146 protein-coding genes, 7 tRNA genes, 1 other RNA gene, 5 pseudogenes and 1 riboswitch (1 of these 160 cut by a window edge) are annotated in these 162,230 nt (G+C 66.8%); of the genes and pseudogenes, 24 read left to right on the top strand and 135 right to left on the bottom strand.

Annotation, left to right across the window (positions count from 1 at the left end):
- The first annotated feature begins 85 nt into the window (after positions 1–85).
- The 3 genes from MX659_RS05730 (at position 86) to rnpB (ending at position 669) form a co-directional block, all read left to right on the top strand.
- Positions 86–159 (top strand) — tRNA-Gln (locus MX659_RS05730).
- 18 nt (positions 160–177) lie between these two features.
- A tRNA-Glu gene (locus MX659_RS05725) sits at positions 178–254 on the top strand.
- Positions 255–322: 68 nt separating this feature from the next.
- An RNA gene (gene rnpB / locus MX659_RS05720) (RNase P RNA component class A) lies at positions 323–669 on the top strand.
- Between the two features lie 14 nt (positions 670–683).
- Here rnpB and MX659_RS05715 read toward each other — a convergent pair.
- Both MX659_RS05715 and MX659_RS05710 read right to left on the bottom strand, forming a co-directional pair.
- Complete coding sequence (locus MX659_RS05715) at positions 684–2,654, bottom strand: magnesium chelatase subunit D family protein (protein WP_267192473.1); 1,971 nt, start codon at positions 2,652–2,654, stop codon at positions 684–686.
- Positions 2,655–2,734: 80 nt separating this feature from the next.
- Complete coding sequence (locus MX659_RS05710; protein WP_267192472.1) at positions 2,735–3,676, bottom strand: hypothetical protein; 942 nt, start codon at positions 3,674–3,676, stop codon at positions 2,735–2,737.
- Positions 3,677–3,803: 127 nt separating this feature from the next.
- On the opposite strand from MX659_RS05710, the gene MX659_RS05705 reads away from it, so the two are divergent.
- Entirely contained in the window at positions 3,804–5,504 is a 1,701-nt protein-coding gene (locus tag MX659_RS05705) for an exonuclease domain-containing protein (RefSeq protein WP_267192471.1), read from the top strand.
- On the opposite strand, the gene MX659_RS05700 is transcribed toward MX659_RS05705, so the two are convergent.
- Positions 5,467–6,309, bottom strand: coding sequence for a deoxyribonuclease IV (locus MX659_RS05700; protein ID WP_267192470.1), 843 nt, complete (start codon positions 6,307–6,309; stop codon positions 5,467–5,469). The genes MX659_RS05705 and MX659_RS05700 overlap by 38 nt on opposite strands.
- A gap of 50 nt (positions 6,310–6,359) precedes the next feature.
- Here MX659_RS05700 and dinB point away from each other — a divergent pair, with 50 nt between their 5' ends.
- The gene (dinB, locus tag MX659_RS05695; RefSeq protein WP_267192469.1) at positions 6,360–7,556 is read left to right on the top strand and encodes a DNA polymerase IV; all 1,197 of its coding nucleotides are present in this window, start codon (positions 6,360–6,362) and stop codon (positions 7,554–7,556) included.
- On the opposite strand, the gene MX659_RS05690 is transcribed toward dinB, so the two are convergent.
- From MX659_RS05690 to MX659_RS05390, 61 genes and pseudogenes are all read right to left on the bottom strand, one after another.
- Positions 7,553–10,915 carry a DNA polymerase III subunit alpha gene (locus MX659_RS05690; protein ID WP_267192468.1) on the bottom strand — a complete coding sequence of 1,121 codons (3,363 nt, stop codon included), beginning with the start codon at positions 10,913–10,915 and terminating at the stop codon, positions 7,553–7,555. The two genes, dinB and MX659_RS05690, sit on opposite strands and share 4 nt — an antisense overlap.
- An 11-nt stretch (positions 10,916–10,926) precedes the next feature.
- A complete protein-coding gene (locus MX659_RS05685) occupies positions 10,927–11,343 on the bottom strand; it encodes a DUF6504 family protein (RefSeq protein ID WP_267192467.1) in 417 nt (138 codons plus the stop codon).
- Between the two features lie 135 nt (positions 11,344–11,478).
- On the bottom strand, positions 11,479–12,135 hold the full coding sequence (locus tag MX659_RS05680; RefSeq protein WP_267192466.1) for a metal-dependent transcriptional regulator: 657 nt from the start codon (positions 12,133–12,135) through the stop codon (positions 11,479–11,481).
- 396 nt (positions 12,136–12,531) lie between these two features.
- On the bottom strand, positions 12,532–12,912 hold the full coding sequence (queD, locus tag MX659_RS05675) for a 6-carboxytetrahydropterin synthase QueD (protein WP_267192465.1): 381 nt from the start codon (positions 12,910–12,912) through the stop codon (positions 12,532–12,534).
- Positions 12,913–12,920: 8 nt separating this feature from the next.
- The gene (locus MX659_RS05670; protein ID WP_267192464.1) at positions 12,921–13,376 is read right to left on the bottom strand and encodes a ribonuclease HI family protein; all 456 of its coding nucleotides are present in this window, start codon (positions 13,374–13,376) and stop codon (positions 12,921–12,923) included.
- Positions 13,373–14,116 (bottom strand): zinc ribbon domain-containing protein, encoded by a 744-nt coding sequence (locus MX659_RS05665; RefSeq protein ID WP_267192463.1) that lies wholly within the window; start codon positions 14,114–14,116, stop codon positions 13,373–13,375. Before MX659_RS05665 ends, MX659_RS05670 begins: the two co-directional genes overlap by 4 nt.
- Entirely contained in the window at positions 14,095–15,189 is a 1,095-nt protein-coding gene (locus tag MX659_RS05660; protein WP_267192462.1) for a Nif3-like dinuclear metal center hexameric protein, read from the bottom strand. Before MX659_RS05660 ends, MX659_RS05665 begins: the two co-directional genes overlap by 22 nt.
- The gene (locus MX659_RS05655; protein WP_267192525.1) at positions 15,186–15,992 is read right to left on the bottom strand and encodes a histidinol-phosphatase HisJ family protein; all 807 of its coding nucleotides are present in this window, start codon (positions 15,990–15,992) and stop codon (positions 15,186–15,188) included. The genes MX659_RS05660 and MX659_RS05655 overlap by 4 nt, the downstream gene beginning before the upstream one ends.
- A 48-nt stretch (positions 15,993–16,040) precedes the next feature.
- Positions 16,041–16,757, bottom strand: a complete 717-nt coding sequence (locus MX659_RS05650) for a hypothetical protein (protein ID WP_267192461.1) — start codon at positions 16,755–16,757, stop codon at positions 16,041–16,043.
- A gap of 333 nt (positions 16,758–17,090) precedes the next feature.
- Positions 17,091–17,552, bottom strand: a complete 462-nt coding sequence (gene ribH, locus MX659_RS05645) for a 6,7-dimethyl-8-ribityllumazine synthase (RefSeq protein WP_267192460.1) — start codon at positions 17,550–17,552, stop codon at positions 17,091–17,093.
- A 2-nt stretch (positions 17,553–17,554) separates the two neighbouring features.
- Positions 17,555–18,787: a bifunctional 3,4-dihydroxy-2-butanone-4-phosphate synthase/GTP cyclohydrolase II gene (locus MX659_RS05640; protein ID WP_267192459.1), complete on the bottom strand. Its 1,233-nt coding sequence runs from the start codon at positions 18,785–18,787 to the stop codon at positions 17,555–17,557.
- 25 nt (positions 18,788–18,812) lie between these two features.
- The gene (locus tag MX659_RS05635) at positions 18,813–19,478 is read right to left on the bottom strand and encodes a riboflavin synthase (RefSeq protein ID WP_267192458.1); all 666 of its coding nucleotides are present in this window, start codon (positions 19,476–19,478) and stop codon (positions 18,813–18,815) included.
- Positions 19,478–20,617, bottom strand: a complete 1,140-nt coding sequence (gene ribD, locus MX659_RS05630; protein ID WP_267192457.1) for a bifunctional diaminohydroxyphosphoribosylaminopyrimidine deaminase/5-amino-6-(5-phosphoribosylamino)uracil reductase RibD — start codon at positions 20,615–20,617, stop codon at positions 19,478–19,480. Before ribD ends, MX659_RS05635 begins: the two co-directional genes overlap by 1 nt.
- A 10-nt stretch (positions 20,618–20,627) precedes the next feature.
- Positions 20,628–20,747, bottom strand: a riboswitch (FMN riboswitch).
- 27 nt (positions 20,748–20,774) lie between these two features.
- A complete protein-coding gene (gene rpe / locus MX659_RS05625) occupies positions 20,775–21,446 on the bottom strand; it encodes a ribulose-phosphate 3-epimerase (RefSeq protein ID WP_267192456.1) in 672 nt (223 codons plus the stop codon).
- A gap of 8 nt (positions 21,447–21,454) precedes the next feature.
- Complete coding sequence (locus MX659_RS05620; protein WP_267192455.1) at positions 21,455–22,474, bottom strand: NAD(P)H-dependent glycerol-3-phosphate dehydrogenase; 1,020 nt, start codon at positions 22,472–22,474, stop codon at positions 21,455–21,457.
- Positions 22,471–23,109 carry a glycerol-3-phosphate 1-O-acyltransferase PlsY gene (gene plsY, locus MX659_RS05615; RefSeq protein ID WP_267192454.1) on the bottom strand — a complete coding sequence of 213 codons (639 nt, stop codon included), beginning with the start codon at positions 23,107–23,109 and terminating at the stop codon, positions 22,471–22,473. The genes MX659_RS05620 and plsY overlap by 4 nt, the downstream gene beginning before the upstream one ends.
- A gap of 1 nt (position 23,110) precedes the next feature.
- Entirely contained in the window at positions 23,111–24,418 is a 1,308-nt protein-coding gene (gene der / locus MX659_RS05610; RefSeq protein ID WP_267192453.1) for a ribosome biogenesis GTPase Der, read from the bottom strand.
- A 10-nt stretch (positions 24,419–24,428) separates the two neighbouring features.
- Entirely contained in the window at positions 24,429–25,733 is a 1,305-nt protein-coding gene (locus tag MX659_RS05605) for a DUF512 domain-containing protein (RefSeq protein ID WP_267192452.1), read from the bottom strand.
- Complete coding sequence (gene ispH, locus MX659_RS05600; protein ID WP_267192451.1) at positions 25,726–26,565, bottom strand: 4-hydroxy-3-methylbut-2-enyl diphosphate reductase; 840 nt, start codon at positions 26,563–26,565, stop codon at positions 25,726–25,728. Before ispH ends, MX659_RS05605 begins: the two co-directional genes overlap by 8 nt.
- Positions 26,562–27,188 carry a lysophospholipid acyltransferase family protein gene (locus MX659_RS05595; RefSeq protein WP_267192450.1) on the bottom strand — a complete coding sequence of 209 codons (627 nt, stop codon included), beginning with the start codon at positions 27,186–27,188 and terminating at the stop codon, positions 26,562–26,564. Before MX659_RS05595 ends, ispH begins: the two co-directional genes overlap by 4 nt.
- Positions 27,188–27,859 carry a (d)CMP kinase gene (cmk, locus tag MX659_RS05590; RefSeq protein ID WP_267192449.1) on the bottom strand — a complete coding sequence of 224 codons (672 nt, stop codon included), beginning with the start codon at positions 27,857–27,859 and terminating at the stop codon, positions 27,188–27,190. Before cmk ends, MX659_RS05595 begins: the two co-directional genes overlap by 1 nt.
- Before the next feature lie 54 nt (positions 27,860–27,913).
- Complete coding sequence (aroA, locus tag MX659_RS05585) at positions 27,914–29,218, bottom strand: 3-phosphoshikimate 1-carboxyvinyltransferase (RefSeq protein ID WP_267192448.1); 1,305 nt, start codon at positions 29,216–29,218, stop codon at positions 27,914–27,916.
- A 1-nt stretch (position 29,219) separates the two neighbouring features.
- The gene (locus tag MX659_RS05580; protein ID WP_267192447.1) at positions 29,220–30,338 is read right to left on the bottom strand and encodes a prephenate dehydrogenase; all 1,119 of its coding nucleotides are present in this window, start codon (positions 30,336–30,338) and stop codon (positions 29,220–29,222) included.
- A gap of 1 nt (position 30,339) precedes the next feature.
- Positions 30,340–31,365, bottom strand: a complete 1,026-nt coding sequence (aroF, locus tag MX659_RS05575) for a 3-deoxy-7-phosphoheptulonate synthase (protein ID WP_267192446.1) — start codon at positions 31,363–31,365, stop codon at positions 30,340–30,342.
- A gap of 47 nt (positions 31,366–31,412) precedes the next feature.
- Positions 31,413–32,513, bottom strand: a complete 1,101-nt coding sequence (gene hisC, locus MX659_RS05570) for a histidinol-phosphate transaminase (RefSeq protein WP_267192445.1) — start codon at positions 32,511–32,513, stop codon at positions 31,413–31,415.
- A gap of 96 nt (positions 32,514–32,609) precedes the next feature.
- The gene (locus MX659_RS05565) at positions 32,610–33,233 is read right to left on the bottom strand and encodes a histidine phosphatase family protein (protein ID WP_267192444.1); all 624 of its coding nucleotides are present in this window, start codon (positions 33,231–33,233) and stop codon (positions 32,610–32,612) included.
- A 9-nt stretch (positions 33,234–33,242) separates the two neighbouring features.
- Positions 33,243–33,980: an adenosylcobinamide-GDP ribazoletransferase gene (cobS, locus tag MX659_RS05560; RefSeq protein ID WP_267192443.1), complete on the bottom strand. Its 738-nt coding sequence runs from the start codon at positions 33,978–33,980 to the stop codon at positions 33,243–33,245.
- Positions 33,977–35,050 (bottom strand): nicotinate-nucleotide--dimethylbenzimidazole phosphoribosyltransferase, encoded by a 1,074-nt coding sequence (cobT, locus tag MX659_RS05555; RefSeq protein ID WP_267192442.1) that lies wholly within the window; start codon positions 35,048–35,050, stop codon positions 33,977–33,979. Before cobT ends, cobS begins: the two co-directional genes overlap by 4 nt.
- 1 nt (position 35,051) lies before the next feature.
- Positions 35,052–35,627 carry a bifunctional adenosylcobinamide kinase/adenosylcobinamide-phosphate guanylyltransferase gene (locus MX659_RS05550; protein WP_267192441.1) on the bottom strand — a complete coding sequence of 192 codons (576 nt, stop codon included), beginning with the start codon at positions 35,625–35,627 and terminating at the stop codon, positions 35,052–35,054.
- 1 nt (position 35,628) lies between these two features.
- Positions 35,629–36,411 carry a pseudouridine synthase gene (locus tag MX659_RS05545; protein WP_267192440.1) on the bottom strand — a complete coding sequence of 261 codons (783 nt, stop codon included), beginning with the start codon at positions 36,409–36,411 and terminating at the stop codon, positions 35,629–35,631.
- On the bottom strand, positions 36,383–37,012 hold the full coding sequence (gene scpB, locus MX659_RS05540) for an SMC-Scp complex subunit ScpB (protein ID WP_267192439.1): 630 nt from the start codon (positions 37,010–37,012) through the stop codon (positions 36,383–36,385). Before scpB ends, MX659_RS05545 begins: the two co-directional genes overlap by 29 nt.
- Positions 37,009–37,758, bottom strand: a complete 750-nt coding sequence (locus tag MX659_RS05535) for a segregation and condensation protein A (RefSeq protein ID WP_267192438.1) — start codon at positions 37,756–37,758, stop codon at positions 37,009–37,011. Before MX659_RS05535 ends, scpB begins: the two co-directional genes overlap by 4 nt.
- Positions 37,755–38,759, bottom strand: a complete 1,005-nt coding sequence (trpS, locus tag MX659_RS05530; protein ID WP_267192437.1) for a tryptophan--tRNA ligase — start codon at positions 38,757–38,759, stop codon at positions 37,755–37,757. Before trpS ends, MX659_RS05535 begins: the two co-directional genes overlap by 4 nt.
- A 54-nt stretch (positions 38,760–38,813) precedes the next feature.
- Positions 38,814–39,464, bottom strand: a complete 651-nt coding sequence (locus MX659_RS05525) for a site-2 protease family protein (protein WP_267192436.1) — start codon at positions 39,462–39,464, stop codon at positions 38,814–38,816.
- The gene (locus MX659_RS05520) at positions 39,403–42,132 is read right to left on the bottom strand and encodes a CBS domain-containing protein (protein WP_267192435.1); all 2,730 of its coding nucleotides are present in this window, start codon (positions 42,130–42,132) and stop codon (positions 39,403–39,405) included. Before MX659_RS05520 ends, MX659_RS05525 begins: the two co-directional genes overlap by 62 nt.
- A gap of 2 nt (positions 42,133–42,134) precedes the next feature.
- On the bottom strand, positions 42,135–43,436 hold the full coding sequence (locus tag MX659_RS05515) for a thymidine phosphorylase (RefSeq protein WP_267192434.1): 1,302 nt from the start codon (positions 43,434–43,436) through the stop codon (positions 42,135–42,137).
- Positions 43,433–44,644, bottom strand: coding sequence for a phosphopentomutase (locus tag MX659_RS05510; protein ID WP_267192433.1), 1,212 nt, complete (start codon positions 44,642–44,644; stop codon positions 43,433–43,435). The genes MX659_RS05515 and MX659_RS05510 overlap by 4 nt, the downstream gene beginning before the upstream one ends.
- A gap of 17 nt (positions 44,645–44,661) precedes the next feature.
- Entirely contained in the window at positions 44,662–46,323 is a 1,662-nt protein-coding gene (locus MX659_RS05505; protein ID WP_267192432.1) for a GspE/PulE family protein, read from the bottom strand.
- 12 nt (positions 46,324–46,335) lie between these two features.
- Complete coding sequence (locus MX659_RS05500) at positions 46,336–46,620, bottom strand: hypothetical protein (protein ID WP_267192431.1); 285 nt, start codon at positions 46,618–46,620, stop codon at positions 46,336–46,338.
- An 84-nt stretch (positions 46,621–46,704) separates the two neighbouring features.
- A complete protein-coding gene (locus tag MX659_RS05495) occupies positions 46,705–46,896 on the bottom strand; it encodes a hypothetical protein (RefSeq protein ID WP_267192430.1) in 192 nt (63 codons plus the stop codon).
- Positions 46,897–47,184: 288 nt separating this feature from the next.
- Positions 47,185–48,648 carry an NADH-quinone oxidoreductase subunit N gene (locus MX659_RS05490; RefSeq protein ID WP_267192429.1) on the bottom strand — a complete coding sequence of 488 codons (1,464 nt, stop codon included), beginning with the start codon at positions 48,646–48,648 and terminating at the stop codon, positions 47,185–47,187.
- Positions 48,645–50,096, bottom strand: coding sequence for a complex I subunit 4 family protein (locus tag MX659_RS05485; RefSeq protein WP_267192428.1), 1,452 nt, complete (start codon positions 50,094–50,096; stop codon positions 48,645–48,647). The genes MX659_RS05490 and MX659_RS05485 overlap by 4 nt, the downstream gene beginning before the upstream one ends.
- Positions 50,093–51,904 (bottom strand): NADH-quinone oxidoreductase subunit L, encoded by a 1,812-nt coding sequence (gene nuoL, locus MX659_RS05480; RefSeq protein ID WP_267192427.1) that lies wholly within the window; start codon positions 51,902–51,904, stop codon positions 50,093–50,095. The genes MX659_RS05485 and nuoL overlap by 4 nt, the downstream gene beginning before the upstream one ends.
- Positions 51,904–52,200, bottom strand: coding sequence for an NADH-quinone oxidoreductase subunit NuoK (gene nuoK, locus MX659_RS05475; RefSeq protein ID WP_267192426.1), 297 nt, complete (start codon positions 52,198–52,200; stop codon positions 51,904–51,906). The genes nuoL and nuoK overlap by 1 nt, the downstream gene beginning before the upstream one ends.
- Positions 52,197–52,691: an NADH-quinone oxidoreductase subunit J family protein gene (locus MX659_RS05470; protein WP_267192425.1), complete on the bottom strand. Its 495-nt coding sequence runs from the start codon at positions 52,689–52,691 to the stop codon at positions 52,197–52,199. Before MX659_RS05470 ends, nuoK begins: the two co-directional genes overlap by 4 nt.
- The gene (locus tag MX659_RS05465; RefSeq protein ID WP_267192424.1) at positions 52,688–54,730 is read right to left on the bottom strand and encodes an FAD-dependent oxidoreductase; all 2,043 of its coding nucleotides are present in this window, start codon (positions 54,728–54,730) and stop codon (positions 52,688–52,690) included. The genes MX659_RS05470 and MX659_RS05465 overlap by 4 nt, the downstream gene beginning before the upstream one ends.
- Complete coding sequence (gene nuoH / locus MX659_RS05460) at positions 54,721–55,671, bottom strand: NADH-quinone oxidoreductase subunit NuoH (protein ID WP_267192423.1); 951 nt, start codon at positions 55,669–55,671, stop codon at positions 54,721–54,723. The genes MX659_RS05465 and nuoH overlap by 10 nt, the downstream gene beginning before the upstream one ends.
- Complete coding sequence (locus tag MX659_RS05455; protein ID WP_267192422.1) at positions 55,668–56,765, bottom strand: NADH-quinone oxidoreductase subunit D; 1,098 nt, start codon at positions 56,763–56,765, stop codon at positions 55,668–55,670. The genes nuoH and MX659_RS05455 overlap by 4 nt, the downstream gene beginning before the upstream one ends.
- Positions 56,766–56,774: 9 nt before the next feature.
- Positions 56,775–57,236: an NADH-quinone oxidoreductase subunit C gene (locus MX659_RS05450; protein WP_323745479.1), complete on the bottom strand. Its 462-nt coding sequence runs from the start codon at positions 57,234–57,236 to the stop codon at positions 56,775–56,777.
- A 104-nt stretch (positions 57,237–57,340) separates the two neighbouring features.
- Positions 57,341–57,847: pseudogene (locus MX659_RS05445) on the bottom strand (NADH-quinone oxidoreductase subunit B); the annotation flags it as partial.
- Entirely contained in the window at positions 57,835–58,197 is a 363-nt protein-coding gene (locus tag MX659_RS05440) for an NADH-quinone oxidoreductase subunit A (RefSeq protein ID WP_267192421.1), read from the bottom strand. The gene MX659_RS05440 and the pseudogene MX659_RS05445, both read right to left, overlap by 13 nt.
- Positions 58,198–58,418: 221 nt before the next feature.
- A tRNA-Val gene (locus MX659_RS05435) sits at positions 58,419–58,493 on the bottom strand.
- A gap of 60 nt (positions 58,494–58,553) precedes the next feature.
- Positions 58,554–60,653: a cell wall-binding repeat-containing protein gene (locus tag MX659_RS05430; protein WP_267192420.1), complete on the bottom strand. Its 2,100-nt coding sequence runs from the start codon at positions 60,651–60,653 to the stop codon at positions 58,554–58,556.
- Positions 60,654–60,829: 176 nt separating this feature from the next.
- Positions 60,830–61,810 carry a UDP-glucose 4-epimerase GalE gene (gene galE / locus MX659_RS05425; protein ID WP_267192419.1) on the bottom strand — a complete coding sequence of 327 codons (981 nt, stop codon included), beginning with the start codon at positions 61,808–61,810 and terminating at the stop codon, positions 60,830–60,832.
- Positions 61,811–61,812: 2 nt separating this feature from the next.
- A complete protein-coding gene (gene wecB / locus MX659_RS05420) occupies positions 61,813–62,901 on the bottom strand; it encodes a non-hydrolyzing UDP-N-acetylglucosamine 2-epimerase (protein ID WP_267192418.1) in 1,089 nt (362 codons plus the stop codon).
- 27 nt (positions 62,902–62,928) lie between these two features.
- A complete protein-coding gene (locus MX659_RS05415) occupies positions 62,929–64,425 on the bottom strand; it encodes a sugar transferase (RefSeq protein ID WP_267192417.1) in 1,497 nt (498 codons plus the stop codon).
- A gap of 93 nt (positions 64,426–64,518) precedes the next feature.
- On the bottom strand, positions 64,519–66,327 hold the full coding sequence (locus tag MX659_RS05410; protein WP_267192416.1) for a polysaccharide biosynthesis tyrosine autokinase: 1,809 nt from the start codon (positions 66,325–66,327) through the stop codon (positions 64,519–64,521).
- A 30-nt stretch (positions 66,328–66,357) separates the two neighbouring features.
- A complete protein-coding gene (locus MX659_RS05405; protein WP_267192415.1) occupies positions 66,358–67,230 on the bottom strand; it encodes a hypothetical protein in 873 nt (290 codons plus the stop codon).
- 70 nt (positions 67,231–67,300) lie between these two features.
- A complete protein-coding gene (locus MX659_RS05400) occupies positions 67,301–68,047 on the bottom strand; it encodes an LCP family protein (protein WP_267192414.1) in 747 nt (248 codons plus the stop codon).
- A 23-nt stretch (positions 68,048–68,070) separates the two neighbouring features.
- The gene (locus MX659_RS05395; RefSeq protein ID WP_267192413.1) at positions 68,071–69,105 is read right to left on the bottom strand and encodes an N-acetylmuramoyl-L-alanine amidase; all 1,035 of its coding nucleotides are present in this window, start codon (positions 69,103–69,105) and stop codon (positions 68,071–68,073) included.
- A 106-nt stretch (positions 69,106–69,211) separates the two neighbouring features.
- Positions 69,212–69,286, bottom strand: a tRNA-Ile gene (locus MX659_RS05390).
- A 105-nt stretch (positions 69,287–69,391) separates the two neighbouring features.
- Here MX659_RS05390 and MX659_RS05385 point away from each other — a divergent pair.
- From MX659_RS05385 to MX659_RS09200, 13 genes and pseudogenes are all read left to right on the top strand, one after another.
- A tRNA-Asn gene (locus MX659_RS05385) sits at positions 69,392–69,467 on the top strand.
- Positions 69,468–69,549: 82 nt separating this feature from the next.
- A complete protein-coding gene (locus MX659_RS09215; protein ID WP_407674458.1) occupies positions 69,550–69,783 on the top strand; it encodes a helix-turn-helix domain-containing protein in 234 nt (77 codons plus the stop codon).
- Complete coding sequence (gene brxF / locus MX659_RS09210) at positions 69,735–70,094, top strand: BREX-3 system P-loop-containing protein BrxF (protein ID WP_407674457.1); 360 nt, start codon at positions 69,735–69,737, stop codon at positions 70,092–70,094. The genes MX659_RS09215 and brxF overlap by 49 nt, the downstream gene beginning before the upstream one ends.
- A complete protein-coding gene (locus MX659_RS05370; RefSeq protein ID WP_267192411.1) occupies positions 70,091–70,999 on the top strand; it encodes a restriction endonuclease in 909 nt (302 codons plus the stop codon). The genes brxF and MX659_RS05370 overlap by 4 nt, the downstream gene beginning before the upstream one ends.
- Before the next feature lie 35 nt (positions 71,000–71,034).
- Positions 71,035–71,166 (top strand): annotated as a pseudogene (locus MX659_RS09205) (DUF6079 family protein); the annotation flags it as partial.
- Positions 71,167–71,314: 148 nt separating this feature from the next.
- Complete coding sequence (locus MX659_RS05360; protein WP_267192410.1) at positions 71,315–72,904, top strand: type I restriction-modification system subunit M; 1,590 nt, start codon at positions 71,315–71,317, stop codon at positions 72,902–72,904.
- Positions 72,901–73,083, top strand: a complete 183-nt coding sequence (locus tag MX659_RS05355; protein ID WP_267192409.1) for a hypothetical protein — start codon at positions 72,901–72,903, stop codon at positions 73,081–73,083. Before MX659_RS05360 ends, MX659_RS05355 begins: the two co-directional genes overlap by 4 nt.
- Positions 73,061–75,556 carry an AAA family ATPase gene (locus MX659_RS05350; protein WP_267192408.1) on the top strand — a complete coding sequence of 832 codons (2,496 nt, stop codon included), beginning with the start codon at positions 73,061–73,063 and terminating at the stop codon, positions 75,554–75,556. The genes MX659_RS05355 and MX659_RS05350 overlap by 23 nt, the downstream gene beginning before the upstream one ends.
- A complete protein-coding gene (locus MX659_RS05345; RefSeq protein ID WP_267192407.1) occupies positions 75,553–76,908 on the top strand; it encodes a restriction endonuclease subunit S in 1,356 nt (451 codons plus the stop codon). Before MX659_RS05350 ends, MX659_RS05345 begins: the two co-directional genes overlap by 4 nt.
- Positions 76,895–77,562: pseudogene (locus MX659_RS05340) on the top strand (transposase). The gene MX659_RS05345 and the pseudogene MX659_RS05340 overlap by 14 nt, the downstream one beginning before the upstream one ends.
- 11 nt (positions 77,563–77,573) lie before the next feature.
- Entirely contained in the window at positions 77,574–80,471 is a 2,898-nt protein-coding gene (locus tag MX659_RS05335) for a type I restriction endonuclease subunit R (protein ID WP_267192406.1), read from the top strand.
- Positions 80,468–80,806 carry a M48 metallopeptidase family protein gene (locus MX659_RS05330; protein ID WP_267192405.1) on the top strand — a complete coding sequence of 113 codons (339 nt, stop codon included), beginning with the start codon at positions 80,468–80,470 and terminating at the stop codon, positions 80,804–80,806. Before MX659_RS05335 ends, MX659_RS05330 begins: the two co-directional genes overlap by 4 nt.
- A 12-nt stretch (positions 80,807–80,818) precedes the next feature.
- A pseudogene (locus tag MX659_RS09200) lies at positions 80,819–81,229 on the top strand (helicase-related protein); the annotation flags it as partial.
- Between the two features lie 445 nt (positions 81,230–81,674).
- On the opposite strand, the gene rpoD reads toward MX659_RS09200, so the two are convergent.
- The 24 genes from rpoD to lepA all read right to left on the bottom strand — a co-directional run bounded on the left by rpoD (position 81,675) and on the right by lepA (position 110,215).
- A complete protein-coding gene (gene rpoD, locus MX659_RS05320) occupies positions 81,675–83,036 on the bottom strand; it encodes an RNA polymerase sigma factor RpoD (protein WP_323745473.1) in 1,362 nt (453 codons plus the stop codon).
- A gap of 6 nt (positions 83,037–83,042) precedes the next feature.
- Positions 83,043–84,896: a DNA primase gene (gene dnaG, locus MX659_RS05315; RefSeq protein WP_267192404.1), complete on the bottom strand. Its 1,854-nt coding sequence runs from the start codon at positions 84,894–84,896 to the stop codon at positions 83,043–83,045.
- Between the two features lie 86 nt (positions 84,897–84,982).
- Entirely contained in the window at positions 84,983–87,073 is a 2,091-nt protein-coding gene (locus tag MX659_RS05310; protein WP_267192403.1) for a sodium-translocating pyrophosphatase, read from the bottom strand.
- A gap of 120 nt (positions 87,074–87,193) precedes the next feature.
- On the bottom strand, positions 87,194–88,222 hold the full coding sequence (locus MX659_RS05305; RefSeq protein ID WP_267192402.1) for a deoxyguanosinetriphosphate triphosphohydrolase: 1,029 nt from the start codon (positions 88,220–88,222) through the stop codon (positions 87,194–87,196).
- 5 nt (positions 88,223–88,227) lie between these two features.
- Positions 88,228–88,599 (bottom strand): hypothetical protein, encoded by a 372-nt coding sequence (locus tag MX659_RS05300; protein WP_267192401.1) that lies wholly within the window; start codon positions 88,597–88,599, stop codon positions 88,228–88,230.
- A gap of 38 nt (positions 88,600–88,637) precedes the next feature.
- Complete coding sequence (ppdK, locus tag MX659_RS05295) at positions 88,638–91,361, bottom strand: pyruvate, phosphate dikinase (protein ID WP_267192400.1); 2,724 nt, start codon at positions 91,359–91,361, stop codon at positions 88,638–88,640.
- Positions 91,362–91,441: 80 nt separating this feature from the next.
- Positions 91,442–92,251, bottom strand: a complete 810-nt coding sequence (locus tag MX659_RS05290; RefSeq protein WP_267192399.1) for a pyruvate, water dikinase regulatory protein — start codon at positions 92,249–92,251, stop codon at positions 91,442–91,444.
- A gap of 25 nt (positions 92,252–92,276) precedes the next feature.
- A complete protein-coding gene (gene glyS, locus MX659_RS05285; RefSeq protein WP_267192521.1) occupies positions 92,277–94,352 on the bottom strand; it encodes a glycine--tRNA ligase subunit beta in 2,076 nt (691 codons plus the stop codon).
- Entirely contained in the window at positions 94,352–95,236 is an 885-nt protein-coding gene (gene glyQ, locus MX659_RS05280) for a glycine--tRNA ligase subunit alpha (RefSeq protein WP_267192398.1), read from the bottom strand. The genes glyS and glyQ overlap by 1 nt, the downstream gene beginning before the upstream one ends.
- A gap of 69 nt (positions 95,237–95,305) precedes the next feature.
- Positions 95,306–96,052 (bottom strand): DNA repair protein RecO, encoded by a 747-nt coding sequence (gene recO / locus MX659_RS05275; protein WP_267192397.1) that lies wholly within the window; start codon positions 96,050–96,052, stop codon positions 95,306–95,308.
- A gap of 10 nt (positions 96,053–96,062) precedes the next feature.
- Positions 96,063–96,749, bottom strand: coding sequence for a deoxyribose-phosphate aldolase (deoC, locus tag MX659_RS05270; protein ID WP_267192520.1), 687 nt, complete (start codon positions 96,747–96,749; stop codon positions 96,063–96,065).
- 5 nt (positions 96,750–96,754) lie between these two features.
- A complete protein-coding gene (gene era / locus MX659_RS05265; protein WP_267192396.1) occupies positions 96,755–97,672 on the bottom strand; it encodes a GTPase Era in 918 nt (305 codons plus the stop codon).
- On the bottom strand, positions 97,669–98,097 hold the full coding sequence (cdd, locus tag MX659_RS05260; RefSeq protein WP_267192395.1) for a cytidine deaminase: 429 nt from the start codon (positions 98,095–98,097) through the stop codon (positions 97,669–97,671). Before cdd ends, era begins: the two co-directional genes overlap by 4 nt.
- Positions 98,090–99,349 carry a hemolysin family protein gene (locus tag MX659_RS05255; protein WP_267192394.1) on the bottom strand — a complete coding sequence of 420 codons (1,260 nt, stop codon included), beginning with the start codon at positions 99,347–99,349 and terminating at the stop codon, positions 98,090–98,092. Before MX659_RS05255 ends, cdd begins: the two co-directional genes overlap by 8 nt.
- A gap of 21 nt (positions 99,350–99,370) precedes the next feature.
- Positions 99,371–100,075 carry a diacylglycerol kinase gene (locus tag MX659_RS05250; RefSeq protein ID WP_267192519.1) on the bottom strand — a complete coding sequence of 235 codons (705 nt, stop codon included), beginning with the start codon at positions 100,073–100,075 and terminating at the stop codon, positions 99,371–99,373.
- Positions 100,076–100,080: 5 nt separating this feature from the next.
- On the bottom strand, positions 100,081–100,527 hold the full coding sequence (gene ybeY, locus MX659_RS05245; protein ID WP_267192393.1) for an rRNA maturation RNase YbeY: 447 nt from the start codon (positions 100,525–100,527) through the stop codon (positions 100,081–100,083).
- The gene (locus MX659_RS05240) at positions 100,493–101,941 is read right to left on the bottom strand and encodes an HDIG domain-containing metalloprotein (protein ID WP_267192392.1); all 1,449 of its coding nucleotides are present in this window, start codon (positions 101,939–101,941) and stop codon (positions 100,493–100,495) included. Before MX659_RS05240 ends, ybeY begins: the two co-directional genes overlap by 35 nt.
- Positions 101,934–102,866: a PhoH family protein gene (locus MX659_RS05235; protein WP_267192518.1), complete on the bottom strand. Its 933-nt coding sequence runs from the start codon at positions 102,864–102,866 to the stop codon at positions 101,934–101,936. Before MX659_RS05235 ends, MX659_RS05240 begins: the two co-directional genes overlap by 8 nt.
- 62 nt (positions 102,867–102,928) lie before the next feature.
- Positions 102,929–104,227 carry a MiaB/RimO family radical SAM methylthiotransferase gene (locus MX659_RS05230; RefSeq protein WP_267192391.1) on the bottom strand — a complete coding sequence of 433 codons (1,299 nt, stop codon included), beginning with the start codon at positions 104,225–104,227 and terminating at the stop codon, positions 102,929–102,931.
- A complete protein-coding gene (locus MX659_RS05225) occupies positions 104,220–104,978 on the bottom strand; it encodes an RsmE family RNA methyltransferase (protein ID WP_267192517.1) in 759 nt (252 codons plus the stop codon). The genes MX659_RS05230 and MX659_RS05225 overlap by 8 nt, the downstream gene beginning before the upstream one ends.
- Before the next feature lie 5 nt (positions 104,979–104,983).
- Positions 104,984–106,099 carry a molecular chaperone DnaJ gene (dnaJ, locus tag MX659_RS05220; RefSeq protein ID WP_267192390.1) on the bottom strand — a complete coding sequence of 372 codons (1,116 nt, stop codon included), beginning with the start codon at positions 106,097–106,099 and terminating at the stop codon, positions 104,984–104,986.
- A 12-nt stretch (positions 106,100–106,111) separates the two neighbouring features.
- Positions 106,112–107,134: a heat-inducible transcriptional repressor HrcA gene (gene hrcA, locus MX659_RS05215; protein ID WP_267192389.1), complete on the bottom strand. Its 1,023-nt coding sequence runs from the start codon at positions 107,132–107,134 to the stop codon at positions 106,112–106,114.
- Between the two features lie 79 nt (positions 107,135–107,213).
- On the bottom strand, positions 107,214–108,410 hold the full coding sequence (gene hemW / locus MX659_RS05210) for a radical SAM family heme chaperone HemW (RefSeq protein WP_267192388.1): 1,197 nt from the start codon (positions 108,408–108,410) through the stop codon (positions 107,214–107,216).
- On the bottom strand, positions 108,410–110,215 hold the full coding sequence (lepA, locus tag MX659_RS05205; protein WP_267192387.1) for a translation elongation factor 4: 1,806 nt from the start codon (positions 110,213–110,215) through the stop codon (positions 108,410–108,412). Before lepA ends, hemW begins: the two co-directional genes overlap by 1 nt.
- A gap of 205 nt (positions 110,216–110,420) precedes the next feature.
- Here lepA and rpsT point away from each other — a divergent pair, with 205 nt between their 5' ends.
- Positions 110,421–110,687, top strand: coding sequence for a 30S ribosomal protein S20 (rpsT, locus tag MX659_RS05200; protein ID WP_267192386.1), 267 nt, complete (start codon positions 110,421–110,423; stop codon positions 110,685–110,687).
- A 5-nt stretch (positions 110,688–110,692) separates the two neighbouring features.
- Here rpsT and holA read toward each other — a convergent pair whose 3' ends face one another.
- From holA to MX659_RS05015, 37 genes and pseudogenes are all read right to left on the bottom strand, one after another.
- On the bottom strand, positions 110,693–111,688 hold the full coding sequence (gene holA / locus MX659_RS05195; protein WP_267192385.1) for a DNA polymerase III subunit delta: 996 nt from the start codon (positions 111,686–111,688) through the stop codon (positions 110,693–110,695).
- 214 nt (positions 111,689–111,902) lie between these two features.
- Positions 111,903–113,693, bottom strand: a pseudogene (locus tag MX659_RS09195) (DNA internalization-related competence protein ComEC/Rec2); the annotation flags it as partial.
- A 411-nt stretch (positions 113,694–114,104) separates the two neighbouring features.
- Positions 114,105–114,746 (bottom strand): ComEA family DNA-binding protein, encoded by a 642-nt coding sequence (locus MX659_RS05185; protein WP_267192383.1) that lies wholly within the window; start codon positions 114,744–114,746, stop codon positions 114,105–114,107.
- Between the two features lie 110 nt (positions 114,747–114,856).
- The gene (gene leuS, locus MX659_RS05180) at positions 114,857–117,412 is read right to left on the bottom strand and encodes a leucine--tRNA ligase (protein ID WP_407674456.1); all 2,556 of its coding nucleotides are present in this window, start codon (positions 117,410–117,412) and stop codon (positions 114,857–114,859) included.
- 248 nt (positions 117,413–117,660) lie between these two features.
- A tRNA-Ala gene (locus MX659_RS05175) sits at positions 117,661–117,736 on the bottom strand.
- 49 nt (positions 117,737–117,785) lie between these two features.
- Positions 117,786–118,724 (bottom strand): DMT family transporter, encoded by a 939-nt coding sequence (locus MX659_RS05170; RefSeq protein WP_267192381.1) that lies wholly within the window; start codon positions 118,722–118,724, stop codon positions 117,786–117,788.
- Complete coding sequence (gene rsfS / locus MX659_RS05165) at positions 118,721–119,134, bottom strand: ribosome silencing factor (protein ID WP_267192380.1); 414 nt, start codon at positions 119,132–119,134, stop codon at positions 118,721–118,723. Before rsfS ends, MX659_RS05170 begins: the two co-directional genes overlap by 4 nt.
- Positions 119,131–120,354: an LCP family protein gene (locus tag MX659_RS05160; RefSeq protein WP_267192379.1), complete on the bottom strand. Its 1,224-nt coding sequence runs from the start codon at positions 120,352–120,354 to the stop codon at positions 119,131–119,133. The genes rsfS and MX659_RS05160 overlap by 4 nt, the downstream gene beginning before the upstream one ends.
- On the bottom strand, positions 120,351–120,929 hold the full coding sequence (yqeK, locus tag MX659_RS05155) for a bis(5'-nucleosyl)-tetraphosphatase (symmetrical) YqeK (RefSeq protein WP_267192378.1): 579 nt from the start codon (positions 120,927–120,929) through the stop codon (positions 120,351–120,353). The genes MX659_RS05160 and yqeK overlap by 4 nt, the downstream gene beginning before the upstream one ends.
- Before the next feature lie 2 nt (positions 120,930–120,931).
- Positions 120,932–121,540, bottom strand: a complete 609-nt coding sequence (nadD, locus tag MX659_RS05150; RefSeq protein WP_267192377.1) for a nicotinate-nucleotide adenylyltransferase — start codon at positions 121,538–121,540, stop codon at positions 120,932–120,934.
- Positions 121,537–122,790 carry a glutamate-5-semialdehyde dehydrogenase gene (locus MX659_RS05145; RefSeq protein ID WP_267192376.1) on the bottom strand — a complete coding sequence of 418 codons (1,254 nt, stop codon included), beginning with the start codon at positions 122,788–122,790 and terminating at the stop codon, positions 121,537–121,539. Before MX659_RS05145 ends, nadD begins: the two co-directional genes overlap by 4 nt.
- Positions 122,783–123,943 (bottom strand): glutamate 5-kinase, encoded by a 1,161-nt coding sequence (proB, locus tag MX659_RS05140; RefSeq protein WP_267192375.1) that lies wholly within the window; start codon positions 123,941–123,943, stop codon positions 122,783–122,785. The genes MX659_RS05145 and proB overlap by 8 nt, the downstream gene beginning before the upstream one ends.
- Positions 123,936–125,285, bottom strand: coding sequence for a GTPase ObgE (gene obgE, locus MX659_RS05135; RefSeq protein WP_267192374.1), 1,350 nt, complete (start codon positions 125,283–125,285; stop codon positions 123,936–123,938). The genes proB and obgE overlap by 8 nt, the downstream gene beginning before the upstream one ends.
- A gap of 92 nt (positions 125,286–125,377) precedes the next feature.
- Positions 125,378–125,632 carry a 50S ribosomal protein L27 gene (rpmA, locus tag MX659_RS05130; protein ID WP_267192373.1) on the bottom strand — a complete coding sequence of 85 codons (255 nt, stop codon included), beginning with the start codon at positions 125,630–125,632 and terminating at the stop codon, positions 125,378–125,380.
- A 3-nt stretch (positions 125,633–125,635) separates the two neighbouring features.
- Complete coding sequence (gene rplU / locus MX659_RS05125; RefSeq protein WP_267192372.1) at positions 125,636–126,076, bottom strand: 50S ribosomal protein L21; 441 nt, start codon at positions 126,074–126,076, stop codon at positions 125,636–125,638.
- Between the two features lie 118 nt (positions 126,077–126,194).
- Complete coding sequence (locus MX659_RS05120) at positions 126,195–126,698, bottom strand: hypothetical protein (RefSeq protein WP_267192371.1); 504 nt, start codon at positions 126,696–126,698, stop codon at positions 126,195–126,197.
- Between the two features lie 57 nt (positions 126,699–126,755).
- Positions 126,756–128,228: an Rne/Rng family ribonuclease gene (locus MX659_RS05115; RefSeq protein WP_267192370.1), complete on the bottom strand. Its 1,473-nt coding sequence runs from the start codon at positions 128,226–128,228 to the stop codon at positions 126,756–126,758.
- A gap of 10 nt (positions 128,229–128,238) precedes the next feature.
- Positions 128,239–128,928, bottom strand: a complete 690-nt coding sequence (locus MX659_RS05110; protein WP_267192369.1) for a TIGR03936 family radical SAM-associated protein — start codon at positions 128,926–128,928, stop codon at positions 128,239–128,241.
- Positions 128,921–130,732, bottom strand: a complete 1,812-nt coding sequence (locus tag MX659_RS05105; RefSeq protein WP_267192368.1) for a TIGR03960 family B12-binding radical SAM protein — start codon at positions 130,730–130,732, stop codon at positions 128,921–128,923. Before MX659_RS05105 ends, MX659_RS05110 begins: the two co-directional genes overlap by 8 nt.
- The gene (locus MX659_RS05100; protein ID WP_267192367.1) at positions 130,725–131,612 is read right to left on the bottom strand and encodes a hypothetical protein; all 888 of its coding nucleotides are present in this window, start codon (positions 131,610–131,612) and stop codon (positions 130,725–130,727) included. The genes MX659_RS05105 and MX659_RS05100 overlap by 8 nt, the downstream gene beginning before the upstream one ends.
- Before the next feature lie 18 nt (positions 131,613–131,630).
- On the bottom strand, positions 131,631–132,818 hold the full coding sequence (rodA, locus tag MX659_RS05095; protein ID WP_267192366.1) for a rod shape-determining protein RodA: 1,188 nt from the start codon (positions 132,816–132,818) through the stop codon (positions 131,631–131,633).
- The gene (gene mrdA, locus MX659_RS05090) at positions 132,815–134,737 is read right to left on the bottom strand and encodes a penicillin-binding protein 2 (RefSeq protein ID WP_267192365.1); all 1,923 of its coding nucleotides are present in this window, start codon (positions 134,735–134,737) and stop codon (positions 132,815–132,817) included. Before mrdA ends, rodA begins: the two co-directional genes overlap by 4 nt.
- Positions 134,738–134,782: 45 nt before the next feature.
- On the bottom strand, positions 134,783–135,298 hold the full coding sequence (gene mreD / locus MX659_RS05085) for a rod shape-determining protein MreD (RefSeq protein WP_267192364.1): 516 nt from the start codon (positions 135,296–135,298) through the stop codon (positions 134,783–134,785).
- Positions 135,298–136,155: a rod shape-determining protein MreC gene (mreC, locus tag MX659_RS05080; protein WP_267192363.1), complete on the bottom strand. Its 858-nt coding sequence runs from the start codon at positions 136,153–136,155 to the stop codon at positions 135,298–135,300. Before mreC ends, mreD begins: the two co-directional genes overlap by 1 nt.
- Before the next feature lie 13 nt (positions 136,156–136,168).
- Entirely contained in the window at positions 136,169–137,194 is a 1,026-nt protein-coding gene (locus MX659_RS05075) for a rod shape-determining protein (RefSeq protein WP_267192516.1), read from the bottom strand.
- Positions 137,195–137,395: 201 nt separating this feature from the next.
- Entirely contained in the window at positions 137,396–138,058 is a 663-nt protein-coding gene (radC, locus tag MX659_RS05070; RefSeq protein WP_267192362.1) for a RadC family protein, read from the bottom strand.
- 21 nt (positions 138,059–138,079) lie between these two features.
- Positions 138,080–138,643, bottom strand: a complete 564-nt coding sequence (locus MX659_RS05065) for a Gx transporter family protein (RefSeq protein WP_267192361.1) — start codon at positions 138,641–138,643, stop codon at positions 138,080–138,082.
- Complete coding sequence (locus MX659_RS05060) at positions 138,618–138,983, bottom strand: NusG domain II-containing protein (protein WP_267192360.1); 366 nt, start codon at positions 138,981–138,983, stop codon at positions 138,618–138,620. The genes MX659_RS05065 and MX659_RS05060 overlap by 26 nt, the downstream gene beginning before the upstream one ends.
- Positions 138,983–139,882 carry an RnfABCDGE type electron transport complex subunit B gene (locus MX659_RS05055; protein ID WP_267192359.1) on the bottom strand — a complete coding sequence of 300 codons (900 nt, stop codon included), beginning with the start codon at positions 139,880–139,882 and terminating at the stop codon, positions 138,983–138,985. Before MX659_RS05055 ends, MX659_RS05060 begins: the two co-directional genes overlap by 1 nt.
- Before the next feature lie 9 nt (positions 139,883–139,891).
- The gene (locus MX659_RS05050) at positions 139,892–140,518 is read right to left on the bottom strand and encodes an electron transport complex protein RnfA (RefSeq protein WP_267192358.1); all 627 of its coding nucleotides are present in this window, start codon (positions 140,516–140,518) and stop codon (positions 139,892–139,894) included.
- Positions 140,515–141,144: an electron transport complex subunit RsxE gene (gene rsxE, locus MX659_RS05045; RefSeq protein ID WP_267192357.1), complete on the bottom strand. Its 630-nt coding sequence runs from the start codon at positions 141,142–141,144 to the stop codon at positions 140,515–140,517. Before rsxE ends, MX659_RS05050 begins: the two co-directional genes overlap by 4 nt.
- Positions 141,141–141,722: an RnfABCDGE type electron transport complex subunit G gene (locus tag MX659_RS05040; RefSeq protein ID WP_267192356.1), complete on the bottom strand. Its 582-nt coding sequence runs from the start codon at positions 141,720–141,722 to the stop codon at positions 141,141–141,143. Before MX659_RS05040 ends, rsxE begins: the two co-directional genes overlap by 4 nt.
- Complete coding sequence (locus MX659_RS05035; protein WP_267192355.1) at positions 141,715–142,719, bottom strand: RnfABCDGE type electron transport complex subunit D; 1,005 nt, start codon at positions 142,717–142,719, stop codon at positions 141,715–141,717. The genes MX659_RS05040 and MX659_RS05035 overlap by 8 nt, the downstream gene beginning before the upstream one ends.
- Positions 142,716–144,017, bottom strand: a complete 1,302-nt coding sequence (rsxC, locus tag MX659_RS05030; RefSeq protein ID WP_267192354.1) for an electron transport complex subunit RsxC — start codon at positions 144,015–144,017, stop codon at positions 142,716–142,718. Before rsxC ends, MX659_RS05035 begins: the two co-directional genes overlap by 4 nt.
- Before the next feature lie 128 nt (positions 144,018–144,145).
- On the bottom strand, positions 144,146–144,547 hold the full coding sequence (ndk, locus tag MX659_RS05025) for a nucleoside-diphosphate kinase (RefSeq protein ID WP_267192353.1): 402 nt from the start codon (positions 144,545–144,547) through the stop codon (positions 144,146–144,148).
- An 86-nt stretch (positions 144,548–144,633) separates the two neighbouring features.
- Entirely contained in the window at positions 144,634–145,881 is a 1,248-nt protein-coding gene (locus MX659_RS05020) for a tetratricopeptide repeat protein (RefSeq protein ID WP_267192352.1), read from the bottom strand.
- A gap of 13 nt (positions 145,882–145,894) precedes the next feature.
- Complete coding sequence (locus tag MX659_RS05015) at positions 145,895–146,551, bottom strand: peptidylprolyl isomerase (RefSeq protein WP_323745471.1); 657 nt, start codon at positions 146,549–146,551, stop codon at positions 145,895–145,897.
- A 202-nt stretch (positions 146,552–146,753) separates the two neighbouring features.
- Here MX659_RS05015 and fusA point away from each other — a divergent pair, with 202 nt between their 5' ends.
- Entirely contained in the window at positions 146,754–148,817 is a 2,064-nt protein-coding gene (fusA, locus tag MX659_RS05010) for an elongation factor G (protein WP_267192351.1), read from the top strand.
- A gap of 65 nt (positions 148,818–148,882) precedes the next feature.
- Here the strand turns inward: fusA and MX659_RS05005 are convergent.
- Positions 148,883–148,958 (bottom strand) — tRNA-Arg (locus MX659_RS05005).
- A gap of 108 nt (positions 148,959–149,066) precedes the next feature.
- Here MX659_RS05005 and MX659_RS05000 point away from each other — a divergent pair.
- Together MX659_RS05000 and MX659_RS04995 are read left to right on the top strand one after the other, a co-directional pair.
- Complete coding sequence (locus MX659_RS05000; RefSeq protein WP_267192350.1) at positions 149,067–149,972, top strand: diacylglycerol/lipid kinase family protein; 906 nt, start codon at positions 149,067–149,069, stop codon at positions 149,970–149,972.
- Between the two features lie 4 nt (positions 149,973–149,976).
- A complete protein-coding gene (locus MX659_RS04995) occupies positions 149,977–150,645 on the top strand; it encodes a glycerol-3-phosphate acyltransferase (RefSeq protein ID WP_267192349.1) in 669 nt (222 codons plus the stop codon).
- 71 nt (positions 150,646–150,716) lie between these two features.
- On the opposite strand, the gene MX659_RS04990 is transcribed toward MX659_RS04995, so the two are convergent.
- The 6 genes from MX659_RS04990 to MX659_RS09085 form a co-directional block, all read right to left on the bottom strand.
- A complete protein-coding gene (locus MX659_RS04990) occupies positions 150,717–150,893 on the bottom strand; it encodes a ferredoxin family protein (protein WP_267192348.1) in 177 nt (58 codons plus the stop codon).
- A gap of 73 nt (positions 150,894–150,966) precedes the next feature.
- On the bottom strand, positions 150,967–152,523 hold the full coding sequence (locus MX659_RS04985; RefSeq protein WP_267192347.1) for a hypothetical protein: 1,557 nt from the start codon (positions 152,521–152,523) through the stop codon (positions 150,967–150,969).
- Positions 152,524–152,526: 3 nt separating this feature from the next.
- Positions 152,527–153,210 carry a bacillithiol biosynthesis deacetylase BshB1 gene (gene bshB1 / locus MX659_RS04980; protein WP_267192346.1) on the bottom strand — a complete coding sequence of 228 codons (684 nt, stop codon included), beginning with the start codon at positions 153,208–153,210 and terminating at the stop codon, positions 152,527–152,529.
- Positions 153,203–153,931 carry a glycosyltransferase family 2 protein gene (locus MX659_RS04975; RefSeq protein WP_267192345.1) on the bottom strand — a complete coding sequence of 243 codons (729 nt, stop codon included), beginning with the start codon at positions 153,929–153,931 and terminating at the stop codon, positions 153,203–153,205. Before MX659_RS04975 ends, bshB1 begins: the two co-directional genes overlap by 8 nt.
- Complete coding sequence (locus tag MX659_RS04970; protein WP_267192344.1) at positions 153,928–154,395, bottom strand: OsmC family protein; 468 nt, start codon at positions 154,393–154,395, stop codon at positions 153,928–153,930. The genes MX659_RS04975 and MX659_RS04970 overlap by 4 nt, the downstream gene beginning before the upstream one ends.
- 71 nt (positions 154,396–154,466) lie before the next feature.
- Complete coding sequence (locus MX659_RS09085; protein WP_323745470.1) at positions 154,467–156,131, bottom strand: PilT/PilU family type 4a pilus ATPase; 1,665 nt, start codon at positions 156,129–156,131, stop codon at positions 154,467–154,469.
- A gap of 102 nt (positions 156,132–156,233) precedes the next feature.
- Between MX659_RS09085 and rlmD the strand changes: the two genes are divergently transcribed.
- Positions 156,234–157,562, top strand: coding sequence for a 23S rRNA (uracil(1939)-C(5))-methyltransferase RlmD (rlmD, locus tag MX659_RS04955; RefSeq protein WP_267192513.1), 1,329 nt, complete (start codon positions 156,234–156,236; stop codon positions 157,560–157,562).
- On the opposite strand, the gene MX659_RS04950 is transcribed toward rlmD, so the two are convergent.
- The 3 genes from MX659_RS04950 to MX659_RS04940 form a co-directional block, all read right to left on the bottom strand.
- The gene (locus MX659_RS04950) at positions 157,559–157,786 is read right to left on the bottom strand and encodes a cytochrome b5 domain-containing protein (protein ID WP_267192343.1); all 228 of its coding nucleotides are present in this window, start codon (positions 157,784–157,786) and stop codon (positions 157,559–157,561) included. The two genes, rlmD and MX659_RS04950, sit on opposite strands and share 4 nt — an antisense overlap.
- 63 nt (positions 157,787–157,849) lie before the next feature.
- Positions 157,850–158,551, bottom strand: coding sequence for a Crp/Fnr family transcriptional regulator (locus MX659_RS04945; RefSeq protein WP_267192342.1), 702 nt, complete (start codon positions 158,549–158,551; stop codon positions 157,850–157,852).
- A 110-nt stretch (positions 158,552–158,661) separates the two neighbouring features.
- Complete coding sequence (locus tag MX659_RS04940) at positions 158,662–161,730, bottom strand: FAD-binding and (Fe-S)-binding domain-containing protein (protein ID WP_267192341.1); 3,069 nt, start codon at positions 161,728–161,730, stop codon at positions 158,662–158,664.
- A 148-nt stretch (positions 161,731–161,878) separates the two neighbouring features.
- Between MX659_RS04940 and MX659_RS04935 the strand changes: the two genes are divergently transcribed.
- Positions 161,879–162,230, top strand: partial view of an HAD family hydrolase gene (locus MX659_RS04935; RefSeq protein WP_267192340.1) — the start only. It continues 362 nt past the right edge of the window; only the first 352 of its 714 coding nucleotides appear in the window; its start codon is at positions 161,879–161,881; the stop codon falls past the right edge of the window.

Here is a 162,230-nt window from a genome sequence, read left to right as displayed (position 1 = left end):
AGTGGCGATCTGCGCTTGACACCACCGAAGGCGCTGGGTAGCATACCTTCTCGCGCCCGGCAGGGCGGCCGCAGGATGTCGCTACTGGGGCGTCGTCTAATGGCAGGACAGCGGATTCTGGTTCCGTATGTGGGGGTTCGACTCCTCCCGCCCCAGCCAGACGACGAAACCGCATACGGCCCGTTCGTCTAGTGGACTAGGACACCGCCCTCTCAAGGCGGAGATCACGGGTTCGAATCCCGTACGGGCTACCATCACCAACCGACCGCCGCGAGGCGGTCGTTCGTTGTCTGTGGCGCGTCGGTGGTACACTATGCCGTGAGGAGCGGGCTGGACGGCCGCGCGCGCACACGATGCGCGTGAGGAAAGTCCGGACTCCACAGGGCAGGGTGCAGGCCAACAGCCTGGCGGGGCGACCCGACGGAAAGTGCCACAGAAAAGAAAACTCCCCCGCATGCGCGGGAGAAAAGCTGAAACGGTGCGGTAAGAGCGCACCAGCGCCACGGTGACGTGGCGGCTTGGCAAACCCCACCCGGAGCAAGGGCGAATAGGAGCGGTCAAGGCTGGCCCGGCCGTCGCTCGGGTATGCCCGCTCGAGGCCGTCGGTAACGGCGGTCCCAGATAGATGGCCGTCCTCGACAGAATCCGGCTTACAGGCCCGCTCCTCGCTTCAGCACTGCGCCTCAGCCGGCGGTCCCGATGCGCTCCTTGACGACGCCCAAAAGCGCCTGGCTGTCGACGGTGGTCAGCCGCACGTAGTCCGCCCCGGCGACGCGCGCGATCTCCCGCGCGGCCGAACCGCCGCCAGGAACCGCCGTGGTATCGATGACGATCGCGTTGATGGAGCGTTCGCGCACCTGCTGCGCTGCGACGCGCGCATCTTCCGAGCCGAGACCGCCGTTGACTCCGACGTTCGCGCGGCCATCGGTGACGAGCACCAGCCAGGGCACGATCTCGTGATTGCGCTTGCGTTCGGACTCCAGGATCTCGAGCGAGCGGATGAGACCGTGCGCAAGCGGGGTCGCACCGCCGACGGGAAGCGAACGGAGCTTGAGCTGCGCAAGCTCCACGCTCGCCGTGGGAGCGAGCAGCACCTCTGCGCCTTCGCCTCGAAACGCGACGAGCCCAACGCGGTCCCTTCGCTGGTACGCGCCCACGAGCAGCTCGAGGACGGCCGCTTTGGCTGCCTCCATGCGGTTGGAAGCACCCATCGACCCGCTCGCGTCCACACAGAAGACGATCGAGGCGCCGACGCGCTTGGTGCGCACCTTGTTGCGGAGGTCGGACGGCTCGAGCGTGATCGCGAGATCGCCTTCGCGGCCCGACTGGTGCGGAGCGGCGGCGCGGATCGTCGCGTCGAACGCCACGTCGATGCGCGCTCCGGGTCGGACGGGCTCTGATCTCGTGTACCGTCCCGTCCCGTCACGTGACGTGCTCTGCTGCGTGCGCCCGGTGACGGAGCGCCGGATGCGGTCGAGGTCCTCGTCCAGGCGCACTGCCGGAGCCGTTCCATCGGCGGCACCGCCCTCGCTCACACGGACACGCACGGCCGCCTCACGCTCGGCGTCAGACGATGACCGGGGGTCTGCGGCGGACGTCGTCTGGGCTCCATCGTCGTCCTGTTCGGAGCCTCCTGCGTGCGCAAGCGCGTTGCGCAGGCGTTCGCTCGCGGGCTGCTGCTCGTCGAACGGCGTCTTGCGCATGCGGTGCGCGAGCACCATGGGCGCGACGGCCTTGATGTGCGCGGGGCGCACCTCGCGCTCCCCGTTGAGGAGCGCGAACGCCGTGGCGGCACGGGCCATCACCAAATCCGCGCGGTGACCTTCGACGCCCAACGACGCGCAGATCGAAGCGATAAGGAACAGCAAGTCATCGTCCACGGCGACGTCGTCGAGGTGGTGCCGTGCCTCGATGATCGAGCGGCGGACGGCGTCATCTGCGGGCGCCCACTCGCGCTCGAATGCCCGGGGGTCGTCCTCGAACGCCCGGCGGCGGCGCATGACCTCGACGCGCAAGGCAGGGTCTGCGATGGTCTCGACGTCCACGCACAGCCCGAACCGGTCGAGAAGCTGCGGACGAAGCTCCCCTTCCTCCGGGTTCATGGTCCCGACGAGGATGAACCGGGCGGGGTGCTCGTGCCGGACCCCTTCGCGTTCGACGACGTTGACCCCGCTTGCCGCGACGTCGAGAAGCGCGTCCACCAGGTGATCGTCGAGGAGGTTGACTTCATCGACGTACAGGATGCCACGGTTGGCGTCGGCGAGCAGGCCCGGCTCGAACGCGCGCTCGCCGTGCTTGAGCGCGTGCTCGATGTCCAGAGTGCCGACGAGGCGGTCTTCTGTCGCGGAGACGGGGAGGTCCACGACGCGCACCGGGCGCCTCGACCGGGAAAGAGGCCCCTCCTTGGCACGGGCGATGCACTCGCTGCACAGCGACGCGAGATCGTTGGGGTCGCAGCCGTAGCGGCAGCCCTCGACGACCTCGATGGGCGGCAGGATCGATGCGAGCGCTCGCACCGCCGTGGACTTCGCGGTCCCCTTGTGGCCGCGGACGAGCACTCCGCCCACGCGAGGATCGACGGCGTTGATGAGCAGCGCCGACTTCAGCGCGTCTTGTCCGACGATAGCCGAGAACGGAAAGCGTCTGCGCGTCACGGTGCGCTTCTCCCGTCAGAAGAACGGCCCGGCTACAATATACTGTAGCCGGGCCGCGCGCGCCACCGATATTTTGTGGCTCAGAAGGAGCGCCACTGGAACGTGCCGCACTCGGCGGGAGTGCTCTCCCCTGCCTTCGGGCACGTGTTGTAGTACACGCAGTCCTTGCAGGTGTACGCCCCGATCTCCAGTTCCCCGGAGGGCTCGTACGGCTTGGCCTCAGGTTCTGGCACCTCTTCGGGAGCCGAGGGCGGTGCTGCGGCCGGTACGTCTTCGGGGTACTCGCCCATGATGACCGGACGCACAGGCTCGAGGTCCGGGGCTTCCTCAGCCGCGGCGGGAGCTGCCTCCAGCGAGGGCCCGGCCGTCTCGATCGAGAACCCGGCCGGCTCCGCGGAATGCTCGACGACGCCGAGCGGTTCGGCAACGGGGAGGTCTACGGGCGCTTCGCTCACGGCTGGTGCAGGTCCCGGAGCAGGCGTGGCATCGGAACGCGTGACAGCCGCTTCCTCGATCGGCGGCGCCGGCACGTCGATACCTTGCTGGGCGAGGCTGTCCGCAGCGCGTCGCAACGCGTCCAGCAGGGCCTGGTCGTCGACGTCGCCGACGGCCTCGGCGGGAGCTTCCGGCTCGCTGTACGAAACGGCGTCGTAGGACGCCAACGAGGCGGCCAGATCATCGAGCGCAGGCGCTCCGCTCTCGACGGCGGGTTCTGCCTCCACGGCGAAGGCGTCCTCGACGGTCGGCTCTTCTGCCCCGGTCGCCTCCTCGAGGGCCTCGACCAGAGGCGGGACCGAGACCTCAGGCGGTGCCTCGGTCGGCGCTTGTGCGCGCACCACGAGCACCGGCGTCGCAGCATCCAGATCGACGAGGTACAGGTCGTAGCCTTCGACCCACGTGTCTTCTGAGGACGCCAGCTGCTTGACGGCCGAGAGCGCCTCCTGCCTGGTGGGAAGCACCGTCTCGAGCACCGAGACCGCTGCGCCAGTCGCTGGGTCGATACCGATCACGAGGAATCTCATGACGCGCTCCTCACTCGCCGTGGTGATTCTCGTAGAGCGTACACCAATGCTACGCCCGAGGACTGTGACGGGCAACACACGCCGGCGCGCTGTGATAGGATGGCCTCACGACGACACGGCAGGCCACATGCTAGGCGACACGAGACTCAAAGACGGGGACTTCGTCGCCGTCGACATCGAAACCACCGGGCCTGTCCCGGGGCACGATTCCATCATCGAGATCGGAGCCGTTCGCGTGAGCAACGGCGCCATCGTCGGGTACTTCGCGACCCTCGTGCGTCCGAGCACGCCTGTCCCTCCCGCCATCGTCGAGCTCACCGGCATCACCGATGAGATGGTGGCAGACGCCCCGTCGGTGACAGACGCGATCCTGGCGTTCCGGGCGTTCTCGGAAGGCGCCGTTCTCGTCGCGCACAACCATCGCTTCGACATGGGTTTCCTCGATTACGAGTCCGAGCGCGCCGGCTGCAGTCCGATACCGCGTCCCGTCCTGGACACGCTCTCGCTCTCGCGACGTCTGCATCCCGCGGAGCGACGGCACAACCTCCGTGACGTCTCGGTGCGCTACGGCACGTCCGCCGCGCCGACGCACCGCGCGCTCGCTGACGCGCTCGCGACCGCCGAAGTCTTCGCAGCGATGCTCGACGAGCTGCTTGCGATGGGCATCTCCAGCGCAGCCGACGTGGCTCGTATGTGCGGCCTTCCCGCTCGGGGCGACTTCGCCTGCAAGCTCGCACTGACGACCGACCTTCCCGACGCGCCAGGCGTGTTCGCCTTGCGCGACGAGCACGGAGGCGTGCTCTACCTCGCCCGAGCGAGACGGATACGCTCGCGGGTCAGGAGCTTCTTCTACCGGTCGCCGGACGATCCAGCGGCAAGCGCTGTCGCGCGTACCGCAGAGGTCCGGGCCTTCGCCTGCACCTCCGGGCTGCACGCGCAGCTCTTGGAGAGCCGCCTCAAAGCGCGCTACGCACCGCCTTTCAACGACGACAACGAGCGCGGGCGCAGAGCGGCCTACATCCGCGTCGACACCAAGCAGGCGTTCCCGACGCTCACCGTCATGACCCGACGGCCAAGGACCGGGATGGCCATCGGACCGTTCACGAACGTGTGGGCGGCACGCCGGGTCGTCACGGCGGTCCGCGAGCACTTCGGCCTTCGCATGTGCGGACGGCGATTGAGCGGCTCCCCTGCCGAATGCGCGCATCGGGTGTCGTCGTCCTGCCCCCGGCCGTGCATCGGAGCGGTCAGCCGCGAGGAGTACGGCGCGCGACTGACCGCGGCTCTCGCCGTCTTCGAGGGGGGCCACGCCCGGTTCAAAGCGACGCTTCAGGCGTTGCGCGAGCGCGCCGCGATGGATTTGCGCTACGAGGACGCCATCGTGTATCGAGACACCTTGAAAGCGCTCGACCGATGCGTATCCGGGCTCGAGATCGTGAAGGCCGCGACCTCTGCCAGAGGCTTCGCGATCGTCGAGAAGGCAGGCGGTGAGGCGACGGCGATCCTCGTGCGCCACGGTCGCGTCGCTGCCATCGTGCGCGGCGGCCTGGACGGAGAAGGCCTGGCCCGCTTCGAGCGGCGGCTGATCGCCGCTGCGCGCCGGGCGTATGCTCCGCAGCGGATGGCCGAGGACGTGCACGACCTTTCCGGCCGGCAGCTTCGCGAGCTGTTCATCGTCGATACCTACCGGCGGCACGTGCGCCCTGACGAGGTCCCGCTTCACGCTGGGCCCGACGAGCTGGCGGCTGCGGTGCTGGCGCTTGTGGTGCCAGCGGACGAGCAAGCGAGCGTCACCGGTCGCGAAGCTCCTTCAAGCGCGCGACGTTGATGACGTCCTTGGAAGGCGTCTCTCCGGGCATCTCGGTGACCACATCGGCTGCTCGCACGACGTCCTGCTCGAACATGAGGGCGAACCCTCTCTGCCCGATCGTGCCCTCGCCGATCCACGCGTGCCGGTCGCGACGCGAGCCGCACGCGTAGGTCGCGTCGTTCGCGTGCACGAGGGCCACGCGGGCGCCCTCGCGCTCGATCGGGTCGAGAAGGCGCTTCCATCCGGCTTCGGTGGAAAGGTCGTATCCCGCGACGTGAGCGTGGCACGTGTCGATGCAGATCGCGGCCCTGCTCCGGTGTTCGGTGGGGATCGCGAAAAGGACGGCGAGGATCTCTTCTGCCGTCGCGCCGAGCGTCGACCCGGAGCCTGCGGAGTTCTCGAGGTAGACGCCGGCTGCGCATCCTTCGGTCTGCGCGAGTGCTCGCGCCAGCGCTTCGGCGGCCCGTGCGCAGGCGTGCGGACGCGCGTCGGGTGAACTCCCGAGATGCGTGACGACGGCCGGTGCTCCGAGGGCTTGAGCTCGCAGGATCTCGTCGGCGAGCGCGGCGATCGAACGCTCCCACAGCGCGTCGTCTTTGCTCGCGACGTTGATGAGGTAGGCTGCGTGCGTCGCCGCGAGGGCCAGGTCGTGCCGAGCAAGCGCGTATCGGAACGAGCCCACCTCTCCCTCGTCGTGCTTCGGCGAGCGCCATTGGAGCGGGGACTTCGAGAACACCTGCATCGTCTCGCACCCCACCGACGCCGCGTACGCCACGGCCTCAGCAAGCCCGCGTCCGGTACGGATGTGCGCTCCGATGCGCATGCGGCTCCCATCTCTGACTGGGCGACACTGCGTAGGATTACACTTCTTCCATGGCCGTGGAACGCACAGCGTGGCGTGGACGCGCGATCCTGCACATCGACATGGACGCGTTCTTCGCTTCCGTCGAGCAGCTCGACGACCCGCGCTTGCGCGGACGCCCCGTCATCGTCGGCGGGGACCCTTCGTCGCGCGGCGTCGTGGCGACGGCGTCGTACGAAGCGCGGGCGTTCGGCGTGCGCTCGGCCATGGCTTCGGCAACGGCCGCACGCCTCTGCCCCGACGCGGTGTGGGTGCGTCCGCGATTCGAGCGGTATCGCGAGGTGGCCGAGGACGTGCGGCGCGTGCTGCGGTCGGTGACGCCACTCGTCGAGGTCGCCTCCATCGACGAAGCGTACCTCGATGTGACGCCTGGCGAGACCGGCGACGACCCTGTGGCGCACGCGCGGGCCATCGCTGACGCGGTGCGCGGCATGGGGCTTTCGTGCTCGATCGGCGTCGCGACGTCCAAGACGGTCGCGAAGATCGCGTCTGACCAGCGTAAACCGGGCGGGCTCGTCGTCGTTCGCCCCGGCGAGGAGGCCGCCTTCCTCGCTCCTTTGCCCGTCGGGGCCATGTCGGGCATCGGTCCGGCTGCGCAGAAGCGCCTGGGGAGGCTTGGCATCTTCACGTTGGGCGGTCTTGCGGCGCTTGATGAGGCGAGCGCTGCAGCCGCGCTCGGATCCTTCGGGCAGGTGGCGGTCCTCCGTGCACGAGGCATCGACCCCCGCGCCGTCGTGACCGAGCGTCCCGTCAAGAGCATCTCGAACGAGGCGACCTTCCCTGCCGACCTGCCGTTCGCAGAGGCCGCGCAGCGCTTGGAGCCTCTCGTGGCGAAGGTCGCGTCGCGGCTGAGAGCGCGCGGGCTTGCTGGACGCACGCTGACCGTCAAGGTGCGGTACCCGGACATGGCGACCCGCAGCGCGCAGATGACGCTGGAGCAGCCCACCGACCTCGAACAAGAGATGCTGCCGGCAGCGCGCGAGCTGCTTGCGTCGCTGTCGAGGCCTGGCGCGCGCGTCCGCCTCCTCGGATTCGGGGTGTCGGGGCTGAGCGAGCCCGTCCAGCAGATGGCGCTTATCGACGCGGAGCGCTCCTCTTCGGACCGCGATCGAGCGAGCGCCCTTGCGAGGAATCTGGACGAGATACGCAAGCGATTCGGCCCCGGAGCCGTGCGGCGCGGCCTGAAGGGCGGCACGGGAGGGTCTTAAGGATCCTCAGCGCACGTCGCACACGCAGTGTCGCCCTCGTCTTCCGGCACGCCTGCAAGGCCGCGCTGGGGCCCGAGCGGCCCTGAGGGGACTGCGCGTCTGAGGCGCACCGGCGCGCCATCGCGCGCGCGTACGACGTACGGCTCGATGCGTTCGGCCACGATAGCAAGCCCTCGCTCAGGGTTGTTCTGGAGCGTGCCTTCGACGAGGTACGCTCGGTTCGATACGATGACGTCGCCGAAGCGCTGCAGCACGTCCTCGAACACGACCACGTCCAGCAGCCCGGTCGCGTCCTCCAGAGTGAGGAAGCACGTACGCTTGCCTGAGCGCGTCGGCGGGGTCTGCGCCCGCTCGCGGACGCCGACGACGCGAACGGAAGCGCGATCTTCCGACCCCGGCAGGTCGGCGGCCCGCACCACGCCTCGTCGGTCGAGGTCCTCGCGCGCGAGGTCGAGCGGATGGCAGCTCACCGAGAGCCCGAGGATCTCGAGCTCGGCAGAGACGCGGCGTGCGACCGACCAGCCCGATGGGTGCTCCGGGCACTCCGATGGCCGCGCCCGGCCTGGAGCGATGAGGAGCACGTCGTCGCCAGCGACCCCCTCGCGCGCGATCACCGCTTTCAGCTCAGGCAGCATAGCGAGCATCTCGTCGCGGGTCGGAGGACGCCTTGCGTCGGTGAGGCCGAGGCCGTCGAGAGCGCCGACGCGGACGAGCTGCTCCGCCTCGAAGATGTCGGCCCTCGTCCGCCTGAGGAAGTCCGCAAGGTCGCGGAACGGCCGGCGCTTCCTCTCTTGCACGATAGCGGAAAGCGTCCGCTGCGTGATGCCGCAGACGTCTTTGAGGCCGATCCGGATCGCCTGGCCGTCTGCCTCCACGGAGTGCGCAGCCTCCGAGCTGTTCACGTGCAGCGGCATGACCTCGACGCCGTGTCTCCGGACGTCGTTGAGGACCGCGCGCGGCGTGTAGTAGCCCATCGGCTCGTTGTTGAGGATCGCGCACGCGAACTCGGCCGGGAAGTACCGCTTGAGCCATGCGCTCGCGTACGAGACCACTGCGAAACACGCCGCGTGCGCCTTGCAGAACCCGTACGCAGCGAACCCCTCGATCTGCCGGAACACCTCCTCGGCGACGCTGCGCTCGATCCCGCGCGTAACCGCATGCTCGACGAACCGCTCGCGGATCGCCTCCATCTCCGCCCGGGACCGGTCCTTGGTCATGGCGCGTCTGAGCAGGTCCGCCTCGGAAAGCGAGAACCCGGCGATCGCGTGCGCGACGCGAAGCACCTGCTCTTGGTACAGGATGACGCCGTAGCTGTCCCGGAGCACCTCTTCCATCGCGGGGTGCGGCACCGAGACGGGCTCGATGCCGTGGCGCCGTCGGATGAACGGCGTGATCATCTCGGCCTCGAGCGGACCGGGGCGGAACAGCGAGATCGCCGCGATGATGTCCCCGAAGGTACGCGGCTTGAGCCGCGTGGCGAGGTTCCGCTGCCCGCTCGATTCCAGCTGGAAGACGCCGACCGTGTCTGCGCGGGCGATCATCGCGAAGACCTCAGGGTCGTCCGGCGGCAGATCGAACGGCTCAGAGACGGCATCTTCGCCGAGACGCGCCCGTGCGAGCGCAACCGCATCGCTGATGGCGGAGTGCATGCGGAGCCCCAAGATGTCCATCTTCACGAGACCGAGCGCCTCGACGTCGTCTTTGTCGTACTGCGCGACTGCGACGCCTTTGCCTGCGACCTGCAACGGCGCCCACGTCCAGACCGGCTCTTTCGTGATGATGAATCCACCGAGATGGGTTCCCAGGTGCATCGGGAAGCCCGCGAGCTCCTCTGCGATCTCGACGACAAGACCGTAACGCTCCTCGTCGTGGAGCGGGTGGTTCCTGCACTCCGGGTACGTGGCGAGCACCTCGCGCAGGCGGCGTGCGCTCGCCCACGGGAGGTTGCGGGAAAGCGCGTCCACCTCGCGCGGCGGCAGCCCGAGCGCGCGGGCCGCCGTGCGCACCGCGCCACGGGCCCCCATCGTCTGGATCGTGGCGACCATCGCGACGTGATCGTCCCCGAACCGGCGGTAGATGTACGCCACCACCTCATCTCGTCTGCGCGAGTCGAAGTCGATGTCGATGTCGGGCATCTGCCTGCGCGCGGGGTTCAAGAACCGCTCGAACAACAGGTCGTGCCGTATCGGGTCTGCGTCGGTGATGCCGAGCGCATAGGTAACGATGCTGTCGCCCGCGCTCCCCCGTCCGGTGGCGCGGATGTTCCGCGAGCGCGCGAAGTCGACGATGTCTTTCACCACCAAGAAGTACTCGGCGAATCCAAGCTCTTGGATGGCCGCAAGCTCTCGTTCGAGCCGAGCGACCGCCTCGGGGGTGATCGGCCGGTAGCGCCTCTCAAGCCCCGCCCACGCTTCTTTCGCGAGCACCGAATACGGCGTCTCCCCGCGAGGCACCTCGACGCTCGGGAAGTGGAGCGTCCCAAGACCCAGGTCGAGGTCGCACCGCTCGGCGATCTCAAGGGTGGCGTCGCATGCCGACGGGACGCCTGCGAACAAGCGGCGCATCTCAGACGCCGGCTTCAGCCACAGCTCGGCGTTCTGGCGATCGTAGGGGCCGGGCAGCCTCGTGCGGGCGCCGGCCGCGGCAAGCACGTCGTGCAGCCGGAAGTCTCGCTTCTCGACGTAGTGGACGTCGTTGGTCGCGACGACAGGAAGCCCGAGGCGATCCGCAAGGGCGACGAGCGTCGCGACGTATCGCGGGCTTTCCGGAACGAGCAGGTTCATGAGCTCCACGTAGAAGTCTCCCGGTGCGAAGCACTGCGCGAGCGCGGTGAGCGCACGCTCCGCCCTGCCTGGTCGCCCTGCGAGCACCGCGGCGCCTGCTTCCCCGTACGGGCACCCCGAAAGCCCGATGAGCCCCCGCGAGCAGCGGGCCAGGTCTTCGAGCCCGGCGACCGACGGCCGTTGGGTCTTGCCGAGGTGCATACGGGTAAGCAGCGCGCACAGATTCGCGTACCCGATGCGGTCTTTCGCGAGGAGCGTCAGGTGGAAGCCGTGCCCTGCGGCCCTGCCGAATCCAGCAGGCGGAGGGAGCGGGAGCCGAAGGTCCGGCGGTGCGTCCCCCTCATCGCCGATGCACCCTGCCGGCTCGACGACGACCTCGGCGCCGATGAGGGGACGGATCCCCGCCTTCTGCGCTGCCCGATAGAACCTGACGGCGCCGGAAAGCCCTTGGTGGTCGGTGAGCGCGATCGCCGGCATGCCGTAGGCGGCGGCACGCGCGACGAGCGCGCCCAGGTCGGCTGCACCGTCCATGAAACTGAAGTTCGAGTGGACGTGGAGGTGGACGAAGCTGGCCATCGTTCGTTCGCTCAGTCGACGACCCCCACGAGCAGCCAACGGCCCTCGCGGCGGTCGAACGCGAGATCGTACAGGCCGCCGCGCGCCAAGACCCGGAAGCAGCGGCGGCTCATCCGGGCCCGGGGGTCCCACCACGCGCGCTCGACGCTCCAGGTCTGCACGAGCGCGTCCACGCGGTAGCGCGTGCCGTTCCACACGAATGCTGCCGGGGCACGCTTCGACCCGTCCCAGTCGACCTCGACGAGCTCTTCGCGGCGCTTGCCGGACCCGAGCGGGCCGCCTTTGAGCTGCGACCCACGGACGACCCACGGGCTTTTCAGAAGCTCGAGGATGACCGGCGTTCTCGTCGCCTGACCGCTGAAAAGGTCGAGCGGCTGCCCGGCTCGGTCGGCTGGCCGGTACTGCTTGATCGCGCGATACCGTCCCACGGACGCCTCCCTGCGGATGATGCGCCGGACGCAGAAGGAGCCTTGAGGGGTCTGCGCCCGGCACGGCCAGTATATCGAACACATGTTCGATATACAAGGGAGGTCTGACAGATAGCGTCGGGCCGCCGAGCCGATCTATTCGGCCGACGCGAGCCGCACCACGATGCGTGCCGCCGCTTCTGCGCTCAGGGCGAAGCGCGCGGAGCCGGACTCGACGAGGAGCGCACCGTCGAACGCCGACACGTCGCGGACGAGCACCTGCGTTCCGGGGTACAGCCCGAGGGACGCGAGGTGGTCCAGCAGCCCCGCTTCGTCCTCGTCCACCCTCACGACGACCGCTTCCGTGCCCGGCCTCACCTCGGCAAGCGAGATGCCTGACGACTGCCGGACCGTGCCGCGAGCGTCCGGGATCGGGTGGCCGTGGGGGCAGGTCGCCGGGTTGTCCAAGAACAACTCCAGCGCAGCAAGCACCTTCGGCGACAGCGCGTGCTCGAGCCGGCACGCCTCCTCGTGCACGTCCTCCCACGGCAGCCCGAGGACGTCGGCCAAGAACCGCTCGGCAAGGCGGTGCCGCCGGATCACGTCGAGAGCCGCCCGCCTTCCTGCGTCGGTGAGCTCCACGCGGCCGCGAGGACGGTTCACGTACCCGTCGCGACCGAGCCGTTGAAGCGTGGCGGTCACCGTCGGTCCCGAGACGCCGAGCGCCTCGGCGATGCGGACGGGGCGCACGGGTCCGTTCTCGGACAGTTTGTAGATGGCTTCGAGGTACTCCTCGATCGTGTGGCTCGGCACCCGCAGGACCTCCGGCGTCGGCGTTCGCACCACCTGTCGCGCAACGGTAGCACATGCTGTGCGGCCGGCGGAAGGCGCGGAACATCTGGCCGCCGGACCCACACCGCCGGTCGGTGTCACGATGCCGTATATCGCCACATGCATACCGCTCGGCGCAATCCCGGGAAAACCGCTGCTGACCCTGTTGACGGCCGTGCAACGTCGTCGTAGCATACGAAGCGTCCCGAGAGGTCGGACCTCGAGGACCAGCAAGGCGGCGTACCAGCTGCTGCCGGAGAGGGTCTGGGAGTGAAGGGCCGCGAGAGCAGCCGGATCCCCAGGTCGTCGAAGGCAAGAAACGGGAAACCGCGGCGCAGGTGCTCAGGCGAGATTTCTCGGGACGCCTCTTTGTTGCGGCTACGCCCGCGAAAACACGACGCGCGCGACGGGCGACTCCCAGACGGCCACCTCCAGGACCTGCACCCTGCCGCCGGTGGCCTCTTCCACGCGGACCGTCACCTTCTCGAAGATGATGCGTGCGAGATTCTCCGCTGTCGGGCTCAAGCGGTCGAACGGCGGAACCTCGTTCAGGTACCGGTGGTCGAACTCGGCCAGCACCTCGGTAAGATCGGTCTTGAGATCTTTGAAGTCGTAGAGGATGTCCCGGTCGTCCAGCGTCTCGCCGCCCACGGTGACCTCCACGTCCCAGGTGTGTCCGTGGAGGTTCCGGCACTCGCCTTCGTACGACCGGAGCGCGTGCGCTGCGTCGAAGTGGTACTTCACGGTGAGCGTGTACATGGGGCCTCCTAAAACAGGCGCAGGGAGTCCTCGCCGGCACGCGACGCGGCGTCCGCAGCGCTGTGGTCGTCAAGCGCTTTGTTGCACAGCTCGTCTGCGCGGCGATTGAGCGCTCGCGGCACGTGCTGGAACCGGACGTTTGCGAACCGCGCTACGAGCGCCCTCGCTTGCTCGTGAAGCGGTTTCAGGTGAGGGCTCTTGACCTTGTACACGCCCGTCATCTGCCGCACGAGCAGCTCGCTGTCGAGCTTCACGGAAAGCTCGTCGAACCCGTCATCTGCCGCGGCTTTCAAGCCGGCGATGAGGGCGTGGTACTCCGCGACGTTGTTGGTCGTCTCACCGATGCAGCGGCCGAACGCGACGACCTCTCGCTCGTTCTCGTCATAGAGCGCCACGCCGATGGCGGCAGGACCGGGGTTGCCTCTCGCCGCGCCGTCTGCGTGCAGCGTGCCCCGACGCGTCATTCAGCACGCTCCACGACGAGGATCCGATGGCAGTTCGGGCACTCCCCGATCGGCCCGCCGGACTGCAGGGCCTGCGCTTTGTCAGCGGGAAGGTCGATGCGGCACACCGAACAGCGCCCCTCATCGAAGCGGCCGACGCCGATGCCGTGCTTGGCGTCGCGTACCGCCTCGTACCGTGCAAGAAGCGCGGCGTCGAGCGACGAGGCGAGCGACGCCCGCCTGGCCTCGGCCTGCGCGATGCGCCGCTTGAGCTCGCCGCCTGCGGCCCGGTACTCCTCCACGAGGCGGGCCTCCTTCTCGCGGGCCTTGGTGATGAGCGCATCGATCTCTGAGCGCTTGGTCTCCCCGGCCTCCGCCCGCTCCATCGCGTCGACGAGCTCGGTCTCCTTCTTGTCTTTCTGACGGCCAAGAGCGTCTGCTTCGCGAAGGAGGTTCTGGATCTCCTTGTGGTTCGAGCCGGCGCTGCTGGCCTGCGTCTTCGCCGCAGCGATGTGCGCGTCGATCTGCGCGATCTCGTCTTCGAGGCGCTTGATCTCACGCTCGGCGGCTGCAACGAATGCGTCCGCCTTCTCGCGCAGCGCGTCGAGCTCCTTGAGCTTGTGCCGCAGGCGCAGAAGCTCGGTCTTGACGGGCAGCTCGTCCAGCTCCTTGGTGAGCCGGGCTATCTCCAGGTCCGTCTCTCCGAGCTCGAGAAGCCGCGTGGCCTGTGCCGCATCAGTCACGATCCCGTCACCCGCCATCGTATCGACCTCGGTTCCTGCACCACGGCCTGGGCGCCGACGATGGTCTCGACGACGCTCGCAAGCACACCGACCAACGGATACTCGGTCGCGTCGTGCCCGGCCTCCAGGATGCGAAGGCCGGATTCGAGCGCCGCCAGGGCGTCATGATACCGCACCTCGCCGAGCACCAGGACGTCTGCGCCCGCAGCGCACGCGGCACCGATGAGAGACCCGCCGGACCCGTTCGCGAACGCGACCCGACGAACGGGGTCGCCGGCCTCGCCCCAGATGCGCACGGGCACTCCGAGGCGCTTCGCGACCACGGCCGCCAGGCCGTCAAGAGTCGTCGCCGGAATGTCGCCAACGGCCCCGAGAGAAGCCTGCGCGCGAGGCCTGGTCACGCGGGTCACCGTGATGAGCGGCTCCTCGTACGGGTGCACTGCTCGCGCTGCGCAGGCCACGCGTCCACCGTCGCCACGAGGTGCGACCATCTCCACGCGCACCTCGGCAGCGGCCGTTGCCTCGTGCCCGCCCACGGCCGGCGACGAGCCAGGAAGCGGCGTGAACGTCCCGATGCCAGGCGCTGAGAACGAGCACCGCTCGTACATGCCGATCCGTCCGGCTCCGGCCGCGGCCATCGCATCGATGATGCGACCCTCCGAGCCTTCGGGGGCGTACACCGTCACGAGGTCGAGCTCTTCTGTCCCCTGCTCGAGCGGTTCCATGCCGGTGAACCCGCACGCTCGAGCGAGCGCCACGCGGCCTTCGGGGGAGCGGTCGAGGTTCGTGTGCTCGCTGATCACGGCGACTCCTAACCGAAGCGCCTCCGCCACGATGGCTCCGGCAGGATCGTCCGCAACGATGGCCGAAACGTCGGCGAGGAACGGCGGGTGGTGCGTGACGAGGACCTGGCATCCGCTCCGCGCTGCTTCACGGATCGATGCGATCGTGGCATCGAGCGCGACGTACACGCGCTCGACCGGCTGGTCCGGATCCCCGATCCTGAGGCCGACGCGGTCCCACGGCTCGGCCCACGAAAGCGGAAAGCGACGAGCGAGCATCGCGGCGAGTTCGCCGACACAGACGGTCACAGGGACACCTCCTCCATGCGTCGCCCAGCGACGATGACCGCCGACCGGTACCCGACGCGCCGAAGCGCCTCGACGGCCTGCTCATAGGCGTGCCCGACCTCGCTCGGTGCGTGCGCGTCCGACCCGATGGTCACAGGCACGCCGCGGTCGTGGAGCATCCGCAGGAGCGCCTCACTCGGGTAGATCTCAGCGCACGGCTTGCGAAGACCCGCCGTGCTGACCTCGACGGCCGCCCCGGCATCAGCCGCCGCTTCCGCGAACGCCGCGTACAGCTCAAACGGATCGCGCGCGGGGAGGCGGCAGAACTTCTTCACGAGGTCTGCGTGCGCGATGACATCGGCGAGTCCAGAGCGCACGGCTGCGATAAGGTCCGCGAAGTACCGCTCCCACAGCGCGTCAGTGGACCAGCGTTCGTAGCCGTCCTGCCGGTCCGGGTCGTCGAACGCCCATCCGTCGATGTAGTGCACGCTTCCGAGCACGAAGTCGACCTCGATGCCTGAGAGCATCTGCCGCACATGCTCTTCGTTGCCTGGATGCAGGTCGACCTCGAGGCCGAGCAGGACGCGTGGGCCTCCCGAAGCAGCAGACGACTCCGCCGCAACGCGGACCTCAGCGAGATACTCCGGAAGCTCGGCGCCGGGCATCGCGTACGAGACCGCCTGCGGATCGCGCGTAAGAAGCTCTTCGGGCAGAGGCAGGTGCTCCGCGAACCCGAGGACGCTGATGCCGCGGCGAGCGGCGGCCTTCACGTACTCCGCAGCCGTGCCGTGCCCGTGACGGCATCGCCAGGTGTGGACGTGCATGTCGATCACGGCATCACCGGCGCCTCGCAACAAAGATAGCCACCGGCCTCACGCATCTCGCTGGTCTGCCTCGCGCGCAGCCCTGGCCACACGCAGCACCGCAAGGACCTCGCCCACGTCGACGGCCGCGATCGGAGCGATGATGGCAAGGGCGTGCTCGTGTGCGGCAACGCCGTTCGCGACGAGCCGGGCGAGCTCCTCGATGTCGTCGAGGGTGGCGACCCGCATGAGGCTGTGAGCGCGCGCCTGGCGGATGGCGACCCTCACGACGTCGGCCGCGTCCCGGTCCTTCACCACGAACAGGACGGACGTACGCTCGGGCTGGCTCGCGCGGGCGGCGACCTCTTCGAGATGCTTCACGAAGTGCGCTGCCGCTGCCAGGGTCACGCTTCCCGGGAGGTCGCGCGCGAGCACGACGATACCGGTGGGTGACACCCACGACCCGTCCTGTCTGACGTCGAACCCGAGCCGCTCCCCCGCTTCCCGGACGCGCTCGCGGAACTCTTTGCGCTGCCGCTCCTCACGGGCCTCGCGGGCATCGGGCACGGGAACGACTTCCTCGGAGACTCCAAGGTCGTCGCCAGAGTCGTCCTCGTTCGGGCTCCCACCGAGAAGGTCGCGCACGTCGCTTGTGAGCGCTTCCCGCGCATCCATCGTCAACAGCTCGGCAAGGCGCGGGTTGCTCACCTCGAGCGTGAGCCCGAAGACATTCAACACCGTGTGGCGCTGCTCGGCCGGGTCTCGCCCGATATCATCCTCGGTCATTCGCGCTCCTCCCTTCCAACGGCGTCGCGTGACAAGAGTACATCACCCGATGCGGCTGCGCTGCACTGCGTTCGTCGACGCACCCGGAGCCGCGACGATGCAGTGCGGACGCGCGATGCGCTCGTCTCGCAGAACGAGCCGTTTGCCGCACATCAGGTGCCGTTCGTCGAAACGAACACACCTTCGCTTGTGCCTGGCCAGCCGGGCTGGTATCGTGCGTGTCCCCCGAGGGAGCAAGCGTCCATGGTTGACAGCCACAGGGTGGCGAGAACCCGCTGGACTGCTCATGGAGAGGCCCGATGCGCACGCATCGGGCCTCTCGCTCGCTTCGGGCTACACGCTGGCGAGCAGCTTCGCCATCTCGATGCCGGCCAGCGCTGCGTCCCAGCCCTTGTTGCCCGCCTTGGTGCCAGAGCGCTCCACCGCTTGCTCGATGGTGTCGGCGGTCACGACACCGAAGATCACGGGCACGCCTGTGTCGAGCGACGCCTTCGCCACGCCCTTGGAGACTTCGGCCGCCACGTACTCGAAGTGCGGCGTCCCGCCTCGTATCACCACGCCGAGTGCGAGGACCGCGTCGTACCGGCCGCTTGCGGCCATGCGCTTCGCGACGAGCGGGATCTCGAACGCTCCGGGAACCCACGCGACGTCGACGTCCTCCTCGGCCACGCCGTGCCGCGTCAGCGCGTCCAGTGCCCCGGACAGGAGCTTGGACGACAGAAGCTCGTTGAAGCGGCTCACCACGATCCCGATCTTCAGACCGTGCCCGACCAGGTCGCCCTCGAAGATGGCCATGGTCACTCCCCTTCCGTCAGGTCCACCGGCAGATCGAGCCGGTGCGACATCTTGTCCTTCTTCGCCTTGAGGTACCGGACGTTTTGCACCGTGCATCCCACCTGCAGCGGCACCGCCTCTGTCACGGTCAGCCCGTACGCCTCGAGCCCGACGATCTTCGTCGGATTGTTGGTCATGAGGCGCATGCTTGTAAGCCCGAGGTCCGCGAGTATCTGGGCGCCGATGCCGTAGTCCCGCAGGTCCGCCGGATAGCCGAGCGCCTCGTTCGCCTCGACGGTGTCGAGCCCCTGCTCCTGGAGCTCATACGCCCGAAGCTTCTCCGCGAGCCCGATGCCGCGTCCTTCGTGTCCGACGATGTACAGCAGCACGCCCCGTCCTTCTTCTTGGATGCGCCGCATGGCTTCTTCGAGCTGCGCCCCACAGTCGCACCGCAGCGAGTGGAAGACGTCCCCGGTGAGGCACTCCGAGTGCACGCGCACCAGCACGTCCTTCTCGCCAGCGACCTCGCCGCACACGAGCGCGACGTGGGTCGAGTCGTCCACGAGCGACCGGTACCCGTGCGCGACGAACTCTCCGAAGCGCGTCGGAAGGCTCACCGTGGCGACCCGCTCGACGAGGCGTTCTGTTCGGCGGCGATAGCGGATGAGATCGGCGACGGTGATCATCTTCAGCCCGAATCGCTCAGCGACCTTCTCGAGCTCGGGGCGGCGGGCCATCGTCCCGTCGGGGTTGAGGATCTCGCAGATGACGCCTGCAGGGTACAGCCCCGCCAAACGCGCGAGGTCGACAGCGGCCTCGGTGTGCCCTGCCCGCTCGAGCACGCCGCCGGGCCGCGCGCGAAGCGGGAAGACGTGCCCCGGCATGGAGATGTCCTCAGGCTGTGTCGCCGGGTCGATCGCCGCCAGGATCGTCGCAGCGCGGTCCGCAGCAGAGATGCCGGTCGTGATCCGGCCCTTCGCGCCGATCGAGACGTGGAACGCCGTCTGCTGCGCCGAGGTGTTGACGCTCGTCATGGGCGGGATCTTCAGCTCATCCAGACGTTCGCCGGTCATCGGCAGGCAGATCAGCCCGCGCCCGTGCTGCGCCATGAAGTTGATGGCGTCCGGCGTCACCTTCTCGGCGGCCATCACGAAGTCGCCCTCGTTCTCGCGGTCTTCGTCGTCGACCACGATCACCATGCGCCCAGCGCGAATCTCCTCGAGCGCCTCTTCGATGCTCGAAAACGGGCTGCTCATGCGACCTCCTCGTGACAACGGCACATCATCGGCCTTCTGCGAGCTCGCGCAGCAGGTCCGCAAGGCCGCGCTTCGGCGGAGCAGCAGCGTCCGACGGCGATACGTACGCGTCCACGAACCGCTTGACGTACTTCCCGAGCACGTCCGCTTCCAGGTTCACAGGCGCTCCGATGGGCTTGTCCTTGAGCGTCGTGACCTGCTCGGTCTGCGGGATGACCGCCGCCGTGAAGCCTCGCTCTCCCACGCGAGCGACCGTTAGCGAGATGCCGTCGACGGCGATGGATCCCTTCTCGACGACGTACTCCATCACCGCAGGCGGTGCCCCGAACTGGTAGACCGTGTAGCCACCGGCCGGCTGCCTGAGCTCGACCTTCCCGATGCCGTCCACGTGCCCGGTGACGATGTGGCCGCCGAGGCGGTCGGACAGCCGCAACGCACGCTCCAGGTTCACCTTGGCGCCCTGCACGAGGGAGCCGAGGGTCGTCCGCTCGAGCGTCTCGCCGCTGACATCGGTCAAGAACGCTCCACGGATGAACTTCACGATGGTGAGGCACACGCCGTCCACCGCGACCGAGTCGCCGATGGCCATGTCGCGGCCGAACTCGGGCGCGTAGACCTCCAGGCGCATGCTGTTCCCGATGCGCTCAGCTCGCGTGACGACGCCCTCGCACTCGACAAGACCCGTGAACATCACTCGCTCCTCTCAGCGTCGCGGGCGCGAGGCACCCACACGACGACGACGTCCTCATCGAACACGGCGGACTCCTCGGCACGGTACACGGCGCGAAGATCCGCACCCGCGGCGTCTGCGGGACCCAGGTACGACGGAGGCGCCGCATTGCCAGCGAATCCCCCCGCAGTCACCACCGCGAGCCGGTCGATCGCCTCCGCACGGTGCAAGGCCGTGAGAAGCGCAGGCCCCGGTTCAACGAGCACGTCGTCCACGCCGTACGCAGCGATCGCGCGAAGCGCGCCGTCGATGCCGGACGCGTACTCGTAGAAGACGACATCGCCTCCTGCCGCCCGGAACGCGTCCACCTGCCGCGCATCGGCCCGCTCCGAGACCACCAGCGCCACGGGACCGAGGCCGTCTTCGAGCATGCCGAGCCGTGGCGCAGGGACAGAGGTCCGGGCGATGACGAGGCGCCGCGGTTGCCGCTTCGTGGGCCGACCGCTCGCATCGCGGACCGTGAGCGCGGGGTCGTCGATCGCGGCGGTCGATGCGCCGACAGCGACGGCGGTCGACCGCGCGCGAAGCATCATCGTGGCTCTCGCACCGCCAGCACCGGTGATCCGCGCGCGCCTGTTGACCCGCAGGGCCGGCTTGCCATCGAGCGAAAGGGCCACCTTCACGGTCACGAACGGCCTGCCGGTGCGTATCCGGTGCAACCACGCCTCGTTCTGGCGCTCGAACGGGCCCGGATCGGGCGCGAAGCGCACGACGACGCCTGCCTGCTCGAGCGCCTCCGCGCCGTTGCCGGTGACGTCAGGGTTGGGGTCCCGCATCCCGATGACGACCTCGCGCACGCCGGCCCGGACGAGCGCTGGCGTGCACGGCGGCGTCTTTCCGAAGTGGTTGCACGGTTCGAGCGTGACGTACGCTGTGGCGCCAGACGCCTCGGCGCCAGCGGTCTTGAGCGCGACGATCTCCGCGTGGTCCTCTCCCGCACGCGCGTGGAAGCCTTCGCCGACGATGCGCCCGTGGCGCACCAGCACGCAGCCCACGAGCGGGTTGGGGCTCGTCGTACCGCGACCGCGTTCAGCGAGTTCGTACGCACGGCGAAGCATCGGGTCGTCGATGCGCTGTGCGTCGTCAAAGAACAGGCTCACGCCTTGCTCGACCTTCCTTCTCCCGTCCGGACTGTCACCGTCGGCACCGGGATCTCACCGGTTCGGCCCCTCTCGGGGTTCGCGGGCTGTCACCGCCGGTGGGGACTTGCACCCCGCCCTGAAGAAAGCACCCGTATGCTACCACCCGGTCGGCCGCTCAGCAAACCGCCGTTGTGGCGGCCGTCCTGAGATCGACGAGCGCAGCGCCAGGGTCCTGCGCGCTGAAGATGGCGTTTCCCGCCACGAGCAGCGTGGCCCCCGCCTCGACGACCGCGCGCGCCGTGCCACCATCGATGCCGCCGTCGACTGCGATCCGGGCGGCGCTGCCGGTCGACGCGATCATGCGTGTCAGCTCGTGGATCCTTTCCAGGGACGCCGGGATGAACGCTTGTCCGCCGAAGCCGGGATCCACGCTCATGACGAGCACCTGGTCGACCTCCTGAAGCACGGGTTCCACGAACGAGAGCGGTGTGCCCGGGTTGAGCGAGACGCCGGCGCCTCGTCCGGCCTCCTTGATGGAGCGGACGACGCGATGGACGTGGCGGCACGCTTCGACGTGGACGACCACGATGTCCGCCCCGGCGTCCAGGTACCACTGCACCGTGTCGTCGGGGTTGTCGATCATGAGGTGCACGTCGAGGGGAACGTGCGCGATGCGCTTGAGGGCCCTGACGACCGGGGGACCGACGGTGAGGTTCGGGACGAAGTGGCCGTCCATCACGTCGACGTGGATGAGGTCTGCGCCCGCGCGTTCCACCGCCCGTATCGCGCTGCCGAGGTCGGCGAAGTCTGCCGACAGGATCGATGGGGCGATCAGGACGTTCGACACGCTGCCTCCTAGTCCTCGACGAGCCCCATCCCGTGAAGCTCGTCTTTGGCCTCGCGTCCCATGAGCGCATCAGCGGCGCTCGAAACGGACGCTCCCTCGTACAGGATAGCGCGGACCTGGTGCGTGATGGGCATGTCCACGCCGACGCGCCTTCCGAGCTCATCGACCGCGATGCACGCGAGCGCCCCCTCGGCGACCATGTGGGTCTTGGCCGCGTAGCTCTCGACGGTCCCACCGTGCGCGACGTGCTCGCCGAGCCCGCGATTGCGGCTGTGGCGCGAGGTGCACGTCGCGATGAGGTCACCGACGCCGGCGAGCCCCATGTACGTGAGAGGGTTGGCGCCGAGGTGCGTGCCGAGCCGCGCCATCTCGGCAAGCCCTCGCGTCATGAGCGTGGCCTTGGTGTTGTCACCGTATCCGAGACCGTCCGATATGCCCGCAGCGATGGCGATGACGTTCTTCGTGGCTGCAGCGATCTCCACGCCGACCACGTCCGGGTTCGTGTACACGCGGAAGGTCGGCGCGGAGAAGATCTCGCGCAACGCAAGGCCGAGCGTCTCGTCGTACGCGGCCACCACCGACGCCGACGGGATGCCGACGCTCACCTCCTCAGCGTGGTTCGGCCCAGAGAGCGCCGCGATACGCGTCGTCCCGCCGAGGACCTCTGAGAGCACCTCGGTCATGCGAAGGAGGGTCTCGCGCTCGAGTCCTTTGGCGAGGGACACGACGGGCGTCGTGGGCGCCAGCGCGTCCCGCATGGCTTCTGCGATGCTCCTCACTGCGTGCGACGGCGTGGCCACGACCACGACGTCTGCGCCGTGGACCGCGGCCTCGACCGAGGATGTCCCGCTGACCGCCTCAGGGAGAGCCACCGAGCTCAGGTGGCGCGGGTTGCGGTGCTCCGAGGATATGCGCGCTGCCGCTTCAGGGTCGCGCGCCCACAGCGTGACCGAGAGGCCTTTGCCTCCGAGAAGGGCGGCCATGGCCGTGCCCCACGAGCCTGCTCCCACGATCGCGACGCGCGTCATGCGGGCACCGCCTCACGAACGCGGCCCAGCCGCGGCTCTTCCCCGCGCATGATGCGACGGATGTTCGAGTGGTGACGCCAGAACACGAGGGCGCCCGCTGCGAATCCAAGCAGCACGAGGGCCGTCCTGTCGCCGTACATGATGATGACCAGCATCGGGAACTCGAGCGCGAGGACGACCGAGGCGAGCGACACCATCCGACCCACCAGAAGAACGGTCAAGAACGTCACGAGGAGGACGAGGGCGCCGGTCGGCATGATGACACTCACGGCTCCGGCCGCGGTAGCGACGCCTTTCCCGCCCCGGAATCCGATGAACGGCGAGAACGAGTGGCCCGCGATCGCGGCGAGCGCGCAGGCGACGAGCCCCCAGTCGTGCGGCCGCTCGCCGACACCTGACAAGACCACGCGAGCGATCGCGACTGCCGCGGCACCTTTCGCGACGTCCAGCACGAGCACGGCGATACCGGCCGCCGGGCCGAAGGTCCTGAAGACGTTCGTCGCGCCAGGGTTCCCGCTGCCGTGCTGACGGACGTCCGTCCTGAAGAACAGGCGGCTCACGATGACGGCGAACGGGAGGCTGCCCAGCGCCAGCCCGATAGCGACAACGGCGGCTATGCGCACCCAGACGTCCACGTCACGCTTTCTTCCTGAACGCCAATCGTATCGGCGTGCCGGTGAGGTTGAAGGTCTCGCGCAGCCGGTTCTCCAGGTAGCGCTCGTACGACGGCTCGACGAGGTCCGGGTGGTTCACGAAGAAGGTGAACTCCGGCGGTTGGCTGCGCGTCTGGGTGACGTACGCGAGCTTCAGATGCCTCCGCCCTTTGCTTACCGTGTGACCGGTCGCCTTGATGTCGGTGAGCAGACGGTTGAGCTGGCTCGTGGGGATGTGCTGCGAGTACGCCTCCGACACCGCCTTCACGGCGTCGAAGATCCTGCCGGTCCCCGCTCCCGTCAGAGCGCTCACGCGCAGGACAGGAGCGTACGAGATGAATCCGAGCTTCTCCCCTGCCTGCTCAGCGATCTCGTGCTTACGGTCCGGACCGGACACGACGTCCCACTTGTTCAGCAGCACGATGATGCCGCAGCCTCGCTCCTCAGCGAAGCGCGCGACGCGCTGGTCCTGGTCAGTGACACCGAGCGTGGCGTCGATCACGAGCAGGGCCACCTGAGCCTGGTCGATGGCGCGCATGGCGCGGACGAACCCGTAGTACTCGACGGAGTCATCGATCTGGGACTTGCGGCGTAGGCCGGCCGTGTCGATGAGCCGCAGCGTGAGGCCGTCGCGCTCGACGATGGTGTCGATCGCATCGCGGGTCGTTCCAGCGACGTCGGAGACGATCGCGCGCTCGACGCCGATAAGGCGGTTGTAGAGCGAGGACTTGCCGGCGTTCGGCCGGCCGATGATCGCGATGTCGATCGCCTCGACCGTCTCGGCGGCAGTCTCGGTCGGGAGCGTCTCGACGATGGCATCCAGCAGGTCGCCCGTGCCGTGACCGTGCAGCGCCGACACCGGCCACGGCTGCCCGAGCCCGAGCCCCCAGAACTCGTGGACGGCCTCCTCTCGCGACGGGTCGTCGACCTTGTTCACGACGAGGAACACCGGCTTGTCTGTGCGACGGAGCAGCGCAGCCACGTCATCGTCACCGGGAGCAAGACCGGTCTTGCCGTCGACGAGGAACACGATGGCGTCGGCTTCTGCCGCTGCACGGACCGCCTGTGCGCGGATCGACGGACCGAAGGCATCGTCGGTCTGAAGCTCGATGCCGCCGGTGTCGATGAGCATGAACTCTGTGCCGTTCCAGTCCGCGCGATGGTAGCTCCTGTCGCGCGTCACGCCGCGCGCCTCGTGCACGATGGCGTCTTGGCGTTGTGCTATGCGATTTACGAACGTCGACTTGCCGACGTTCGGGCGGCCGACCACGGCCACGAGCGGCAACGCCATGCGGTCCTCCCTACAGGTGCGCGAGCGCTCGCGCAAGATCGCCGGCAGTCGAGCCGACGGCACGGACGCGAGCGCGCGACCGACGGCCGATGTCGCGCACCGTCATGTCATCCAGGGTGAGCGCGTCGGAGTTTAGCACGATGTCGGGCACCAGGTATGTACCCCGACCGCCGTGAGCGACGATGGCGCGCGCGATGTCGTCACCGGAGAGAAGACCGGTGACGGCGACGTTCCCGCCAAGAAGACCGTTCTCAACGGCCAAGACGTCTATCCGCTCGGCGCCAGGGATGCGCCGTACCAGACCAGACAAGACGGGCGCGAACATCGTGCCGGTGACCAGGACGACCCTCGCGCCGCGCGATGCAAGAGCCGGCGGCGCCGCCTCGAACTCGTCGACGAAGCTCCTCACGAGCCCGATGCCGTTCTCGTACTGCGGAAACCCGTCGTAGTACTCCGCAGGCGGTATCTCAGCGCGCGCGAGCAGGTAGAGCTCGTCGGCCGCGTACACCCACGATGTCCCGCGCACGGGCCGTGCGCGCGCCTGGAACTCGTGCACCAGGGCGATCGTCTCGTCAGCGCCGCGCGCGTCGTACGACGTCGAGAACCGGTGCTGGTGCTTGGTGAAGCCGAGCGGCACGACGCCCACCGACGCCACGTTCTCGCGCGGCGCCAGGTGCTCGAGCGTCTGACGCAGCACATCCCCGTCGTTGACTCCCGGAACGGCGACCACCTGCACGTGGATCACGATGCCGCCTGCGAGCAGCTCGTCGAGCCGTTCAAGCGCTCGATCCTCACCGCGAGGCGCGATCAAGCGGCGTCGAACCTCCAGATCCACGGCATGTAACGACACGTGAAGGGGGCTCAAGCGCTGCTCGATGATCCTGCGCACGTCCTCGTCTGTGAGGTTCGTGAGCGTGATGAAGTTGCCGTGCAGGAACGAGAGCCGGTAGTCGTCGTCGCGCACGTAAAGCGAGCGACGCAGCCCTCGAGGCAGTTGCGCGACGAAGCAGAAGCTGCACGCGTTGCTGCACTGCCTGACGCCGTCGAAGAGGGCCCCTTCGAACTCGACCCCCAAAGGACGGGAGCCAGTGCTGAGCACCACCGTGCGCCGCGCCTCGTCACGGTCGACCTCCACCTCGAGGGGATCCTCGGCTGTCGCCCACTGCCAGTCCAGGAGGTCGACGACCGGACGGCCGTTGACTGAGACGACGCGGTCGCCTGGCCTCAGGCCCGCATGCCACGCCGGGCTGCCGAACCTCACGCGAGCGATCCGCCCGCCGATGTGCTCGGGCTCGCCGTATCGGCGCTCAGGCATCGCCCATCCGCTCGATGGCGTCAACGATGCGGTCGATCTGGTCGCTCGGCGTGGACGCTCCGGCCGTCACGCCCACGACGCGTGCGCGGTCGAACCAGGCGGGGTCGATCTCTTCCGGCGTCTCGATGTGGTGGACGTTCGGATTCTCTTCTCGGCAGATCTCAGCGAGCCGCGTGGTGTTACCGGAGTTGTGCCCGCCGACGACCACCATGGCATCTACGGTCCGCGCCAGCTCGCGCGCGGCCTTCTGCCGTTTGGTGGTGGCGCTGCAGATGGTGTTGAATACGCGCAGCTCCGAGGTCCGCGGCAGCAACGCGCATACGACGTCTTCGAGCCGCTGTGCGGTCTGCGTCGTCTGCACCACCACGCCCACGCGCTTCGACGGCAGACGCTCGGGCAGCGATCGGGCGTCTTCCACGACGATGGCCTCGCCCCCCGCATGGGCCACGATGCCTTCGACTTCCGGATGGTCCGCCTCCCCTACGATCACGACGGTGTAGCCGTGCTCCGCGAGGTCGGCAGCGTGGCGTTGCGCCGTCGAGACGAACGGGCAGGTGGCATCGACGACCCGGAGACCGCGCTCTTCTGCGCGCGCGATGACCGCCGGAGGAACGCCGTGCGAGCGGACGACGACTGTCCCGGACGCGATGTCCTCCACGCCATCGGCGACCTCGACCCCCATCGTCTTGAGCTCCTCGACCGCCTGGGGATTGTGGATGAGCGGACCGAGCGTGTGCACTGCAGCCCCGGTCGCCGCGGCCTCGTGAGCGAGGCGCAGTGCGCGTTCCACGCCGTAGCAGACGCCGGCGTGCTCAGCGACGATGACCTTCATCCGTTGAGCTCCTTCGCTCGCTCGACGCACTCGCCGATCCGTTCCATGATACGCCGGCTGAGCGCGTCGATCTGGTCCCGGCGCGAACCGTCCTTCGGAAAGTCCGCGACGGCGATGGGCGCTCCGTACACCACCGTGACGCGCCGAAGTCTCGGGAGACGCTGACCGCGCGGCCACACACGATCCGTGCCCGCGATGCCGACAGGCACGATCGGCACGCCCGCGCGCAGCGCGACGAACGCCGCCCCGCCCCGTGCGCTTCCGAGCTCATCCGAGTCCTGACGGGTCCCTTCCGGGAAGATCCCGACGAGCTCGCCGCTCGAGAGAAGCTGCGCGGCGGTCGCGAGAGCGGCGCGGTCGGCGCCCGAGCGGTCCACGGGGAATGCCCACAGACGTGGGAGCGCCCAGCCGAGAAGCCCAGAGAAGAGCTCCTTCTTCGCCATGAAGTGGACGTGGCGAGGGGCGACGCACCACAGGATCACCGGATCCATGTACGAGCGGTGATTGCCCGCAAGCACGGCTCCGCCCGACCGCGGCACGTGCTCACGGCCGACGTCGCGGACGCGGAAGGCCAGCCGCATGAGCGGTCGGCCGACGAAGCGAAGGGCGCGCCCGAGCCACATCACGGCCTCCGCACGTGCACGAGCCGCTCGATGGCCTCGACGACCTCGTCGACGGTACGCCCCGTGGTGTCGACAGTCACCGCGTCTTCAGCGACGGTGAGCGGGCTCGTCTCGCGCGTAGTGTCCACCTCATCGCGGCGGGCGATGTCGGAGACCACATCTTCCAACGTTGCCTCGTACCCCGCACCGGCGCGGTCCTTCAGACGCCGAGCAGCCCGCTCGCGTGCAGAGGCGGTGAGGTACACCTTGACTTCAGCGTCTGGAAAGACCACGGTCCCGATGTCACGGCCCTCCACGACGATGTCCGACCCGGCCGCACAACGACGCTGCTCAGCAACCATCGCCGAGCGGACCTCAGGAATCCGTGCAACGGCGCTCACCGCGGCGTCCACCTCCGGCGTGCGGATCGCGACCGTGACGTCACGGCCACGGACGGTGATGCGCCGGTAAACGGGGTCGTCGCCGGCGTACTCGAACGCGATCATGGCGGCGTGCGCGAGCTCGGCCAGCGCAGCGGCGTCGTCGAGAGAGACGCCCTGTTCGAGCGCCTCTTCAGCCACTGCCCGGTACATCGCCCCCGTGTCGAGGTACCGGAAGCCGAGGCGCCGCGCCAGCGCGCGCGCCACGGTGGACTTGCCGGATGCCGCCGGCCCATCGATGGCGACGATCATCACTCTCCTTCGCGATCGAACCACCGACGGATTCTATCACTCCCGAAGCGCCGCTCAGCCGGCAGCCAGCCGCGCGAGGTCGTCGAGGAACCGCGGATAGGATATCTCCACGGCTTCGAACGCCCGGATGCGGACGGGCTCCTGCGCTGCGAGTCCCGCGACCGCGAACGCCATCGCGAGCCGGTGGTCCCCGCGCGACGAGACGCTGGCCCCCTGAAGCCGTGCCGGACCCTCAACCACGAGGTCGTCACCGTCCGCGTACGCGCGCGCCCCCATCGCCTGCAGCCCGCCGACGATGGCGTCGAAGCGGTCCGACTCCTTGACGCGAAGCTCGCCCACCGAACAGAAACGCGTGGCTCCCTCGGCGGCCGTCGCAGCCACGGCGAGCACGGGCACCTCGTCGATGAGGCTCGGGACCTCCTCAGGAACCACCGTCGTGCCGCGAAGCGCGCCGCTGTGTCGCACGGCGACGTCGCCGACGTCCTCTCCCCCGCTTCTGCGAGAGCGCACGACGGTGATGTCGGCACCCATGCGCCGCAGGACCTCGAAAAAGCCCGTGCGCGTCGGGTTCAAGCACACGTCGCGGAAGACGACCTCGCTTCCAGGAACGAGCAGCGCCGCCACGATGAGGAAGGCGGCCGACGACGGGTCTGCCGGGACCGGGACGTCGGTCGCGACGAGGTCCTGCGGCCCGCTGAGGCGCACGCACGTGGAGGACTCCCGGACAAGATCGGCTCCGAAGGCCGGCAACAGGCGCTCCGTGTGGTCGCGGCTCGGCGCCGGTTCTGTCACGCGCGTGACGCCGCGCGCGTGAAGCCCAGCCAGCAGAAGCGCGCTTTTAACCTGCGCGCTCGCCACGCCGAGCGTGTGGTCGCACCCGACCAGGTCGCCGCCGTGGACCTCGATCGGCAGCGTGCCGGATCCGCTCACGCAGAACCGCGCCCCCATCCGCTCCAGCGGATCGGTGACCCGTCGCATCGGCCGACGGCTCAACGAAGCGTCGCCGACAAGACGCACAGCGAGCGGATACCCGGCGAGCACGCCCATGAGCAGCCTCGCGGTGGTGCCGCTGTTCCCGCAGTCGATGGGCCCCGCCGGGGCATGCGGACCGCGCGCGCCCCAGCCCTGGACGACGACGTCGAGCCCGTCGGCGCCAGGCCGCGTCGCCACGCCAGCGCCGAGCGCGCTCACGGCGCTGATCGTCGAGCGCACGTCGTACGCGTCGAGCACGTCGCAAAGCACGCTCGTTCCCTCGGCCATCGCGGCGAAGAGCACCGCTCTGTGCGAGATCGACTTGTCGCTCGGCACGCGGATGCTCCCGCGAAGCGGTGCGCCTGCTGGCTCGATCGTGACGTCCACCTCAGCCCTCCCCGAGAAGCCGGAGCGTCGGCTCGTAGCCGCCGGCGAGCAGGTCGCTCACGAGCCGGTCACGGTCGCCCTCGTCAGTCAGCACGAGCCGCAGGACCGCGCTGTCCTCGGAGACGTGATCGATCTCCACGTCCTCGATGTTGCATCCGACGCGCCCGACGAGCGTGGTGATCTCGCTGATGACGCCGGGACGGTCGCGCATCGGGATCGCGAGCTCGTAGAGCGCCGCACTCTCTGGGACCCAGCGAGCCGGCAGCGACCGCCTGACTTCGGCGGCCTCCGAAAGCAACGAGCGGATGCGGCGGTCGTCGCGGCTCTGTACCGCCTCACGGAAGCGGAGGATGAGAGCCGCAAGCCGCGCCAGCCCTTCCGCGATAGGCTCGGCGTTCTCCATACAGATGCCGGTCCACAGCTCCGGGCTGCCGGCAGCGATGCGCGTCATATCCTTGAAGCCGCCCGCCGCAAGACGCAGCGCATCGTGACCTGCCGGCTGCTCCGCGACGAGCGATACGAGAGCTGCGGCGGTGACGTGGGGAACGTGGCTGATGAGCGCGACGGCCTCGTCGTGCGCCTCCGGGGGGATCACGATCGAGCGCGCCCCAAGCGCCGTCACGAACTCGTGGAGCGTCCGGTACGCGGACGCAGGCGTCGCGCTCGTCGGCGTGAGCACCCAGTACGCGCCGTCGAACAGGCTCGCAGTGGCGGCGTCGATGCCGCTGCGCTCCGAGCCCGCCATCGGATGCCCGCCGATGAAGGTGAACGGAGGGTCGAGGCGGGCAGCATGTTCGACGATGGCGGACTTGGTGGAGCAGACGTCCGTGACGATGCCGTCGAACCCGTCGTGCGCAAGCACGTCCATCCATTCCAGCGCTGCGTCCACGGGCGTGCAGACGACCACGAGGTCGAACGACCCCGGACCGAACAGCCGGCCCTCTCGCGCCCGGTCGGCAGGCACGGCCGTATCGACGATGCGAGCCTCACGGGCGCGTTCGCAGGTGCACGCGTCGCGGTCCACCCCCGTCACGTGCGGTGCGTCCGCCATTCGGCGCGTGGCGGCCGCGACCGACCCGCCGATCAGCCCGAGCCCGATGACGGCGACCCGTTCCAGCACGTCACGCCTCCGTTCCCACGCTGCGCCCGACAATCGAGGCGAGCGGACGCAGCTCCGCAACAAGGTCGGCGAACATCTCAGGCGTGAGCGACTGCGGGCCGTCGCACCGCGCGTGCTCTGGGTCGATGTGGACCTCCACCATCACGCCGTCGGCACCAGCGGCAAGCGCGGCCCGGCACATCGGCCGCACGAGGTCGCGCCTGCCGGTGCCGTGCGACGGGTCGGCGATCACCGGCAGATGGGTGAGCGTCTTGAGAGCGGAGACCGCGGCCAGATCGAGCGTGTTGCGCGTATAGGTCTCGAAAGTCCTGATGCCGCGCTCGCAGAGCACGACGTCGCGGTTGCCGCCTTTCAAGACGTACTCCGCCGCGGAGAGGACCTCCTCTATCGTGGCAGACAGGCCCCGCTTGAGAAGCACCGGCTTGCGCAGCCTGCCGAGCTCCTCGAGCATCATGAAGTTCTGCATGTTCCGTGCGCCTACTTGCAGCATGTCCGCGTACTCGGCGACCGTCTCGGCGTCGCGCACGTCCAGCACCTCGGTCACCATCGGAAGCCCCACGTCGTCGGCAGCCGCCCGCAGGAGCCGAAGCCCTTCCACGCCGAGCCCCTGGAACGCGTATGGGCTGGTGCGTGGCTTGAACGCGCCTCCTCGGAGTATCGTCGCGCCTGCCACTTTCACGGCGCGCGCGGTCTTCAGGACCTGCTCTTCCGTCTCCACCGAGCACGGCCCGGCGATCACTGCGAACGAGGAGCCGCCGATAGCGGCCGACCCGACGCACACGACCGTGTCTTCCGGCTGGAAGTCCCGAGAGACGAGCTTGTACGGCTTGAGGACCCGGACGACCTGCTCGACACCGGGCAGGCCTTCCAGTTCGAGGGAGTACATCACCTCGCGGTCGCCGATGACCCCGATGATGGTCTTCACCTCGCCGCGCGAGAGATGCGCCTCGGCGCCGGCCTCCTTCAGAAGCGCGACGACGTGATCGATCTCCTCGCGCGTCGCGTGATCCCGCATGACGATGAGCACGGTGCCTCACCCCTTCGTGTGACGATGCGCAGTCCGCGTGCGCGGACTCAGATGTGGCCGAGTTTGGCGGCTGCGGCCTCGAAGGCCCGGATCGTGCGCTCGGTGTCGGACGGCGTGCCGACGGTCACCCGCAGCGCAGGGCTCGTCCCGAAGTCCCGCACGATGACCCCTTCGGCGAGCAGCGCCTGGAACGCTTCGACCGGCTGGGAGGTGTGCACGTACACGAAATTCGTCTCCGACGGCGCGTACGTGATGCCGAGCCGGTCGAAGCACGAATAGAGGTAGGTCTTCTGTTCCTGGTTCTCGGCCCGACGCCGCCGCACCTCGGCCTCGTCGTCCAGCGAGTAGTACGCCGCCACTTGCGCCACGGTGTTCACGTTGAACGGCTCCCGGACCTTGTCGATGGCGCGCGCGAGAACCGGTGGCATGACCGCGTAGCCGACGCGCAGCCCTGCAAGCGAGTACATCTTGGAAAAGGTCCGGCAGACCGCAAGCGGCCTCTCGCCGTCGAACCAGGTGAGCGCATCGGGAAACTCTGGCGACGTCACGAACTCGAAGTACGCCTCGTCCACGACGACCAGCACGTGATCCGGCACGCGCTCCATGAAACGTGCGAACGCGTCCTTGCCGTAGATGGTTCCCGTGGGGTTGTTGGGGTTGCAGAGGAAGACGATGCGCGTCCGCGGCGTGATTGCATCGAGGATTGCCTCCAGGTCGTGCACGTCCCCATCGGCGAGGGGCACCCGCACGGCGACGCCGCCGAAGATTGCGGCCACCATCGGGTACACGACGAAGGACGGCCACGCGAACACGACCTCGTCGCCGGGCCGCAGAACCGCCTGCGCAATCAGTCGCAGCACCTCGTTGCTGCCGTTGCCGATGACGAGGGTCTCGGTGTCCACGCCAAGGCGACGCGCGAGCTTCTCTTTGAGCGCCGCGCACGCCCCGTCCGGATAGCGGTTCAGGCGGGGCAGGACGGCCCGCATCGCTGCCATTGCCGTCGGAAAGGGACCGCACGGGTGCTCGTTGCTCGACAGTTTCAGCACCGTGTCCACGCCAGCCTGCTCGCGCACCTGGCTTGCGCGCAGCCCTGGCGCGTACGGGACGAGCGGCTCGAGGTCCGGTCTGATGATGTCGTCGATGGCCACACCCGCTCCTCGGCTGCAGGTTGCGTGAGATTGTCCCCTACCGGGAAGCCACGCGCAAGGCGGTTGCGACACGCGAGCAAACCAGCCCACGCAACCTCACACATCAGCCCGTGGCCGGAAGAGCCGCACCAGGGTGGCATGACCCCTCTCCGCAGCGATCTCGGCGACACCGCCCGTGGGGAGCGCGAAGGCCCACATCGCTTCAGGCGGCAGCCCGAGGAGCGACGCCACGAGCGCTCTGCCTGTGCCGCCGTGCGTGAACACGCACACGGTCCGGTCGGCCTCGATCAACGCGTTGCGGACAGCGCGTACGCGCGCGAGGAAGTCCTCCCACCGTTCGCCTCCGGGCGCAATCTCCCCGGTCGGCTCGGGCACCGTCGCCGTCCCTGCCTGAGGCACCGATGGCAGGTAGCGGATCTCCAGACCCAGCGAACGCGCCTCGTCGAACGTGAGTCCTTCCGCAGCACCGAAGCCGATCTCCTGCAACTCTTCCACGACCCGAAGCGGAACGGCGCACGGTGTGGCTGCGTGTGCCGCCTTCAGCGCCCGAGGCGCTGGTGAGCTCCACACCGTATCAGGACGTGCCTTCTCGACGAACGAGACGAGCGCCTTGGCCTGGTTGCGGCCCTCCTCCGTCCAGGGAGAGTCGGTCGCGGCGATGTAGCGGCGCTCAACGTTCGCCTGCGTCTCAGGATGCCGTATCACTGCGATCCGCGCCATGCGACAACCTTACCGTCCAGCCAGCGCAGACGCGAGCAGTGTGGCGGTCTCGGTGAGCACGATCCCTGCTCCGATGAGGTCGCCTGTGATTCCGCCGACGGGCCGAGCGAGCGCCCGCGGCACGGCCAGTGCGGCGGCCAGTCCGACTATGAGGGCCAGAGGGTCGTGCCCGGACAGCACGACCGCCAACGCTGCGACCGGGATCGCTCCGGCAACCAGCACAGGGATCGGCCGGCGGGAGGCAAGCCGGACGGCGAGGCCGTCTCGGCGAGCAGGAGCGAGCGTGCATAGGGCGACCGACCCTCCGAATCGGGCCGCGATGGAAGCCCAGACGATCGTCCACCACTGCGCATGCGAGACGACGACGGCCCCTGCGGCGGCCTGCAGCATCAGCGTGAGAACGAGCGTGGCCGCCCCATACGACCCGATGCGGCTATCGCGCATGATTGCAAGCCTGCGTTCGCGGTCTCGGCCAGCGGCGCGTGCGTCTGCGGCATCAGCAAGTCCGTCGAGGTGCAGCATGCCGGTGACCGTCGCCCACGCCGCAACCAGCGACACGCCCGCGAGAAGGCAGCCGAGGTCCCCTCGCGCCGCACGTGAAACGCTGAACGCAACGCCGGCCCCCACCGCACCCACCACGCCGCCGATCCACGAGAACCACGGCACCGGGTCGCTGTCGCCTTCCGGACGCACCGGCAGGACGGTGAGCCACCCAAACGCCTCGCGAAGCCCAGAAAGCGCGCTCATGACCCCTCGGCCTTGCTCACACCTGCTTCTTCAAAGGTCGCCATGCCGCCGATCACCGCGCACGCGGCGTCGAGCAGCGGAAGCGCGAGTGCAGCGCCGCTCGCCTCGCCCAAGCGAAGGTCGAGGTCGAGCAACGGCTCTGCCCCGATCGCCTCCAAAAGCACAGCGTGGCCGCGCTCGCGAGAGCGGTGCGAGGCGACGAGGTACCCGGCGCTCGCAGGCGCGAGGCGCACGGCCACGAGCGCAGCGGCGGTCGAGATGAAGCCGTCGACGAGCGCCACCGCGCCGTGCCGAGCACACCCCAGCACGGCACCCGCCATCGCTGCGATCTCCAGACCGCCCACTGCAGCGAGGGCGCCGAGGGGGTCCGCCGCCGTAGCCGAGTTCACGGCGAGCGCCCGCTCCACCGCCGCCTGCTTGCGGGCGATGCCGTGCTCGTCGAGGCCGGTCCCTGGCCCCACGACGTCAGCAGGTTCGGCCGGGACGAGCGCACACGCGAGCGCCGTCGCGGCGGTCGTGTTGCCGATGCCCATCTCACCGATCGCGATCACGCGCATACCGCTCTCGATGAGTTCACGAGCGGCACGGAACCCGACCTCGAGCGCCTGAACGGCCTCGTCCAGCGTCATCGCCGGCCCGAGCGTCATGTCGGCCGTGCCCGCCCGTACCTTCGCGTGGCGGACACCCGGAGCTCCGTCGAGCGGTGCAGCGACGCCCACGTCGTAGACGACGAGGTCGGCACCGGCCGACCGTGCGATCTGGTTGATGGCCGCTCCGCCGGCCGCGAAGTTGTAGACCATCTGCGCCGTGACTTCTTGCGGGTACGCCGAAACGCCGTGCGCCGCAACGCCGTGGTCGCCGGCGAACACGACGACGGCTGCAGGACGCGATGACGGCGTCACGGTGCCCTGCACTCCTGCGATCTGCGCGGCGACCGTTTCGAGGCGCCCCAAGCTGCGGGGTGGCTTCGTGAGAGCGTCCAGCCGCTCCCACGCAGCGGCGCGCCACGCGGAGTCGAGCGGCACGATCCTCTCGATCTCGTCGAGCACGCTTCCACGCACGTCGGCCATCTCACACTCCCTCGTCAGTCCTAGGTACTGCGGTCGGGAGCGCTTTCAGGTCGAGCAGCCTCCCGCACACTACGAGAAAGGCGCGCTCCGCCGCGTCCACCAACCGCCGGTTCGCGCTCCCGAGCGCGTCGGCGAACGCGCGACCGGACGGGTAGGCGGGAACGACGCCCCACCCGACTTCGTTCGTCACGACGATCGTCTCGCCCTCTCGTGCGACGAGCGCATCGACGATCGCGTGCGCGACCTCGGTGGCTGCCGCCGGCGAGATCCGGTCGGGGTCATCGCCTGTTCCCCACAGAAGCGACGCGAGCATCATGCCGAGGCAGTCCACCAGCAGGCACTCCTGCGGATCGACCGCAGCCAGCCACTCGGACGGGCTGACGCCGGCGACTTCGAGGACCCGCCAGGCGGCAGGCCGGGACCTGCGGTGCGCCTCGATGCGCGCGGCCATCTCGGGGTCGCCGTCGGCGATGCCCGCAACAGCGACGACGACCGGCAACCCGGTTTGGGCCGCACGCACGACCGCTGCGGACGACTTGCCGCTTCGTGTGCCGCCGGTAAGCACCGTAAGACCCATCTCACGCTCCCGTCTCGGCAGCGCTCATCAGCGCAGCGACCTCGTGCGGCTCCAATGCCCGCGTTGCACCCGCAGGCAGGTCGCCCAAGGCGACAGGACCGATGCGCTCACGGTGCAGGTCGATGACCGGGTGGCCGACATGGCGGAACATCCGCCGCACCTGCCGCTTGCGCCCTTCGCGTATCGTGATGCGCACGATCGCGCTTCCTTCGCGGAGCTCCAAAAGCGTCACGTCCGCCGGCCTGGTCGGACCATCGGCGAGCACGACACCGTCTCTCAGCTTCTGAAGCGAACGCTCCGAAGGGTGCCCCTCGACTCGGGCGAGGTAGGTCTTCGGGACGTGGAACCTCGGGTGCATGAGCATCTGCGCGAACTCGCCGTCGTCCGTGAGCAGCAGAAGGCCGGTCGTCTCTGCATCGAGCCTCCCGACCGGGAACACGCGCCTGCCAAGATCCGGAAGCAGGTCGGCCACGATGGGCCGTCCGAGCGGGTCCTTGAGCGTCGTCACGTACCCTGCCGGTTTGTTCAGCATGAGGTAGAGGTGCGTCTGTGGCGGCGCGACGACGACGCCGTCCACCTCGACCACGTCGACCTCTGGCACGACTTTCACGCCCATCGCTGTGACGACCTCGCCGTTCACGCGCACGCGCCCCGCCGCGATCATCTCCTCAGCGGCCCGCCGGGACGCCACGCCCGCGCGCGAGAGGAACTTCTGCAGCCGCTCGGCGCGCAGGGACCCGTCGTCGCCGACGATGTCACTTCTCGTCGGGCTCTTCGTCGTCATCGCTCTCGTCCGCTTCCTCGAACAGCGCCGCGCCGTCGATGGCCGACAGCCGCTCGCGGATCGCGCGCTCCGTCGACGGGTCGGGAGCGAACTCCTCGAGCGGCGGCAGCTCGGAGATGTCCTTGAGCCCGAACCGCTCCAGGAACGCCTGCGTCGTGCCGTACAGGATGGCGTTTCCGGCGTCCTTGTCGCGACCGACCTCCCGGACGAGCCCCTTCTCCATGAGCGACGCGATGACGGCTTCGCTGTTGACGCCACGGATCGCGTTCACGCCGTGCCGGCTCACGGGCTGACGGTACGCGATGACCGCGAGCGCTTCGAGCGCGGCCTGCGACAGCCGCCGGGTGTCCCACGACAGGACGAGCCGCTCCACCTGTTCGTGATACGCCGGGTGGGTGTACAGACGCCAGCCTCCCGCGACCTCGCGGAGCTGGAACCCGCGCTCGTCGGTCGCGTACTCCTCTTGCAGGGCACGCAGCGTCTCGGCGACGTCGCGCTCCGTCGCTTCCAGCACCTTGGCCATGCGCGACACGCTGATCGGCTCGTCGGTGACGAACAGCAGCGCCTCGACAGGTCCGCGCAAAAGGTCGCTTTCCCTCATGAGAACAACCCCTTCTTCACAGACTCGATGACGATCTCCCCGAAGATCTCGTCCTGGATGAGGCGCACCTCGTCACGCTTGTAGAGCTCCAAGATGGCGAGGAACGCGACGACGACTTCCGCTGGTCGAGCGCTGCCGGGGACGACTTCCCGGAACGTCGTGCGCTTGCGCTTGGCGAGGATCCGTCGGATGGCTTCGACGTGCGTTTCGACAGGGATCGGCGCCGCTGCGACGTGTTCCGCCTCCAGCAAGAACACCTCGCGGCGGTGCAGCAGGTCGGCACACGTGACCGCAAGCGTGTGGAGCGTCACGCCCTCGAGGTAGTCCGGCATGAGCCCGAGGAACGGCTCTTCGAGCGCCGCGGCGCGCGGATGCATGCGCGATTCTGCCTCGAACCGTGCGGCGAGCTCGGCAGCGGCGTTCTTGAACTGCTTGTACGCGAGCAGCCGCGCCACGAGCAGCTCACGGGCCTCGTCGGGCGAGAGGTCCTCGTCTGGACCGATCTCAGGAGCGGTCTCCCGAGGCAGCAGCGAGAGCGCCTTGAGCTCGAGCAGCGTTGCGGCGACCAGCAAGAAGTCGCTCGCCACCTCCAAGTCGAGGTCCTGCATCTCCTGCAGGTGCGCGAGGTACTGGTCGGCGATCTCCGCGATCGTCAGCTCCCGCACGTCCACCTTCTGCCGTGCGACGAGCGACAGGAGCAGGTCGAACGGCCCTTCGAACGTCTGTGTCTTGACCGTGTAGCTCATCGCGAGGACGGCGCGTCCACGTGCATGGCTTCGCGGACGGCCCCCATCAGCTCGTCGATCGCCGGCCGGATGCGCTCGGCGCCAGCAAAGAGCACGTCCCACGCGAGGTCGCGCTTCTGGGCAAGCTCCGCGCGGCGCGCACGGAACTCGGAGAGGTACGCGTTCAGGTCCTCGGCCATCCTCGCCTTGTGCGCCACGCAGCCGCACTCGGCCACGCGGCAGCACCGATCGAACTCGGCGACGACAGAGGGGTCTCCGACGAGCCGGTGGATCTGGTGCAGCGGGCAGATGTCCGGGTTGCCCGGGTCGGTCTTCAGTTTGCGCGCCGGGTCGGTGACCATGCCGCGCACCTTGGCGGCCGTCTCCTCGGCGCTCTCGGAGAGGTAGATCGCGTTGCCGTAGCTCTTGGACATCTTCCGGCCGTCGGTGCCCGGGACACGCGCTCCCTCTTTCGGAATCACCGCCTGCGGCTCCACGAGAAGCTCGCCGTACGTGCCGTTGAAGCGCCGCACGATCTCACGGGTCAGCTCCAGGTGCGGGGCCTGGTCCTCCCCTACCGGAACCAGGTCAGCCTTCACGATCGTGATGTCTGCTGCCTGCATGAGCGGATACAGGAAGAACCCGACGTTCCCGAGGTCCTTGTCGCTGATTTGCTCGCGCTGTTCCTTGTAGCTCGGCACGCGCTCCAGCCACGACATCGGCGTCACCATCGAGAGGTACAGCGTGAGCTCGGCGACCTCAGGGACATCGGACTGGCGGTAGATCGTGGCCTTGTCGGGGTCGATGCCGGCGGCCAGCCAGTCCAGGACCATCTCTTCTGTGAACCGGCGCACGGCGGAGGTGTCCTGCCAGTCGCTCGTCAGCGCATGCCAGTCCGCGACGAAGTAGTACGCCTCGTACTGGTCCTGCATCTCGCGCATGTTCATGAGGTTGCCGAACCAGTGGCCGAGCGTCAGCCTGCCGGTCGGACGATAGCCAGTGAGCACGCGACGTTTGCGCATCGACGCCTTCCTCAAGACGGCAACAAGGACGTGCACATGATACAGCAGCGCTGCTTACGCGACGCCGGTGAGCAGCCGCAGCACGGGCACGAGCGTGGCGTCGAGGTAGACCCCGAGAAGGTCCACGTGGAAGACCTGCGGTGGCAGCATAAGCAGCGCGATGACGATGACGAAACCGTACCGCTCGAGGTCCTGGTAGAGCGCAAGGCCGCGCCGGGACAAGAACGGCAAAAGCAGCCGCGATCCGTCGAACGGCGGGATCGGGATGAGGTTGAAGAACATCAGCGCGAGGTTGACCATGCAAAACGCATAGGCCGCCGTCCAGAGGATTTCCGCGAGCGCGCCGGACACGCCGCCGAGCACACGGACGACTCCTGCCGCCACGAGCGCCATCGCGAGGTTCGCGCCGGGCCCTGCGATGCCGGTGAGCGCCATCCCGACGCGCCGGTCGCCGCGAAAGCGCCACGGGTTCACCGGCACCGGCTTGGCGTACCCGAATCCGAACCCCAGCGTCGCCGTCATGAGCAGCGGAAGCAGGACCGTGCCGAACGGATCGATGTGCTTGAGCGGGTTCAGGCTCAGCCTGTGCGCATCTTTCGCCGTGGTGTCGCCGAGCGCGAGCGCCGCGTACCCGTGCGCGACCTCATGGAAGACGATCGCCGGCACGACGAGCGCGAACCGGACGACGAGCGACGTCAGATCCATCGGCCTCCTCGGGGTGCATCCGCTTCCATCGCTTCGCGATGTGTTCGAGGTTCTTCAGCTCCGCCTCGCGCCCGACCGCTTTGCCATCGAGGCGGTCCGCGAGCGCCTGGGCAAGGATAGCAGAGAACGCCCGGCCCGGCTTGAATCCCATCGCCACGAGGTCGTCGCCTGTGACGGCAGGGCGCACGCGGCTCAGCACGTCGACATACCGTCCGATGCGCTCGCGTGGCACCGGGTCCACGGCGGCGGCCCAAAGGCACACGACCGCTTCGGGCGGCAACGCGCCGACCAGCGAGTAGATCCGGCTGTCGCGCATCGGCCGCCGGTCTCTGAGTGCACGGAGGGTGCCCTGGCCGCGCTCCACGATCGCGAGCGCCGGCGCGGCGTACTCCTTGCCGAAGCGCATCCGCCTGAGCCACCGCTCGGCTGCAGCCTTGGACGCACGCGACACCAGCGCTGCGACCAGGACGACCCTCCGGCGCACCGGGTCGGAGAACCGCGCGGCAAGATCCTCGTACGCTTCGGCCGCGGCCGCGACGACAGGCTGCACGTCTGCCGGCGGGACCCCGTCGGGGACAAGCCCGCCGAGCGCGCCCAGCTCCGCAAGGCGGCCGAAGACCTGTGCGGCGCGCTCCTCGTCGACTATGTCGAGCAGCTCCTCCCGCAGCCGAGCGCCCGAGACCTCGGCGAGCATGTCCATCTCCACAGCCTGCTTGAGAAGCGCTTCGGTGGAGGCATCGATGCGGAAGCCGAACTTCACGGCGAACCTCGCGGCACGCAGCACGCGCGTCGGGTCCTCGACGAACGAGAGCGAGTGCAGCGCCCGCACGACCCCACGCTCGAGGTCAGCAAGCCCGCCGAACGGGTCGGCGATCTGTCCGAACGAATCCGGCGTGATGGACGCCGCCATCGCGTTGATCGAGAAGTCCCGGCGGAAGAGGTCCTGCCGAAGCGATGAGCGCTCGACGGTAGGAAGGGCGCCCGGCCGGGTGTAGTACTCAGCACGCGCACTCGTCACGTCCACGTGAAGCCCCCGGTCGATGATGAGCACCGCGGTGCCGAAGCGCTTGTGCACCCGGATGCGCCAGCCCGTCGCTTCCGCGACGTGCTCTGCGAACGCGAGGCCGTCGCCCTCGACGACGATGTCCACGTCCAGGTTCGGCCTCGCCAGAAGCATGTCTCGCACGAAACCTCCCACGACGTGTGCGCGCACACCGCGCTCGTGCGCCATGCGGCCGATCTCCACGACCACGTCTCGGATGCGCTCCGGCAGCACGTCTTGGAAGGACGTCATGAAGCGTGCAGACGCCTGCGAGCGCGCAATCGTCGCCTTCTTGTCCGTGTACCGCTCGCCATGGAAGGCGCGCAGCAGATCCTTGCGCGTGACGATGCCGACGATGCTGCCGTCATCCGTCACCGGCACGCGGCCGACACCTGTCTGCGAGAGCAGGCTCTGCAGCGTCTCCAGCGACGTCTCTGGACCCACGAAAAGGGGCTCGCGCGACATGAAGCCGCGCACGGGAGCGTGCGCGAGCTTGTGGCGCCGCGCCTTGTCGACGTCCTTGCGCGTGACCATGCCCACGAGACGCCCGCCGTCCGTCACTGGCAGCGCCCCGTGGCCCCACCGCTCCATGATGCGCCCTGCCTCGTCCATCGTCGTGTCGGGCGTCACCGTGCGCACCGGGGAGGTCATGATGTCTCGCGCGGTCGCGGGCGGCCTCACCACGTCAAGAGCTGCATCCTTCAGTCGTCGAAGGACCTCGCTCACGGTCGCCCCTTTGATCGCCGCCGACGCCGCGAGCGGATGCCCGCCCCCGCCCAGCCGTTCGAGCACCCGACCCACGTCGACCTCGCTCACACGCGACCTGGCCACCACGTGGACCCGGTCCGGCATGGCGATCACGGCCATCGCCACCCGATACCCCATGTCGTCACACAGGTGGTGCGTGATGACGCTCGCGGAATCCACGTACTCAACGCTCTCTGCCCAGCCGACAGCGATCGGCTGACCGTTGGCGTCCCACACCTCGAGCGTGTCGATGAGCCGCGTGAGCAGCGCCTTCTGCTCGGGCGTGAGCGTTCGCGTGAGGAACTGGTTCACGACCTCCAGGTCCGCGCCTGCCGCCATGAGGAACGCCACCGCATCGGCGTCGTAGGCAGTCGCGCTCACGTAGGTGAGAGAGCCCGTGTCTTCGTGGATGCCCAGCAGCAACACGCTCGCCTCGAGAGGCGTGATCGGGATGCCGCGGTCTCGGATCTCGTGGACGAGGATCGAGGTGGTGGCGCCGACAGGCATGCAGTGTTCCTCCGCACCTTCGATATCGCCTACGGCTGCCGGGTGGTGGTCGTACACGACCACTTGGACCCCAGAGCGCCTCACGACCTCCTCCATCTCGCCGAGGCGCGACGGGTCCCTCGTGTCCACCATCGTCACGCGTTCGACGGACGAAAGGTCGACGTCTCGCAGCTCCACGAACTCGAGGAACTCCGCGTGCAGATTGTGGAACTCGCGCACGTTCGGGTTCTGGCTTCCGAGGAAGACCGCCTTCGACCCTGGCGAGAGCTTCGTCGCCGCCACCATCGCGCCGTACGCGTCGAAGTCCGGGTTGGCGTGCCCCACCACGATGTGCGGGACCCGGCTCCCGCTCGTTGCGAGACGCCGGCTCACAGTCACACCTCGTGGAAGAGCGCAGACGGCGCGGGCAGCTCAGATGCGACGCGCACTGCTTCACGCAGGCGCTCCAGACCCATCTCCAGGCGCTCGACGCTCGACGCGTACAGCGTCGCGATCGCATCGCCGCGCACGACCCGGTCTCCCCGCTTCACGGCGAGCACGATCCCTGCGCCCGGGTCCACGCGGTCCTCCTTCGTCTCCCGACCGGCGCCGAGAGCGACCGCCGCCCTTCCGACCGCCTCGGCGTCGAACCCTACGACGAATCCGTCGCGTTCCGCAGAAAGGACCGTGGAGTAATCCGAGCGCGGGAGGACCTCCGGATCGTCAGCCACACGCGGGTCGCCGCCTTGCGCGGCCACCCAGCGCCGGAAGGCCTCGAGCGCGCTGCCGTCGGCCAGCGCCTGCTCGACGCGCGATCGGCCCTCTGCGTCATGCACGACGACGCCGGCAAGCCGCAGCATGCGGGCCCCGAGCTCAAGACACAGCTCTGTGAGGTCCTCCGGCCCCTCGCCGTGCAGCGTGCGCACGGCCTCGCACACCTCGAGCGCATTCCCGACAGCGCGTCCGAGCGGCTGGTCCATGTCGCTCACGACGCACTGCACCTTGAGCCCCAGTGCCCGGCCGACCCGCTGCAGCTCGCGAGCCAACGCGCGCGCCTCCTCTTCCGTCTTCATGAACGCGCCCGAGCCGGTCTTCACGTCGAGCACGATGGCCGACGCGCCCCCCGCGGCCTTCTTCGACAGGATGGAGCTCACGATGAGCGGTATGCTCGGAACGGTGCCCGTCACGTCCCGAAGCGCGTACATCTTCTTGTCTGCGGGGCAGATCTCGGGGCTTTGGGCGATCACCGCGATGCCCACGCGCCGCACCTGCTCGACGAAGTCTTCAACGTCCATCTCGACGCTGAACCCCGGGATCGATTCCAGTTTGTCCAGCGTGCCCCCTGTATGGCCGAGTCCGCGACCGCTCATCTTGGCGACCGCGACGCCGCAGGACGCCACGAGCGGCGCGAGCACGAGGGTCGTCTTGTCACCGACGCCGCCGGTCGAGTGTTTGTCTGCGACCGGCGCATCCACGCTGCTGAGGTCCACGACGCGACCGGAATCGCGCATGGCGCGCGTCAGCCACACGGTCTCGTCTCCGTCCAGCCCGCGCAGGAACGCCGCCATCAGCCAGGCCGCCATCTGGTAATCAGGCATCTCGCCGCTGGTGAACGCCTCAACGATACGCGCGATGTCGGCTTCCGTATGCCGGTTGCCGTCGCGCTTCCACTCGATAAGCTCGACGATGCTTCTCACGAACCGGCTCCCCTCACCTCATCGAGAAACGACGTTCCACGACCGCACGCTCCGGCAAGGCCGTAGAAATCCAGCACGGTCTCGCCGATGTCTCCGAAGGTCGTACGCGTGCCGAGGTCGCGACCCGCATCGATGCCCTTGATCTTCGCAATCAACGGCGTGTACTCCCGACTGTGGTCGGTCGACGGCGTCGTGGGATCGCAGCCGTGATCGGCTGTGATGATGAGCAGGTCGCCAGGGACCATTGCGTCCAGGATTCCGGGAATCCGCGCGTCCACGGCCTCAAGACCTCGCGCGTACGCTTCAGCATCGTTGCGATGCCCCCACAGCATGTCGAAATCGACCAGATTCGCGAACACGAAGCCGTCGTCAGGCCGCCGGACCTCCTCGAGGAGCTTGTCGAGCGCGTCCATGTTGTCCGTCACGTGCGGCGAGGAGTCCACGCCCTGCCATGCGAAGATGTCACCGATCTTGCCTACCCCGAACACCCGGTGGCCGTTCTCGCGCAGGACGTCGAGCACTGTCGGCTCGAAGGGCCTCACCGCGTAGTCGCGGCGGCGGTGCGTCCTCACGTACAGCCCGGACTCGTGCGGACCCACGAACGGACGCGCGATCACGCGCCCGACGCAGTGCTCTCCCGTCAGCATCTCGCGAGCGATGGCGCACACCTCGTACAGCCTCTCCAGCCCGAACGCCTCTTCGTGCGCGGCCACCTGAAACACCGAGTCGGCTGAGGTGTAGACGATAGGCTTGCCGCTCTTGACGTGTTCGTCTCCGTACTCCTGGATGATCTCCGTGCCGCTCGCCGCCTTGTTGCCGAGCACTCCCGGCACACCCGTCCTGCGCACGAACTCCTCGATCACCTCATCGGGGAAACCGTCCGGGTATGTCGGGAACGGGCGCTCGAGCACGAGCCCCATCATCTCCCAGTGGCCAGTCGTGGTGTCCTTTCCGGCAGACCGCTCGCGACATTTGCCCCACGATGCCTCCGGGTCGTCCGTGGGCGGAACGCCGAGGACCTCCGTCACGTTGCCGAGACCCATTCGTCCGAGGTTCGGCATGCGCAACCCACCGACCGCTCGCGCGGTGTTCGCAAGCGTGTTGGATCCCTCGTCGCCGTACGCAGCGGCATCGGGCAAGGCCCCCGCGCCCACGCTGTCGAGCACCACGACGATCGCGCGCGGCGCGCGCACTCCGACACTGTCCACGATCGGCCGCCCTTCTATCACACGACGACGCGGGCGACCTCGTCTAGGGAGGTCACACCCGCTTTCACCTTGTCGAGCGCGTCTCGACGAAGCGAGCGCATCCCCGCCTGGAGCGCAGCGACGCGCAGCTGCTCCGCGGGCGCCTCTCGCAAGAACAAGCGCTGCAGGTCCTCGTCCATCTCCATGATCTCGAACAACCCGACGCGGCCGCGGTACCCCGTGCCCGCGCACTCGTCGCACCCCACCGCCTTGTACAGCCGAAGCCCCGAACCGACCTCCTCTTCGCTGAACCCGGCAGCGAGAGCGGTCTCCGGCGTCACCTTGTAGCGCTTCTTGCACGTGGGGCACAACCGCCTCGCCAGACGCTGCGCGACGACGCCGACGAGAGCCGACGAGGTGATGTACGGCTCCACGTCCATGTCGACCAGCCGAGTGAGGGCCGAGGGGGCGTCGTTCGTGTGGATAGACGAGAGCACAAGGTGTCCTGTGAGGGCCGCCCTGATAGCGATCTCGGCCGTCTCGGGGTCGCGGATCTCGCCTACCAGGACCACGTCCGGGTCGGCACGGAGCACCGTGCGAAGGAGCGCAGCGAACGTGAGGCCGATGCCAGGATTCACGCTCATCTGCGTGATGCCAGCGATCCGGTATTCGATCGGGTCTTCGATGGTGATGATCTTCCGGGCGGGCTCGTTGATACGCGATATCCCCGCGTACAGAGTGGTCGTCTTGCCCGAGCCGGTGGGCCCAGAGACGAGCACCGCTCCCCAAGGGCGGGCGAGGAACCGGCGCATCGTCTCAAGGTGGTCGGCGCCCATCCCCAGGTCCTCGAGCGTCTTCAGGCTCACATCGTGGTTGAGGATGCGAAGGACGATGCTTTCTCCCGCAGGCGTCGGGAGGGTCGCCACCCGGATGTCGACAGGCCGACCGTTCACGGTGACGGCGATCCTGCCGTCCTGTGGCCGTCGGCGCTCCGAGATGTCCATGTCGGCCATGATCTTCACACGCGACGTCAGGCCGGGCCGCACCGAGAGCGGCAGCTGCATGCGTTCGTGCAGGACGCCGTCCACCCGGAAGCGGACGCGGACCGCATGCTCGCCTGGCTCGACGTGGATGTCGCTCGCACCGTCCACGACCGCCTCACGGATGATCTGATTGACGAGCCGCACGACAGGCGCGTCCTCTTCGACTGCAACCGTCTCTTCCTCGTCCTCCGGCACTGCCTCTACCACGTCTTGGAGCGCGTCTGCTGAGGCCAGGTACTTCTCGATCGCGTACTGGATCTGCGTCGGCGTCGCCACGACCGGCACCACCTCGCGCCCGGAGCGCAGCCGTACGTCGTCGAGGGCCTCGACGTCAAGCGGATCTGCCATGGCGAGCACCAGCGCGTCGCCGCGGTACGCGATGGGGATCACGAGCCTCCGGCGTGCGAGCCTCTCAGGAATCTGCGTGACCGCCTCCCTGTCGATCGGGAACGACGTCAGGCGCACGTATTCAAGGCCCTTCTGCTCTGCGAGCGTCTGCGCGATCTCGTCCTCGTCCAGCACGAGCTGCCGCACGAGGATCTGCCCGAGCTTGCCGCCCTCGACCGCTTGCACCGCCAGCGCTGCGTCCAGCTGCTCTTGAGTGATTAGGCCGGCTCTGATGAGGATCTCACCGAGCTTCTCTCGCGTGTAGGCCACGTAACCCTCCGCTCACGAACGCCGCCGCACGCCGGCGAGCGCCCACTCCACGAACAAGGCCGCTGCAACGGTTGCAGCGGCGTCCAGGTCGAAGATGCCGCCGTACGGAGTCTTGATACCCCCGAGACCCAGCGGCAGACGCACGGCAGCCAAGATAGGAAGCACGGACTCCCCGAGAGCTGACGAGGCGAGCGATCCGAAGAAGCGCACGACCATGCCAGCGGTCGCTGCAACGGCGACGAGCACGAGCAGATCCATGCACGCGGTGAGCAGCAGCCGAACGATGCGTTGCGGCACGAACGCCTCCTCAGCGTAGATGATGCCGCCACCATGCTAGCAGAGGGCGGCAGCAACGCAGAGATCGCCGCGCAGACAATAGGCTCAGCGAATTCTGTCTGAGATCACCCTGCCGAGCAGCTTCGTCGCGACGGACTCCGCGTTCGGGAGATAACCCTCCGCGACGTACGCAGCCTGCGCGATGCGGTCGCTCCGGATCTCCGGCGCCGCCAACGCTACCTCGACCGCACGAGACACGAGGGTGCCGTCGACGTTGCTGGGGCGAGCCGCCATCATCGAGATGTCCCGGCGCGTCCGCAAGTATGCGGCAGCGCAGCGGACTTGTTCGTCGGAGATGATCATGATGTGGCAAGTATCGGCACGACGAAGCAGCGACTTGAGCGCTCGAAGCGGAGAAACGTGAGCGCTCGAAGCGAAGGAGCCTGTGACTGCACCCCAGAAAAAGGGGGAGCCCCAAGGCCGGCACCTTGAGGCTCAGGGGTAAGGGGGTTGCCGGAGCAACCGCGCACATCGTAGCACGGCCGTTCAGCAAACGCAATACTTGGTTCCGATCAACGCCCGCGGCTACACCGTGAACAGGCGAAGCAGCCACTCGAAACCGGTCACGAGCGGGACTGTTCCCGCCGCGACGAGCATCGCTGCCAGTATCGCGAACGGCCACACGCGTGCGCGACCGGTAGGCGATGGCGATGCTGAGTCGAACGGTGCAGCGCCGCTCTGCGACGTTTCATCCGGTGCCGCAATAGGCTCAGCGAAGTACATCGCTTGGATGACCCGTCCGTAGTAGCCGAAGGACACGACGGAGCCGATCGCGCCGATGAGCGCGAGCCACGTCCAGCCCCCTGAGACGGCGCCGTAGAACACGAACAGTTTGCCGAGGAACCCGACCGTCAGCGGCACGCCCGTAAGGGAAAGCATGGCAACGGCGGTCGTCCCAGCCAGGACGGGACGCTTCAACGCCACGCCAGCAACGCTCTCGAGCGTGGCCTGATCCCCCGCTTCGGACCTGAGCGCTGCGAGGCACCCGAACGCCACAGCGACGGCCGCCGCATATGAGACGACGAGAAGCGGGGTGCCGACTGCTCGGGAGGAAACACCGATAAGCGCGTATCCGACCTGTGCGATCGCCGAATAGCCGAGCATCCTGCCGAGATCGCGCTGCTTGAGAGCACCGAAGTTGCCGACGATGATCGATGCGGCAGCGGCGACACCGATCGCGACGCTCACGTTGCGGAACGCCTCGCCTGCCCACACGCTTCGTGCGAACAGCAACCACAGCGCGAGGACCGCGGCGATCTTCGGTGCGCCTGCGACGAACACGGCGGCTTCCGGCTCGAGAACCCCGTACACGTCGGGAACCCACGAGTGGAACGGGAATGCACCGGCCTTGAACGCGAGGGCGGCCAAGAGCAGCACGCCGAGGACGCTTGCCGCGGCGGCAGGCGCAGACGACATCGCCTGCACGAGCTCGTTGTAGCCGGTGGCGCCTCCCCCGAGGCCGACGATGCCCGCAAGGCCGAAGACGAGGAGTCCGACGGCCACCGACGCCTGTACGAAGTACCGGATCGCGACTTCGCGCGATGCCTTCCCGCGGCCAGCGGCCACGATCCCGAAACTCGCGATGGCGATGGTCTCGAGCGCGATGGCCATGACGAGCGCATCTGCAGCACCGGCGAGCGCTTGGGACGCCACCGCCGCCACACCGATCAGCGCGGCGACCCCGCCGCGACGGGATCCAGGCACGTTCCGCAGCCCCGTCACGAGCGACGCTGCTGAGAGGAGGTAGATCACGGCGGCCGCGCCCGCGAGCCCTCCGCCGCCAAGGATGCCCGGCACTACTTCGGCGATGGTCCCGTCCGAGGCGCTCGCGGCACACAGCACGGACGCCAGCACAGCAGCGGCACCGACGAGCGCCGTGCCGAGCCCAGGTCGCCCGAACGCATCCACGAGGAGTGCTGCAGCACCGGCCGCAAGCACCGCTGCGCCGGGAAGCCACAGCATGCCGCTTATGCTCGACAGGGCGCTCACCGCGCACCCCCTTGGATCAGCAGCACGATCGCCTGCGCCGCCGGCGCGGTCACCGCAGTGAGGATTCTCGGCCACACGCCGAGCGCGACGATGCCCGCCACGAGCGGGGCAGCCGCCAGCATCTCGCGCGCTCCGATGTCAGTCAGTGACGCCCAGCACTCCATCGGTTCTCCGTAGACGACCGATCGCACGGCGTACAGATTGTAGGTCGCTGCTAGAAGAACGCCCACGATGACGGCCAGCGTCCACCACCCGAAGACCCGGAACCCCTCCAGGACCGACAGGAGCTCGCCTGGGAACCCCGACAGTGCTGGAAGCCCCAGACTGGCCAGGGCCGCGAACACGAAGACGACCGACCAGCGCGGGATCGTCGTCGCCAGACCTCCAATATCGGGGATGCTCCTCGTGTGCGTCCGTTCAGCGAGCGAACCCACCAGGAAGAACGACAGGCCGGCCACAAGCCCGTGGCTCACCATGACGAGCATCGCGGCGACATACCCGCTCTCAGAACCAGCGGCAAGCGCGACGAGCACGAATCCCATGTGTGCGACAGACGAGTACGCGACGAGGCGCTTCAGGTCGGTCTGTGCGAGCGCTGCCAGCGCACCGTACACGACGCCGATCGCCCCGAGCGCGAAGAGGACAGGCGCTGCGTCCGCGAATGCGGCCGGCGCAAGCGGTGCGGCCACACGCATCAGGCCGTATCCGCCCATCTTGAGCAGCACTCCAGCGAGCATGATCGAGCCGGCGGTGGGAGCTTCCACGTGGGCGTCCGGAAGCCAGGTGTGTAGCGGGAACGCGGGCAGCTTCACGAGCATGCCGGCTGCCATCAGCCAGAACACGAGGTTCTGCGTCGTGCGTGGAAGCACCCGCGGGACGTCGGCCAACACCGTCGTGCCGAGGTTGCTTATCACGATGAGGATCCCCACGAGCATGAGCGCCGAGCCCACGAACGTGAAGAGGAAGAACTTCATCGCCGCGTGCTGGCGGTGCTCGTGTCCCCACAGACCGATCAAGAAGTACATCGGGATGAGCACCGCTTCCCAGGCCACATAGAACATGACGAGGTCTGCTGCGAGGAAGACTGCCACCACAGCGCCTTCCAGCGCGAGCAGCAGCGCGTGGTGCGCTCGCGGCCGATCCTCGACTCCCCACGACGCGAGGACGGCGACAAGCGAGAGACCCGCAGTGAGCGCCACGAGCGGGGCGCTCAGCCCATCGAGCCCGAGCGAGAGCGGGACAGCGCCCAGGACGCCTCCGGGCGCCCACGACAGCGACGGTACCGAGCGGCCTGCCATGTCCGCGATGGCCAGGGTCGCCACAGCGCATTCGACGAGCGCGACTGCGAGCGCGAGCGCTCGCGACCGGACGACCCGCTCGCCGGCAAGCGCGACGACGAGGGCGCCTGCGAACGGAAGCACGATCAGCGCAAGGAGCGTCACCGTCACCGCCCTCCTGCCCACAGCACGATCGCGGAAAGCACGACGAAACCGACCGCCACGAACGACGCGTAGACGTCCGTCTCACCGGTCTGGAGCGCAGCCAGCGCACCGCCGATCGCGGTCGCGGCCCTGCCGAGCCCCTCGGCCGCCCAATCGATGATGCGACGATCCCCGGTGCTTTCCACCCAGCGAGCCACTGCCAACACCGGCCGGACCGCGATCGCCTGGATCGCTCCGTCCACGCCAAGTCCGCTTCGCAGGAGCTCCCACGTCCGGCCGGCCGCGAAGGCCTCATTGCGCCCAGCGTCACGCGAGGACCACGCGAACGCGGCAGCAGTGCCAGCAGCGACCGCTACCACGGCGCTCGCGATCATCGCTGCGCTCGCGTGCGCCTCCTGCGCGCCTACGAGCTCGAGCAGCGGCCTGCCTGCCCATCCCAGCACGAGGGCCCCCGCTGCGAGCAGCACCAGCGGCGCCGTCATCGTGCTGCCTGACTCGTGCGCGTGCTTCTCGCCGCGCGGCTCGCCGAAGAACGCGGAGGCCGTCGCGCGCCAGATGTACAACGCAGTCACTGCGCTCGTCGCGAGGAGCACTGCTGAGGCGAATGGCGAGACCTCGCCCACGGCCGCCACGACAGCGTCTTTCGAGAAGAATCCCGCGAACGGCCACCAGCCCGAGAGCGCCAGAGCGCCCGCCGTCCAGCAGGCGGCCGTCACCGGCATGGACCGTGCAAGCCCGCCCATCCCGCGGATGTCTTGCGTCGCAGCCCCATGGATGACGCTGCCCGCCGCCAAGAACAGCAGCGCCTTGAACGCGGCGTGCGTCGTCAGGTGGAACATCGCCGCGCCCCACGCTCCAGCGCCGAGCGCCGCGAACATGAACCCGAGCTGGCTTATCGTGGAGTACGCGAGCATCTTCTTCATGTCCGTTTGCGCCAAGGCCACGACCGCCGCGTACGCCGCCGTCAGCACCCCCACCCCCAACATGGTCGTCCGCGCAGCGCCGCTCGCCGCGAAGAGCGGCCACGTGCGAGCCACGAGGAAGACGCCCGCAGCCACCATCGTCGCGGCGTGTATGAGCGCGGAGATCGGCGTCGGTCCTTCCATCGCGTCCGGCAACCAGATGTGGAGCGGGAACTGCGCTGATTTCCCCGCCGCTCCGACGAACAGGAGCAGCGCTGACGCGGTCACCGCGCCCGCGGGCAGCGTCGGGACCGAGGCGAAGATCCCGTTGAAGTCGAGCGTCTGTGCGCGGCTCCACAGAAGCGCCATGCCGGCGAGCATCGCCACGTCGCCCACGCGTGTCGTCATGAAGGCCTTGATCGCCGCGCTCGTCGCGGCCGGCTTGCGGTACCAGAAGCCGATGAGCAGGTACGAGCACGCCCCGACGAGCTCCCATCCCACGAAGAGCGTCACGAGGTTGTCGGCGAGCACGAGGATCGACATCGCCGCCACAAACAGCATCAGCACTGCGAAGTACCGCGGACGCCCCGTTTCGTGAGCCATGTAGCCCCACGAGAACGCGACGACGCACGCCGCGACCACGCCGACCACAACAAGCATGAGCGCACCGAGCGCGTCTCCGGTGAAGCCGAACAGGACGCCCGTCGCGGATCCTGCGCTCTGCCCTCCCCCCATGAGCGAGACCGTGGCGCCGTGGCGCACCCGGCCCACGAGCTCGACGCCGGCGATCAGAGCGCCGATCGGCCCTGCGAGCGCGAGCACCTGCGTGACGCGCACCGCTCGCGCACCGCCAAGCGCGATGACCAGCGCGAGAGCGAGCGGGAGCCCGATGGCAGCCGCAAGAACGCCCATCACCCGCTCACCTCGTTCAGCTCGTCGATCCTGGTGCGACCTGAGGTCCGGTACAGCGCCAGCAAGAGCGCGAGCCCTACCGCGGCCTCGCCCGCCGCGACCACCAGCAGCAACGCGCCGATCGCCTGCACGGTGCCGGACGCTGCCCCCGCTGCCGCGCCGAGCGTCGCGAGCAGCAGACTGCCTGCGCCCATCATCACCTCGACGCCGACGAGCACGCCGATGACGTCCCGTCTGCTCAGGACCGCGTAGAGCCCCAGCGAGAACAGCGCGCACGAAAGCCCAAGCGCGATCATCGGTCCTCCCCGCCTTTCACGATGACCCCCACCGCGACCAGCGCTACGAGCAGGAACACGCCTGCTGCCTCGAACGCGACGAGCCGGGGGCCCAAGAGCTCCGCTGCGAGGTCGGACGAATTCGCCGACACCGCCACGGCCGATCCCGCGAACGCCGTGCGCAAGCTCAAGAACAGCATCGCGCCGACGCCAGCAGCCACGGCCGCCGAGCCGACGTCGTGACGGCTCACAAGCGCCGGGCGTTCGGAATCAGCGCGCCGCGCAGTCATCACCGCGAACACCATCAGGACGAGGACGCCGCCGACGTACACGAACACCTGCGCGACAGCAAGGAAGCTGTATCCCAGGTACGCGTACATCGCAGCGACGCCGAAGAGGAACGCCCCAAGCGAGATCATCGCGCGCATGACCTCCCGCACAAGGACAGCACCGATAGCGCCCACGACGGTGAGCGCGATGGCGAGCGCAAGCCCGGCGATCTGGGCGCTCATTCGCCCTCCCTTCGCGGTACCGGACACCCGGGCGGCGAGATGCCGTCTCTGCCAGTGGCACGCGTGCCTGTCGGCGGCCGCAGCATCTCGCCCTTATCGAAGACCATCAGGTCACGATGCCAGAACGACAGCTCGTATTGGCCGGTGTGGTGAAGCGCCTTCGTCGGGCACTGCTCAGCACACAGTCCGCAGAAGCAGCACTTGGACAAGTCGAGATCGTACCGCGTCAGGCATCGGGCGCCCGCTTCGTCGACACGCTCGACGGTGATGGCGTAGTCGGGGCACGTCCGAGCGCAGAACGTGCATCCGACGCAGATCTCGGACTCGCACCGCAAGCAACGCATGGCCTCGGCCATCGCCTCCTGCCGCGTCAGTCCGAGCTCCACCTGCCTGAAGTCCGTCGCACGCTCAGCGGGGTCTGCGACCGGCATCTCGGCGCGCCGCCGGTTGGACTCGATGCCGCGCGTGTCCGCCGACGCGTGCTTCGGATACACCGGCACGGGGCGCGCTACGCGGTCGCCGTCGAGCGCCATCCCCTGAAGGTACCGGTGGATCGATGTCGCCGCCTCGTGGCCCGTGGCGATCGAGCCGATGGCGCTGCCCGGCCCCGTGACGATCTCGCCGCACGCGAACACGCCCTCGACCGAGGTCGTGAAGAGCGTGCCGTCCACGACGAGCTGGCCCCGCCCGCTCACGAGGAGCTCGGTACCCGCGATGAGCGAGTCGATCTTCGGGGCCTGCCCTATTGCGAAGACGATGACGTCTGCAGCGATGTCCGTGGTCTCGTCGCCGAACTTCGGTGCGAACCGACCGGCCTCGTCGAATACCGAGAGGCACGATCGCATGCGCATGCCGACGACCTGGTGCTGCTTCGTGAGCACCTCTTCCGGACCGAGCGAGCACAGGGCCGTCACGCCCTCGTCCAGCGCCTCCGCGATCTCCCATGGGTGGCAGGGCATCTCGTTCTCGGACTCCAGGCATGCGAGCTTCACCTCGGCTGCTCCCACGCGCAACGCGCACCGCGCGACGTCCACTGCGACGTTGCCGCCGCCGATGACGAGCACCCGCTTGCCGCGGACGCCAGCATCATGCTTGAAGTTCGCGGACCACAGGAATTCGAGCGCCCCCACGACACCTTCGGCGTCCGTGCCCGGAATGGGCAGCAGCCTGCTCTGCTGGAGACCGACGGCGAGCAGAACAGCATCGTGCTCTCGCATGAGCTTCGCAAGCGGCACGTCCTTGCCGACCTCGACGCCGGTGTTCAATTCCAGCCCCAGACCGACGATGTCGTCGATCTCCTCGTAGAGGACCTCGCGCGGCAGGCGGTATGCCGGGACACCCGTGTTGAGCGCGCCTCCTGGCTTGCGTTCGCGCTCGTACATGACGACGCGATAGCCGAGTTTCAGCAGGTCGTACGCCGCAGCAAGCCCAGACGGGCCTGACCCGATGATGCACACGCTCTTGCCCTGCGTCCGCGGAAGCGGCGAGACGCGCTCGTGCCGGATCTTCCGGTACTCCTCGAACGCGAACCGGTGCAGCGGACGGATGGCGATCGGCTCGTCGTAGAAGTTGCGCTTGCACGCGCTTTCGCACGGGTGGTGGCAGATGCGGCCGAGCACTCCAGGCAGGATGTTGCGGTCGCGCACGAGCTCGTACGCCTCTGCGACGCGATTGTCCGCGATGAGGTACGCCTGTCCGCGAGCGTCCACGTTCGCCGGGCAATTCCCGACGCAGGGCGGGAGACGGTCTTTCCGGTACAGGCCGTCGATCAGTTCGTTGTACTCGAACGAGGGCGCTCTCAACAGCGGGACCTCGTCCCTACCGAGCACCCCGCGCAACGCGAGCGGGCCGCGCCACCTCGGGCTCAGCGTCAACCGCTCCTTCGGGTACTTCACCGTCAGCGGCGTGGTGGCGGCAGCCTTCACGGTGATCGAGAAGCCCTTGGCTATCGACTTCGCCGCCTGCACAAGGCCCTGCTTCTCACCAGGAAGCCCCGAGACGCTCTCTGGGACCTTCGGGAACTCATCTCTCACAGCCACGGAAGCACCACCCCGACGATCGCGAGCTGCACGAGAGCGGCAGGCACGAGCACCGTCCAGCAGAACCGCAGCAGCTGGTCTTGACGGACGCGCGGAAGCGTCCACTTCGCCCACATCACCACGGTGACTAGAAGCGCTGTCTTGGCGATCAGCGCGACCACACCGACGGCTCCGTCGAACGGCCACCCGCATCCAAGGAACGTCGCCGCAGCGAAGAGGCTCGCAGTGATGATCGCCCCGTACTCGGCCATCATGAAGATGGCCCAGCGCATACCGGAGTAGTCGGAGAAGTAGCCCGCCACCAGTTCGGACTCGGCCTCAGGCAGATCGAACGGGCCGCGGTTCATCTCAGCGATGGACGCGATGACATACACGAGGAACCCAAGCGCCAGCAGCGGGAGCCACCACCATCGCCAGGAACCCACGACGTCCACCGGCCTGAGCGATCCGGCGAGCAGCACGAGCGGAGCCACCGACAGCGCACGCGGCACCTCGTACGCGATCATCTGCGATGCGGCGCGCAGACCGCCGAGCGCGGAGTACGTGTTGCGCTGCGCCCACGCTGCGACCAGGATGGCGACCACTTCCAACGACGGCACGGCCAAGAAGAAGAGGATGCCCACGCTCGTGTCGAAGGGCGCCCACCCTTTCACGAACGGGATCACGGCCATCGCGGCAGCGACGGGTGCGAAGACTGCGAGCGGGGCCCACTTGAAGAGCGGGCGATCGGCAGCCAACGGCACGACGTCTTCCTTGAAGAGCAGTTTCGGCACGTCGGCGATCATCTGCAGCGAACCGGCAGGGCCGATCTGCTGTGGACCGTAGCGCAGCTGTATCCGGCCTGCGACCTTGCGCTCCCACCACACGCCGATGACCGCGCCGCCAGCGATCACGAGCACCCCAGCGATGCCCCAGGCAAGACCCAGCAGGAACGACGTCATCGGTCGACCTCCCCGAAGACCGGATCGAGAGAGCCGAGAATCACGAGCAGGTCAGAGAGCGTGTGACCAACGGCGATCTGGGGAAGCACGGCCAAGTTACAGAACGCGGGAGAGCGGACCTTCATCCGGTACGGGCGCGCCGAGCCGTCGCTCACAAGGTACACGCCGAGCGAGCCGCGAGCGCTCTCGATGTGATCGTACGCATCGCCCGGCCGTGGGGCGAGAAGCCGCGGCAGCCCATCTGCCATGATGGGACCGGGCTCCATCTGGTCGAGGGCCTGCTCGATGATGCGGCAGCTCTCGATGCACTCCCACAGCCGCACGCGCGCTCGGTCGTAACAATCGCCGTTGGATCCCAGCGGAACGTCGAAGTCGAACCTCGGGTAGACGGAGTACGGATCGTCGCGGCGCAAATCCCAGTCAACGCTGGAGCCGCGCGCAGATGGCCCGGAGACGCCCCACGCTACGGCGGTCTCGGCATCGAGCACGCCGATTCCTTTGAGACGGGCACGCGCGATCGCGTTCCCGAAGAAGAACTCGTCGATCTCGAGCATGGCGGCCGGATGTTGAGCGACGAAAGCGCGGCACTGCTCGACCCAGCCGTCTGGCAGGTCGAACGCAACGCCGCCCGGACGCACGTAGTTGTACGTCAGCCGTGCCCCGCAGAGCGCTTCGAACAGGTCGACAACCATCTCTCGCTGCACGAAGGCGTACAGGAAGGCCGACGTCGCCCCAGTATCTGATGCGCTCGAGCCGATGCCCATCATGTGGCTCGCGATGCGCTGGAGCTCGCAGACGATCACCCGGATGTACTCCGCTCGCTCTGGGACGCGGATGCCAGCAAGCCGTTCGACGGCACGGCAGTAGGCCCAGTTCGCGTACATCGAACCCACGTAGTCGAGGCGGTCGGTGAGCGGCACCACCTGCAGGTACGTGCGGTTCTCCGCCATCTTCTCGATACCGCGATGCAAGTGTCCGATGACGGGCTCGACGTGCGTGACGATCTCGCCGTCAAGGCGAACGATCAGCCGACACACCCCATGGGTTGAGGGGTGCGATGGGCCGATGTTCAACGTGAGTTCTTCCGTCGCCATCGTCGCCACCTAGATGTAGTCCGGCCTGCGGATGATCCGCTCGTCCTCGTAGTCCTTGCGCAGCGGGTGCCCCACCCAGTCCTCCGGGAGGAGGATCCGGCGCAGGTCCGGGTGTCCTTCGAAGATGATGCCGAACAGGTCGTAGACCTCGCGCTCCTGCCAGTTCGCCGCCGGCCAGAGGTCGCACATGGTGGGAACCGTCGGCTCCGAGTACGGGACGGCCGTCTTCAAGAACATGCCTGCAGCGAGACGCCGCGATTGCAGGCGATACACGACTTCGAACTCGTCGCCTCGATCGACCGCGGTGACCATCCCGAGGCGGTCGAACCCCATGTCTTTCAGGTCGGCCGCAGCCGCGTGGATCCGCTCACGAGGGACGGCGATCGTTCCGTCGCCGAACTCGATGGAGAACAGCGGGCACAGGTCCGGGTACATCGCGCACACGCGCTCGCGCAGCTCCTCGATCCTCACCCTGACACCTCGCTTTCGCTGTCGACCAACGAAGCGGGCGCCACTGATGACGCATCTCCCTTGCGAGGATCGGACGGCATAGCAAGGTCGCTCACGATGGGGCGCTTCCGTCGAGGGGAGATCGATTCCGCAGCGATCTTCTTGCGAAGCTGCAGGATTGCGTCCTGTAGCGCTTCGGGACGCGGCGGGCACCCGGCGATGTAGACGTCGACAGGCAAGAACTCGTCAACGCCGCGGACCACCGAGTAGCTGTCGTAGTAGAAGATGCCTCCCGACACCGCGCAGTTGCCCATGGCCACCACCCACTTCGGCTCGGGCATCTGGTCGTAGATGCGCTTCACCGCAGGCATCATCTTCCGTGTGACGGTGCCAGCCACGACCATCACATCGCAGTGGCGCGGGTCGGGGCGCGGGATGGTGCCGTGCCGGTCGAAGTCAAAGCGCGAGAACGACGCAGCGATGAACTCCATCGCGCAGCACGCGGTGCCCATCGGGAACGTCCACAGCGACTTGCCACGCGCCCAGTTCATCACGGCATCGGCAGTCGTGAGCACGATGCCGCCGCCCGGCATCTCCTCGAGGCGCCTGGCGAGATCGTCTATCGCAGCCATGACAGCAGGTCCTTCTTCCAGGCGTAGAGCAGGCCGACAGCGACGAGAGCAGCGAATGCACTGACCTCCACGACACCGATGGCAGACCCTCTCACGCGCGGCGCCACGGCGAACAGCAGCACGCTTTCCACGTCGAAGATCACGAACAGCGCTGCGATGCCAGCGAACCGTACGTTGAACGGTTTCCACGGCGTGTCGGCCTGCGGGATGCCGCACTCGAATGCGCTCTGCTTCACCTCATCAGGCCGGCTCGGCGCAAGGAGGCGCTGCAGGCCGAGAAGCACCATGAGGAACGCTGCCGGCCCAAGGACCAGTCCTGCAGCGAACAGAACGGCCGACGTCTCCTGCACTACCCCTTCACCCCCGATGAGGATCCGATCGCGAGTGCGTAACTACGGTTACAAGCACCTTCGACCTCGCACGCACAACTCCTGCTGATCACTACGCAGAGGCTCCGTCGCCAGTCGCAATGGTGCACATATATCACGGCCAGTCTTCGCTTGTAAACATTGTTACAAAGCCAAGTCCTGCAAACAAACGGCCCCGCGCATGCGCGGGGCCGTTTCTCATCTGGTGGGCGATGCAGGATTTGAACCTGCGACTTCTTCCGTGTGAAGGAAGCGCTCTCCCACTGAGCTAATCGCCCGTCCGCTGCCTGAGGCAGCGAAGGGATTGTACCGTGTCTTTTCCTCGAGGGGAAGTCCTGCTACGGCTTCAATACGCCCTCGATTTCAGCCTTGACGCCATCGGAGACCGCCGCTGTTCCTCCGACGATGCGCCCTGCCGTGATCACGCCCTTGTTCGCACCAAGGTACTCGCGCGTTGCTGGACTTAGAGTCTTCGGATCGGTAAGCAAGAGCGCCGCATTCTGTTTGCCGGCCGCAACTCCGCCACCAAGAGCATCGGGGAACTGATCGCCCCGTGCCACGTACACGACGCTCGGCTCGAGCCAGTAGTACCTGAGCGAGTATGCGGCGACCGCCTTGGCCGTGGCATACCGGTCTTGACCAGCAAGTCTCTGCACCGCTCCGCTCACAAGACCGCTGACCTCTCCCTTCACCGCGTCGGAGACCGCCCCGGTGCCACCGACGATGTACACGTCTCTGATGCCGTTCGCCACGATGGCCGCCCGCGCCGACGGGTGCAGCACCGTCGACCGCGTCAGCAGGATGGGCATCTTCAATGCCCACGCAGCCGCCGATGCAGACAGCGCGTCAGGGAACTGGTCACCGCGTACCAGGAACGCCTGGGCGCCGAACGACGTGCCTCTGAGCGCGCGCACCTTGGCAGCGACCGCCTTCGCGGTGTCGTATCGGTCAGACCCGTACACGCGCTCCACCGTGAGACCGGCCTGCGCAAGTGCGGTCTTCACACCGTCCGACACGACTGCAGGCCCACCGACGATGTACACTCGTCCGGCTCCGAGACGCCCGATCTCGGCAAGCACTGCAGCCGGCAATGAGGTCCCTCGCGTGAGCAGGACCGGCGAATCGAGGCATCCGGCGAGCGCAGAAGCACACAGTGCGTCGGGGAACACCTCCCCGCTCGCGAGCACAACGGAGGCCGCGGACCCTGCAGGAAACGTGGCTTTGGAGACCGCTACGGCCGTGAGGTACCGATCAGCCCCTGAGAGCCTCTCAGCGGAGGAGAACACCGGCGTGGCCCCGATCGACCACTCCAACCGATATGCACCAGCTCCGCTGAACGCGCGCACCTCGATGAAGTACATACCATCGGACGCACCATCGAAGATCAGCAACTCCGGATACGCTGATCCGTTCGCGAACGCCAAGACGCGCGATCCGTCCGGTGAGTGCAGGTACAGATCGAAGTCCGTTCCGGACTCAGCGTCAAGCAGCACGCTCAGGCGCTGCCCAGCGCTTAACGACACCTTGAAGACGTCGTTCACATCGCTAGAGCGATCGAGCGTCCCGAGCAGAGCCCCCGAAGAGTCCGTGAGCACCGGTGCCGTATCGAAGTCTTCCCACGCACCCTCCGGAATCTTGGAAACAGCCCACACAAGCCCATACTCACCCGACCCTCGAACCGAGCGAACGGCGAGGAAGTAGGTCCCCCCTTCTCCGGCCATGACATCGTGGAGCAGCCGCTCGTCCGGTCCGGACCCGGCCGAGCCAGCCACCGGCAGGTCTGTGTACACGCTCGTCGCGCTCGGCCCATACAGCAGCACGTCATAATCGCATCCACCAGGGCCGTGCAGCGTCGCTTCGATGCGCTCTCCTTGCGCCATATCGATACTGAAGACGTCGTACGTGTCTGTCGGCCACGACAAAGCGCCCGAAAGCGCGCCGTCCCTGCTGGGAAGGGCCGTCCCGGCTATGTCGTCGTCTGCCGAACCAGGCATCGCGCACGTCGACCAAGCGAGAGCGTACGTGCCTTTGCCGCTGACCGTTCGCACGACGATGTAGTAGTCGCTATCTGCCCCAGGCCGCACGTCGAACGTAAGCGTCTTCGGGAAGGCATCTCCGACCGTGCCTGCGTACGCGGCCGATGGGTCGATCTCCGTCGCGCCCGACGGAAACACGTACACGTCCGCATCGAGGCCCGCGTCGCCTTCGAGTGTGCACGCGAAGCGCACGCCTCCGCTCAGAGACACGCGATACACGTCCGCGACCTTCGTGGCCGCATCCAGCTCGCCGGCGACAGGCGACGCAGGAAGATCCACGGCGCCCGGGAGCGCGCACGGATCGATCCCGCCCCCCGATACGACGGCGGACGCTCCTTTTCGGATCGCTTGCGCGGCCGGCTTGCCTTCGCCGCCGACAGGTCTTACCGGAGCTGCCGACATGGCCGCCGCCCTCGGCAGACCTGCTTGACTGACGCACATCAGCGTGACGAATACCGCCACGATGGCTCTGCATCCGGGATGTGTACGCATGACCCTCCCCTTTCACACACAACCGCTGTTCTGGCTATGGGACATCCAACAGACTAGCGCAAGACACTGACATCGAGAGCCTCACGTCACGAGACGCCTCCTGTCCCGCGGCACGCCCAGCGCCACGAATCGCCGACGATCGTCTTCAGGTCGCTCCGGTGCGCCGACCACCCCAACAGCTCGGCCGCTCGCCCAGGCTTGGCGACGAGCACCGCTGGGTCCCCTGGCCGTCGAGGACCGAACGACACCGCGATCTTGGTGCCTGCCACCTCTGCACAGGCGCGAACGACTTCGAGATTCGACCACCCGCGCCCTGTGCCGAGGTTGCAGATGGCGCTTCGGCCGCCGCTCGCAAGATACTCGAGCGCGCGCACATGGGCATCTGCCAGGTCGCACACGTGGATGTAGTCCCGGATGCACGTGCCGTCGGGGGTCGGATAGTCGTTGCCGAAGACGGTAAACGAACCGGCGCCGTCGCGGATCGCAGCGAAGATCCGCGGGACGATGTGCGTCTCTGGATCGTGCGCCTCGCCAAGCGTTGCGTCCGGCATGGCGCCCGCAACATTGAAGTACCGAAGCGACATCGACCGAAGCCCCCACGTATCTTCCGCTTCTGCCAGGGACCTCTCGAACAGGCGCTTGCTCTCGCCGTACGGGTTCACAGGACGCAGCGGGGCGTCTTCAGGGATCGGCACCACATCGGGCTCACCGTAGACCGCCGCCGTGGAAGAGAAGACGAGCGCATCGACCCGTGCATCCCGCATCGCGTGCAGCAGCGTCTTCGGGCGCTCAGCGTTGTTCTCGAAATACCGCTCAGGCTCACGAACCGACTCGGCGACGTCGATGTATCCCGCGCAGTGCAGGACTGCGTCCACGCAGCACACCGCGGCGCGGACCGCCTCTGCATCTCCTACATCGCCCACCACGAGCTCCGCACGGTCGTCCACCGCCCACCGGTGTCCGCGCTCCAACGAATCGAGCACCACCACCTCGTGGCCTGCGTCCAGGAGGCGCCGCACGCTGATGCTGCCGACGTAGCCCGCACCCCCGGTCACAAGCACTCGCATCCTTACACCCCCGGGAGAGGCTCGACACCGTCGAGCAGGGCCTGCGCGATCCGCGAGGAGACCTGATCGTCCCACAGTTCAGGAACCGGCCAGTCGCGCATGCTCGCCAGCGCTTCGTCGAGACCAGCGAGGATCTTGTCGCGCCACGCCCCGACGAGCCGATTGGCCCCGACCTCGATCGTGATCCGTCGCTCGGTGCTCCGCCGAACGGTGACGCACGGGGTGTGGAGCATGCACGCCTCCTCCTGCACGCCGCCCGAGTCCGTCACGACGGCCGCAGCGTCGGCCTGAAGCGAAAGCATGTCGAGGTAGCCCACGGGATCTGCGAGTATCACGTCTTCCATTCCCGGCACCAATCCGTGCTCTGCCACACGCGGACGCGTGCGCGGATGAACCGGGAACAGCACCGGCAGCGGACACTCTCTGAGGGCAGCAGCGATCTCTGCGAGCCGCTCCGGGTGATCCGTGTTCTCCGGCCGATGGATCGTGGCGAGCACGTATCCATCGCGGGCAAGACCGTACCGCTCGCACGCCCGGCGCTCGCGCGCCTGAGGGAGATGCTCAAGCACGCTCTCCGCCATGACGTTTCCCACGAAGCGGATGCGAGCGGGATCGATGCCCTCGCCTTTGAGGTTCTCGTCTGCTTCTCGGACGGGCGTCAGCAGCAGCGCTGAAAGCTGGTCGGTCACGAGGCGGTTGACCTCCTCCGGCATGGAGAAGTCTCGTGACCGCAGTCCGGCTTCCACGTGAACGACGGGCACGTGGAGCTTCACCGCCGCCAGCGCTCCCGCCAGAGTGGAGTTCACGTCGCCCACCACGACGAGCGCGTCCGGACGTTCGACCGACAGAAGCTCCTCAAGCTTCACCATGGCTGCCGCTGTCTGCGTCGCATGGGTCCCGCTCCCGACTCCCAGGTACCAGCGCGGCTCAGGCAAGCGCAGGTCCTCGAAGAAGACGTCGGACATCGCAGCATCGTAGTGCTGACCTGTATGCACCAGGTCGGCAGAGATGCCCGCGGCCGTAAGCGCAGGGACGAGCGGGCCGACCTTGACGAAGTTCGGTCGCGCTCCGATCACGATGATGACGCGCATCGCTGTTCCTCTTCTCCTCGCGAATCCTCACCACGCCCCGCGCGCGCCGAGGACGACCGGGATCGTCCGCAACATCAACGCGAGGTCGAACGTCACGCTCCAATTCTCGATGTAGAAGAGGTCCAGACGGACCATCTCCTCGAACGTGAGGTGAGAGCGCCCGGAGACCTGCCACAGCCCGGTCATGCCCGGCAGGACCTGCATACGCTGCCAATCGCGCTCGCTGTATGCCTCTGTCTCGCGCGGTAGAGGCGGACGTGGACCCACGAGGGACATCTCGCCTTTCAGCACGTTCAAGAGCTGCGGGAACTCGTCTATCGAGTACCTGCGAAGCCACTTGCCGACACGCGTCACGCGCGGATCGTCCTTCATCTTGAAGAGCGGACCGTCCGCTTCGTTGGCGTCGAGCACCTCTGCGAGGCGCTCCTCTGCGTCGCGGAACATAGAACGGAACTTGTACATCAGGAAGCGCCGCCCGCCCCGTCCGACCCGCTCCTGCTTGAAAAGCACCGGCCCCGGAGAATCGATTCTGATCGCTGCGGCGATGAGCAGCCACAACGGCATTCCCGCCACCACGATCGCTGAGGCCATGACCAGATCGAACGCGCGCTTGATCATGGCGTTCTGCGGAGAGAACGACACGGAGCGCACGCTGATGAGCGGGACCCCGGCGACCTCCTTGACGAGCACGCGCGACGTCAGGATGTCGAACAGCCCCGAGGACAGCAGTATGGTGACACCGGTATCACGAAGCTCGGCGATCATGCGCGAGACGATTTCGTGGTCGAATGCTGTCGTCGCGATGATGGCCGTATCGATAGCGTGAGCCGCAACCACCTCGCGCAGCTGCTGGGCCTCGCCGAGCATAGGCGTGTTCTCATCGCAGTACGTCAGCGGCAAGAACTCCGCATGGCTGGAGGCAAGGCAACCCACCGGTCTTAGCCCTGCCTCCGGATGCAAGCGCAGGATGCGCGCGATCTCCGCCGCTTCAGGATTCGATCCCACGATCAAGGCCGTGCGCAGCAGCACCCCCCGGCGCCTGAGCGCCCGCAGCACGGTGCGAACAACGAGCCGCCCAATCGACACGACCGCGAAGGAGATGCCTGTGACGAGCAACAACCACGCCCGCGACAGACCCGGCAGCTTGAGCCAGAAGCTCAGCAGCACGAACCCGAGAGCCGCGAGAGCCGTGGCGCGTGCGATGCGCGAGAACTCCCCTGCGCCCCAGGTGAGCCGCTCGAGATCGTAGAGGCCCTCGCGCCACAGCGCCAGCACGGCAAGCGCCACGAACGCCCACATCGCCTCGTAGTACGACGCACTCTGCGGCAAGCGCTCGATTCCCAGCCTTGCGTTGAACGTCTCGAATCTCAGATAGGTGGCGAGAGCTGCACTCATTGAGAGCGCAACGACGTCCGACACAGCGAGCGCTGCGATGATCGTCCACTTACGCCGACTGAACTCCGTGGGTCTGTGCGCACCGCACATGGCCCTTTCGCTGTCACGCTCTTGCGACTTGTCAGCCATGCAGCTCCCCCGCGATGAACGCTCCACGCTGTGGCGCCACGTCGAACCGGCCGTCGACCGCACACATCGTGCGCAGCTCCGGACAGTCCCCCATCACCTCAGCAAGCCTTGGACGATGCCCCAACCGAACGCCTGGTCCACGAAGTAGACCACGGCCGCGACGATGGCAACGACGGCCAAGAACGCGAGCACCCCGGCCATGATGCGCCCGACGCTTGCCAGGAACTTCCGCATCGGACTGACCGGAGGGATGTAGATTTCGCCCGTACGAGCGCCGCTCTTGCCACCACCGTGCCCACCCTGGACAAAACCACCTTCGTCCCCGGCGTACTGCTTGTAGTAGTCAGCGTAGCGGTAGTAACCGGCGTAACCTTTGCCGCCATAGTAGTACGACGAACCACCTGCTGATGAATCAAGCCCCCAGACCACAGCGCCGATCACGCGGGCGCCCACTTGCTGAAGAAGCTCCGCGGACTGCCGGATGGCCCCCCGAGCAGTGACGCCGGCCTTCGACACGAACAGAATCCCATCGGCCCACCGCGCCACCGCAGAGCCGTCAGCAACCGCCAGGAGCGGCGGCGTATCGATGATCACCCAGTCGGCCCAATTCTTCAGCTCTTCAACGATGAGGCGCATCTTCTCCGAGCCGAGCAGCTCGCTCGGATTCGGGGGCAGCTTGCCGCTCGTCAAAACGAGAAGCTCGCCGACGTCGCCCACGCGCTGGAGAGCGCTTTTCAGGCTCACGGTGCCGGCAAGCACGTCCGAGAGACCAACGCTGTTCGACACCGCGAAGAAATGATGCGTGGTGGGCTTGCGGAAGTCGCAGTTCACGTAGGCGACCTTCTTGCCCGCTTGCGCGAGACCGGCCGCGAGGTTGGCCGCCACCGTGGACTTCCCTTCGGCGGGCGCCGCGCTCGTGATCATCAGCGACGCGATGTCGTGCTGGAAGTTGACGAAATCGAGAGAGTTGCGGAGCACGCGATACGCCTCGGCTGCCGCCGTACCTGGATGCGTGACGAGCGTAAGCCGTCGCTTCTCGTCCTTCTCGATCTTCTCCGCCGGTATGATCCCGAGCACAGGCGCGCCAAGGATCTCTTCCACCTGCTCGGTGCTCTTCACTGTGTCGTCCAGATACTCGTACAGGAATGCCATGCCGAGTCCGAAGATCAGACCGACCGCAAGTCCCAGCACGCCGTTGCGGACAGGCCGAGGCTCGACGGGCTCAGCAGCTACCACGGCCGGACTCACCACCCGACCAGAACCCGGCTCGAGCTGTTCTTGGATGCGCAGCTCCTCAAGCCGTCCGGCGAGATCCGTGTAGCTGTTGATCGCGATCGAGAGCTCCGTCGCGAGCTCGTCCGACTTGCCCTTCTCCTGTATCTCTCGGCCGAGATCGAGGATCTCCTGCTTGGCGCTCTCAAGCCGCCGCTCCACCTCGTCTGCGGCCGCACGGATGCTCTCTCGTTTGTAGTCCTTCGACCACGCGACGAATTCGTCCGCGAGCGTGTTGGCGATGTCGGCCGCCGTTTCGGCCTTCCGTGACTTTGCTGTGATTTCGACGATGTTCGTCTGACCAACGCCTTTGATCTCGACGTTCTTGAGCAGCTCTTCAGGCGTCATCTTCAGACCGAGCTTACGGATGGTGTTCTCCAGGAGCGGGCGGATCTGCATCAGCTGCACCTGCGTCTGCAGACCGCGCTCGGGCTGCGAGAACTCGGAGAACACTTGACCCAGCAGGGCTGCCCCGGCGTCCTTCTCGGAGATCAGCACCTTTGCCGTGCCCTCGTACACGGGCGGCATCAGCAGGCTCGCGATGACGGCCGTGATCGTCACGATCACGGCCGCCTGGATGATGACCCACTTCCGCGCACGGATGACAGCCAGGTAGTCGCGCAGTTCCACGCGGGTTCCTCCGGTTCTCGCCGCTGGGACTCAGTTCTTCGCGAAGGACGTCACGAACCACATCTTCGTGCCGTCGATGACCTTGCTGATGCAGGTGATCCGGCCAGCGACCGGCGCGGCTGAGCCACCAGAGAGCGTGATTCGAACCGTCGCCGTCCCGGAGCCCGAACTCACACCGTTCACTGCGCAACTCGTGTACGTTCCGTTCACGATGCCGCTGATAAGGTCTTGGTTGCTCGCCTGCTGGTTGACGATGGTGCTGACCACCGCAAGATCGGCCGACTTGCCCGTTGTGACTGTGAGGGGGTTCCCCGAACGGGCGATGCTCGAGAAGTACCACGCCGTACCGTACTTTCGAAGCACCATCCTGCCCGACAGCGTTGAGCCGTCGGTGTAGGTCACGGTCAGCGGAACCGTGGCGGCCTCACCTGAGACGGTGACGGTGCCGAACCGTATGGACTTCACCTTGCCGCGCACCAGATTCCCGATCTGCTCCTGGCTCGCGACCTGCTCCCAGTACATCCGGGCTGCCTGGTCTGCAGTCGGCGGCGAGACCGCAGGAGACGTCGAACCGCCTGAGACGCTGTTCGATGTCTGCCCCGAGGTGCTTCCCGAGGATGGCGAAGCCTCTTCTGATGCAACGGCCTCCGATGGTTCTACGCTCTCTGAGACTTGACCGTTGCCGTTCAGGCCGCTCACGGCTCCTGTCGTACCGCTCGACTCCGACACGCTCTTCGGCTTCTCGATCGCCTGCTTCTGGGTTCCGCCCCCGAACAAGTCAGCCACGAGGTCCGCGCCGCCCAGCAGCGCGTACGCGACGCCGAACGCGACAATCACCACCACGAACGCGATCACGGCAGCGACGATGCGCTTGCTGCCATGTCCGGTGCTTTGATCATCCATCGCTCGATACCCCCTTCAGTTCGCTCGCGGGTAGTCTATCACGAGCTCCATCTCGTACCGGTGATGCCCGTCACTCAGAATCTGTCAACCTTGCCGCCATCTCACGCAGTTCGTCCTCGGTCAAGTCGGTCTCTATCCCATCGTCTCTCGCTATAGCAGCGACACCTCCTGGATACCGACCCGGCCACGACGCGGCACGTTCCGCTATCTGGCGCAGCACGTCGTCGCGGGCGTCGCGATCCAGGTACGCAGCTCCGTTCAGTATGGCACGCAGCTCTGACACGGTGCTGACGTGCACCGGACCGGCGCTCCACTCGTAGAGCCGCTCGCCATCGAATACGGCCATAGGCTCAGGAAGATCGACCTCGAAGCCGTTTTCCGCGGCGAGCGAGCGCTCCACCGCGTCGTGCGTGAGAACCATGTACCGGATCGCCTGCTCTCCCCGTGCGCGCGCGAGCGCCTTTGCGACGCCTTCTCCTCCGCCGAACGGGTACGCGTCTCGCAGCGTGGAGTACGACGTCCCTGGAATGCTCACTGCCATCGACGGATCGATGCTCTCGATCGCACCGCTGCGAAGATCGACCTCTGAGATGACTTGCGCGCCAAAAGCGCCGTCCTCGCCAGGCAGCGCGACGACCACGATCACCCGGGACACGTCCGGAGTTCGCTTGAACGGCACGGGCCGACCCGAGATGCGCAGATAGCCCACCAGTGCGATGACGCCAACGGCGACCGCGAGACCTGTCGCGACACCGATGCGCACCGCTCGGGCGATGCTGCCATCGCCACGCCCACTGGCGTCCTTCGAACCCCCCACGACGCCCTCCGCTGCTCGCACCGTTACTTTGCCAAGTAATGTAACACACCCGCAGCGATACCGCGCGCGACGGTCGCGCGGTACGCAGCTGTCGCGAGGCGCTGGTCCTCGATCGGGTTGCTCAAGTACCCGCACTCGACGAGGACGACTGGCACCCTGGACCAGTTGAAGCCAGCAAGGTCGTTTCGGCCTGCGCTCCCGAGGTCGCGTGCGCCCGTCATGTTCACAACAGACCGCTGGATCTCGCGAGCAGCTGTTCGGCTCGCGGCGGTGATTCCTGCCACCCACTCATTTCCCGCCGGATACAGGGTGCGCACGCCTCGTAGGTCGCCGTTGGTGTCCGACCCCGCATGGATCCGGACGTACAGGTCCGCGCCGCACTCGTTCGCGATGCGCGCACGCTCAGCGTTCGAGATGTCCACCGCGTTCGTTGTCCTCGTCAGAACGACCCTCGCTCCGTGCGCCTCCAGCTCGCGCCTCACTGCAAAGGCGATTTCGAGAGCCACCTCGGCTTCGCTCTGGCCGGTCACGACCCCGTACGCCGGAGCTGCGCACTTCGCCGTGGTCTGTTTCGCACCGGGCCCGATCGGCTCGCGCCCGAGGTCGGCCTTCTCTTGGTGACCGGGATCGATGCAGACTACGAATCGCGCACGGCGCACGGCGTCGGGGTCGTTCGATCCGCCCGTGGCCGACCCCACGCTCGTCGATGCGTACCACACGGTGATGGTGGTATCCCGTCCCACGATCGTTCCCGGCGCCGGATCCTGCTCCAGCACCGCTCCCGGCGTCGTTTCGCCCGCAGGCGACGCGAGCGCGCGCACTGCGAGCCCTCCCGCGCCGAGGAGCGCCTGGGCCTCCTCCAGCGTCATGCCGACGACGCTCGGCACTTCGATGCGCCCTGCGGGTACGGACCCGCTTGCTGCTACGCTGGCGAGGGCGGTGGGCTCGCTCACCATCGTTACCGGCGCAGGCTCCAGGATGCTCATACGGTGCGCCGCACGCCAGCCGGACGAAAGAGCGGCCGCTCCGAAGATGACCACCACGATGCCCGCTGCCACGAGGATCCTCTGCAGCGGCTCTCGCTTTGCGTCTCTGGCGCGGATGCGCCTCTCGATCCGACGGCCGATCGTGCACCTCCTTGGCGCCGATGCGCCCCTGCCGCACTGGTGGGCCCGGCAGGATTCGAACCTGCAACCAAGGGATTATGAGTCCCCTGCTCCACCGTTGAGCTACGGGCCCGGCCGGCGGACACCGATTGTACCGCAACGCGGGCGGCAAGGTAGCGCCGCTGCGCAGCCATGAGTTGCAGCTGCAATACGGCTTCCGTATAATCCGGTGCGCCGTTCCTCAGTAGCTCAATCGGCAGAGCATCCGGCTGTTAACCGGAGGGTTGTAGGTTCGAGTCCTACCTGAGGAGCCAGATTGCAATCCGCCAACTCTGGCGGTTCTTGATTTGCGCGAGACCCCGTCGGGATGACCCGGTGGGGTCTTTGCTTTTGGTAATGTATCTGAAGATTCCCAAGACCACGCTCTACAAGCTCGTTCGGGAAGGCAAAGTCCCGTGCCAGAAGATTGGCCGCCATTGGCGCTTCCGCAAGGAAGCCATTGACCGCTGGTTGGAAGAGACGCTCGGCGATACGACAAATCGGCAGGACAGCCGATTTGGACGCACCGAAGGTACGCCCGAATGGCGCGGGCCAGGGAAGGACCGAGTCAAAGACGGAGGAAACGAGTAATGGCGGAGCCCTTGGCGAATCAGGTCCTGCGAAAGATCGGCGAGGTGTGCTCCCTCTATCACCGCCTGATCCTGATGGTGGGCCCAGCGGGAAGCGGGAAGGCGTCCGCGCTCAAGGAGGTGTCGGCGAGGGCGTTACAGCAGGATCCTTTGCGTCTGCTTCAGGGATTGCCCCGGAACAAGACGGTCGTGGCCGCCTGGAACGGGACCATTGTAGATGGTTACCTGACCTATGCCGGGCCCAGTCACCCCGAATATCGGCGGTACCCCATTCGAGATTTAGAGTTCCCCGTTTTGGAGGCATGGAAATGAGCATCCCGGATTATCAGACCTTGATGCTACCGCTGCTGAACCTACTAAGGGATGGTGAAGAACATGGCATTCGTCAGTGCATCGAGAAGCTTGCAGCGCAATTCGGTTTGACCAGCGAGGAACGTAGCCAGCTTCTTCCTTCAGGTCAACAGCCGGTGTTCGATAACCGCGTCGGATGGGCTCGGACCTACCTTAAGAAGGCAGGTTTGCTGGAGAGTCCACGTCGAGGAACGGTGCGTATCACTTACCGAGGGAAGGAGGTTCTCGCCCAGAGCCCTGGGCATATCGATGTTCAGTTCCTCATGCAGTTCAGCGAATTCAGAGAATTCATGAATGCCAGCCGCCACCGGACAGATGAAAGGAACGAAAAGGCAAGCGGCGATATGGACCCTGTTGAAGAGATAGAACTGGCGTTTTCCAATCACCAAGAAATGCTGGTCGAGGAGCTAAAGAAGACAATTCGTCAAGTCTCCCCAGCTTTTTTCGAGCAATTGGTCGTGCGGCTTCTGACGAAAATGGGGTATGGCGCTCGATCGATGAAGGCAGCCGATGTCATTGGAAGCAGTGGTGATGAGGGGATCGACGGGGTCATCTATGAAGACAAGCTGGGGCTTGATGTGATCTACATCCAGGCAAAAAAGTGGGACAACCCTGTTGGGCGTCCGGAGATTCAGCGATTTGTAGGAGCGTTACACGGAAAGAGAGCCAGGAAGGGGGTCTTCTTTACGACTTCCAGTTTCTCGAGGGATGCGCAGGACTACGTCCGGCATCTGGATCCGACGGTAGTCCTCATCGATGGTGAAGAGCTCGCTCGGCTCATGCTCGAGCACAATTTGGGCGTGACCGTAAAAGCTGTCTATGAGCTGAAATCGTTGGATCGTGACTTCTTCGAAGAGGTGCCCTAGGTGGCCTCTGCGTGAATCAACGGACGTATACGTCAGTGAAATACCGTGACCTGATCCAGTTCGAGCCCATCGAGTCCGTAGTCCAGCTACGGGATGCCGATGAGGCCGCTGCTGACCGCCAGCTGGTCAGCACCTATGTCATCTCCGACGAGATGGCCGAGCGTCTGCTCAAGAAGACCGACGACTTCGACGAGCTCATGGAGAAGCGCGCCGAGAGCTTACACAAGAAGAAGGAGACAAACCAAAGCGAGATCCGCGAAGTCCCCGCACCAACGTCCGACCTTTCTAGAACGATAGCTAAGGAGGGACTGCCCTATGCCGCTTGACATTACGACGCTTGAGACTTGGTTGTGGGACGCGGCCTGTGCCATTCGCGGGCCGGTGGAAGCGCCGAAGTTTAAGGACTACATCTTGCCGCTGGTCTTTCTGAAACGGCTATCCGATGTGTTCGAGGACGAGCTTGAGCGCCTGGCCGACGAATACGGGAGCCGGGATGTCGCAGCACGCATCGTGGAGGAGGAGCGGGGGCGGGGGATCATTGCGAGTAGCCGCGGCTCGGTTCGCTTCTACATTCCCGAAAACGCACGCTGGCCGTCCGTTCGTAGACACGGACAGGCCGGGCTCGGCCAGTTCCTCACCGACGCGGTGAGAGCCGTAGCAAGGGAGAACCCACGCCTGCAGGGTGTCATCGACATTGTGGACTTCAACGCCACCACTGCCGGTCAGCGCCTCGTAACCGATGAGTACCTCGCCAGGCTCGTGGACGTGCTCTCGCGCCATCGGCTGGGGCTCCACGACGTGGAGCCGGACATCCTTGGCCGCGCCTATGAGTACCTGCTGCGTAAGTTCGCCGAGGGGCAGGGGAAAAGCGCAGGAGAGTTCTACACCCCGCGCGAGGTGGCCATCCTTATGGCCCATATTCTGGATCCCGAGCCCGGTAGGACCGTTTACGACCCCACCTGCGGCTCCGGTGGTTTGCTCATCAAGTGCCACCTGCGCCTGCTGGAAACCCACGGGGTGCAGCAAAACGGCCCCCGTCGCCTGCCGCCCGAACACGCGCCCCTGCGCCTTTACGGCCAGGAGATCAACTCCGCCACCTTCGCCATGGCCCGCATGAACGCCGTCATCCACGATATGGAGGCCGATATCCGCCTGGGCGACACCATGCGCCAGCCCGCTTTCAAAGAGACGGCAGGTCGGCTTCTGACCTTTGACCTCGTGGTGGCCAATCCCATGTGGAACCAGAACTTCCCCACCGAGCTTTATGAAAACGACCCTTACGAGCGCTTTTCCTTCGGCGTTCCGCCCGCCTCCAGCGCCGACTGGGCCTGGCTCCAGCACATGCTGGCCTCCCTGAACGACCGGGGGCGCATGGCCGTGGTGCTGGACACCGGCGCGGTCAGTCGGGGGAGCGGCAACCAGGGCAGTAACCGCGAGCGCGACATCCGCAAGGCTTTTGTGGAGCGCGACCTCATCGAAGCTGTGCTGTTGCTTCCCGAGAACCTGTTTTACAACACCACCGCACCCGGCATCATTCTGGTAATCAACAGGAAGAAGAAGCATTCGGGCCAGGTCATGCTCATCAACGCCTCCAAACTCTTCGCCAAGGGGCGCCCCAAGAACTACCTGACCGACGACCACGTGGAAAAAATCGCCGGCCTTTATCACGACTGGAGGGCCGAGGAAGGCATCTCGGCTCTCATCAGCAAGGAGGAGGCAGCGCGCAATGACTACAACCTTTCGCCCAGCCGCTACGTGGCCACGAACGACCAGGAGGAGGTCCTGCCCCTGGAGGAGGCGGTGGTGCTGCTGCGGGAGGCCGAAGAGGAGCGCGCTGAGGCAGACAGGGAATTGCATAGGGTGCTACGGACGCTGGGATTGGTTTTGAAGGGTAATCAGTCGTGACCGGGAACATCGATCTTCTGCTTGAAAAACTCTCCCACGACAGCCTCGCCCACGAGCTTGTCGATCAGCTGAGGAAAGCCGACAGACAAGATTGGTCTAGGGTTCTCGATGAAGAACTCAGGGCGCGCTTGGAAAAAAGGGTGCAGGAGTTGAAGGATGCCAAAGATCAGAAATCTTGAGATCAAGGGCTTCCGAGCCTACGGCGCACAGGTCCAATCCCTCCAATTTGGCGGGCCGATGGCCGTCATCTGGGCTCCGAACAGCCAGGGCAAGACGAGTCTTGCCGAGGCCATCGAATTCCTGCTAACGGGCAAGACGGTACGCCGTGAAATGGTCGCCAGTGCCAAGCGTGAGTTTGCCGAAGCTTTACGGAACGCCCGTCTTCCTCAAGGCGAAGAAATCTTTGTAGCCGCCCAAGTCGAGGATACACAAGGTCATACGCATCGAGTCGAGCGTCGCCTCGTGCGCGACTACACAGGTAGGGATCCCTGTCAGAGCGACTTGAAGGTGGACGGAAAGCCTGCCGACGACTTGCAAGCCATTGGCATCCGCCTTTCGCAACCGCCGCTTGAAGCCCCGGTGCTCATGCCCCACACCTTGCGATATGTCGTCTCCACCGAACCGCAGAAGCGTTCCGAGTACTTCAAAGCGCTTCTGGAAGTCTCGGATCTCGAGGAGATACGGGACGCGATCGCCCAGGCAAGAAATCGCCTTGCCGAGCCGGTTAGTGAGGTATCGGCCCTTTACGAACGTTGCCGATCGCATCCCACATTTGGTAGCGACCTGGCGTCCCTCGAAAGCGTTCAGCCGACAAGAGAAGCCGTAGAAGAAGCGCTGCGCGAAGCACTTGCGCGAGTTCTGGCTGACCACGGCGATGTGCCGGACGGGTTCGATGCGCGGCTTGCTGCGGCCAAGGACCTCTTGGGTCACCAGCGTGCGCGGACCTTCCCCATGGATGACATCCCGCCCCGAAATCACCCTTCATGGGGGGTGCGACCCGAGGTTCAACCCACCCTCGAAGCATTCCTTCGCGCGAAGGGTGCCGTAGACAAAGAAGTAGCCCGACTCCTGCGGCTGTTTCAGGAGGTGCTCAACCTGCCCGAGATCGCTTCAGCCAAAGAGGCGGTCGATTGCCCGATCTGCGAAACACCGCAAGCGCTTACGCCTGAGCGGGTCAGGGTAATCCGGGAGAAGGTCGAAACAAACGCTCAGTTTGCAAGCCACCGACAAGAAGCTAATCGGGTTTTGAACAACCTCCGCACGGTAGCGCAGAACGCAATCCGCGAGGCAAAGGCCGCTTGCCCTTCGGCCATGAGCTGGCAGGAGCAGGATTGGTCTCGCCACAAGCAAGCCCTGGAAGAACTTCTCGCCGACCGTGCCGAGGCTGTGGTGCCGCCATGGGAAGAAGCCCTTGCCGGCCTCAAACAAGCACGGGAAAGCGTGCAGGAAAAGGCCAATGCCCTCCAGGTGATGTTGGACTCTCTGCGACTTGAGGATCTCGACGAAGCCAAGATCGAGAAGCTGAACCAGAAGGTCACGCAGCTGTTCCACGCTGCCGAGCAGTTCGACAAGGCCTTAGATAGCTACCAAAATGCCATCGAACCTTTTGTTGTTACCTTGAAGCAGGAAGTCGATCGCCGGTCAGGCACGGAAGGTTGGCAGGATGTCATCGACCTCTGTGAAAGCCGCGAATCCCTGCTCGACTGGTTTATCGAGCGGGCTGCCTATCGAGCAGTCCACCACGACGTTGATGAGGCCATCCGGGAGATCGACCGGGCTAAGGCCAAAGTGCTGGACGACAAGTTCTCAGAGCTCGGCCAGGAGATCCTTCGCTGGTGGAACCTTCTCAGGCCGGATGAACTCACATCCTTCCACGGCGTCGAACGCGGTGGCACCGGCAGGCGATTCGTCGACCTGAAAGCGCGTCTCGGCCATCCGGGCGCCGCAGATTCACAGGGCGTATTGCGCGATGCGGTCGCCGTTTTCAGCGACTCGCAGCTCAACTGCCTCGGGCTCGCCGCCTTCCTCGCGCGCGGTGTTCGGGAGGGAACGGGCTTTGTGGTCCTCGATGATCCCGTTCCCGCCAGCGACGAGGAACACCGGGCCTTCTTCATCGACCGGGTTCTTGCTGAGCTGAACCATTCCGGAATTCAGGTGATCCTTCTCACCCATGATGAACGCATGTGGAAAGACGTCCAGGAACGATACAAGCATTTGGACTTGGACACCTTTATCATGAGTCTGCACGATCCGGCCAAAGGTGCAATCATCGAGAACCGAAGCGATACGCTTGATGCCATGCTTGCGCGCGCCGCTCCGTACGTCTCGAATCCAAATCCAGATATCCGCAAGATCGGCGCTCAGAGGTTGCGGGACGCTGCCGAGCGATTTTGCAAGCTGAAGCTGGTCGAGAAGCGCCAAAACAAAGGGGACTTGTCCGCAGCTGTCAGCGACTATGATGGCAAGACGCTGGGCCAGCTGATCCCCGACGTTGAGCCACTGCTAACGAAGGACTCGTCACACCCCGCTAAGCTGCGCGTCGTCGGCAGGCGCCTAAACCCGGGATCTCATGACCATCAGGTGCCTCCTCCCGGGGATCTCAAGCAGTGCCTTGGGGACCTGAAGACGCTTCGGAAGGAATATTTGCCATGACTTCGCTGGAGCACAAGTTAGAATCCCAGAAACAGCACAAGCCAGGGGCAGCCGACACGGGCACGCCCCTGCCCGACGGCTACCCCATGACCGAACTTGGCCCCCTGCCGGCGCACTGGCGGGTGGTGCGGTTGGGGGAGGTGGCGGCTTTGCGTAAGGGTACGATTTCGCCCTCAGATGCGCCTAATGCTCGATATGTGGGTCTTGAACATTTAGACTCAGGCGAAATCAGGATTCGGCGCTATGGAGCGGCACATGAGACCAAAAGTGCAAAGGCTGTTTTCAAACCTGGTGATGTATTGTATGGAAAGCTACGCCCATACCTCGATAAATCTGCCATTGCTGAATGGGAAGGGGTATGCTCAACCGACATCCTTGTCTTGATACCAAAGAAGTCGGATTGTTACTTCATGGCCTCTTGGATGCACTCCACTTTCGTTCTACAACATGCCATTACAACCACTACAGGTGTGAACCATCCGCGCACATCATGGAAAGCGCTCAGCCAAGCCCCCATCCCCCTCCCCCCGCTCCCTGAACAGCGCGCCATTGCCCATGTTTTGCGCACGGTGCAGGAGGCGAAGGAGGCTACCGAGCGGGTCATCGCCGCCGCGCGGGAGCTGAAAAAGAGCCTCATGCGCCACCTCTTCACCTACGGCCCCGTCCCCGTGGACCAGGCCGACCAAGTCCCCCTGCAGGAGACCGAAATCGGCCCCATCCCAGCGCACTGGCAGGTGGTGAGGTTGGAGGAGGTGGCACAACTAAAGTTAGGACGGACACCTGCAAGAAAAGAAAAAAGATACTGGCAACAAGGCGAATTTCCTTGGGTCTCTATTTCTGACTTGAATAATGGCATCATAAAGGATACTAAAGAGAAAATTTCGCAAGAAGCCTTCGACGAAGTCTTTGGCAATACCTTCGTGCCGGAAGACACTTTGCTGTTGAGCTTTAAGCTAACTATCGGGAAAGTAGGAATTCTCGGTATTCCAGCAGTTCATAACGAAGCCATCGCGTCCATTTTTCCCGAGGAAGCACGGGCAGTAAAGGACTTTCTCTTCTTTTTGCTACAAAGCATCGATTACGATGCTCTGCTCGACGCATACGTGAAAGGTAAAACTCTGAATAAACGCAAGCTACAAATACTCCCCCTCCCCCTCCCCCCTATCCCCGAACAGCAGGAAATCGCCTGCATCCTGCGCGCGGTGGACGAAAAGATCCAGGCCGAAGAAAGGCGCAAGGAGGCGCTGGAGAGGCTCTTCAAGGCGCTGCTGCACCACCTGATGACGGCGAAAGTGCGATTGCCGGCGGAGTTTGTAAAACGATTCGTTGAGGAAGAACATGTCACGGTATAACCCCGAACGCCGCCATCGCCGTCCCATTCGGTTGAAGGGGTACGATTACACCCAACCGGGTGCGTATTTCGTGACGATTTGCACCCACGAACGCGTGCCCCTCTTTGGCCGCGTGGTGGATGGGGAAATGGTGTTGAACGAATGGGGCGGAATCGTGGGGAAGAATGGTTCCGTTCCGCGGAGATCCGCACCGAAATGGAATTGTTCCCCGACGAATTTGTGGTCATGCCCAACCATATTCACGGCATCATTTGGATCGTCGATGACGTAGGGGCACGGCGCCGCCGTGCCCCTACGAAACACCGTGCCCCTACGCGCCGCCGTGCCCCTACCATGGAACAATTTGGCAAGCCCGTTCCCGGTTCAATTCCGACGATTGTTCGGGCGTTCAAATCCGCGGTCACACGCTGCATCAACCAAATGCGCGGCACACCCGGCGCGCGTGTCTGGCAACGCAATTATTACGAACACATCATTCGGGATGACCGGGCGTTAGGCGCCGTCCGCCAATACATTCTGGAAAATCCACAGCGCTGGCATCTGGACCGGTATAACCCTGCCGCTATGGGCAACGACCCCATGGCGCGGGACATCTGGCGGATGTTGCACAATGATGATACGGGCCCGGTATGCCGTGCCCCAACGTGCCCCTAGGAGGACGAACCATGTCCCTCGGCAGTGAACGCCAAGCGGTGCAAAACCCCTTCATCCGCTACGCCGAAGAGGCGGGCTGGACCTACCTACCACCGGAAGAAGCCTTAAGGCGGCGCGGCGGGGAAGGGAGCCCGGTGCTCCGGGTCGCGCTCATCGAGCAGCTCCAGCGCCTCAACCCCGGTGTGGTGGACTCGTCCACCAAGGCCGAGGAGGTCATCGCCCGCCTGGTGCGGGTGCGGCCCACCATCGAGGGCAATCAGGAAGCCTGGGAATACCTCAAAGGGCTGAAGACCCTCTTTGTGGAGGCCGAGCGCCGCGAGAAGAACATCCGCCTGCTCGACCCCGACCGTCCCGAGGCCAACTCCTTCCTCATCACCGACGAGTTCCGCTTTGTTTCGGGCCACACCGCCATCCGTGCCGATATCGTGCTGCTGGTCAACGGCATTCCGGTCGTGGTGGTGGAGACCAAAGCCGCCACCCGCCCCGAAGGGATCGCCGCGGCCTTTGACCAGATTCGCCGCTACCACGAGCAGGGACCGGAGCTTATGGCCCAAGCCCAGCTCTTCACGCTTACCCACATGGTCCAATTCTTCTACGGCCCCACCTGGAACCTCTCGCGCAAGGCCCTCTTCAGCTGGAAGGACGAGCAGGCCGGCGACTTCGAGACCCTGGTCAAGACCTTTGTGGCCCCTCGGCGCATCCTGCGACTCCTGACCGACTACATCCTCTTCGTGCGCAAAGACGGCGAATTAAGCAAGGCCGTGTTGCGGCCCCACCAGATGCGGGCGGTGGAGAAGGTGGTGGCCAGGGCCCAGGAACCGGACCGGACTCGAGGGCTGGTGTGGCACACCCAGGGGTCTGGAAAGACCTACACCATGCTGACAGTGGCCAAGCGGTTATTGGAAGACCCCCGTTTCCAAAACCCCACAGTCCTCATGATCGTCGACCGCAACGAGCTGCAGCAGCAGCTCTTCCAGAACCTGGCGGCGGTGGGATTCGGCCGTGTGCACCTAGTCCGGAGCAAGCGCCACCTGCGCAAGCTTCTGCGGGAGGACACACGGGGCTTGATCGTGTCCATGATCCACAAGTTCGACGACGCGGACGCAGAGCTGAGCACGAGGCCAAACGTCTTCGTGCTCGTGGACGAGGCCCATCGCTCCACCGGCGGCGACCTGGGCAACTACCTGATGGGTGCCCTGCCCAACGCCACCTTCGTAGGATTCACCGGCACCCCCATCGACAAAACCCAACACGGCAAGGGCACCTTCAAGGTCTTCGGCGGCGACGACCCCGGCGGTTACCTGGACAAGTACTCCATTCGCGAGTCCATCGAGGACGGCACCACCGTGCTCCTCCACTACCAGATGGCCCCCAACGACCTGGTGGTGGACCGGGAGGCCATGGAGCGGGAATTCTGGGCCGCAGCGGAACTCGAGGGCGTATCCGACGTGGAGGAGCTGAACCGGGTGCTGGACCGTGCCGTCACGCTGAAGAACATGCTCAAGAACCGCGACCGTGTGGACCAGATCGCCCGCTTCGTGGCCGAGCACTACCGGCAGTTCGTAAGATCCATGGGCTACAAGGCCCTCTTGGTGGCGGTGGACCGGGAGGCTTGCGGCCTCTACAAGGAAGCCTTGGACCGCTATCTGCCTGACGAGATGAGCCGGGTGGTGATAAGCCGCGGGCACAACGACCCGGCCGAACTGAGGCGCTACCATCTCAGCGACGACGAAGAGGCTTGGGCGCGCAAGGCATTCCGTAAGCCGGACGAGCCCCCACAGATCCTCATCGTCACCGAAAAGCTGCTCACCGGCTACGACGCACCGATTTTGTATTGCATGTACCTGGATAAGCCGATGCGTGACCACCTGCTGCTCCAGGCCATCGCCCGTGTCAATCGCCCTTACGAGGACAAGGAAGGGCGACGCAAGACGAGCGGGCTCATCGTAGATTTCGTGGGGATTTTCGACAATTTGGAGCGTGCGCTTGCCTTCGACTCCCGCGATGTGGAGGGCGTGATCAGAGAGCTCGATGTGCTCAAGGATCGCTTTGTGGCTCTGATGGAGCAGGGACGGGCCGAGTTCCTTCCACTGGCATCAGGCAAAAGCGAAGACAAGGCGGCAGAGGCGGTGCTTGAACACTTCCGGGACAAGGAGCGCCGGGAGGCGTTCTACGCGTACTTTCGTGAGCTGGAGGAGGTGTACGAGATCTTGTCGCCCGATTCGTTCCTGCGTCCCTTCCTTGAGGATTACCAGGCGCTCGTGGCGATGTACCTGCTGCTTCGCAGTGCCTACGAACCGCACATTCCGGTGGACAAATCGTTCCTGCGCAAGACCGCTGAGATCGCACAGAAACACACGGCCACCGACGCTGTGCATGAACCGGAGGCGACCTATGAAATCGGCGCGGGGGCGCTTTTGGCGGTGATAAAGGAGGAAAAGCCCGACACGGTCAAGGTGTTCAACTTGCTCAAGGACCTTCATCGCCTGGTCGAAGCCAAGGGCAAGGAACAGCCCCATCTGATCCCCATCGGTGAACGCGCCGAGGCCATCCGCCACGCCTTTGAGGAGAGGCAGCTCAATAGTCAGCAGGCTTTGCAAGAACTCTCCGAGCTGGTTCGCGATCTGCAGGAGGCCCAAAAGCAACGCCAGGAAAGCGATCTCTCGCCCGAGGCCTTTGCAGTGGCCTGGTGGTTGCGGGTGCAGAAAGGGATGGACGCCAAAGGATCCGAACGCTTGGCGGCCTCTGTGGAGCCCGCCTTCAAGGAGTTCCCCCATTGGGCCGTGATCGAGGCTCATGAGCGAGAGTTACGAAAGCGGCTTTATCGGGAATTGATCGCCGCCAGCGTCAAGGACGTGGTCGTTTGGGCCGACGAGATGCTAACCCTGCTCAGAAGAGCTGTTCAATGAAGAACGCGAGAGACAAGGTTTCAGAACCTCCCGAGGAGCTCATAGGGGAGGCTGTAGCCCGGGACATCCTTGTGGCCGAGGTCCGTGCATGGGCGCGCCGTATCGGCGTGGAGGAGCGCATCAAAGAAATCCATATTCGTCCAATGAAGCGCAAGTGGGCCAGCGTCTCAACCCGTGGGCGGCTCACGCTGAACGTGGACCTGTTCACGCAGCCACCTGCCTTACGTCGACAGGTCATCGTTCACGAGCTGGTGCACCTCAAGCTCAACCAAGGCGCCCATAACAACCTCTTTCGAGCCCTCGTTCGAGCATACCTTTCCCGGACAGACAGCTAGGGGCTCATGCACTTGAGGAGCGCCATGGGACTCGAGGAGTGCAAGCGAATCCACGATGGATTCGCCAAGGACCTGTCTGCGTGCGGCCACGCACAGGCAGGTGCCCGCATCCTCATCTCGAAGGACGCCGGTGGTGAGGGGCTCCACCTCCAGTTCTGCCATGTGGTCATCAACTACGACATTCCTTGGAACCCGATGCGCCTGGAGCAACGCATCGGCCGGGTGGACCGCATTGGCCAGACCCACACGGTGCGCGCCATCAACTTCGTGTTCGAGGATTCGGTGGAACACCGTGTCTGCGAGGTCCTGGAGGAGAAACTGGCGGTCATCTTCGAAGAGTTCCGCATCGACAAGATCGGTGACGTCCTCGACTCTGCCCAGGCGGAAAAGATCTTCACCGACTTGTTTGTCGAGGCCATCCTCACAAATCGGCAGGACAGCCGATTTGGACGTGCCGGAGGCACGCCCGAAGGGCGCGAGCCAGGGACGGCGAGCGTCAACGCGTGCCGGAAGATCGTGCGGTTGGCCGAAGGCATCGAGAACGAGACGCCGGTTCACACTGCCCTGCTGCTCTACAAGGCCAGGGCCCTGCGCGGGCTCGGGCTCCTGGATGCGGCGCGGGAGACCCTGACGGGCGCCCTGCGCCGGAAGAAGGACCGGTCCGAGGAACTGCTCCGGGCGCTCAGGTACGAACGCGCCTTGGTTTACGAAGACCTCGGCCAGCGCCGGCGGGCGCGCAGCGAGCTCGAGAAGCTCTACGCCGAGGACCCGGATTACGAGGATGTGGCGGCCCGGTTGGGACTGTAGCGGAAATCCACATCGACGCCGTTTCCGCTCCCTCGGGCGTGTGCCGCTCTTTGAAAAGATGCTACTCGAGGTAATCGCGCAGTCGCGAGGATCGGGACGGATGCCGGAGCTTCGAGAGCGTCTTGCTCTCGATCTGCCTGATCCGCTCGCGGGTGACGCCGAACTCGCGGCCGACCTCCTCGAGCGTCCGCGGGTGCCCGTCCACCAATCCGAACCGAAGCTCGATGACCTTCCGTTCGCGCTCCGAGAGCGAATCCAGAACCCGCTGGAGCTGCTCTTGCAGCATCGAGAACGACGCTGCCTCTGCCGGAACCACCGCTTCCGAGTCCTCGATGAAGTCGCCCAGCTGCGAGTCTTCCTCTTCGCCGATCGGCGTTTCGAGGGACACCGGTTCTTGCGATATCTTGAGGATCTCGCGAACGCGATCAGCAGTCATGTCCATCTGCTCGCCGATCTCCTCGGGCGTTGGTTCACGTCCGAGCTCCTGCAGCAGCTGCCGCTGGATGCGGATGAGCTTGTTGATGGTCTCGACCATGTGCACCGGGATGCGTATCGTGCGCGCCTGGTCAGCGATAGCACGGGTGATTGCCTGACGGATCCACCACGTCGCGTACGTCGAGAACTTGAAGCCCTTGCTGTAGTCGAACTTCTCGACCGCACGGATCAAGCCGAGGTTGCCCTCCTGGATGAGGTCGAGGAACAGCATCCCGCGACCCACGTAGCGCTTGGCGATCGAGACCACGAGGCGCAAGTTCGCCTCGACGAGCTGCTGCTTGGCTTGGAGCCCGATCTGCTCGAGCCGCTCGAGGCGCCGACGCTCGGCAGGATCGAGCTGGATGCCCTTGGCCTCGGCCTCTTCCAGCTTCGCCGTGGCCTCGACACCGGCCTCGATCTTCTTCGCGAGGTCCACCTCCTGAGCAGCTGTCAGGAGGGGGACCTTGCCGATCTCCTTGAGGTACATGCGGACCGGGTCGCTGGTGACTGGCACGTTCACGTGCGCCTCCGCACGCTTGCGTGCCCTCGCCCGCGCGTCGTTCTTCTTGGTCGCCTTCTTCGCTTCGGGCTTGGCGGCGATGCCTTCGATGTTGGGCACGACGTCGGCAACGGCCGCCACGCCTTCCGGCAGTTCGGCGTCAAGGACGTCATCTGCGACCACTGCCTCGTCGTGGACCACCGCTGCAGGGCCCGCCTCTTCGACGATTTCGATGCCGGCCTTCTCGATTTCCGTGTACGCACGCTCGACCTGCTCATCGCTGAAGTCGGCCTCCGCCAGCGCGGCCTGGATCTCTTCGTCAGTCAGAGAGCCCTTCTTCAGGCCCGCCTCCACCAACGCCTGGATGACGGAGCGGCCCTTGCCTCCCGCCTCCCGTCTACCTGCGTCCGATACGCTCTTCTTCGACGACTTCTTGCTGGTCTCCGTCACGCGCCGTCACTCCGTCTTCTCGTGCCCACGCTCGCGCACCTGCTTCACCGCCGCATGCGCTCGTTGGATCTCCACCAGCTCACGGAACGCCTCTTCGTACGCTGCGGCGTCTTTCGCCGGCTCCAGCTCGCGCAGACGCGCTTTCTTACGCAAGATTAGACGTTCCAGGGCAGATTCCTTGAGCCTGCAGGCAATCTCGTGAAATGCGTATTCTACTTCTTCCACATCTGGAGCGTCCACAAGCACCGCGCTCAGAATCGGCACGGCTTCCGGGACGGCATCTCTCACACGTGCTACCAGATCCGGTCCATCCGCGCCTCCGGACGCCAGGACTGCATCCAGGAGCCGTCTCGTGCCGGAGCCGACGATCTGTTCGCCGATGTCTTCCGCTAGCAACTCCCGTGCCGCTGGGCGGATCCGGGGATGCATCGCGACGAGAGCGACCAGCGCTCGCTCCGCTGGGCTCATTTCGGCTCCACGGTCCACGTGCGGTTCCGACTCGTCCGGTGTCACATGCGGCGCCGCTGCCCGCTTGTTGCGCTGCTGGCTTCGGAGAGCTCCGAGCACAGTCACCGGGTCCACCAGAAGCCGGTCCGCCACGTATCGAGCGTACTCTTCGGCGATGATGCTCGTTCCCACGCGAGCCAAGACGTCCGCCGCCTCAGCGAGCGCAGCTGCCTTGCCCTCCGGCGTCGCGACGTCGTGTTTCTGGATGCGACGGTCCAAGGCATACCGTACAAGTGGCACCGCAGAATCGATCACGGCCTGCATAGCGCCTGCTCCACGCTCAGCAACGAAGTCCGCGGGGTCGAGGCCGCCAGGCACGATGCCCACCGCGAAGTCGACGCGGGCCCTCCCAGCTTCTGGAGTGGCGCTCCAGTCCAGGAACTCGAGCGCCCGATCAGCAGCGCGCAGGCCGGCCTCGTCGCCGTCGAAGAGGTAGACGATGCGCTTCGCGAAGCGGGCGAGCAGCCGCACGTGCCGTTCGCCGAGCGCAGTGCCGAGCGTCGCTACTGCGGTGCTGATGCCCGCCTCGTGCAGGGCGATGACGTCGGTGTATCCCTCCACGACGACCGCGGTGCCGCTCACGACGATCGGATTGCGCGCCTTGTCGATGCCGTACAGGTTGGCAGCTTTCACAAAGATCGGCGTCTCCGCGGAATTGAGGTATTTCGGGCCTGTTCCGCCGATGCGCTCCACGACCCTCCCGCCGAACGCGATCACACGCCCGTGGATATCGGCGATGGGGAACATCACGCGGCCGATGAAGCGATCCCTCAACCGCTCCCCGGCGTTGGCGACAGCGAGCCCTGCGCCGAGAAGCTCGTCTCGCGAGAAGCCCAGGTCGCCCAGGTGCCTCACAAGCGCATGTCCGTTCGACGGCGCGAATCCGAGATTCCAGCGCTTCGCGACATCGCTGCTGAAACCGCGCGAGGAGAGATATTCGCGAGCTGCCTGCGCTTCTGTGGAGCGATCCGTCGTGAGGACTCTGTGGTAGAAGGCCGCAGCGGCCTCGCACGCACTGCGGAGACGCTCCTTGGCACCTGTCGGCGCGCCGCCTTCTTCTTCGCGTATCTCGATCCGGGCACGCTCGGCAAGCCATCGGACTGCGTCGGGGAAGTCGAGCCCTTGCGACTGCATGACGAACCCGAACGCATCGCCACCCGCACCGCACCCGAAGCAGTGCCAGAGCTGCGTTGTCGGATCGACCTTGAACGACGGGGTCTTCTCCTGGTGGAACGGGCAGTTCCCCCACCACAGACGTCCGCGCTGCTTCAAGAGCACGGACTCGGAGATGAGCTGCACGATGTCCGTCGCGTCCCGGACGCGCTGGATATCTTCGTCGGAGATCCGACCCACCGCACCTCTTCCCCTCGCGTCAAGACCGATGCTCCCGGACGCCGAAGCGCCCGGGAGCATTCTACTCCTCGGTGTGACTGGAGCTGCTAGCCGCCGTGCACCTTCAAGAACAGTGGCACGAAGACCAATGACACGACGGTCATCAGCTTGATCAGGATGTTCATGGACGGGCCGGAGGTGTCCTTGAACGGGTCGCCCACCGTGTCGCCGACGACAGCGGCCTTGTGAGCGTCCGAGCCCTTGCCACCGTGGTTCCCGGCCTCGATGAACTTCTTCGCGTTGTCCCACGCACCGCCAGCGTTCGCCATCATGATGGCCAGCAAGAAGCCTGTGACGAGCGCACCGGCGAGCAGCCCAGCGAGCATCGACAGGTCGATCAGGCCCGCGACGAGCGGAACGGCGACAGCGATTGCGCCAGGGACGACCATCTCCTTGAGTGCCCCTTTGGTCGAGATATCGACGCACGCAGCGTAATCGGGACGGCCCGTGCCTTCCATCAGGCCGGGGATCTCGCGGAACTGGCGGCGCACCTCGCCGATCATGGCGAACGCCGCACGACCGACCGCGCCCATCGTGAGCGCAGCGAACAGGAACGGCAGCATGCCGCCGATGAACAGGCCGACGATGACGTAGGGGTTCTCGAGTGACATGTCCACCGTCATCCCACCGACGGACAGGGACTGCCGGAATGCGACGAACAGCGCCAGCGCCGTGAGCCCGGCAGAACCGATCGCAAAGCCCTTCGCGATGGCCGCCGTGGTGTTGCCGACGCTGTCGAGGGAGTCCGTGATCTTACGGATCGGCGCGCCCATCTCCGCCATCTCGGCGATACCGCCAGCGTTGTCGGCCACGGGCCCGTACGCGTCGACGCCGACCGTGATCGCCGTGATTGACAGCATGCCGAGCGCCGCAAGCGAGATGCCGTAGATGCCCGACAGGTCGTTGCCCGGTACCGCTGCGTTGCCCATGAGGTACGCGCCAACGATGCCGACAGCAACAACGAGGATCGGCGCGGTCGTAGAGAGCATCCCGGTGCTCAGACCGGCGATGATGTTCGTCGCCGCGCCAGTCTCGCTCGACTCAGCGATCTTCTTCACCGGCTTGTAGTGATCGGAGCAGAAGTACTCGGTGATCTTCCCGATGGAGATGCCGGCGGCAAGACCGATGACGACCGACCCGAAGTACCACAGGCGCTCCGGCTCCGCGCCGACACGCGTGCTCCAGTGGTAGAACAGCCAGAACATCGCGAGGACCTCGAGCGCGGCCGCCACATAGGTACCGCGATCGAGAGCAGCGTGGAGGTTGCCGCCTTCCTTCGCGCGAACTGCGAACAGGCCGATGACGGACGCGATGATGCCGAACGCTGCGATCAAGAGCGGAGCGGCGATGCCGTACTGGAGGTCGATGCTGCGTGGCGAGCCGGCTACGAACCACAGCGAGATGGCGAGCACCATCGGCGCGAGGATCGATCCGACGTAGCTCTCGAACAGGTCCGCACCCATGCCGGCGACGTCGCCGACGTTGTCGCCGACGTTGTCAGCGATGACGGCCGGGTTGCGCGGATCGTCCTCGGGGATGCCGGCCTCGACCTTGCCCACCAGGTCCGCGCCGACGTCGGCGGCCTTGGTGTAGATGCCGCCGCCAACGCGGGCGAACAGCGCGATGGACGACGCGCCCATCGCGAAGCCGTTGACGATCTCAGCGTTCTTCGCAGGATCGCTTCCGGTGACCAGCAGGAAGATCGCCCACAGTGCAAGACCGCCCAGTCCGAAGCTCGCGACGGTCAGACCCATCGTCAGACCGGAGCGGAACGCCACCGACAGAGCCTTCTCGATGCCTTTCGTTGCGGCCTGCGCGGTACGTGCGTTCGCGCGCGTCGCGACGTACATCCCCACGTAACCGGCTGCGGCCGAGAGCAGACCGCCGGTGAGGAACGCGACGCCTGTCATCCAGCTGACAGACACAGAGAGCAGGACGAACACGATGGCAGCGAACACCACGAGCACGCGGTACTCACGGAACAGGAACGCCATCGCGCCTTCCTGTGTGGCTTTCGAGATCTCCAGCATGCGCTCGTTGCCGGGATCCTGCTTCAGGACCCACGACGCCAGGTACGCCGCCACCGCGATACCGATGAGCGCGGCGACCGGCGCGAACCAGGCAATCCAATCAGCCATCTGCGCGCTTCTCCCTTCCATCTCCTCGTACAGGACCTTGCCGTGCTTGCGCGATTCTATGCGAACGGGGTGTATACGGCAACAAAACCGTAACGCCCTGACGCGCAGATACCCGAAGCTCTACACGCGCCACTGCGACGGAACGAAGATCTGCTCGTACCGGCGGATCGCGAACCGGTCGGTCATGCCTGCGACGTAGTCGACGACCCGTTGGACGAGCTCGCGTTCGTCGCGCGGAGCGAACTCGGGCGGCAGATCTGCGGGGTTCTTCAGGTAGTGCATGAAGAGCGCTTTGACGACGCCGTGCGCCTTCGGCTCTTCGGCCTTCGCCCTGGACGAGTTATAGACGTTCTCGAACAGCCACGTCCGCAAGCCGGTCAGCGCGTCCCATACCTCGTCCGACATGCGGATCTCGTCGGAATCGAGCGATGAGGAGACCATGTCGTTGACCATGGTCGTGATGCGTTGGCCATGGCTGTGGCCGAGCACGGCCGTCGGACCGTCAGGAAGATCCGATTCGGTGATCACGCCGCCTCGGATCGCATCGTCGATATCGTGGTTGACGTACGCGATGCGGTCCGCGATCGCCACGATCTGGCCTTCGAGCGTCGATGCCCGCTCAGGACCGGTGTGGCAGCGGATCCCGTCCCGGACCTCCCACGTCAGGTTGAGGCCCTTCCCCTCGTACTCCAGGACCTCGACAACGCGCAGCGACTGCAGGTTGTGGTGAAAGGCGTCCGGGACGTTCGGGTACGAGCCTCGGATCTCCTCGAAGCACTCCGTCAGCGCGTCTTCGCCGGTGTGGCCGAACGGCGTGTGCCCGAGGTCGTGCCCGAGCGCGATCGCTTCGGTGAGGTCCTCGTTCAGCCTGAGCGCACGAGCGATGGAGCGCGCGATCTGCGACACCTCGAGGGTGTGCGTAAGGCGCGTCCGATAGTGGTCGCCTTCGGGGGCCAGGAACACCTGCGTCTTGTGCGAGAGCCGCCTGAAGGCCTTGCAGTGGATGATGCGGTCGCGGTCACGCTGGAAGTCCGTGCGGAACCGGTCCGGCGTCAGGGACCGGAGCCGGCCCCTGCTCGCATCCGAGAACGCCGCCCGCGGCGCCAGACGACGATGCTCTTCTTGTTCTGCCAACTCGCGCGTGAGCACGCTGCCTACCTCCGTGCCGCCGCCATTCCTCCGAACAGCAACCAGTACACGACGACGGTCCCGCACGATACGACAGCGCCGGTGCGCGCGGGCCTATCCGCTCCCCACGCCCGCGCAAGCGTCACGCCGACAGCCGCCGAACCGAGCGCAAGGACCGCGCCAGCAGCCGCGCTGGCGCCCCACGCGCTTGCAAGCGCGTCAGCGGGAACGAGCGCTCCGGTCTCAGCGTAGTGACTGCCCATCATCAGCGCGAAGAGCACGGCGATCCCCCACGCGGCAGCAAGCGCGAAGTCCGATCTCCAGGGCCGCTCCCGCCGGGACCGGCCCTGGATCAGAGGTGACCGCGCTCGCTGGTACAGCCGCGTGCTTCGCGCCACCGCTCCCCCGCTTCTGCCGCCGTGCGGCGGCGCTCGTCCTAACGGTTATCGCTTCCCGAGACCCTTCCTGCCAGCGCGGCTTGCGCAGCAGCCAGCCGAGCAAGCGGCACGCGGTACGGCGAGCAGCTCACGTAGTCGAGCCCGATGCGGTGGAACGTGTGCACCGACTCGGGATCGCCGCCGTGCTCGCCACAGACGCCGAGCTTCAGCTTCTCGTTCGCCTCGCGGCCGAGCCGGCAGCCCATCTCCACGAGCTTCGCCACACCCTCGTCGATCGTCTCGAACGGGTTGCGTGCCAGGATCTTCCGCTCCAGGTACCGCGGCAGGAACTTCGCCTCGATGTCGTCGCGCGAGAACCCGAAGGTCGTCTGCGTCAGGTCGTTCGTCCCGAAGGAGAAGAAGTCAGCGACAGCGCCGATCCGGTCCGCCGTCACGGCCGCTCGGGGCAGCTCGATCATCGTCCCGACGGGGATCGCGATCTTCACGCCCATTTCCCGAGAGACCTCCTCGACGACGGCCTCCGTCTCCTTGCGAAGCGTCTCCAGCTCCGTCACGACGCTGACGAGCGGGATCATGATCTCGGGACGCGGGTCTTTGCCCTCCTTCTTGAGCTGGCACGCGGCGCGGGTGATCGCACGCACCTGCATCCCGTAGATCTCTGGGAACATGATCCCGAGGCGGCAGCCGCGCAGACCGAGCATCGGGTTGGCTTCCACCATGGAGTCGATCTGGGCGAGCAGGCGACGCTTGGCGGCGAGCTCGTCAGGGTCCGCGCCCGCCGCCTCCGCGCGCACGATCTCGACCTCGAGCGCACGCGGGTCGTCCAAGAACTCGTGCAGCGGCGGGTCGAGCAGGCGCACGGTCACCGGCAGCCCGTCCATGGTCGCGAAGATCTCCAGGAAGTCCTGGGTCTGGACGGCGAGCAGCTTGTCGAGCGCCGCGGCACGCTCAGGCGAACCGTCGTCGGCGAGGATCATCGACTGGACGATGGCCTTCCGCTCGCCGAGGAACATGTGCTCCGTGCGGCACAGCCCGATGCCTTCAGCGCCGAACTTGCGGCCGAGCGTCGCGTCCGCCGGCGTGTCTGCGTTCGCGCGGACGCCGAGCGTTCGGAACTCGTCGGCCCACGAAAGGACGGTGTCGAAGTCGCCCGAGACCTCCGGCTCAACGAGCGGCACGGCTCCGAGCACCACGACGCCCGTGGTGCCGTCGATCGAGATCACGTCGCCTTCGCGGATCACGACGTCGGTGCCCTTCACGCGCGCGAGCTTGTTCTCGGCGTCGATGGCCAGCTTCTCCGCCCCGCACACGGCCGGCTTGCCCATACCGCGCGCGACGACGGCCGCGTGCGAGGTCTTGCCGCCGTGCGACGTGAGGATGCCCTCGGCGGCGTCCATGCCCGGCAGGTCGTCAGGGTTGGTCTCCCACCTGACGAGGATGACCTTCCGGCCCTGCGCCTTGGCAGCGACGGCGTCAGCGGACGAGAACACGGCCTCGCCCACCGCCGCGCCTGGGCTCGCATTCAGCCCCTTGGCGATGGGCTCGATCTGCGTCTTCGGGTCGAACTGCGGGTGCAGAAGCTGGTCGAGCTGCGCTGGGCTGATGCGCTGCACCGCTTCTTCGCGCGTGATCATGCCCTCGTTGACCATGTCCACGGCGATCTTGAGCGCTGCCCGCGCCGTGCGCTTGCCGACGCGCGTCTGCAGCATCCAGAGCTTGCCCTGCTCGATGGTGAACTCGATGTCGCACATGTCGCGGTACTCGGCCTCGAGCCGCTCGAAGACGCGCCACAGCTCTTCTGCGGCCTCAGGGAGGACCTTCGGCAGGTCCGACAGCGGCTGCGTGTGCCGGATGCCGGCGACAACGTCCTCGCCTTGCGCGTTCGTGAGGAAGTCGCCGTAGTACTCCTTCGTTCCGTCCGCCGGGTTACGGGTGAAACCGACGCCCGTCGCCGAAGTCTCGCCCTTGTTCCCGAAGACCATCGCCTGCACGTTCACGGCCGTGCCGAGGTCGTCCGGGATCTTCTCCATCTTCCGATAGTAGACCGCACGCTCGTTCATCCAGCTCCGGAAGACAGCCTCTATGGCGAGGCGGAGCTGGGTCTGCACGTCTTGCGGGAACGCGACGCGCCCGTCCGGTCCGACGAGCGCAGGGAACGCCTCCGCCGACACGTGCTCCGCGACGATCTCCTTGAAGCGCGCAGTGAGCTCCTTCATGTCGTCTGCGTCGAGTTCGGCGTCAGACGAGACGCCACGTGCGAGCTTCATCTCGGTGATCGCGTTCTCGAACAGGTCGCCGTCGACGTCCAGCACGACCTTCGAGAACATCTGGATGAACCGGCGGTAGCTGTCCCACGCGAAACGCGGGTTGTTCGTCTGCTCGATGAGCCCCTGGACGGACTCGTCGTTCAGGCCGAGGTTCAGGATGGTGTCCATCATGCCTGGCATCGAGAACGGCGCCCCCGAACGCACGGACACCAGCAGCGGATCGCTCGGGTCGCCCAGGCGCTTGCCCATCTTCTGCTCGAGCTCTGCCAAGTACTCGGAGATCTCCTCGTCGAGGCCCTCAGGGAACGCAGGCGGATTCGAGGCGTAGTACTCCATGCACGTCTGGCACGTGATGGTGAAGCCGGGCGGGACCGGCAGTCCCATGTTCGCCATCTCGGCGAGGTTCGCCCCTTTGCCCCCAAGGATGAACTTCATGTCCTTGTTGCCCTCGGTCCTGCCGCCGCCGAAGGCGTACACACGCTTGATCCCTGCCAACGCCCTCTCCCTTGCTGTCCGGGAACCTGCTTGCGCCATCATATCGCAACGCCGTGGCCCCACGACACGGCGTGAGCGCCTCAGTCGGAGACGGTAAGGCCGCCTTCCAAGTGACGCACGATCTCCTGCGCGGCCTCCTCGATCGCGCGGTTGTCGGTGTGCACCACGATGCACCCGATCTTCCGCATCACCGCCCGGGCCTCCTCCAATTCGCGCTCGATCGCTTCTAAGTCTGCATACCCCGGGACGTAGGTGCCGAGCTCCCGCATCCGCTCTGTGCGGACCTCGCGCAGGACGCGCGCGCTCGTGATGAGGCCGAACACCCGCCGCGGACTCACCTCGAACAGCTCCTTGGGCGGATCCGTTCCTGGCGTGAGCGGGACGTTGGCCGCCCGGTAACCCTTGAACGCGAGGTACATCGCGAGCGGCGTCTTGCTGGAACGAGAGACGCCGATGAGCACCACGTCGGCCTCCGGAAGGTCCTGCGGGTTGCGGCCGTCATCGTGCTTGACGGCGAATTCCATCGCCTCGATCCGCTCGAAGTACTCCTCGTCGGTGCGCCGTATCGCCCCCGGCTCCCCCGACGGTTGCAGGCCTGTCACGCGTCCGATCGTCGCCACGGCAGGACCCAACACGTCGATGCCGTTGACTCCGGACGCGCAGAGCGTCTCCATCTCCCTCCGCAGCGCGTCGTCGACGAGCGTGTACACGAACAGACACCACTGCCCGCAGTGCGATCTTACGGCGGTGCGGAGCTCACCGACCGTGCGCACCCTGGGCAGGCGTTCGATGCGGAACGCGTCACCGTCGAACTGCGCGATGGCGGCGCGCGCCACCATCTCGGCCGTCTCACCGAGCGAGTCCGACAGGATGTGTACCGTGTACGTCACCTGGCCGGACCTTCCGTCCGCGCCTTCAGGCTGCAATCCGGCCGAAGTCCGCGAAGCGCGAGAACACGCGGACGAAGCGGTTGAGCAGACGCAAACGGTTCTCTCTCAGCCGCAGGTCTTCGTCCATGACGAGCACGGACTCGAAGAATGCATCGATGTGGGGCCTGAGCGCAGCCAGTTCGGACAAGACGTCGTCGTGCCTTCCTCGTGCGAGCAGCTCTTGCACCGTGCGGTCCGCAGCTTCCAGCGCGTCGGCGAGCGCGCGCTCCTCATCTCCCATGAGGTCGCGCGACACGCCCTCCCCGAGGGAGGGGTCCGCCAGGTTCGCGGCGCGCCGGAAGGCGATGGCGAGGTCTTCGAACAGCTCCGGGTCGGCGTCGCGCGCATCTTGCAACGCGGCGCACCGCGCAGCGACCTCGGCGAGGTCGTCGGATTCTGAGGCGAGCACGGCGTCGATGGTGTCGTACGCGTACCCGCGTTCGCGCAGAACGCCCTGCACGCGCCCGAGGAAGAACTCCTTCACCTCCGCGACCACGGAAGCGGCGTCCATGTCGGAAAGGACCTCTGCGTATCCGTCGACCGCATCCGCGATGGCGCGACCAAGCCGGAGATGCAACCCTCCGTCAATGACCATCGCGATGATCCCGATTGCGAACCGCCGCAGAGCGAACGGATCGGACGAGCCCGTCGGCGCTTGCTTGGCCGCATGGATGCCGCAGATGGTGTCCAGCTTGTCTGCCGCTGAGACCAGCATGCCTGGGAGGCTTTCCGGGAGCGCGTCCCCGGCGTACCGCGGACGGTAGTGGTCTACGATCGCCTGCGCCACGGCCGGCGCCTCGCCCGAGGCGAGGGCGTAGTACGAGCCCATCACGCCTTGGAGCGAGGTGAACTCGACGACGACGTGTGTCACGAGGTCGGCCTTGCACAAGTGCGCGGCGCGAACGGCGTGCGCTTCGTCCTCCGGCCCCGCGCCTACCTCCTTCGCGAGGAGACGCGTGAGGCGCTCGACGCGCGCCACCTTCTGGCCGAGCGAACCGAGCCGCTGGTGGAAGACGATGCCGTCCAGTTTACCGACGTAGGACTCCAGCGAGTGCTTCAGGTCTTCGTCGTAGAAGAACGCGGCGTCTGCCAGTCGCGCACGGATGACGCGCTCGTGGCCTGCGACGATCTGCGGCGTGCGGTCCGCGGGACCGTTGTGGACGACGAGGAACGCAGGCATCAGCGACCCGTTCAGGTCCTCGACCGGGAAGTAGCGCTGGTGCGATTCCATCGCTTCTTCGAGCACCTCGCGCGGAACGCGCAGGAACGCCTCGTCGAACCGTCCGGCAGCCACAGTCGGATTCTCGACGAGGTTCACCACCTCGAGGAACGTGTCTTCGGGTACCACGGCAACGCCGCCGAGAGAGTCCGCGACAGATGCGATCCCCTCGCGGATAGCAGCAGCACGCTCAGCGCCGTCCGCGATGACTGACGCGGCCCGCAGCGCCTCCAGGTACGACGACGGCGTCTCGATCGTCACCGGCCCAGCGAGGAACCGGTGGCCGTAGCTCGTGCAGCCGGCCGTGAGCCCTGCGAAGGTCACGGGCAGAACCTCGTCTCCGAACAGCGCCACGAGCCACCGGACCGGACGGATGAACCGGGCGTCACCGCTACCCCAGCGCATCGTCTTCGGCCACTGGATCGACCCAGCGAGATCGGAGAGGAGGCCGGGAAGCACCTCTTCGGCGGGCAGGCCCGGGCGCTCGATGACGGCCCACACGTACTCGCCACCGTCTGTGCTCTCACGCACGAGCGATCCAGGGTCGACGCCCCTGCTGCGCGCGAAGCCGAGCGCGGCCGGCGTCGGGTTCCCGTCCGCGTCGTACGCTGCCGCCGCCGCGGGGCCTTTGACGCGCTCCGTCACATCGCGCTGGCGCTCCGCCACGTCCCGCACGAGAAGCGCGATGCGCCGCGGGCTTCCGTACACGGAGATCTCGCCGTGTTCGAGCCGGGCAGCAGCGAGAGCATCGGCGGATGCCGTGCTTACCTGCTCGAGCGCAGAGTACAGCGGCGCAGACGGCATCTCTTCCACGCCAATCTCGAACAGAAGGTCGCGCGGCATCACGCATCACCGCCTTTCGCCGACGGAAGCGAGGCGACGTATGCCTCGCAGCACGCTTTGGCGAGAGCGCGGATGCGCAAGATGTAGCCGGTGCGCTCCGTCACCGCTATCGCGCCACGGGCGTCCAGCAGGTTGAAGACGTGCGAGCACTTCAGCACGTAGTCGTATGCAGGCAGCACGAGGCCGGCATCGAGGGTCCGCTTGCACTCGGCCTCGTACATCACGAACCGACTGAGCAGCGCGTCGACGTCTGCGACCTCGAAGTTGTAGGCGGACTGCTCACGTTCGTTGCGCAAGAAGACGTCCCCGTAGGTGAACACGAGCCCATCGGGGCCCTTCGTCCACACGAGGTCGAACACGCTGTCGACGCCTTGGATGTACATCGCGAGGCGCTCCAGACCGTAGGTGATCTCCGCCGGCACCGGGCGGCACTCCAGCCCGCCGACCTGCTGGAAGTACGTGAACTGCGTGACCTCCATGCCGTTCAGCCAGACCTCCCAGCCGAGCCCCCACGCACCGAGCGTCGGCGACTCCCAGTCGTCCTCCACGAGCCTCACGTCGTGGTCCTTCGGGTCGATCCCGATCGCCTTGAGCGAGCCGAAGTACAGGTCGAGCACGTCGTCAGGGCTCGGCTTCAGGATGACCTGGAACTGGTAGTAGTGCTGAAGGCGGTTCGGGTTCTCGCCGTACCGGCCGTCCGTCGGGCGTCGCGACGGCTGGACGTACGCCGTCCGCCACGCGTCAGGGCCGAGCGACCTGAGTGTCGTGGCCGGATGGAAGGTCCCCGCGCCGACTTCGACGTCGTACGGCTGCAGCACCACACACCCCTGGTCGGCCCAATAGCGCGACAGCGCGAGGATGATGTCTTGGAAGGTCATCGTCATCAGGCGTCGTCTCCATTCCGACAGCAGCGGGCGAACCGCGACGTCTGGCGTGGGCGCTAGTGTACATCATCACCCGCGGACGTACGCGTCGAGCGCACGGATCCGCGCGGGCACGTGGTACGCCACGAACGCGCGGAGCACCATGATGGCCTCGCGCTCCGCGACCTCCGGCAGCGGCTGGGAGGCGACCTCCGCAAGACGCGCGCCCAGAAGCCACGCCAGGGCCTGTGCGAGCTCCGGCGAGATGCCGATCGCGCTTGGGTCGGAGCCCGAGCATGCGCTGCACACCACGCCGCCGCCTTCGAGCGAGAACGCAGTCGGTGTCCCGCCAGGCGACCCGCATGTCACGCACCCGGCAAGCTGCGGGCGGAAGCCTTGCATCGCCATCGCCTTCACGAGGAACGCGGCCACGAGCGACGGCCTCGCCGCCGCCTGCGCACCTTCGAGCGCGCCCAAAGCGGCCGCGCCGAGCTCGAACAGCCGCGGCTCGGCATCGCACTCCTCGGTGATGCGGTCGAGGAAGTCGGCGACAACCGACGCCGCCCGCACTGCGTCGTAGTCGTTCCTCAAGCGCTCGTGCGTCGCGACGGTCTCCGCTTCTGTGAGCACGTCAAGCGACCGTCCGCGTGCGAGCAGCACGTCCGCCACCGTGAACGGCTCGACGCGCGCTCCGAACTTCGATCCGGGCTTCCGAGCGCCTTTCGCAACGGCGCGGATCTGCCGGCCCTCGGAACTGATGAGCGTTACGATGAGGTCGGCCTCCCCGAGCTTCGTCTTGCGAAGCACGATCACGCGCGCAGGGTACGTCCCGCTCATCGCTCGCGCGTCAGCTCCGCTCGGCCGCGTCGAATGCCGCGAGGATCTCGGCTCCTGAAGACGTGCCGATCCGGTCGGCGCCGGCCTCGATCATCGCGAGCGCGGTCTCAAGGTCCCGGATACCGCCAGCGGCTTTCACTCCTGCGCGATCGCCGACCGTCTGGCGCATGATGCGCACGTCCTCGACAGACGCGCCGCGCGGGCCGAAGCCGGTGGACGTCTTCACGAACCGAGCGCCTGCCTGGACGCTCAAACGACACGCGTGCGCTATCTGCTCGGCGTCGAGGTGGCCCGTCTCCAGGATGACCTTCACGAGACCGCGACCGTGCGAGGCCTTCCGCACCACTTCAACGACCTGAGCGATGTCTTCCTCCACTACCGTGAGCTCGCCACCGAGGAACGCTCCGATGTTCATCACCATGTCGATCTCGGTGCACCCGAGCTCGATGAGCTGACGGGCCTCTTCGGTCTTCGTCTCCGTGAGCGAGTACCCGAGCGGGAAGCCGACGACCGAGCACACGGTCGTCGAGGTGCCGGCAAGGACCTCGGCCGCGAGCGGGACGAGGAACGGCGACACGCACAGCGACGCGAACCCAAGGCCCGCGTTCCGCTGCATCCACTCGTGGGCCTCTCGCATGCCGACCGTTGGTTTGAGAAGCGTCTGGTCGATCGCTGCAGCAAGCGCGCTCCTGTCCATGGCGCTCACAGCCCTTCGCCGTATCCGAACCGCCGTATCGATGACGCGTCGCGCCGCCAGTCGCGCTTGACCTTCACCCGCAGGTCGAGGAAGACGTGCGCGCCGACGATCCGCTCGATGCCTGGCCGCGCCTCGCTCCCGATGCGGCGGATCATCTCGCCGTCCTTCCCGATGATGATGCCCTTCTGCGACTCGCGTTCCACGTAGATGAGAGCGCTCACGCGCAGCACGCCGCCGCGTTCCTCGGCGATGTCGTCGACCACGACACCGACGGCGTGCGGGACCTCTTCCCGGGTGAGGTGCAAGACGCGCTCGCGGATCAGTTCCGCGATCAGCACCTCGACCGGCTGGTCCGTGCGCATGTCCCGCGGGAAGTACCGGGGGCCCTCCGGCAGCAGCCGCACCACGGCGTTCACGACGCCGTTCACGTTGAAGCCCGTGCGGCCAGAGCACGCGACGATGTCGTCGAAATCGGCAAGCGTCTGCGCCACGGCCATCTGGCGGTCGAGCTCTTTCGGTTTGACGAGGTCCACCTTCGTGAGCACGAGGACCTTCGCTGCACTGCACTCCTGTACGCGATGGGCGACCCACCTGTCTCCAGGGCCTACGGGCGCGGAGGCGTCGATCACGAGGCACGCGACGTCCACGTCGCTCAACGCGAGGACGGCCGAGCGGTTGAGCTCCTCGCCGAGCGCATCGTGAGGCCGGTGCAGGCCCGGCGTGTCGACGAACACGACCTGTGCGTCGTCTCGGTCCACGATGCCGCGCAGACGGTGACGCGTCGTCTGCGGCGTGCTGGACACGATCGCCACCTTCTCACCGACGAGCGCGTTCAGGAGCGTGGACTTGCCAGCGTTCGGCCGCCCCACGAGGACAGCGAAGCCGCTCCGCACCACCTCGAACGACGACGCTTCAGCGCTCACTCCTCGCCTCCATCGTCCTCGTCCAAGTAGCCCCGCACGAACGCTTCCGGAAGCAAAGCGTCGAGCGTCATGACCTCCACAGTGTCGCTGCGGCCGCCGATGACCACCCGCATCTCAGGGTTGAACTCCGCGAGGAACTGCCGGCACGCCCCGCAGGGGACCGTCGGGGACTCGGAGTCTCCGACGATGGCGATGGCGTCGAAGAAGGTGTGACCGGCGGCCACCGCGGCCATCGCAGCGCCGCGCTCGGCGCAGATCGTCGAGCCGTACGCCGCGTTCTCGACGTTCACTCCCACGTAGATGTCCCCGCCCGCGAACACGGCGGCGCCCACCCGGAACCCCGAGTACGGCGCATACGCCTTCTGCTTCGCCTCACGCGCGAAGGCGAGCAGGGCGAGGTCGGCCTGCGTGACGCGCTCACTCATCGGGCTCCTCCTCTCGCGCGGCCGGCTCCACGAGGATCCGGCGCACCCGGTTGCGATCCACTGCGTCCACGGAGAGCCGAAGGCCCTCGACTTCGATGGACTCCCCGACGCTGGGTATGTGCCCGGCAAGCTCGACGAACAACCCTCCCACGGAGTCCGCCTGTGGTTCGATGTCGGTGCCGAACATCTCGTTGAGGTCGTCGACCGGCATGCGTGCATCCACGCTCACCCGGCCATCTCCCAGATCCACCACCGTCGGTTCGGCGACGTCGTACTCGTCGAAGATCTCGCCGACGATCTCTTCGAGCAAATCTTCGATGGTCACGAGCCCAGCTGTGCCGCCGTACTCGTCGGCGACGATCGCGATGTGCGTCTTGGAGCGCATCTCGACGAGCAGCTCTTCGACCGGCTTGGTCTCCGGGACGAAGTACGGAGGCCGCGCGATCGGCGCCACCGTCGCCGGACACGAGCTCTTGCCCAGGCACACGAGGAGGTCCTTCGCATACAAGACGCCTCTGATGTCGTCGACCGACCCGTGGTAGACGGGCAGCCGCGAGTATCCCGACCGCTCGATCGTCTCGAGCGCCTCGCTCACGCTGGCGTCGTCTGCCACGCACACCATGTCGGTCCGAGGGACCATCACCTCGCGCACGATCTTCGTCGTGAAGTCGGCCACGGCGTCCATGATGGCTTCCTCGGCCTCCTCCTTGGCGCTCTCCTCGTCCTCTGCAGAGGCTCGATAGTCCTCCTCGGACACCCACGGGTCTTCCACCGGCTGCTCCGCAACGAGCCCCATCACGCGCATCCACACGGCAGCGAGCGCGCGCGCCACCGGGTACGCGAGGGAGACGAGGACACGCGCCGCAGGAGCCACCGCGAGACCGACGCGCTCCGGGTTGTGCACCGCCACTGACCGCGGCAACGTCTCAGAAAGCGAATAGACTGCGCCTACCACGGCAGCGAGGATGGCCGCGGACGCCGCGCCTCCCGTCCGAGGAGCGACGACAGCCCACGTCAGACCTCCTGCGAGGGCGTACGCGACAGCGCGGACGAGCGTTGCAGCCGCCGTCACCCTGCCCGGACGGTCCGAGAGCGCCTGGAGCTCCTCGCCGCCTCTGCGCCCTGACTCCGCCAGCCGATGGGCGCGCCCGCGCGAAAGCAGCGCGATCGACGCCTCGGCTGCAGACAAGGCCATCGCGCAGACGACGAAAACGACGAACAGGAACGCGGCAACGAAACCGGCTGCGCCCAAGCGCGGCACCTCCTCGAACGATCACGACCAGAATAGCGTAAAGACCGCGGCGGTCACGACGATGCCCACGACGCCGCCCCAGAGCGCTTGCCACACCGTGTGCGCTTCGGACTCCACGCGGCTCTGTGCCACGAGCCCCGCAACGAACAGCCCGATCACCCACGCGGCTCCGCTCCCGGTGATGAACGCGATCGAAGTCGCCCCCGCAGTCGCAAGCGCCACGTGACCCGACGGCCAGCCGCCTCGCATCCACGTGCCGGCCTGTCCGCTCACCGCCTTCAGCACGAGCACCGCAAGCGCGGTGATGCCGAGCGCGACCACGCTCACGTGCGAGGGTGCCTCACGGACGCGCACGAGCAAGGTGTGCGCCGTGTCGGTCAGGCGGCCGAAGAACACGACGTACCCGACGACGATGGCGACCACGGCGCTCACGAACACGGCCGATGCGGCAACGTCTTTCGCGATCTTCGCGACGGGGTCGTACCCCTCTGTGGCGACGTCCACCGTCGCTTCGATGGCCGTGTTCACGAGTTCGGCAGCGATCACCAGCGCGACGGTGAGCAGCACCGCGAGGAACTCGGCCCGCCCCACGCGGAAGAACAGCGACGCTCCCAGAACGGCCGCGCCTGCCGCAACGTGGATCCGCATGTTGCGCTGGGTGCGGAGAGCGTATACCAGTCCGTCGATCGCGTGGTTGAACGACCAGATGATCGAACGGGAGCGCATCGGCTTCACGGCTCGGGCGCGTAGGCGTCGAGGACGGCCCGCTCGCGCGCCTGCATCACTGCGGCGTCCTCGTCGCGTTCGTGGTCGTAGCCGAACAGATGGAGGATGCCGTGCACCACAAGCAAGTTGAGCTCCGATTCCACGGTCACGCCGAGCTCGGCCGCCTGCTTCTCTGCGATTTCCGGTGCGATGATCACATCGCCGAGCACGATGGGCTCACCGGCGCTCGCGAGACACGGGTCGTCGCAGCCGAAGGAGAGCACGTCAGTCGGACCCGAGACGCCGCGGTACTGCTCGTTCAGGCGCGCGATCTCATCCGCATCGACGATCGCGATCGAGAGCTCAGCCTCCTCGGGCGCGCTCTCCATCGCCAAGACGTGCTTTGCCAGGCGCTCGAACGCGTCCAGCGCGAGCGGCTCAGGGTCTCGATGGCTGATCACGCGTACCAACATCAGCGTCCCTCTCATGAACGAACGACGGATACTCGATGCGAGGATGGTACAACCCGCTCAACAGGCGCGTGTAGACCTCCACGATGCGCTCCAAGTCCGCGAAGGTCAGGTCCGCGTGGTCGAGCTGGTGGTCGGCGAGCTTCGTATCGAGCACCCGCCGCACGCACTCCTCGATCCGCGGCGGCGTCGGCTTCGTCATCGCGCGCACCGCCGCTTCGGCCGCGTCCGCGAGCATGACGATCGCTGCTTCGCGCGACGCGGGCAGCTCGCCGCTGTAGCGGAAGTCGGCCTCCACCACAGGATCGCCGTTCGCAGTCGCCTTCCGGTAGAAGTACGACATGACCGACGTTCCGTGATGCTGACGGATGATGTCCACCACCTCAGGCGGCAGTCGATGCTGCTCGGCAAGCTCGACCCCCTCGCGCACATGTGCCGCGATGATGAGGGCCGAAAGCGATGGGGAGGTGTTCGCATGCGGGTTCGAGCAGACGGACTGGTTCTCGACGAAGAATCCCGGACGCGCCAGCTTCCCGACGTCGTGGTAGTACGCGCCGACGCGAGCAAGCAGCGGATCGGCGCCGATCGCTTGCGCCGCCGCTTCCGCGAGGTTGCCCGTTAGGATCGCGTGCGTGTATGTGCCGGGCGCTTCGAACATGAGCCGCCGCATGAGCGGCGCGCTCGGATTCGCGAGCTCCAGCAGGCGCACGTCCGAGGTGACGCCGAACAGCGCCTCGAACACGGCGAGAAGCCCGAGCGCCGCGATGACCGTCACGACGCCGCCTGCCGCGCCAAGAGCAGCCTCCCGCACGATTGCATCCAGGCGCGCGCCTGCAAGCGCCGCAGCGCCAGAAGCAGCGGCGGCCATCACCGCAACGACGCTGCTCGCGCCGGCCACGAGCCGGGCACGGTCTTTGAGCGACGCCATCGACGCGATGGCGGCCACGTCGACGAGCAGCACGGCGAACACCACCGGGCCGCCGAGCACCCCCTGGAGCACCCCCGCGCCGACCGAGGCTGCCGCGACGAACATCCCCGCCTGCGGCCCCGCGAGCATGGCCGCGACCATCGGCCCGATCGGGAGCGGCAAGACGAACGGCGTGATGTCCGGAGCGGCCAGCGCGTGCAGCCACGTGAGGTAGACGCTTCCTGCGGTCAGCAGCGACACCACGAACCCGTCCCTGGACCGCTCGTGGTGGTGCGGACGCGTGCGAGCGAGGTAGCGGTCGCCGATTCCGATGCACAGCGCAGCAAGGCCGGCGACCGCGACGGCCTGGAGCGGCGGACGTTCCCAAACGAGCGGCGGCACGACGATGGCGAGCAACGCAGCGCGAGCAAGCCCGGCGCGCACCGTTCGTGACGCGAAGACACCCGAGCGGGGCCACAGCCCCGAGAGCTTGTCGACCAGGCTATCCATTCTTCGGTCGGTCGCCTGCCTTCGCGGCCTCGTACTCGCTGTACGCATTCACGATGCGCTGCACGAGGCGGTGCCGGACGACGTCGCGCGCGTCCAGCTCGACGAAGGCAACGTCGTCGACGCCCTCCAGGATCTCGCGGACCTGCTTGAGGCCCGAAAGCGAGCCGATGAGGTCGGTCTGCGTGATGTCGCCGGTCACGACGATCTTGCTGCCGAACCCGAGACGGGTGAGGAACATCTTCATCTGCTCAGGCGTCGTGTTCTGCGCTTCGTCGAGGATGACGAAGCTGTCGTTGAGTGTGCGGCCGCGCATGAACGCCAGCGGCGCCACCTCGATGACGCCACGCTCGGTGAGCATCGTCGACTGCTCGATGTCCATCATGTCGAACAGCGCGTCGTACAGCGGCCGCAAGTACGGGTCCACCTTCTCGTACAGCGTCCCCGGCAAGAACCCCAGCTTCTCGCCCGCTTCGACCGCCGGCCGCGTCAGGATGATGCGACCGACCGCCTTCTTCCGCAACGCGTCGACCGCCATCGCCATCGCGAGGTACGTCTTCCCGGTTCCCGCAGGGCCGATGCCGAAGGTGACCGTGTGCGTGCGGATCGCGTCCACGTACCGCTTCTGACCTGCGGTCTTCGGTCGGATGGTCTTGCCGCGGTGCGTGAGCAGCACGTCGGAGAACACGCTCGTCGGTGTGCACTCGCCGCGCTTCAGCATATCGATCGCGCGATCGAGGCTGTCCGGCGTGAGATGCTCGCCCTTTCGGAGGAGCTGGATGAGCTCCGAGAAGAGCACGCTGACGGCCTGCGCCTCCGCAATCTCTCCGGTGATGGTCACCTCGTTGCCGCGCACGGCGATTTCGGACTCGAACTGGTCCTCGATGAGCCTCAGCAGCAGATCGCCCTCCCCCAGAAGGTCGACCATCGCGACTTCAGGCGGCACGACCAGGCGGACCTGGCTCCGTTCCACGCTCTCACTCGCCTTTCTCACTGCCACGCCTCCATGGTAGCACGCGAAAAGGCCGGCCGCTGGTCCGTCAGGAAACCCGCGAGCACGCCCTCGTCGACTCTGTCGACCATCGCGTGAACGAGGTCGCCCGGCCGCAGGCCCGGTGCGCCCAGCCGGATCCGCGCACCATCTCGCACGGTTCCCGTGGCGACGCCTCCGCGGACCGACTCGACCAAGACCTCCTGCACGGTCCCGACGTGCTGCTGCAAGAACCGCTCTCGCGCAGCATCGCCGATCATCCGCATGCGCTCGGCACGGGCAGCGACGGTCCCGGGCGGTACGCGGTCTTTGCGCTCCGCTGCCGGTGTGCCCGGCCGAGGCGAGAACCGGAACACGTGCAGCTTCGCGAAGCCGAGCTCGCTCACGCGCCGCTCCGACTCGCGCGCGTCGTCGTCCGTCTCGCCAGGAAAGCCGCAGATGATGTCGGTCGTCACCGCAACACCAGGTATCGCGTCGCGCAACCGTTCCAGCGTCGCCTCGTACTCTGCGACCGTATAGCGGCGGCCCATCGCAGCCAGCGTCCGGTCTGAGCCGGACTGCAAGGGGATGTGCAGGTGCTCCAAGAACGCGGGGATCGCCGCGACCGTCTCGATGAACCGCTCGGTCACGTCGGGCGGCTCGATGCTGGAGAGACGGACGCGCCTGACGCCGGTGGCCGCGACTTCCCTGACGAGCCCCGCGAGGTCGAGCGTTCCGCTCGAGTACGTCCCGATGTTGATGCCGGTGAGCACGACCTCGTTCGCCCCGGCGGCGACGAGCGCACGGACCTCGGCGAGCACGCGCTCGGCCTCAACCGAGCGTGGCGCGCCTCTCGTGTTTGGAACGATGCAGTACGCGCAGCGGTTGTTGCAGCCGTCCTGCACCTTCACGAGCGCACGGGTACGGAACCCATCGCCCGCTCGGACCGCACCAGCTGCAGCCACCTCGGGAAGCCCCGCCATCTCTCTGATCAGGCGAGGCACCGCGTCCTTGCTGCGCTCCACGCTCACCCGCGGACCGAGGGCGGCAAGCAGCGCCTCGTCCTGGGCCGTCAGGCAGCCCGTCGCGACCACGCGCGGCGCGCTCGGCAGGCCGAGCGCGTGCCGCACCGCCTTGCGCGCCTTGTGCGACGCCTCGGCCGTCACGGCGCACGCCATCACCACCACGATGTCTGGGCGGTCGTCGTCGACCAGCACAACGCCTGAGCTCGCGAGCGCTGCAGCGATCGTCTCGGCCTCCACACGGTTCACCTTGCAGCCGAGCGTCGTGAAGCGGACGCGGAGCGGCCGGTCACTCACCGCCAAGACCTCCCCGTGCCGAAATCGCCAGCGCTGCGGCCACCACGCCCGCCGTCTCGGTACGAAGCGTCGTCGGACCGAGCCACACCGTCCGAGCCCCGGACGACACGAGCGCCGCGACCTCGTCGGCCGAAAAGCCGCCTTCTGGCCCCACGACGACCGCTACGACGTCGTCGCTCGACAGATCAGAGCCGACGATGGCCCGCCTGATGCTCGGGGCGCCTTCGGCCTCCTCCCATGCGACGAGTATAAGCGCGACCGCACCCACCTCCGTCGCCAGGTCCGCGACGCTTACGACCGGAGCGACTTCCGGCACGCGCGTGCGCTGGGACTGCTTGGACGCCTCGCGCGCGACGCGCTGCCAGCGCTCCTGCTTGGCCTTCGCCTTCGCGCCGTCCAGCTTCACGACGCAGCGCGCCGAGGACAGCGGCACGATGCGCTCCACGCCGATCTCGGTCGCCTGACGCACGACGGAGTCCATCTTCTCGCCCTTCGCGATGCCCTGCACGAGCCACACGCGAGGCACCGGGACGGCTTCCACATCACGGACTGCACGGCCTTCGACCACGCCTCCTTCGACGTGGGTTATCTCGACTTCGAGCGCGATCCCTCGCGCGTCAACGCACACGATGCGGTCCCCGATGCCGAGCCGCAACACGTCGAGCACGTGGTGGAGGTCATCGTCGCTCAAGCGAAGCGGCCCGACGCCGCCCTCGGCATGATTCGCCACGAAGAACCGGTGCAGCGTCATGACGCTCACGCACCGAGCCAGTCTTTGATGCGCTCGATCGGCGTCTTGCTGCCGCGACCCGTGCCGAACGTCTCACCGAGCTCCCGCAGGAGCTCGCGCTGCCGTTTGTCGAGCTTGCGAGGCACCTCCACGCGCACGTGGACATGCAGGTCGCCGCGGCCACCCCTGAGCCCTGGCATGCCGCGCCCTTTCAGCCGGAGCACGTCGCCGGCCTGAGTGCCTGCGGGCACTTCGACCATCTCGTCTCCGCCAAGACCCGGGACCGTCACCGTCGCACCGAGCGCCGCCTGCGCGATGTTCAGCACTGCCATCACGTGGAGGTCATCGCCCTCACGGTGCAGGAACTCGTGCTCCGCGACGCGCACGCGGACCAAGAGGTCGCCCGACTGAGCGCCGCGTACGCCTGCCTCGCCCGCGCCGGGAACGCGGAGCGTCTGGCCGTCGGCGATGCCGGCCGGGATCGACACGGTCACGCGCTCAGTCACCTGCGCGCGACCGGAGCCCCCGCACGCAGGGCACGGAGGCTCGACGATGCGGCCCGTGGCCCCGCAGCGCTCGCAGGGAGCCAGCGATTGCATCACGCCGAGTATCGTGCGCCTGACGGTCCTGCGCTGGCCCGTTCCGCCGCACTCGGGGCATGCCTTCACCGAGCCGCCGGGCGACACACCCGTCGCGTTGCACGCCGCGCACGGGCCGAGACGCGTGACCGAGATCTCGCGCTCGACGCCAGCAGCCGCTTCTTCGAGCGTGATCGTCACCTGCACGCTCATGTCGCGCCCGTCGGTGCGCACGGCACGCCCGCCCATACCCGCGGAAACGCCGCCGAAGAAGGTCTCGAAGATGTCGTTGATGCCGAAGAAGTCGCCGAACCCGGAGTAGTCCGACCCGAATCCGCCGACGCGTGGATCCGGCGTGCCGTAGCGGTCGTAGTTCGCACGCTTCTGCTCGTCTGAGAGCACCTCGTAGGCCTCGTTGATCAGCTTGAAGCGCTCCTCCGCGTCCGGGTCGTCAGCAACGTCGGGATGCGTCTCCCGCGCCTTGCGGCGGAACGCTCGCTTGATCTCCTCTTGAGACGCGTCCCGGCTGACGCCCAAGACGGCGTAGTAGTCCACAGAAGCCATCTCAGTCTCCGTCTAGCCCAGGATGTCTGTCAGCGTGTCGGCCACCGTGCGGACCGTGCCGATGGCGCGCGGATAGTCCATGCGGGTCGGCCCGATGACCCCGACGATGCCCATCGCGCCGCGCCTGCCATACGGGCTGAGAACGACGCTCACGCTGCCGAGCGCTTCGATGGGGTTCTCGTGCCCGATGCGCACCGTCACGTCCGTCTCGCGCATCGCCTCGGTCAACAGGCGCAACATGGTGATGCCGTCTTCGAGGAGCTCCACGACAGGACGCGCCACGTGCGGGTCCGCGAACTCGGGCTGCGAGAGGAGCGCCGCAACGCCGCCTGTGACGACGCGATCGTCGTCCGCCTCGCGCAAACAGTCGGCCACGGCGTCCAGCACTTCGATCGTCGTCCGCGCGAACACGTCGCTGCCGGCGCGCACGCCCTCCCGGACGTCGATCACCTGCTCTCCGATCTTGTCCTCGAGCACGGCGGTCAGATACCGTTCCACTTCCGAAAGCACGCTCTCGGCAACCGGCTCCGCGAGCTCGAGCATGCGGTTCGCCACCTGGCCCGAGTCGGTCACCACGACCACAAGCGCCCGCCGTTCTGCCATCGGCACGATGGAGATCCGCCTCAGGCGAGCTCGCCGCAGTGCCGGGGCCGCGACGATCGCGACGTAGTTGGTGAAGCGCGAAAGCAGCATCGATGTCTCGCGCAGAACTTCGTCCATCTCCATCTCGAGCGTCTCGTACATGCGGTGGATGCGCTCGACCTCGGTTGCGCTAAGGCTGAGGGCGTCGATGCGCTCGCGCACATCGTCGACGAACGCGCGATACCCGCGGTCCGTCGGCACGCGGCCAGCGGAGACGTGAGGCTGGGCCACGTGCCCGCTCTCCTCGAGGGCGGCCAGTTCGGCTCGCACCGTGGCAGGCGAGCACCCAAGGTGATGGCGCTCCACCAGCGCTTTCGATGCCACGGGCTGCATGGTCGCGACGTACTCTTCTACGAGCGCGGCCAGCACCGCGCGTCTGCGTTCGCTCAGCATTCTCGTGCTCCTACCTTTGGCACTCGGTGCCTCTGAGTGCTAGACGATGGTATCACGCTCGGCACGGCGCTCGCACGCCTCAGCCCGTCCACACCGCGCCGAACACCTCGTTGCCGAGGAGCCACCCGCGTTCCGTCGTGCGCACCCGGCCACCAGACCGCACGAGGAGCCCGGCCTGCTCGAGCCGCTCTATCGCCGCCCCAACGCCCGCCTCCTCGACGAGCGGCTCAGGAACTCCCTCCGAGAGCCGAAGGCCGAGCATCACGTCCTCGCGCAGCGCCTCCGCCTCCGTGAGCACCTCGACCGTCATCGCCGGCCACTCGCCGAATCCGCGCGCGATGTCCGCCGCCACTGCGTACCTGACGCGCGCGGCGTCCTCAGGTACCACGAATCCTGCCGTCCGCGCCGTGGCTGCATCGAGCATGCCGTGCGCGCTCGGACCGATCCCGAGATACTCCCGGCCCGTCCAGTACGCGCGGTTGTGACGGCACTCGTGGCCGGGGACGGCGTAGTTCGCCACCTCGTAGCGCAGCAGCCCCGACGCCTCAAGGAGGTCTCGCGCCAGCACCATCATGTCGGCGACGACGTCCTCATCGACCGCACGATATCGGCCGAGCAGGACCTCTGCTGCGAGCGGCGTGCCGCTTTCCAGCGACAGCGGGTACACCGACACGTGCCGCGCGCCCGTCTCAAGCGCGTACTCCACCGTCGAACGCCACATATCGAGCGTCTGTCCGGGGATGCCGCAGATGAGATCGACCGAGAGATCCAGCCCGGCTTCCGTGGCGGCCCTCGCGGCCGCGAGCGCTCGCGTTGCGTCGTGCGGACGGCCGAGCACCGCGAGAAGGTCGTCGTGGAACGCCTGCACGCCCAGGCTCACCCGAGTCGCGCCGGCATCCGCGAGCATCTCAGCAGTGAGCTCGTCGAACGATTCCGGATTCGCTTCGACCGTGATCTCCACCTCGTGCGTACCGCACATCTGCCCACGCGCCGTCGCCACGAACGCTGAGAGCCGCGCGGCTCCCAGAGACGTCGGCGTCCCTCCGCCGATGTAGACCGTACGCGCCGCACGAGGCTCCAGCCGCGAGAGCCACCCGGCCCACTGCTCGTAGAGGAGCTCGTAGGTGTGGGCGGCCTGCGATCCGGGCCCCTGTGGCACGACCGAGAAGAAGTCGCAGTACGCGCACTTCGAGGCGCAGAACGGGACGTGGAAGTATAGGTGCTCGGGCATCATGCCGCCGGCGCGCGCTCCAGCACCTCGTGCTGGGGGCGACATCAGCCTTCGTCCACCTTGAGGATCGCCATGAACGCCTCCTGCGGCACCTCGACGGTCCCGAGGTTCTTCATGCGCTTCTTGCCCTCTTTCTGCTTCTCGAGCAGCTTGCGTTTGCGCGTCACGTCGCCACCGTAGCACTTCGCGAGGACGTCCTTGCGCTTGGCTTTGACCGTCTCGCGGCTGATGATCCTGCCACCGATCGCCGCCTGGATGGGGACCTCGAACATCTGCCTGGGGATGATGTCTTTCAGCTTCTCGGTGAGGACCTTCGCGCGCGGGTACGCCTTGTCCTTGTGCACGATGAACGACAGCGCGTCCACCGGCTTTCCGGCTAGAAGCACGTCGAGCTTCACGAGTTCGCTCGGCCGGTAGCCGATGAACTCGTAGTCGAGGCTCGCATACCCTTTCGTGCGGCTCTTGAGCTGGTCGAAGAAGTCCATGATGAGCTCGGACAACGGGATCTCGTAGTGCATCTCCACCGTCGTTGCCGAGAGGTATTGCATGTCCTTGAAGACCGCGCGACGGCTGTCCGCGAGCTCCATGACCGGACCGACGAAATCAGGCGGGACGAGGATCGTCGCTTTCAGGTATGGCTCCTCGATGCGATCGAGGCGGCTCGGGTCGGGCATGTCTTGCGGTGAGTGGACCTCGCGCATCTCGCCGTTCGTGAGGTACGCGTGGTACTCCACGCTCGGCGCCGTCGCGAGCAGTTCGAGGCCGAACTCGCGCTCGAGGCGCTCCTTCACGACCTCCATGTGCAGCAGACCCAAGAACCCGACGCGGAACCCGAACCCGAGGGCATGCGACGTCTCAGGCTCATAGACGAGCGCAGGGTCGTTGAGCTTCAGCTTGTCCAGCGCGTCGCGCAAGTCGGGGTACTGGTCGCCATCGATCGGGTACAGGCCGGTGTAGACCATCGGTTTGACGTCGCGGTAGCCTGGCAGTGGCTCGGCAGCGCCGTTCTTCGCACGCGTGATCGTGTCGCCCACCTTGACGAGCGACGGGTCCTTCAGCCCCGTGATCACGTAGCCGACCTCGCCGACCGAAAGCTCGTCGACTGGTGTGTTGGCGGGCCTCCTGACGCCCACCTCCTCGATCTCGCTGACAGCACCGGTGGCCATCATCAGGACCTTCTCGCCCTTGCGCACCGACCCGTCGACGATGCGCACGAGCGCCACAACGCCTCGGTAGGTGTCGAAGTACGAGTCGAAGATGAGCGCTTTGAGAGGCGCTTCCGGGTCGCCTGTCGGCGGTGGAACCCGGCGCACGATGGCTTCAAGCGCATCGCGCACGCCCTGACCGGTCTTGCCGCTCGTGAGCACTGCCTCGTCCGCGGGTATGGCGAGCGCCTCCTCGATCTCGTGGCGCACGCGCTCCGGGTCTGCAGCGGGAAGGTCGATCTTGTTGATGACCGGGATGATCTCGAGGTTCGTGTTCATCGCCATAAGCGCGTTGGCCACGGTCTGCGCCTCGACGCCCTGCGCCGCGTCCACGACGAGCAAGACGCCCTCGCACGCAGCGAGCGAGCGCGAGACCTCGTAGGTGAAGTCCACATGCCCAGGCGTATCGATGAGGTTGAGCTGGTAGGTCTTCCCATCATCGGCGTCGTACATCACCCGCACGGCCTGCGCTTTGATGGTGATGCCGCGCTCGCGCTCGATGTCCATCGAGTCCAGCACCTGGTCCATCATCTCGCGCTCCGCGATGGTATGCGTGAGCTCGAGCACCCGGTCGGCGAGCGTGGACTTGCCGTGGTCGATGTGCGCGATGATGGAGAAGTTCCGTATGAGGGCCGGGTCAGTCATCGGAGCGTAAGGATAGCAGGCCGCAGCACGTTCACATAGCCGGACGGGCATCGCTTCCGGCGCGACCACCGGGGCATGGCCGCCGCGGCGCGTCCTCGGTGCGGCTCCCCTTCTTGGCTGCCTTCCCGGCGTGTGCTAGACTCTCGAAGCTCTGAAATGCAGGTTTCCAGCTGAACCACCTGAAGAACCGGAAGGAACGACTGTCGTGGCGAACATCAAGAGCCAGAAGAAGCGGATCCTCACCAACGAGAAGGCGCGCAAGCGCAACCGCGCGGTCAAGTCCGCGCTCAAGACGTACGTCAAGCGCGTGCACGAGGCCATCGCAGCCGGCGACAAGGCCCAGGCCCTCGAGGCCGCGCGCGTCGCGTGCCGCGCGCTCGACAAGGCCGCGAGCAAGGGCGTCATCCATCCCAACCAGGCGGCGAACCGCAAGTCCGGCATCATGGCCGCCGTCAATGCGATGGAGGACTGAGCGCCCTACCCGTTGCGCGCAGCCGAGCCGTCGCTCGGCACGCACACCCGAAGCACCCAGCGTTCGAGAACGAGCCCGGCATCGCCGCGGCTCGTTTTCATTCGTGCCTCAGCATCGGCTGCCGCGCGCAGGGCGTCTGCGAGCTCTGGTTCGTGGAATCGCGCAGCGTCCTGCGCAAGCCTGCGCCCTTGCCACTCCTGGAGCCCGAGCTCTCGGGCCAACCCGTCCGAGCCGCCGCGCTCCACCAACGCCTTCGCGCTGACCAGCTGCCGCATGCGCCTCGTTGCGGCAGCAAGCAGGCCAAGCGGTGATTCGCCTGCGAGCATGAGCGCGCGAGCGGAGCCGAGCGCGCCTTGCGCATCGCGTGCGCCCAGCGCGTCCAAGAACGTCCAAATCGGCGGCACGACCGTGGTCACGACAGCCGCGACGTCGGCCCTCTCGATCGTATCTCTGTCGCCGATGTACGCCACGAGCTTCACGATCTCGGCGTCCATCGTGCGAAGGTCGCCACCTGTCGCAGCCACGAGCGCCTCGGCTGCATCCCGCTCGATGCGCCTGCCCTTCTCCGACACCGCCTTTGCGACCCAGGATGCGAGCTCGCGACGCTTGGGCGCGGCGTATTCAGCGAGCGCCCCGGCGGTCTCCAACGCCTTGTACAGCCGCGTGTTCTTCGCGAGCCCCGATCCGGCGAGCACCAGGCACGTGGTGGCAGCGGGGTTCGCCACATACTCGACGATGGGCGGGTGCTCGGACGCCGGCATCTGATCGATGTTGCGCACCAGCACCAGCCGGCGGGAGCCCATGAACGGCAGCGTGTTCGCCGCAGCCACGACCTCTTCTCCTCGCACCTGCTTGCCGTCGAAGACGTCCACGTCCATGAGCGACGGGTCGGCCGCTTCGAACATGCTCCGCAGCCGGCGGACCGCGGCCTCCAGCAAGAACTCGTCCTTGCCGTAGATCAGGTAGATTGGCTTGAGGTCGTCGATCTTCCTGACAGCCATCCCGCACCTCGTGTCCGGTTGCTTCTGTGCGCACCATTGTCACACATGTAGCCCTGCAGGCCATCGTCGTCTTGCGCAGCATCCCAGCTCTCACCCCCCTGCCACGTTGCGTCTTCACCCTCCACGTGGATCCTCGTGCCTCAACCGTCAGATCGCCTTGTAGGTCCGTCCGGTACACGCGCGCGCCCACAGATGCGAGCAATGCCACCGTCCGTTCGGAGGGATGCCCGAAATCGTTGCCTTCGCCAACGCTGATGAGCGCGACTGCGGGTCGCCATCCTCTGGCGCCCGTTTCGACGAGGCCGTTCTCGCTTCCATGGTGCGGCACCTTCAGCAGCTCGACCCGCCGAAGCAGTCCCGCACGCTGCAATCCTTCTTGGACGTAGGACTCCGCGTCGCCGGTGAGCACCGCGTCGAAGGCGCCGCACTGCACTTCGAGCACCACGCTCGTGTCGTTCGCACTGAGCCCGTGAGCATCTCGCGTCGGCCACAGCACCGAGACGGTCGCTCCACCTACCTGGAAGCTGTCGCCTTGATGCACGGCCACCGTCCGACCGGCCGCGTCAGCTCCGAGAGCGGCCGTCACAGCCGATTGCAGCGATGGCTCCGCTTCGGGAGCTCCTGAGATCCCGATCAACCGCGGCTTGACGATCCCCCTCAGACCCTCAAGCCCACCGATGTGGTCGTCGTGCGCGTGCGTCAGAACGACAGCGTCGATGCGACGGATCCGGTGACGTCCGAGCGCTTGCCGCAGGGAGATGGGATCCGGACCCGTATCGACCAACAGCGTCTCGTACCTGCTCTGGACGAGCACGGCGTCGCCCTGCCCGACGTCGAGCACGACGATGCGAACGCCTGCCACAGGCGCCTGCGCGAACGCCACGATGAGGACCAACGCACCCGACGCGACAAGAACGCGCTTCGCTCGCGCGCGATCTGGTTGGGGCCACCTGAGCCACACAAGACCCAACGACACGACGACCGCCGCGACGCCCACACCGGAAGCCACCGCAACACACGCTCCGGGAAGCGACGCCATCGCCGCAGCGAACCCTGCCACGAGCTTGGCGCAGGCCGCCGCCACGAGCAGACACGCCCTTCCGATAGGAGATTCCCACGCCCCAAGGCACGCGCCCGCAAGCGCGAAACTGAGCGCGAGCTCGATCACAGGAAGCACCGCGGCGTTCGCGAGAGGCGCGAGCACCGAAACCGCACCGAAGGCTGATGCGGACACCGGAAGCGTAGACATCTGCGCCGTTATAGCTGCGGAAACCAGCTGACCGATCTTCCCTGACGCGCCGGGCACCGCCGCTGCAAGCCATACTGCAACGAGCCTGCCGAACAGCAAGAGCCCGCCGACCGCGCTCACCGACAGCGCGAATCCGACGTCGAACGCTGCCATCGGCTGGGCGAGCAGCACCGCCGTCGCTCCCGCCGACAACGCGGCGAGCGGATCGGGACGCACCACGAGCATCCGGCTTACCGCAAGCACGCTCAGCATGGCGCACGCGCGCACGGCCGAGATCGGGAATCCGGTCATGGCTGCGAAGAGCCACGCTGTCGCGACCACAGCGCTTTGTACGATTCTCCGTCGTCGTGCCACCGAACGCAGCATGGCCATCACCACGCCGCACACGATGCCAAGGTGCGTTCCAGACACGGCGATGGCGTGCGACAAGCCCAGCGTGCGGAAGTCTGCCTGTAGCGCAGACCCTCTCACCCGCCGCCTGTCGCCAAGGGCGACGCCAAGCAGAAGCGCTCCTGGATCGCCCGGTATCCGAGCGAGCGCCTCCGACGACCTCGCTCGCCATCGGTAGACCGCGCCAAGCAGGCCGCTGCGCCATCCCGTCTCCTCGAACCGCCACGGTCGCACGAAGCCGACGACGCCTGCGCGCGCGCACTCCCGCGCGCGTTCGGGCTCGCTCGGCCCTTTCGGGACGGCGCTGAACCGCACCGTCCGCCCGATCTCCGGTGCATCGACGCCCTCCGGAAGGCCGACCTGCATCACGCATCCTGCGAACGGCTCGCCGTCAACGCGCACGGTCGTCCGCTCGCCGAAGCGCCCTTCCGTCCCGTCGGCGATGACCGTGGCCCGCCAGGTCCGTGCCCCAGCAGCGTTCATGGCCTCCCACCGAAGGCTCCACACGTGCAGCGACACCGCGCATGACACCGCGCCAACGACGAAGCCAGCAACGAGAAGCGTGGCCGCCGCGCGCGCTGACCCGCGGTGACGCACACGAGCGCCCAGCAGAGCGGCCGTGACGACCACCGCTCCGCACACCGCGGCCGCGAAAGCACGGTGTCCGCTCCACCACACCGCCTCGGTGGCCGCGATGCCAGCCCAGACACCGCCGAGCAGCCCGAACGAGGGCGGAAGCGCTGGCCGCTTCACGATCCGTGCCGCCCCCAAGGCGGCTCACCCCGTCGTGATGAGGTCTTTGAGCGCGTCGAACTTCTTCGGCCCGATGCCGGGCACCCGCATCAGGTCCTCTGGCGCGCTGAACGGACCGTTCTTCGTCCGGTCGTCCACGATCTTCTGCGCCGTTGCAGGCCCGATGCCGGGAAGAGCGTCAAGCTCCGTTGCGCTCGCGGAGTTGATGTTGACCTTCTGCGGAGCGCCCGCGACGGTGCTCGGAGCCCCTGCCGTCGAGGACGCTTCGTCCCTCGTCGGGATGCGCACCTGCTCCCCGTCATTCAGGATCCGCGCGAGGTTGACGGCGTCGGTCGCGGCGTTTCCGAGGACCCCGCCAGCGGCCTCGACCGCGTCACCGACGCGCGACCCTGGCGGGAGCGTGTACACGCCCGGCCTTCGCACGGCACCCACGACGTGGACGACCACCCCGGCTGGCGTCGTGGTCGCTGCGCTCGCGTCCGCGATCTCCACCTCTGGCGGGCTCACGCTCATCTCGTCTGCTGGAACCCCGCGCAGCCACCCGCCAGCAGCCAGCACGATTCCTACGAGCACCGCAACGAGCGCGATGCGACCCCATGCCGGAAGCGCACGGATGCGCTCGACGGACTCCCTGATAGCAGTGCCGTTCTCCCACTCCTCGAACATGGACGCCCCCTCCTCGCCGGGACGGAGGGGGCGTCCGAGTGCCACTCTACGCGCAAGCCCCTAACAGGGCATCCACGAGACCTTACCGATCGCTCACCTGCTCGCGCCTCCTATGCGCGCACCACGAAGCTCACGAGCTTGCCGGGAACCACCACGACCTTGACGACCTCGCCCGCTGCCACGATCTCCGCGACCTTCGGCAGCGCGCGAGCGGCGGCCTCGACTTCCTCGGCAGAAGCGTCCGCAGGAAGCGTGACCCGACCACGCACTTTCCCGTTCACCTGCACTGCGTACTCCACCTCGCGCGAACGGGCAAGCTCTGGGTCCCACTCGGGCCACGGCTGCCGGTGTACGCTCTCAGGCTCGCCGATGACCTCGCGCCACAGCTCCTCGGCCATGTGCGGGACGTACGGCGCGAGCAGCAGCACGAGCGTGCGCGCGACCGCTCGCTCGACCGCACCGTTGCGAGCGGCCTGCGGCACCGTCCGGCGATATTCGCCTGCGGCGTTGAGAAGCTCCATCATCGCTGCGAGCGCGGTGTTGAACTGGAAGCGCTCGATGTCTTGGGTGACCTTGCCGATCACGCGATGACGCTCGCGCTCGAGCGCTTCGGCCTCGCCGCCGCGCGCTCCGCTCCCGGCATCCTCGTAGACCTCCCACACGTACCGCCACACGCGGTTCAAGAATCTGAAGATGCCCTCAAGCCCCTCCTGGCTCCACTCCAGGTCCTTGTCGGGCGGGGCCATGAACAGGATGTACGCGCGCAACGCGTCAGCGCCGAACTTCGCGATCATCTCCTCGGGCGCGACGACATTGCCCTTGGACTTGGACATCGTCTCGCCGTCCTTTTTCACCATGCCTTGCGTGAGCAGGTTGGTGAACGGCTCATCGAAGGCCACGAGCCCCATATCGCGGAAGACCTTCGTGAAGAACCGCGAGTACAAAAGGTGCAGGATCGCGTGCTCGATCCCGCCGATGTACTGGTCGACCGGCATCCAGTACGCTGCTTTGGCCGGATCGAAGATCTCCTCGTCGTTGCGAGCATCGCAGTAGCGAAGGTAGTACCACGACGAGCACGTGAACGTGTCCATGGTGTCCGTCTCGCGTCGAGCGGGACCGCCGCAGCGCGGGCATTCCGCCTCGTAGAACTCCGGATGATCGGCGAGCGTCTCGCCCTTCGTGATGTCCACGTCCATCGGGAGCATCACAGGGAGATCGTGTTCGGGCACGGGCACCAGTCCGCAGCGCTCGCAGTGGATCGCCGGGATCGGGTTGCCCCAGTACCGCTGACGCGAGATCAGCCAGTCCCGCAAACGGAAGTTGACAGCAGGCCGACCGAGCCGGCGCTCCTCCAGCCACGCGGTGACCGCCTTCACACCCGCGCTTCCCTTGCCTCCGGGAAGCCCAGTGAAATCGCCGGACTGCACCATCACGCCGGGTCCGTCGTACGCAGCCTCCCAGGGCACGTCGTCCACGACCCTGGCCTTCTGTCCGCGCAGACGCTCGAGGAGCGGGTCGTCCTCGGCGACCACGACCGGCGGCACGGGGAGGCCGTACTGCCGCGCGAATTCGAAGTCCCGCTGATCGCCGCACGGCACCGCCATCACAGCCCCGGTGCCGTACTCCATGAGCACGTAGTTCGCGACCCACACCGGCACCTTCTCACCGTTGACCGGGTTGATCACGTACCGGCCGGTGAACGCGCCGAGCTTCTTCGCCTCGCCGCTCTCGCGCTCGATCGCGCTCTCGCGCGCTGCGGCCTCCACCACGGCCCGCACCGCCGGTTCGTGCTCCGTGCCGGCAACGAGCTCGTCGACGAGGGGATGCTCCGGCGCGAGCAGGAAGAAGGTGCAGCCGAACAGCGTGTCGGGGCGCGTCGTGAACACCGTGATGCGCTGTTCGGTGGGGTTGCCGTGGGCATCGCAGAGCGCGAAGTCTACCTCCGCGCCCTCGCTCCGCCCGATCCAGTTGGCCTGCATCGTCTTGACGCGCTCCGGCCAGCCGGGAAGCTTCGCGAGATCGTCGAGCAGCTCTTGCGCGTATGCCGTGATCTTGAAGAACCACTGCTCGAGCTCGCGCTTCTCCACGACGGACTTGCAGCGCCAGCAGACGCCTTCCCCGATCACCTGCTCGTTGGCGAGCACGGTCTTGCACGACGGGCACCAGTTGACAGGGCTGGACTTGCGCTCCACCAGGCCCCGCTCCCAGAACTTCAGGAAGATCCACTGCCCCCAGCGGTAGTACTCAGGGTCGCACGTCTTGACGGTGCGGTCCCAGTCGTAGCTGAACCCCATCCGCTTGAAAGACGCCGCCTGCTTGTCGATGTTCGCGTACGTCCACTCGGCAGGATGCGTGCCGCTCTTGATGGCGGCGTTCTCCGCTGGCAGGCCGAAGGCGTCCCACCCGATGGGATGCAGCACGTTGTAGCCGCGCATCGTGAAGTACCGCGCGACCACGTCGCCGATCGAGTAGTTGCGCACGTGGCCCATGTGGATGTCACCGGATGGGTACGGGAACATCTCGAGCACGTACTTCTTGGGACGCTCGTCGTCCTCCGTCACGGAGTACAGGCGCTGCTCGTCCCAGACTGCCTGCCACTTCGGCTCTATCGCGTGCGGATCGTAGTCCTTGTGCGCCACCTCAGCTCCTCTGAACGTCCCGGCCATGCGTCCTGCGCCCAGCAGCGCGTGCGAGCACCTATTCTAGCCCACGAGCGCACACGCGCGCCCACCCACGCCACACAACGCGATGCGGGCCCGCACCGAATTGCAGGGCATCGCATCGCCGTAGCAGCACTCTCACGCACACTGGCCTCGCCCATTCCCCCAAGTGCGTTGCACCTCCTGATGAGCGGACTGCCGGAGAAATACCGAACGCCCGCCGCACTGGTGGCGACGGGCGTCTCGCTTCAGGTTGGTGGAGCCAAGGGGGTTCGAACCCCTGACCTCATGGCTGCCAGCCATGCGCTCTCCCAGCTGAGCTATGGCCCCACGATGCTGTCTCGCAGCAAACGGTAGTATAGCAGCCGTTGGCCTGCGGTCAATCGGCAGATTCGGACTCCAGCATCACGGCGGGCCCCTCGATGGCGAGCGCCACCTCTTCGACACCGCGTGCTGTCTCACGGGCCCCCATCGCCTCGACGAACAGCATCGCTCCCAGGATGAGGCCGGCGCCGACAAGACCGCGCACGCCGATGCGCTCGCCAGCGAGCCATCCGAACAGTCCGCCGAAGGCAGGCTCGCACACCAAGATGAGTGCGACCGTGCTGGGCGGGATGGTGCGCTGTGCGTACGTCTGCACCACGAACGCCACCGCCGATCCCAGCACGGCCGTGAGCGCGATCGCCGCCACAAGACGCGGATCCCGCGGTGTGGGCGCGCCTTCAAGCGTCACGGAGAGCGCACCCGTCACCACCGTCACAGTCGCCAGCTGCACGATGGTCAACGACACCGCATCGTAGCGCGTGCCTGCAGACCCAAGCACGATCATATGGAACGAGTACGCGAGCGCGCACAGGAGCACCCTCGTATCGCCTGCGTTCCACCCGCCGCCGGACCCGCCCGACAGGAGGTACAGCCCGAGGGTCGCCACGACGACCCCGACGACCGTCTCGATCCGTGGCGGATGACGCAGCACGAGCGCCTGCAGGACCGGCGTGATCACCACGAACATCCCGGTCACGAACGCCGCCTTGCTCGCGCTCGTCGTCTCAAGCCCCCAGGTCTGGAAGACGTACCCTGCGGCAAGCAGAACGCCCGCGAGCGCACCGACCCGCACGGTCGCGGCATCCAGCCTCCGCACCGCTTTCGGGAAGGCAGCGCCGAGCACGAGCGTCGCCAGCGCGAAACGCCACGCCAGGAAAGCGTTCACGGGATAGCGGGCGACCACGTCTTTGACGACGACGAACGTCGCGCCCCATACCGCCGCTACCCCGATGAGCGCAACGGCGAGCAGGTACCGCCGTGACTGCGACCTCACGAGACGACCGGCTCCTCAGCTGCCGAGCGGCCGACGTTCTCGCTCGACTGAGCGAAGTCGTCTGGCAGCGGCACGCGCGGGGCGTCGCTCCACAGGCGTTCGAGCCGGTAGAAGTCGCGTTCGGCTGGCTGGAAGACGTGGACCACGATCTCGCCGAAGTCGAGCAGCACCCACGTCGCCTGCTGCTCGCCCTCCCGGCCGATCGCGGACAGACCGGCCTCCTTGAGCCGCCTCTCGACCTCGTCCACGATGGCCTTCACCTGACGGTCGTTCGATCCCGTCACGATGACGAAGTACTCCGTGATCACGAGCACCGGTCCGACCTCGACGATGACGATGTCGGACCCCTTCTTGTCGGCCGCTGCCGTGGCAGCGAGCAGGGCGGCGTCTCTCGCTTCCAGCGAACTCACTCCTTCACCGGTTTGTAGTCCTTGCCCACGATGATGATGATATCAGCCACCTGTTGCTCCGAAGGCTGAACGATAACTTTGCCGACGCCCAGGACGCGCTGGATCCGCTCGCCAGCGTCGCTTCCTTCGCGTTGCTCGACGATCAGCGTCTGCTCGTAGTCGAAGCGGTCGGCGTTTTTCGTGTCCGCCACCCGCATGCCTTCACGGATGAGGCGCTCCGCCACCTCCCCGGCGATCCCTGGCACGCCGGACCCGTTGTAGATGACGACGCTCACGCGCGCCTCCTCGGCGCCCACCTTCACTCCCCACCACGCCATCAAGAGGTCCGCGATCTTGTCGCGCTGGGGCTCGAAGTACGTCTGGTCGCCCATGTTGATCGGACGAACCGGCAAGGGCGCGAGCGCCACACGGTCCGGACCGAGCGAGTCAGCGAACTGCCTCACTTGTGCGAGCTCGCTCTCGTTGAGGTTGGTGTCGCTCACCTTGTCGAACAAGCCGGCCAGGGATTGGCTGGTCAAGGCGTCCTGGTACACCTGCTTGGGCACGACCACATACTTGTCGAACAGCACCCCCAGGTAGTTGGAGATGGTCGCCAGAGATGTCTCAGGTCCGCTCTTGAAGCTGTCACCGGCCCGCTCGAATCCTTGGCCCGGCACTTCCATGAAGGCACCGTCAGAGATGGCGATGCCCGTGATCTGCTTCTTGGACCGGTCGAGCCGCACGGCAAGGAAGTCCGTTCCGCCGTTTGGATCGGTGCCGATGATGAGCAGGTTGTCGCGCGCCTGCTCTTTCACCGCCTCAGGAGACGCTGCCCGCTCCGCGGCCCGCTTCGCGAGGTGGCGCGCCGCCGCGTTGATGGCGAGCGCCGAGCCGATCGCGAGCCCGACGATCAGTGCGCCGATAAGGACGGCAGTCGCCAGGCGACGCAAGAACCGGGCGACGCCAGCGGCCATCGCCCGCTCCTCCGCCCGCAAACGCGCGATGCGCTCTTCGCGTCGTGCACGCTTGCCGGCCTTCGTCGAACGCTTCGATGTCCGGTACCCGCGACGTGGGACGGTCGCTTCTCCGTGCGCCTCACCGACATCGAAGCGGTTTGCGGGTGCGCCCCGCCGACGAGGGTACGTCGGAGCGGCCGGCGAAGGCTCGGCACCGATGTCGAGGATCTCGCCGTCACGCCGCGCGGACGCACCCGCGCGCGAAGGGCGCTTCCTGCCGCTCACGAAAGGCCTCCGGCGGCTATCCAGTTCCAGGTCTTGAGCGTCTGCGGGTGCATCGGCCTTCTCGTGTCTACGAGATGACGCAGTCCATCGGCATAGGTTCTCACGAACAGCTCGCTCAGCGGAAGTGCTCCGATCGATGCGCGCAACACCGCTGCGCTCTCGTGCGTCCTGCCCGGTTCGATCGAGTCCGCGATGAACACCGCCATCGCCAGCGCAGACATGCCCGGCGCACCGAAGGTGTGGACGGCGACCGCGTCGACGACCGCGTCGCCCGCATCCGGGAACGCGCGCCGAACGAGCCGGGCGCCGACCGGCGCGTGCAAGAGGTACGGAACCTGCTCGTCCACCTCGGTGATCGGCAGTCCCAAAAGCCGGGCCTCGCGAAGAAGCTCTTCCCCGCTCAGGTCGCGGGCCCAATCGTGCAGCAGGCCCGCGAGGTGGGCCGCCTCGGCGTCAAGGCCGTAGGCTTCTGCGATCCGTTTGGCGGTCTGAGCGACACGCTCGCTGTGCGCGGCGCTTTCAGGGCTCAAGCGCTCCCGCACCGCAGCGAGCGCGGCATGCCGGTCGGCAGCCACGGTCACGCCTCCGAAGCGTACAGGCCGTTCTTGCGAACGTAGGCGGCCACAGCCTCGGGCAGCAGGTATCGGATCGGCCGCCGTTCAGCGACACGCCGCCGTATGTCGGTCGACGAGATCGCGAGCGCCGGCACCTCCATGAACTCCACGCGCATGCGCTCGGCGTCGTCGCGCGAGAACCGCGACAGGTCGTATCCGGGCCTCGTCGCCGCGATGAACGAGCACACGCCCGCAAGCGCCTCGGAGTCCTTCCAGGTGAGGATCTCCCACACGGCGTCTGCGCCCGTGATGAAGTACAAATCCGCGTCTGGACCGAGCTCCTGCCGTAAGGCGAGCATCGTGTCGACGGTGTACGTGGGTCCAGGCCGGTCGACCTCCATGCGCGATACCTCGAAGTCCGGGTTGCTCGCCGTCGCGATCACCGTCATGAGGTAGCGGTGCTCCGCGGGGGTGACCTTCCGGTGCGTCTTGCGCACCGGATTCCCTGTCGGCATGAAGACGACTTTGTCCAGGTTGAACTGGACGAGCGCCTCTTCTGCCGTCACGAGGTGCCCGTAGTGGATGGGATCGAACGTCCCACCCATGATGCCGATCCTGAGCTTCTTCCTCACTCCCGGATCTGCCCGCTCCCGAAGCCGACATACTTCGTCGTCGTCAGCGCCTGGAGCCCCATCGGGCCCCGCGCGTGCAACTTCTGCGTCGAGATGCCGATCTCGGCGCCCAGCCCGAACTCCCCGCCATCGGTGAAGCGCGTCGAGGCGTTGACGTACACGGCCGCGGCGTCCACCTCGTTCACGAACCGCATGGCCGCGCCGTAGTCTTGGCAGACGATGGACTCCGAGTGCTTGGTGCCGTAGGTGTTGATGTGCCTGATCGCTTCATCGAGGCCGCTCACGACCTTGCACGCGATCTTCAAGTCGAGGTACTCCGTCGCCCAGTCCTCGTCGCTCGCAGACTGGATGCGCGTGATGGCACCGAGCGCTCTGGTCTTCTCGTCGCCGTAGACCGTCACGCCCTCGCGCTCGAGCGCTCGCAGGATGTTCGGCAAGACGCGCTCGTGGATGGCGTCGTCGATGAGCAGCGTCTCTGCCGCGTTGCAGACGCCGGGACGCTGGCACTTCGCGTTGATGATGATGCGCTCGGCCATCTGAGGGTCGGCCGAGGCGTGCACGTACACGTGGCAGTTGCCGACCCCCGTCTCGATGACAGGGACCTTCGCATTCTCGACGACGCTCTTGATCAGGCTCGCTCCGCCACGCGGTATGAGAACGTCGATCATGCCGTGGAGCCCCATGAGCTCCTCTGCCGCAGCATGGTCTGTCGACTCGACGGACTGGATGGCGGCGGCGGGAAGCCCAGCTCCCTCGGCGGCCATCGCGAGGACCCGTGTGAGCGCGAGGTTCGACTGGATCGCCATCGAACCGCCGCGGAGGATCACGGCGTTCCCTGTCTTCACGCACAGGCCGGCTGCGTCTGCAGTGACGTTCGGCCGCGCCTCGTAGATCATGGCGACCACGCCGAGCGGCACGCGCACCTGCTGGAGCCACATCCCGTTGTACATCCTCGTTCCGCTCACCACTTCCCCGAGCGGGTCGGGCAGCAGCGAGAGGCTCTTGAGCGCCTCGGACATCGCCTTGATGCGCACCGGGTTGAGCTCCAGACGGTCGAGCAACGATGCAGGGGTGTTCTTGGTGCGCGCTGCTTCCATGTCCTTCTCGTTGGCAGCAAGGATCTCGTCTTGCCTCGCGACCAGCGCGTGCGCCATCGCCAGAAGCGCGCGGTTCCGCTGGCTCGATGACGCGACGGCAAGCGCGTTGGCGGCCTCCCGCGCCCGTTCAGCGAGCGTGACGACCTCAGACATCAGACCTCCCCTTCCGACCACCGGACAAATGGCTGTCATCGCCTGCACCGCGCAGAATGACCAAGTGGTCCCGGTGCACGACCTCTCTGCCGGCCAGCTCGGGCCTCTTCTCGCGGATCGATTCAGTCCGCATGCCTTTCACCTGCTTGAGCGCATCGGACGACATCCCGGCCAGACCCCGGGCGACTTCCTCGCCCTGACGGTCCACGATGACGACGGGATCACCGGCCGCGAACGTGCCCCTCACCTCGACGACACCGGCCGGAAGGAGGCTCCTGCCCCGCAAACATAGGGCATCGCACGCCCCAGCGTCAACGACGATGCCGCCCGCAGGGCGTCCCGCGTACGCGAGCCAAAGCTTGCGAGCGCGCCTGCCCGCCTTCCCGCCGGCGAACAGCGTTCCCACGCTCTTGCCGTCCACCGCGTCGACGAGCACGTCCTGCCGATGGCCGTCACAGATGACGAGCGGGATTCCTGCGTCCATCAAGGCCTTCGCCGCCTCGAGCTTCGAGGCCATCCCGCCGGATCCCACCGCAGACCCCGGGCCGCCGGCCGTCTCCAGGACCTCAGGGGTGAGCTCCTCGACCTTGTGCACCAACTGCGCGTCGGGATCGCGACGCGGATCGCGGTCGTACAGGCCCGCGATGTCAGTCAAAAACACCGCGAGGGACGCTCGCACCATCATGGCCACCAGAGCGGCCAGGTAGTCGTTATCACCGAATCTGATCTCGTCGACGGCTGTGGTGTCGTTCTCGTTCACGACCGGCACTACCCCCATGCGGAGCAGCGCCTCGAGCGTGCGGCACGCGTTCAGGTACGCGCTGCGGACACCCACGTCATGCCTCGTGAGCAGGACCTGGCCGACGGCGATCCCGTGCTCGCCGGCGGCCTCCGCATACCGCTCCACCAGCCGCGCCTGTCCGACGGCCGCCGCGGCCTGAAGCTCAGGCATCGTGCTCGGCCGGCCGGGCATCCCCAGCGCTTCTGTCCCGGCAGCGATCGCACCTGAGGAGACGATGACGACCTGGATCCCGCGTGCACGCAGCACGGCCACCTGCCGCATCACCTCCGCGATGAAGCCGCGGTCGATCCTGCCGTCACGATCGGTGAGCGTGTTGCTCCCGATCTTCACCACGACGGTGGGCTTAGCCATCGTCCTCCCCGTCCGTCCCACGGTCGTCAGAAGGAATCTCGAACTCGAATGATACCGGTCCGATGTGCACGGTGTCGCCGGGCCGTGCACCTGCGTTGCGCAACGCCTCTTCCACCCCTGCTCGCTGCAGACGCCGCTGCAGGTAGGCGACGGCCTCGTCGTTCTGCATGTCGGTCATGATGACCATGCGTTCGATCCTGCCGCCTCGCACGCGATACTCGCCGGGCGCCTCCTGCACCACCTCGACGACGCGTTCGCTCGGAGGCTCGTACACGAACACGGCAGGCGGCTCGGCCGGCACGACCGCGGCCTGCTCGCGGAGCTCGTGGACCCGCTCCGCCACCGCGCGGACCATCTCCTGGATGCCCTCGCCCGTGGCTGCCGACACCGCGAAGAACGGGCGTCCAGCCTGGTCGCACCATGTAGCGACGCGCGCCGCGTTCTCCCGCGATTCTGGCAGGTCGACCTTGTTGCCGACAACGACCTGCGGCCGCTTGGCGAGCTCTGACGCGTGCGCTGCCAACTCGCGATCGATCACACCGATGTCGGCCACCGGGTCCCTGCCTTCGTACCCGCCGGACAGGTCCACCACGTGAAGGATGAGCGCGCTGCGTTCGATGTGCCGCAAGAAGCCATGGCCGAGCCCCGCGCCTTCGCTCGCTCCTTCGATAAGCCCCGGGACGTCGGCCACCACGAACGAACGCTCGCCAGCGTCGACGACGCCGAGGTTCGGCACGAGCGTCGTGAACGGGTAGTCCGCGATCTTCGGCCGAGCAGCCGAGATGCGCGCGATGATCGACGACTTCCCGACGCTCGGCAGCCCGACGAGCGCAGCGTCGGCCAGGAGTTTCAGCTCGAGGGTGATCCAGCGCTCCTCGCCTGGCTCTCCGAGCTCGGCGAAGGTCGGGGCGCGCCTCGTCGGCGTCACGAAGTGCGTGTTCCCCCTGCCGCCGCGACCGCCGCGCGCGACCACGACGCGCTGCCCTGGCACCGAGAGGTCTGCGATGACGTCGCCCGTCTCGTCGTCTCGCACGATCGTCCCGACCGGCACCCGCAGCACGAGGTCCTCCCCGACCGCCCCGTCGCGATGCGCGCCCTTGCCGTGCGTCCCGCGCATCGCGCGGAAATGACGCTTGTAGGCGTACTCCAGGAGCGTCGACAGGCCAGGGTCGGCTTCGAGGACCACGTCGCCGCCCTTCCCGCCGTCTCCGCCAGCGGGACCGCCTTTGGGAACGTGCGCCTCGCGCCTGAACGCGGCGCTTCCAGCGCCGCCGTCCCCACCTCTGACGTGGATGCGGGCCTCGTCGACGAAGCCGCCGTGTCCCCGCGTGTCCCTCTCCATTGCTCGCTCCGATGCCGCGTCTCGTCCATCCGAAACAGCAAGCCCCCCACCGTCGGTGGGGGGCTCCGGCTCACCAGAAAAGTCGCGCCCTGCTACTCGGCCAACGGGCGGACGTGCACCCTGCGGTCCTTCCCGCGGGTGAATTCGACGACGCCGTCGATCTTCGCGTACAGCGTGTCGTCCCTGCCGAGCCCGACGTTCACGCCTGGCTTCAGACGTGTGCCGCGCTGGCGGACGAGGATCGAACCCGCCGTGACGACTTGGCCTGCGAACCGCTTCACGCCCAGACGCTTGGACTGGGAATCGCGACCGTTCTTGGTGGAACCGAGCCCTTTCTTGTGCGCCATCGCCTACTCCTCTGCTACCTCGACCGTGGCTTCGGCGGCCGGCTCGCTCTTCTTCGTGGTGCGCTTCTTCGGGCTCGCCTCGGCCGCGCCTTCAGCGTCGCGTGCCTCAGACTTCTTCGTGGCCCGCTTCTTCGGGGCCTCCACCGACACGTCCGTGATGAGGAGCGCGGTCTGCGGCTGGCGGTGGCCCTTGGTGCGCTTGTAGCCCTTGCGCCGCTTGAACTTGAAGACGATCTGCTTCTCGCCCAAGAAGTGCTCGACGACCGTGGCTGACACGCGAGCCTTGGCCGCATCGCTGCCGACCAGGACCGTGTCGCCGTCCACGACCATGAGCGCGGGCAAGGTCACCGACTCGCCCACGGGCGCGTCGATCTTCTCGACCACAGCCACGGCGTCCTTCTCGACGACGAGTTGCTTGCCGCCTGTCTTCACGACTGCATACATCAGGATCTGCTCCGCTCCTTGACGGGGGTCCAGACACGCCGAGCGATGATACCAGGCCACATCTGCACGGTCAACGCGCAGGTCGTGCGAATGCGTCGCCCGTCCACAACGCCGCTTGTCAAGACTTGGTGCCGACGAGAAGCGACACCTGCGTGCCCTCGCCTGTGCGCTCCTCGATCGTCACCGTCACTGTGAGGTCCTCTCGCTCGGCGCTGATCATGACGCCGCGGCTCGCGCTCGTGCCCGTGTCGAGCGTCATACCGACCTCCCAACCCTTCGCAGGGAGTTCTTCGAGGTAATACTCCTTTACTGTCTCGGGCGCGTCCTCGGTGAGCACGACCACGGCAAAGGTCTTCGCTTCACCGCTCGTCATCGAGCTGCCGCTCTCGATCGTTCCTTTGTAGACCGGCACCGACTCCGGGAATCCCTCAGGAAGCTTTGCCCCGCCTTCTATCGTGGCCTCACCTTCGTCTGTCTTCACGGTGACCGAGCCGCCGTCATCCTCGACTTTCACACCCGTTGCCTGCTCAACGGCCTTCCGGGCAACCGTCTTGCATCCTGCCGAACCGAGCGCGACCAGGACGCAGAGACCGACCAAGACTGCACGCTTCCACATTTCCATCGAGCAACCCCCTTCCTTGCACCTCCTGCTCTGAAGAAGATACCCGTCCGGGCGGTCTCACGCCTCGCCTAGCCGGCCTTCGACGAGCACCTTGACCTCGGTCGGCAGGCAGTCGGGATCCGCAAGCAGCGTAAGGTGCTTTCCCGTCTCGGCACGAAGCGCGGGCACCGTGTTGTCTCCTGGCCCAGTGAGCAGCGCATAGGTCTCAGGGTTGACCGAGACCACGTACGCCGAGGAGCGGCCGGTCGTGAGGATCTCCTTGAGCCGCCTCGTGACCGTGATCCTCCGGGTCGCCTCCGATAGCACCCTGCCCTCGCCGCCGCACATTGGGCAAGGCTCCGTGAGCACGCCGTACAGCCCGTCCGTCACGTTCTTGCGGGTCATCTCGACGATGCCGAGGCGAGAGATCTCGGTCACGCGGGTACGCGTGCGATCGCGCTCGAGCGCCCTCGCGAGGCGCTCCTGCACCTGGGCGCGGTGCGCCTGCTCTTCCATGTCGATGAAGTCGATGACGATCAGGCCGCCGATGTCCCGAAGACGGATCTGCCGGACAGCTTCGTCGGCGGCCTCGAGGTTCGTGCGCAGTATGGTCTCAGCGAGGTTCTTCCTGCCGACGTACGACCCGGTGTTGACGTCGATGGCCGTCAGCGCCTCGGTCTTGTCGATCGCGATGTGGCCCCCAGACGGGAGCGGCACCACGCGATGCAGCGCACGCTCCACCTGACGGCCGATCCCGTACTGCTCGAACAGGGGCTCCCGTTCCTTGTGCAGCACGACTCTCCGGACCAGCCCGGGCGAGCTCCGCTTCAAGAACCCGACGACCTTCTCGTGCTCCTTCTTGTCGTCCACCACGAGCCGTTTGAAGTCAGGCCCGAACACGTCGCGGACCATACGGAGAGCAAGATCCATCTCCGTGTAGACGATCTCAGGAGCGATGCCTTCGCGCGCTTGGTGCTGCACGCGCCGCCACAGCCGCAACAGGAACTGGATGTCGCTTTCGAGGTCCTTCGCGTCCGCGCCGGCGGCCGCCGTCCGCACGATGACGCCCATCCCCTCGGGAACGAGCGGCGCCACGATGTCGTGGAGCCTGTCGCGCTCTTCCGCCGGCAGTTTGCGCGAGATGCCGACATAGGGCGCGAACGGCATGAGCACCGCGAATCTCCCGGGAAGCGTGACTTCCGTCGTCACGCGCGCCCCCTTGGTGCCCATCGGGTCCTTGATGACCTGGACCATCACCTGCTGCCCAGGCTTCAGCAGGGACTTTATATCCCGCTTCGGCGGCTCGGGTGTGTCGTCGGGCAGGACGACCTCGTCGACGTATAAGAACGCGTTCTTGCCCAGCCCGATGTCGACGAAGGCCGCCTGCATACCAGGCAGCACGTCTCTCACCTTGCCGAGGTACACGTTGCCGACGACGCTGCGCTTCGGACGCTCGACGTACAGCTCCGCGAGCACCTTGTCCTCGACGATCGCTACCCTGGTCTCGTACGCATCGTGCGAGATCAACATCTCGCGAACGACATCAGCCATGCCGCCCCCGCTACAACGCCTCTTCCGTCCCGTCCGCGGCGCGCGAGGCGAGCCGTGTCCGCGTCACCGACACAGACGCGACGCCCGCAAGGGCAGGACCGAGAGCCGCCTTCACAAGGGCGTCTGGACGGAGCGAGCCCTGCTCGCTCATGCGGGTGACAACTTCCACCACCGCGCCTTCGTCGACCGGGCGCACGACCGGCTCCTTCAGGAGCGTCGTCGCGAGCTCGAAAACTTTCTGCTTGCCCTTGTGCTCGACGGTCAAGGTGCCTGACCTCGACACGCTGCTCAGGCCCCGAGCGATGGATTCCGCCACCTCTGGTGGACCTGATACCGCGACCTCATAGTGCGCCACATCGGCCGCCGCTGCAAGCGACGGACCTTTCGGATCGACATACCGGCAGGCGATCGCACGCAGCTCCTCGCGTGTCGCGTGGCGAAGACGCTCGAGCGCATCGTCTGGGCCGACCAGCTCCGTCAGCCACACGTCGTACATCTCGGCGCGTCCTGCTGTCCCGACCGGGAGCGCAGGCCCGAACGCGATCCGCATGTGCGGATTGAAACCGTGCGTTACCGCGTACGGAAGACCGGCCCTCCTGATGGACCGCTCGCACGCCCGAGCGGTCTCCAGGTGCGACAGGAACCGGACCGGTCCGACCTTCTGATAGGTCACCCGCAGGCGGAACTTCGCTTCAGACACGCACGCCTCCCGCAATGACATTCGAGACCCCGAGCGCGCCGCACACTCCGCAGCCGGTGCAACCCGCAAAGGTGCAGTCCGGCGTGGTCTGTCCGGCGAACGCCCGCTCCCGCTCCGCTCGCAGGTACGCCGTCGAGACGCCTGAGGAGATGTGGGACCACGGGAGCGGCTCGAAGGGGTCCCGCGGCCGGTTCGCGATCGCGGACGCGTCGAGACCTGATTCCTCGAACGCTGCGCGCCAGCGGTCGAGCGAGAACTGTTCGGTCCACGCGTCGAAGCGGGCGCCCCGCCGCCACGCCGCCTCCACGGCCGCAGCAACCTCCCGCCCGCCGCACGCGAGCACCGCCTCGACGAACGACGCCTCCGCGTCGTGATACGAAAGCTCGACGCCCTTGCGCGGCATCCGCTCCCGAAGCAGCTCTTGCCGGCGGTGCACTTCCTCCAACGGCGGTTGCGCCTCCCACTGGAACGGCGTGTGCGGCTTGGGCACGAAGGTGGACACCGACACGCCGACCCGCACGCTCCCACGTTCGTTGGCCGGTACTGCGTCTCGGGCGGCTGCGAGCACCCGGCCGACGAGCTCTCCGATGCCGGCAACGTCGTCGTCAGTCTCCGTAGGAAGGCCGATCATGAAGTACAGCTTCACCCGCCGCCAACCGCTCGCGAACGCGCGCGCGACGGTGTCCAGCAGCCCGTCTTCGGTGATGTTCTTGTTGATGACGTCGCGCAAGCGCTGCGTGCCGGCCTCAGGAGCGATCGTGAGCCCCGTCCGCTTGGCCTTTCCTAGCAGACGCGCGACGTCCGGCGTGAGCGCATCGGCCCTGAGCGACGGGACCGAGATCGAGATGTCCGTTCCCTGGAGCCGTCGCCCGAGCCGCCCGAGCACCTCCACGAACGCCGAGTGGTCGGCGGTCGAGAGCGAGGTCAGGGAGACCTCGTCGTATCCCGTGCACCGAAGCGCGGCCATGGCGTCGCGCACGATGCTGTCGGGCCGCCGCTCGCGAACGGGACGGTAGATCGTCCCGGCCTGACAGAATCGGCACCCGCGCGCGCAACCGCGCAGCACCTCCACAGCGACGCGGTCGTGGACGACGTCCGTGTACGGCACCACCGGGCACGCAGGCGACCGGTGCGCGTCGAGGTCTGCAACAGCGCGCCTCAGCACGCGGTGCTGGCCAAGAGACGGCACGTAGACGCCCTGGATCTTCGCAAGCTCCGCAAGCGTCTCGCGCCGGGTCATGTGGGCCTGCTTGCAGCGGCGGTGCGTCTGGACGATCTCGACGGCCGCGACCTCTCCGTCGCCCACCAGCACGGCATCGAAGAACGGAGCGAGCGGCTCCGGGTTGTACGCGCACGGTCCGCCGCCGACCACCAGCGGGTGCGCATCGCTCCGGTCCTCGGCGTGCAGCGGTATCCCTGCGAGGTCGAGCAGCTCGAGGACGTTGGTGTACGCGAGCTCGTGCGGGAGCGTGATGCCCACAAGGTCGAACTCGTTCACGGGATCGAAGGACTCGAGCGCGTAGAGCGCAACGCCCGCGCTGCGCAGCGCGTCGGCCATGTCCTTCCACGGCACGAACACACGCTCGCACGCGACGCCCTCGAGGGCGTTCAGCATCGCATACAGGATCTGGATGGCCTGGTTGGCCATCCCGACGTCGTACACGTCCGGGTACGCAAGGACCGCACGGTACGGCTGGGCGGTCGCGCGCCGGTCGATCGCGTTCCACTCGCAGCCGACGTAGCGGGACGGCTGCTCGACGCCAGGGAGCAGCCGCTCGACGGCTTCGCGGACGGCATCACTCAACGGCGCTACCTCGCATGCGGGTCGTCAGCGAGCGTGCCACCGCGGGAAGGTCCGCGCCACGCTCGAAGTACGCGATGGCGGCCTTGCCCAGGGCAAGCGTACCCGAGTAGCCGATGCCGCCCTTGACCGCCCAGCCGAGCACGGGAACGACACCGACGATCTCGCGAGCGAGCGTCCTGAAGACGAACCCGCCGCCGACGATCGCCAGGAGCTCCTTGATCCTCTCAGGACCGAGCGGTTCCCCGTACGCGGCGGCGATCTGCAGGAGCATCTTGATCTGGTTGGCCGTCATCACCGGCATGTCGGAACCAGGAACGAATCCCACCGTCCCGATGAGCGCGTTCTGCCACGCCGTCGCCTGCACGGCCGCCTCAGCGACCGCTCGCCGCATGAACGGGAAGTTGTGCGCGAGCGCAACGCGCTTCGAGGAGATCTCGTCGGACAGCCACGCGGCGAGCCGTTCGCTCACGAGCCGCTCGGCGTCTTCGTCGACGAGGATGTCGGCGGCAGGATGCCCCGTCTCAAGCGCGATCCGGGCGTGCTCTGACGGCGATGCCACGCACAGCAGCACCGTCGGGACGAACGCCTGCAGCGCCTCGGCGAGCAGCCGACGGACGTCCTCTCCGAGGCCGCCTCCCGCGACGATGACCGCGTCAGCGGCGGGCTCTACGGCGAGTCGCTCGCCCGCGCCCGCAACGCCGATGGCCAGCCGTGCGCGCGAGGTCTGAGGAACCAGCCGGGCTCGGAGCGCCTCGACCAGCTCCTCCGGAGCGTCGACTTCGACGATGACCTGCACGAGCACCTCCTGGGAGCGCTCCTCGTCCAGCTTCGCGCCCGACTTGACCAGGTCCTGCGCCTGCCGCGCACGCTTGATATCCACGCCGCCTCCTGCGTCCGCTTACGTGCCATACCGTCTCGACCACACCGACTGCAGCAGCCCGACCGCTCCGAAGTTCGTGACCATCGCTGAGGACCCGAAGCTGATGAAGGGCAGCGGGATGCCGGTGATCGGCATCATGCCTATCGTCATGCCGACATTCTCAAGTATCTGAAACGCCCACATGCCGATGATACCCGCACAGATGAGCGCGCCGTACAGGTCGCGCGACGACGCAGCGATACTGAGAGCAGAGAGCAGCAACCCCAGGTACAGACCGAGCAACACGACCGCTCCGACGAAGCCCAGCTCCTCGCCCAGGACCGCGAAGATGAAGTCCGTGTGCCGCTCGGGGAGGAAGTGAAGGTTCGACTGGGTGCCTGCCCGAAGCCCTTTGCCTGTGATGCCGCCGGACCCGACGGCGATCTTCGACTGCTGCAAATTGTAGCCGGCGCCCGCGGGGTCCCGCGTTGGGTCGAGGAATACCAGCAGCCGGTCTTTCTGGTACTGCTTGAGCGCGACGTCCTTCCCGGCCATGCGGTCGAGCGTCCCGTCGATCACGAACACGCCGACCACCGCAACGACCGCCAGAAGGCCGATAAGCACGAGCCGCTTCATCTCGAGCCCACCCAGAAGAAGCATCGCCATCGTGATGCCCACGAAGACCATGCCCGTGCCGAGATCCGGTTGAAGGAGTATCAATCCGAGCGCCCCGCCGAGGTACGCGAGGATCCGCCACATGTCGCGCGGTCTGTCGATCCGGCCTTCGTATTCGGAGATGAGCGCTGCCATCACCACGATGAAGACGAGCTTGCCGGGCTCTGATGGCTGGAACAGCCGAACGCCGGCGACCTGCAGCCATGACGTGGCGCCCTTCGCCGTCGTCCCCAGCCCGGGAATGCGCGGCGAGATGAGCAGGAACGCGAGGAGCGTCATCAGTGGACCAGACCAGTGCTTCAGCGCCTTGTAGTCGATAAGCCAAGCCACGCCGAGCGGCACGATGCCGACCGCCAGCCCCACCAGGTGGCGCTTGAACAGCGCGTCTCCACCTGCCATGCCTGAGGTGGCCGACCAAACCATCACGGAACCGTACACTGCCAGTGTGGCCGAAAACATGAGCAGCGGAAGGTTCACGAGGTCGAAGAACCGCTCCTTCGTGCTCTTGTCGAGGGGCCTGCGCCCTCCGGAGGTCCGCCACCGAGCGCTCATCGCGAATCATCCCTCGTGTGGACTTCGGTTATCGGCTGCCCGAGCAGTTTGGCCAAGATGTTCCGCGCGGCCGGCGCTGCGACCGAGCCGCCGTGACCGCCTTGCTCCACCACCACGGCGACTGCGTACCGCGGGGCCTCGGCCGGAGCGTACGCGCAGAACCACGCGAAGTCGTCCTTGCCAGCGACCTGGGCGGTGCCGGTCTTGCCAGCGACGGTCACGCCGAATCCTCTGAAGGCCCCCGCTGCTGTGCCCGACTCAGTGACGCGCACGAGCGCTCGCTGCATGACTGCGAGATGCGCCGGAGCGACGGGCACGCGCGCGGCCGCTTCCGGCCGATAGGACCGCGCCACCGCGCCGTCCGCATCGAGCACGTCTTTGAGCACGTGCGGCCGCATGACCGTGCCGCCGTTGGCGATGCCGGCGTACACGGCGGCCATCTGCAGCGGCGTGACGAGCATGTCTCCCTGCCCGATCGCCATGTTCACGGTGTCGCCCGGAAGCCAGGTCTGCCACTCGGGGTAGTCGCGGTTGTACTCCTTCTTCCACGCAGCGTCGGGCACGCGGCCCCGTATCTCGCCCGGCAGATCGATGCCGAGCTTGCTTCCGAGCCCGAAGCTCCGCGCGAACGCCTGGAGCTCCTCTTTCTTGCGCTTGTAGAACTCGTAGCCGATCTCGTAGAAGACCGTGTCGCACGACTCTTCGATGCCGCCTTCGAACGTGACGGTCCCGTGGCCCGCGCGCTTCCAGCACCACTTCGGCCACTGCTCGCCCATCTCGGTCCACTTTCCGTGGCAGACGTACGTCTTGCCGCTGTATGTGACACTGCTCTCGAGTCCCGCAAGCCCGGTCACGGCCTTGAAGGTCGACGCTGGCGGGTAGGCGCCCATCACAACACGGTTGTTCAGCGGATACTCGCTCGCCTTGTCGGTCAGTGCCTTCCACTCGGCCTGGCTGATGCCCCCGAGGAACACGGCCGGGTCGTATGACGGCGCACTCGCCATCGCCAGGACCTCTCCCGTCTTCACGTCGAGCACCACCGCTGCGCCCGCCTTCGCCTTCGTGAAGCCTTGCCGGTGCGCCTCTTTGATCGCGTTCTCGAGCTGCTCTTCGGCGACGCGTTGTACCTCGACGTCGATCGTGAGCCGCACGTCGCGTCCGGCGACCGGCGCTTCTTCGCTGACGATGCGGATCGGCTTGCCCGAAGCGTTCACCTCGATGAGGCGCCGCCCCTTGTCGCCCTGCAGGACGCCCTCGTACTGGGCCTCGACTCCCGCCTTGCCGACGACATCGCCAAGCTCGTATCCGGCCGTCGGATCGGACCGCTTGAACTCCTCTTCCGATATCTCACCGGTGTAGCCGAGGACGTGCGCTCCGACAGATCCGAACGGGTACTCCCGCACGGCGATCTGCTCCACCCGCACGCCCGGATACCGCTGGCTTTGCTCGGACAGCTTCGCCACGACGTCCAGCGGGACGTCGACAGCGACGACGCGTGGCCTGAGCGCCTCCACGCGAGCGTCGATGATCTTCTCGAAGACGTCTTGGACGTCCATCCCGAGCATCTCAGCGAGCGGGCCGAGCGTCTCTCGTATCTCTCCGCGCGTCGGATTGTCGCTCTTCGACGCGCTCTGCGCGCGAACGATGAGCGAGCGGATCCGCTCGTCGGCTGGGTCCAGCGCTACTGCGAGCGTCGGTCGGTTCGTGACCAGCAGCTTGCCGTTGCGATCCAGGATTCGGCCTCGCGGCGCGTCGAGCGAGATCTCGCGGATGCGGTTGTTGCGCGCGAGCGCGGCGTAGGTGTCGCCGGCCAGCACCTGCATCGTCCACAGCCGCACGGTGAGCGCGCCGAGCGCGAGCAACACCACGCCAGCAAGCGCGGCGAAGCGAGGCTTCAGCTCCTCACGGAAGGTGGTCACCGTGCACGGACTCCTTCAGGAAACGCATCGCTCTGGAGCTGGCGCTCACGCGACACGGCGGAATGAACGTATCTTGCGGTCGGGACGCAGCGCGCGCGCCAACCATGGGTAGACGGCAAGAGCCAACACGGCATTATACATGCCTCTCGGAAGCACGACCGCAGTCAGGGAGCGCCAGAACGGCAGGTCCCCGCCTAGAACGATCACCACGATCAGGTACGCGAACTCGGCCGCGAGACCAGCCAGCAAGGCAGCAGTAAGCGGCAGCAGCCACCCCTCGGCGAAGATGTTCGCTTCCAGGAGCCCAGCGATGTATCCGACGAGCGTCAGCACGAACGCCCACGCGCCGATCGGCCCGTCGCCGAGCATGTCGAGCACGAGCCCCGCAGCGAACCCTGCGATAGCTCCCGAATCTGCGCCATTCACGAGCGCGAGGGTGATGACCACGAGCAGCGGGAAGTTCGGCACGACTCCGGCAACGCGCAGGTGCGGCGCCACCACGACCTGAGCGACCGCCGCCGCCAGCAGCGTAACCGCAGACGACCACGTGCGCTCGCTCATCACTCCACCGAACCTCCGGCATCGGCGGGAACCGTCCCGAGCACGATCAGCACCTCTTCGAGCTCGTCGATCGGCACCCGCGACCGCAGAACGATCCGCGGGTACAGGTCGGCCCTGCGCGCGTCCACCTGGATGACGTCTCCGACCACGATGCCTTTCGGGTACACGCCTCCGAGTCCGGACGTGATGACGACGTCCCCGACCTTCGGCATCTTGGCCTTGTCAACGTACTCCATCGTGAGCGTGCGGTCGATGGAGCCGCGAACGACCCCGACCGCTCTCGTGCGCTGGATCATCGCAGCGACCCCGCTTTGTGCATCGGTGATGAGCCGCACGCGCGATGCATGCTTTGACACCGTCTCTATCTGACCGACGAGCCCTTGCGGCGCGATGACGGGCATGCCCGGTCGGATGCCGTCTACGGAGCCGCGATCGACGACGATCGCGCCTTCCCATGAGCTCGTCGGCCGTCCGATGACGCGCGCGCCGAGCTGCGTGAGGCGCTGCTCCTCAGCGAATGCGACGAGCTGCCGCAAGCGGTCGTTCTCTTGGCGGGCCTCTTCGAGGTCCGCGAGGCGGGCGCGCAGCACGTCGTTCTGCTCCTTGAGCCGCTCAAGCTCCTTTCTGGAGACCGTAAGGCCGCTGAACCACTCGCCCACCGCTCTGAACGGCCGCGACGTCGCCTCTCCGACGCGAGAAAGCGGGGCGGTGGCTGCAAGCGTGGCCGACCGAGCCCGATGCAGCAGCCCCGCATCGCCCTCTCGGTAGTACGCCGTGATCACCACAAGAGACGCGACGAGAAGCGCCGCGAGCAGCACCGGGTTCCTGCGGCTTTGCTCTCGATCCGAGATCCTCATCCCATCTCCCGGGTCACCGGGTCACCGTGAGGACCTTCTTGAGGACGTCGATCTCCTCGAGCGCCATCGCAGAGCCGACGACCACGTTGGTAAGGGCGCTCTCGGAGACGTGCACCGGCATGCCCGTCTCGTACCGGATACGCTCGTCGAGCGCCTGCAGCAGCGCGCCGCCGCCCGTGAGCACGATGCCGTACTCCATGATGTCGCTCGCCAGCTCAGGGGGCGTCTTCTCCAAGGTGCCCTTGATCGCGGAGATGATTGCCTGCGTCGGCTCCTCGACCGCGACGCGCATCTCCTCGGACGAGATCTGGATCGTCCGGGGAAGTCCCGTGAGCAGGTCGCGCCCGCGGACCTCGGCGTCCATCTCCTCGGGCAGCGGGTGGGCCGACCCGATCTCGAACTTGATCTCCTCTGCAGTACGCTCGCCGATGAGCAGGTTGTACTCGCGCTTGATGTGGTTGATGATCGCTTCGTCGAACTCGTCGCCGCCGATGCGGATCGACTGCGACACGACGATGCCGCCGAGCGAGATCACGGCGACTTCGGTCGTACCGCCGCCGATGTCCACGACCATGTTGCCCGTGGGCTCCTGGATCGGAAGGCCAGCGCCGATGGCGGCCGCCATCGGCTCTTCGATCAGGTAGGCCTGGCGTGCGCCTGCCTGCATCGTGGCCTCGAAGACAGCACGCTTCTCGACCTCGGTCACTCCTGACGGCACGCACACCACCACGCGCGGCTTCGGCTGCCACGGTAAGCGCTTCTGCCGCGTCTTGTTGATGAAGTAACGCAGCATGGCCTCGGTGACCTCGAAATCGGCGATGACCCCGTCCTTCAGCGGCCGGATCGCCACGATCGAACCCGGCGTGCGGCCGAGCATCCGTTTTGCCTCGATCCCGACAGCCAGAACGCGCTTCGTGTCCTTCTCCACTGCCACAACGGAGGGCTCGATGAGCACGATGCCGCGTCCACGGACAGACACGAGCGTGTTCGCCGTCCCGAGGTCGACGGCCATGTCGCTGCCCCACGAGTTGAAGAACATATCTACAAGCGACAACGCGGGCTCCCTTCGAGGCGGCGGTCACGCCGCTGACGTGCTCACTCACGGCATACGCCAGTGCGCCAGCACATTGTGCACTGCGCACGCCGTGCTGAGTGTAGCACACGCAGGCTTCCCGAACGTTCGTCGATACAGCAACGCCGCAGGTAGATGCCAACATTCCGCGATCAGAGGAACAAGCTCTCACATGAGTCCCATCTCTCGCAGGCTCGCGTGACGACCTCCTTCCCCGATGACGACGTGATCCAGGACCTCTATGCCGAGCACATCACCAGCTCTGACCAAACGCTGCGTCAGATGGATGTCAGCAGACGACGGCGTCGGATCCCCGCTCGGATGGTTGTGCACAACCACAACGGACGCCGCAGACGACCGCACCGCTTCTTTGAACAGCTCGCGCGGATGCACGATCGACGCGCTCAGGCTCCCGATGGACACCTCGATGATCTTGATGAGCCGGTTCTTCGTATTCAGAGCAAGCGCCCAGAAGTGCTCTCGGTCGCACCCCCGCAGCTGGGGCTCGCAGAGCGAGACGACGTCTTCTGGCGTCGAGATCGCAGGTCGGTCGACCACCTGATTCAAAGACGCCCGCCGGGCGAGCTCCACAGACGCGAGGAGCGCCGCCGCTTTGGCTGGACCGATCCCCTCGTGCACAGTGAGATCTTCTGCGCGGAGAGACCACAGCCCTGTAGGAATCGGGTGCGCGCGAGCCAGCCGCGCTCCGAGCGCGACGTCGTCCTCGCGTAGGATCACGCTCAGCAGCGCGGCATCGCTCACGAACTCCGGCGTGCCGGCAAGAACCAGATCGCGCGGCGTGGCACGCCCGCCGACCATCCGTGGCGCCACAGACCACGACCTCCAACCTCATCAGGCCCGACGACAGATCCTTCCCAGCCGGGAGATGAGGACACCGGCAACAGAGCCGGTGACGAGACCGAGGGGCAGGCTCGCCAGCAGTGCGGGAGTAGCAAGCGCTGCCACCGCGCCCGACGCGACGAGGACCGAGGCGGTGACCAACTGCGCGGCCACGTGCGAGAAGGCGCCTGCCACGGAGATCCCGAGCGTTGAAAGAACGCCGAGACGGGCCGCGAGAGCCATGCACACGACGGATGCTGCCGCGCCCGCGAGAGAAAGAGCGGAGACCGGACCCAAGAGCGTCCCTGTCGCCACGCCGACGATCGCCACTCGCACAAGGCTCACGCGGACTGCACGGACCCAACCGCCACGGAGCAGGACCACCAGGACGGCTGCGTTCGCCAGGCCGAGCCGTATCCCGGGGACAGGCGATGGAATCCAGGACTCGACGATGCCGAGCACGCACGCCAGAGCAAGCATCGCGCCGTCCTCGGCCACGACGCGAGCCGCCCCGAGAGGGCGGACGCTGCCGGCGCCCGCAGGAGCAGCATCAGCGTACAACAGCGTCGAGCTCACGCGCCCCTCCTTCCACGGTCACCGACACGCCGTTGGGAACGCACGCTATCGCCTCTCCTGGACGCGACGCCGCCTTCGTGTGCACGCACACCTGGTCGCGGCACGTGGACTCAGTGATTCGGACGGACCCGTGCTCCACCGCGACGACAACGCGCCCGCGCAGTCCTTGGACCACATACGAGCCGTCCTCGGCAAGAGGCAGGTGCTTTGTCCCAGCCGGGCCAGCAACGACCGCGTATGCCGCCTGCCCGCCACGGGTCGCATGGGCCGCCGCCACGGGCGACGCCAGGAGGGCTGCGCACGCGAGGACTGCCAGCAAGACCTTGTCAGCCCGTGTCATCACGCCTCGGCGACCTCGGCTTCTTGAACGGCGGATCCCGCCGCAACGGCACGCCATCCGGCCCCGTCTGCGCCGGTGGTCCGCGCCACGTTGCGCCCGTAGATGTCGATGCACTGCTGGGGACACGCCTCCACGCACGCGTTGCATCCGGTGCACTTCTCGTAGTCGACCACAGCGAGCATCTCCACGACGTGTATCGCATCGCTCGGACACGCTCGCTCGCACTTCTTGCATGCGATGCAGCACGCTGAGCACGCGGCCTTCCGCTCCTTCGGCTTGCTGTGAGCGGAGCACCGTACGGAGACGGGCGCGCGCTCGGGAACCAACGAGAGGAGGCCCGAACTGCTCCGCGGGCACGTTTGAACGCACGCGCCACACCCCGTGCATCGTGCGAGGTCGACCACCGGGAGCCCGCGCTCATCGAGCGAAAGGGCACCGAACGGGCACGCCTTGACGCAGTCGCCGAAGCCGAAGCAGCCCCACTGGCACACGAGCGGCCCGCCAGCCAGACGCGCGGCCGCAGCGCATGACGGCACACCGTGGTAGTCGTAGGCCCTGGCGGCCGCGATACCGCCGCCGCACGCGCGCACCACGACGACTGTGTCCACCTCGCACCGATCAACGCCGAGAAGCCCGGCGATGGCGTCGGCGACTTCCTGTCCACCCGCCACGCACGCCGTGACCGGCAGGCTCCCCGACGCGATCCCTTCGGCCGTCACGAAACACGACGGGTTCCCGCATGCGCCGCAGTTCGAGCCCGGCAGCACCGATGCGATCTGCTCGACGCGCGGATCGACCTCCACGTGGAACCGCTTGGATGCGACGGCCAGCACGCCCGACGCCACGAGGCCCAGCGAGGCAAGAGCGAGGACCGCTTTCAGTACCATGCTCGCGTCCATCGTCTCCCCCTACAGTCCGAACCAGCCGGCCAGGCCCACGTAGGCGAACGAGAGGAGGCCTGCCGTGATGAACGCGATCGGCGAGCCCTTGAGCGCATCAGGCACTGGGGCCGCTTCCAGCCGCTCCCGAAGCGCAGCGAAGGTGAGCAACGCGAAGCCGAACCCGATCGACACGCCAAGCGTGTAGACGAGCGCTTCACCCAACCCCAGCGAGGCACCGAGATCGATGTTCATCTTGAAGAAGCCAGGCTTGGCGGACTCGGTCGCCGTTGCAAGCACCGCACAGTTGGTCGTGATGAGCGGAAGGTAGATCCCCATTGCCCGATACAGCACCGGGCTCGCCTTCCTGAGATACATCTCCACGAATTGCACGAGCGCAGCGATGATGAGGATGAACGCAGGGATGTAGAGGAACTCCCCGACGCCGAGAGGAGCGAGCAAGAACTTCCACGCCATCCAGGTCGCCCCTGATGCAAGCGTCATGACGAACACCACCGCGAGGCTCATCCCGATAGAGGTGGACATGCTGCTGGACACGCCGAAGAACGGGCACAGGCCGATGAACCTCGTGAGCAGGATGTTGTTGATGAGCGCGGCGCCGACGAACAGCAGCGCCATCTGTCCCGCCAGGCTCATGCGCACCCGCCTCCTTCGCTGCCCCGGCGCGTCACGAAGCTGCGCCACGCAGCCAAATACAGTCCGTACAGGATGAACGCTCCGGGAAACAGAAGGATGACAGCAGGCGGCGCGTACCACCCCGGCAACGCTATGAGCGTCGCGCCCAGGAATCTCACTGCGCCGGATCCGAGCAGCTCCCGCACGAAGGCGAACAGCACGATCACGAGCGAATAACCGGTGCCCATCCCAAGACCGTCTGCAATCGATGCAAAGACGCCGTTGTGGTACGCGAACGCCTCGGCGCGGCCGAGGATCATGCAGTTCACCACGATCAACGGGATCCAGATGCCGAGGAACGCGTACACGCTCGGCACGAACGCCTTCATCACAAGGTCGACGATCGTCACGAACGACGCGATGACGACGATGAACATCGGGATGCGGACCTCGCTCGGGATGAAGCGCCGGAACGCTGCGATGATGGCGTTGCTCATCGTCAGCACGAAGATCACCGCGATGCCCATGAAGACAGCGCCTTGGAACTGCGTCGAGACGGCGAGGGTCGCGCACAGCCCGATCATCAAGACCATGAGGGGATTCTCTCGGGTGACGCCCTTGACGAAGGTGTTCACGAGATGCTTCATCGGCTCCCCTCCCCAGACACGACGGCGAACGCCTGCGCAGCAGCGACGGCGCAGTTCTTGACCGCGCGCGAGGAGCGCGTCGCACCCGAGATGGCGTCCAGCTTCTTCACGTCGCCCTCCCCATACCCTGCCGGCAATCCTGTGAACTGCCGCAAGAACCAGTCTTCCGACTCCACCCGCGTCCCAAGCCCGGGCGTCTCCTTCATCGAGAGGATGGTAAGCCCAGCGACTTTACCGTTTCTGTCCAGCCCGATAACCATCTGCACCGGACCGCCGTACCCGCGCGCGGACACGCGGACGCACCACCCGGCGTCGGCTCCCGAGGCGTCGCGAGCGCGCCAGACCTGCTCCACAGAGCCTGCGACCGCAGCCTCGCGAGCACGCGCGAGCACGTCGTCGGCCATGGGCTCGAATTTCACAGCGCCCGGAAGAACCTTCGACAGCGCCGCCCGCTCCGCTTCGCGCTCCTGCGCGGCGATGCGCGGCGCGGTCACCGTGTACGTCGCCGCCAGCCCGCCTGCCGCCACCACGCAGGTGACGACGACCGCGGTCACCAGCCTCGCCGGAGAGCTAGCCATTGCGCTTCACCCACCCGAACGTCCTCGGCATGAAGATCTTGTCGAGAAGCGGCGCCAGCCCGTTCATGAAGAGGATCGCGAACGTGGTCGCTTCGGGCATGGACCCGAAGAACCGACCCACCGCGTTGAACACCCCGCATCCGATGCCGTACACCAGGCGTGCGTTCGGCACCATCGGCGACGACACGTAGTCCGTGGCCATGAAGAACGCTCCGAGCAGGACGCCGCCTGCAAGCACGTTGAAGATCGGGTCAGAACCGAACGCCCACGAGAGCGCAGCCATCGCGCCCGCATACCCCACGGGAATGCGCCAGTCGATGATGCGCCGCCAGATGAGGACGAGCCCGCCGAGGATCAGCAACGCGGCTGAAACCTCGCCGAGGGAACCTTCGAGGTTCCGGAACAGAAGCGGCTGGTACTGTGCCGCCAGATCGAAGCGGTAGCCCCCCTTGGCAGCGCGATCGGCCGCAGCGATGGCAAGGCGCGTCGCACCGCTGATCGCGTCAAGCGAGCCGGAACCTGCCACGTCGATGGCCCGGAACCACCCCTTCGATGGCAGTTTGGAAAGGACGCCTCCCCACGAGAGCACCACGAATGCCCTGCCGACCAGCGCGGGGTTGAACAGGTTCCATCCGAGCCCTCCGAACACCATCTTGCCGAGGACGATGGCGACCGCCGCCCCCACCGCCGAGATCCACCACGGCGTGAGCGGCGGAAGCGACATCGCGAGCAGCAGGCCTGTCACGAGGGCGCTCCCGTCCGTGACGGTCTGCGGCTTCCGTGCAAGCGCGTTCCAGGCCGCCTCTACGGCGAGCGCCGTTCCGATGCAGACGCCGTACGTGATGAGCGCCGGCGACCCCATCTGCACGACCGACCACAACGCCGCTGGCGCAAGCGCGCCGACGACCCACAGCATGATGGACCTGCAGCTTCCCGGGCCATGGACGTGCGGCGGTGCGGCGACGACCAGGCGATGCTGCCTCGCTGCCTCGTTCACGGCCGCACCCCCCTCGCCGTCAGCTCCGCCTTCGCCAGGCGGATGAGCTGGACCAGCGGGCGACGCGTCGGACACACGTACGCGCACGCACCGCACTCGATGCAGTCGAGCGCATGGACCTGTTCCGTCCGGTCCCACAGGCGCGCGTTCGCGTAGGTGCCGATCGCGAACGGCTGGAGGAACATCGGGCATGCCTCGGAGCAGCGGCCGCAGCGGATGCACGGCTGGTCGGCGTCGACCGGCGCCGCGGCGTCACCGGGGCCGAGGACGACGATGCCCGACATGCCCTTGGTGACAGGCACGTCGAGCGAACCGAGCGCAGGGCCGGTCATCGGACCGCCAGCGATGACGCGCTCGACCTCGCCGACGAAGCCGCCGGCCGTCTCGATCAGGTCGCGCACGAGCGTGCCGAGCACGACCAGGTAGTTCCCCGGACGCGCGACGCGGCCGGTGACGGTGACGACGCGCTCCATCAGCGGTTTGCGGAGGTCGACCGCATCAGCGATCGCGGCCGCGGTGCCGACGTTGTGCACGAGGGCGCCGACCGCCGCAGGCAGCTTCCCGTGCGGCACCTCCGTGCGCAAGATCGCCCATATAAGCTGCTTCTCAGCGCCTTGCGGGTACTTGGTCGGCAAAACCACGACCTCTGCTCCCGTGCCGTGCGCGGCCGTCTTCATGGCCCGAGCGGCATCCGGCTTGTTGGACTCGATGCCGATCACGAGCCGCTTCGCGCCGAGCGCCTCTTGCATGATGCGGCCGCCACGGAGCACGCGTTCCGGAGATTCGAGCATGAGCCTGTGGTCGCACGTGAGGTACGGCTCGCACTCGCACCCGTTGAGGATCACGGTCGTGAGCGTGAACTCCTTCGGCGGCGAGAGCTTCACCGCAGAAGGGAACGTCGCGCCGCCCATGCCGACGATGCCGGCGCTTCGGACCACGGCCGCCGGCTCGCCGCCCTCCACCGGCTCCCAGGACTCGAAGTCCTGCTCCGCGTCAGGGGTTATCGTCACGGCAGGCACGCGCATGCCCGCGGCCGTCAGGCACTCGCCGACGTCCGCAACCTCCCCGTCCACGGGGCTGTGGACGGGCGCGCTCACGAACGCATCGATGGATGCGATGATCTGCCCGCGCCTCACGCGCTGCCCGGGCTCGACCGTCGGCTCGCAGCACGCCCCGATGTGCTGGCTCGCAGGGACGACCAGACGCTCCGGCACCGGCGCACGCTCGATCGCACGCCCTGCGGTGGCCTGCTTCATGTCGGGAGGGTGGATCCCGCCTCTGAATGCGCTTCTCAGCACCCCATCACCCCGTCGATGCACGCGTTTGTATGACGCTGCCAGGTTCACCCTGGACCGCACACAACCTGCCACGCCTGCGACAAGCGGCCGCCTCCGTTCGGCGAACGGTCGTCTACCGCCCCCGGAGCTTACGAGAAGAAGATGCCGATCTCCCGTTCAGCGCTCTCGGGCGAGTCAGAACCATGGACGATGTTCGCATCGAGCGACAGACCGAAGTCGCCGCGGATCGTCCCGGGCGCTGCATCCTTCGGGTTCGTCGCGCCCATGAGCTTGCGCACGACCGCGACCGCCTCCTCGCCCGAGACGACCATCTTCACAACCGGGCCGGAGGTGACGTACTCGATCAGCCCCGGATAGAACGGCTTCCCGGCGTGCTCGGCGTAGTTCGCCTCGGCCTGTTCACGGGTGACTTCGGCAAGCTCCATCCGCTCGATGGTGAGCCCGACGTCCTCCAGGCGGGAGACGATGCGGCCGATGAGACGGCGCTCGACCGCATCAGGCTTGATCATGACGTAGGTACGCTGGAACACAGGCACTCCTTCTCGTGTCGCCGACAAGACTGCGTTACGGTACCAACCGGTCCGCCCAGACGCAACGCCAGATACCGCTCGCCCGCTCAGTCGCCAGTCGAGCGCCAATCGTTCGCGATTCCGCTCACCTTCCACCCCACGCCTTCCCGCGCAAGCGAGACCTTGTACGCGAGCGGCGCGCCCTGCTCCAGCACGACGGTGACTTCCACCGTCGAGGTCTTCGCCGACCGATCGACGGACCCGATCTTGTACGAGGTGAAGCGCGGCGGCAGGGCGCTCATCTCCTTCTCCACGTCCACCGCAGGCACCGCCACCCAGTACCCGTCCACCGGCTTCCCGGCCCTGTGCGCCTCGAGCAGACCTTTCACGGTCATCTGCTGCGTGGGGAAGCCGATACCGCTCGCCCACAGGAATCCGAGAAGCCCCACCACGACGGCAGCGACGGCGACAACAGAGCCGACTCGCACAAGAAGCCCCTGCTGTTGACGGCGTGCTGCACGCTCGGCACGGCGCGCCTCGCGGTCGGCCTGCTTCATCTCTTCCTCGGTGCGAGTGAAGAACGAGAGGTCCTCATCGTCGTCCGCGAAGACAGGCGGCATCTCGCCGGTACGCCAGCCCTCCACGGTCTCGCGCTTGGGCTGAGCGACCGCGCGCTTGCATGCCTCGTACGCGGCGAGCGCCTCGTCGTTGAGCGCGTGCCCGAACTCGCCCGTGGCGCGTTCGAACGCCTCGATCGCCTCCGGCGAGCGCCCAAGGCCGCACAGCGCAAGACCGAGGTTCGCCGCCGCCTTCCCCTTGCCAGCGTAGCCATCGACCCCGAGCGCGGCCCTGAAGGCCTCGACGGCCTCGTCGTAGCGTCCTTGGGAGAGGTAGCACACGCCGAGGCTGTTCAGCGACTTGCCAGGGTCTGGGTTCGACGCGTCCAAGGCCGCCGCCCGGTACATCTCGCACGCTTCCTCGAAGCGCGAGAGGGCGGCCAGCGACCCGGCCGCTCCCTGCAGCGCCTTGTAGCGCTTCGGATACGAAGCATCTTCGAGGACCGCACGGAACGATACCAGCGCTGCGTCGTGCTCGTCGGCGGCCGCCTGGGCGGCCCCGAGATTGCATAGGACGGCGGATCTGCTCGCCAGCCCAGGGTCGTCCAGGGCGCGCTGGTAGGCCATGACGGCATCGGCGTGCCTTCCAAGCTTCACAAGCGCGTTGCCCGCCTTCGCGAAAGCCACGCCCGTCCCCGGCCCTCCTGCGCCGGCAGCGAGGAGGTACTCGCGCGCCGCGGTACGCCAGTCCCCGGCCTTGTACGCCTCGTCTGCAGCGTGAAGCGCAGTCTCGTCCACAAGCGTCCCTCCGTCAGGGTCGGTGCTCGATGCGGATCGACGACATCACGTCACCCGGTTGCAGCTGCTTGACCACGTCCATCCCTTCGACGACCTCGCCGAAGACGGTGTACTTGCCATCGAGGAACGGTGCAGGCGCGAGGCAGATGTAGAACTGGGAGCCCGCACTGTCAGGATCCTGGGCTCGCGCCATCGCAACGGTGCCCTCCAGGTGCGGCCGGCGATTGAACTCGGCCTTGAGCCGCCAGCCTGGGCCACCGGTACCCACGGGACCCTCGCCTGTCTTCGAGTACGGATCCCCGCCTTGCACCACGAAACCGGGTTCGACACGGTGGAACGTCGTCCCGTCGTAGAAGCCGCTTTCCGCGAGCTCGATGAAGCTGGCCACGTGATTCGGTGCGTCCTCAGGGAAGAACCGGATGTGGATCTCGCCTTTCGCCGTCTGGATCACCGCGACTTCGTCTCCTTGCACATCGACTGCTGATGTGTGCACCGGGACCTCCCCTTCGAACACGGCGACAGATGCCTCTTCGGAAGACGTGCGGCCATTCGAATGCGCTTCGTCCGGCGTGTCGCGCCCGCTCGTGCACCCATGAACGGCCCAGAGCGACATCGCGAGCGCCAGAGCTGCCGCTGCAGCCACAGCGTACGGGATGCTGCGTGCCTCCATCACGTCCCTTCTTACCAGACAGCGCTTCACGCTCCGCTGATTCTAGCAATCCTCGCGATGCAGCATAACCCGCCTGCGCTCAGCGACCGCCCGCGTGCGCGCGTGTGCTATCGTTTCGTTTCGTGCAGCCGCTCACGGGGAGCGCGGCTGCTATCGAGCGGACAGCCGGAAGACCGGCCTGGTCAACAAGGAGGCGATGCTCGTGGGAGCGCCAAGCACTGACAAGGTCCGCAACGTCGTCTTGGTCGGCCATGGAGGCGCAGGGAAGACGTCCCTCGCCGAGGCGATGCTCTTCATGGCCGGACAGACCAAGCGCCTCGGCAGCGTCGACGACGGGCACTCCACCCTCGACTACGACGCGGAAGAAGTCAAGCGCAAGATGACCATCAACCTCGCGCTTGCCCCGGTCGAGCACGACGGTGTCAAGATCAACATCATCGACACCCCTGGATACGCCGACTTCATCGGTGACGCGATCGCCGGCATGGAGGCCGCCGAAATGGCGCTCTTCGTCGTCGACGCCGTCTCCGGACCCCAGGTCCAGACCCGCAAGCTGTGGAAGATCGCCGGCGAGATGGGCATCGCGCGGGCAGTCTTCGTCAACCGCATGGACAAGGAGCACGCGGACTTCGACAACGTGATGTCCACGCTCACCGCCTCGTTCGGCCACCGCGTTGGTGCCGTGCAGCTTCCGATCGGCGCAGAAGCGGCGTTCCGTGGCGTCGTCGACATCATCCGCATGCGGGCGTACCACCACGAGGGCGAGAAGGAAGACGTCTTCGACATCCCGGCCGAGCTCGCCGACGCCGCCGAGGCCGCGCGCGACAACCTCTGCGAGCTCGTCGCCGAAGCCGACGACGCGCTGATGGAGAAGTACCTCGAAGGCGAGCGCCTGACGCAACAAGAGCTCGAGGACCTGCTCGGCAAGGCCATCGCCCAAGGCATCTTCATTCCGGTCTTTGTCGGATCGGCGCTCAAGCTGCAGGGCATCGAGGACCTCATGGACGAGATCGTCTCGTTCTTCCCCAAGCCGACCGCGCACGGACCGATGAAGACCGTCGACGGCCGCGACGTGCCGTTTTCCGTCGACGGCCCGACTGCTGCGCACGTCTTCAAGACGCTTTCGGACCCCTACATCGGGCGCATCAACCTCGTCAAAGTCGTCTCCGGCACGCTCGCTCCGAACACCGAGCTCGTCAACTCCCGTACGGGCAAGAAAGAGCGCATCGCACACGTGTTCAAGATGACCGGCAAGGAGATCGTCGACATCGACGGCGCCCCTGCCGGAGATATCGCCGTACTCACGAAGCTTGCCGACACGCTCACGAACGACACGCTCTCGCAGACCGGAGACATCGCGTTCACGCCGCTTCCGCTCCCCGAACCACTCTACCCCGTCGCCATCGTCGCCAAGACGAAGGCCGATGAGGACAAGCTCGGCACCGCGCTCAAGACGATCGTCGACGAGGACCCGTCTTTGCGGCTGCACCGCGACGAGGAGACCCACCAGACCGTGATCTCGGCGATGGGAGACGTCGCCATCGACGTCTTGCTCTCGCGGCTTCGCGACCGGTTCCACGTCGAGGCCGAGCTCGAGGACCTGCGCATCCCGTACCGCGAGACCATCCGGAAGACGGCATCTGCGCAAGGCCGCCACAAGAAGCAGACCGGCGGCGCCGGCCAGTTCGGCGACTGTTGGCTGCGGCTGGAGCCCAACCCTGGCGGCGGCTACGAGTTCATCGACGAGATCGTCGGCGGCAAGATCCCCCGTCAGTTCATCCCAGCGGTCGACAAGGGCGTGCAGGAGGCGATGGCGCAAGGCGTGATCGCAGGCTATCCCGTCGTCGACGTGAAGGTGGCCGTCTACGATGGCTCCTACCACCCGGTGGACTCCTCCGAGATCGCCTTCAAGACCGCTGCCCGGATCGGGTTTCGCGCTGCTGCGGAGAAGGCGGACATGGCGCTTCTGGAACCGATCGCGACGCTGACCATCGAAGTGCCTGAGCAGTACGCAGGTGCCGTGATGGGCGACATCAGCGCGAAGCGCGGACGCGTGCTCGGGATGGACTCCCCGGAACCGGGCGTGCAGGTCATCAAGGCCCAGGTCCCCTACGCCGAGGTCGTGCACTACTCGCCGCAGCTCCGATCGCTCACGAGCGGAACGGGCAGCTACACGATCAGCATCGATTCGTACGAGCAGGTTCCGGGCGATCTGGCGAAGAAGATCATCGAGCAGTACCAGAAGCAGCGCGCAGAATCGCACTAGCAGCGCGCCTGCCGTCGATACGAGAGAAGCGAGGGCCCGGAAGACCGGGCCCTCGTCGTTTCGTGTGGCGCCCTCTGCAGGATTCGAACCTGCGGCCTTCTGCTCCGGAGGCAGACGCTCTATCCCCTGAGCTAAGAGGGCGTTCGGCCGCCTGGCGACCGCCGGTGAACAGTACCACAGGAACGCGCCTTTTCCAAGCCGCTTCCGCACGCTATGCTCCTGCCGAGCACCCGACCGCATGGAGACACTATGACCCCCCGTAACGCGCTTCTCATCGTCAACCCTGCCGCACGGCATGGAGAGACCCAGGCCGTCGTTCCCGTGATCGAGCAGCTCCTTGAAGGCGTGTTGCCGCACACCACGGTGCTCACCGAGGCGCCTGGGCACGCCCGCGAACTTGCGGCTGCAAGCGAGGGGCACGATCTCGTCGTGGCCGTCGGCGGTGACGGCACGGTCCATGAAGTGCTGAACGGCCTGATGTCGCTTCCCACCGATCAGCGCCCGGTCCTCGGCATCCTGCCCACCGGGTCGGGGAATGACACGCGCCGCACGTACGGCGTCCCTGAAGATCTCGCGCAGGCCGTCCTCACGTTGGCCTCCGGCGAGGTCCGCTCGTTCGATGTCGGCGTGTGCAACGGTCTCTTCTTCAACAACAGCTTCGCCGCTGGCCTTGACGCCAAGGTCACCGCCAAGGCGATCGAATACAAGGTGACGAAGCGACGCGACGGCTTGTGGCTCTACCTCACAGCGCTGCTGCACGTGCTTTTCAACGACCTGTCCGGATTCTCGGCCCGCGTGCGCTTCGATGACGACGACCCGCACGACCTCGACACCCTGATACTCGCCCTCACCATCGGCTCGACCTACGGCGGCGGCTTCCGCATCACGCCTGGTGCCGTCCCCGACGACGGCCTGTTCGAAGTCTGCGCGATCGATCCCCTCTCGCTACCGAACGCGCTCGCACGTCTGCCGTTCGTCGTCTTGGGCAAGCACACCCGCATGCGCCCCGTCCACATGTCCCGGCACCGGTCTGCGATCATCGAAGCAGATTGCCCCGTGCCGGCACAGATCGATGGCGAGGTCCTGCTGGAAAGCCGCTACGAGATCTCCTTGCTCCCCCAGGCCATCTCGTGCGTCGTTCCACGGCAGGCGTAAGGCCATGGCAACAGGTGCGGCAGCCGTTCTCGCGGCGTCCGTCTTGATCGGCTCCATTCCGTGGGCCTACCTGATCGTGCGCGCCGCGACGGGCGAGGACATCACTTCTCACGGAAGCGGCAACGTCGGGGCGATGAACGTGCGCCGCACGACCGGTTCGTGGAGCTGGTTCGCGCTCGCCGTCATCGCCGACGCGTCCAAAGGCCTCGTCCCGACGCTCCTTGTGAAGACCGTGCTCGGCGGCGTCCCGCCCCTGGTGCCCGCAAGCACCGCCGGAGCGGAGGCCATGCTCGCGCAGGCCGCCGTGATCGGAGCCGTCCTCGGCCACAACTACTCGCTGTGGCTCGCGCTGAAGGACCGCCGCCTGCGCAGAACCGGCAAGGGGCTGGCCACGGGAGCGGGTGCGCTCTTCGCGTACGACCCGCGGTATTTCGCCATCGTGCTTGCCGTCGGACTGGCTGCGCTCGCCATCACGCGCATCATGCTCGTGGGCCAGGTCGCCGCTGCCGTCGCGCTTCCAGCATCGGCCGTCCTCCTGCGCTCGCCCGATGTCCTTTTCGCCGTCGTCCTGTCCGCCGTCGTCGTCATCGCGCATGCCCGCCGGCTTGGCGGCCTTGCCCGCGGCGAGGAGCCGCGCATGTACATCGACGATTCCGGCGGCCCTCGCGGCTGAACTGCCGCATTGAAGCAGCGAGGCCGCCGGCGCGGTTGCCGACGGCCTCGCGACTCCTGCCTGATCCGCTGCTACGAGAGCTTGATCGCTTCGTTCGGACACACGGACTCGCAGGTGCCGCACTCCGTGCAGTCGTCCGGCCGAGCGAGCACAGCGGTGTCCTCGAGGTCGAGGGCGCTCGTCGGGCACTCGTCCACGCAGATGCCGCACGCCGTGCACAGGTCCGGATTGACGACAGGCTTGCCCATGTCACGATCCTTTCTCCATACCGACACTACCGCCGAGACGGTACGCACATGATACACCGCCCGCGCTCCGACGCTAGCCCACGGCGTCCATGACGTCGAGCGGGTCGAACAGCGGGAAGGAGCACTCCCGGTCCGAGAGCGCCTCGTGCGCGCCGCGCTCACACTCAAGACGTTGGATCTTCTCCTCGACGGCGGCCACGAATGGGCGGATCGCTGCTTCAAGGCGAGCATTCACCGCGCGGATCGCCTGGCCCACGGCACGCTTGTCTGCGCCTGGCTCGGATGCCCGAGCGATGAGATCCCGCTTCTCCTGGACGTACGCATCCGCCCTCGCACGCTCTCCAGGATCGGCCAGCGCCATGTCAAGGAGCTTGTCCGGGTTGTGCTTGGCCACGTGCAGCGTGCGCCTGAGCTCAGCGATGCGCTCGTCGATGGCCGAGGCAGAACCGACTGGCAAGCGCATCGTGAGCGAGACGACGGCGTACGGTGGAGCAGCGACGCCCAACCAACGCTCGATGACGCGGTCGGTGATGAACTCGTACCTGCTGCCGCCCACGCCGTGGACGAAGAGGTCTGCCACGCACAAGCGCTCGAACATCGTGAGGGCCACTGCTCGCGGAAGAATCCGCAGACCCGACGCTTCTAGCGCACGGACCACGCTGACGTCGTCCACGCCTGCTTCGATGACGCCATGGTCCTCGACGTGGATGCTCCCCGTGGCCTGCTCGAACGCCACGCGCCGCCTCACGCCGCCCACGAGCACCCAGAGGGGGACTTCGGCGATCCCGCCTGCGACCGAGAGCTCGGGGAACGGGTGCGCGGCCGAGCGCACGCGCCTGCGCGCACGATAGGCCCGGACCTCGTCGTTGAACACCGTGGTGAAACGCTGGGCGTCGCGTACGAGGTGCGCCGCGAACCGAAGGAAGCTCGAAGCGGCCGCCTGGTCGGTGACGAAGACTTCTCCGTACCGGCTCACGGCCGGTGTCTCATACGACCTTCGCGCAACGACGACTGCCTCGGCGATCGTACGCGACCGCGGTACCGCATCGTTCAGGCAACCGACGAATCGCTGCACGCGTTCGTACGGCCCGTCGCCCGGGAGCGTCTTCGCGCACGCGAGGGCCTCGTTCGCGAACCGCTCGATCGCCTCTGGGCTGGGCGCAGGGACACAGCCGTAGCAGGCATCGCCGCCGTCTGCGAGCACGACGTCGTGCCGTCGCACCCGCTCCCGTACGCAGGGCACGCGCAACGAGACGCGGCCGCAGCGGTCGGAGTCCACCACGAGATCGAGCGGAGTCGCTTCGTGCTGGTCGGCGAACTTCTGGATGGCGAAGTGCTTCGACCACACCCCCGGATGGAACAGCTCAGGCTGATGGCCGGTCATCACGATAGGGGCCGACGAATCGCGGACCTCGAAGGCGATGCCGAGCCGGCGACACGTCTCCCCGGCGAGCCGCAGGGCGTCTGCGCGCGCATCGGACCGCAACGCCGACAGCGGCATGCCGCCCACTTCGACGTCCCACACGGCTGCAGCCGCCGCCGTTCTCCGCACAAGCCCTTCCCACTCGTCGAACGGTGGCTCGATGAGCGCCTCGCCGTTGCCGCACGGTATGGCGTGCGTCCGTCGCATGGCCTACAGCAGCGACGTGAGCGACGGGACGGCGAGCGTCTCTGTCGCAAAGAACGGCTCGCCTCCAGGTGCACCGACCAGCGATCCCCAGTACCTCGTCTGCAGCTCCACGCGCTCGATGAGCCCGGCGTTCGCGGGGTTGTCGACGAACTGCGACCGGTACGCGAGAAGCGCGGCACGTTTGGCTGCTATGGCCTCCTCGTCCACCGGAACGACGAAGGACGGCGTGAGCGCAAGCGCGCTGTGCACGGCGGCGAACTGGTAGACGCGCGCTGGATAGTGCGGCTCGCCGGCAAGCCCGGACTTGCTCAGCTTCGCGTAGAACCGGCCGGCAATCGCGAGCGCGGAGGCGGCGACGTGATCCGGGTGCGCGTCGCGCGGATACGGACCCACGACGATGCGCGGCTTGAGCGCCCGGAGCACCTCTGCGAGAGCGCGCCGCGCCTCCAGGGTGTCGGAGAGCGACCGGTTCGGAAGGCCGAGGGTCACGCGTTCGACGCCGAGCGCCTGCGCCGCCTCAGCGGCTTCCGTTGCACGCCGCTCCGGCGTCCCGAAGGGGGTCGGCTCGCCGTCGGTCAGGTCGACGATGGCCACGCTGACCCCCTCGCGGACCATCTGCGCGACCGTCGCGCCCATACCGATTTCGACGTCGTCGGGATGCGCCCCGATGCACACGACCTCAGCCATGCGTATGTTCCTTTCCCGAGCCACCGCCGACGGTGCCCTTGAGCGCGTTCTCCCATACCGAGAGGTAGTACGCAAGACGCCGCCCGGGATCGTCAAGGTCGGCTCCGAAGCTCCGGTCCGCATCGCAGTAGATGCGTTCGATCGCGATCTCGCACACCGAAAGCCCCGCCTTCCACGCTTCCGCCCACAACTGGATCGGCATCGCGTAGCCGTCCTCTGTCAGCCGAAGCCGTCTAAGCGAGGCGGCGCGATACGCCTTGAAGCCGCAGAACGCGTCGGTGATGCCCCAGCGCGTGACGCGGTTGATCGCCTTCGTGACGGCAGCGTTCACGCGCATCCTGTCCGGCGGCGTCGCGCCGACAGCGCCGCTCTCGGGCAGGTACCGGCTGCCCGACACGATGTCCGCGCGTTCAAGCGCCGCCAAGAACGCAGGTATGTGCGCGGGCTCGTGCTGCCCGTCGCAGTCCATCGTGACGATCCGGTCGGCGCCGACCGTGAACGCTGCCTCAAACCCATCGATAAGCGAACGGCCGTACCCGCGGTTCTCCTCATGACAGAGCGTCACGACGCCGGGCACCGCGTTCACGATCCGCGGCGTGTCGTCCGTCGAGCCGTCATCGACGACGACCACGACGCCATCGAACACCTCGCGAACCGCCGACAGCACCGCTTCGACCGTCCTCGCTTCGTTGTAGACGGGAAGGACGAGCGCGTCTGTCACGCGCGCTGCCCCCTCCGATCGATGCTCGGCGTGCCGGGTGGTGCCGCTTCGACGACCTCGAACGACGTGCGCACGGTGACCTGGGGACCAAGCATCCCGCCAACGGAGCAGTACTTGTGCTCCGACAGCTCGATCGCGCGCTCCACGGCAGCGGGCGACACCGCATAGCCTGTCACGCGGTAGTGGAGGTGGACGTCGACGTAGATCTTCGGGTACTCGTCTTCCCGCTGCGTGCCCTCGACCACGATCTCGACGCCCCGGACGTCCTGCCGCTTCTTCTCGAGTATCGAGACGACGTCCATGCCCGTGCATCCCGCGAGCCCGCACAGGAAGACCTGCAGCGGCCGCATGCCGGCGCCCTCGCCGGAAGACGCAGGCGTGGCGTCCATCACGACGGTGTGGCCTTCAGAATCCCAGCCGACGAACTGGCGGTTCGCAGTCCAGCGGACGACGACGGTGTCCATCGTTCACCTCCAAAGGAACGTGTGCGGCGCAGAGCGTGATGCCGTGAGGATACCCCGCGTACCCGGCACGCTCACATCTTCCGGCCGAGCATCTGCGCGAGCTCCCGCGGCTCTTGCGCCTTGCTCATCGCTTCCTCGTAGGTGACCTTGCCCGCCTGCACGAGCGCCTTCAGGTGCTGGTCGAGCGTCTGCATGCCCAGCTGAGCGCCGCCCTGGATGATGGTCGTCATCTGGTGTGTCTTGCCCTCGCGGATGAGGTTGCTGATCGCGGGGATGCCGAGCATGATCTCCATGGCGAGCACGCGGGTCTTGCCGTCGGCTGAGCGCAGCAGCACCTGTGACAGAACGCCTTCGAGGGTGCCCGAGAGCTGCATGCGCACCTGTTGCTGCTGGTGCGGCGGGAACACGTCGATGATGCGGTCGACGGTGGCCGGCCCGCCCGTCGTGTGGAGCGTGGCGAGCACCAGGTGACCCGTCTCGGCCGCGGTGATCGCAGCAGAGATCGTCTCGAGGTCGCGCATCTCGCCGACGAGGATGACGTCCGGGTCTTGTCGCAGCACCCGTTTGAGCGCCGACGCGAACGAGTGGGTGTCCTCGCCGATCTCGCGCTGGTTGACGTACGCCTTCTTGTTGCGATGGACGAACTCGATCGGGTCTTCGAGCGTGATGATGTGCACGCGCCTGGTCTCGTTGATGTGGTCGATCATGGCGGCCAGCGTCGTGGACTTGCCCGAGCCGGTCGGGCCGGTCACGAGCACGAGCCCGCGCGGACGCTCGGCCAAGAACTTGCACACCCGCGGGAGCCCGAGGGAATCCAGCGTCGGGATGGTAAGCGGGATGACTCGAAACACGGCGCCCATCGAACCGCGCTGCTGGAACACGTTCGCGCGGAACCGTGAGACTCCGGGGATGCTGTAGGCGAAGTCGAGCTCGAGCTCGGTCTCGAAGCGCTTGCGCTGCTCTTCAGAGAGAAGGGTCAGTATCATCGCTTGCGTGTCGCGCGGAGAGAGCGACTTGTATCCCTCAGCAGGAACGAGCTCGCCGCGCACCCTGATGCCGGGCGGGCTGCCGACCGTGATGTGCAGGTCCGAGCCTCCCATGTCGAGCATCAGGTGCAGCAAGTCGTCGACGTGCGGAACATCCGCTCCTGGCGCCGTCGGCCCCACCGTGACCTGCGGCGCTGCAGCAGGCTGCTCGACCGGCTGCGACGGCGCGCCTGAGTCGGGCTGCGGCCGTGCGAACGGCGAATCCTCCGGCAACGGCTGCGGGACCCCGTATCCAACGGCCTGTCCTGAGAGAGCCGCTTGCGCTTCGGGCGATTGCGAGGACGTCTCCGTTTGCCCGCCTGTCGCCCCCGTCTCGCTCGCCATGAGCGAGAACACCTTCTGCACGAGCGTCGCTGAGTCCACGCTCGACGGTAGATGCGCAGCCGCGCCGACCTGCCTCGCACGCAGCGCGGTCGCTTCGGTCGGGTTGTTCGAGACGATGATGACGGGTATCGCAGCGAGCTCATCGTCGGCCTTGAGCTCCTGCGTCATAGTGAACCCGTCCATCCCCGCAAGGTCGCCGTCAGCGATGATGACAGCGGGCCGCTGCTGCTTGGCGACCGCAAGCGCGCGCATCGCAGACGGAAGCGAACGGACGACAGCGTCGGGAACGACGCTTCTGAGGGCCGTTTCGAACCGTTGGCTGAATGCGGGGTCGTCGTGCACGACGAGGACGATCGTCTCGCTCACTCTGGTTCCCTTTCCTCCAGACAAGCCGACTCAAGGACACGTGCCGGAGTATCGGCATTCCGGCGCAGCGGCTGAACCCGCAGTCGTCGGCGCGATCCTACTATCCGCACGCGGTATCATGGTCCGACCACGAGAGGAGCGCACGTGCGCGTTGCAATCCAGAGACTAGCATACGGCGGCGACGGCGTGGCCACCGCTCCGGACGGACGCACGGTCTTCGTTCCTGGCACGTGCCCGGGCGACGTGGTCGAGGCCGAGGTGGCGGAGGACCACCCGACGTACCTCAAGGCCCGCCTCCTCGAAGTCGTCGAGCCTTCTCAGGACCGAGTGGTCCCGGCGTGCCCGTACTTCGGCGCCTGCGGCGGCTGCCAGTGGCAGCACGTCTCATATCCCGCCCAGATCGCCTGGAAGCGCCAGGCCGTCGAAGATGCTTTCGCCCGCATCGGCCGCGTGCGCGTGACGGTCGAGCCGACGGTCCCCTCTCCCCGCGAGATCGGCTACCGGAACAAAGTCGAGCTCCTCCCGGGACGTGCCGGGTCTGCGCTCACGCTCGGGTTCGCCCGCACAGGCACCTCCGAGGTCGTGCCCGTGAAGGCATGCCCCTTGCTTCCGGAAGCGCGCTCCGCCCTCCCCGGCGCTGCCGCTGGCGCCCTGCGCTTCATCGCTGGGCGCACGGAGACGCCGGTGCTTCGCGTGGCTCTCCGCGTGGCCTCGAACGGCGAGACGGAAGTGGACGTCTGGACGCCGCCTGGCCCGTTCCCTCGCGCCCTCGCGGCCAAGGCGCTTACGGACGCGACGCGCGCGCGTACCATCACCAGAACGATCGTCCGGGGCCCTGCCTCCGCGCGTGTCGTGCGGAAGGTCGAGGTGCTGTCAGGACCGGGCTTCTGGACGGAGACCCTGGGCTCGGATCGCTACGTCGTCTCGGCGCCGTCCTTCTTCCAGGTGAACTCCGGCGCCGCCGAACGGCTGCGCGCGCTCGTCGCAGACATCGTTCGCCAGAGCGCCCCTGCGCACGTCGTCGATGCTTACGCGGGCGTCGGCACCTTCACGCTGCCCCTGGCACGCGTGGCGAGCACGACGGCGATCGAGTCCTCATCGTACGCGCTGCAAGACCTGCGACGGAACCTCGAGCGCGCGCGGCTGACGGCAGACATCGTGCCTGGAGACGCCGCGCACGCGCTCGCTGAGGCCGGCGACGCGGACCTCGTGATCATCGACCCGCCTCGCGCAGGTCTGTCGCCTGAGGCCATCGACGCGGTCGTACGGACGCGGGCTCCGCGCGTCGTGTACGTGTCGTGCGATCCGGCGACGCTCGCCCGCGACGCCGCGCGGCTTGCCGACGCCGGATACGCCGTCGAGCGCGCGGTCCCTGTCGACCTCTTCCCGCAGACCTACCACGTGGAGACCGTGGCGGTGTTTGGCCGCTAGACCAGTCGACCGACCTCAGGGAAGTCGAGGATGTGCTCGTCGTGCGGCGCATCCTCGTGCGCCTCGGTCAAGTCCTGGCCGGCGAAGTGCATCCCCTCGTGATCGCCCTCTGACCACATGGCGCTCTCGGTGACGTCGTACACGATGCCTTTGTACGCCACGTACGCGGGCCGGCCGTCCTTGCCATCGAAGGACTTGAGCTCCTCCAGCGTGAACTCCTTCATGCGCGCCTCCTCGTCCGAGTGCTGACAGCGTGTTCATTCCCGAACGGCCCTGACGCCTGCGCGTCAGTCGAGCTCGTCTGGCTCGGAATCGAGACGCTCCTTGAGGCCGATGAGGTCGACGACGATCTTGCGCCCTTTCGTCCGGACGAGACCCTCGCGCGCAAGCATCGAGATCGCTCTGCTCGCGGTCTCACGGGACGTGCCGGCCAGCGACGCTATCTCCGCGTGGGTGAACCCTTCGATAACCGGCACGCCGACCGACTCGTACGACGCCGTCGCGATGTTCAGCAGCACGCGCATCACGCGATGGTACGCGTCGTGGAACACGATGTCCTCAAGCCGACCGATGAGCCCCCGTACGCGCCGCGACAGAGTTCCGATGAGGCTCACAGCCAGTTTCGGCTGGATCTGCACCGCCTCGGCCAAGTCCCTCCCATCGAGCATGAGCACCTCGACGTCTGTCATGGCGACGACGTCAGCGGAACGCGGTTCGGCATCCACGATGCTCATCTCACCGAAGTGCGCAGGCGCTTCCAGGTAGTCCAACACGAGCTCTTTGCCTTGGCTCGACGCGATGGCCACCTTCACGCGTCCCGTCGTAAGCAGATACATCGCCGTGCCCGGTTGGTCTTGCGAGATGATGTGGGCGCCCTTGGAATAGCGCCGGTAGGTGAGCAGCCGGCAGAGCCGTTCGAGATCGTGGTCCGACAACCCAGCGAACACAGGGAACGCCCGGATCCGCGCCAGCGTGATGTCCTCCGGCACCTCTGCCCACCTCTCTCGTACGTGCGTGCAGACTCGTCGCACACACTAGTGAAACACGAAGAGCGCCGGATGTCACAGTCCGGCGCTCTTCGCAGCGATCGAACGAGGCGCTAGAGCTCGTCCTTGATGTAGTCGAGCATCCCCGGCATGAGGTGCGGGATCACCAGCGGCAGCAGGTTGGGCAGCAGCGCATCGAACGTCTTCGGCAGCAGGTCGGGCATCAGGTCGTTCATGTCCTGTGGGAGCGGGCCGACGCGACGCGAGACCTCGTCAAGCAGCGCAGGCATGACCTTCGGCATCATCGATGGGACCATCGCAGGCATCATCTTCGGCATCATCGCGCCCATGAGGCCGAGCCCGCCGGGAACCGAACGCATGACCTTCATCATCGGGACCATGCCTGCAGGCATCGCCTTCATCATGTCGGGAAGGATCGCGACCATGATGTCTGCCACGACCTCGGGCTTCATGAGGTAGATGAACTTCTCGAAGTAGCCCCACATCTCCATGGAGTACGCCGTCGGGTCAGGGATCTCGATGCCGAGCGCTTCGGCCGCCACGTGGGCGAGGTCGACCACCGGCATGCCGAGCTCCTTCTTCTCCGACGAGTCGCGGAGCTGGACCTGGCAGCACGGGCACAGGGCGACCACCGCGTCGGCTCCGACGTCGATGGCCTCGTCGAGGCGCATCTTGCCGAGCTCGGGCGCGACCGGCGTCTCGCCGATGAGCGTGAGCACCGAGCCGCAGCACAGCCCTTCCTCGCGGTTGTGCTCCATCTCCACGAACTCGACGCCCGGGATGGCCTTGAGCATCTCGCGCGGCGGGTCGTACACGCCTTGCGCACGGCCCATGTGGCACGAATCGTGGAACGTCAGCCGCTTCTCGATGGGGCGATCGAACTCGATCGTCCCCTCTTTGATGGCCTCTGCCACGAGCTCGGAGTAGTGCTTGACCTCGAACTCATAGGTCTCCCCGCGTTCCGCCGCGAGGTTCGCGTAGAACTCCTTCCACACGAGACCGCACGCAGGACACGAGGTGACGATCGTCTTGGCCCCCCGCTTCCGGGCCTCGGCGACGTTGTGCTCGTAGATCTCCTCGAACACGTCCCACTTGCCAGCGACCTTCATCGGGATGCCGCAGCACGCTTCGTCCGTCCCCATGTAGGTGAACTCCACGCCCGAGCGGTCGAGGAGCTCGACGGTCGCCTTGGCGACGTCGGTGTTCACGTAGCTTGCCGTGCATCCAGCGAAGTAGAGGACGTCCGCCTTGTCCTTGATCTTTGGCCTGATGTGCTCAGGCACCCAGTCTGCGCGCTTCTCGCGCTTGCCGGCCCAGATGTTCAACTGGCCGCGCAGCGCGGCCGCCATCATCTCGAACGGCGGGAAGGTCATGCGGCCTTCGTCGTGGATGAGCTTGCCTCGCATCTCCATCCACGAGTGCTCCACGGGCAGCTGGAGCTGGCAGCGCGTGTTGCAGACCTCGCAGGTCGTGCACACGAGGAACTTGTCGACCATCGCCTGGTCGAACTTCTCACGGCCCTCGATGACTTCGCGCAGGTAAAGGTACTTGCCGCGCGGCGAGTGGCTCATCCACCCTCGCACCGAGTACTCCTCGCACGTCGGGACGCAGTAGCCGCACTGCGCACAGGAATACGCGTAGTACGCGACGTCTGCCGGAACGCCCCGCCGCTCCTTCGTACCGACAGGGTCGCCCTTCGGCGGGCGAGCGGCGTTCGCGATCGGTCGGACGATGGGCTCGAAGGCAAGCGCGAACTTCATCAGCGCGTTCACCGCGCCCGTGCCCAGGATCTTCTTGGGGTTCAGCACGCCCTTGGGGTCGTTCTCGCGCTTGAACGAAGCGAGCGCTTGAAGCTTCTGTTCGCCGAGCACGCTTCTGGCTTCCTGGCGGAAGAACACGCCGGTGGAGTACGCACCGCCGCCGTGCTTCTTCGCGATCTTGATGACGACGAGCGCGAGCGCGAAGGCGAGGTTGAACGCGAGCGACCGCTCGTCGTGCGGGATGAAGCCGAGCAGGACGACCTTGTCGCCCTTCGACACCATGCCTTCGAGCACGAACGGCTGCTTCAGGGCGCGGTCGATCTCGGAGAGGACCTGTGGCAGCTCGCCGAGCGGCACCACGACCTCGGTCGGGACGATGGACGGGCCGATGCGCTTCAGCCGCATCGGAGCGAACCGCTGCTCCCACTCGTGCTCTGCCGTCTCTGCGTCGAGCTCAGTGCCGCCGTGCGCCCGGGCGATCGCCTCCAACGCGGCGTCGACGGCGCCGCGCCGGGACTCCGGGTACGCGATGACAGCGATGTACGCCTCGGGTAGTTCCGGCTCGAATCCGAGGTGCGCCATCTCGTAGGGGTGGCCATGCCGATGCGGCAGCCGCTTCTTCATGCGGACCGACTCGGGGTTGATGAAGGTGATCGACCAGATGGGCAGGCGCTGCACAGAGATGTCCTTGAGCGCCGCAGCGAGCGACCCCGCGTCCGGGAACGCGATCAACCGGTGCACCTCCGGCTCGAGGTCGCGCACCGGGATCGTGAGCTCGGTGATGATGCCGGTGATGCCCTCGGCATCAGCGACGAGCGTCTGCAGCTTCTCGCCGGACACCTCGCTCACAGAACCGTCGGGCCACACCACGCGGGCCGAGATCACGTTGTCCTTGAACCAGCCACGCTCGAACGAACCGAAGCCCGCGCCGCCTTGCGCAAGCCATCCTGCCGCCGTCGAGGACGGGAGCGACGAGGGGTACATCACGAGGTCGAGCCCGCGCTTCGCAAGCTCTCTTTGCAGCTGCTCCCAGATGATTCCGGCCTCGATGCGGACCGTCTTCGCTTCCTCATCGACTTCGAGGACTCTGCTCATACCGGACATGTCGACGACCACGGCCCCTGGCACAGGCAGCACGCCGCCGTATCCTGAGGTGGACATGCCTCGCGGGACGATCGGCACGCCGTGCTCTCGCGCGAGGCGCACGACAGCGACGACCTGCTCCTCGCTCTTCGGCCTGACGACGGCGCCGGCCACGCCGGTCGGCATGAGCGGCTTGACGAGCTTGGGCATCGACCCGATGTCGGCAGAGTAGAGCTTGCGCTCCACACGGTCGGTGCTCATGCGGGGCCCGAAGATCTCCCGGAGCGCCCGTTCGAACTGTTCAGGGATCGCTGACATGCCTGTCGCTTCCTTCCTTCCGTGTGTCATCGTGGTTCATACGGGTGCGGGTATCCTTAACCTTCGCCAGCATACCCCTTTGGGTATGTGCCGTCAACGGCTTTGGTATGATTCTTCCCGACCGGCTCTCTGCGATCGAAGGGCTTCTATGCGCGGTGTGCTGTTCGACCTCGACGGGACCCTGCTCGACATCGACCTTTCCGCGTTCCTGGACCAGTACTTCAGCGCGCTGACAGAGTCATCTATCCCCGTCTTGCCGCCTGATGTGACCCCTGCTGTCTTTCGGGAGGCCGTCGCACGCGGCACGCGCGCGATGATGGACGTCCACCCCGGCCGGACGAACCGCGACGTGTTCGCTGACGAGCTTCTGCGCAGCATCGGCATGTCTCTGGACAAGGCGTGGCCCATCTACGAACGGTTCTACGCGGAGGTCTTCCCGCTCCTCAAGGACTCGGCAGGGCCACGGCCCGGAGCCCGCCGGGCAGTCGAGACCGCTCTCG

Source organism: Parvivirga hydrogeniphila (assembly GCF_023371205.1).
GTDB lineage: Bacteria > Actinomycetota > Coriobacteriia > Anaerosomatales > Anaerosomataceae > Parvivirga > Parvivirga hydrogeniphila.
Note: the sequence above shows the minus strand (reverse complement) of the source record. Positions and strands in the feature narration are given on the sequence as shown.

What these genes read in the sequence shown, in the direction of transcription:
- cobT (WP_267192442.1), bottom strand. Translation starts at nt 35,050, where the DNA reads ATGGCCGACGTGCGTGGAAGCGTGCTCGACGAGATCGAGAGGATCGTG.
- MX659_RS05545 (WP_267192440.1), bottom strand. Translation starts at nt 36,411, where the DNA reads ATGACGACGAAGAGCCCGACGAGAAGTGACATCGTCGGCGACGACGGG.
- MX659_RS04940 (WP_267192341.1), bottom strand. Translation starts at nt 161,730, where the DNA reads ATGTCAGCGATCCCTGAACAGTTCGAACGGGCGCTCCGGGAGATCTTC.
- MX659_RS05470 (WP_267192425.1), bottom strand. Translation starts at nt 52,691, where the DNA reads ATGAGCGCCCAGATCGCCGGGCTTGCGCTCGCCATCGCGCTCACCGTC.
- MX659_RS05495 (WP_267192430.1), bottom strand. Translation starts at nt 46,896, where the DNA reads ATGATGGCGGCTCGCCCCAGCAACGTCGACGGCACCCTCGTGTCTCGT.
- MX659_RS05185 (WP_267192383.1), bottom strand. Translation starts at nt 114,746, where the DNA reads ATGTTCGAGGAGTGGGAGAACGGCACTGCTATCAGGGAGTCCGTCGAG.
- MX659_RS05350 (WP_267192408.1), top strand. Translation starts at nt 73,061, where the DNA reads ATGCCAAAGATCAGAAATCTTGAGATCAAGGGCTTCCGAGCCTACGGC.
- MX659_RS04950 (WP_267192343.1), bottom strand. Translation starts at nt 157,786, where the DNA reads ATGAAGGAGTTCACGCTGGAGGAGCTCAAGTCCTTCGATGGCAAGGAC.
- MX659_RS05075 (WP_267192516.1), bottom strand. Translation starts at nt 137,194, where the DNA reads ATGTTCTTCAACTCGTGGGGCAGCGACATGGCCGTCGACCTCGGGACG.
- MX659_RS05705 (WP_267192471.1), top strand. Translation starts at nt 3,804, where the DNA reads ATGCTAGGCGACACGAGACTCAAAGACGGGGACTTCGTCGCCGTCGAC.
- holA (WP_267192385.1), bottom strand. Translation starts at nt 111,688, where the DNA reads ATGGCTGTCAGGAAGATCGACGACCTCAAGCCAATCTACCTGATCTAC.
- scpB (WP_267192439.1), bottom strand. Translation starts at nt 37,012, where the DNA reads ATGAGGGAAAGCGACCTTTTGCGCGGACCTGTCGAGGCGCTGCTGTTC.
- MX659_RS04985 (WP_267192347.1), bottom strand. Translation starts at nt 152,523, where the DNA reads ATGCGACGGACGCACGCCATACCGTGCGGCAACGGCGAGGCGCTCATC.
- MX659_RS05015 (WP_323745471.1), bottom strand. Translation starts at nt 146,551, where the DNA reads ATGGAGGCACGCAGCATCCCGTACGCTGTGGCTGCAGCGGCAGCTCTG.
- MX659_RS05235 (WP_267192518.1), bottom strand. Translation starts at nt 102,866, where the DNA reads ATGGTCGACCTTCTGGGGGAGGGCGATCTGCTGCTGAGGCTCATCGAG.
- rodA (WP_267192366.1), bottom strand. Translation starts at nt 132,818, where the DNA reads ATGAGCGCTCGGTGGCGGACCTCCGGAGGGCGCAGGCCCCTCGACAAG.
- trpS (WP_267192437.1), bottom strand. Translation starts at nt 38,759, where the DNA reads ATGCGCAAACGTCGCGTGCTCACTGGCTATCGTCCGACCGGCAGGCTG.
- MX659_RS05535 (WP_267192438.1), bottom strand. Translation starts at nt 37,758, where the DNA reads ATGAGCTACACGGTCAAGACACAGACGTTCGAAGGGCCGTTCGACCTG.
- proB (WP_267192375.1), bottom strand. Translation starts at nt 123,943, where the DNA reads ATGGCTAAGCCCACCGTCGTGGTGAAGATCGGGAGCAACACGCTCACC.
- rpmA (WP_267192373.1), bottom strand. Translation starts at nt 125,632, where the DNA reads ATGGCGCACAAGAAAGGGCTCGGTTCCACCAAGAACGGTCGCGATTCC.
- nuoH (WP_267192423.1), bottom strand. Translation starts at nt 55,671, where the DNA reads ATGACGTCGTTCCTGCTGGGTCTTGCCTGGGGCATCGCTGGGGTGCTC.
- hrcA (WP_267192389.1), bottom strand. Translation starts at nt 107,134, where the DNA reads ATGCTGAGCGAACGCAGACGCGCGGTGCTGGCCGCGCTCGTAGAAGAG.
- MX659_RS05000 (WP_267192350.1), top strand. Translation starts at nt 149,067, where the DNA reads ATGACCCCCCGTAACGCGCTTCTCATCGTCAACCCTGCCGCACGGCAT.
- MX659_RS05595 (WP_267192450.1), bottom strand. Translation starts at nt 27,188, where the DNA reads ATGTGGCTCGGGCGCGCCCTTCGCTTCGTCGGCCGACCGCTCATGCGG.
- dinB (WP_267192469.1), top strand. Translation starts at nt 6,360, where the DNA reads ATGGCCGTGGAACGCACAGCGTGGCGTGGACGCGCGATCCTGCACATC.
- MX659_RS05430 (WP_267192420.1), bottom strand. Translation starts at nt 60,653, where the DNA reads ATGTCGGCAGCTCCGGTAAGACCTGTCGGCGGCGAAGGCAAGCCGGCC.
- MX659_RS05650 (WP_267192461.1), bottom strand. Translation starts at nt 16,757, where the DNA reads ATGACCGAGGATGATATCGGGCGAGACCCGGCCGAGCAGCGCCACACG.
- MX659_RS05040 (WP_267192356.1), bottom strand. Translation starts at nt 141,722, where the DNA reads ATGGCTAGCTCTCCGGCGAGGCTGGTGACCGCGGTCGTCGTCACCTGC.
- mreC (WP_267192363.1), bottom strand. Translation starts at nt 136,155, where the DNA reads ATGAGGATCTCGGATCGAGAGCAAAGCCGCAGGAACCCGGTGCTGCTC.
- MX659_RS05370 (WP_267192411.1), top strand. Translation starts at nt 70,091, where the DNA reads ATGAGCATCCCGGATTATCAGACCTTGATGCTACCGCTGCTGAACCTA.
- MX659_RS09215 (WP_407674458.1), top strand. Translation starts at nt 69,550, where the DNA reads ATGTATCTGAAGATTCCCAAGACCACGCTCTACAAGCTCGTTCGGGAA.
- MX659_RS05060 (WP_267192360.1), bottom strand. Translation starts at nt 138,983, where the DNA reads ATGACACGGGCTGACAAGGTCTTGCTGGCAGTCCTCGCGTGCGCAGCC.
- obgE (WP_267192374.1), bottom strand. Translation starts at nt 125,285, where the DNA reads ATGGAGAGGGACACGCGGGGACACGGCGGCTTCGTCGACGAGGCCCGC.
- MX659_RS05550 (WP_267192441.1), bottom strand. Translation starts at nt 35,627, where the DNA reads ATGGGTCTTACGGTGCTTACCGGCGGCACACGAAGCGGCAAGTCGTCC.
- MX659_RS05665 (WP_267192463.1), bottom strand. Translation starts at nt 14,116, where the DNA reads ATGGCGGGTGACGGGATCGTGACTGATGCGGCACAGGCCACGCGGCTT.
- brxF (WP_407674457.1), top strand. Translation starts at nt 69,735, where the DNA reads ATGGCGCGGGCCAGGGAAGGACCGAGTCAAAGACGGAGGAAACGAGTA.
- MX659_RS05405 (WP_267192415.1), bottom strand. Translation starts at nt 67,230, where the DNA reads ATGGATGATCAAAGCACCGGACATGGCAGCAAGCGCATCGTCGCTGCC.
- MX659_RS05710 (WP_267192472.1), bottom strand. Translation starts at nt 3,676, where the DNA reads ATGAGATTCCTCGTGATCGGTATCGACCCAGCGACTGGCGCAGCGGTC.
- MX659_RS05120 (WP_267192371.1), bottom strand. Translation starts at nt 126,698, where the DNA reads ATGGAAATGTGGAAGCGTGCAGTCTTGGTCGGTCTCTGCGTCCTGGTC.
- MX659_RS05240 (WP_267192392.1), bottom strand. Translation starts at nt 101,941, where the DNA reads ATGGATAGCCTGGTCGACAAGCTCTCGGGGCTGTGGCCCCGCTCGGGT.
- MX659_RS05330 (WP_267192405.1), top strand. Translation starts at nt 80,468, where the DNA reads ATGAAGAACGCGAGAGACAAGGTTTCAGAACCTCCCGAGGAGCTCATA.
- MX659_RS05635 (WP_267192458.1), bottom strand. Translation starts at nt 19,478, where the DNA reads ATGTTCACGGGTCTTGTCGAGTGCGAGGGCGTCGTCACGCGAGCTGAG.
- MX659_RS05525 (WP_267192436.1), bottom strand. Translation starts at nt 39,464, where the DNA reads ATGGATCTGACGTCGCTCGTCGTCCGGTTCGCGCTCGTCGTGCCGGCG.
- MX659_RS04990 (WP_267192348.1), bottom strand. Translation starts at nt 150,893, where the DNA reads ATGGGCAAGCCTGTCGTCAATCCGGACCTGTGCACGGCGTGCGGCATC.
- wecB (WP_267192418.1), bottom strand. Translation starts at nt 62,901, where the DNA reads ATGCGCGTCATCATCGTGATCGGAGCGCGACCGAACTTCGTCAAGGTC.
- rplU (WP_267192372.1), bottom strand. Translation starts at nt 126,076, where the DNA reads ATGTATGCAGTCGTGAAGACAGGCGGCAAGCAACTCGTCGTCGAGAAG.
- MX659_RS05565 (WP_267192444.1), bottom strand. Translation starts at nt 33,233, where the DNA reads ATGGCGCGGATCGCAGTGATACGGCATCCTGAGACGCAGGCGAACGTT.
- MX659_RS05655 (WP_267192525.1), bottom strand. Translation starts at nt 15,992, where the DNA reads ATGCACGTCCACACCTGGCGATGCCGTCACGGGCACGGCACGGCTGCG.
- cdd (WP_267192395.1), bottom strand. Translation starts at nt 98,097, where the DNA reads ATGAGTGAGCGCGTCACGCAGGCCGACCTCGCCCTGCTCGCCTTCGCG.
- MX659_RS05050 (WP_267192358.1), bottom strand. Translation starts at nt 140,518, where the DNA reads ATGAGCCTGGCGGGACAGATGGCGCTGCTGTTCGTCGGCGCCGCGCTC.
- leuS (WP_407674456.1), bottom strand. Translation starts at nt 117,412, where the DNA reads ATGGCCGGGACGTTCAGAGGAGCTGAGGTGGCGCACAAGGACTACGAT.
- MX659_RS05670 (WP_267192464.1), bottom strand. Translation starts at nt 13,376, where the DNA reads ATGACGCGTCGGGGCACGCTGCACGCAGACGGCGCGGCGAGAGGCAAC.
- hemW (WP_267192388.1), bottom strand. Translation starts at nt 108,410, where the DNA reads ATGTCGCCCCCAGCACGAGGTGCTGGAGCGCGCGCCGGCGGCATGATG.
- ybeY (WP_267192393.1), bottom strand. Translation starts at nt 100,527, where the DNA reads ATGTTGGTACGCGTGATCAGCCATCGAGACCCTGAGCCGCTCGCGCTG.
- MX659_RS05415 (WP_267192417.1), bottom strand. Translation starts at nt 64,425, where the DNA reads ATGGCTGACAAGTCGCAAGAGCGTGACAGCGAAAGGGCCATGTGCGGT.
- MX659_RS05225 (WP_267192517.1), bottom strand. Translation starts at nt 104,978, where the DNA reads ATGACGCTGCACCGGTTCTTCGTGGCGAATCATGCCGAGGGCGGCGTC.
- MX659_RS05345 (WP_267192407.1), top strand. Translation starts at nt 75,553, where the DNA reads ATGACTTCGCTGGAGCACAAGTTAGAATCCCAGAAACAGCACAAGCCA.
- MX659_RS05455 (WP_267192422.1), bottom strand. Translation starts at nt 56,765, where the DNA reads ATGGCGACGGAAGAACTCACGTTGAACATCGGCCCATCGCACCCCTCA.
- MX659_RS05690 (WP_267192468.1), bottom strand. Translation starts at nt 10,915, where the DNA reads ATGGCCAGCTTCGTCCACCTCCACGTCCACTCGAACTTCAGTTTCATG.
- MX659_RS05115 (WP_267192370.1), bottom strand. Translation starts at nt 128,228, where the DNA reads ATGGCTGATGTCGTTCGCGAGATGTTGATCTCGCACGATGCGTACGAG.
- MX659_RS05145 (WP_267192376.1), bottom strand. Translation starts at nt 122,790, where the DNA reads ATGTCTGAGGTCGTCACGCTCGCTGAACGGGCGCGGGAGGCCGCCAAC.
- ribH (WP_267192460.1), bottom strand. Translation starts at nt 17,552, where the DNA reads ATGGCCATCTTCGAGGGCGACCTGGTCGGGCACGGTCTGAAGATCGGG.
- MX659_RS05250 (WP_267192519.1), bottom strand. Translation starts at nt 100,075, where the DNA reads ATGCGCTCCCGTTCGATCATCTGGTCGTTCAACCACGCGATCGACGGA.
- dnaJ (WP_267192390.1), bottom strand. Translation starts at nt 106,099, where the DNA reads ATGGCTTCTGTGGACTACTACGCCGTCTTGGGCGTCAGCCGGGACGCG.
- glyQ (WP_267192398.1), bottom strand. Translation starts at nt 95,236, where the DNA reads ATGACGATGACCTTCCAAGACATCATCCTCGCGCTGTCGCGCTATTGG.
- bshB1 (WP_267192346.1), bottom strand. Translation starts at nt 153,210, where the DNA reads ATGGCTGAGGTCGTGTGCATCGGGGCGCATCCCGACGACGTCGAAATC.
- ispH (WP_267192451.1), bottom strand. Translation starts at nt 26,565, where the DNA reads ATGAAGGTCATCGTCGCTGAGCACGCCGGCGTCTGCTACGGCGTGGAA.
- nuoL (WP_267192427.1), bottom strand. Translation starts at nt 51,904, where the DNA reads ATGGGCGTTCTTGCGGCTGCCATCGGGCTCCCGCTCGCTCTCGCGCTG.
- rsxE (WP_267192357.1), bottom strand. Translation starts at nt 141,144, where the DNA reads ATGAAGCATCTCGTGAACACCTTCGTCAAGGGCGTCACCCGAGAGAAT.
- MX659_RS04995 (WP_267192349.1), top strand. Translation starts at nt 149,977, where the DNA reads ATGGCAACAGGTGCGGCAGCCGTTCTCGCGGCGTCCGTCTTGATCGGC.
- MX659_RS05310 (WP_267192403.1), bottom strand. Translation starts at nt 87,073, where the DNA reads ATGGCTGATTGGATTGCCTGGTTCGCGCCGGTCGCCGCGCTCATCGGT.
- nuoK (WP_267192426.1), bottom strand. Translation starts at nt 52,200, where the DNA reads ATGATCGCGCTTGGGCTTTCGTGCGCGCTGTTCTCGCTGGGGCTCTAC.
- deoC (WP_267192520.1), bottom strand. Translation starts at nt 96,749, where the DNA reads ATGGACAGGAGCGCGCTTGCTGCAGCGATCGACCAGACGCTTCTCAAA.
- MX659_RS05055 (WP_267192359.1), bottom strand. Translation starts at nt 139,882, where the DNA reads ATGGACGCGAGCATGGTACTGAAAGCGGTCCTCGCTCTTGCCTCGCTG.
- recO (WP_267192397.1), bottom strand. Translation starts at nt 96,052, where the DNA reads ATGAGCGGGACGTACCCTGCGCGCGTGATCGTGCTTCGCAAGACGAAG.
- MX659_RS05360 (WP_267192410.1), top strand. Translation starts at nt 71,315, where the DNA reads ATGCCGCTTGACATTACGACGCTTGAGACTTGGTTGTGGGACGCGGCC.
- queD (WP_267192465.1), bottom strand. Translation starts at nt 12,912, where the DNA reads ATGTACACGCTCACCGTGAAGTACCACTTCGACGCAGCGCACGCGCTC.
- MX659_RS05700 (WP_267192470.1), bottom strand. Translation starts at nt 6,309, where the DNA reads ATGCGCATCGGAGCGCACATCCGTACCGGACGCGGGCTTGCTGAGGCC.
- der (WP_267192453.1), bottom strand. Translation starts at nt 24,418, where the DNA reads ATGGCGTTGCCGCTCGTGGCCGTGGTCGGCCGCCCGAACGTCGGCAAG.
- MX659_RS05605 (WP_267192452.1), bottom strand. Translation starts at nt 25,733, where the DNA reads ATGCCTGAGCGCCGATACGGCGAGCCCGAGCACATCGGCGGGCGGATC.
- cobS (WP_267192443.1), bottom strand. Translation starts at nt 33,980, where the DNA reads ATGAGCGCGCTTTCTGGGCTTCGCGAGGCGTTTGGGTGGCTCACCGTC.
- MX659_RS05335 (WP_267192406.1), top strand. Translation starts at nt 77,574, where the DNA reads ATGTCCCTCGGCAGTGAACGCCAAGCGGTGCAAAACCCCTTCATCCGC.
- lepA (WP_267192387.1), bottom strand. Translation starts at nt 110,215, where the DNA reads ATGACTGACCCGGCCCTCATACGGAACTTCTCCATCATCGCGCACATC.
- MX659_RS05620 (WP_267192455.1), bottom strand. Translation starts at nt 22,474, where the DNA reads ATGACGCGCGTCGCGATCGTGGGAGCAGGCTCGTGGGGCACGGCCATG.
- galE (WP_267192419.1), bottom strand. Translation starts at nt 61,810, where the DNA reads ATGCGAGTGCTTGTGACCGGGGGTGCGGGCTACGTCGGCAGCATCAGC.
- glyS (WP_267192521.1), bottom strand. Translation starts at nt 94,352, where the DNA reads ATGCCGCGCGACCTTCTGTTCGAGATTGGCGTGGAAGAGATGCCGTCT.
- MX659_RS05640 (WP_267192459.1), bottom strand. Translation starts at nt 18,787, where the DNA reads ATGAGCAGCCCGTTTTCGAGCATCGAAGAGGCGCTCGAGGAGATTCGC.
- mreD (WP_267192364.1), bottom strand. Translation starts at nt 135,298, where the DNA reads ATGAGCGAGCGCACGTGGTCGTCTGCGGTTACGCTGCTGGCGGCGGCG.
- cmk (WP_267192449.1), bottom strand. Translation starts at nt 27,859, where the DNA reads ATGATCGTCGCCATCGATGGGCCGGCGGCATCCGGCAAGTCCACCGTG.
- MX659_RS04970 (WP_267192344.1), bottom strand. Translation starts at nt 154,395, where the DNA reads ATGGACACCGTCGTCGTCCGCTGGACTGCGAACCGCCAGTTCGTCGGC.